Genomic DNA, 230,686 nt, shown 5'->3' on the forward strand with positions numbered 1-230,686 from the left:
GGGGTCGGCGGCGATGAGGATGTGCGCCACCTCGTAGAGGTCGCCGGTGCGAAATAGCGCCGGGTTGCGCGCGAAATAGCGCCGGCAGGTGTCCTCGTCCGCCGTGGGCACCTTCACCTCTTCCTCGAGCAAGGCGCGGATGACCGCCTCTTCCTCGGTCTCGCGGCGGTCCTCGTCGTCCTCCTCAGGCACGGCGGCGATGCCGAGACGGTCGGCCTCGGCGAGGAGGAGCTGGCGCACCACGAGGGCATGGGCGGCGGCCTGCCATGCCGCGGCGGGGTCGGCGGCTGCATGGTTCTGCGCCTCGCGGGCGATGTCGGCGCGGGCGATGGTGACGCCATCCACGGAGAGTTCCTGTGGCAGGCGCCCGGCGGGGCGGGGTGCGGTGCGGCTGACGATCTCGACCATGTCCTTCACTCCGCAGGTTGGCCGAGGGGGCGGGCGGCGGGGCGCACGGCCGCCGTCGCCGGCTGCGGGCGCGCGGCGACCGGCTTGCGCACGGGTCGGCGCGAGCGCACCACCTGATAGCCGGGCCGGCCGAGATACCAGACCGGCGCGCTCCACACATGCACGAGGCGGGTGAAGGGGAAGACGAGGAAGATCGTCATGCCCAGCACGAGGTGCGCCTTGAAGATGGGGCTCACGTCCGCGACATAGGCGGCCGCCGCCGGCTGGAGGGTGAGGATGCCCTGCGCCCAGTTCATGAACTTCACCATCTCGTGCCCATCCATGTGGTGGAGCGAGACGAAGATGGTGGAGAGGCCGAGCGTGAGCTGCACCCACAGCAGCAGCAGGATGGCGGTGTCGCCGAAGCTGGAGTTCGCCCGGATGCGCGGATCGAACAGCCGGCGGTGGGCCAGAAGCGCGATGCCGATGAAGCACATCACCCCGGCGATGCCGCCCACCGTGATGGCGAGGCCCTGCTTGAAGCTGTGCGAGATGCCCAGCGCATCGAACACCCAGATGGGGGTGAGGAGGCCACCGGCATGGCCGATGAAGATGACGAGGATGCCCACATGGAAGAGGTTCGATCCCCAGCGCAATTGCCGCTTGCGCAGTAGCTGCGAGGAGCCGGTCTTCCAGGTGTATTGCTCGCGATCGAAGCGGATGAGGCTGCCGACGAGGAACACCGTGAGGCACAAATAGGGATACCAGCCGAACAGGGCGGAATTGATGGCCTGGGACATGGTCGTCTCCTTCAGGCGGCAGGTTGGCGCGCGGGGTGGCGCGCGTCGCGCTGGGCGGCGCGCAATTGGGTGCGGAAGCGATCGACGCCGCAGGAGGCAGCATCGCCGGGGCCGAAGGTGACGGCGGTCTCCTCCCACTCCTTGTCCAGCGCATTGAGGTCGAGGGCGGTGAGGTCTTCGGTGTGGGGCGTCGGCGCGGGCGCGGGTGCGGTTGCCGAGGTGTCTGGGGCTTCGGCCTCGGCACCGGCGAGGTGGCGCACGGCGGTGAGCACGGCGGCATAGAGCGAGCCGCGCGCGTTCAGGCGTTCTTCCAGCGTGGCGAGGATGTGGTCCACGTCGGCGAGGAGCGCCTGCGCCTCGGCCTCGGGCCGGGTGGCGGCAAACTCCAGGAACAGCGGCAGGAAGTCCGGCAGCTCGTTGGCGTCGATGGCGAGGCCGCCCTGCGTGTACAGCGCCGCGAGGTCCACCATGGCCTGCCCGCGGTCGCGGCTTTCTCCATGCACATGCTCGAACAGGTGCAGGGAGAGCCGCCGCGTGCGGTCGAACAGGCTCACATAGGCCTCTTGCAGGTCGTAGAGGTCTTCGCCCGTGAGCGAACGCAGCAGCGGCATGAGGCCAAGGCGGGTGGGGGCGTCGAGCCGGCCGTCTTCGGTGAGCGCCTCGGCGAGGTGGGGCGCCGCATCCTGCAATGCCGCCTCGGGATAGAGGAGGAGGCGGGAGAGGGCCTTGAGGGTGAGATTGTCGGCCATCACTCAACCTCCATCGGGGTCTTGGCGCGCCGGCCCGGCGTGTGGGTGGGGCTGCCGAACAGGTTCACATCGCTGTCCCCGCCGGAGCAGCCGTTGCCGAAGGAGAAGCCGCACGAGCCGCGCAGGTCGAACGGGTCCTCCCCCGCCTCGCGATGGGCGGTGGGGATGACGAAGCGGTCCTCGTAATTGGCGATGGCCATGGTCTGGTACATGTCCTCGATGTCCGCGCCGGTGAGGCCGACCTTGGTGGCGATGCCCCCATCGATGCGTCCGTCCACCGTCTTCGCCCGCATGTAGGCGCGCATGGCGAGCATGCGTTCCAGCGCCAGGGCGACCGGCTCCTCGTTGCCGGCGGTGAGCAGATTGGCGAGGTAGCGCAGCGGGATGCGCAGCGAGCGCACGTCCGGCATCTCGCCGTCCATCCCCATCTTGCCGGCGGTGGCGGCGGACTGGATGGGCGAGAGCGGCGGTACGTACCAGACCATGGGCAGGGTGCGGTATTCGGGATGGAGCGGGAAGGCGACCTTCCACTCCATGGCCATCTTCCAGATGGGCGAGACCTTCGCCGCCTCGATCCAGGCATCGGGCACGCCATCGGCGCGGGCCTGGGCGATGACGGCGGGGTCTTTCGGATCGAGGAAGAGGTCGAGCTGGGCCTGGTAGAGCTTCTTCTCGTCCTTCACGCTCGCCGCTTCCTCGATGCGGTCGGCGTCATAGAGCAGCACGCCGAGATAGCGGATGCGCCCGACGCAGGTCTCCGAGCACACGGTGGGCTGGCCCGCCTCGATGCGCGGATAGCAGAAGATGCATTTCTCCGACTTTCCCGAAGACCAGTTGTAATAGATCTTCTTGTAGGGGCAGCCCGACACGCACATGCGCCAGCCCCGGCACTTGTCCTGATCGATGAGGACGATGCCGTCCTCCTCCCGCTTGTAGATGGCGCCGGAGGGGCAGGCGGCCGCGCAGGTGGGGTTCAGGCAGTGCTCGCACAGGCGCGGCAGATACATCATGAAGGTGTTTTCGAACTGGCCGTAGATGTCGGCCTGTATGCCTTCAAAGTTCACGTCCTTGCGGCGCTTGGCGAACTCGCCGCCCAGGATTTCTTCCCAGTTCGGCCCCCACTCGATCTTCTCCATCCGCTCGCCGGAAACGAGGGAGCGCGGGCGGGCGGTGGGGAAGGCTTTCGATTCCTTGGCGGTGTGCAAATGCTCGTAATCGAAGGTGAAGGGCTCGTAGTAATCGTCGATCTCCGGCAAGTCCGGATTGGCGAAGATGTTGGCGAGCACGCGCCATTTCGCGCCGATGCGCGGCTCGATCTTGCCGTTCTGCTTGCGGCGCCAGCCGCCGTTCCACTTCTTCTGGTTCTCCCACTCGCGGGGATAACCGACGCCGGGCTTGGTTTCCACATTGTTGAACCAGGCGTATTCCACGCCCTGGCGGCTCGTCCACACATTCTTGCAGGTGACGGAGCAGGTGTGACACCCGATGCACTTGTCGAGGTTCAGCACCATGGCGATCTGGGCGCGGATCTTCATTGGGCCATCTCCTTTTCGGAAGCGGCCGGCAGCTCATCCTCGAGCCAATCGATCTTGTTCATCTTGCGCACCACCACAAACTCGTCGCGGTTGGAGCCGACCGTGCCGTAATAGTTGAAGCCGTAGGATTGCTGGGCGTAGCCACCGATCATGTGGGTCGGCTTCAAGACGGTACGCGTCACGGAATTATGGATGCCGCCGCGCTTGCCGGTCATTTCCGATCCGGGGGTGTTAATGATCTTCTCCTGCGCGTGATACATCATGGCCATGCCCGGCATGACGCGCTGGGAGACTACGGCGCGGGCCGTGAGCGCGCCGTTGGCGTTGAACACCTCCACCCAGTCATTGTCGGCGAGGCCGGCCGCGCGGGCGTCGTCCTCGCTGATCCAGATCACCGGCCCGCCCCGGTTGAGGGTAAGCATGAGAAGATTGTCAGTATAAGTGGAGTGAATGCCCCACTTCTGGTGCGGGGTGAGGAAGTTGAGCACGATCTCCTGGTTGCCGTTCGGCTTCGCGCCGCGATGGCCGGTGATGGTCTTCAGATCCACCGGCGGCTTCCAGGTGACGAGCTCCTCGCCGAACGCCCGCATCCACAGATGGTCCTGATAGAGCTGCTGGCGGCCGGTCAGCGTGCGCCACGGGATCAGCTCGTGGACGTTGGTGTAGCAGGCGTTGTAGCAGACCTTCTCGCTCTCGATGCCCGACCATGTGGGCGAGGAGATGATCTTGCGCGGCTGCGCCTGCACATCACGGAAGCGGATCTTCTCGTCTTCCTTGGGCAGCGCGAGATGGGCGTGCTCGCGGCCGGTGTTCTTGGAAAGCGCTTCCCACGCCTTCACCGCCACCTCGCCATTGGTCTCCGGCGCCAGCATGAGGATGACCTCGGCGGCGTCGATGTCGGTCTCGATCTTGGCGAGGCCCTTGGCCGGGCCGTCGCGGTGGGTGCCGTTGAGGGCCTTGAGCGCCTCCACCTCATGCCCGGTCTTCCACGATATGCCCTTGCCGCCGTTGCCGATTTTCTCCATCAGCGGGCCGAGTGCGGTGAAGCGGGCGTAGGTCGCGGGATAGTCGCGCTGGACCACCGTGACGGACGGCATGGTCTTGCCGGGAATGGGCTCCACCTCGCCCTTGCGCCAGTCCTTCACGTCCAGCGCCTGCGCGATCTCGGCCGGCGTGTCGTGGAGGATGGGAGTGAGCACCGTGTCCTCCTCCACCCCCAGCACCTCGGGGGCGACAGCTGAGAAGGTGCGGGCGAGGCCCTTGTAGATGTCCCAGTCGGAGCGCGCCTCCCATGCCGGGTCCACCGCCGCCGAGAGCGGATGGATGAAGGGGTGCATGTCCGAAGTATTCAGGTCGTTTTTCTCGTACCAGGTTGCGGTGGGAAGCACGATGTCCGAGTAGACGCAGGTGGTGGACATGCGGAAGTCCAGCGTCACCAGGAGATCGAGCTTTCCGGTGGGCGCCTCCTCATGCCACGCCACTTCCGTGTTGCGCACCGCGCCCTCGGCGCCGAGGTCCTTGCCCATCACGCCGTGCTGGGTGCCGAGCAGGTGCTTGAGGAAGTATTCGTGCCCCTTGCCCGAGGACCCCAGCAAATTGGAGCGCCAGACGAAGAGGTTGCGCGGCCAGTTGTCCGGGTGGTCCGGATCGTGGCAGGAGAGTTCCAGCTCGCCGCTCTTCAGCGCCGAGGCGACATAATCCTTCACCTCCTTGCAGGCGGCCTTGGCCTTGGCTGCGATGGCGAGGGGGTTCTGCTTCAGTTGCGGGGCGGAGGGCAGCCAGCCCATGCGCTCGGCGCGCACGTTGTAGTCGATGAAGCTCTTGTCCCATTCGCCCTTGGGCGCGGTGGGGGAGAGGATTTCGCCGGCGGTCAGCGTCTCGTAGCGCCACTGGTCCGTGTGGGCATACCAGAAGGAGGTGGCGTTCTGGTGCCGGGGTGGGCGCGACCAGTCGAGGCCGAAGGCCAGCGGCTGCCAGCCGGTCTGCGGGCGCAGTTTCTCCTGCCCCACATAATGCGACCAGCCGCCGCCCGACTGGCCGATGGCGCCGCAGAACACCAGAAGGTTGATGACCCCCCGGTAGTTCATGTCCATGTGATACCAGTGGTTCATGGCCGCGCCGATGATGATCATCGAGCGCCCGTTGGTCTTCTCCGCATTGGTGGCGAACTCGCGCGCGACCGTGATGATGGCGTCCCGCTTCACACCGGTGATGCGCTCGGCCCACGCCGGGGTGAAGGGCACGTCCTCGTCATAGGAGACGGCGACATTGCCCCCGCCGAAGCCGCGGTCGAGGCCGTAATTGGCCATCATCAGATCATAGACGGTGGCGACCTTCATCACGCTGCCGTCGGCGCCCTGGATGAGGCGGACGGGCAGGTTTCGCGTCAGCACCTCGCCATGGTTCGTGGCCACGAAATGCTCGGTGGCGCGGCCGCCGAAATAGGGGAAGTCCACGGCCGCGATCTCGTCCGCATTGTCCTCCAGCGAGAGGCGCAGGCGCAGAGCGCGGCCGGTGCCGTCCTTCTCCTCCAGATTCCATTTCGCCTGCTCGCCCCAGCGGTGGCCGATGGAGCCCACGGGGGCGACGAGATCGCCGCTCGCCTCATCGAAGGCGACGGTCTTCCACTCGGGATTATTGGTCTCGCCGAGGCCGCCGGGCAGGTCGGAGGCGCGCAGCATCCGCTCCGCCACGAGGCGTCCGTCGCGCTCCACGAGCCGCACGAGGAAAGGCATGTCCGAGTAGCGACGCAAGTAATCGTCGAAATAGGGCACCTGCCGGTCGAGGTGATATTCGCGCAGGATCACATGGCCCATGGCGAGGGCCAGCGCGGCGTCGGTGCCCTGCTTGGGGTTCAGCCAGATGTCGGCGAATTTGGTGGCCTCGGCATAATCCGGCGTCACCACCGCGCTCTTGGTGCCCTTGTAGCGCACCTCGGTGTAGAAATGGGCGTCCGGCGTCCGCGTCTGCGGCACGTTGGAGCCCCACACGATGATGAAGCCGGCATTGTACCAGTCGGCGCTCTCCGGCACGTCGGTCTGCTCGCCCCAGGTCTGGGGCGAGGCCGGCGGCAGGTCGCAATACCAGTCGTAGAAGGAGAGGCACACGCCGCCGAGGAGCGAGAGATAGCGCGCGCCCGCCGCATAAGAGACCATGGACATGGCCGGGATGGGCGAGAAGCCCGCCACCCGGTCCGGGCCGTGCTTGCGAATGGTGTGGGCGTTGGCGGCGGCGATGATCTCGTTGACCTCGTCCCAGGTGGCGCGCACCAGCCCGCCATGGCCGCGGATGGAGGTGTAGGAGGCGCGCTTTTCCGCGTTCTCGACGATGGAGGCCCAGGCGGCGACCGGCGGCAGTTTCGCCCGCGCCTCGCGCCACAGCTTCAGGAGGCGCCCGCGCACCATGGGGTGCTTCACTCGCGCGCCGGAATAGAGATACCAGCTGTAGGAGGCGCCGCGGGCGCAGCCGCGGGGCTCATGGTTGGGCAGGTCCGGCCGCGTGCGGGGATAGTCCGTCTGCTGGGTTTCCCAGGTGACGATGCCGCCCTTCACATAGATCTTCCACGAGCAGGAGCCGGTGCAGTTCACGCCGTGGGTGGAGCGCACGATCTTGTCGTGCTGCCAGCGCTTCCGGTAGCCGTCCTCCCACGAGCGATCCTCGTGAGTGACGATGCCGTGGCCGTTGGAGAAGGGCTCGGTCTCGCGGCGGAAGAAGGTGAGCCGGTCGAGGAAATGGGACATGGGTAGAGCCTTCCGTGTGTTTTCGCTCAAGCGCCGCGCGGGCTTGACCACCGGTTCGCGAGCCGGGCTCGCGAACCGGTGGTGCTACGCGGCCGCAGCCGGACGGTTGATGCCGCGCGGGGCGATCCCGCGCTCGATGTCGTGGAGGAGGCCGCCCTTGCGGGTGTAGACGGCCCAGGTGATGAGCAGGCAGCTCACATAGAAGCCGAGGAAGGCCCAGAGCGCCGCTTCCGGCCCCCCGGTCAGCGCGATGGAGGTGCCGTAGCCCTTGGGGATGAAGAAGGCCCCGAAGGCGGCGATCGCGGAGGTGAAGCCGGTGATGGCCGCCGCCTCCTTCTCCGCCTGCTTGCGGCGCGCCTCCGCGTCGGCGGCGGGCATCAGGCGCTCCATCTCCTTGGCCATGATCGCGGGGATCATCTGGAAGGTGGAGGCGTTGCCGACGCCGGTGGCGAAGAACAGCACCAGGAAGGCCGCGAAGAAGGCCGAGAAGGCCCAGGGCTCGGCGCGCATGCCGATGGCCCACAGCACGCCCGAGACGCCCGCCATCATCAGCACGAAGACGAAGAGCGTCACCCGCCCGCCGCCGTAGCGGTCCGCCAGCCATCCCGTGCCGGAGCGGGCGAGCGCGCCGACCAGCGGGCCGAGGAAGGCGTAGGAGAGCGCGTTCACCTCGGGGAAGAGGATGTTGGTGAGCAGCGGAAAGCCCGCGGAATAGCCGATGAAGGAGCCGAAGGTTCCAGTGTACAGCCAGCACATGATCCAGTTGTGCTTGCGCTGGAAGATCACCGACTGCTCGCGGAACGAGGCCTTGGCGTCGGCGATGTCGTTCATGCCGAACCACGCCGCGAAGGCGGAGAGCACGATGAAGGGCACGAAGACGAAGCCCGCATTCTGCAGCCACATGGGGGCCGGCCCCGCCGCTGCCTTCACCAGCGCTGGATCACCGCCGAACTTGCCGAACAGGCCCATGGTGATGACCAGCGGCACCACGAACTGCACCACGCTGACCCCGAGATTGCCGAGGCCGGCATTCAGCGCCAGCGCGTTGCCCTTCTCCGCCTTCGGGAAGAAGAAGGAAATGTTGGCCATGGAGGAGGCGAAGTTGCCGCCGCCGAAGCCGCAGAGCAGCGCGAGGATGAGCAGGACCACATAGGGCGTGTCCGGGTTCTGCACCGCATAGCCGATGCCGAGCGCGGGGATGATGAGCGACCAGGTGGTGAGCGTCGTCCAGAGCCGCCCGCCGAAAATCGGCACCATGAAGGAGTAGAAGATGCGCAGCGTCGCGCCCGTGAGACCGGGGAGCGCGGCGAGCCAGAAGAGCTGGTCGGTGGTGAATTTGAAGCCCACCAGCGGCAGCTTCGCCACCACCACCGACCACACCTGCCAGATGGCGAAGGAGAGCAGCAGCGCCGGGATGGAGAGCCACAGGTTGCGCCGGGCGATAGCGCGGCCGGTGGAGGTCCAGAACGCCTTGTCCTCGGGCCGCCAGTCGGTGAGCACCGCGCCGGCCTTGCGGGCGGGGATGGCCGGCGTCGGCATGCCCTGCATTTCCGGCAGCTCGGGCAGCTTTTCCAGCGCCGGGGCGGAGGCTTCCTTCTCCATGTGGCGCACGGCGAGGTGCATCCAGGCGAGCGAGCCCAGCGCGATGACGAACAGCAGCATGAAGCAGCTGGTCCACAGGCCGGTCAGGTCGTTCAGCACGCCGAAGGCGAGGGGCAGGATGAAGCCGCCGAGGCCGCCGATCATCCCCACGAGGCCGCCCACGGCGCCCACATTGTTGGGGTAATAGACCGGGATGTGCTTGTAGACCGCGGCCTTGCCCAGGGCCATGAAAAAGCCCAGCACGAACACCGTGACGGTGAAGCCGAGGAGGCCCATCTCCATGTGGAAGGTGATGGGCCCGTTGATGCCGCGCACCACATAATCCGTGGGCGGATAGGACAGCACGAAGGTGGCGGCCACCGAGACGAGGAAGGTCCAGTACATCACCCGCCGCGCGCCGTAGACGTCGGAGAGATGCCCGCCATAGGCGCGGAACAGGCTCGCCGGCACGGAGAAGGCGGCGGCGATCATGCCGGCCTGCTTGATGTCGAGGCCGTAGACCTTCACCAGATACTGCGGCAGCCACAGCGCCAGCGCGACGAAGGCGCCGAAGACAAAGAAATAATAGAGCGAGAAGCGCCACACCTGGACGTTCTTCAGCGGCTCCAGCTCCAGCCACGCGCTCTTCGGCTTGATGCCGAGGCGGCGGCGCTCCACCAGCACCGGATCGTCCTTGGTGGAGACGAAGAAGAGCACCGCCATCACCACGAGGGCCGCGGCCCACACCTGCGCCACCATCTGCCAGCCGAAGGCGACCAGCACGAAGGGGGCCAAGAACTTGGTGACCGCCGCGCCCACATTGCCGGCGCCGAAGATGCCGAGCGCGGTGCCCTGCTTGCCCGCCGGATACCAGCGCGAGACATAGGCCACGCCCACCGAGAAGGAGCCGCCGGCGATGCCGACGCCCAGTGCCGCGAGCAGGAACTGCGGATAGGTCGCGGCATAGGTGAGGAGGAAGGTGGCCACTGCCGCCGCCAGCATGGTCAGCGCGAACACGACGCGCCCGCCATACACATCCGCCCACACGCCCAGCGCCACGCGGATGAGCGAGCCGGTGAGGATCGGCGTGCCGATGAGGAGGCCGAACTCGGTGTCCGAGAGGCCGAGATCCTGCCGGATACGGATGCCGATGATGGAGAAGATCGTCCACACCGCGAAGCACACGGTGAAGGCGAGGGTGCTCATGGAAAGGGCGCGCCGCTGGTCGCTTTGGCTCGCCTCGATAGGGGTGTGCATGGCTTCAACCCGCCAGTTGCAAAGTCGCGGCCGGACCGCGCGTCGCAAACCTGCGGCGGGGGCGCCGTGGCTTCTTTGATTTGTATCAGTAATAGACTTCGGTCATCAGAAAACAGCGGAGACTTATTGGATGATCCGACGCGAAATATCTTTATTACTGTCTCGACTTTACAAGTTTTGACGCGTCAATTGACATTTGTCAAGCGGTGAAGGCGATGGCATGGTAGGGGTGACGAAACGAGGTGCGCATGAGGCCCGACGACGCCGCCGTGATCCGAAGCCTGCCGCTGTTCGCCGATGCCCGCGAGGAGACTTTCGCGGAGCTGGTGCGCACGGCCTTTCTCCAGCGGTTCCCGCCGGGGGTGACGCTCATCAACGAGAATGACGAGGCGGACTTCCTCCATGTGGTGGTGGAGGGGCAGGTGGAGCTTTTCGCCACCTTCGGCGAGCGCGAGACCACCATGAGCATCGTGGAGCCGGTGGGCACCTTCATCCTCGCGGCGGTGCTCAATGCGCGCATCTATCTCCAGTCCGCCCGCACCCTGCAGAAATCGCAGGTGCTGATGATCCCGGCCGAGAAGGTGCGCGATGCGATGGGCACGGACGCGGCCTTCACCCGTGCCGTCGTCACTGAGCTGGCCCGCGGCTATCGCCGGGCGGTGAAGGAGGTGAAGGGGCAGAAGCTGCGTACCGGGGCCGAGCGCCTCGCCAACTGGCTGCTCCAGCGCGCCGAGGCGGAGGGGGCAGGGCGCATCACGTTGCCGTTCGAGAAACGGGTCCTCTCCTCGCTGCTGGGCATGACGCCGGAAAATCTCTCCCGCGCCTTCGCCGTGCTGAAGACCCACGGCGTGACGAGCCGGGGCGCCATCATCACCCTCGCCGATCGCGCGGCGCTCGCCGCCTTCGCGCGGCCCGATCCGCTCATCGACGGGCCGGAGTGAGGGCAGCCGGCCCCCGCGTCCTTCGCCTCGCGTCCCGCGCTTCGTGCCGGCGGCTCCATGGCCTCACCGCCGTCGTGCTCCGGCTCGACCGGAGCACCCATCCGGCCGTTTGTCCCGGCGGAGACATGGGCCCTCCGGTCGAGCCGGAGGGCGACGGCGGGAATGGATGACGCTGGTCTGCGAAGCGAAGTCCGCGCTGGTCGTGCTTGGCTCTTGATTAAGACCGCCCGTCTTGGCCATGGTGCTCCCGGCCGGTGACTCACCGCGCACGGGCAGGGGGAGAGCCATGGCGGCGACGCGGTTCCACAGGGTGGTGATCTTCCTGCTGTTCGCCATCACGGTGGTGAACTACATCGACCGCGCCGCCATCTCCTATGCCATCCCGGCCATCGAGCAGCAGCTGGGGCTCTCCAAGGCCGCCGCCGGCACCATCCTCGGCGCGTTCGGCCTCGGCTATGCGGTGACGACGCTTATCGGCGGCTTCGCGGTGGATCGCTATGGCGCGCGCATCGTGCTGAGCATCGCGGCGGTGCTGTGGAGCTTGTCCATCGGCCTCACCGGCCTCGCCTCCGGCTTCCTCACCCTCTATCTCGCGCGCACGCTGCTGGGCATGGCCGAGGGGCCGAACTTCTCCGCCGTCACCGGCGCGGTGGAGCGCTGGCTGCCGCCGGCCCGGCAGGCGAGCGCGCTCTCCTATGCGCTGGTGGCGGTGCCGGTGGCGCTCGCCTGCGGCGGGCCGATCGTGACGCAGCTTCTGGCGGCGCTGGGCTGGCGCGGCACGTTCGCCGTACTGTTCGCGCTCTCGCTGGTCTGGGTGCCGCTCTGGTATGTCCTGTTCCGCGACGACCCGGCCCAGTCCCGCCATGTGAATGCGCAGGAACTGGCCTTCGTCCGCGAAGGCCAGAAGGCCGAGGCCGCGCCCGTCCGCCGCTGGCCGCGGATGAGCGAGGTGCGGGTGCTGCTCACCAACCGCACGCTGCTGGTGAACTACTGGGCCTTCTTCGTCTTCGGCTATTTCCTGTTCTTCTTCATGGCCTGGCTGCCGAGCTATCTCCAGCAGTCCTACGGGCTGAACCTTGCCGCCGTGGGCGCCTTCACCGTGCTGCCGTGGCTCTGTGCCGCCGTGGCGCTCTGGGCGCTGGGGCGCTGGTCGGATCACCTCCTGAAGACCACCGGCCGGCTGCGCGTGTCGCGCTCCTATCTCATCGCCGGGACGCAACTGGTGGCGGCGCTCGCGGTGGTGCCGGTGGCGTTCAGCGCCAGCCTGCCGGTGGCCATCGCCTGCATCTCGCTGGCGGTCGCCGCCTCCATGGGGGCGAACGCGGCCTATTTCGCGGTGAATGTGGACATCGTGCCGGAGAAGGCGGCGACGGCGCTCGGCATCATGGATTTCTGCTTCGCGCTGGCCGGCTTCATCGCCCCTGTTATCACCGGCTTCGTGCTGTCCCTGCGCGGCTCGTTCGCCGACGGCTTCGGCCTGATGGCGGTGCTGGCGCTCTCGTCCGTGGTCCTCGTCCTCGCCTTCCACCGGCCGGACGAGGACCGCGCGATCCCCTGAGGCGTCAGCGCCGCGCGCGCATCACCGCGGCGAGCGCGAGCAGGATGGCGGACGTGGCGATGCCGGCCGTCACCACGCCCGCAGGGGTCCAGCGGGCCGTTCCCTGAAGGGAGATGCTCTTGCCGATCTTCAGGTCCCACGTCGCCTTCATCTCCTCGGGGTGATAGGGGGTGGCGGGGGGCTCGTCGCGGGTCTCGCTCATGGTGTTTCCCGTTCAGCGTCCGGCATTCATGGCGTTCAGCACGGCCTCGCTCGGCCAGCAATCCACCTTGAGCCCGGCGGATTTCTGGTAGGCGCCGAGCGCCGCGCGCGTCTGCATGCCGGCCTTGCCGTCGATCTTGTCGGAATAGAGCCCCAGCCGCGCCAGATGCTTCTGCATGGCCTCCACCGATTTCGTCTTGAGCTGGGAGGAGGCCGACCACGGCGTGCGGAAGGGCGAGGGATCGGTCATGCGGTCGGAGAGGTGGCCGACGAACAGCACGTAGAGGTCGGAGAAATTGTACTGCTTGATGACGAAGTAGTTCGCCGTGGTGAGGAAGGACGGGCCGTAGGTGCCCTCCGGCTGCAGCAGCGAGGCGGGCTGCGCCACCTCGCTGGCGGAGAGGCGGCGGACGGGGGCGTAGCGGGCGCGGATCCACTCGCCGATGGGCTGCTTGAACTCCGGCACGCCCATGGTGCAGTCGGCATTCACCGGCGCCAGCACCTCATAGGCCCAGCGCACGCCCGGCTGCCATCCCTTGTCGGCGAGCTGCTTGGCGGCGGAGGCGAGCGCGTCCGGCACCGAATGCCAGATGTCGGCATGGCCGGTGCCGTCGAGATCGACGCCGTGCTTCACATAGTCCGAGGGCAGGAACTGGGTGAGGCCGGTCGCCCCGGCCCAGGAGGCGCGGAAATCCTTCCGGCTCACGTCGCCGTCGTTCAGCATCTTCAGGGCGAGGATGAACTCGGTGCGGTACTGGTCCTTACGCCGGCCGGCATAGGCCTGCGTCGCCAGCACTTTGAGCGCGTCGTGGGGCGAGGTGTAGCGGCCGAAATCGGTCTCGCGGCCCCAGATGGCCAGCACCACGGGGGCGGGCACGCCGAACATGGCCTCGATGCGGTCGAGGGGCGCCTTGTATTTCTGCATCAGCCGCTGCCCCTCGGCGGCGAGGCGGGCGATGGTGGCCTCCTTCACATAGGCCGCCGGCACCTGCACGAACTCGGCCTGTCCACCGGCCCCGGTGGAGGGGCGGCCGGGCAGAGCGAGGTCGGGCAGCTTGTAGTCGGGCTCGAGGCCGGCCGTCTCCCGCTCGAAGGTGGCGCGCGACACGCCCGCCGCCTGCGCCTCCGGCCACAAGGAGGCGATGAATTGCGTGAATGCAGCATCCGCCGCCTGCGCCGGTGCGGCAGCGGCGATGGTGAGGGCCAGGGTCCAGGCGATCAGCCCGGCGAGGAGGCAACGGCAACCGGCAGGCAAGGGACGGCTCATCGATCAGGGGAAAGCGGTGCCGGAGGGTAGCATGGCCGCCGCCGCCGCCAAAGCCGGCGGCTGGCACGGCGGGTGCTTGCCTTCCCTTCAAACCCGATCGGCGTGCCGGGGAAGGGCCGCATTGGCGCGTTCCCGACACGGGCGCTTCCCCGGGGGTAAGGCAGAGGCGGTTTCATGGCCATAGAGGCGGTGCTGATGGACATCGAGGGCGTTCTCGGCCCCCAGTCCTTCCTCGATGAGACGCTGGTGCCCTATGCCAGCGAGCGGCTCGGCGCCTTCATCGCCGCATATGGCGAGGCGGACGAGGAGATCGAGGATGCGCTGGACGAGGCCGGCCGCCTCATGGGCGGCTTCTCCCTCAAGCCCCGCGAGGCGGAGGCGCTGCTGCTGCGCTGGATGAAGCAGGGCCGCAATCCGACGCCGCTCAAGATCATCCAGGGCCGCATCTGGCAGGAGGGGTATGCGGCCGGCGCCTTCAAGGCGGAGGTCCATGGCGATGCCGGGCCGAGCCTTGCCGCCTGGAAGGGGGAGGGGCTGAAGCTCTTCACCTTCTCCTCGTCGTCGGAACTGGCGCAGAAGCTCTGGCTCTCCTCCGCCGGCTCGGATGCGGAGCGCCTGCTGGACGGCTTCTTTGACACCCGCATGGGTCAGAAAATGGAGGAGGAGGCCTACAAGGCCATCGCCCAGGAGATCGGCCTCGCCCCGGCGCAGATCCTCGTCCTCTCCGGGAACGTCGACGAACTGGACGCCGCCGCGTCCGCCGGCCTCGCCACGACGCGGATCGCGCGCGATGGCGGTGACAGCGGAAGGCACCCGGCGGCGGCGGACCTCGCGTCCGTCATCCTGCCGTGAGACGGCGGGCGGGGGGCTGAATCTTGGCGCGCTTCACCGTGGAAACCCGCAACGGCGCCCGCCAGGAGGTGACGGGGCGCGACGGCGCGACGCTGCTGAAGGCCATCCGCAAGGCCGGCATCGAGGAACTCGCCGCCCAGTGCGGCGGCGGCTGCGCCTGCGCCACCTGCCATGTCTTCGTCACCCTGCCGGAGGGCGTGACAGCGCCCCCGATCAGCCCCGGCGAAAGCCGCATGCTCGCCACCAGCCAGAACCGCACCCTCGCCTCCCGCCTCGCCTGCCAGCTCAAGCTGGAGCCCGCGCTGGACGGCATGGCGGTGGTGATCGCGCCGGAGGAGGCGGGGGACTTCTAGAGCATTTTCGAGCGAAGTGGATACCGGTTCGCGTGAAGAAAATGCGTCAATTCAACAACCTGGGCGTCAGCCGAGGGTGAAGGCCGGAAGGTCCGGCCGCACGATCATCAGCCAGAAGATGCCCAGCACGGCCGCGAAGGCGGGGAAGCCGAAGGCGAACCAGGTCCAGAACAGGCGATGATAGGCGGCGGGCAGCGCCGTGCCCGCCGTGGCGGCGGCCTCTGCGAGCTTCCGCATGCGCATCTGCATTCCCACCACCGGCAGCCAGAACGCGCCGGTGAGGAGATAGAGGGCGATGGACAGCACGATCCATCCCTCGGTGAGCGGATAGCCTGCCGTCTGCGCCAGCAGCGCGCCCGTGACCGGTTGCAGCACCACGGCGGTGGCGGTGAAAAGGAAATCCGCGAGGACCACGATGCGCGCCACCGCCGCCACCTTCACGGCGCTGCCGGTGACATGGGCCATCACCATGAAGAAGGCGATGCCCGCCCCGGTGCCGAGCAGCACCGTGGCGCCGATGACGTGAAGGAACTTCAGGACGAAATAGGCCATCACCGGTCCCTCAGGATGGCGAGGGCGACGAGGTTGAGCATCACCGCGGGTGCGATCTTCACCAGCGGGCCGAGCGGATCGAGCCATAGGCGCGGCAGGAGCGCCGTGCCGGCGACCACATACAGCAGCGAGACGGCGAGCGCCGCCCACAGGGCCACCCGCGTGGTGCGGCGGACGGCGATGCCGAAGCCGATGGCGAGGTCCGCCAAAGCGCCGCCGATCGCGAGCGAAGCAGCGAGGGCGCCGGCGCCGCCCTCCTTCAAGAGCCCGACCCCCGCATCATAGGCGGGGCCGAGGGAGAGGAGCCCGGTCACGATCCAGAACAGGGCGAACAGGACGAAGATTGCCGGCTTCAGCGTGTAGAGGGCAGCGAACCAGCGTTCCTGCACGCCCGCGGGCTCGGCGGCGAGGGCGTCGGCGAGGGATTGCGGCCGGATGCCGGTCATCCGCGTCCAGGGGCCGGGATCGCCGGTGGCGCCGCGGGCGATCTCCCGCGCGATGGTGCTACGCAGAGGCGGACGCCAGCCGAGGCGGCCGATGCCGTCGCCGAGCCGATACATCAGGCGGGCGATCCAGCCGGGGACGCCGATGGTTCGCGCAGGAGCAAAGCCCAGCCACCGGCGATAGGCGGCGATGACCTCTTTCAGGGGCAGCCGCTCCGGCCCGGCGAGGTCAAGCTCCACGCCGGCCGGCGCGTCGGGGCTGACGAAGAAGGCCACCGTCTCCGCCACATCGTCGAGCTGCACGATCTGCAGGTCGGCGGTGTCTGGAAACAGCGGGAAAACGGGCAAGGCGGCGAGCCCGCGGAACATGGCGCTGCCGCCATAGGCCCTGCGTCCCACCACCACGGACGGGCGCAGGATCACATGACCGAGCCTGCTCGCCGCCAGCAGGGCATCACCCTCCTGCTTGGTGCGGGAGAAGTCCGAGGACGCGCCCGTATCGACGCCGATGGCGGAGATGTGGACCACGCGCCGCACGCCGGCGAGGTGGCAGGCCGCGATCAGCGTCGCCATCCCTGAGACATGCACGCGCGCGACGCTCTCGCCCGGCCCGTCCTGAAGCAGGCCGGCGGCGTTCACCACCGCGTCCGCGCTGTCCAGTTCACGGGCCAGTTGTTCGGGCGTCGCGGTGCCGAGGTCGAGCGCCACGAAGCGTCCCTTGGGCAGGGTGCGGGCCGCCGTCTCGATGTTCCGCGCAAGGCCGACCACCTCATGCCCCGCCGACGCCAGCCGCGCCAGCACGGCGGAGCCGATGAGGCCGGTGGCGCCGAGGACGATGATCCGCATGGCGCTGCTCCCGGGCGCGATCCGACACATTCCCTCTCTCGGCCAATCGCGTCCGCGCCGCAAGGCGAAGGTCCGGACCGCCCCCGCGACATGCGGCGGCACCCGTTCCACGGGCGCGCCGGGCGGCCTCTGTCATCACCGGCAAGGGGCGGGCGGCCTTCATCGCCGGCTTCCAGGGTGAGGCGGAGCGCGGTGGCGCGCCCTCACTCCGTCGCGAGGCGTTCGGCGAGTTCGCGCACGTCGTCCCAGCTCAGGCGATGGGCGGCGGCGCCGGTGTCCACATCCACCCCTTCCGCATGGACGGCGGCGGAGAAGTCGCCGTCCATGCCCACGGGACTGAGATAGAGGAAATCCGTGCGCCGCCAGTCGTGCGCGACGGCGGTGAAGGCGCGCGACAGGGTGCGCCCCTCCTCCAGCGTCAGGTCGTAGTGCAGCGCCTCGCTCAGCGTCATGCGCAGCATGTCGCCGAGGAGGCGGTGGGACACGCGCCGGACGAAGGGATAGGGGACAACAGGATCGGGGACGCCGGGGGCGGCAATAAGGGGATCGGGCATGGCGAAATCCTCACCGCTCAGAGCGACCGGACCTCTTCCGCCCTGGCGACGAACTCCAGCCTGTCCGCCGCGTCGAAGTCCGCCACGGGCACCGCGAAGACGAAGCGGTTCGCGTACCAGAAATTGCCGAAGGGCAGGAACAGGCTGCCCGAGGCGAAGGTGGCGAGCGGCGTGTCGCCCGCCTTCAGCACCGCCTCGAAGCCGGGGCCGGCTTCAGCTGCGGCGGTGTTGTCGCCAAACACCTCGAACTGCACGACGAGCCGCACCAGCGGCGCACCGGCCTCCTCCGTCTTGATGGCGATGACCTTCAGGTCCTGGAAGCGCCGGCCGATGGTGCCGTCCGCCAGCAATTGCGGGAATTCATGCACGCGCCCCTTCTTCACCGCGAGGCCATCGGCGGGCAGCACGCCGAGGTCGGCGAGCCCGGTGGGCTTGGCGGGGGCCAGTGTCACGCTGGCGCGGGTTTCCTGCAATGCCGGCAAAATACGCTCCCGTCGGGCTGGTCGTTGGAAATGCGACAAAAATCGACATCGCCCGGCCAGAAGCACATTGCGCGCCAGATGCCCCTCAGGCTCCCGGCCCCAGGGCTGCGGCCGCGCGGGCGATGCACCCCGCCTGCCACTTCCGCGCCGCCGCGCGGGCGGCCGCCACCTTCTCCGGGCCCCGGTTCATCTCCTCCAGGCAGAGGACGTCGAGGCACGACAGGCCGATGGTCGCGAGCACATAACGCAGATAGGGCGTGAGGAAGTCCGCCTGCCCCACCGGCTGCTCTCCCAAGCGCCCGCCGCAGGAGACGATGGCGAAGGCGGGCCGGTCGGCGAGGAGTCCCTGCTTGCCGGCCGGCGTGGAGCGGAAGGTGCGGCCGGGGCGGACCACATGGTCGATCCAGGCCTTGAGCGCCGATGGCACGGTGAAATTGTGCATGGGCGTCGAGATCACCAGCACATCGGCGGCCTCGATTTCCGCGATGAGCGCCTCGGACCGGGCGAGCGCCGCTCTCTCGGCCGGTCCGCGCATGTCCGGGGCCAGCGCGTTCGCGCGGGCGAAGTCGGGGCCGGGGTGCGGGAGCGGCGTGTGGGAGAGGTCGCGGCGGGTCACCGTCCATCCGGGCGTGGCGGCCGCGACTGCGCCCGCGAGTTCTTCCCCCACGGTCCGGCTGAATGACGCCGCGCCGCGGGGACTGGCGGAGACGTGGAGCAGGCGCCGCATGTCATCCCGCCCCGGGAAGCGGGATGTTGAACCGCAGCGCCATGGCGAGCAGGCCCTGGCGATAATAAAAGCGATGGCCCAGCGGGTTGTCGAGCCCGGTATCGAGCACCAGCTTGGCGCAGCCCAGCGCCGCCCCCCGTGCCTTCAGCTCGTCCATCAGCCGCGCCCCGTGGCCCCGGCTGCGTTCCGTCGCCTCGGCGACGAGGTCGTCCACATAGAGGAAGCGGCCGTGGATCAGGCTCTCCGTCACCCGGTAGCCGGCGAGCGCGACGGGCGCGTTTCCCGCCCACAGCGCGAGGATGCGATAGCCATCCGCCGACTGCCGCCGCCAGCGCCGGGCCAGTTCCTCAGCGGAGGCCAGATGCGGCCGCAGCTGGTGCATCAGCGGATAGCACAGGGCGATCTCGGCCTCGCCGACGTCGCGGAGTTCGGATGCGGGCATCACGCGGCCCTCGCCAGCGGCGGGGCGAAGCGCAGGGCGACGGCGATGCGGTTCCACTGGTTGATGGTGCCGATGGCGACGGTGAGGTGCATCGCCTCCTCGGCGCTGAACACCTCCAGCAGGTTTGCGTAATCGGCATCCGAGGGCGGTCCCCCGGAGGTCAGCGTCAGGGCCTCGGTCCAGGCGAGGGCGGCGAGCTCGCGCGGGGTGAACACGCCGGCCTCGCGCCACGCGGCGACGAGATCGAGCTTCTCCGCGGGGACCGCGAGCCGGCGCGCCACGGTGAGATGATACTGGATGCAGAAGGCGCAGCCGTTGATCTGGGAGGCGCGCAGCTTGGCGATCTCGGTCAGCGGCTTCTCGAGGCCGGACTCGTCGACGCTCTTGCCCAGCGCCAGCAGCGCGGCATAGGCGGCGGTCTTGGCAAACGCTTCGTAGGACAGGCGTGGCTCGTGGGGGTTATGGGCGCTCATGCTGGTTCCCGGAGTGGCGACGTGATAATATCAAAGTTCGAACAATATATTCGAGTTCTGATATTATGCGCAAGCCCGTCCCCCCGACCCTTCCCGCGCCGTCCCGGAGTCCCGCTTCGGACGAAAGTCCCGCTCCGGGCAAAATCCCAGCTCCAGGGCATGGCAAGCGCGGGGAGGACGGGCACCTCGGCTACCTGCTGCGCCAGGCCAATGTGGCCTTCCGCACCCGTCTGGAGCGGGCGCTTGCCGACACCGGCGTCACCCAGCCGCAGTTCGTCGTGCTGACCATGATCGACGCCTATCCCGGATGCTCGGGCGCCGACCTCGCACGGCTGTCGTTGCTGACGCCGCAGACCGTTTCCGTGATCGTTTCCAATCTCAAGCGGGATGGCCTGCTCCAGTCCGGCCCGCACCCGGTGCACGGGCGCATCCGCTGCCTGAGCCTGACCGTCCCCGGCAACGATGTGCTCGCCCGATGCAAGGACAGCGCGAATGCGCTGGAGGCGGAGATCGCCGCCCCCCTGTCGGCGTCCGAGGCGGCGGTGGTGCGCCGCTGGCTGGTCAGGGTCGCGACCGGGGCCGATGGGCTGCCGGAAGCCGGCGGCGACTGAACCCGCTCCCGCCGCGGGATGCGATTTCCGAGGCGCGGTTCGACGAGGTGGTCTTTCGCGCCAACACCGGGCTGCGCGATGATGCGCCGGCCGGCAAGAACCTTCACCGATCGGCACGCGCACACAGCGGGAGGAACAACATGATCAAGGCCGTCGTGTTCGACGCTTACGGCACGCTCTTCGACGTCCAGTCGGTGGCCGACGCCACCGAGCAGGCGTATCCCGGCCGGGGCGAGTACATCACGCAGGTGTGGCGGCAGAAGCAGCTGGAATACAGCTGGCTCCGGGCGCTGATGGGGCGCTATGCGGACTTCTGGAGCGTCACGCGGGAGGCGCTGGCCTATACCCTCGGAACGCTGGGACTGGAGCCGGACGAGGCGTTCCTCGCCGGCATGGCGCAGGCCTACAACCACCTCACGCTTTATCCCGACGCCGCCCGATGCCTCGCGGAGATGGCGCCGCTCAAGCGCGCCATCCTCTCCAACGGCGCGCCCGACATGCTGCGGGCGCTGGTGGCCAATGCGGGCCTCGCCGACAGCTTCGACGCCGTGATCAGCGTCGATGCCAAGCGCGTGTTCAAGCCCCATCCCGAGGCCTATGCGCTGGTGGAGGAGGTGCTGGGCGTGACGCCCGCGGAGGTGCTGTTCGTGTCCTCCAACGGCTTCGACGTGGGCGGCGCGAAGAATTTCGGCTTCCGCGTCGCCCGGGTCGCCCGCCTGCCGCGGGAGGCGCTGGCGCGTGAACTGGCCTCGGGCGCCATCGCGCCCTTGACCGTGTTCAAGGCGCTCAGGATGCAGGAGGAGACCTATGCGGAGGCGCCGGATTTCGTGGTGCCGGCCCTCGGCGACCTGCCGCGGCTGATCGCAGAGACGGCCGGAGGGACGCGGTGATGGACGGGTGGGAGGGCGAACGCAGGCCTGTCGAAGAGCGCGGCGCTGCCGCCTTTCCCCTCAGCTGCCGCGATAGGTGGTGTAGGAGCCGGGCGAGAGGAGGAGCGGCACGTGGAAATGCTCCTCCGGATTCCACACGGTGAAGGCCACGCGCACCTTGCCGAGATAGGCCCGGGCGGTGGTGGAATAGCCGTGCCGGGCGAAATAGGTGGGCGTGTCGTAGCGCCACTCATAGGTGCCGGCGGCAAGGTCGCCGCCGCCGAGGAGATGGTGGTCGCAGGCGCCGTCCGCGTTGGTGACGAAGGAGGTGATGCGCGTCATCCCGCCGTCGCTCTCCCGCCGCCACAGCTCCACGCCCAGCCCGCCGGCCGGCGCCGCCCGCACGGTGTCGAGCACATGGGTGGAGACGCTGCCCGTGGGCGCGGCACGCACGCGGTCGAGCAACCGCATCCAGGAGATGGCCGCGACCTCCGCCAGCGCCTCCGCGCGCTCCGCCTCGGGGCTTGCCGCGAGGCGCCGCTCGAAGGTGGCGAACAGGGTCTCCAGCGAGGCCTTGCGCACCGCGAGGATGAAGGGATAGCCGAACCGCGCCTCGTAGGCGGCATTCAGCCGGTCCAGCCGGGCGCTGATGTCGGCATCGAGGGCATCGAGGCCGAGGGCGGTCTGCTCGGCGGTGGATTCGGCCGTGGTGCCGCGCCGCAGCGTCTCGGGGGAGAGGCGGGGATGGCCGTTGAGGAAGTCCGCCAGCGCCGGCGCGGGCAGCGCCGCGATGCCGGCGAGCATGGCCCTGTGCAGAGCGGTGAGGGTGGCGAAGGGGCGCGCGGCGGCAGCATTCCGGGCCACCCAGGGGGCATTCTCGAACACCGGGCCGAGGGCGGCCGCGAAGTCCGGCGCGGACATGGCGTTCAGCGCGTCGAGGCGCAGGAGGTCGTTATGCACATCCCGTCTCCCGGTCATTTCATGAAGCGTGAGAAGCCGGCGACGCGCTCCATCAGCACCATCATCAGCACGGTGGCGATGATGATGACGCCGCAGGCGGAGGCGGCCCGGCTGTCGAGCTGGTTCTGGATGATGTCCCAGAGATAGATGGGCAGCACCTGCGTGCGGGCATCCTGGAGGAACAGCGACACTGGCACGTTGTCGAACGAGGCCATGAAGGCGATGAAGGCGCCGGAGGCGACGCCCGGGCTGATGAGCGGCAGCGTCACCGTCCGGAACGTGTGCAGGCGCGACGCGCCGAGGCTGCGCGAGGCGTCGAGCAAAGTCGGATCGAGCTGGGCGAGGCTGGCCAGCGTGGTGCGCAGCACGAAGGGCACGCACACCACGATATGGCCGATGGCGAGCGTCAGCGTCGAGGGCCGCATCCCCAGCATGGAGAACAGCATCAGCGCTGCGAAGCCGAAGGCCAGCGCCGGCAGGATCAGCGGCGACATGAACAGCGTCTCCAGCCCCCGTGCCACCGGCCCCTCGCTGCGGGCGATGCCGAGCGCGGCGGCCACCCCCAGCACCACGCAGGCGGAAACGCTGATGACCGCCACCTTCAGGCTCACCCACAGCGCCGCCTGCAATTCGTTGGCGTCGATGAGCGCCGCGTACCAGCGCAGCGAGTAGCTGGCGGGCGGGAAGTGCAGCGCCTCCTCCCCGGTGAAGGAGAGGATGAGGATGACCAGCGTCGGCCCCGCCAGCGCGATGACGCAGATGAGGGAGAGGAGGCCGAACACGGTGTTGAAGGAGAGGGTCTGCCAGTCGCGCAGCATGGCGTTTCTCCTAGCCGTAGAGCCGGGCCGCGCGGCTGCGCGACAGTGCCACCAGCATGGCGACGATGAGCAGCACCGAGACCATGAAGATGACGGACACGGCGGCGGCGAAGGGCCAGTTCTGCAAATCCATGGCCTGCTGGAAGATCATCATGGGCATGAACAGCAGCCGCGAGCCGCCGATGAGCGACTGGGTGACGAAGGCCGTCACGCACGCCGTGTAGGTGAGGATCGTTCCGGCGATGATGCCGGGCAGCGACAAGGGCAGCGTGACCTTGAAGAAGGTGCGCCACGCCCCCGCGCCCAGCGCCTGCGAGGCGCTCTCCAGATTGGGATCGATGCGCTGGAGCGTGGTGATGAGCGGCAGCACCATGAGCGGCATCTGCACCTGCGCCAGCACGATGACGACGCCGGTCTCGCTGAACAGCAGCTTGAGCGGCTGCGCCGAGAGGCCCAGCGCCAGGATCGCCTCGTTGACGATGCCGTGGCGGCCGAGGATGACGATCCACGCGAAGGTGCGCACCACCACGCTGGTGACGATGGGCAGCACCACGAGGAAGATCAGCACGGCCTGCCAGCGGGCCGCGACCCGTGTGCACAGCCACGCCAGCGGATAGCCGAACAGCAGGCACAGGAGCGTCGCCTTCGCCCCGACGAGCAGCGTGTCGCGCAGCACGGCGAGGTTGAGGCCGTCGGTGAGGAAGGCGGCGTACTGGCCGAGACCCAACGTGCCGGTCATCTGCCGCTCGGTCTCGAAGCTGATGGCGACCAGCAGGCCGAGCGGCGCGAGGAAGAACAGCGTGAAGAAGGCCGCAAGCGGCAGCGCGAGCGCCCAGTCCCGGGATTTGGAGTGATGGGCGCCCGCCATGGTCACACCCGGATGTCGCGGTTGAACTGCTGGGTCCAGGCGGCGCGGTTCTGGTTCACCTTGGCCCAGTCGAAGAACACCATCTTGTCGAGGTCGGCCGGGCTCTTGGCGATCTTCTCCGCGACAAGCCCGGCATAGGGCACCTTGCTGGAGGTGGGGATCACGTTCCACGGCGACTTCTGCATCTCGCTTTGCACGTCGGGCGAGATCTGGCTGTCCACATAGGCATAGGCCAGCTCCGGCTTCAGCGCGCCGGCGACGATGTGCATGGTGGTCTTCCAGGCCGGGGTGCCGGTGTCGACGCGGACGAACTCGATGGGCACGCCCTTGGCCTTCAGCTCCTCGGCGAAGTTGAAGTTCTGCACGCCGATGTCGATCTCGCCCTGCTGGAACAGCGCGCCGTGGGCACCGAAATTGGCGGAGACGGCGGCAAGGTTCGGCAGCAGCGTCTTCAGCTTCTTGAAGCCCGGCTCCATGTTCGCCTCGGTGCCGCCGGCCAGCCGGTTGATGTCGAGCAGGAAGGCGAGGCCGAGGGTGGAGGCGAGCGAGGTGATGCCCACCCGGCCCTTGTATTCCGGCTTCCAGAGATCCTCCCAGGAGGTGGGCGGGGTCTTCACCGTCTTCGGATTATAGGCGATGCCGATGGCCTGCATGGTGATGGCCGGGCCGTAGGCGCCCTGGAACTTGGGGTTCAGCGCCGCGAAGTTCCGCGACTTGGCCGGGTCGTACTTGGCGATCAGGCCGGCATCGATGGCCTCCAGCGCCGGGCCCTCGTCCAGCATGGCCACGTCGAACGGCGGCTGGTTGCCCTTGGCGGCGGTGAGCTTGGCGATCTGCTCGGTGGCCAGCATGGGCGATTGCACCACGCTCGCTCCGGTGCGCTTGACGAAATAGGGCGCCAGGATCTGCTTCTGCACATTGGCCCAGGTGCCGCCGAAGGTGGCGGCCACCAGCTCGTCCGCGGCGAAGGCGCCGCGCGGGGCGAAGGCGAGGCCGGCGGCGGCCGCGGAAGCGAGGAAAGCTCGCCGGGACATTTCGAACGTCATGCTCAATTCCCCTTCTTGTGGGTGTCGCCCGAATGGTCCGGAAACAGGCCGGTGATGCGGTTGGGCTTGATATGGAGGAAGACGGAGCCTTCGAGCGGGGCATCCGCCTCGCGCTCCTGCACCACCTTCACCGACGAGCCGTCGATGAGCGCCACTTCGTAGATGAGGGCGGGGCCGATGGGCATGACGGCGGTGATCTCCGCTCCGATGGCCCCCGCGCCGCCGGTGGCGCTCACGCGCATCCCCTCGGGGCGCACCGCGACGAGAACCGCCGCGCCCACGGGCAGGGTTGTCTCCCGTCCCGTCTCGATGACCATGCCGTCGGCGAGGCGCACCGCCGCGCCCGTGGCCGAGGTGCCGGCCACCGTGGCCCTGAGCAGGTTGGCGGTGCCGACGAAGGTGTTCACGAACAGGGAGGCCGGCCGGTCGTAGATGTCCGAGGGCGGGGCGAACTGCTCCAGGTTGCCGCGCGAGAGCACAGCGATGCGGTCGGACATGCCGAGCGCCTCCTCCTGGTCGTGGGTCACCATGACAGTGGTGATGCCCGACTGGCGCTGGAGGCGCTTAATCTCGATCTGCATATCGAGGCGCAGATTCTTGTCGAGGGCGCTGAACGGCTCGTCCAGCAGGAGAATGCGCGGCCGGATCGCGAGGCAGCGGGCGAGCGCCACGCGCTGCTGCTGGCCACCGGAGAGTTCGCGCGGGAGGCGGTCGCGGAAGGCGGCCATCTGCACCACGTCCAGCATCTCGGAGACCACCGCATCGGTCTCCGCGCTCGGCCGGCCGGCGGCGATGGGGCCATAGGCGATGTTCTGCGCCACGCTCATGTGCGGGAACAGGGCATAGTTCTGGAACACGATGCCGATGCGCCGCCGGTTGGTGGGCAGATGGGAGATGGAGGCGCCATCCACCAGCACGTCGCCGGAGGTCTGGCGCAGGAAGCCGGCGATGATCTTGAGAAGGGTGGTCTTGCCGCAGCCGGAGGGGCCGAGCAGCGAGACGAGTTCGCCGGGGCGGATGTCGAGATCGATGGCATTGGCGGCCACCACCTGCCCGAACGCGTGGGAAATGCCCCTCAGCGTCAGCGCATGCCCGGCGGACTGGCTCATGGTGGAGGCCTCAAGGTGCATATGATCGGGACGCCCCATCGCCCCTGCGGGAAGATAGTCGCCGCCGTGCGCATTGCCGTCCATCGCAGATTTGATACTTTTCCATACGCAAAATGCGCATGGAGGCAGTGGTGCCGGCATCCCTCGTTCCCGCGGCCCTGCGCTATGCCGAGCAGGTGGCGCGCTCCGGCTCCATCCAGCGCGCGGCGAAGGATCTCAACGTCGCCGCCTCGGCCATCAACCGGCAGGTGCTGCAACTGGAGGAAACCTTGGGCGTGCCCCTGTTCGAGCGGGTGGCGAAGGGCATGCGCCTTACCCCCGCCGGGGACGCCCTCGTCACCCTCGCGCGCCGCTGGATGGCCGACGAACGCCGCACCGCTGCCGAGCTGCGCCAGCTTCAGGGGGTGGACCAGGGCCATGTGCGGGTGGTGGCCATGGACAGCCACGTCAACGGCATCCTGCCCGCCCTCATCGCCGATCTCGACGCCCGCCACCCGCGCATCTCGCTGGACGTAGAGGTGGCGAGCACGGACGCCGCCGTCGCCGCCCTGATGGCCGGGGACGCCGACATCGCCGCCATCTTCAACCTGTCGCCCCGGCGCGACATCCATGTGCTGTGGTCGGCGGAGCTGCCGTTCGGCTGCGTCATCGCGCCGGACCATCCCCTGGCGAGCCGCGGCTCCATCAGCCTGCAGGAGGTGGTGGCCCATCCCATCGTGCTGCAAAGCCGGGCCTTGATGATCCGCCGCTATCTGGAGGCGCGGCACGGCTGGCTGTTCACCCAGGAGCGCAAGACGGTGGAGACCAATTCGCTCCAGCTGGTGAAGATCCTTGCCCGCGAGAAGGGCTATGTGGCCTTCACCTCCGAGCTCGATGCGGCGGCGGAGCTGATCGCCGGCACGCTGGTGTTCCGCCCTGTGCGCGACAAGGGCGCCGAGCCGCAGATGGTCTCCATCGCCATCGATGGGCGCAAGCCCCTGACGCGGGTGGGGCGCATCGTGGCGGAGGCGCTGGAACGCCTCACCGGCCGGATGATCGACGATGTCCGTCGCGCCGGCACCGCATCCGCGCCGGACTGATTCCGGCCGCGCATGCGGCCTCTCCCGCACGTCGGCCCGTCGTGCGGCGAAGGTCGCACGAGAAATCGCCTGTCGGACGGGGTTCCAATCGGTATGTTGAGAGGGGGCGGTTGCTTTGCGGCCGTCGGGCAAGGCGGAGGGGTCATGTTTCGCGTCGTGCGGCGGGTCGTTGCGGTCCTGCTGGTGCTGGTGTGCGCCGCACTCCTCGCGCTGGTGCTGGCGGCCAACCTGCCACAGGCGGAGGGACTGCGCCGGTCGCTGGCGGAACAGGGGCTGACCCATCTGTGGGGCGAGCCCGTGAGCGTGCGCGGGGCGGTGACGGTCTCCCTGTGGCCCAATGCGGCGGTCGATATGGACGGCGTGGAGGCGCACGGCACCGATGGCGCCAACGCCCGGACCGATCGTCTGACCGTCGCCATCCCGCCTTATGCCGAACTGGTCAGCGGCGGCCTGCGCTACAGCCTCGCGGTCGAGGGGGGAGACTTCGACGTGCCTTTCGCCAGCGGCGAGGCGGCCCGCCCCGGATCGCTGCTCGAATCCCCCATCCACGTGCTGTCCCTGCTGCCGCACCTCACCATCCGCGACACGGTGGTGCGCTTCACGGACACCATGAACGGCTGGCTGTTCGAGCTCAGGGTGAAGGATCTCAGGAGCGTGGCCGAGGCGGGGCGCAACGTGCTCGTCGCCGACGCGGCCCTGAACGGCCAGCCCCTCACCCTCGGTTTCGCCTTCGACCTCGAGGTGGAGAAGGGGGAGCGGGAACGCCCCTATGGCGCTCATATCACCCTGGCCACCGCCGGAGGACCCGACGCCCCCGGCCTTTCGGCGCGCTTCGACGTGCGTGCGCCGACGAAAAGGTTCGACCATGGCCTCGTGATGAAGTTCGATGCCGACGCCAAGAGCCTCGCCAAGGGGCTCACCCTCGCCGGCATCGCCCCCTCCATCGACGGCACCGGCAAAGTCAGCGCCCGCTTCAAGGCCGAGCCGGACCGCTTCAGCTTCCACGATCTCGACCTCGACCTGACCCTGGCGGACGGTGAGCGCATCTCCGTCACGGGCCAGGCCGACGACCTCGCCACCCTCGCCGGCGCCGACCTCAAGGTGGTGGCCGATCTTGAGACCGCCGCGCCCCCCGCCGTCTCCCTGCGCGAGATCGTCGTCACCCGTCTGACGGGGGACTTCCGAAGCCGCGCCGAAGGCATGATGCTGGAGGAGATCCTCATCTCCACCAACGCGTTCGACCAGAGCCTGAGGGAGATCGGCCCCATCAACGTGCGTTCGGTCACGCGCGACGCGGAGGGGCATGTGGCCTTCCGGGGCATCTCGGTGATCGCCGGCCCGCCCAGCCGCCCCATCGCCCGGCTGGAGGGTAATGTGGACGATATCCTCGGGTTTGCCGGCGTCGAGCTGGCGGGCGGTGTCGACATGCCGGTCGCCAGCGTCGTCGCGTTGCCGCCCGAGGCCCAGGACAAGCTCGGACGCATCGTCGGCAGCCTCTCCATGTCGGACGCCGGGGGCGGGCTGGGGGTGGATTCCTTCGCCGCCCGCATCGAGGGCAGCGCCCTGGTCTCGGCGACGCTTGCCCTCGTGCTGGACGATCTCGGCAAGCCCGGCGTCGCGGCGACCACCCAGGTGGATGCGCGGCTCAAGGTGCCGAACTATTCCGCCTTCACCGCTGCCTTCGGCGACACCTCCGATTTCCGCGGGCAGGTGACGTTCGAGGGGCGCCTCAGCGGCAACACCGATGCGCTGACCATGGAGGGGCGCACGGACATCGGCCGCACCCGCATCGACGGCACCCTCTCCAGCCTCGCCGCGCCCGGGGGCCGGTCGGTGGTGAAGGGCACCATCACCTCGCCGCTGGTCTATGCCGACGAACTTCTCGCCTTCATGCGTCCGGAGGGCCAGCGACGTCGCAAGTCGGTCAAGGTCATCGGCAGCCGGGAGCCGGAAGGCGGCAGCCAGATCGACCTGATCGGCACGACGGATGCGGACGTGGGCATCTCCGCCACCCGCCTGCAGGGCGGCGGCGACAGCGCCACCGGCGTCAAGGCCCGTCTCGTGGTGAACAACGGCGCCCTGCGGGTAGATCCGCTGCGCATCGGCTATCGCGGCGGCGTCATCTCCGCCGTCATGGCGAGCGAGGGGCGCTCCGTGCTGCGCACCAAGGGGTCGGGGACGGGCTGGCCGCTGGCGACCCTGTTCGGGCATGGCTCGCCCATCTCGGTGTCCGGCACCCTGAGCGTCGTCTTCGACCTCACCACCCGGATGGATGCGGACAACCCGCTCGCCACCCTCGGCGGCACCCTCACCGGGCGCGTCGGCCGCGGCCGCATCGGCACTGGGCTTCTGGACCTCGCCGGCGTGGGCATCCTCGCGGGCATCTTCACCTCCTCGGTGCAGAAGGGCGAAAGCGTGCTGCGCTGTGCCAAGGTGCCCCTCCAGTTCCACAAGGGCGTCGGCCGCACCAATCCGGTGATCGTGGTGAATACCGAGCATGTGCAGGCCCTTGCCCGCGGCACGGTCGACCTGGTGCGCGACCGCATCGACCTGCGGGTGGCGCCACGCCCGATCACGGCGCCCGATGGTCCGCCCGGCCACAGCTTTACCGTGAAGGGGTCGCTCAGCAGCCCGTCCGTCGCAATGGCCTCCGCCGGCAATGAGCCCCACGGCCGCTACAGTTGCGAATGAGGCGGCGGGCTTTCGGCTGAGGTCCTTCCGCTTGTCGCCTTGGAAATAATAAATCGATCGTTTAATCTTTGAATCTCTGGCAAGGCCCGGCGACACAGCCGCCGCACGCCATCCTCAGGAGCGACCCATGACCGACCAACCGCCCGCGGCCCCGCGCGGCGCGCCCCCGCATGCCGAAAGCGCCCCCATCACGATCACGCGCCACGGCGCTGTGGCGGTTGTCCACATCGATCATGCGCCTGTGAACGCGCTGTCGCGTGGCGTGCGTCAGGGGGTGATCGATGCGGTGCGGGAGCTGGATGGGGATGTGTCGGTCTCGGCGCTCGTGCTGAGCGGTGGGCCGGGGCGGTTCATCGCGGGGGCGGATTTGCGCGAGATGGCGCTGCCGCCGGACGCGCCCTTCCTGCCCGAGGTGGTGGGGGCGATCGATGCCTGCAGCAAGCCCGTGGTCGCGGCGCTGGATGGCGCGGCGCTGGGCGGCGGATGCGAGATCGCGCTGGCCTGCGATCTCAGGCTCGGGTCGGCCAAGGCGCTGGTGGGGCTCACCGAGACGCGGCTCGGCATCATCCCCGGCGCGGGCGGAACCCAGCGGCTGGTGCGATTGGTGGGGGTCGCGCAGGCCATCGGTCTGGTCTGCGAGGGCCGGGTGCTGAAGGCGGACGAGGCGCTGGACCTTGGCCTCGTTGATGCGGTGGTGGAGGGCGATCTCCTCGCCGAAGCCATCGCCCGCGCGCCGGCGGTGTTGAAGCGCCGGCTTTCGGCCCTACCGGTCCCCGCGGGTGAACCGGTCGGGGAGGAAGCGGCAGCCGCCAAGGCCCTCAAGGGCGCGAAGGGCGTGCCGGCCATCGCCGAGGCCATCCGCGTCATCACGGCGTCGAAGGATGCCGACTTCGCCTCCGGCCTCGCCCTTGAGCGCGCGGCGTTTTTGGCCCTGCGCGAGAGCCCGGAAGCGAAAGCCCTGCGCCACCTCTTCCTCGCCGAGCGCGAGGCGGTGAAGGTGCCGGGGCTGGAGGGCGCGAAGGCGCGGGCGATCGCATCCGCTGCCGTCATCGGCGCCGGCACCATGGGTGCGGGCATTGCCGTGGCGCTGCTGGATGCGGGCTATGTCGTCACTCTGGTGGAGCGCGACGACGAAGCCGCGCAGGCCGGCGTCGCGCGCATCAATGGCCTCTATGGCAGGCAGGTGAAGAGCAATCGCATCACCGAGGCGCAGAAGGCCGAGCGCCTCGCCCGCCTCCTCCCGGCCTCCGACTATGCGGCGCTGTCCGATGTCGACCTGATCGTCGAGGCCGCCTTCGAGGACATGGGCGTGAAGACCGACATCTTCCGCCGTCTCGACAGCATAGCGAAGCCGGGCGCGGTGCTCGCCACCAACACCTCCTATCTCGATCTCGACGCCATCGCCGCCACCACGTCGCGGCCTGAGGACGTGGTGGGCCTGCACTTCTTCGCGCCGGCCAACATCATGAAGCTGCTGGAGGTGGTCAAAGCCACCCGCACCGCGCCGGAGGCGCTGGCGACCGCTCTCGCTTTGGCGAAGCGCATGGGCAAGCAGCCGGTTGTGGCGGGCAATTGCGACGGCTTCATCGGCAACCGCATCTATGCGGTCTACCGCCGCCACGCGGAATATCTGGTGGAGGACGGGGCCAGCCCCGAACAGGTGGATGCGGCGCTGGAGGCGTTCGGCTTCGCCATGGGCATCTTCGCGGTGTCGGACATGTCCGGCCTCGACATCGCCTATGCCATGCGCAAGCGCCGGGCGGCAACGCGCGACCCCAACGAGCGCTACGTCTCCATCGCCGATACGCTGGTGGAAACGGGTCGGCTGGGCCGCAAGACCAATGGCGGCTGGTACGCCTACGACGCCGCCGGCAACCGCACGCCTGACCCCGCCGTCACGCAGATCATCGCGGAAGCCCGCGCGGCCAAGGGCATCCAGCCGCGGGCCTTCACGCAGGAGCAGATCCACCTTCGGCTTCTGGCGGTAATGGCCAACGAGGGCGCGAAGGAACTCGCCGAGGGCATCGCGCTACGTCCGTCCGACATCGACCTCGCCTTCGTCAACGGCTACGGCTTCCCGCGCCTGAAGGGCGGCCCCATGCACGCCGGCGACGCCCTCGGCCTCGCCGCCATCCTCACCGAGATCAAAGCCGCCCACAAAACCGGCGGCGCAGGATCAGAGCCCGCAGAACTCCTCGCCCAGCTCGCACGAGAGGGCAGGACATTCACAGACTGGCACAAGGCCTAAGCCTCTCGCCTAGAAATAAAAAACCCCGCCGCCGGCGCGTGCCGGGCGGCGGGGCAGTCAGCGGGCCGCCACGGTCGGATCAGGCGGCACCGACAATGGTGATGGAGCACACGTTCTGCGCCGGCGCGCCGCCCAGATTGTGGGTGAGGGCGAGGCTCGGGCTCGCGAGCTGGCGTTCGCCGGCCTGTCCGGTGAGCTGCAGCCAGCATTCGTAGAGCATGCGCAGGCCGGACGCGCCGACGGGATGGCCGAAGCATTTCAGGCCGCCGTCCACCTGGCAAGGCAGGGCGCCATCGGCATCAAAAGCGCCGTCCAGCATGCGTTTCCAGGCGGTGCCCTCGTCGGCGAGGCCGATGTCCTCCAGCGTCACCAGCTCGGTGATGGAGAAGCAGTCGTGCAGCTCGGTAAAGCTCAGGGCCGTGCGGGGATCGGCGATGCCCGCCTCCGCATAGGCGCGGCGGGCGGCGATGCGGGCGGTGTGGACGTAGGAGCCGTTCCAGCCGCTGCTCTGCACCTCCCAGCCGTTGGAGGCGACGAGCTGGATGGCCTTCACCAGAACCTGTGCCTTCCCAAGGCTTTGCGCGATCTCTGGCGCGGTGACGATGGCGCAGGCGGCGCCGTCCGACACCGGGCAGCAGTCGAACAGGCCCAGCGGGTCGGCGACGAGCGGCGCATTCACGGCCTGCTCGACGGTGATGGCCTTGCGCAGATGGGCGTTCTTGTTTTTCACCGCATTGGCGTGGCTCTTCATGGAGGTGTGCCCCATGGCCCGCTTGAGGTCGCCGGCGGAGATGTTGTGGCGGGTGCCGTAGGCCCGCGCAAGCTGGGCGAAGTTGCCGGGATTCGTGTGTGTCGGCAGATACATGGGCGCGAAGGTGCCGCGCGAGGCCGGGGGCAGGCCGGCAAAGCCGGTGTCCTTCAGCTTCTCCACGCCCACCGCCAGCGCGATATCCACGGCGCCCGACGCCACCGCATAGACGGCGCCGCGAAAGGCTTCCGTACCGCCGGCGCAGAAGTTTTCCACGCGGGTGACGCCGATGTTTGGCAGGCGCAGGGCCTGGGCCATGGGGGTGCCGGCCTTGCCGGCGCCGATGTCGTCATAATGGGAGGAATACCAGGCCGCCCCGATCTGGTCGGGCGTGATGCCGGCATGGCCGAGCGCCTCCAGATAGGCTTCCGCCATCAGCTCTTCGTGCCCCACGTCCCAGCGCTCGCCGAAGCGCGAGCAGCCCATGCCGAGAATGGCGACCTTGTCCTTGATTCCGTTGGCCATTTTGTCGCCCTCCGGTCAGGCTGCGGCGGGCGACGCGGAGGCCGCGACCGCCTTCCAGAAATAGCGGCGGAAGCCGGTGCGCTCGTCCAGATCCTTGATGCGAAATACGAAATTGACCGCATCGCCGGGCGCGAGACGCTCCGCGTCGGGGTCGGTGAAGTCCATCATCAGGCGGGCGCCGCCGGGGATGTCGATGAGGCCGTAGCAATTGGGCGGGCTGCGGGAGAAGGCGAGGCGGTCGGCGGTGGCGGTGGCGACCGTGCCGCCGAGGTCCGCAAGGGGCCATGGCTGCTGGGTTTCCGCGAACAGGCCTGTCTCCGCGACGGCAAGGCGGGAAGGGGGAAACTGCACCTGTCCCGTCTCGGGGCTGCGGCTGCCGACGAAGCCCAGCAGGGCCTCGGCATTGCGATAGGCCGTGGTCAGCGCCTCGTTCACCGGGAAGCGTCCGCGCAGGCCGCGCTCCCACGGCATAAGGCCGCGAAAGATGGGGAGTTTCAGATAGTTGGCCTCGGCGACGCCGTCCGCCAGCGTGGCCGATGCGGCAGTAGGGAAGCCGGTGATGGCGCCGGTCGCCTCCAGCACCAAAGCGGTCGCGCCCTGACCGAACTGGGCGACCAGCACCCGCTCGCCGGGGCGCATGTCTTCCATCGCCCGCGCCAGCATCACGAGGGCGTGGGCGGCGCCGGTGTCTCCGCATTCCATATCAAGGGGTTGCGCGAGTTTTGCGCGGGAGAGGCCGGCCGCCTGCGCCACCGCCTTGGCCGCGCCGGGGATGACGCAGGGCAGGACGAAATGGTCGATATCATCTGCGGAAAGCTGCGCCTTTCCAAGGGCTTCCGCGATGGCGCGGGGCACGAGACCGAGGAAGCCCTCTTCCCGCACCCAGCGCTCTTCCCAGTCGGTGGGGAGGGACCGGTCGGGGGCGCGATAGCGCTCGATGAAGGGGGCGGAGAGGCTGGCGCCGCCACGATAGGTGAGGAGGTCCGGTCCGCACCCGACGAGCGCACCGACACCCCCATCCGAATAGCGCATTTCGGCGGTGCCACCCGGGGTATTCAGCGGCATATCGGCGGCTGTCAGCAATGCCGGTTCGGAAGATTCAAGAGCTGCGTGCAAAGCGAGCAGCCCGCATCGCATGGTACCTCCCACATCCTGCGCCCGGGTCGCCTCGGGGAGGCGAAGGGCGGCATGGACGAGGGACGCCTGCTGCGGCTCGGCGAAGACCGGGGTGGTGGTCGCGAAGGTGAGGGCGCGGACCGCGGTGCGCGCCTCAGGAACTCCATTGCGCTCCGCTTGCGCGAGGCAGGCGCGGGCGGCGGCGACGGCCATGGTGATGGGGTCTTCGTCCCAATAGGCCAGAGTGCGGGCGCCGCGGGTCTCGCCGCGGGGGCAGAGCCAGCCCATGGCGGCGGCCATGGCGGCGCGCTGGAGGCGCAGGCGCGGCAGATGGATTGCGAGTGCTGTGATGCCCGTCATGTGGTGCCCGTCTGTGCGGCCGGGGGAGGGGGCTTCACCGGCGTCCACGCGCCGAACGTCGGGGCCGACGGCGCGCGGGAAAGCCGATTGCCGCCCGCATTTTGGCAGTATAATAATCAGAACGTTCGGTCAATCAATATCCAGAAACGGGGGGCGCCATGGACCAGGAACACGCCGGTGAGGATCACATCTGCATCGTCGGGGCCGGGCAGGCCGCCGCCTCCCTCGCGCTGCGCCTGCGGCATGGCGGCTATTCGGGTGCGCTGACCCTCTTTGGCGACGAGCCCCACCCGCCCTATCAGCGCCCGCCGCTCTCCAAGGCCTATCTCAAGCGGGAGTGGACGGTGGACCGGCTCTACCTGCGCCCCGCCGAGTTCTGGAGCGGCCTCGGCGTCGACGTGGTGACGGGTGCGCCTGTCACCGCGCTCGATCCTGTCGCCCGCACGCTGGAGGTGGGCGGGCGCCGCGTGGCGTGGACGAAGCTGGCGCTGGCCACCGGCACCCGCCCGCGCCCGCTGCCGCCGGAATTCGGCGGGCTCTCAGGCGTTTACGAGCTGCGCAGCCTCGCCGATGCGGACCGGTTGGAAGGCGAGATTCGCCCCGGCCGGCGGCTCCTCGTGCTCGGCGGCGGCTATGTGGGGCTGGAGACGGCGGCGGTGGCGGCGAAGGCCGGGCTTGCGGTGACCGTGGTGGAGCGGGCCGCGCGCATTCTGGAGCGTGTCGCCTGCGCCGAGACCTCCGACGCCATCCGCGCGCTGCATGCGGGCCACGGCGTGCGCATCCTCGAAGGTCGCAGCGTGGCTGGGGTGGAGGCGCGGGACGGCGCCGTCGCGGCGGTGGCTCTGGATGACGGCACGCGCCTGGAGGTGGATGCGGTGCTGGTGGGCATCGGCGTCCTGCCCCGCGACGAACTCGCCCGCGCGGCCGGCATCGCCTGCGAGAACGGCATATTGGTGGACGTGCACGGCCGCACCTCCGCGCCCGGCATCTGGGCGGCGGGCGATTGCGCTTCCTTCCCCTTCCAGGGGCTGCCGTCGCGGCTGGAGAGCGTTCAGAATGCGGTGGACCAGGCGGAATGCGCGGCGGACGACATGCTCGGCCACACCCGTGTCTATGCGCCGGTGCCGTGGTTCTGGTCCGACCAGTACGACACGAAACTGCAGATCGTCGGCCTCAACCGCGGCTATGACGCGGTGCTGCGCCGGCGGTCCGAACGGGGCGAATCGCTCTGGTATTTCCGGGAAGGGCGGATGATCGCGGTGGATGCCCTCAACGATGCGCGCACCTACATGGCGGCGAAGAAGCTGCTGGAGGCGGGGGCGGTTCTGACGCTGGACGAGGTGGCGGCGGAGGGGTTCGACCCGGTGGCGCGGATGAAGCGGCCGGCGGCGTGAGGGGGGTGACCTTCAAGTTGGCTTTTTCCGGGGCCATCCCGAGGGCTTCAGTAGGCTGTCATCCCCCGGCTTGTCCGGGGGATCCACCCCGTCATTCGCATCGTGCTCAAGGACTGGGAACTAGCCCGGCCGCAGGGTAGATGCCCCGGACAAGCCGGGGCATGACGGCGCGAGAAACGGGGGGAGGACGGCACGGGAACGTGGCCGCAAGCTCCTGCTCAGGCCGTTTCCGATGGCCTCCCGCCCTCACTCCTTCGCGCTGCGCCCCTCATGCCGCGCCGCATGGCGGCCCTCCGGCTTGGCGTGCGCCGTGCCGCCGTTGGCCGGGGCGGGGGCGTTGGCGTAGCCCTTCACGAAGAGGTCCACCGTGCGGTCGGCCAGCTCGTTCGGCGTCACGGCGCCGTCGGCGTGGTACCACGTATAGGTCCAGTTGATCATGCCGAAGAACAGCATGGTGTCCACGTGGGCGGTGCTGGAATGGGCGAGGTCCGGCCGCAGCTGCAACAGGATGTCCCGGACATAGGCGATCAGCTCGCGCTGCTTGGCCACCAGCACCTTGCGCGTCTCGGGGGCGAGGAATTCGGCGCAGGTGAGCAGCGCCACATGTTGGTCGCGCGAGACGGAATAGACATCGAGGAACAGGCGGGTGAGCTGGCGGAAGCGCTCCTCCGGGTCCTGATAGCCATAGAGGGTCTGCCGGCACTTCATGAGGAGGCTTTCCACATGCGAGGTCAGCATGTCGGAAAGGATCGCCTCCTTGGAGGTGAAATAGTGATAGAGCCGCGACTTGGAACACTCGCACGCCTCGGCGATGTCGCCGATGGAGGTCGCCGCATAGCCGCGCTGCGCGAACACGGACGCCGCCCGCTCGAGGATGGTGTCGTGAATGTTGTCGTATTCGGCTGAGCGCGTTCTCGCCACGGCGGCCACACCTGCAAGAATGTTCCGATCATTCGGTCTATAAGCGCATGGGGCGGCGGTGCCAAGGGCGGCGGGCGCGGGAGGGGTCTTCCTGAAGCCGTTCAAAAGCGCGCGGCGGATAGGGTGTGACGGCTGGGAGAGGCCGCACGCTTATTCTCCAGACGTATTCCCCAGACTTCTCCCGAGCCCCGACGCGGGTGCCTTCCCCGCCTTCCCCATGGTAGCCTCGCCAGGCATCTCGGACATGGAGGTTGATGCAGATCAAAATCACCGTTTACATAGACCAGTCGTTCGGTCTATTAATTCGCCAACCGAGAGCGGCCACAAGAGCCGCGTGTTTCAACGGTCGGATGGGGGAGGAGCCACATGCAGCATCCTGAGGTGGAGTCGCTCGACCGCGACGGTATTCTGAAGCTCCAGCGCGAGGGCCTTGCCGGCCTCGGCGCGCGTCTGGCGCAGTGCGACACCTGGAAGGCGCATTTCGCGCAGGCCGGCATGAAGCCGGAGGATCTCGCCTCCGAGGACGGCCTCGCCAACGCGCCGTTCATGGACAAGTCGCTGCTGCGCGACCTCTATCCCTTCCCCTTCCTCACCGTGCCCATGGACAAGGTGGAGCGCTTCGTCGCCACGTCAGGCACCACCGGCCTGCCGGTGACGTTCGGCATGACGAAGAACGACTTGCACAGCCTGCTGCCGTCCCAGATGGCGCGCCTTCTCACCGCCGCCGGCGTCAAGCCGGGCTTCCGCGCCTATCAGGGCTATGGCTACGGCCTGTGGATCGGCGGCCCGGCGCTGGATGCCGGCTTCTCCGCCGTGGGCTGCACCAATTTCCCCATCGGCCCCGGCCGCGGCGAACTGGCCGCCCGCTGGCTGCGCGACCACGCCTATGACGTCGCCTCCATGTCGCCTTTGTGGCTGATGACGCTGGTGCAGGCGGCCAAGCACCAGGGCATCAACCCGCGCACGGACTGGACGCTGAAGGTCGCCATCCTCGGTGGCCAGTCGGTCTCGGCCGAGTTCCGCGCGCAGCTGGAAGCCGAGATGCCCGAGGGCTTCATGAGCCACAACATCTACGGCACCACGGAAGCCGGCGGGCCGATCCTCGCCATCTCCACGCCCTTCACCCACGCCGACGACGAATTGCAGCTCCTCAACGAGGATACGGTGATCGTCGAGATCCTCGATCCCAAGACCATGAAGCCTGTGTCCGAGGGCGAGGTGGGCGAGATCGTCATCACCACCCTGCGCAAGGAAGCATCCCCGGTGGTGCGCTGGCGCACCCGCGACCTCGTGCGCCTCTCCCCGCGCCCTTATGACTGCCCCTCGGGCCGGCGCGGCATGCGCAAGATCGGGCGGATCATCGGGCGCACCGACGACATGATCAAGTTCAAGGGCGTCATCGTCTTCCCCTCCCAGATCGAGGACGTGATCGCCGGCATTCCCGGCCTCGCCAAGGAAGCCTGGCAGATCTACGTGGACAAGGAGGCCACCACCATCGGCAAGATGACGGTGGCGGTGGAGGCGGTGGCCGCCTCCCAGCGCCCGGGCGAGGATGCGGCGTCCGACGTGCGGCGCGAGATCAAGGCCCGCCTCGGCATCAACGTGAACGTGGAATGCCATCGCGAGGGCGAGCTGCCGCGCTACGAGGCCAAGGCCACGCGCGTGCTGCACCGGCCCGAAGCGACGCACTGAGGCGGCCTTGACCGAGGCTCTCCCCATCGACGCACCCGCCTTCGCGCGGGTGCGTGCGCGCATCGAAGCCGCGACCTCCGCCTGGGCGGCGGGGCTGACGCTCGCCGAAATCCGCGACAGCTTCGAGGCCTTCCTCGGGGTGGGCGAGGGCGCGCCGGAGGTGGTGCGCACGCCCCTCACCCTCGCCGGCCTTCCCGCCTGCGCCTTCGATGCGCCGGGCGGCGATGCCGCCCGCGTGCTGCTCTATTGCCACGGCGGCGGCTTCCAGATCGGCTCCATCCGCTCCCATGCGGGGCTGATGGCGCGGATCGCGCTCGCGAGCGGGATGCGGGTGATCGGCTTCGACTATCGCCTCGCCCCCGAGCACCGCTTTCCGGCGGCGCATGACGACGCCTTCGCCGTCTATCGCGCGCTGGTGGAGGCGGGGGAAACGCCGCTCGCGCTGGTGGGCGATTCCGCCGGCGGCGCGCTGGCGCTGGGCACCGCCCTGCGGGCGCGGGATGCCGGATTGCCGTTGCCGAAGGCACTGGTGCTGCTCTCGCCGTGGCTCGATCTCACCATGGGCGGGGAGAGCTATACGGCGCTGGCGGACAAGGACATCTTCTCCCGCCCCGAGCAGTTGAAGGCCATGTCACGCACCTATCTCGGCCGGGACAACCGGCCGGACGACCCCGCCGCCTCGCCGGTCAAGGGCGATCTTGCCGGCCTTCCGCTCATGCTGGTCCATGCGGGCGGGCACGACATCACGCTCGACGACAGCCACCTTCTTGCCCGCCGCGCGGCGGAACAGGGTGGGCGGGTGGCGGTCGAGGTGTTCCCGGGCATGTGCCACCACTTCCAGGTGTTCGAGGAACTGCCCGAGGCCGCGGCGTCGCTGGCCCGCATCGGCACGTTTTTGCGCGGGCTCTGAATCCCGGCCTCCTCCCGACGCCTTTTGACGTCGCATGTGCCGGGCCCACTCGCCGGCCTCCCGCCACCGCCGGGAGGCCGGCTTTTTCGTGGTCTGGATGGGTTTGCGAGTGCCGTCAACCCGCATCGCGCGTCATGGCCGGGACGAGCCCGGGCATGACGGCTGGGAGGAGCGTCAGCCTCCGAGCGTCCCCAATTCCCCTCACCCCAGTCGTGCCGGATCGAGGCCCCAGTCGGCCAAGATCGCCCGCCCGTCCGCGCCCGGCGCCGCCGGTCCGTGGGCCACCGCGGAGGGGGTGGCAGAGAAGCGGGGGGCGGGGGCGGGCTGGGTGACGCCGTCCACGGTCACGAACGCCCCGCGCGCCTGCGCATGGGGATGGGACGCGGCCTCGTCCCAGTCGAGGATGGGGGTGACGCAGGCATCCGTGCCGGCGAACAGGTCCGCCCAGTGGTCGCGCGGCTCACTGAGGAACAGCGCGGCAAGGCGCGCCCGCAGCGTCCCCCAGGAGGCGGGATCGGCGGCATGGGTGAATTCGGACGGGTCCAGCCCCAGCCGCTCGAGGAGGATGCGGTGGAAGCGGCCCTCCACCGGCGCCACGGCGAGGAACTTCCCGTCCGCGCAGGCATAGGTGCCGTAGAAATAGGCCCCGCCATCCAGCAGGTTCGCCCCGCGCGCATCGCTCCACATCCCGCCGGCGCGGAAGCCCCAGAACAGCGCGGCGAGGAGGGAGGCGCCGTCCGTCATGGCGGCATCCACCACCTGGCCCTGCCCGGTGGTCTTGGCGGCGAGCAGCGCCGCCACCATGCCGAACGCCATCAGCATTCCCCCGCCGCCGAAATCGGCGACGAGGTTGAGCGGCACGGGCGGCGGCGCATCGGCCGGGCCCATGGCGGCCAGCGCCCCGGTCATGCCGAGATAATTGAGATCGTGCCCGGCCGCGTCCTTCAGCGGCCCCTCCTGTCCCCATCCGGTCATGCGGCCGTAGACGAGGCGCGGATGGGCGGCAAGGCATGGCTCCGGCCCGAGGCTGAGACGCTCCATCACACCCGGCCGGAAGCCCTCGATGAGGCCGTCGGCGCGGCCGATGAGATCGCGCATAACGCCGACGTCGGCCTCGGCCTTGAGGTCGAGGGCGATGGAGCGGCGGCCGCGCGCCAGCACGTCGAAGCGCGTGTTCATGAGCGGGATGTCCGCCCGCGCGCCCTTCTGGTGGATGCGGATGACCTCCGCCCCCGCATCCGCCAGCATCATGGCGGCGAAGGGGGCGGGGCCGAGGCCCACCATCTCGACGATGCGCAGTCCCGAAAGCGGACCCGGCATCGCCCTCAGCCCTGGCCGGCGGGCAGGTGGACGACGAGGCCGTCCAGCGCCGGCGCCACCTTCACCTGGCAGGAGAGGCGGGAGGTGTCGCGCACGTCCTCGGCGAATTCGAGCATGTCGCGCTCCATGCCGGTGGCCTCTCCCACCTGGGCGGACCAGGCCGGGTCCACATGCACATGGCAGGTGGCGCAGGAGCAGGCGCCGCCGCACTCGGCGACGATGCCGGGCACGTTGGCGCGGCGGGCGCATTCCATGACGGAGAGCCCGTCATCCGCATCGATCTCGATGCGCTCGGCGGCGGGGGTGACGAAGACGATGCGGGTCATGGGGGGGCTTCCAGTATCTTGGTCTTGCTTGAGAAATTCAGGCGCCGCAGCCCATGCCGCCGGACACGCCCAGCACCTCGCCGGTGATGAAGGAGGCGCCCGGCGAGGCGAGGAAGGCCACCGCCGCCGCCACCTCCTCCGGCTCGCCCATGCGGCGCAGGAGGGTGAGGGCGGCCATGTCGGCGAGGATCTTCTCGCCCACCTCGGCCACCGCCCGCTCCACCATGGGGGTGCGGATGGGGCCGGGCGCGACGGCGTTCGCGGTGATGCCGTAGCGGGCATTCTCGCGGGCGATGGAGCGGGTGAAGCCGATGAGCCCGGCCTTGGCGGCGGCATAGACCGCGCCGCCCTTCGACCCCAGCCGCCCCGCCTCCGAGGCCACGTTCACCAGCCGCCCATAGCGGGCCGCCTGCATGGCGGGCAGCGCGAGGCGGGTGAAGAGGAAGGCGGTTTCCAGATTTACCGAGAGCAGGAAACGCCAGTCGTCCACGGTGGTGTCGGTGAAGAAGGCGTGCTGGTCGGTGCCGATATTGTTCACCAGCACGTCGAAGGCGCCGTGGGCTGCGAACAGCGCCTGCGCGGCCGCCGCGTCCGTCCCGTCCATATGGACGAAGGTGGCCCCGGTTTCCGCCGCGAGCGCAGTGCCGGTGGCGGCATCGCGATCGCAGAAGGTCACGGCCATGCCGTCCGCGCAGAGCTGGCGGACGATGGCGGCGCCGATGCCGGCGCCCCCTCCGGTGACGAGCGCGCGGCGCGGGGTGGTCGGCGCGGTCATCGGCCGGTGAAGAGGGGCTTGCGCTTCTCGATCACCGCCGCGAGCCCCTCGCGGGAATCGGCGGTGAAGGAGAGTTCGGAGACGGTGCGCGCCTCCTCCGGCAAAGCGCGCTCCACGTCCAGCGCGTTCCACAGGAGGCGCTTGGTGGCGGCCATGGCGAGCGGCGCGCCGGAGGCATAGAAGCGCGCGGCCTTGCCGGCTTCCTCGGTCAGCGCGTCATCCGGCACGCACTTGGTGATGAGACCGATGGACTGCGCCTCCTCGGCACTCACCACGCGGTTGGAGAGCATGATCTCCGCCGCGCGGCGGAAGCCCACGAGATGGGGCAGGATGACCGAGGCGCCGGCATCCGGCGCCATGCCCACCCGTGTCGCGCCGGCCATGAACTTGGCGCCCGCGCCGGCAATCACGATGTCGGAGGCGCAGACGAGGCCGAGCCCGCCGCCGCCCGCCGCATAGCCGTGCACCTCGGTGACGACGATGGCCTTCAGGCGGATGAGGGCGCCGATGGCGACCTGCAGATAGGCCGTCACCTCCCGCAGGAAATCCCCCAGCGCCTCGCCCTTGGAGGCGAACTCGCGCACGTCGCCGCCGGCGCAGAAATTCGCGCCCGCGCCGCGCAGATGCACCACCCGCACATGGGCCGAGCGATGCACCACCATGATCGCCTTATAGAGCGCCTGCATCAGCTCGATGTTCATGCCGTTGGCCGAGCCGGGGCGATTGAGCGTGAGGGTGGCGACGCCATCGGCATAGTCGAGCAGGACGGGGCCTTCGGCGATCCAGCTTTCGGGGGCGGCGGGCGCAGGGTGCGTGCTGTGTGTCATGGAAGCCTCTGGGGCGGGAGGAGAGGGCGCTGCTTGAGCCGTCGTCATGCCCGGCCTTGTGCCGGGCATCCACGTCGGGCCGCTCGCGCGGTGGTCGGAGGAGGGGTCCCGGCCTCACCACGTGGATGGCGGGAACCCGCATGTTTGCGGGTTCCGTTCTCGGGGGCGGAAGTCGGCAACAGCCGACTTCCGGGACAAGCCCGGCCATGACGGCGGGAAGAGGCGGCGGGAAGTTACCGAGCGAATGGCGCGATTACTTGCCCGGATCCGTCCTCACACCAGGAACGACAGCGTGTAGATGGGCTTGTTGTTGTTCACGAGGCAGATCTTCTTGCGCACCATGTGGAAACCGCCCTCCGTCATGCGCAGGCGGTAGGTGTTGCGCGCCGCCCAGAGGGTGTCGCCACGCAGATTGTCCTCGTAGATGAGGACGTTGGCCCGCACGTCCACCTCGGGGCCGCGCACTTCGGCGATCTCGATGTTGGAGATCACCCGCGCCAGTTCCGAGCGCGGCGTCTGGGTGTGACGGCGGCCGGTCTTGAGCTGGCGGATGCGCACGCCGATGCGGGAGCGGTTGTCGTAGAGCACCGACATCTCCTTCTCGGGGTCGGTGTCGTCGCCATTGGCCGGGACCCAGTAGATGGCGTCGTCGGTCCAGAGCGCCTCCCACCCGTCGTAATCGTGGGTGTCGGCGAGGCGGGCCTCCAGATAGAGGAACTGCGCCACCTGATGGTGGAGCGTCGCCGGCTCCAGCTTGGCGAGGTCGGGGGCGGAGGCGTCCGCGAAGGAATGGGCGAGGGCGGTCATCAGCGGGCCTCCGTCATCAGGTTCAGATAGTGGCGCCAGATGCCGCGCTGCGGCGTCTCGTCGGTGGAATGGGCGATGCGGTAGCCGTTCTCGTCGAGGCGCTCGCGGTGCAGGCCGCGGGAGAGCACCAGCCATTCGGGATCGAGGATCTGCGCGCCGCGATGGTTGCGCTCGTACATCTCGGTATCGTCGGCGAGCAGCAGGCCGGCGGGGCCGACAGAGCCCATGGTCTGCTGGCGCAGGCGCCGGTTGATGTCCGGCGCGCCCTTGAACTGCACGGCGGTGACATGCTGGATGGTCTCGTCCACCGCGACAGGCTGGAGCACGAAGATCTGGATCTCGGCGATGAAGAGGTTCGGGAAGATCATGACGTGGGGCGAGCCGTCGATCATGATCTCGCGGGCGCGCTCCTCGCCATAGGCCGCGTTCATGCTCTTCACATAGTCGGGCAGGCGCTCCGGCGTGGTGCCGAACCACTGCAGCGGCTTGTCGTGCTTGCGCCATTCGGGGCGCAGGTCGAACTCGGTGTGGCCGTTGCCATAGTCGCGGGTGAGGGCGGTGGACTCCGCGCCGTAAAGGCTGCCGATGCCGGAGCTCGTCACCTGGAACACCGAGCCGTGGACGAAGCCGGGGTGGTAGCCGTCCGTCTCGTTCTCCAGCATGAACTTCCAGTTGGCCTTGGTGCGGTGCTGGAGGAAGCCAGCGGTCAGGTCCAGCTCGCCGGTGGGCGAGTTGTCGAGCAACTGGTCGAGGGCCGCCTTGGCGCCGCCGAGATGCTCTTCCAGCGAGATGCCCTCGGCCGCCATGGAGCCGAAGACGAAGCCGCGATAGATGGCGATGCGCGGCACCTTGCCGAGGTTCAGCCCCGCCTTGCTCTGGCCCTCATAGCCCTCCGGCAGGGCATAGCCCATGAGGTCGCCGGTGTTGGAGAAGGTCCAGGAGTGATACGGGCAGGTGAAACTGGTGCGGTTGCCCTTCTGGTAGGCGCACAGCTGGTTGCCGCGATGGGGGCACTTGTTGAGGAGGAGGCGGACCTCGCCTTCCCGGTCCCGCACCATCAGCACCGGCATGGGGCCGATGGACTTGGTGACATAGTCGTTCTTGTTGGGAATTTCGCTGGTGTGGCCCACATAGACCCAGGTCTTGTACCAGATCTTCTCCAGCTCTTCCTGGAAGATGGCGGGATCATAATAAAGACGGCTGTTGATGCGCGCGGGCTCGATGAGCGCGCGATAGTCGTGGGCCTGTGCGGCCTCGGACACGGCGGCGTGTGGCATGGCGGTCCACCCCTGGTGTGGCGTTGAATCTGCAGCGTTGGATTGTCGGATAATTCATCGAACGATCGATCTAAGTATTCTCGCGTTCCTTGAGCCATGTCAAGCGGGGCTCCGCGGCCTTCCGGCGCGAAATCTTCCCAGTGCGATGGCGCCAAGTCCCGCAGTGGTGCGCCTATACGCCTGAGGCGCGGGGCAAAATCGCGCCCGACTGACGTTGCGTTGAAGCGCTCAAGATTCTGGTGGAAATGCGAACGGATCTGAATTAAAAAGACCGAACGATCTAACGATAATAGATCGAAGCGTGATGCCCCCTCGCTTTCTCCCGCAGGCTTGTCTCCTCAGGCTTGTCCGCGGTGGCGACGGCTCGGCGGCGTCACCCATCAATTCTGGGGAGGACACATGAAGAGGATTGTTACGGGCGCCTTCGCGCTGGCCCTCGTCGCCACCGCCGCCACAACCCCCGCCCTTGCCGAGATCAAGATCGGCGCCGTGGTCTCCGAGACGGGACCGGCCTCCTCCCTCGGCGATCCCGAGGCCAAGACCATCCGCATGATGGTGGAGGAGCTGAACGCCAAGGGCGGCATCAAGGGCGAGAAGGCCAAGCTCGTTCTCTATGACGATGGCGGCGACCCCTCCAAGGCCAAGACCTTCGCCACCCGCCTCGTGGAAGACGATGGCGTGGTCGCCATGGTCGGCGGCACCACCACGGGCACGTCGCTCGCCATCCTCGCGGTAGCCGAGGAGAGCAAGGTGCCCTTCATCTCGCTGGCCGGCGCCATCGAGATCATCGATCCGGTGAAGCCCTTCACTTTCAAGACCCCGCACACCGACCGTATGGCGTGCCAGAAGATCTTCGACGACATGAAGGCCCGCGGCCTGACGAAGATCGGCCTCATCTCCGGCACCGACGGCTTCGGCGCCTCCATGCGCACCCAGTGCATCGCGGTGGCCAAGACCTCCGGCATCGAGATCGTCGCCGACGAGACCTACGGGCCGAAAGATGCGGACATGACCCCGCAGCTCACCAACATCCGCAACAAGCCGGGCATCCAGGCGGTGCTCAACACCGGCTTCGGCCAGGGGCCGGCCACCATCACCCGCAACTATGCGCAGTTGGGCATCACCCTGCCGCTCTACCAGTCCCACGGCGTCGCCTCCAACGCCTTCATCGAGCTGTCCGGCGCCAAGAATGCGGAGGGCGTGCGCCTGCCCGGCACCGCGCTGCTCGTGGGCGAGCTGCTCGACCCGAAGGACCCGCAGAAGAATGTGGTGCTGGCCTACAAGGCGAGCTTCGAGAAGGCGGCCGGCGGCGCGCCGGTCTCCACCTTCGGCGGATATGCCCATGACGCCATGCGCATCCTCACCGAGGCGCTGGCGAAGGCCCCCTCCGCCAAGCCCGCCGCCATCCGCGACGCCATCGAGGGCACCACGGGCCTCGTCGGCACCACCGGCACCTACAATTACTCGAAGACCGACCATCTCGGCCTCGATCTCTCCGCCTTCCGCATGCTGGAAATCAGCAACGGTGGCTGGAAGCTGGTGAAGTAGAGGGACCCCACCCGGTCCTTTTCTCCGCCGTCTTCCGCCATCGGTCCACGGCCGCCGTCAGGGGCGGCCGTGGACGCCCCGACCTAAGACAAGCCGCCCCCGCCGGATGCGTCGCACCCGGCGGCACGGCGCGGCACCCCTTCCACACAGCGTGAGGCGGCCCGCTGGCCCATCCGGTCCGCTGCCTTGAACCGCCCGCGGGGAGCGAGCGCATGTCCGATCTGCTGCAATTCCTGGTGTCCGGGGTCACGGTGGGCGCGGTCTATGCCCTCGTCGCCCTCGGCTTCACCATCATCTACAACGCCTCCGACGTGGTGAACTTCGCCCAGGGCGAGTTCGTGATGCTGGGCGGCATGATCAGCGTGGCCGGCGTCGCCGCGGGCCTGCCTTTGCCGCTCGCGGCGCTCATCGCCATCGCGCTCACGGCGGCTATCGGCGTGGCGCTGAACACCTTCGCCATCGAGCCGGCGCGCGGGGCGCCCGTGGTGTCGCTCATCATCATCACCATCGGCGCCTCCATCTTCATCCGGGGCGTCACCCAGATCGTGCTCGACAAGGGCACCCATCGGCTGCCCTCCTTCTCCGGCGACGACCCCATCCATGTGCTGGGCGCCACCGTGCTGCCCCAGAGCCTGTGGGTGGTGGCGGGGGCGGTGGCCATCTTCGTGGCGCTGTGGCTGTTCTTCACCCGCACGCTCACCGGCCGCGCGGTGCTCGCCACCTCCAACAACCGGCTGGCGGCGCAGCTCGTGGGCATCAACACGCGCTTCGTGATGACGCTCTCCTTCGCCCTCTCCGCCGCCATCGGCGCGCTGGCGGGCGTGCTCATCACCCCCATCCTGCCCACCAGCTTCGAGATCGGCATCTCGCTGGCGCTGAAGGGCTTCGCCGCCGCCATGCTGGGCGGCATGGGCAACCCCAAGGGGGCGCTGGCGGGCGGGCTGCTGCTCGGCCTCATGGAGGCGCTGACGGCGGGCTACATCTCCTCCCACTACAAGGATGCGGTGGCCTTCTTCGTCATCCTCGTCGTGCTGTTCGCCTTCCCGCGCGGCCTTTACGGCAGCAATCCGGTGGAGCGCGTGTGACCATGCGGCTCTCCTCCAAGCAGTCCACTTTGCTGGTGCTGGCGATGCTCATCATCGCCAGTCCCTTCTTCTTCCCGTCGAACTATTATTACCGCGTGGGCTCGCTGGTCTTCGTCAATTCCATCGCGGTGGTGGGCATCGTCATCCTCACCGGCTATGCGGGGCAGATCAGCCTCGGCCATGCGGGCTTTCTCGGCATCGGCGGATATGCGTGCGCGCTGCTGCCGGCGCATTTCGGCCTGCCTCCGGCGCTGGCGGTGGTGGCCGGCGCGGCGCTCTCGGGCGCCATCGCCTACGTGGTGGGCCGTCCCATCCTGAAGCTGAAGGGCTATTACCTCGCGGTGGCGACGCTCGGCTTCGGGGTGCTGGTGTCCATGGTGCTCGCCAACGAAGGCTGGCTCACCGGCGGGCCGGACGGCATCAAGGTGCCCGATCCAGGCCTGCGCGCGCTGCTGGAACAGGTGGGCATCGAACTCACCAACCCGCAGTTCTGGTACGCCTTCTGCGGCCTCGTGCTGTTCGTCGGCGCCTGGCTCGCCCTGAACCTGCGCGAAAGCCCCACCGGCCGGGCGCTGCGGGCGCTGCACGGCTCGGAGGTGGCGGCGCGCACGGCGGGAATCGACATCGCGAAAGCGAAGCTGAACGCCTTCGTCATCTCCGCCGTCTACGCCTCCGTCGCCGGCTCCCTGCTGGCCTTGCAGAACCGCCTCATCACGCCCGATGTGGCGGGCTTCATGCACTCCATCGAGCTTGTCACCATGGCGGTGCTGGGCGGGGCGGGCTCGGTGCTGGGCGGCATCTTCGGCGCGGCGCTGCTCACCCTGCTGCCGCAGGTGCTCACCGTGCTTCAGGATTACGAGCACGTGGTGCTGGGCCTCGTGATGATGGGGGTGATGATCTTCCTGCCGGCGGGGCTCATCCCCAGCGCCCGGCGCCTGCTGCGGGGGAGGGGGGAATGAGCCTTTTGCAAGTGGAAGGCCTCGGCATCTCCTTCGGCGGCGTCACGGCGGTCAACGACGTGTCCTTCGCGCTGGATCAGGGCAAGATCGTCTCGGTCATCGGCCCCAACGGGGCGGGCAAGACCACGCTCTTCAACATGATTTCCGGCGTCTATCTGCCGAAATCCGGCAAGGTGCGCCTCGACGGGGAAGACGTGACGGGCCTGCGGCCGGACCTGCTGGCGGTGCGCGGCATGTCGCGCACCTTCCAGAACCTCCAGATCTTCCACGAGATGAGCGTTCTGGAGAACGTCATCGTCGGCTTCCACATGCACGAGCGGGGGCCTGTTCTCGCCGATCTGTTCGCCCTTCCCGGCTCGCGCAAGCGGGCGCGGACGGCGGCGGATGGCGCGCGCGTGCTGCTGGAGCGGGTCGGCCTGGAGCGGGCGGCGGAGCGCGAGGCCGGCGCCCTCTCCTACGGCGCGCTGAAGCGCCTCGAGATCGCCCGGGCGCTGGCCGCCCGCCCCCGCGTGCTGCTGCTCGACGAGCCGGCGGCGGGCTGCAATGCGGTGGAGACGGAGGAGATCGACCGCCTCATCTGCGAGGTGGCGAAGACCGGCGTCGCCATCCTGCTGGTGGAGCACGACATGAAGCTGGTGATGCGCCTCTCCGACACCATCGTGGTGCTGGACCATGGCGAGAAGATCGCCGAGGGCGATCCCGCATTGGTCAGCCGCGATCCGAAGGTGATCGAGGCCTATCTCGGCGCCGGCACGACGGAGGCGCTCCATGCTCACGGTTGAGGGCCTGCGCTCGCGCTACGGGCGCATCGAGGTGCTGCACGGGGTGGACCTGTTCGTCGGCTCCGGCGAGATCGTCACGGTGGTGGGGGCGAACGGGGCGGGCAAGACCACGCTGCTGCGCTGCCTCTCCGGCGTGCAGCCGGTGTCGGGCGGCACCATCACCTTTCGCGGCGAGGCCCTCACCCAGGTGCCCGCCTATCGCCGGGTGGCGCGGGGGCTGGCGCAATCGCCGGAGGGGCGGCAGATCTTCACCAATCTCAGCGTGGAGGAAAACCTGCGGCTCGGCGCCTTCGTCTTCGCCGACGAACGGGTGGAGCGCGACATGGCGGATGCCTTCGCCATGTTCCCGATCCTGAAGGAGAAGCGCAACCAGCTGGCCGGCGGCCTCTCCGGCGGGCAGCAGCAGATGCTGGCCATCGCCCGCGCCCTCATGGGCCGGCCCGCCTGCCTGCTGCTGGACGAGCCCTCCATGGGCCTCGCGCCCATCCTCGTGGCGCAGATCTTCGAGGTGGTGAAGGGCCTGAAGGCGCTGGATGTGACCGTGCTTTTGGTCGAGCAGAACGCCTTCGGGGCGCTGTCGGTGGCGGACCGGGGCTATGTGATGGAACCCGGCCGCGTCACCATGGTCGGTCCGGCGGCGGAGCTGATCGCCGACCCGCGCGTGCGCGAGGCGTATCTGGGTATCTGAGCGGCCGCCCCGCGAAAGGGGCGGCCTCCCAACTTTCTCAGTGTCCGCCGCCAGCCTCCGGTGCGGGTGGCACCGTTACCTTGGGCGCCGTCACCTTCGGCCGCGCGCCGGGGCGCAGCTTCTCGCGGATGCCCTGGAACAGCACGTAGAGCGGCGGGATGACGAAGATGCCGAGGAAGGAGGCGGCGATCATGCCGCCGAACACCGGCGTGCCCACATTCTGCCGCGCCATCTGCGCCGCGCCGGTGGCGACCACCAGCGGGTAGAGGCCGAGGATGAAGGCGAGCGACGTCATCATCACCGGACGGAACCTGAGGCGCGCGCCCTCGGTGGCGGCCTGGAGCAGGTCTTCCCCATGCTCGCGCCGCTCCTTGGCGAACTCGACGATGAGGATGCCGTTCTTCGCCGCGAGGCCGATGAGCACGATCATGCCGATCTGGCCGTAGAGGTCGAGGGTGAGCTGGCCGATGACGATGGCCGCGAACGCCCCGAGCATGCCCACCGTGACGGAGAGCAGCACCGGCACCGGGATGGACCAGCTCTCATAGAGCGCCACCAGGAACAGGAAGGCGAACAGCACGGCGAAGGCGAGGATGATGCCCGTCTTGCCCTCCGCCCGCTTTTCCTGGAACGAGGTGTCGGTCCACGCGCCGGAGAAGCCCTGCGGCAGGGTCTTGGCCGCCACCGCATCCATGGCGGCGAGGGCCTGTCCGGAGGAGACGCCGGGGGCGGGCGAGCCCTGCACCGTCACCGCGCGCTTGTTGTTGTAGCGGATGAGCGCCGGCGGGCCGACCTCCACCCGCACCTCCACGATGGACCTGAGCGGGATCATCTCGCCTTTGTTGTTGCGGACATGGATGCGGTAGATGTCCTCCACATCCTTCCTGTCCTCGCCCTCCGCCTGCACCTGCACCTGCCAGGTGCGGCCGTAGAGGTTCATGTCGTTCACATAGAGGCCGCCCAGCGAGGTCTGGAGCGCGGTGAACACGCTGTCGAGCGGCACGCCCAGCACCTGCGCCTTGTCGCGGTCGATGTCGAGCTGGAGCGAGGGGTTGGTGGCGGAATAGGTGGAGAACACGCGGGTGAGCTGCGGGTCCTGATTGGCGGCGATCAAGAGGCCGCGCAGCACCTGCGCCAGCACCTTGGGATCGCCGGCTCTGAGATCCTGCAGCACGAAGGAGAAGCCGCCGCCGGTGCCGAGGCCGACGATGGGTGGCGGGCCGAGCGGCACCACCGTCCCGCCGGGGATCATGCGCATCTTCTCGCCGAGGCGCGCGAGCACCGCGTTGGCGCTCTCGTCCTTGCCCTTGCGCTCCTCGAACGGCTTCATGGTGACGACGATGAAGGCGGCGTTGGGCTGGGAGTAATTGTCGATGAAGTTGAGGCCGACGACGGAGGTGTAGTCCTCCACCGTGTGCTCTTCCTTCAGGAGCGCCTCGGCCTTGCGGATCACCTCCGTGGTGCGGCCCACCGAGGCGCCGCCGGGCAGTTGCACGACGACGAAGAAGGCGCCCTGGTCGTCCTCCGGCAGGAAGCCCGTGGGCGTGAGCTTCGACAAAGCGAAGATGCCGCCCGAGGCGACGAACACGCAGACGAGGCCGATGAGCGAGAAGCGCACCAGCCGCGCCACCGCCGAGCCGTAGGCGTCGCGCACCTTGTCGATGCCGCGCATGACGTAGCCGATAGGCCCCTTCTTCGGCCCGTGGGAGGGTTTCAGCAGGATGCCGCACAGGGCCGGCGAGAGGGTCAGCGCGTTGATGGCCGAGAGGAACATGGCCACCGCCACCGTGATGGCGAACTGGCGGAACAATTCGCCCGAGATGCCGGGGATGAAGGCCACCGGCACGAACACGGAGAGCAGCACCAGGGTGATGGCGATGATGGGGGCGGTGATTTCCGCCATCGCCTTCTTGGTGGCGTCGGCGGGGGAAAGCTCGGGATGCTCCTCCATCACGCGCTCGACATTCTCCACCACCACGATGGCGTCATCCACCACGATGCCGATGGCCAGCACGATGGCCAGCAGCGACACGGTGTTGGCGGAATAGCCGATGGCGTTCAGCACGATGAAGGTGCCGATCAGGCTCACCGGCACCGCCAGCGTCGGGATGAGGGTGGCGCGGAACGAGCCGAGGAAGAGGTAGACCACCAGCACCACGAGGATGAACGCCTCGATGAGCGTCTTCTGCACCTCGTGGATGGTGTCGGTGACGAAGACGGTGGGGTCGTAGGTGACCTTCCAGGCGAGATCCTCGGGGAAGGCCTTCGCCAGCTCGTCCATGCGGGCGCGGATGGCGTTGATGGTGGTGATGGCGTTGGCGCCGGGCGACTGGTAGAGCGCCAGCACCGCCGAGGGGCCGCCGTTGAACAGGGTCTCGCGGTCGAGGTTGGAGGCCCCCATCTCGAGGCGCGCCACGTCGCCGAGGCGCAGCACCGAGCCGTCCGCATTGGTGCGCAGGACGATGTTCTCGAACTCCGCGACGCTGGAGAGGCGGCCCTTGGTGCGCAGGTTCAGCTGCAATTGCTGGTCGTCCGCCACCGGGCGGGCGCCGAGGCGGCCCACCGCCGCCTGGATGTTCTGGGAGCGGATGGCGTTCACCACGTCCTCGGCGGTGAGGCCGAGGCCGGTGAGGCGGTCGGTCTTCACCCAGGCGCGCATGGCATAGTCCTGTGGGCCCCACAGGCCCGCGTCGCCGACGCCGGGAATGCTCTTCAATTCGTCGAGGATGTTGATGGTGACGTAGTTGGAGATGTAGAGCGGGTCCCAGGTCTTCTTGGGCGAATAGATCGCCAGAACGCCGAGCAGCGCGGACGACTTCTTCTTCACCGTCACGCCCTGGCGCTTCACGTCTTCCGGCAGCTTGGAGAGCGCGACCTGCACGCGGTTGTTCATGTTGACGGTGTTGATATCAGGGTCGGTGCCCAGCTCGAACGAGCCGGTGAGGGTGTAGGACCCGTCATCGCCGGAGACGCTCTTCATGTAGATGAGCTTGTCCACGCCCACCACCTGCGCCTCGATGGGCTGGGCGACGGTGGAATCCACCACCTCGGCGGAAGCGCCGGGATAGAAGGTGGTCACCGACACCTGCGGCGGGATGATGTCGGGATATTGCGATACGGGGATCGCGAAGAGGGAGAGCAGGCCCGCGATCACCGTGACGATGGCGATGACGATGGCGAGCCGCGGGCGGTCGACGAAGACGGAGGAGAGCATGGCTCAGCCCTTCACGCCGACGACGGGGGTCGCGCGCACGGCGGCGCCGGGCCTGAGCGCCTCGAAGCCTTCGACCACCACAGGCTCGCCGGCCTTGATCCCCTCCACCACGATGCCGGCGCCTACGTTGCCGCCCGGCTTCACCCGCCGCACCACCGCCTTGCCGTCCTCCACCACGAAGACGTAGACGCCAGCCTGATCGGCGATGAGCGCCGCCTGCGGGATGACGATGCGCTCCTCCGGCTTGCCGGACTTCAGCTCCACCCGCACGAGCTGGCCGTCCGTCAGCTGGCCCTTGGGGTTGGGCACGTCGGCGCGCATGACGATGGTGTCCGTGGTGCGGCTCACCGACACGTCGATGAAGTTGATGCGTCCCACCTCGCCATAGAAGCTGCCATCGGGAAACTTGATGCGCACTTCCACATTGGAGAGGTCGGCCTTGCCCTCCTCCTTCTGCGCTTCCTGATAGTCGCGCTGGCTGACGGGGAAGGTGACATACATGGGGTTCTGGCTCACTACGGTGGCGAGCGGGCCGCTGTCCGGGCCGATGATGTGGCCGCGGGTGAAGGCGGTGCGGCCGATGCGGCCGGTGATGGGGGACACGATGTCGGTATAGCCGAGATTGATCTTGGCGGTATTCAGCGCCGCCTCGGCGGTGAGGAGCGCGCCCTTGGAGCTGTCCTCGTTGGCGATCGCCTGGTCGCGGGCCACCACCGTGCCGGCATTCTTGGCGAGCAGTTCCTCGGCGCGCTCCCGCTGGATCTTGGCGAGGGCGAGGGCGGCCTTCGCGCGCTCCACGTCACCCTGCGCCTGCTGCACGTCGGCCTCGAAGGGCGCCTTCTCGATGCGGTAGAGGGGCTGGCCCTCCTTCACGCTCTCGCCGTCCTTGAAGAGCACGGCCTCCAGCATGGCCTTGACGCGGGCGCGGATGTCCACCCGCTCGGGGGCCTCCACGCGGCCGACGAATTCCATGGCGTCGGCGATGGGCTTCAGCTCGGCGGCCACCACCCCAACGGGGATCGGGCCTTGCTGGGCGAGGGCGGGGCGCGCGCCGATCGGCAAGGCGCCCAACAGCAGGGCGGCAGCCCACACTGCCGGACGAACGGTTTCCCAACGCGCCGGCTTCCGACGAGCGACGATGCCCATGGCTTTTCCCCCCTGATCGGCCGGGCGATGCCGCATGGTGGCGCCGCCCCGACCTCCGCAACTTGTTCCGCACCGCCGTGCCGCGACCCGGCAGCGCCACGCTTGCACGCACACTAGCACCGCGGTCGGGGCCGGCAACGTACCCGTCTCACCCAGCGCTTGGCACAGGCGGCGCGGCGGGCCAATTGCCTTTTGGCGCCAGCCGGCCGCGGTTGTGCCGTAGCTTCAGGCCACGCTGAGCGGGAAGGGCACCACCTGTGCGCCCGCACCCTGCGGCAAGGCCGGGGCCACGCCCGGCGCTGCATCGGCCGCCGCCAGCACCCGGCGCACCTCTTCGACCACCGAGGCGGCTTCGGGGGCGATGTCCATGTTGGACAGAAGCCGGTCGAGCAGGGCCAGCAGGCGTGAACGCTCCTGCGGCGTCTTCAGCAGCGCGGGCAGGGTGGCGATGGCCTCCGCCTCGTTGCGGTCCACGATGATGGACTGGCGGCGGATGATGGCCTGCGCCACGTCGGAGGGCATGGCCAGGAGCCCCAGCTCGTAGCCCACCAGCTCGCGGATCTGCTTCAGGGTGGACAGCCGGCGCTCGTTGCCGCCCCGCTTGAAGCCGATGAGCGCCACGCGCACGCCGGCATCGGTGAAGCCGCCCTCGCGGATGGCGGCGAGCGCAGCCGCGACCTCCGCCGGCGGCTGCTCCACCAGAGCGGCGGCGGTGGCCGGCGCGGTGAGGTCCGGGTCCAGCATGGCGAAGGTGCCATAGAGGCGGAAGAATTCAGTCTCCACCGTCGCATCGCGCAGGCGGCGGTAGAGGTCCAGGCCGGCGGTGATGGCGGTGGCGGCGAAATGCTCGCCGGCCACATGCACACCGGTCTCGTCGCGGGGCGTGCGCTGGCCGCGGGCGAATTCGGCCAGCGGCGCCATGGCCTTGAGCCACGGATTGAGATCGGACAGGCCCCAGCGCACCGCGCGCAGCGGATGCACCGCGCGCACGAGGCGTCCCATCTCCGGCGTCACCACGGCGGCGAGCGCGGGATGCACGAAGGTCTCGTAGACCCGCGAATTGGTCTGCGAGACGTTGGCCACCACCTCGAACGGGATCTCGTCGTTGCGGTCGTACTTCTGCAGGACCGCGAGATCCTCCACCCGGCGCTCGGTCAGGGTCACGTCATACTTCACCTCGGGGCCGGAGCGGTCCTCCTCGATGGTCATGCCGTAGAGGCCGGGGGGCAGCGCCTCCACATAGTCGAGCAGGTCCACGATCTGCGCATGCTCGCGCCGGGCGATGGCGCCGGAGACGAAGATGCCGAGATGGCCCACGCTCTCGTGCATGAGGCCGACGATGACCTGCCCGGCATCCTTCAGCGCCTGCGTGGTCGGGTAGAGGTCCGCCACCCAGTTGATGGCCTGCTGGGGCGGGGTGATGTTGTCGCCCAGCGAGGCGAAGACGATGATGGGCGAGCGCACGGCCTTCAGGTCGAAGGTCTTGCCCGGCGCCCATTCCGCCTTGCCGGCGGCGAGCCTGTTGCCGACGAACAGGTTTTCCACGATCCACTTGATCTCTTCCCGGTTCATCAGGAAGTAGCCGCCCCACCAGCGCTCGAATTCCAGGAAGCGCGGCGGCTCGCTGTCGATCTTGGAGTAGAGCGAATAGTATTTCGTGAAATAGGTGTTCGCCGGGTTGAGATATTCGAAATTGTCCACGAGATAGGCGCCGTCGAAGACGCCGCCGCCGAGGTCGGAGGCCAGCGAGGCGGTCCATGCGCCGCCCAGCACGCCGCCGGCATAGCGCATGGGATTCTCGGCATCGTTGCCGGCCCAGTAGGACATGGGCGCGCCGTTCACCACGATGGGTCCCACATTATCCGGGTCCAGCGCCGCGACCAGCATGGCCGCCCAGCCGCCCTGGCAATTGCCCATCACCACCGGCCGCTCGCGGGTGGGGTGGCGATCGCGCACGATGCGCACGAATTCGGATTCCGCCAGCGACACGTCCGCCAGCGTCTGCCCCGGCATCGGCTCGGGGAAGAAGATGACCATGTAAACCGCGTGCCCCGCCTTCAGGGCGAAGCCGACCTCGGAATCCTTCTTGAAGCCACCGATGCCCGGCCCGTGCCCGGCGCGCGGATCGATGATGAGGAAGGCGCGCTGCTCGGGATCGAGCGTCACGCCGTCCGGCGGCAGGATGCGCACGAGGGCATAGTTGCAGGGCCGCGCGAAGGTGCGGGCGTCGGCCACCATCTCATAGTCGAAGGCGAGCAGCGGCGGTTTGCCGGCCTTCTCGTGTTCGATCCAGTTGTTGCCGCGCTGGCGCATGGTGTCCCAGAAGATCAGCGAGCGCTGGGCGGCGTCGAAGGCATAGGAGACGCTGTCGCGCCAAGCCTCGGCCGGGGTCTGCGGGCGGCCGGCGGACGCGAATGCGGAGGCCGCCTCGCGCATGGCCGCGCCATAGGCCGAGACCGCCTCGCCGATGCGCAGGCGGTAGATTTCCGCCACCCGGCCGTAGACCTTCATCATGTCGAGCGGATGCATGGAGGCCTCCTCAGGCCGAAGGAACCTGGGTGTGAGACAGGACCTGCCGCATCTCGCGGACGATGGTCCATTCCTCGTCGGTGGGGATCACATAGGCCTGCGGGCCGGTGCCGCGGGTGATGCGGGTGGCGCCGGCGCGGTTGGCTTCCGGGTCCAGCTCGAAGCCGGCCCAGGCGGCTGCGCGGATCACCTCGGCACGGGTCTCGGCGTCGTTCTCGCCGATGCCGGCGGTGAAGACGAGGGCGTCGATGCCCCGCAGCGCCGCCACCAGCGAGCCGAACTCGCGGTTGATGCGGTAGACGAACAGGTCGATGGCCCGCCGCGCCCCGGCGTCCGTCTCGCAGCGCTCGCGCAGCACGCGCATGTCGTTGGAGAGGCCGGAGACGCCGACGAGGCCGCACTTGGTATAGAGGAAAAGCTCCGCCTCCTCTGCGCTCATGCCCATCTCGCGCTGGAGATAGAAGACCACGCCGGGATCGATGGTGCCGCTGCGCGTGCCCATCACCAGCCCGTCGAGGGCGGAGAAGCCCATGGTGGTGGCGATGGAGCGCGCGACGTCATAGGCGCACAGGCTCGCCCCGTTGCCGAGATGCGCCGCCACCACCCGCCCCTTGGCGAGGCGCGGGTCCACCTTCGGGAACTGGGTGGCGAGATAGGCATAGGACAGGCCGTGGAAGCCGTAGCGCTTCACCCCCGCGTCGGTCATCGACTGGGGAATGGCGAACATCTGCGCCAGTTCCGGCTGGGTGCGGTGGAAGGCGGTGTCGAACGCCGCCACCTGCGGCAGGCCCGGCACGCGGCGGGCGATGATGCGGATCGGTTCGAGGCTCTTCGGCTGGTGCAGGGGGGCGAGCGGGGAGAGGGTGTCCAGCTCGTTGATGATGGCGGGGGTCAGCTCCACCGCATGGGTATAATGCGGGCCGCCATGCACCACGCGATGGCCGACGGCGGCGAGCTGGTGGCCGCCCCGGTGGGCGCCGAGCCAGTCGGAGAGAGTGGCCAGCGCCTCCTCGAAGCCGAAGGCCGCGTGGCCGTCCCAGCGCTGGTCGCCGACGGTGGCGCCGTCGTGGTCCTTCACCTTGAAGTGCGGATCGGTGCCCAGCCCCTCGAACAGGCCGCGATAGATGCGGTTGGGCACGTCCGCGCCATCGTCCAGGAACACCTGGAACTTGAGGCTGGAGGAGCCGGCATTGAGGACAAGATGCACGCGCGCCATGGTCAGACCTCCAGCGCCTTGGCCGCCGCGCGAGCCGTGGCCTGCTGGGCGGCGGCGAGCAGCGCCGCCACCGCGCAGGAGGCGAGGCGCGTGGGCGCGGAATCCGCCCGGCTGGTGAGGATGATCGGCACCCGCGCCCCCACCACGATGCCCGCCGCATCGGCGCCGGCCAGGAAGGAGAGGCTCTTCGCCAGCATGTTGCCGGCTTCGAGGTCCGGCACGACAAGCACGTTCGCCCGCCCCGCCACGGGGGAGGAGATGTGCTTGATAGCCGCCGAGCCGAGGTCGATGGCATTGTCCAGCGCCAGCGGCCCGTCGACGATGGCGCCGGTGATCTGGCCGCGATCGGCCATCTTGCACAGGGCCGCCGCGTCGATGGTGGAGGGCACGGCGGGGTTCACCGTCTCCATGGCCGAGAGAATGGCCACCCGCACCTCGGGGAAGGACAGCGCCTGCGCCAGCTCGATGGCGTTCTGCACGATGTGCGCCTTGTCCTCCAGCGAGGGGGCGATGTTGATGGCGGCATCCGTGATGATGAGCGCGTCCGGATGGCTCGGCACGTCCATGACGAAGCAGTGGCTGATGCGCCGCGCGGTGCGCAGGCCGGTGTCGCGGGCGACCACCGCGCTCATCAGCTCGTCGGTGTGAAGGCTGCCCTTCATTAAAGCGTCGGCCTCGCCGCAGCGCACCAGCGCCACCGCCTTCTCCGCCGCCTCGTGGCTGTGCGCCGCGGCCACCTGCCGCACGCCGGAAATGTCGAGCTGGCCGGCGGCGGCCGCCGCGGCGATCTTGGCCGGGGGGCCGACGAGGATGGGCTCGATGAGCCCGAGGTCCGCCGCCTCCAGCGCGGCGCGGAGCGAAACGTCGTCGCAGGGATGGGCCACCGCCACCTTGAGCCGGGGCAGCGCCTGCGCCGCCGAGATCAGGCGATCATACTTGGCATGTCGATTGTGCTGGGCATCTTGAGCCGCCGCTGCGGCCAAATGAGCGGTCATGTGCGCTCTCCCTCGTGCCGCCGTCCGGGCCGGCCAGGGGGCAGGGCCTCCGGACGGATGCTCGCCCCAACCTGTCGGCCGGCAGCGTCCTGCCTTCCATGATGCAAATCAAGCGGACGGCGGTGACAGTCGCGTGTCTGTCCGGCGCAGCGGGAAAAGTCGCCATCAGGGAGGTGCCGAATGGGCGTTCGGCGGTATCCGGATAAAAATCCGGCCGGGCGCCTGCGGGGAAGCGGCGGCCCGGCCGGCGCTTTCCGGGAGGTCTCGGTTGAGCGCGTCGCCATCGTCCACGGAAGCTCCGGGCGCCGCATCCCCAAAATGGAGGAGGACGCAACGGAGCCGCGAAGGACCCTTACGGCTCGAAGGCGAACACCTTCTTCCAGTCGTCCTTCATGGAGATGACGTACCAGCCGCGCGCCTTCGCCTCGTCATAGAGCCTCTGCGTGAAGGTGCCGACCTCGGAGTATGGCAGGCCCTGCGCCGGGCCATAGGCGAATTCGCGCTTCCCGTCATCGTGCAGCACCAGGGCCGCGAAGCGCAGGCCCTTGCCGGCCTTGGTATATTCCAGCATCTGCCGGTCGCCGGTGGAATTGCCGAAGGCGGCAATGGGGCGCTTGCCGATGACGAGGTGGATGCCCTCCGGCTTGCCGCCGTTCACGTCCTCGAACAGAACGGCCGGCTCCAGCCGCAGCACCGGGCGGCCCGCGGCGTCGTAGCCGAAGCGCACCGCGTCCGGCGTGCCCACCACCTGCTCGGGCGGGATGCCATAGAGCTTCTCGGAAAAGGCGCGCACGAAATCCTGCCCGCCGCCGGTGACGATATAGGTGCGGAAGCCGTTGGCCCGCAGCAGCTGCAGCACCTCCTGCATGGGCTGGTAGACGAGTTCGGTGTGCGGGCGGTTCAGCACCGGATTGCGGGCGGTGGCCATCCAGTCCTGCGCCGCGGCGCGCAGCTCCTCCACCGTGAGGGATTCCAGCGTGAGCATGATGATTTTCATGAAATCGCCGGAGGAGAGCTTGCCCAGGGCCTCTTCACTGGCCTTCTCGTCACCGGAAATGGCCGTGCGGAACGGCTCCTCGGTCTTCAGCGCCGGATTGGCCTGCGCCATCGCGCGCACGTGGGCGGCGGCGAAGGCGACCTCGGTATAGACCGGCTGCTCCACCCAGAGCGTGCCGTCCTGATCGAAGGTGGCGATGCGGTCGGCGGGGGGCACGAAATCCGGCCCGCCGGGGGTCGTGGTGGCCTTCACGAAATCGAGGATGCCGGTCTTGGTCGCCCCCGCATTCCAGGAGGGGAGGGGATCGACCGCCTGCGCGAAGGCGGGGTGCGCGAGGCCGGCGCAGAGAAGACCCGCGGCGAGGACAGCGGCACGCGCGAATGGCCGCAGGCCGGCGGAAAATCTCAACGACACCATGGATCAAGCCCCCTCGCGCCTGACGCTGCGCCCCGCATGTTGCCCGATTCTGCGACGCCTGCGCGACGGCTTCAAGCCGGGATCGTCGCCGCATGGACTCCCTCTCCCCTTGAGGGAGAGGGCCGGGGTGAGGGGTGGTTCTCTCCTCTTCACCAGAACCGGAATGGCGGCGCCAGCCCCCTCACCCCCGCCCCCTCTCCCGCAAGGGGAGAGGGGAGTCCGGTCCCCTCGCACAGCGAATAACTGACGTTCCGCAAACGTCCCTCTTGGCGAGCGGCCCTCCTTGCGCATAGATGGCGGTGCGGGGTCGGGCCACGTCGTTCCGGAATGGGGATGACGGGCACCGGTCGGTCATTTCTCGTGAGGGGGCCGGTCGAACGATCTGCGGGCAGGGGCCGCTCTGTGGAGCCATCCCGCCGCGTCGCACGCCTCGCCTCCCGCAACGGTGCTGCGCACCGAGGGAGCGGTCCATGGACCTTCGCCGTCGTCTCCTCAGCTTCCGTCCTATGGGCGCGCGCCTTGGCCTTGCCGTCGCCCTGACGGCCGGCGTGGCCCTCGGCACGCCCGCTCTGGCCCAGCAGGCACGCCCTCAGGCTCCGGCCGCCCAGCCCGCGCCCGCCCAGCCGGCCACCCCGCTGCCGCCCCGAGCGGCGAGCCAGAAGACGTTCCAGCGGCAGGATCTGATCGCCGGTGCCCGGCGCTACGAGCGGCTGCTGCGCCGCGAGGCCACCGCCCCCGCCGGACCGCTGGACAAGGCGCGGCGCGATGCCGCCCAGGCCTTCCAGCGCAACGATGCCCGCGGCGCCGCCGAGCTCTATGCCGGCCTCGCGCTGGTGCAGGCGCAGGATTCCGGCGTGTGGATGCGGCTTGCCCGCTCGCTCGCCGCCATCAAGCCCACGGACGATGAAGACGCTTCCACCTTCATCGACAATGCGCTGGCCGCTGCCTTCATCGCCTACCGCCGCGCCACGACGCGGGCGGAGGAGGGGGAGGCGCTCTCCTTCATCGGCCATGTCTATGCCGACCGGCGCCTGTGGCAGCCGGCCATCGACACCATGAAGCTGGCCCTCGACCTGCGCGACACCCCCGCCGACCGCGCCTTCTACGACAAGCTGAAGGAGGAGCACGGCTTCCGGCTGGTGGACTATTCGGTGGAATCCGATGCCGCGTCGCCCCGCGCCTGCGTGCAATTCTCCGACGACATCGCGCCGGGCACCGACTTTTCCGCCTTCGTGCAGGTGGGCGGCATGGACAAGCCCGCCATCACCGGCGAAGCGCGGCAGATCTGCGTGGAGGGCCTCAAGCACGGCTCCCGCTACACCATCGCCGTGCGGCCCGGCGTGCCCTCGGCCAATGGCGAGAAGCTGAAGAAGGCGACCGAGCTTTCCATCTATGTGCGGGACCGCCAGCCCTCCGCCCATTTCTCCGGCCGCAACTATGTGCTGCCGCGCACCGGGCAGAAGGGCATTCCCGTCACCTCGGTGAACACCCGCGAACTCAAGATCAAGGTGCTGCGCATCGGCGACCGGGGCCTCGTGCCCACCGCCATCCAGGGCGAGTTCCGCCAGGGCCTCGACGGCTATGTGCGTGCGCGTCTCGCCGAGGGCGCGGGCATCGAGGTGTTCTCCGGCACGCTGGAGGTGGACGGCGCGCTCAATGCCGATGTGGTCACCGCCATCCCCGTCGACGAGGCGGTGGGCAGGCTGGAGGCCGGCGTCTACGCCATGACCGCCGAGCCGCGCGAGACCTCGGGCGACGACGATTACGGCAGCCTCGCCACCCAGTGGTTCATCGTCTCCGACCTCGGCATGACCGCCTTGGCGGGGCCGGACGGCGTGCATGTGCTGGTGCGCGCGCTGGGCAGCGCCGAGCCGGTGGCCGGGGCGGACGTAACGCTGGTCGCCCGCTCCAACGAGGTGCTGGGCACGGCGAAGACCGACGCCAACGGCTATGCCCGCTTCGATGCCGGCCTCTCCCGCGGGCCCGCCGGCATGGGGCCGGAGGTGGTGACGGCGCGCGCGGCCAATGGCGATTACGCCTTCCTCTCCATGAAGGAGACCGCCTTCGACCTCACGGACCGGGGCGTCTCCGGCCGCGAGGCGCCGGGCGCGCTGGATGCCTTCCTCGCCACCGAGCGCGGCGTCTACCGCTCCGGCGAGACCGTGCATGTCACCGTCCTGCTGCGCGACGCGGCGGGCAATGCCGCTCCCAACGTGCCCCTCACCGTGCAACTGGTGCGGCCGGACGGCGTCGCCGACCGCCGCGTGGTGGTGCAGGACCAGGGCGCGGGCGGGCGCACGCTCGACCTGCCCATCCTCAAGGGCGCCATGACCGGCACCTGGCGGGCCAAGGCGCTCACCGACCTGAAGGCCCCGGCCATCGGCGAGGTGACGTTCCTGGTCGAGGATTACGTCCCTGATCGGGTGGAGTTCGACCTCACGGCCCGCGCCCCGCGCCTGCCGCGCGACAAGGCGGTGGAGGTGCTGGTGGATGGCCGCTTCCTGTTCGGCGCCCCCGCCTCCGGCCTCGACGTGGAGGCGGAGACCGAGCTGCGCGCCGCCGCCAACCGGCCCGGCTTTGCCGGCTATGCCTTCGGCAATGCGCAGGACGAAGTGCTGGCCGAGCGCCAGCCCACGGCCGACGCCCCCGTCACCGACGCCCGCGGTCGCGCCACCATCCGCCTCTTGGCGAGCGAGTTGCCGAAGACCGCCCGGCCGCTGGAGATGGAGGCCTTCGTGCGCCTCGTGGAGGCGGGCGGCCGCGCCGTCCAGCGCACCATTGTCCTCCCGCTCGCCCCGGCCGGCAGCCAGATCGGCGTGAAGCCGCTGTTCGCCGATCGCGTCCGCGAGGGCGAGACGGCGAATTTCGACGTGGTGGTGGCCGGCGTGGACGACAAGCTGCTCGCCTCGCCCGGCCTCACATGGAAGCTCTCGCGCATCGAGACGCGCTACCAGTGGTACCGCGTGAGCGGCTCGTGGGACTACGAGCCGGTGAAGACCGTCACCCGCGTCGGCGAGGGCACCATCGCCACCACCGCCGAGGGGCCGGCCCGCCTCTCCGTGCCCACCCAGTACGGTCGCTACCGCCTCGACCTTTCCGGCGACGGCCTGCCGCTGACCTCCCTTACCTTCGAGGCCGGCTTCGGCGGCGACGGCAATGCCGACACGCCGGACCGCCTGGAACTCACCCTCGACAAGCCCGCCTACGCCGCCGGCGACACGCTGGAAGCGACCGTCACCGCCCGCACCGCCGGCACCGCCACGGTGATGGTGGTGAATGACGGCGTGCGCGCCTCCAAGGTGCTGCAGGTGCAGCCGGGCGCCGCCAAGGTCAGCTTCAAGGTGGATGGGAATTGGGGGCCGGGGGCCTATGTGGTCGCCTTCCTCCACCGCCCGCTGGATGTTCAGGCGAGCCGCATGCCCGGCCGCGCCATGGGCCTCTCCTGGTTCTCGGTGGACAAGGAGGCGCGCACTCTGAAGGTGGAGCTGTCCCCGCCCGCCGACATGCGCCCCAACACCACCCTCGCCATTCCGGTGAAGGTGTCGAACCTGCCGGCCGGCGAGAAGGCCTATGTGACGGTGGCGGCGGTGGATGTGGGCATCCTCAACCTCACCGGCTACAAGCCGCCCGCGCCGGACGCCGTGGTGTTCGGCCAGCGCCGGCTCGCCGCGGACATCCGCGATTTCTACGGCGCGCTCATCGACGGCATGCAGGGCGCCGCCGGCCGGCTGCGCTCCGGCGGCGACGGCGGCGAGACGGCGATGATGGCGAGCCCGCCGCAGGGCCCGCCCGTGGCGCTGTTCTCCGGCCTCGTGGAGGTGGGGGCGGACGGCACCGCCACCGTCTCCTTCCCCGTGCCCGCCTTCGACGGCACGCTCAGGGTGATGGCCATCGCCTGGAGCCAGAACCGGCTCGGCCACGCTTCGGCCGATGTGGTGGTGCGCGACAAGGTGGTGATGCTCGCTACCCTGCCGCGCTTCCTCGCTTCTGGCGACCGCTCCAGCTTCAACCTGGACCTGACCAATGTGGAAGGCCCGGCGGGGGACTACCGGCTGGAGGTGACCGCCACCGGCGCCGCTGCCGTCACTGGGCAGGTGCCGCCCATCACGCTGGCCCAGAAGCAGCGCCAGTCCGTGCGGCTGGCGCTGGAGGGCCGGGGCGTCGGCCCCGCCACCCTCACGGCGCGGCTGACGGGGCAGGGCATCGACATCACCCGCAGCTTCCAGATGCAGGTGCGCCCGGCCTATCCCGACATCGAGCGGCGCACGGTGCGCAACCTCGCCCCCGGCGAGAGCATCAGCGTGTCGCGCGATCTCCTCGCCGACCTGCTGCCGGGCACCGGCAGCGTGGCGGTGAGCGTGTCGCCCTCCAGCGCCATCGACGTGCCGGCGCTGCTGGCGGCCCTCGACCGCTACCCCTATGGCTGCACCGAGCAGGTGACGAGCCGCGCCCTGCCGCTGCTCTCCTACAACGACCTCTCCGTCCTCGTGGGCCGGGCGAAAGACCCGGAGGCCGATCAGCGCATCCGCGACGCCATCGTCCGCGTGTTCTCGCGGCAGGGCTCGGACGGCTCGTTCGGCCTGTGGTCGGCGGGCGGCAGCGACACCTGGCTCGACGCCTATGTGGTGGATTTCCTCACCCGCGCGAAGGAGAAGGGCTTCACCGTTCCCGATCAGGCCTTCTCGCTGGCTCTGGACCGGCTGCGCAACACGGTGAACCTTGCGGGGGCCGACATGCGCTCCGCCAGCGAGGGGCTCGCCTATGCCCTCTACGTGCTGGCCCGCAACGGCCGCGCGCCCTTGGGCGACCTGCGCTACATCGCCGACACGCGGCTGAAGGATCTCTCTTCGCCGCTGGCCCGCGGGCAGGTGGGCGCGGCCCTCGCGCTGCTCGGGGACCGCACCCGCGCGGAACGGGCCTTCAACGTGGCGCTGGAGGGCATCCCCGCCAGTGCCACCGCGCCGGAGATCGGCCGTTCCGATTTCGGCTCGGTGCTGCGCGATGCCGCCGCCTTGACCGTGCTCGTCCGCGAGGCGGGGCTGGACAAGGTGGCCGCCGTGGCGCTCGCCCGCGTGGATGCGGCGCGGGTGCGCACGGAGCGCACCTCCACGCAGGAAAATGCGTGGATGCTGCTGGCGGCCCGCACGCTCGCCGCCAGCGCCGCCAACATGACGCTGGAGGTGGATGGCGGCCTCGTGCGCGGCCCGTTCGGCAGCAAGCTCTCGCGCACCGATCTCGATCGCGGCCCGCTCACCGTGCGCAACGTGGGTACCGAGGCGGTGAAGGTGGTCGTGGGCGTCAACGGCGCGCCGGTCGCTCCCGAGCCCGCCATCTCCAAGGGCTTCACGCTGGACCGCAAGTATTTCACCCTCGACGGCAAGCCGGCGGACCCCACCAAGGCGGTGCAGAACCAGCGCTTCGCCGTGGTGCTCACCTTCTCCGAGGAGAAGAGCGCGCTCGCCGACGTGCTGCTGGTGGACTTCCTGCCGGCGGGCTTCGAGATCGAGAACCCCAACTTGATCAAGGGCGGCGACGGCGGCTTCACCTGGCTCGACGAGACCAGCGAGGCCGGCCATGTGGAGTTCCGCGACGACCGCTTCGTCGCCTCGGTGACGCGACAGGAGGGCGATGAGCCCTTCGTGGTCGCCTACACGGTGCGGGCGGTTTCGCCCGGCCGCTATGCCCATCCGCCGGCCATGGTGGAAGACATGTATCGCCCCGACCGCTTCGCCCGCACGGCGGCCGGCAGCATGGAGGTCGCGCCCGCGCGATGAGCGAGCTGCCCGCGCCCCTCCCGCCTCCTGCCCCGCCTTCCGCTTTCTCGCGCCGCTGGCGCTGGGTGGCGGGCGCGGCGGGGCTCGGCCTCGTGCTGGCGCTCTCGGCCGGCGTGGCGGGGCTTGCGGTGATCCGCGCCGACGCCCCGCCGCCGCCCGAGCCCAAGGTCTCGGCCGAGGTGGTGGACAAGGAGGGCCGCCTGCTGCGCCCCTTCGCCTTGCCGGACGGGCGCTGGCGGCTGGCAGCGTCGGCAACGGACGTGGACCCGCGCCTCGTCGCCATGATCCTCGCCTATGAGGACCGGCGCTTCCGCGACCATATGGGCATCGATGCCATTGCCCTGCTGCGCGCGGCGGGGCAGGCGGCCGGGTCCATGCGGGTCGTCTCCGGCGGATCGACCCTGACCATGCAGGTGGCGCGCCTCACCCTGCCGCCCCGCGCCCGCACGATGGGCGCCAAGCTCGCCCAGATGCGCCGCGCGCTGGAGCTGGAGGCGCGGCTCTCCAAGGACGAGATCCTCTCGCTCTATCTCACCCTCGCGCCCTATGGCGGCAACATCGAGGGGGTGCGCGCGGCCTCCCTCACCTATCTCGGCAAGGAGCCGCGCCGGCTCACTCTGGGCGAGGCGGCGCTTCTGGTGGCGCTGCCGCAATCGCCCGAGACGCGGCGGCCGGACCGTTATCCCGCCCGCGCCAAGGCGGCCCGCGACCGCGTGCTGGACCGCCTCGCCGCGCAGGGGATCATCGCGCCGGACGAGGTGCGCGTCGCCAAGGCAGAGGCCGTGCCCACGGCGCGCCGGCCTTTGCCGCAGATCGCGCCCCATCTTTCCGAAGAGATGGCGGCCGAGCGGCCGGACCTTCCCCGCCACCTCACCACGCTGGATGCCCCCCTGCAGGAGCGGTTGGAGGAGCTGGTGCGCGAGCGCACCCGTACGCTGGGGCGCGGGCTCTCCGCCGCCATCGTGGTGATGGACAATGACAGTGCCGAGGTGCGCGCCTATGTGGCCGCCGCCGACTATTTCGACAAGGATCGCGCCGGCGCCGTGGACCTCGCCCGCGCCGTACGCTCGCCGGGCTCCACGCTGAAGCCCTTCATCTATGCGCTCGCCTTCGAGGACGGTATCGCCCATCCCGAGACATTGATCGAGGACCGGCCCGCCCGCTTCGGCGCGTGGCGGCCGGAGAATTTCGACCGCACCTTTCAGGGCACCCTCTCCGTGCGCAAGGCGCTGCAGATGTCGCTGAACGTGCCGGCGGTGCGGCTTCTGGAGGCGGTGGGGCCGCAAAGGCTCGCGAGCCGCATGCAGCAGGCGGGCGGGCGGCTGGAGCTGCCCCCCGGTGCGGCGCCGGCCTTGCCCATGGGGCTCGGCGGCGTGGGCATCCGCCTCATCGACCTTACCACCCTCTATGCCGCGCTGGCGCGGGGCGGGGAGGCCCATGCCCCCGTCTTCCGTCGCGGCGATGGGGCGGTGGCGGCGCCGCGCAAGGCTCGGCTCGTGGACGAGGTGGCCGCCTGGTATGTGGGCCAGTGCCTGCTCGGAACGCCTGCGCCGGAGAATGCCCTGGGCGGTCGCATCGCCTTCAAGACCGGCACCTCCTACGGCTATCGCGACAGCTGGGCGGTGGGCTTCGATGGCCGGCGCACGGTGGGCGTCTGGGTCGGCCGGCCGGATGGGCAGGCGGTGCCCGACCTCACCGGCCGCGCGGCGGCGGCGCCCTTGCTGTTCGATGCCTTCGCCCGCATCGTGCGTACCCCCGCGAGCCTCGCCGCCGCCCCGCGCGGGGCGGTGATGGCCGGCAACGCGCGGCTGCCCCCGCCCCAGCGCCATTTCGGCCGGGCGCGTCAGGAGCAGGCGCTGGAGGTGGTCTATCCCCCCGACGGCGCGCGCGTCGCCGCCGAGGGGGCGGAGACGCTGGCGCTGAAGGTGGACGGCGGCACCTTTCCTCTGACACTGCTCATGGACGGCCGCCCGGTGGCGCGGGTGGAGGATCGCCGCACTTTGTTCTGGACCCCGCCCGGCCGCGGCTTCGCCCGCCTCACGGTCATCGATGCGGATGGCCGCAGCGACAGTGTGACGGTGAAGGTGGAGTGAGCAAAAGAAAACCCGCTGCCTTGCGGCAGCGGGTGGAGGGCACTGGGAGGAAACGCGGAAGACAGAAACATCATCCGGCCGCCGCGAAACCGCGCGGCCGGGCCTTCAGGAATTCTCAGAAGCCGCGGGCAACGGCCTGGGTGATGCGCTGACGGTCGAGGCCCATCTCGGCGAGCTCGCTGTTGGAGCGGCGCGAGAGGTACTCATAGCGCTCCGACATGGCGCGGGCTTCGGCAACGGCGTCGAGGAAGTCGCACACCGCATTGCCGATGCGACCGAAGAAGCCGGTTTCGCGGGGAGCATGTGCAGTGATCGTGACCATTTTCGCCTCCATTTGATGAAGGCAAGATAGGCCATTCGCGTGCGATGCAATATAGCGGATTGTGCATGGCACCATTGCGTATGTCGTATACCACAGGTCCTGCCGGTCGCATGGGTGTCGTCCCACCCCGGACAGGCCCGACAGAAACGGCCTGTGAATGGCGCGAAACGGGAGTTGAACCCGGCGATCGAATTGCGTATAGAGCCCACCTGCCTCGGCAGACCCACCCGCCCCGCTCCTGCGGCCCGCCGGGTGTTGGGGGATAGTTCAACGGTAGAACCGCGGACTCTGACTCCGTTAATCCTGGTTCGAATCCAGGTCCCCCAGCCATATTGATCCCCACCGACAACCAATTCCGATCAAATTCAGCCACCGAAGCGTTGAGACTGCTCGCTTCGTGGTGCCACGCTCGATCACCGTCGTCCATTTTGGGCTGCTGGTAGCCGCGCATTTTGATGGTACTGTTGATGGTCCCCAAAAAGACCATCAGGGCGGGTACCATCAATGCCGCTGACCGACACCCAAGTCAGGAATGCCAAGGGAAAAGAGAAGCCCTACAAGCTCGGCGATGGTGGCTGGCTGTTCCTGCTGGTGAATCCGGATGGCCATCGCTACTGGCGGATGTCCTACCGCTTTGCGAGAAAACAGAAGACGCTCTCGCTTGGCGTGTACCCGGCTGTCACGCTCGCTGAGGCGCGGAAGCGGCGCGACGAAATCAAGGAGCAACTCGCGAACGGCACGGACCCTAGCGAGGCGCGGCGAGCGACCAAGGCCGCCGTAGCTCTGGGCACCGATCGGACATTCGAGGTGATCGCCAGGGAGTGGCATACCCTGAAGTCCTCAGCCTGGGTGGCCTCCTACTCCAAGCTCCTCCTCAGCCGGCTGGAAGCTGACGTGTTTCCCGCAATCGGGCGCCGACCTATCGCGGATATCGAGCCGCCCGAAATTCTCGCCGCGATCCGAAAGGTGGAGGCGCGCGGTGCCCTCGATCTCGCCGGGCGCGAGATGCAGGCAGTCGGCGCGGTGTTCCGCTATGCGGTTGCGACAGGCCGGGCGACGCGTGATCCAACGCAAGACCTTCGCGGCGCCCTGAAGCCTGCTGGCCGGCAGCAGCACCATCGCGCGATGCCGCGCGAGGAGTTGCCGGATTTCCTTCGCGCGGTAGCCGCATATGACGGCGATCCGCGAACGGCGTTGGCCTTGAAGCTGATGCTGCTGACTTTCGTCCGGACAAGCGAGCTACGGGCTGCCCGATGGGCGGAATTTGAAGGCCTCAACGGTGAGGAGGGCGTGGAACCGCTTTGGCGTATTCCGCCCGACCGCATGAAGATGCGCTTCGAACATCTCGTTCCGCTCTCGCGTCAGGCTGTGGCCGTGCTCAAGGAGCTTCGGCCGCTGTCCGGCGTCAGTCCGTACCTGTTCCCCTCTCCGTCCAAGGAGGGGGTGATGTCGAACAACACGATGCTGTACGCCCTCTACCGCCTGGGCTGGCATGGCCGGGCCACGGTGCATGGCTTTCGTGGCATGGCCTCAACATGGTTCAACGAAGCTGGGTATGACCGCGACTGGGTAGAGCGCCAGCTATCCCACGACGAGCGGAACAAAATTCGAGGCGCTTACAACAGTGCGCAGTACCTTGCAGGGCGACGCCAGATGATGGGCGATTGGGCGGACTACATCGATCGCGTTGCGGCTGGGAAGCCTGCGGCTGGCAAAGCCACTCCTGCTGTACCTGTGGAAAACTGAATATATTTGGAGCGAATAATGCGCTCATATTCGCTCACATAAGAGGGAGTTCGATCAATCTTGTTCAAATAGGTACATATTCGATAGTTTGACCTTCGCCCCCGATAGCATTCTGATCGGCGGGCCATGCTCATGACCAACCTTTACCTTGGTGACAGCATCGTCGTTGGAGACGTGACGATCGTGCTTGTCGGCCGCACCTCGGGTGGGGCCGGGCAACATGCACGCATCGGCATCACCGCGCCCAAGGACATGAAGATCGAGCACCGTGCCGGTCGCGGCTCCGGCGCACGGGCCTCCTTCTCCCTTGCTGATGGAGCGCAAGATGCGCCGCGACGCGCCTTCCCTCAGCGCTGAGCCTGTCCCCTTCGATTGGCTGACCTTCGGCAGGCGCGCTCGCGCGTTTGAGCGGTTCACGGACCCTGCCGGTGCAGCCATGGGCGTCAATCCGAACTCGGGCCGATGGGCCGGGGCGGATCGTGCGGCAGACACCGCCACTGCGCTCGGGGCGGCGGGTGCGGAGAACAAGGCGAGGGGCGATCTCCGCCTTCAGGGCATGGGGCTGCGGGCGAGCGCCATCGGAATGGGCAACGGGCTGGCAGGACAGGCGAGCGGGGCTCTCGCGACTGGTGCGCAGATTGGCAATTCGGCCGCCGGCAACCTCACGGCAGCGAACAACGCCAACATCAACACGGCCGGCATCATGCAGTCCGGCACCAAGACGGCGATGGACGGCTTCACCGGGCAGGCCAACGTCCTCAGCGGTCTGTACAATTCTCAGCTCAGCGGCTGGAAAGCGCAGAATGAGGCGGCCTCGCAGTCGAACAGCGACCTCATGGGCGCCATCGGCACGGGCGCGGGCCTGATCTTCTCCGACGAGGATGCGAAGGAGAACAAGGAGCCGGCTACGGGCTCGCTGAAGGCGATGCGCTCGATGCCCGTGCAGGAGTGGGACTACAAGCCCGGCATGGGCGACGGCGGGCGCCACGTCGGCACCTATGCGCAGGACTTCAAGGCTGCGACCGGAAAGGGCGATGGGCGCTCCATCCCGGTCATCGACGCGATCGGCGTGACCATGGGGGCGGTCAAGGAGCTGGACGCGAAGGTGGAGAAGCTGGCCAAGGGGTTGCCAGCGTATGATCGGAAGGACGGGGAGCAAGTGGGGCGCGGCGCTCGCGGCATCCGAAGGGGTGCGACATAGGGGCTGCCGCGAGAAATGATGGCGCGATCGTTGACACCCTGATCTCCAACGCCCGAAGCGACGGCAGCGAAGGACGGTAGCGGCGATCGGAGGCTCACGCAAGGACTGGCATCCCGGCTGGATAATACTGTCACCTTGAGGCGGCCGCTGTTCGCCGGTACCGTTCTCGATGGACCCTCCGCAGGCTGGATCGAAGTATCGTCACCCGCTGACGCTGCCTCCCCAGGTATCCCGGAGCGGTTCGGCGCCGGCTCTGGCCCATAACGGTGGTGTGATCGGTTCGGCTCGTTCGGGCCATCCCCAAGTGACCAGCCAGGGTCGGCGTCTTCGGATTTCGGTAAGTTCTCGATATTGGCCTCTGTCGGCTTCTCACAGATAGTTATCGCCCGGCGCGCGCGGAGTGCCGTCCTTGATCCCCGATCAGATCCCGGACATTCGATCGACGGGACAGAAGCCTGGTTTTCCTTTGTGAACCTTCGACTTGGGCCTTGCCGCCGGAACAACTGCAGCCCCTTATCGCCCTCCCTCAAGCCAAGCTTTCGTTGCCACCACGCCGATAAGTTGTATTCTCTCTGCGCGGAGCGCGAGGGCCGCGGAGGATCAGGTTGGACTTTTCGGTCGCGGCGCCATCGCGCAACACACCAACCGCCGCCAGTACGGTTGTTCTGCAACAGGATCGTTGGGACGACTTCGGGTACAAGACCCAGTATCAACTCTACTACTTTGGGTCAGATGGTGCCACGTTGATCGGCAACATTAAAATTCTACGGAAAGATCAGAAAACTTCGCACCAAAGCGAGCTACCTGTCGGTCCGCTTGCGCCGTTGGCCGAGGAGTTTTGTTCGCTCGGTCAGTCCCTTGATTATTATGAACGGCTGGCCGAACTGCCGAGGGAGGTTCGGGACTAGATCCTTAAATTCTTTCGCGATGCGCTGGTCCACCCGGCTCAGGCCTCGCGGTGGTAGGGATAGGGGCAGAACGTTGCGGCGGCCATCGGCGTCGGTGACGACTTCGGGCGCGGCCTGGGAAGGGCGCTGAACCCCCTGACGCTCCTGATCAAGCAACTGCAAGGCAGCGCCATCAAGCCCGTCGAAATCGTGCCCGAGGAGCTGCCGGCCCTCGTCGGAAGGCATTGACCTCCGAAGCCGCTCATACCGCCAGCTTGTAGGGCGGTTCCAAGTCGGCTGGGTTGTTCAATCCAGCCGAATGCGGTCCATCGGAGCGGCGAGGAACCGAGAACCGTTTGTTTCGGTTGTTACGGATATTTCACTTGATGGGCGATGGCCCATTCCCCTATAAAGGGACCAAGATGGATGCGAACGGAGGAGGGGAGAACGATGGCCGAAGCCTGCATTGCTGACCTCACCCGCCGGCTTCCGACGCGCGAGGAAATAGACAGCGCTGCTGAGGCGGCGACTGCACTGGCTCACGCCCGCGAGGGCGATGGGCGGCTCGTCATGCTAGGCCCCGAGGGGGAGGAGCTTAGGATTGCACCGGCAATCGGCGATCTGCTGGTGGACCTGCTAGGCCACGTCGCGCGTGGGGACATGGTGACACTGGTTCCGACCGGGGCTCTGCTCACCACCCAACAGGCGGCGGACATCCTCAACGTCTCTCGCCCATTCCTCAGCAGCTTGCTCAAAAGCGGTGAGATACCGTTCATCCCGATCGGCTCGCATCGGCGCGTCATGCACGCGGACCTGATGGCGTACAAGGCTCGTCGTGATGCAGCTCGGAACGCCGCGCTCGATGAGCTGGCACGCCTTGGCCAGGAGTTTGACGCCGGGTGAAGCGCATCGCCGACCGCTTCGTTGTGGTGCTGGATGCGAACGTCCTGTTTCCGTTCAGGAAGCGGGACGTGCTCCTGCGCTTCTGCGAAGCGGGCCTGTTTCGTGCGCGGTGGAGCCCGCAGATACTCGATGAATGGACCCGGAGCCTTGTCGCTCTGAAGCCGGAGTTTGCCGCTAGCATCCAAGCCCAGCTTGCCGCGATGCATGCCGCGTTCCCTGAAGCGCTCGTGACGGGCCATGAGCCGTTGACCGCAGCTCTGGAGCTTCCCGATCCCGATGATCGCCACGTGCTGGCTGCGGCTATCCGCTGCGGTGCCCAGCACATTGTGACCGACAATCTCTCCGACTTTCCTGCAGCTGCTCTGGATGGCTTCGCGATCGAGGCGATCGACGCAGATGAGTTTTTGGCGCGAACCTTCGACCTTTACCCTACCGAAGCCCTCGCCACCCTGAACCTGATTCGCGAGGGATACCGGAAGCCGCCATTCACGCCATCGGAGTTCGTGATGGACCTGATGGCCAAGGGACTGCCCAAGCTCGCCTCTCGGATTGCGCCGTTGCGATCGCTGATGTGATGCACGGGTGCCCATGACAGAATGTCGCACGGCGCAGTGCGGACGGAGGTGCGAGTGTCACTTGTCCATTTTCGTCCACGGACGCGCATGGTCGAACACGGCGCGTTTTGATGGTAAGTTTGATGGTATTGGAAAATTTCGAAATGAGCTAATTATCTGATATTTAAGGTAAAATTTGACCTGATATCACTCCAGGTCCCCCAGCCAAAAATCTAATTAAAACTCAAAGTGTTGAGCGCTTACATTTCAAGCCAAGCCTCCGAATGCCCTTCGTGTAAGCGCTATGTAAGCGTAGCTGGCGGAACGCGCCCTTGTGCCGACGAAACTCGTTCGCACGGAGTGGCGGATGTTGTTGGCTGGGGCAGGGAGGAACGCATCAGCTCGCTGCTGGTTGAACTCTCATGCATGCTCTCTTAAGAGGGTGGCGCTAATTTTGCCTACAGCTAAGATTGTGTGGCAAAGGAGGAGCCGATGTTCGCCGTGAGACGCGGGATTGTCCGATGACGATTTTTGCGATTATGGCGCGCGAGGCGAACCCGTCGCTTCAGCAGGCTATCGATACTGTCTACAAGGACAAAAATTATCGCATAGCCGATCGGACGTGGTTGGTGTCGGATACGGCGACCGCAAAGCAGGTCACCGAGAAACTGGGTGTCAAGAAGGGCGGCATTACTGGGGTTGTCGTGATGCCCACCACCAATTCTTATTACGGCGTTGCTGCGACTGCAGTTTGGGATTGGCTGCGCGCTTCGATCGAGGCATCCAGTGATGGCTAGGCGTCCTGCTCCCCCCTCTCAACCAAGCAGATCAGAGGATGTGACACCTCGGGACTATCCCCAGACGACTCCGCCTCCGTACTCTGCGCACGGACATGACTTTACTTTACAGTGTATTGTGGAGATTCAGCGTACTGTCGGTGAGATGAATGCAAAACTCGATAGAGTTGTGCAAGATGTTCAATCTCACGGAACAAAAATATCAGGTATATCGGAAAAAATAACTTTCTTTCTTGGTGGGGCTGCTGTTGTCGGGGCTCTTGTTGGCGGTGGGATAGCGCTTCTATTCAAGTTGCCTTGGGATCGTTTGGTCGCTCCAAGTCCCACTCCTCCCGCAGTTGTGGCATCTCCACCCCCGGTTTTGCCGCCGACGGCCCTCCCTCAACGCCTCGGTGATAGGGCGGCTTTGTCGTGCCTTACATTTCCCGCCAGCGGGGAAAGGCGGGCATAGAAGATCGTCACGTCAGACCCCCCTCACCCTTGCGGCTCGTGCCTCTCGGACGACGTTCACCACATCCCCGCGCGTCTCCCTCCACCATGCCTTGATCGTGGCCAGCGAAAGCTGCTGGATCTGTTCCGCGGTCAAGTTGGCTCCCTTCGCGTCGATCTGGAAGACGGGAGACAATGAAGCCGTGATGCTGCCCAATGCGGACGCGCGCCGTCCGCCGTTGAAGGTGTGCCGCGGATCATCCCGGCGCAGCACCTCCTCCTCGAGCTCCAGCACCGCCGGCCGCTCGCGCGGGCCCAAGCCCATGATGCCGCCGGTGTGGAAGCGGGGCGCATCGAGAAAGGCCGATACGGGCACGTCGCGGACAAAGGTGGGATTGCGCCCAACGATGCCACCGGAGTGGAAGCCGAAGGTGGGCACCGCCATGGGGCCGGCGCCGCCGGTGACGTAGGAGAGGGAGCCGCCACTGGTGGTGCCACCGAAACCGAGCATCCCCATCAGGCCCATCGCCGACTGCTGAAAGGCGAGCCGGGCGAGGTCGGCAATCATGCTGTCCACCAGGTCGGAGAAATTGCCCTTGCCCGTCTTCACGAAGTCGACGAAGGCGTTCTCCATGCTGGAGAACATGGAGGTTGTGAACTCCGCCGTCTGTTTCGACAGGCTGCCGACGCGCTTCTGGTAGTCCAGCGTCGCCAGCGAGACGCCGGCGAGCGCGTCATTCGACCGCTCTAGGCTCTTCCGGTACTCCTCTATGCGTGAGTTGCTCAGCGTCTCCGCCGCCTTCGCCGAGGCTCTGGCAAAGGTATCCTGACTGATGGCGCCCTTCACGAGGAGGGTATTCAGGTCGCCGATTTGCTCCGCATATTTCTCCGCTGCGGTGCGGGTATCGTCCCACACCCTTTGTGCGTCGCGGGCGAGTTCGTCGGAGGCCTGCTTGGCATCGCGCTCCGCCTCGCGGGCACGCTTCTCGGCCTCCTTGGCGGCCTGCTCTCGGTCGTACTTGTTGCCGGCGAGGAGATATACCTCCGAACGCTGGTCCAGCGTGGCGCCTGCCCCGAGCTCGCGCATGGCCTTGTCGATCGCCTTCGCCCGGTCATTGCCAACGACCGCTAGATCCTCCTTGAGGCGGGCAATCACCTTCGCCGCGTTCTCGGCATCCTTCTGCAGCTTGTCGAGGCCGATCCTGCTGAAGTCGGTAACGTCAGCGGTGCCAGAAAGCGCGCGAAGGGCCGAATCGAGCTGCGTCATGCCGGTCGCCGCCTTTAGGCCGCTGTCCATCATGCCGAGGAGCTTGGCCGCCGCCTCGGTGAGCGCGGGGTTCCCGAGGGCGACGGTCGCCACGCCATTCTCCAGCACGCGCCAGGCGGCCGGATCCTTGGCGCTCACCTGAAACCGCTGGATCTCCGCCGTGAAGGCGGCGAACTCCGAACGTGCGCCCGCGAACACGTCGCGCCCGATGGGGTCGTTCGGCAGGAGCGAGAAATTCGCCGCACTCCGCATGAAGCTGTTGGTGAGGGTGTCCAACTGCTTCTGCAGGTCGGCAAGCCCCTGCATCGCCTTGACCGTGGTCGCCGCCTTGGACGCGCTTTCCCATCGGGTCGCCGCGCCGGTGGCCTCCTCATAGGAGCCCGTCACCAGCTTGATGAGGCGATCATGCTCCTTGAGCTGGTCCTCCAGCGATTTCGAGGAGCCGACCAAGGCGTCATAGGCATAGGTGCCGCCGACATACAGGGCGGTGAATCCGGCGAGGACCGCCGTCGTCGGGTTGACGAGGGAGAGGAGTGCCTGCCCAACGCCCCCAATGATCGTTTTCAGCCCGCGATCGCCCATGAGGCCGCTGATCTGGGATCCCTGCTGCAACATCACCGTGAAGGGCGACTGCCCGCCGGCGAGGGACACGGCGATGTCCTGCAACTGGGCGGAGAGGTTCGTCACCTCATAGCTCGCCAGCTTGGACATGGAGCCGACGGACCCGACCGCGCGGCCAAGGCCGGTGTAGGCGATCAGTTGCTGATCGAGAATTGGCGCCTGCGAGGCGTACCGCTTGTTGAGCTCTTCGATCGTCGGCACCAGCGAGACAAAGCCTTGCTTGGCGAGAACCGCGGCGTCGGCGGTGAGCCCATACTTCCGATACACGCCCTCCAGCATCACCGCGGCCCGATCGAGGCCCATGCCGGCGTCCACGGCGCGCCCGACGTTGCGAACGACCTGTTCGAACCTCGCGGCGCTGGAATAGCCCTCGATCAGCTGCCGGCTGAGCTTTGCCGTGGCGTCGCCGGCGGACTGGGTCGCCGCGTCCATCTGGGCAAGGGCGGCTCCCATGGCCCGGGACGATGTAATTCCGCGCTGGTCGGCCGCCACCTTGTCCGCCATGCCGCGGGTGTAGCTGCTGGCATCCATCTCGGCGGACACGCGGAGGCTGGAGAGCGAGACGACCATTATTTGGGTCCCCCTTGCTGCTGCCGCGGATTCCAACCCTCGATTTGCCGGACTTCATCGGGATCGAGCACCTTGGTCTCGATCGCAATTTTGTGGGCATTCCAGCGGGTTTCCGGATCCCCGCGGAGGAAGCCGGAGAGGTCGAGTTCCAGTTCATAGGGCCCGCCGGCCGGGAACACGGAACGGGCGAACTCCGCCTCGATCTTCCGAGCCCATGGCGCGAGGCCGAAGGTGGCGAACCACAAGCCGGCCTGCGCCGCATTCGTGAAGGTGTTGTTTTCGTAGGCCTGCACGATCGGCGGCGGCACCTGGAACAGGCGGCATAGCTCGATCACGCTGAATTTGCGGGTTTCGAGGAGCTCGGCGTCGTCCGGCGAGACCTGCGACGGATACCACTTCGCGTCGCGGTCCAAGAGCAGCGGCTTGCCGCCGTTGGCAGCGCCGAAGTGGTTTGCGTCAAGGAACGACTTGAGCCGCTTGTACTGGTCGCCCTTCAGTTCTCCCGCGACCGAATAGGCGCCGCTCGGGAAGGCGCCATTCTGCAGGAAATTCGTCGCAAGCTGGTTCGCCGCCCGGACGCCGGCCACCGTGTCCGCCGCGCGGGAGAGGCGCGAGCGGCCGATTTTGCCGTCATCCGTTCGGTCCCTGAGGTGCAGCACCTCGCCCTCAAGGTGCCTGCGGGTGTTTCCGCGCCCGTCCGACACGTCGTAGGCCAGGCGGCCGCTGGACAGTTCGGCGACCGAAACGAATCCCCACGGGATGTAGCGGAAGCCGGAGAGCTGACCGTTGCCGGCCCGTTCGACCACGGCGAGGCCGTTGCCGGTGAGGAGGGTGGACGCCACCAGGTGCTCGACGAAATCGGGCCACGTCTGTTGCGCGTTGACACCGCCGCGGACCAGCTTGTTCAGCGGGTGGGCGGGCACCTCGGTGCGCGTGCCCTCGCCATCGCGGCGATATACCAGCGCGGGCACATAGGCGAGCGCGGTGGCAATCGCGTTGACGCAGGCGAGGACAGCGGAGAGGTTTTCTGCCGCCCGAGCTGACATGCCGGCGTGGGCGCCAATTCCCGGCGCGAGCGCGTCCCAGCTGGGATCACGAAGGGAGCGCTTCTCATAGCCGGCCCAACCGGCGACGCGATCAAAGAGGCCCATCAAATCCCCTCCAGCCGGCGAGGATCAGCGCGCGGCGGCGGCGCGCCCGGTCGGTTGCATCGCGGCTGCGGAGGGCAATCTCTGTGCCCTCATAGGCGGGCCATGCCTGCACCACCGAGATTTCGGCCAAATCCACCGAGCGCAGGGTTCGATGCGTGCCTCGCCAGGTGTCGCCCCCTTTCGGCACCTGGAAGCCGAAACTCATGCCGCCGAGGTCGCCCCGCTCTGCCAAGGTGAGCACATCCCGCCCGGCCTGCGTGTCGGGGATATCGAGGGAGAAGGAGAGGCCGCGAGCATCCTCGGCGAGGCGGAGCGTGCCGCTCTTGGTCCGCCCCAGCACCTTCCCGGTGTCGTGATCGAGGAGGGCCAGGATATCGCCCCCCAACGCGCGGAAGGCGCCCGGGGCGATGGTCTCGATGAAGCCGCCAACGCGGGCCTCGGTATTGAAAACCGCGGCGTAACCCTCAAGGCGGCGTCCGGCGGCGCGGACTTCGGTGAAGGCGCGCCGCTCGATGTTCGCGCGGTCCATGGTGCGTCAGGCCGACGGCATGGCGACGAAGGAAACGCCTGCCAAGTCTTCGACGCTGCAGAAGGCTTTGGGGTGCCGAAGCGCCACATCAACCGTCGCCATCGCCCGGATCGAAATATTGCCCTTGGAATAGGCCGCGCTCTCATACGGATTCACGAGAATATCGATCTCGGACCAGATGCCGATCAACATCTCGGACCAGTCGGCGACAATTAGGCCGTGCTCGTTGCCGGCGCCGAGGTTGGTAGGCACGAGGTTGGAAAAAGTCACCGGCAGGGAATGGAAAATCGCGGGGATGTCGATGGGCTGGCCGATACCATCGCGCGCCAGATTCGCCGCTTTGCGGACGCCGCCAGTCGTCAGAACGGCTCGGTTCTGGCCGACGTTCTCCGCATCGAGCTTTGCGATGGCGTCCGCCACGGCAGTGAAAAGAGATTCCGGAGACGCCGAGGTCTGGATCCCGGAGGTGGAAAGAACCCCATGAGGCTCATTGGCCCCGCCACCCTTGATCGCCGCGCGGTCGATGGCGAGGGCGAGATTCCGCGCCAGCATCTGACGGAGCAGCGCCTCCACATCGGGGGAAGCCTGCAGCAGCATGTTGCGGGAGAACTCGCTCAATGCGCCGGCGTGCTTCGGGGCGAGCGTCACGCTGTCGAAGTCAGCATCGTCGGCGGTGAGCGCGGAATTCTCGGCCACCCAGCCGACGGCCGGACTGTCGGTCTCCCGAGGGATGCTGAGGTTGCCGACAAGACTATTGAGCACCCGGGCGCCGAGGCCGCGCACCACTGAGGCGGCGGTGAGGGCGCTGATGTATTGGTCGGGCCGGTGGTCGGTGGGCACCAGTTCGGAGCCGGTGCTGGTGGTGAGCACGCGGGTCTCGAACACTTCGGTGGGAAGAAAGACGCCCTGGGCCGGACGGCCGGAGCGCTTCGCCAGTTCCGCCTGCATTTCCCGCTCGAAACCCCAATCAACGCCGATGCCGGCGGCGCCGGCAAGCGCGCGGGTGACGCGGAACTTGCTGCGAATTTCCGTCTCCAACTTCGGATCGCCGTTGATGGGGCGGCCGGGCTCGGCGCGGTCGGCAGCGTCGATCTTCTTCGCGCGCTCGATCTTCGTATCGAGGTCACGGAGCTCGAGCTCAGCGGCGGTAAAGGCGGCATCGTCGTCTTTGCCGTGCGCTTCATTCATGCGGGCGACGACCGCCGCCCGCTTCTCAATGAGGTCATTGGTCGTCATGGATAAGGGTCCTTCAAGGGCTGGGCGCGCCATCTCGGCGGGCCACCACCGGCTAGGCCGGCGATCTGGGGTTAGGGTGAGAAGGAACCGGCGCCCTCCGCGGCGCCAAGGCGGGCGAGTGCATCGGCGACGACGCGCCCGACCGCGATCCACAGGAAGTGCGGCGAGGCCTCGATCACGCTTTGCAGGTCGTCCGCTTCCGCCGCGGGAAAGACGAGCCGCGCTGCGACTTCAGTCCCGCCGGGCGCGAGAATTTCGACGGTGAGGAGCATTCCGTTCAGCGCGGCGATGATCGCATCGGGGGGAGTGTGTTTGTAGCCCGCCAGGCGCTCCAGGATGCCGTCGACATGAGCTTCGACGGTCGCGTGGGCGGTCGAGACCTGGATCCCGTAACGAACGAGGGTCCCGATCACCGCGAGCCGGGCCACGTCCACCAGTGAAAAGCGCCGCCATGCACCATCGGCGCGCTCGCCGTCGCTGTGAAGTGAAGGCAAGACACGCCCCCTCCAACACGCCGGACGAACCGGCATTCGGCCGGTGAAAGCTCAACCGGCCTTGTGGGCTCCGAACGGGTTCGCCGCCATTCCCACCACCACGCTCGATCCGCCCCGCAGTGCGGCGTCTCCTGCGGTCCCCGCGCTTATCGGGTCCGGGTCCCCATCACGTCGATCGCCTATGCTGTCTCAGCAGGAAGGGTCGACGTCATTTCGGCGATTGCCTGGAACTCTGTCAGGAACTCGGGGCGCGCCTGTGCCAGGTAGCGAACGACCCGCCCGTTCCTGAGCAACTTTGCCAGATAGCCTTTGACGACCGTAAGCTGCAGATGTTCCTCGCCATAGGAGTCCTGGATGGAGGTGATCGCTTCGTGGAGGCGCGCGAGTTCCCGTTCCATCCGCGCCATGGCCTCGGTCGTGATCCCTTTTATCTGCTTGGGTTTCTTCGGATCGAGGAGCTGTGACTGCGGCGTGCTCGCAAGAATGGCCGACGCATAAGCGGACGAGTAGTTGTTGGCATTGACGAGAAGTTCAGCGGCCTCGATCTGGCGTATCGCCTTGAGCTTGCGCAAGGTGTCGAAGACGACCATCGGGCACGGCTTGTCCTTCAGGAGCGCGGAAGCTTCCTCGCAGATGCCATCGAGCATGCGGGCTTTACGCTGCACGGACTGCGCCTTCACATTTAGCGCCTTTGCGATCTTTTCCCCCGGCACCCCGCGCTCGATGGCACGCAGAATCATCTTGTGTTCTTGCACCGGGGACAGCCTGCTGATCCGCTTGTTGTAGGTAAACGCTTCGTCGTCGGTCGAGACAAGGCATTCAACCTCGTTGAAACCGAGGTCTTTCAGGATTTCGATCCTGAGATGGCCGTCGAGGAGCAGGAACACTCCGGGCTGTTTCGGGTCTCGGGCCACAACAGGGGGCTCGACCAATCCCACCTCGCGGATAGAGGCCGTGATCTGAAGGTATTTCTGGCTGGCCTTGACGGTCTTGCGCTGCGCGTGGACGGGCAGGATCGCGTTGATGGGGAGCCGAACGCAGTCGTCCTCGCACGCAAAGAGGACTTGCTGAGGGCGCGAGCGTTGTTCACGTTTCATCCGGCAACCCTCGCGTGCAGGCGTTGCTCGAGCCAGCCCGGCATGGTGTCCAAGCCTTCGGCGCGCAGCAGGGTTAGAAAATGCGCGTCCTGGTGCAACGTGCGGAACGCCTCGATCAGAAAAAGGAGGTGGCCCTGCGTGATCTCTGCTTTCTTGATCATCATTTTCTGGCGTTCGGCTTGCTGCAGATAAGCCCGGACCAGGGCGTCGCTGGTGAGCGGTCGCGCGCTTTGTTTGCGCGGACCGAACGGATTTTCGTCAATGCGGCGCCCCTGCTGCTTCCGCCGCTGTAGCAGACGACGCACCGCCGCGAGCTTTTTTCCCCGCAGTTTCTTCTCGGTATACGCATCCGTCAGGGCCCGCTGGGCGCCCTCATCGTCGGTGCGCGCGATCTGGACGGCGAGGTAGAGCGGCATCATTCCCGACTCGACCGCGGACACGAGCCGCTCCTCTCCGCGTTCCAACAAGCCGGCGATCATGTTGACGTATTCGGGGGTGACTCCGATTTTCTCGCTGATCTGGCGATCGTTGTAGCCGCGCTGGCGCAGTGCCCCGATATCCCTCATGAGGTCGATGGCCCGATGCTGCCGGCGGGCGCAGTTCTCAACCAGACTCATGACGAGACAGTCCTGCTCGTCCGCATCGATCACAATGGCAGGGATGTAGCTCTGTTTGAGCTCGGTGAAGGCTTCAAGCCGGCCCTGGCCGCAGACGAGGTCGTATTGCGCCGGATCGGTGTTGGGGCGTCGGCTCACGGTGATGGGTCGCTTCAGCCCGACGTGCGCGATGCTCTCAACGATCTCCTCGAAGTTGCGCCTGTTGCGGGCGCGTGGGTTCAAGACCCGGATGCGGTCCGTAGGAATGAGCGTGACCTGCTTGTGAGCGGCGGCGTTGAGTTCCTCCGGCATCATGCCGCCTCCGAGAATTTGGCTCGACCCGCAAGCGCGTAGAAAAAGTCGAGTGTGCCAAAGCGGTAGGCATCGAGAGACAGCCCGTTTTCGCGGCCGAGGCGCAGGCGCGGCAAGGACATGTCGATGCTGGGCAGCAGATAGTAGTCGAGCGGGACCGCGTTCGCCTCGTTCATACGGACCGCGATCGTGATGTCCGGCATAAGTCCGGTGTCGAGGCGGATACGCCAGCGCAGTGTCCCGCTCGGCATCTCCTGACACCGTGCGAGGACAACGGATGTCGTGAATTCACCATTGATGGTCAGCAGGTCGCTATTGCCGTCCTGGACGACCGTCCCGCCTGTGCTCGCGACACCGGCGATGATGTCGGAGACGATTTGCGGGTGCATACGGCGCAGGGCACGATTGGTTTCGATGTAGCGATAGTCCCGGTCCGGTTGGTAACCGATCAAGGCATACGCGCGCAGCAGGCTCCCGAAGCGTTGGCGATAGGCGCTCGACGACGGCATCTCTTCGCGTTCGTCGATGACCAGTCCCGAAAGCGCCCCCTCCTCGCCGAGCAGCGTGCGCAGCAAGGCCAGCAGCTCCTCATCCGAATAGTGGCGGCTACGTGCGTCGACGATGGCCCGAGCCCGTTCGAAGAGAGCCCGTTCGACGATGGATGGGTAGGCGCCTTCCGCGCGGATCCACATCTCGCGAGGGTTCACGACGCGGTGCTGCTTCAGCTTGAATGACACCTTGTTGAAGACATTGTTGCCAATGTACTTCTCGTTGGTGAGAACCTGATGCACCGCGGCACGTGTCCATCGGCGCCCGAGATCGGTAGCCAGGCCCTCGACATTCAACTGATCGGCGATATCCCGCTCGAGGCGCCCTTCCTCGACGAACATCCGGTACATGCGGCGAACGACGTCGATCTCTTCGGGCGGCCCCAGAGCCAGGACCACCCGGTCCGTCTGAAGGCTCTTGCGATCGCCGCGCCCGAGATCGCCCTTGGTATTTCCATGCTCGTCGATCAGCACGCGCCGCAAGCCGTACCCTGGCGCGCCACCTTGGCGAAACCCGAGCTCGACGAGGCGGCACTGGCCGGCGAAGACCTTGACCGACAGATCGCGGCTGTATTCGCCGGCCATGACCCGCTTCACGGTCTTCAGCAGATTGGAGCCGATACTCCCGTCGTTGTCGAATTGCTCGGCGCAATAGTGCACGCGGATTCCGGCGCGCGAGCAGACATGCTCATGGTAGGCGCCTTCGTCCGCATCCTGGAACCGACCCCAGCGGCTCACATCGTAGACGAGGATGGATGTGAAATCCGCATGGCGCGAATTGACGTCGGCCATCAGGCGCTGGAGCGCCTCCCTCCCGTCGAGGCGCAAGCCGCTGCGACCGGAATCCTCGTAGACGCGCAATATCTTCAGGCCACGATCGGTCGCGTATTTGCGGATGACGTCGAGCTGGTTGGCGGTGGAATATTTTTGATGGTCCGTTGACATCCGGACATAGGCGACGGCGGCAAACTGCCTGGAGGCGTCATCCGGTCCCGAAGACCTATTGTCCGTGTGTCGCCCCTTCACCGTTCGCACCCCGCGACAGTCCTGGCGCAACGTCCCCGCCGCAACGCCTCCGGTTCAAGCTTCCCTGATTTTTAAGGCCAGGGAGGGCGGAATGTCGTTTCCGAAAAGGGGCAAGTTCTTTCCGGATGGGAATGGGGGTAGCGTTGGATTGCCGGGCGAGCGGATCTTCGCCAGCGAAGTGGCGGCCGCTCTGCACCGGGCGCTCGGCCCGACCCATGCCGGTATCAAGACCGTTGCCGCATGGACCGGTGCGAATGAGAGAACGGTGAAGAACTGGTTTGCGGGGCGTTACGGCCCCAGCGGAGACCACCTCGCAGCCCTCGTTCAGCATTCCGATGAGGTGCTGATTGCCTTCCTGGCGCTGGCTGGCCGTCAGGAGCTTATGGTGGCGATCAAGCTGGCCGCGGCCGAACAGGCGGTCATGGAAGTGCTGATCGCTCTGCGGGCCCTGGCGCAGGATCGCGAGGATAGGCACATGGACTCGGCCGACACCCCTGCTCCTGCAGGCGGACTACCAAACATTCCGCACACTTTCTAGTGTCCGGTATGCCAGCAGATAGAGGGAAGCCTATGAAGATCGGTGCCCGGGATGCCTTTGAGAACAGGTACATGGCTCGCGCCGCCGTCTCACCCCGCCAGATGCGCGATCAGCAGCCGGGAGAGCGCTTCCGGCTGTTCCACGCAGGGGATGTGCGAGGCATCGGCGATCACCTCCAGCCGCGCGCCGGGGATGGCCGCCCTCATGGCCTCGGCGGAGGCCGGGGAGGTGGCGGGGTCCTTGTCGCCCACCACGACCAGCGTCGGTGCGGAGATGCTGCCGGCGGAGGCGGTGAGGTCGGCGTCGCGGACGGCCATGGCGCAGCCGACGTAGCCCTCCAAAGTGGTGCGGGCCACCATGTTGACGTAGCCGCGGACGATGTGGGGCACGCGTTCGCGGAAGCCATCGGTGAACCAGCGGGCCATTACGCCGGGGGCGATGGCGGCGAGGCCGTCGCGGCGGATGCCGGCGAGGCGCTCGTTCCATACCGAGGCGGGGCCGATCTGCATGGCGGTGTCGCACAGAACGAGCCGATCCACCCGCGTCGGCGCATGGGCCGCCAGATGCTGGGCCACCATGCCGCCGATGGAGAGGCCGCAGACATGCGCCTTCTCGATGCCCAGCCCATCGAGCAGCCCCAGCGCATCCCCGGCCAGGGCGGCGATGGAATAGCCGGTGTTCTCGTCGGGCAGTGGTGCGGAGTCGGAGAGGCCGTGGCCGCGCATGTCGTAGCGCAGCACGCGAAAGCGGGCAGTGAGCGCCGGCATCACCGCGTCCCACACGAGGAAATTGGTGCCGAGCGAATTGGCGAGCAGCAGGACCGGCGCGCCCTCCGCCCCTTCGAGCGCGTAGTGGGTGGTGCGGCCGTCGACGGCGATAAAGGGCATCCGGGTCTCCTGTGGAAGATCACACGGTGGCGATGGGGGTGACGGGAGAGCCCACCGCGCCGGGCAGGCGCAAAGGAGGGGCGGTGAGGAGGAAGCGGCTGCGCTCGGCGGCGCGCAGGTGGGCGGCGAGGTCGGCGAGCCACCACAATTCGCCCAGCGGCACGCCGAGCCGGAACAGGCAATGGTGGTGCAGCGGCATGGCCGCCTGGGTCGTCGCGGCGAGGCGCTTCGCCGGCAGATGCTCCACCGCATAATTATCGGCAACAAGGGCCGAGATGCGGCTGTCCGAAATCCATTGCAGCAGGCGTGCGTCGCGGCCGTCGAGGGCGGCGCAGCTTTTGCCGAGGATGGCGCCGTCGGGGGTGCCATCCATCTCCATCACGACCTGCGTGAAGCCGGTGTAGAGGCACAAGATGTCGCCCTCCTCCACCGTTACGGCCTGCGCGTCCATGGCGCGCATGAGATCGTCATAGCCGACGAGGTGGCGCTCCCGGCCGAAGAGCGCGAGGAGATCCACCAGCACGCCGCGGCCCTGCACGCCGTGGACGGCGGCATTGTGGATGCCCAGCCGGTGCGCGCCGGAGGCGATGCCGCGCGCCTCGGCGTCGCGCGGGCCGACGATGTCGGCGCCGGCGCGGAAGCCGTTGTAATAGACCGGCTCGGGCCGGCCGTCCCCGCTCACGTCGAACAGCGCCCCCACATGGGCGAAGCTGTCCCACTGCGTGGAGTATTGCAGGCAGATCTCCACCTTGTCGTCGCTCACCACGTCCACGAGGCTGGCGTCTTCCGCGCAGAGCATGGCGTTGAAGCGCGGCGCCTCCTCAGTGCCGGTGGGCGTCAGCACGGGGGGAAGGCGGCGCGGGTTCAGCACGTTGCCGCCGGGCCGGTCGAGGGGCAGGCTGAGGCAGAAGGTGCGGCCCTCCTTCACCTCGGCCACGGCGGCGCGCACCTTGTCCGGGGTGATGAGGTTGAGGCGGCCGAGTTCGTCGTCCGGGCCGAAATCGCCCCAGGTGGAGCCTTCCGGCCGGCGGGCCCAGCGGGGATTGGACGGCATGGAAGTCTCCGTTGGGGTGAAGCCAGGGCGGCGCCGGAGCGAAGCTGCCGGTGCCAATGCGCTCAGACCGCGCCCTTGCCCACCGTGATGCCGCCGCAGACCGGCAGTGTCTGGCCGGTGATAAAGCCGGCCTCGTCCGAGAGGAAGAACGAAACCGCCTGCGCCACATCCTCCGGCGTGCCGATGCGACCCACGGGGATGGCCTCCACGATGGCGCGGGTGCGTGGCGCGTCGGGCGGGTTGGCGGCGGTGAAGAGGGGGGTGGCGATAGGGCCGGGCGCCACGGCATTCACGGTGATGCCGTCCTTGCCCAGTTCCAGCGCCCAGGTGCGGGTGGCGCCGAGCAGCCCCGCCTTGCTGGCGGCATAGGCGGTGCGCAATTCCTTGCCGTAGGCGGCGCGGCTCGACACGTTGACGATGCGCCCGAAGCGCGCCGCCCGCATGCCCGCGAGGAGCGCCTGCGTGGCCTGGATGGCGACGCCGAGATTGAGCCGCATGACGGCGGCGAAATCCGCGCCGGTGGTGTCGTCGAGGCTCGCCGGCCGCACCATGCCCACATTGTTGACGAGGCGGGTGACGGGGCCGTGCGCGAGGGCCTCCGCAAGGGCGGCGGCGGTCGCCGCCTCGTCCATGAGATTGACGGGAACGAAACGGGCGTCGAGGTCGGCGGGGGGCGGCTCACGGTCCAGCACCACCACGGCGCGGCCGGCGGCCAGCTCCTGCCGCGCCACCGCGAGGCCGATGCCACCGGCGCCGCCGGTGACGAGGGTGCGCGGGCTCATTTCGCCTCCGGCAGATAGCAGACGCTGTCCACATAGGCTTTACGCCAGCGCTGGATCTGGACGCGCTCGAACAGGCCGGCGGTGAAGAAGGGATCTGATGCGATGAAGGCTTCCGCCTCCGCCCGCGTCTCCAGCGCCACCACATAGAGCCCGCCGCCAGCGGCGTTGCCGTCATCATCCAGCTTGGCGCCGCAGGCGAGCAGCAGGTGCTTGTGCGCATCGAGGAAGGCGAGGTGGGTGTCGCGCACCTGCGTGCGCAGGTCCAGCGTGCCGGGCTTGTCGAAGGTCTCGATCATGTAGGGCATGCGGCGGTCTTTCGGGCGCGGCTTCAGATGGCGGAGGGGTGGCGCGCCAGCGGCGTCACCTTGATGTCCATGAAGGGGAAGAGCGGGAGGGAGGAGAGGAGCGTGTGCAGTTCGTCTACGCTCTCAACGTCGAAGATGGAGACGTTGGCGTAGCGGCCGGCGATGCGCCAGAGGTGCACCCACTTGCCCTGCCGCTGGAGATCCTGCGCATAGGCCTTCTCCGCCGCCTTGATGGCGTCCGCCTTCTCGGCCGGAAAGTCGTGGGGAATGTTCACCTGCATCTCGACATGGAACAGCATGGTCTTCGCCTTCTGGACGGCACAAAGCTGAGGAAAGACCCCGGGCGCCCGCGCTGCAAGTGCGCGCAGGCGCCCGAGGGCGCGCCGAAACCGGGGAGGAGACGGCCCGGCGCGCGCGAGACTACTTCTTCACCAGCGGGCAGGTGCTGTCGCTGAGCGGCTGGAAGGCTTCGTCGCCCGGGATCACGCGGACGATCTCATAATAGTCCCACGGGCCCTTGGACTCCTTCGGCGACTTCACCTTGGCGAGATACATGTCGTGCACCATGCGGCCGTCGGGACGGATCTTGCCGTTCTTGGCGAACATGTCGTCGATGGGCAGCTCCCGCATCTTGGCGATCACCTTCTCGCCCTCGTCGGTGCCGGCGGCCTCGGCGGCCTTCAGATAGTGCAGCACCGAGGAATAGACGCCGGCATGCACCATGGTGGGCATCTTGCCGTTCATGCGCTGGGCGAAGCGCTTGGAGAAGGCGCGGGTCTTGTCGTCCGTGTCCCAGTAGAAGCCGGTGGTCAGCACCATGCCCTGCGCGGCTTCAAGGCCCACCGAGTGGATGTCGGTGAGGAACAGCAGCAGCGCCGCCAGCGTCTGGCCGCCCTGGGTGATGCCGAACTCGCGCGCCTGCTTGATGGTGTTGATGGTGTCGGAGCCGGCGTTCGCCATGGCGATGATCTTGGCGCCGGACGCCTGCGCCTGGAGCAGGTAGGACGAGACGTCGGACGTGCCGAAGGGATGGGCCACCGAGCCCTTCACCGTGCCGCCCTTCTCCTTCACGATCTTGGCCACCTGGTTTTCCAGGTCGTGGCCGAAGGTGTAGTCGGCGGTGATGAAGTACCAGGTCTTGAAGCCTTCGCTCACCAGCGCGTTGCCGGTGCCGGCGGCCAGCGAATAGACGTCATAGGTCCAGTGCAGGCCGGTGGGCGAGCAGGCCTTGTTGGTCAGCGACATGGATGCCGCGCCGGAATTGATGTCGACCTTGCCCTTCTCCTTGGCCACCTCGCGCACCGCGAGCGCCGCCACGGAGCCGTTGATGTCGAAGATGGCGTCCACGTCCTGCGTGTCATACCACTTGCGGGCGGTGGCGGAGGCGATGTCGGCCTTGTTCTGGTGGTCGGCGGAGACCAGCTCGACCGGCTTGCCGTTGATGGGCTTGCCGAAGTCCTCGATGGCCATCTTCGCGGCTTCCACCGAGCCCGCGCCGGCGAGGTCCGAATAGGCCCCGGACATGTCGGTGAGCACGCCGATCTTCACGCCGCCGCCGGCATACTGGGCGGCCGCGGGGCCTGCCATCATGGCGCTGGCGAGGAGCGCGGCTGCGAAGGGCGCCGCGAGGGCCTTGGTCTTCATGTTTCCTCCTTGGGGGTGAAAGGCGCGCCGGTCAGGGCGTCTGGATGGCTAGGCGCGACAGGGCTCCCACCGGATTCTGCGGGCCAAAGGGGCCCGAGGTGCCGGCCGGCAGAAGCGGGGCGTCATTGCGAATGAGGGCTTCCGCCACGGCGTACGTCCGGATCAGAATTTGTGCGAATAGCGAACTTTTATGCGCCAATTCGTACGGCGCAGGCGCCTCCAGCGTCAAGCAGATTCCATGCTGCACCTGCTAACGAAAGCTTGGTTTTTGAATGCTTCTTGTTCTGACGTCTCGCGTCTCGGCGATCTCACTGATGGCGCCGGGCTGGAGATTGCCGAGCATGCTTGCCTTCCATTTTTGTTCGCATTACGAACTAATAATGTCGTCTACGCACGGAAGGGGCACTTAATGACCGAAGGCCGGAGCGGTCCCGTCACCTTGGTGGGCGGTGGCAGCATGGGGGTGGGCTGGGCCATCGTGTTCGCCCGGGCGGGGCTCGAGGTGCGGGTCCACGACGCCTCCGCGGACGTGCGCCGTGGGGTTCTGCCCGCCGTGGCCGAGCGCCTCGCCGCGCTCGCGGCGCATGGTCTCCTCGACGAAGCGCCACGGGACGTGATGGTCCGGGTGAGGGTGGTCGATACTCTCGCCGATGCGCTCGACGGCGCCGTTCATGTGCAGGAGAGCGTGCCCGAACGGCTCGACCTGAAGAGGGAGCTGTTCCGCGCCATGGACGAGATGGCGCCGCCCGATGCGGTGCTGGCCAGCTCCACCTCCTCGCTGCCGGCCTCCGAATTCGCGGAGGATCTTCCCGGCCGTGCACGCTGTCTTGTCGCCCACCCGGCCAATCCGCCCCATCTCCTGCCCATCGTGGAGATCGTGCCGGCGCCCTTCACCGATCCCGCCGCCGCCGAACGCACCCGCGCGCTGATGGCGCGCGCCGGGCAGGTGCCGGTGGTGCTGAAGCGCGAGGTCAACGGCTTCATCTACAATCGCCTGCAGGGCGCCGTGCTGCGCGAAGCCTACTGGATGCTGGAACAGGGCATCGCCGACGTGGCCGACATCGACCGGGTGATGACGTCCGGCCTGGGGCTTCGCTGGTCCATCGTCGGGCCGTTCGAGACGTCGGATCTCAATTATCGCGGCGGCCTCGCCGAGCACGCCCGCCGGATGGGCGAGCGCTACCGGCAGATGGGGGCCGAGCGCGGCCAGCCGGAAGGGTGGAGCGAGGCCCTCGTCGCCCATGCCACGGCCGAGCGGCGGGCGCTGCTGCCGCTGGAGGACTGGGAGGCCCGCGTCGCCTGGCGCGACGAGCGCCTGATGGCGGCCCGCGGGGCGGAACACAAGGCGGCTGGGCAGGCCAACGTCGCCCCCTATAATGCGCCGGCAGGATCGACCGCCGCCGGCGGGGAGGGCGCATGACGACGGGCGAGGTGCTGGAGCGCGCCGGAGGGGCGGGCGAGGACAAGGACTATGTCCAGTCCCTCGTGCGCGGCCTCGAGGTGATCCGCGCCTTCAGCCAGTACAAGCCCCGCATGACGCTCAGCGAGGTGGCCCAGCACACCGGCCTGACCCGCGCCGCCGCCCGCCGCTTCCTGCTCACTCTGGTGCGCGAGGGCTATGCGGAGACGGATGGAAAGCTCTTCGCCTTGCGCCCCAAGGTGCTGGAGCTGGGCTTCGCCTACCTGTCCTCCCTGCCCATGTGGGAGGTGGCGCAGCCTGTCATGCGCGACGTGGTGAACACGCTGCAGGAATCCTGCTCCCTCTCGGTGCTGGACGGGGACGACATCGTCTATGTGGCCCGCGTGCCCACGGCGCGGGTGATGACCATCGGCCTGTCCATCGGCTCGCGCCTGCCGGCCTTCTGCAGCTCCATGGGCCGGGTGCTGCTCTCCGGCCTACCCCCCGCCGAACTCGCGGTGTTCTACGACCGGGTGCGGATCGAGAAGCGCACGCCCCGGACGGTCGCCACCATGGTGGCACTGAAGGAGGCGGTGGAGAATGTGCGCCGGCAGGGCTGGGCGCTGGTGGACCAGGAGCTGGAACTCGGCCTGCGCTCCATCGCGGTGCCCGTGCGCAACCGCCGCGGCGAGGTGCTGGCGGCGCTCAACGTCTCCACCCATGAGGGCCGCTCCTCCATCGAGGCGATGCGGAGCCAGTTCCTGCCGGTGCTGCTCGACGCCGCCCAGCGCATCTCGGCCGCCCTGTCGCAATAGGGTACTGTCGCAATTGGGGCCCGGGGCCTCACCGCGCCCCGATGGACTGCATGACGTGCTTGACGAGCGCGCGCTCGGAGCCGACGCCGGCCTTGCGGTACATGCGCAGCCGGCAGTTCTTGATGGTGCCCTTGCTGAGGCTGAGCTTCTGGGCGATCTCGCCGGTGGTCTGCCCGTTCATCAGAAGCAGCAGGATCTCGCGCTCACGCGGCGTGAAGATGCCGAGGGCGTCCTCCAGCAGGCGGTCGGGATCGTCCTCGACCCCGCGCTGCGGCGCATCGAGCACATACATGCGTCCGCCCGGCGCGAGCGGGAAGTCGCGGTCGAAGACCTCCACCTTCACGGTCAGCGGGCCTGCCGCATGGATCGTCCCGCCCGGCGCCACGCGCAGGGCCTCCACCGCGTCGCCAAGGGCAGGCGTGCGCCGGACGGCGTCGCGCCAGGCGTCATTGGCGAAGACATCCACGCCGAAGCGGTCCTCGATGAGGGTGGGGCGGGTGATGAAGCCCTCCACCTGCGTCCCGCGCGGGTTGCGCAGGTCGTTGAACAGGGCGCCGAGGTGGGAGCGGTGGAAGCCCTCCAGCATGGGGAAGATCAGCCGCGCGCGCTCGATGTCGGTCGGCGAGAAGCGGCCCGTCTCCCGCTCCAGGAATAGGCCGAAGCAGCAATGGCCGACGGTGGAGAAGAACATGCCCAGCTCGTCCGAGATGCTGGCCAGCGTCTGGAATACCTTGTGGTACATGTCCCAGGAGCGGCCGGGCGAGCCCACGTCGTTCAGCATCAGCACGCCGGGACTGCCGTTCTTTCTCCAGTATTCGGAGAAGGGGTCCACCGACGAATAGAGGTTGGTGTAATAGGCGACCACGTCGCTCGCCACGTCCTTGGTGTAGAGCACATCCGGCGGTGCCACGCGCGAATAGCGGATGATCCAGCAGGCATCGTGGTTGATGGCGGCGCCGGCGAGTTCCACCAGTTCCCGGTGGAAGCGGTCCGAGCCGATCACGCGGGCCACCTCGCCCACGCGCGCGAACCATTCCGGACTGTTCAGGCGCACGGCGCTGTAGCGGGCAGGCTGGGCAGCGGGCCGGGGTTGATCGGCGTCGACCATCGCAACATGCCCCAACGGATTCGCCACGCACGAAATTCTTGTTGCGGCGAATAAAGCCCAAGCTTCGGTGCTTGGCAATTCTGGGGGGTGAGCGAAGGGACCATCGTGGGACTCGCTTCAGAAAAATGGGGCCGGCCGAAACCGGCCCCAAGGGGTAGGGCCGGAGAGCGCGATTGGGACGGAACGCTCTCCGGCGAGCGCCCAGGGGGGAAGCTCCTCGGAGGAAGCCCGGAGAGAACCCTGGGGCACGACGGCCTGAGGTGGCTAAGGTTTCAGGCCGTACGTTCTTCAAGCGGATGGGTGCGCAGGCGCAGCGGGTCGTAGAAGGGCGTCTTCACCACCCGCGCCGCGAAGGTGCCGTCGGCACCGCGGACCTCCAGCTCGGTGCCGCAGGAGGCGAGCTCCGGCACCACATGGGCGAGGGCGAGGGAGCGCATGAGGTAGCGGCTGTAGGCGGTGGAGTTCACGAGCCCCACTTCCTTGCCGTCCCGGAACAGCTTGGCGCCGGGTTCCACGGCGGCGTGGTGGTCGATCTCGACACCCACCTGCGCCACCCGCTCCTGCCCCTTGCGGCGCACCAGCGCGTCGCGGCCGCGGAAGGCGGGCTTGGACAGGTCCACAGTCCAGCCGAGGCCCACTTCCCACGGGGTGGTGTCGCCCTGCGGCATGTCATAGGGGAAGAACAGCAGGCCGCCCTCCACCCGCACCACGTCGAGGCAGGACCAGGAGACCGGCATGGCCCCGACCGGCTTTCCGGCCGCGAGGATGGCGTCCCACAGGGCCACGGCATCGGCCGCCGCGCAGAACACCTCGTAGCCCCGCTCGGCGGAATATCCGCCCCGGGCGATGGACACCGGACGGCCGAACAGCGTCGTGCGCTGGTGCCCGAAATAGGGCAGGGTCTCCAGCGCGAACGGGGTGTTCGGGTTGAGGATGTCGAGCGCCTTCGGCCCCTGCAGGGACATGATGTGGACGTCGTTGTCCTTGGTGAAGGTCACGTCCCGGCCTGCCGCGACGCCGGGCAGGATGTCCTCCAGCGAGCCGCCGCCGTGGGAGATGCGATAGGCATTCGGCCCGTCGCAATAGATCAGCACGTCGTCGATGAGCGAGCCGTTCTCGTCCACCACGCTGGTGAGCGAGGAGGCGCCGGGCGCGATCTTGGAGATGTCCGAGGTGCACATCTCGTTCAGCACGGCGAGGGCTTCCTTGCCCGCCACGTCGATGATCCGCAGCGCGGAGACATCGAACAGGCCGGCGGCGGTGCGCACCGCGATGACCTCGTCATAGGTGTCGCTCGCGTAGTTCTGCGGCACCGGCATGTCGTTCCAGGAAGCCTCGAAGGCAGTGCCGAGCGCGCGGTGGCGGTCGGACAGCGCGGAGAGGCGCGAGAAGGCGGAAAGTCCCTGTGTCATCCTGCATGTTCCTTGCGGATCAGAGGTGGAAGAAGAGGTCGGAGAGGATCACCACCGCGATGCCGGCGATGAGCGCGAGGTAGGGCAGGATGCCGGCGCGCTTCTGGGTCTTCGTGCCGTCGCCGACCTGCAGGTCCTCGAAGGTCTCGTGCGGGAACTTGCCGCCGTCCTGCACATAGTGCCGGAAGATGAAGACCGGGATGATGAGGGCGGCGGTGATGAGACCGGCCCACAGCGCCACCGGGTTCCACACCTTGGCGCCGGCGCCCATGAAGACCGCATTGGCGAAGGCGAACACGGTGCCGAGCACGAGGAGGAAGGTGGGGGCCTTGTAGGGCCGCGCCACATGCCCGGAATCGATGCGGTGGATCCAGCCCGAGTTGAGGTTCAGGAAGTTGAAGATGATGTAGCCGACATTGGCCACCGCCAGCACGAAGAAGAAGCTGGTGGCATCGGCGCAGGCGATGGCGAGCAGGACGAGGTTGAACCACAGGTCCGTCCACATGGCCCGCGTGGGCGCGCCGTGCTCGTTCACATGGCCGAGGAAGCGCGGCAGCCAGCCGTCCACGGCGCCCTGGTAGAGGGTGCGCGAGGAGCCCGCCATGGCCGTCATGATGGACAGCATCAGAGCGAGGATCATGAGCATCACGAGGGCGCTCTCGACGATCTTGCCGCCGCCCACCATGTGCGCCAGCGCCTGGGCGACGCCGGAGCCGTCCACGATGGCCGGGTCCAGCATTCCGGTCAGTCCCAGCGCGCCCTGGAAGGTGAAGGGCACGAGGATGAACAGCGCGAGGCACAGGAGGCCCGAGTAGAAGATGGCCTTGAAGGTGTCCTTCTCGGGATTGCGGAACTCGCTCGTGTAGCAGACGGCGGTCTCGAAGCCGTAGGTGGACCAGGCGGCGATGAACAGGCCGCCGAGCACCAGCGTCCAGCCCGGAATGTTCCAGCTGCCGGGATCGGCCGCGCCGGCGGCGGCGAGCGGCACCAGCGGCGAGAAATTCCCCCAGTCCACCTTGCCGGTGAGGATCGGCACAAGGCCGACGATGATCATGGGAATGATGACCGAGAGGCCGATCCACTTCTGCACGCTGGCGGTGCCCATGATGCCCCGGTGCTGGATGGCGAACACCACCAGCATCAGCGTCGCGCCCACGAAGAAGGAGGCGTTCAGGGAGAAGGAGACGGGGCCGATGGCGTGGGAGAACAGCGTCCAGTCGCGCACCGCAGGCGTCAGCGCCGCCACCGCGGCGGCGGCCCTCTCGGCATCGGTGCCGGTGAGGGTGGTGGCGTGGGCGGCGATCCACTGCGCCACCTCCGCGCTGTTCACCGCCGGGATGGGGGCGAAGGCGTTGAGGATGTAGGCGGCGGCGATGGTGCAGCCGAGCGAGAGCACCGGGCTCCAGGCGAACCAGTTGCACCACACCGAGAGCGGCGCCACCAGCTTCACGTAGCGCACCCAGGCGGCCGCGCCATAGATGGAGGCGCCGCCCGACTTGTTCGGGAACAGGCCGGCGATCTCGGCATAGATGAAGGACTGGATGAAGCCCATGCCGATGGAGATGGCCCAGACGAGGAAGGAGAGCGTGCCGGTGGTGCCGGCGATGCCGCCGATGGAGAAGAGCACGAGCGCGGGCACGCCGCTCGCCACCCAGAAGGCTCCGGTCCAGCTGATGGAGCGGTGCAGCTTCCCGTCACCCTCCGTTGTCGCGTGAATATTGGTTATCGTCGTCACGGTATCCTCCCTTGCCCGGTGCTTCGGGGCGACGGCGTGCGTGCCCGGCCCGGATGGTGTCTGTCGTCACCCTTGCGGCGCTTCCGACGAAATCGGAGGTCGCTCTTCTTGCCTCTGGACGCGATCGTCATGGCCGGGTGCCGGGACCGATTTGGCGCTCGGTCCCGGCCCGGAGTTTCAGCTTCGTTCTACTGGATGCCCTTCTGCTTCCTCAGCTCCTCGGCGATCTCCAGCATGTCGCCGACGATGCCGTAGCGGGCGATGGTGAAGATGGAGGCCTCGGGGTCCTTGTTGATCGCCACGATGTTCTCCACGTGCTTCATGCCCCACTGGTGCTGCACCGAGCCGGAGATGCCCATGGCGATGTAGAGGCTGCACTTGGCCGCCAGCTGGCCGGACTGGCCCACCTGACGCGCCTTGGGCAGCCAGCCGTTGTCGGCGATGGGGCGCGAGCAGCCGAGCGTGGCGCCGAGGCCGTCCGCCAGCTCCAGGAACTGCGCCACGTTCGCCTCGTCACCGACCCCGCGGCCGATGGAGAGGATGAAGGGCGAGCCGGGGATGTCGATGCCACCGGAAGCCGGCGGATCGCGCCAGTCCAGGTGCTTGCTGCGTGCCGCGCCCGCACCCGCGTCGAGCGCGGAAACGGTGGGGCTGGCCGCCGCCGTCTCCGGCGCGAAGGCACCGCCGCGCAGGGTGAGGAGCACGCCGGTGCGGCCGGGAAAGTCGATCTCCACGAAGACCTTCTCGTTGTAGCCGGCGCGCGTCGCCACCACCTGTCCGTCCTCGACCGCGACACCGAACACGTCGGTGGCAAAGCCGAGGCCCTCGCCGATGGCGACGGCGGGGGCGAGGGAGAAGCTGTCCACGCTGTGCGGCATCAGCACCAGCGCGGGTGAGCGCTGGGCGATGACGGCGCGCAGCACCGCCTCGTAGACGTGCGGCTCGTAGGTCGCCGCATCGGGGCGGGCGACGGTGATGACCTCGTCCACCGCGCCGACGCTGACGGCCGACACCAGGGGGGCGGGATCGGCCGCGATGACGAGGACAGTGACGGGACCGCCGAGGGCGGCCTTGAGCGTGCCGGCGGCACCGATGGCCTCCAGCGTGGCATCGCGCAGGGTGCCGCGCCGGTGCTCGGCCAGGATGAGAATTCCGGACATCAGCCGTTCACCTCCGAAATGATCTCCAGGAGACGGGCCACCTGCTGGGAAGGCGTGCCCGCGATGATCTCGCCGCGCCCGCGCTCGGGCACGAAGATGCGCCGCACCCGGCTCAGTGCGCCGGCGCCGCCGATCTCGGCATCGGCAAGGCCGACATCGCGGGGCGTCAGGCACTCGATGGGCTTGGCGTTGGCCTGCTTGATGGAGCGCAGGGAGGCGTAGCGCGGCGTGTTGATGCCGAGCTGGATGGTGAGCACCGCGGGCGTCTCCACCTCGATGCGCTCCACCAGACCGCCCTCGAGTTCCCGCTCCACCTGGGCGATGGCGGCGCCGGGGGTGAAGTCGAGCTTCGAGACCACCGCCGTGCGCGCCCAGCCGAGCAGCGCCGCGACCGACATGCCGGTCTGGGCATTGCCCTGGTCGGCGGATTGCGCGCCGCACAGCACGAGGCCGGGCTCCTCGTTCTCCGCCACCTTGGCGATGACGCGGGCGATGGCCACGCGGTCCGCCTCTTCGAGCCCCGCATCGTCCACGCGGATGGCGCGGTCGGCGCCCTTGGCGAGGGCCTTGCGCAGCACGTCGTCGGCATCGTCGGGGCCGATGGTCAGCACCACCACCTCGACGGAGCCCTCGGGCGCGGCTTCCTTGATCTGGACCGCCGCTTCCAGCGCGTATTCGTCGAATTCGTTGAGGTCGAACTCGCAGAAATCCGGGTCGACGTCGCGGCCATCGTCGCGCAGCTCGAATTCGTCATCGAGCGAGGCGACGCGTTTCACCGGCACGAGTATCTTCATGGGTGTCCTCACGGCTGTGGGAAGGTTTCGAGGTGCCTGCGTGCGGCGTGTCCGGCGGCCGCTGCGTGGGTGACGGCGCGCTTGCCCGCCGCGAAGCGCACCTGCGGCGCGCCGTCGTCGGCTGAGCCCCAGGCATCCGCCACCGGAAGGTTCGGATGGCGGACGGCAAAAGCGCGGTTGAGGGGATAGGGATCGTCCAGCAGCAGGCGCAGGGCCGCGGCGGGCGCATCCGGATTGAGCGCCACCGCGCGGCGCACGTCCGCCTGCTTATGCCGGGCGAGGCGGCGGAGCGCGGCTTCCCGCGTCTGCGGATTGCGGGCGACGGCGGAGGCCACATCCTCCCCGTCCTCCCGTTCCAGGGCGCGCAAGGCCTCGGCCGGAAGGTCGGGGCGGCAGGCCACGGCAGCGCGCACCCATTCATCGCCATCGCGGGCGAGGGTCGCGAGCACGTCGGCTGGACAGGCCGGATTGCGGCCGGCGGCATGGCGCACCCGCGCCTCGGCATCGCCGCCCAACTGTTGGATCAGGCCAGCGGGCAGCGCCGGATTGCGGGCGAGCCAGACCCGCACCCACACGTCGCCGTCGCGGGAGAGGGCTTCCGCCAGATCCTCCGGCAGGGCCACATGGCGGGCCTGGGCGCGGCGCACCCGCACATCGCCGTCATCGGTCAAAGCCGGTTCCTGGCCCTCCGCATGAAGGCGCAAGGCCTCTGCGCGGACGGCCGGATCGCTGTCGCCCATCAGCGCCTGACGCAGGCTCGGCGGCAGCACGGGATTGGATGCCGCCCGGCGGCGGATGGCGGCATCGGCATCGACGCACGCATCGGCCACCTGCGTGAGCGGACAATGGGGGTGCGCCACCGCCTCGGCGCGCACCACGGCATCGCCGCCCGCGAGCAAAGTGCGCAGCAGCTCCGCGTCCGCCTGCGGATGGCGGGCGAGGGCGGCGCGCTCCGCGGCGTCCGCGTGGTCCAGCAGGGCATGGAGGGCGACGGCCGGCGTTCCGGCATTGCGCAGCAGCGCGGCGCGCACGGCGGCATCCGCATTCATGGCGAGGCCGATGAGCGCCACCGCCGGCGTGTGGGCATGGGCAGCCAGCGCTGCGCGGGTCGCCGCATCGTCCATCTGCCGCGCCAGCCGCAGCAGCGTCGAGCCTGATGTGGCCGGGTTGCGCACGATGCGCTGGAGGATGGCGGGCCGGTCCTCGCCGGCGAGGAGGGCGAGGAAGGCCGGCGGCGCGAAGGGCAGCGCGCCAAACACCAGCTTCAACCGCGCGTTCGAGAGCAGCAGCCGCGCCAGCGCCGCCTGCGCCCACTCCGCGCCCTCCGCCCCATAGGCGGGGAGTGCGAGATAGGCGTCGCCACGGGCGATGAGCGCACCCGTCAGCGCGGCCATGTTTGCTGGCGCGCGCATCGCTCAGCCGACCTCGGCGGGGGCGGGGAGGAGGGCGGGTTCCTCGGGCTCCAGCGCCTCGGCGAGCAGCTCGGTCAGCTCCAGCACACGGAAATTGCGCTCGTTGCCGGTCGTCTTCACCGCGTCCTCGAGCATGGTCATGCACTTGGGGCAGTTGACCACCAGGGCGTCGAGGCCATGGATCTCGGCGGCTTCCCGCGCGCGGATCTCGCCCACCTTGGTGGTGCCGGGCGGATCGGGGACCCATACCCGGCCGCCGCCACCGCCGCAGCAGAAGGAATTGTCGCGGCTCTTGCCCATCTCCACCAGCTTCACGCCGGTAGCCGCGAGCAGCTCGCGGGGGGCGTCATAGCCCTTGTTGAGGCGGCCCAGGTGGCAGGGGTCGTGATAGGTGACGGTGAAGTCCAGCTTGCGGGCGGGGGTGATGCGCCCGTCCGCCATCAGCTCCTTCAGGAAGGCGCTGGCGTGGCTGACGTCATAGGTGCCGCCGAGGTCGGGATATTCGTTCTTCAGCGTGTTGAAGGAGTGCGGATCGGTGGTGACGATGCGGTTGAAGCTGCAATCGCCGAGCGTCGAGATGTTGCCTTCCGCGAGCTGCTGGAACAGGCCCTCCTCGCCCACGCGCCGCACGTCGTTGCCGGCCGTGGTCTCGCCCTCGTAGAGGATGCCGAAGTCGATGCCCGCGGAATGGAGGATGCGGGCAAAGGCGCGGCTGACCTTCTGGTTGCGCGGGTCGAAGCTCGCATAGTCGCCGACGAACCAGAGCACATCCACGGGCTCCTTGCGCGCGTCCTTGATCTTGAATGGCAGGTCCTTCGTCCAGTTGGGGCGTTTGCGGCGGCTTTCGTTGAAACAGTTGCCGGTCTTGTTCACCGCCCCGAGGGTGCGCTGGAGCGCCGGGTCCATCTCGCCTTCATCCACCAGCGTGCGGCGGAGCATGTTGATGAGCGGCACGTGCTCCACCCCCACCGGGCAGATCTCCGTGCACGCGCCGCACTGGCGGCAGGACCACAGGGTCTCCGGCCTATATTCGCCGGTGGCGAGGCCGATCAGCGGTGTGGCGCAGCCGGCGGCGCGCGGCTTGGGCAGCACCTCGCCGAGATGAGTGTTGGCCTGCTCGCGCAGCGTCAGCACCACGTCGCGGGGGGAGAGCGGATAGCCGGCGGCGCGCGCCGGGCAGGCCTCGTGGCAGCGGCCGCACTTGGTGCAGGCGTCCGCCTGGACGAGATAGCGGCTCGCAACGTCGCCCAGTTCGCGATAGCCGATGCGGTCGGCATCGAGATCGCCCAGCGGCAGGTGGCGGATGGCGTCGGGATTGCGCAGCAGCCACGAGGCGGCGGCGGTGAAGATGTGCTTCGCCTTGGTGTAGGGAATGAGCGCGATGAAAGTGAGCGCCAGCACGCCGTGCAGCCACCACAGCCCCATGCGCAGGGCGCCCGCGCCGGCGCTGGTGAAGCCCAGCGCCTTCAGGCCGGCGGCGATGGACGCGCCCACCGGGGCCCACCAGCGCGTGTCCCACACCGCCGGATCGTTCTGGAGCCACACCATGCGGGCGCCGGAGAGCAGGAAGCCGGTGATGCCGATGAGCAGGAGGGTCCACAGGAAGGCCCAGTCCTCGATCCGGTAGCGCTCGCGGGAGAAGTCGGCGTCCTGCGGCGTGCGGTCGGGCCGGGCATAATCGAGCTTCGGCGGCTTCAGCCAGCCCCGCCGCCACATCATGTAGAGGAGGCCGCAGATGAAGCCGGTGCCGGCCAGGGTCATCGTGAGCTTGAACAGCAGGTAGAAGGGACCGTGCCAGAACTCGAGGCCGATGAGCGGGCCGAGAATGTCTTCCTGCAGGGTGATGGTGGCGGTGCCGATGAACAGCAGCGCGAAGCCGTAGAAGATGAAGGCATGGAGCCGCCCGGCCGCGGTGTCGCGCCGGCGCAGCGTGCGATGGGAGGCGATGGTCTTCGCCGTGTCGAGAAGCCTGCGGCCGATGTCGCCCCAGGCGAGGCGCGCGCCCCGGCGGCCGGCGCGATACTTGTGAACCTGGGCATAGACGCCCCAGGCGAACGCCGCCATGCAGCCGATGGCATAGACATAGAAGATCGCGAGCATCCAGGGCGAAAAATCCTGGAACAGGATGCGCGTGACCTTGGATGGATCGATGCCGCTCGGAATCATGTGCTGCTCGCCCTCTGATCTTTTTCTTGGCTGTGCTCATGCGAATGCCCGTGCCGGCCGAGGGATTGGACCCCGACGACGGCGGGCATGCGGGGCGCGTGATCTGCCGCGCCCCGCCCGCTCTGACCAGGACGAGGGGAACTAGCCCTGGTAGCGGATCTCGTAGGAGCCGCCCGGCTGGTAGGGCGAGCCGTAGACGGCGGCTTCGCGCCGGTAGGGCTTGGGCTCCTGCGGGTTCGCCTCTTCGATCTCGCGGGCAAGGCGCTGCCCGTCGAAGGTGGCATCGGCGATGAGCTTGGGCGCCCAGGCGTCGCCGATCACGTACACGCCCTTGATGCCGCGGGCGTCCCACTCGCCGGAGCGCGCCTTGAGGGCCCGGAACAGGGCATCCTCGGAGCGGCGGGCGGTGACCAGCACGAGGGTGTCGTACTCGTGCCAGGCGTGGGTGGTGTTGGCGCTGCGCGGCATCTTGCCGGGGCCGGTATAGACGCGCTTATGCCCGTCGCCCCAGAGGTTGTAGAGCTCGATCCGCCCGTCTTCCACGCGGCTCGCCCAGGTGCTGGAGAGCACGTTGATGTGCAGCTCGTGCAGCATGCGGTGCATGTTCGGCGCTTCAAGCGTGAAGTGCATGTAGCGACCGAGTTCCACGCCCGACGCCACCGTCACCTGATGCCCTGCCTCCGCCAGCTTCTGCGCGAGGCTCGGGGCCATGTAGTAGGGGTCGGCATTGAGGATCATCACCCGCTTGCCGATGGGCTTGGTGCCGAGGATGACGTCTTCCGGCGTCAGCACATTGGCGCGCGGCGTGCCTTCCAGGCCCGGGATGGGCGCGTGGGTGAGGCAGTTGGTGCCGTCCGTGACCCAGTGGGCGCCGGTGGCGATCACCACCTTGTCGGCGCCGTAGGAGAGCACGTCCTCCACCGACAGCTTCTTGCCGCCGAGGGCGATCTGGCTGTCGCGGTTGCGCTTCACCAGCTTGCCGAGCTGCACTTCACGATAGTCGCGGTGATAGCTCCACTCGCCGAGGCCCGGCAGGGTCGCGACTTCGTTCACATAGCCGCCGACCTTCTCGGCGCTGTCCACGAGATGGACCACATAGCCGCGCTCCATGAGCACGCGGGCGCACTCGGAGCCGGAGGGGCCGGCGCCCACCACCAGGATGGCGTCGTCCGAGCCTTTCTTGGGGAAGCGCTCGGGATGCCAGCCGCGGCGGAATTCCTCGCCGGCGGTGGCGTTCTGGGTGCAGATCATGGGCGGGCCGCCGATCTCCCAGCGGGAGATGCAGACGTTGCAGCCGATGCAGGTGCGGATGTCGTCGAGACGACCGTCGCGGATCTTCTCCGGCAGGAAGGGATCGGCGATGGAGGGGCGGGCGGCGCCGATGACGTCCAGCTCGCCGTTGCGGATGACCTCGACCATCTTCTCCGGATCGGTGAAGCGGCCGACACCCAGCACGACCTTCTTCGAGGCCTGCTTCACGAACTTCTGCCAGGAGAGCTGGTGGCCCTGACGGTAGAAGCGGGACGGACCGGCATCCTCGCCCCACTCGGCGATGTCGCCCACGTTCACGTCCCACAGGTCGACGAGGTCGTCGGCCAGCTCGACGAACTTGAGGCCGTCGCGCTCCACCTCGATGCCGTCCTCGCCGATCAGCGTATCGACAGCGAAGCGGGTGGCGATGGCGCATTCGGAGCCCACGGCCGCCTTCATCTGCTCCAGGGTCTCGACCCAGAAGCGGGCGCGGTTCTCGAAGCTGCCGCCGTACTTGTCGGTGCGCTTGTTGTAATACTTGGAGAGGAACTGCAGCGGCAGGTAGGAGTGCGCGCCGTAGCAATAGATGATGTCGAAGCCGGCATCGCGGGCGCGGCGGGCCGCCTCTACGTAGAAACCCTGCACACGACGAATGTCGTCGTGGTCCATCTCGTGGCAATAGGTGAGGGATTCGAACTCGGAGGCATACTGGCTCGGGCCGCGCGCGGTCTGGCGCGTCTCCATGCACGGGGCGTGGGCGCCGCCGTACCACAGCTCGACGCCCGCGAGCGCGCCGTACTTATGGATTTCCGAGGTCATCGCGGCGAGGTTGCGCACGTCACCTTCGTCCCAGATGCGGGCGGAGACGCGGTGCGTGTCGTCCGATTCCGGGTGGATGGAGCAGTATTCCGTGTTGAGGGCCGCCCAGCCGCCTTCGGCCTTGATGGAGCGGTGCGCGGCCTGGAAGCCGGGTTTGTCGGAACCGGCGCCGATGCAGTGCGGCACCTGGTAGAAGCGGTTCCGAAGGGTTTTCGGCCCGATTTTGATGGGCTCGAAAAGAATATCGTATTTGCTGACACCCAGCGTTTCGTGCGTCATCTCAACTCCCCGTAAATAATCCGGAAGGCAGGCGTGTGACGACCGGATCTCTTCGCCGAAAAAGACAAACAGAAGGCTCTGCGCGCACGGATGCGCACATCAAGACTGTCGCTTCTCGATGAAGAGCTTGCTTGTCTGTTCCCGGTCGTTTTCTTATTGGGATAACTCTAACGCGCCGGGCCATGTCTCCGGCAATAGTGCCAAATGGCACTATCGTGACATGCGGCACTGCAAAATCCGGCGGGTCTGCTATAGGGCGGCCGGGCTGACGTTAAGGCATATCGGGGTGCCGGGCGCGCGGGCGCGAGCCGAAACCCGGCCTCTGCCAAGGGTTCCGCGCTGCGGCGTTCCTTCGTCGGGATGCTCTGGGGGGGCGGCGCGCGCGGCCGTCAGGTGAAGAGCGTGAGCACGCCGGTGTAGCCGTAGAGGTGGTGGCGGGCGATCTCGCCGCCGGCGAAAAAGCCGATGAGCGGCACGGGACCGAGGGCCTCGCGCACCATGGCGAACTCCGCGCTGGGCGCACCGAAATGCGGGCCTCCGCGGCCGGAGCAGCTCACATAGAGCGCGCCGCGGGCGCCGCCGGCGGCTTCGGCCTGCGCCTTCACCTCGGCGACGATGCGCAGGAGATCGTGGCGCGCGGCCTCCGCGTTGCGCTTGCAGAAGGCGAGCCTGGTGCCGGCCTCCAATTGCTCCGCCACCACCAGCACCCCGGCCTTGCGGCCGACGCCCACGAGGTGGCGCACCTGCGTGTCTGTGCCGAAGCTACCCGGTGCCGCGCTTGAATCCTCGCCCGGCGAAACCAGCCCGACGAGCGTCTGGCCGAGTTCGAGGCGGAGCTGGTCGTCGGGAAGATCGGCAGGCAGGCCGAGGTCCTCCATCGCGCAGTCGAGGGCGCGTCCGCCATCGAGAGTGACGAGGTAATTGCCTTCGGCACGGTCGATGGTCCGTTTGGGGCCGATGGGCTGGCAGCCCTGGGTGACGCGGGACCGCACCGGCACCTCGGGTCCGAAGGCGACGCCCGACACCCCGCCGAGCATCACGTCGTCGGCGAACAGCAGAGGCTGGTTGCGGGCGGAGGACAGGCCGCCGAACAGGTAGCCGGTGAGGGTCTGCCCGGCCAGGGACTTGAGCCGCTCGGGCAGGTCCGGCGTGCCGCCATCGGCATGGACGAGGGCGGTGAAGGGCTCGAACCCGTCCGCGCCGAGCGGTTCCAGATCGGAGAATACGCGGAAGCCGTCGGGCGGAATGTCGGCCAGCATGAGCGCCATGCCGGGCGCGTCGAAATATTCCACGTCGGCCGCCGCGACTCCGACCCCGATGGTGCCGACCCAGCGCACCGACGGCAGGCCCGCCTTCAGGGCCTCCATGATGTTTCCGGCGGCGCCGGTGTAGCGGTCGGAGAGATAGCACCAGCCGAGCGTCGGCGGCGGCTTGTCCGCCAACTGGGCATGCAGCTGGCTCCAGCAGGAGCCAAGGGCGACCTGCCAGTCGGTATTGCCGGCGTGGGCGAAGGAGAACTGGCTCATGGGCGGGTTTCCGCGCAATGCGTCCGGATGCGGACACGGAACTGAGGATCGTGCGCCGGACGAAGCAATCGGCGTGCCGCGCCGTCCCGCTCAGACCACGGGGGAGCGCATCCCGTCGCCGAGCACCGCCTGCACGTCGGTCAGGATGCGGCGGAATTCCTCGTCCACCCGCCGCTCGAAGGCGAAGGCGGCATCGGCCTCAAGGCCCGCGTCCTCATGAGCGTCGTGGAAGGTCAGCGTCTGGCTGACAGCCTCCATGAGGGCGAGGCGGAGGGTTTCGTCCCGCGCCATCAGCTGCAGAGCCAGCACCAGCAGCTTGCGGTGGGCTGCCGTGGCAATGTCCAGCTCCAGCGGCGTTCGCGCCGGCAGGCCGTCCAAAGCCGTCGGGTGTGTGCTGTCCTCATGGGCCATGGCCGTCCTCCGCTCGCTCGGCCCCCTTCGGGCAACACGCAGGGCGGGGGCGAGGTTCCGCGATCAGCGCGGGCCGAGCGTCACCGCCAACGCGGTCATGTCGTCGAACTGGGGGGCCGTGTCGGCCCACCGGGTCGCGGTGTCGAGCAGGCCGGTGATGAAGGTCGTGGCCGGAAGATCGGGCGCTGCCGCAAGGGCGGCCTGCGCGGCGGCTTCGAGCCGGGCCTCGCCGAATGCTTCTTCCGCCGGGTTGAACGCGTCGGTGAGGCCGTCCGAGAACAGGAACAGGCGATCCCCGGGGGCGAGGGACACGGTCGCGGCACGGGTGCGGGCACCCTCCATCATGGCAAGGGCCGGGCCGGTGGCAGCGGGCCGCTCCAGCCCTCCGTCGGCGCGCAGGATCATGCAGTCCGTATGGCCGCAATTGCAGTAGGTGAGGAGGCCCGTGTCCAGGTCGATGACACCGCAGAACAGGGTGACGAACATGTCCTCGCCATTGGTGGCGCAGAGCAGCTCGTTCACCCGCGCCACCGCGACGGCCAGGTCCGGCTCGCTCCTGAGCACCATGCGCAGCGCGGTCTGGGTGGCGCTCATGAACAAGGCGGCGGGGGTGCCCTTGCCGGCGACATCGCCCAGCGTCACCACCAGCCGGCGGCCATCAATGAGGAAATAATCGTAGAAATCGCCCCCCACGTCCTTCGCCGGACGCATGGCGGCGAAAATGTCCGCCTGCCCGGCCAGCGTCTCCGCCGGCAGGGGCGGGGGCAGCATGGCGCGCTGGATGGCGGCGGCGTTGGCCATTTCCCGCCGCTCGGCCGCCCGGCTCATGATCGCCTCGGCGAGACGGCGGAAGGAGTGGGAGAAATCCACCATTTCCGGCAGCGGATTGCGCAGGTCGTCGAGCAGGGCGAGGTCGAAGTTGCGCCGTTCCAGCGCATTCAGGGCGTTGGCGTAGAAGCCGAAGACCTGGTTGAAGGTCTCGAAGCGGCGGCCGAACTGGCGCATGACGGCGGAGAGAAGATCGGGATGCACCCGCCCCGCTGCCTCCAGCGCCTCGGCGGACAGCCGTACCGCGCGGATGGGGGTGAGGGCATCCACATGGGCGGTGCGGGCGACGCCGGTGAAGGCGGCGATCTCGCCGATCACCGCTGGCGCCTGCAATTGGGCGAGCTGGACGTGCTCGTAGGGCGTGTCGATGGTGACGACCGCCGTGCCCTCGAAGACGAGCAGGGCGAACGTGCCGATATCGCCCCGGCAGAGCAGGCGGGTGCCGGCAGCGACATCCATTCGCTCGCCGCGAGCGATCAGGGCGGCCAGCGCCTCCAGCGGAAAGCCGGCGAAATAGGGATGACGCGCCATCACCTGCGCGGCCGCCGGGGCGGCCGGCGCCGTTCCGCCCGGAACCGTCGGGTCCGGTCTCTGATGCTGTGATGCTCCTGGTACCATGGTCCGCGTGCGCCCCTCACGATAAACCACTATAGCGCAGCCGGGGCGGGACGCTCTTACCTCAAACGCGGGACGGCGCGGCTCTACTTGATGTGCAGCTGGGCGATGGCCCGCGACAGCACGGAGAACAGAACGGCGGTGGACCAGCCGAACAGCAGCATGCCGTTGGCCGCCGTCATCGGCCCGAGGATGCGCCAGGGCCGGGCCGGGATGAGGTCGCCGTAGCCGAGCGTCGTGAAATTGACGAAGGCGAAATAATAGATGTTGTCGGGCTCGGTGGCACCGGTGAGCGCATAGAGCTGCGCCCACACCATCACCTCCACGAGGTGGAAGACGGTGAGCAGCGTTCCCGAGGCCGCCATGACGACGACGAGTGTCTCGATCTTGCGCCGTCCGCTGAGGTGCTGCGCAGCGATACGCACCATCTTGATGACGACGACGGTACCCAGGGCCTGGATCGCGATGGTGATGATGCTCACCAGAAGGCCCGCAGCGAATGCTCCGTCCATCAACATCCCCATCGCTCTCCGCATTCGGTGGGTGCGCACCCGCCAACCAGCGTGATGGACCAGCGCGGACGTGGCAGCAAGGGGCGCCGAGGCCTTGCGTTCAAGGGCTTTGCGGCGTGGTGCCGGCGCGGTTCCGAGAGGGCCCGGTGACATGGCCGCAGCGCCGGCGCATTGATCTTGATCGGTTTGTGTGTATTTTGCGCCGCAAAATACCCCTTTCCCGGCGGGCCCGAACCATTCGGACCCGCGTTTTCGTGCTGGACCCTCCATGAAGCTGCGGAACATCGCCATCATCGCCCACGTCGACCACGGCAAGACCACGCTGGTGGACGAGCTGCTGAAGCAGTCGGGGTCCTACCGCGAGAACCAGCGCGTGGCCGAGCGCGTGATGGATTCCAACGATCTGGAAAAGGAGCGCGGCATCACCATCCTCGCCAAGGCCACCTCGGTGGTCTGGAAGGACACGCGCATCAACATCGTGGACACCCCCGGCCACGCCGACTTCGGCGGCGAGGTGGAGCGCATCCTGAACATGGTGGATGGTGCCATCGTGCTCGTGGACGCGGCCGAAGGCCCCATGCCGCAGACCAAGTTCGTGGTCGGCAAGGCGCTGAAGATCGGCCTCAAGCCCATCGTCGCCATCAACAAGGTGGACCGCTCCGACGCCCGCCCGACCGAAGTCATCAACGAGGTGTTCGACCTGTTCGCGGCGCTCGACGCCACCGACGACCAGCTGGACTTCCCCATCCTCTACGGCTCCGGCCGCAGCGGCTGGATGGCCGACAGCCCGGAAGGCCCCATGGACCAGGGCATGGCGCCCCTGTTCGATCTGGTGCTGAAGCACGTGCCCGAGCCCACCGTGGACGACGGCCCCTTCCGCATGATCGGCACGCTGCTGGAAGCCAACCCCTTCCTCGGCCGCATGATCACCGGCCGCATCACCTCCGGTTCCATCAAGCCGAACCAGGCCATCAAGGTGCTGGCGCAGGACGGCACACTGGTGGAGCAGGGCCGCGTCTCGAAGATTCTCGCCTTCCGCGGCATCGAGCGCCAGCCCATCGAGGAAGGCGTGCAGGGCGACATCGTCGCCATCGCCGGCCTCTCCAAGGGCACGGTGGCCGACACCTTCTGCGCGCTCGAAGTGACCGAGGCCATGGCGGCCCAGCCCATCGATCCGCCCACCGTCACCATGTCGTTCATCGTGAACGATTCGCCCCTCGCCGGCACCGAGGGTGACAAGGTGACCAGCCGCGTCATCCGCGACCGCCTGTTCCGCGAGGCGGAAGGCAATGTGGCGCTGAAGATCGAGGAATCCACCGAGAAGGATTCCTTCTTCGTCTCCGGCCGCGGCGAGTTGCAGCTCGCCGTGCTGATCGAGACCATGCGCCGCGAGGGCTTCGAGATCGCCGTGTCCCGTCCCCGCGTGGTGTTCCAGAAGGACGAGGCGACGGGCCAGGTGCTGGAGCCCATCGAGGAAGTCCTGATCGACGTGGACGAGGAATATTCCGGCACCGTCGTCCAGAAGATGAGCGAGCGCCGCGCCGAGATGATCGAGATGCGCCCCTCCGGCGGCAACCGCCAGCGCCTCGTCTTCTACGCTCCCACCCGTGGCCTCATCGGCTACCAGTCGGAGCTGCTCACCGACACCCGCGGCACGGCCATCATGAACCGGCTGTTCCACGAATACGCGCCCTACAAGGGCGAGATCGCCGGCCGCACCAACGGCGTGCTCATCGCCAATGCGGCGGGCGAGGCGGTGGCTTACGCTTTGTGGAACCTCGAAGATCGCGGCCCGATGATGATCGAGCCCGGCTGGAAGGTGTACCAGGGCATGCTCATCGGCGTGCACAACCGGGATAACGACCTGGAAGTGAACGTGCTGAAGGGCAAGCAGCTCACCAACATCCGCACCACCTCCAAGGACGAGGCGGTGCGCCTGACCCCGCCCATCCGCATGACGCTGGAGCGGGCGCTGGCGTGGATCCAGGACGACGAGCTGGTGGAGGTGACGCCCAAGTCCATCCGCCTGCGCAAGCGCCTGCTGGACCCCAACGACCGCAAGCGCGAGGAGCGCAAGAAGGAAACCGAGTTGGCCTGACGGCCGCCCGCCTTCGGATCTTGAAAAGGGCAGCGGTTCCGACCGCTGCCCTTTTTGTTTGGGGGCGCCTGCCGTCTGGCGCGCGGGCGTGGGGGACTCCCTATCCCCTTGCGGAAGAGGGTTGGGGTGAGGGGTATGGTGCCTTTTGCCCAGAAGGCTGGTTTTTACCCCGGCAGCCCCCTCACCCCCGGCCCCTCTCCCGCAAGGGGAGAGGGGTGGTTCTCGTGGCCGCTATCCCAGCGCCACCTCCACCACCCGCTCCGCGATGGGGAGGCAGCTCGTCAGCCCCGGCGATTCGATGCCGAAGAGGTTCACCAGCCCCGGCACGCCGTGCACCGCCGGCCCCTGGATGACGAAATCGGGCGCGCGCCCGTCCACGCCGGGGATTTTCGGGCGGATGCCGGAATAGCCCGGCGCCAGATCCTCTTCCCGCACATCCGGCCAGTAGCGGCGGATGGAGGCCATCATGGTCGTCTTGCGGATGGGATCGACCTCGTAGCGCCGCTCGCTCACCCATTCCACATCCGGACCGAAGCGCCCTTGCCCGCCGAGATCGAGGGTGAGGTGGGTGCCGAGGCCGCCCGCTTCCGGCACCGGATAGATCAGGCGGGAGAAGGGCACCTTTCGCAGGCAGGTGAAGTAATTGCCCTTGGCCATGGTCTCCTGCGGTACCAAGTGGGCGGGCATGCCGGAGATGGCGCGGGCGAGCGCCGGGGCATCGAGCCCGGCGGCGTTGATGAACAGGCGGCAGGCGAGCGTCATGGGCTCCGGCCCGCCGGTGGTGAGCACGATGCCGTCCGCCCGCGCCTCGGCGGCCACGATGGGGGAGGAGAGGGCGAGCATCCCGCCGGCCGCCTCCATGTCGCCGAGCAGCGCCAGCATGAGGCCGTGGGAATCCACGATGCCGGTGGAAGGCGAATGCAGCGCCGCGTGGGCCGAGAGCGCCGGCTCCAGCGCCTGCGCCTCCGCGCCGCTCAGCATTGTCAGATCATCGACGCCGTTGGCCGCGCCGGTCTTGGCCAGCTTTTCCAGATAGGCGACTTCTTCCGGCGTGGCGGCGACGATGAGCTTGCCGATGCGCTTGTGCCCCACCCCGTGGCTTTCGCAGAAGGCGTAGAGCAGCGCCCGGCCGCGCACGCACAGCTCGGCCTTCAGGCTTAAGGGCTCATAATAGATGCCGGCGTGGATCACCTCGGAATTGCGCGAGGAGGTGCCGGTGCCGATGGCGTCCGCCGCCTCCACCAGTACCACTTCCCGGCCCGCCAGCGCCAATGCGCGGGCGATGGCGAGGCCTACCACGCCTGCGCCGGCGACGATGCACTCGACCTGATCCATGCCGCTCTTCCCGTGATCCGCGGCCGGTACCATAGCGCAGGCCGGGCCTGCGGGGAGCGGCTTCCTGGAAGTGCTCCAGCCAGCAACTAGTTGCTATCGGCCGGAGGGCCCGCGAGGTCCAATCGGGGCCATGATGACGTCCGCCCCCGCACCCCTCCCCCTTGAAGTCGAGGAAATCCGCCTCGACCGGGACCGGCGCCGCCTGACCCTCGCTTATGGCGGGACGCGGGCGGAATTCTCGGCCGAGCGCCTGCGCTCCGCCTGCCGCTGCGCTGCCTGCACGGCGGACCGCGCCCGCGACCGCTTCCCCGCCGCCTTTCCCGGCGTCGCCCTCACCGGCGTGGAGCCGTTCGGCGCGCACGGCCTGAACCTCACCTTTTCCGACGGCCACAAGCGCGGGGTCTATCCCTTCGCCTATCTCGCGGCGCTGGCCGCGGAGGCCGCCAACGACCTTCCGGAGATGAACCCATGAGCGCGTTCGACAGCGAGATGAAGACCGAGATCGTCGAGACCGACATCCTCGTCATCGGCGGCGGCACCGGCGGCCCGATGGCGGCCATCAAGGCCAAGGAGAAGAATCCCGGCCTCAAGGTGGTCCTCATGGAGAAGGCCAATGTGAAGCGCTCCGGCGCGGTCTCCATGGGCATGGACGGGCTGAACAACGCCGTCATCCCCGGCTACGCCACCCCCGAGCAGTATGTGAAGGAGATCACCGTCGCCAATGACGGCATCGTCCACCAGAAGGCGGTGATGGCCTACGCCACCGGCTCCTACCCGATGATCCAGTATCTGGATTCCATCGGAGTGAAGTTCGAGAAGGACGGCTCGGGCGAATACAATGTGCGCAAGGTGCACCACATGGGCACCTATGTGCTGCCCATGCCGGAAGGCCACCACGTCAAGAAGGCGCTCTACCGCCAGTTGCGCAAGCACCAGGTGCTGGTGACGAACCGCTACATGGCCACCCGTCTCCTGACTGGCACGGACGGCCGCGTCGCCGGAGCCATCGGGGTGAACACCCGCACCGGCGAGTTCCTGGTGATCCGCGCCAAGGCGGTGGTGCTGGCTTGCGGCGCCGCCGGCCGCCTCGGCCTGCCGGCCTCCGGCTATCTCTTCGGCACTTACGAGAACCCGGCGAACTGCGGCGACGGCTATGCCATGGCCTACCATGCGGGCGCGGGCCTCGCGAACCTCGAGTGCTACCAGATCAACCCGCTCATCAAGGACTACAACGGCCCGGCCTGCGCCTATGTCACCGGCCCGTTCGGCGGCTACACCGCCAACAACAAGGGCGAGCGCTTCATCGAGTGCGATTACTGGTCGGGCCAGATGATGAAGGAGTTCTATGGCGAGCTGCTCAGCGGCAACGGCCCCGTCTTCCTCAACATGACCCACCTCGCCGAGGAGACCATCTCCGAAATCGAGACCATCCTGCACTCCAACGAGCGCCCCTCGCGCGGCCGCTTCCACGAGAAGCGCGGCACGAACTACCGCGAGAAGATGGTGGAGATGCACATCTCCGAGATCGGCTTCTGCTCCGGCCACTCGGCCTCGGGCGTGTGGGTGGACGAGAATGCCCGCACCACCGTTCCCGGCCTCTACGCCGCCGGCGACATGGCGAGCGTGCCGCACAATTATATGCTCGGCGCCTTCGTGAACGGCGGCATCGCCGGCGAGGACGCGGCGGACTATTGCGCCTCCACCGACCTGCCGGCCTATGACGCCGCCGACATCGCCCGCGAGCAGGCGCGCGTGATGGCCCCCACCCGCCGCGACGACGGCCTCACCCCCTTCGAGATGGAGTACAAGGCGCGCCGCCTCGTGAACGATTATCTCCAGCCGCCGAAGGTGACGGCCAAGTACAAGATCGGCCAGGCCCGCCTCGCCGAAGTGCGCGACGATCTTTCGGCCCTGTGCGTGAAGGATCCGCATGAATTGATGCGGGCGCTGGAGCTGCAATCCATCCTCGATTGCGCCGACATGGCCGCCGCCGCCTCGCTCTACCGCACCGAGAGCCGCTGGGGTCTCTACCACTGGCGCGTGGACCACCCCGCCACCGACAACGAGAACTGGTTCTGCCACACCCTCCTCTACAAGGACGAGATGGGCCGCATGGCGCACAAGAAGCGCGCGGTGGACCCCTATGTCGTCGAGATCGATGAGGACGAGATGGGCGCCTACCACCAGCTGCGCACCCCGGCCATCGCCGCCGAGTGAGCCCCTCACACCGAATTCCGGAGCTGCCCCATGCCTTTCGCCAACCACACGACTTCCGTTCCCGTGACTGTCGATGACGACAAGTGCATCGCCGAGAAGGGCTGCCGCGTCTGCATCGACGTGTGCCCGCTCGACGTGCTCGCCATCAACCCGGCCTCCGGCAAGGCGCACATGAAGTATGACGAGTGCTGGTACTGCATGCCGTGCGAGGTGGATTGCCCCACCGGCGCGGTGAAGGTCGAAATCCCCTATCTGCTGCGGTGAGCGCCATGGCCATCTTCGACGATTTCGACGACGACCTCGACGCCGTGGCGGATCGCGCCCGCGATCCCGATGCCGGCATCCGCCGCGTGGCCATGCTGGGCCTCGCCGAGAGCGTGGACCCGGGCGCGGTGGACCTGCTGCTGGCCGGCCTGAAGGACGCCGATGCCGGCGTGCGGGAAGCCGCCGCCAAGTCCCTGGACGAGCATTCCGGCCTGCCGGCCGCCCTCGGCCTCATCGATGCGCTGGACGACGCGGAGGAGGCGGTGCGCCTCGCTGCCGCCGAGAGCCTCGCCGACAAGAAGGAGCCGGCCTCCGCGCCCCGCCTCATCGAGCGGGCGCAGGAGACGGGTGGCCCCCTGAGCGCGTTCGTCCGCACGTCGGCGCTCCGGGCGCTGCGCGACATGCAGGATGCCTCGGCCATGCCGGTGGCCCTCGGCGCGCTCACCGATCCCGACATGGCGGTGCGGCGCGAGGCGCTGGGCGTGCTCGGCTATCTGAAGGCCGACGCTGCGCTCCCGGCGCTGCTCATCGCCGCCACCGATCCCGAGCCGGCGGTGCGCCGGGCGGTGATGGCAGCCCTCGTCTTCGTGCGGAGCGGAACGGCGGGCGTGCCCGCGCTGATCGCCGGGCTCAGCGACGGCCACTGGCAGGTGCGCGAGGAAGCCGCCTATTCCATCGGCAAGGCGAAGATTCTCGAGGCGGTGGACCCGCTGATCGTCGCCGCCAATGACGATGCCTGGCAGGTGAAGGCCAAGGCGGTGAACGCGCTCGGCAAGCTGAAGGCCCGCGCGGCCGTCCCGGTGGTGTCGGAGGCGCTGGGCGACCAGTTGTCCAACGTCCGCAAGGAGGCCGCCGCGGCGCTGGGCGAGATCGCCGATCCCGCCGCCGTGCCCGCGCTTGAAGCCGTTTATGACGACCCGGACCCGGACGTGCGCAAGCTGGTGCGCTGGGCCATCGACCGCTGCCGCGCGGCCTGAGGGGAGGGCGTTCCAGCCCTTCCCGACGGCCGGTCATGAAACCGAACCGGGCCGGCCGTACTTCTCCAATCTGAGCCGGAGCGCCAGAGTGCTCCGGCAGAGCGGGAGAAGATGCCAATGGCGGAGCAGGAACGCGAGCGGCTGAAGGCCGGGCCGCTGTGGTGGCAGTCCGGCGTGGTCTACCAGATCTATCCGCGCTCGTTTCAGGATTCGAACGGCGATGGCGTGGGCGACCTCAAGGGCATCATCTCCCGGCTCGCCTATCTCGCCGACCTCGGCATCGACGCCATCTGGATCTCCCCCATCTATCCCTCGCCCATGGCGGATTTCGGCTATGACGTGGCCGACTACACCGCCATCCATCCCCTGTTCGGCACGCTTGAGGATTTCGACCGGCTGGTTCAGGAGGCCCACGCGCGGGGGCTGAGGATCATCCTCGATTTCGTGCCCAACCACTCCTCGCAGGAGCATCCCTGGTTCAAGGCCTCCCGCTCGGGCAAGGATGATCCCAAGCGCGACTGGTACATCTGGCGCGCTCCCGGCCCGGATGGCGGCCCGCCCAACAACTGGCTTTCGGAATTCGGCGGCAGCGCCTGGGAATATGATGCGGCGAGCGGCCAGTATTACTATCACGCCTTCCTGAAGGAGCAGCCGGACCTCAACTGGCGCAACCCGGACGTGGTCGAAGCCATACACGACGTCCTGCGCTTCTGGCTCGACCGGGGCGTGGACGGCTTCCGCATCGACGCGCTCTGGCATGTCATCAAGGATGCGGAGTTCCGGGACAATCCGCCGAACCCTGATTTCCGCGAGGGCATGAACCCGCACTCCGCTTTGACCCAGCTCTATACCGGCGACCGACCGGAGGTGATGGATGTCATCGCCGGCTTCCGCGCCCTCGCCGAGTCCTACGATGGCGACCGGGTGCTCATCGGCGAAGCCTATCTGCCGCTCCACCGCATCGCCGCCTATTACGGCGAGAACGGGCGCGGCGTGCATCTGCCGTTCAACTTCACGCTCCTCGCGGCACCGTGGAATGCAGCGGCACTGGCGCCGCTGATCGCCGCCTATGAGGCCGCCATTCCCGAGGGCGGCTGGCCCAACTGGGTGCTCTCCAACCACGATCGCCCGCGCGTCGTCGGCCGGCTCGGTCCCGATCAGGCGCGGGTGGCGGCCATGCTGCTGCTGACGCTCCGGGGCACGCCGACGCTCTATTACGGCGACGAGATCGGCATGACGCAGGTGCCCATACCGCCCGAGCGGGTGCAGGACCCGTTCGAGAAGAACGTGCCCGGCCTCGGCCTCGGCCGCGACGGCGCGCGCACGCCCATGCAGTGGGACGATGGCCCCTTCGCCGGCTTCTCCACTGTGGAGCCGTGGCTGCCGCTGGCGGACGATTTTACCGAGGTGAACGTGAAGCGGGAGCGGGGGGAGGCGGCATCCCTGCTCACCCTTACCCGCGCGCTGCTGGCCCTGCGGCGGGCGCATCCGGCCCTGTCCGTGGGTCTGTGGTCCCCGGTGGCGGCGGTGGGCGATCTCGTCGCCTATCTCAGGCAGGGGGAGGGGGAGACGATGCTGGTGGCGCTCAATCTCGGCGGCGACCCGCTGTCGGTGACGCTGCCGGAAGCGGTGGGCGGGGGACGCCTCGTGCTGTCCACCTTCTGCGATCGCGTGGGGGAGCGCGTGGGCGACACCATCGACCTTCGGCCCAATGAGGGCATCGTGGTGCAACTGGCGCCGTGAACGAAAAGGGGCGGCCGAAGCCGCCCCTTGAAACTTGAGGAAAAGCGGCGGCTCAGGAGAGCTGGCCGGTATACTTCTCCAGCGTGGCCCAGGCTTCGTCGCCGTACTTGCCCTTCCACTCGGCATAGAAGCCGGCCTTGCGCAGCTGGTCGCGGAAGCTGTCCACCTTCGGCTCGTTGAAGGTGAGGCCCTTTTCCGCCAGCTCCTTGCGCAGGGTGTTGTTGAGGGCGAACACGTCATCGCGCTGCTTGAGGCCCGCCTCGTTGATGTTCTTCGCCACGATGGCGCGCAGATCGTCGGGCAGCTTCTCGAAGGCGCGGCGGTTGGCGAGGAACCAGAAGCCGTCCCACATGTGATTGGTGAGGGAGCAGTATTTCTGCACCTCGTAGAGCTTCGCCGTGGAGATGATGGCGAGCGGGTTCTCCTGCGCGTCCACGGCGCGGGTCTGCAGCGCGGTGTAGACCTCGGCGAAGTTGAGCGAGGCGGGGGCGCTGTCGAACGCCTTGAACATGGAGGTCCACAGCGGAGACACCGGCACGCGGATCTTCAGGCCCTTGAGGTCGGCCGCGGTCTCGATGGGCTTGGTGGAGGTGGTGATCTGGCGGAAGCCGTTGTCCCAGATCTTGTCCATGGCGACGATGCCGGCCTTGGAGATCTGCCCGCGCACGTAGGTGCCGAGGTCGCCGTCCATGGCCTTCCACACGCTGGCATAGTCCGGGAAGGCGAAGCCGATGCCGCTGATGGAGGCGTTGGGCACCAGCGTCGAGAGGATCAGCGGCGAGAGGGTGAAGAACTCGATGGCGCCGGAGCGCAGCTGGCTCAGCATGTCGGTGTCGCCACCGAGCTGGCTGGAGGGGAAGATATTGATCTCGACCCTGCCCTTGGTCTCGGCCTTGATCTTCGCCGCCATCTCCTGCGCGCGCACGTTCATGGGGTGCGTGACCGGCAGGTTGTTGGCGTATTTGTAGGAGAATTCGGCGCTCTGGGCCCGCGCGACGGTGGGGGCGAACAGGGCCGGCGCAATGGCGCCGGTCAGCGCCGTGGCGGCGCTCGCCTTGATGAGGGTGCGACGGGTCAGTGTCATCGGTGCTCCTCCTTGCGGCCGTTTCGCGCGGTGCCCCGACTGGCTCCGGCCCGGCCCGACTGGTTTCCTTGGGTCCAATATATGGACCTCTTTTCCCGCCGCCCATGCTGGCCCGCTTGTGGGCATTTCGCAAGCAGATTATGGTCCCTTTGGACGCCGCGCGGCGGCGATCCCAATTTGCCAGATAAATCAGGTCCATATTCTGGATCAAGGGAGCGCGTGTGGCAGGGGGACTGAAAGCACCCGCCGCCGGAGCAAGCGGGCCGGAGCATCCGTCGGGCGGGACCCCGGATGTCGCGCCTGAGTCGGCCGGCGGCACCCAGAGTATCGCGCGCGCGGTGGCGCTGCTGATGCTCGTGGGCCGTGCGGGAGCGGAGGGTGCCCGCCTCGCCGATCTCGTGGCGCGTTCCGGCCTTTCCAAGCCCACCGTGCGCCGCGTCCTGCTGGCGCTGGTGCGCGCCGGGCTGGTGGACCAGGACGAGGCGAGCCGCCGCTATCATGTGGGCCCCGAAGCCTATGTGCTCGGCACGCTGGCCGCGCCGCGCTTCGGCATCCACGCACTCGCCCTCGACGGGCTCTCCCGCATCGCCCGCCAGAGCGGCGACTGCGCCTTCCTCTCGGTGCCGCGCGGGGCCTTTTCCGTGTGCCTGCACCGCGAGGAGGGCACCTGGCCCATTCGCACCCATGTGCTCCAGGCCGGCGACCGGCACCCCCTCGGCATCGGTGCCGGCGGCCTCGCCATCCTCGCCGCGCTGCCCGAGGCCGAGGCGGCGCGCATCATCGAGGCCAATGCGGCGGCGCTCGCGGCCTATCCCGGCTATTCCCCCGATCTGCTGCGCGCCGCCATGGGCGAGACCCGCGCGCGCGGCTATGCGCTCAATCCCGGCCTCTACGTCGCCGGCTCCTGGGGCATCGGCGTGCCGGTGCGGGGCGCGGACGGGCGCCCGCTCGGCGCGCTCTCGCTCGCAGCCATCGAGAGCCGGCTGGGCGCGGAGCGGCAGACGGAGCTGGTGCCGCTGCTTCAGCGCGAAGCCGCCGCGCTGGAGGCGAAGCTCGGCGGCAGTGAGCGGGGGCCGCCACCGCGCTCGGCTCGTCCCATCGCCCGCCCCTTGGCCCGCCCGGCCCCCTGATTGTTTCCGATCCCGGAGTGAAGTGAATGTCCGCACCTGCCCAGACCGTCGCCGAGGCCCCGCGTGGCGGCGTGGCCCGCACCAGCCGCCGGGTGATGAACCTCTCCCATTTCCTGCGCCAGGCGGCGCGGCGGCTGCCGGCCCATATCGCCTTCGTCGAGGGCGAGCGCACCGTGACGTGGGCCGAGATGGATGCCCGCGTGGATGCCATGGCGGCGGAGCTGGCCGCCCGCGGCGTCGTCAAGGGCGACCGCATCCTCGTGCAGTCGAAGAACTGCCTCGAAATGTTCGAGAGCATGTTCGCGTCCTTCCGGCTGGGCGCGGTGTGGGTGCCCACCAATTTCCGCCAGACTCCGGGGGAGGTCGCCTATCTCGCCTCCGCGTCGGGCGCGAGCCTCATGATCTGCCACCGGGACTTTCCCGAGCATGTGGAGGCCGCCCGCGCCGAGGCGCCGGCCATCCGCGAGGTCATCGCCATCGGCGCCGCACCCTTCGGCGCCGACTATGGGGAAATCGTCGCCGCCCGCCTCGGCGAGACTGTTCCGGTGGCGGATATGGAGCATGATGACCCCTGCTGGTTCTTCTTCACCTCCGGCACCACCGGCCGCCCCAAGGCGGCGGTGCTGACCCATGGCCAGATGGCCTTCGTCATCACCAACCACCTCTGCGACCTGATGCCCGGCACCACCGAGCAGGACGCCTCCCTCGTGGTCGCGCCGCTCTCCCACGGCGCGGGGGTGCATCAGCTGGTGCAGGTGGCGCGCGGGGTGAAGACCATCCTCATGCCCTCCGAGCGGTTCGATGCCGCCGAGGCCTGGCGGCTGGTGCAGGACTGGCGGGTGACCAACATGTTCACCGTGCCCACCATCACCAAGCTCCTCACCGAGCACCCCTCGGTGGATGCATTCGACCACTCCTCCCTGCGCTATGTGATCTATGCCGGCGCGCCCATGTACCGGGAGGACCAGAAGTTCGCGCTGAGGAAGCTCGGCAAGGTGCTGGTGCAGTATTTCGGCCTCGGCGAGGTGACCGGCAACATCACCGTCCTGCCGCCCTACCTGCACGACCCCGAGGACGGCCCGCATGTGAAGCTCGGCACCTGCGGCTTCGAGCGTACCGGCATGCAGGTCCAGATCCAGGACGATGCCGGCAGCGAGGTCGCGCCCTTCGAGACCGGCGAGATCTGCGTCTGCGGCCCGGCGGTGCTGGCTGGCTACTACGACAATCCGGAGGCCAACGCGAAGGCGTTCCGTAACGGCTGGTTCCGCACCGGCGACCTCGGCCACATGGACACCGAGGGCTTCGTCTACATCACGGGGCGTGCCTCGGACATGTACATTTCCGGCGGCTCCAACGTCTATCCGCGCGAGGTGGAGGAGAAGGTGCTCACCCATCCGGCCATCGCGGAGGTGGCCATCCTCGGCGTGCCGGACCCCATGTGGGGCGAGGTGGGTGTCGCCGTCTGCGTGCTGCGCGAAGGACAGGCGGTGAGCGAGGAGGAACTGGTTACGTTCCTCGACGGCAAGGTCGCCCGCTACAAGCTGCCCCGGCGCGTGCATTTCTGGGACGCGCTGCCGAAGTCCGCCTACGGCAAGATCACCAAGAAGATGGTGCGCGAGGCCCTGGCCGAGCGCGGGCTCATCTGAGCCGTGGACCTACCTAAAACACCCTCAGGGAGACTGCCGTGTCGAGACCGGGAAGCGTGATCGTGACGGGTGGTGCCTCGGGCATCGGCCTCGCCGTGGTGGAGGAGCTTCTGGCCGAGGGCTGGCGCGTCGTCGCCGCCGACCTCGTGCCGGAGAGCATCGAGAAGGCGCGGGCCGCGCTCGCCGCCCATGGCGACAAGGTGCGGGTCGTCCAGGCCGACATTTCCGACGAGGCGCAGGTGGTGAAGCTCGTCGCCGAGACGGAGAGCGGCTTTGGTCCCCTGTGGGGCGTTGTGAACTCCGCCGGCATCGCCCGCGATATCCCCGCCCTCGACACGTCGGCGGACATCTTCCGCAAGATTCTCGACGTGAACGTCATCGGCACCTTCCTGGTGGCGCGCGAGGCGGCGAAGGTGATGCAGGCGCGCAGCGCCGGCTCCATCGTCAACATCGCGTCCGTCTCGGGCATCCAGGGCAATCTCGGCCGCGCCGCCTACGGCTCGTCCAAGGGTGCGGTGGTGGTGCTCACCAAGGTTCTCGCGGTGGAGTTCGCGGCCCTCGGCATCCGCGTCAACGCCATTGCGCCGGGGCCGGTGGATACGCCGCTGGTGCAGGCGGTGCATACCGATCAGGCGCGCACCGCGTGGCTCGCCCGCGTACCGCTCAACCGCTATGCGCAGCCGAAGGAAATGGCCGGCACCATCGCCTTCCTGCTGGACCCCGAGAAATCCTCCTACGTGACCGGCCAGACCATCAACGTTGATGGCGGCTTCACCGCCGGCGGGTTGATCCGGCCGTGACGGGGGATGAGATGAAGGGCAGCGTCATCGTCACCGGCGGTGCCTCCGGCATCGGTCTCGCCGTGGTGGAAACCCTGCTCGCCGAGGGCTGGCGCGTCGTCGCGCTGGACCTCGCCGCCGACAGCATCGCCAAGGCGCGGGAGCATCTCGCGGCACATGGCGCGCGGGTGCGGTTCGAGACGGTGGACATCACCGACGAAAGCGCGGTGGTGGCGGCCGTCGCGCGCACGGCGGCGGCCCTCGGCCCGCTCAAGGGGGTGGTGAACTCGGCCGGCATCGCCCGCGATATTCCCGCCTTGGACACGTCAGTGGAACTGTTCCGCAAGGTGCTGGACATCAACCTCGTCGGCAGCTTCGTCGTGGCGCGGGAGGCGGCGAAGGCCATGCGGGAGACGGGCGGCGGCTCTATCGTCAACATCGCCTCGATCTCCGCTTTGCGCGGCAATCTCGGCCGCTCCGCCTATGGCGCCTCCAAGGGCGGCGTGATGACGCTGACGAAGATCCTCGCGGTGGAATTCGCGCCGCTGGGTATTCGCGTGAATGCGGTGGCGCCCGGCCCCATCGAGACGCCGCTGGTGCGCGAACTGCTGACGGCCGAGACCCGCGCCGCGTGGCTGAAAACCCTGCCGCTCCGCCGCAACGGCACGCCGCAGGAGGTGTGCGGCGCCATCTCCTTCCTTCTGGACGAGCGGGTGTCGTCCTACGTCACCGGCGAGACCATCGCCGTGGACGGCGGCTTCTCGGCGGGCGGTCTCATCAACGTCTGAGGCGGCCGGGCGCCCGCTCGTCCACATGGATCGGCGGCGCAGGCGTTGACCTGCCGCGGGTCTCGGGCATCGTCGGGCGGAGCGAACCGATTCCGGTGCGGGGAGGCCGAGATGGAGGAGAGCGGTCAGGTCTTCGACCTCGCCATCGTCGGCGGCGGCATCAATGGCTGCGGCATCGCCCGCGATGCCGTGGGACGCGGCCTGTCCGTGGTGCTGTTCGAGAAGGGGGACCTTGCCTCCGGCACGTCCTCCGCCTCCACCAAGTTGATCCACGGCGGCCTGCGCTATCTCGAATATTACGAGTTCCGCCTCGTGCGCGAGGCGCTGGCCGAGCGGGAGGTGCTGTGGGGCATCGCGCCTCATATCGTCTGGCCCCTGCGCTTCGTCCTGCCGCACCATCCGGGCCTGCGCCCGGCGTGGCTGCTGCGGCTCGGCCTGTGGCTCTACGATCATATCGGCGGCCGTCGCCTGCTGCCGCCCACCCGCACGCTGGACCTGCGGCACGATCCCGCCGGCCAGCCGCTGCGGCCGGGCTATGGCCGGGCCTTCGAATATTCCGACTGCTGGGTGGAGGATGCGCGCCTCGTGGTGCTCAATGCCCGCGACGCCGCGGACCGGGGCGCCGCCATCCGCCCGCGCACCCGCGTCACCAGCGCACGACGGGAGGCGGGGCTGTGGGTGATCGAGAGCGAGCATGAGGGTCGACCCGAGACGGTGAAGGCGCGGGCGCTGGTGGATGCGGCCGGCCCCTGGGCGGGCGAGGTGCTCGACGTGCTGAAGACCGGTAGGGGCGAGTCGCACGCGCCACTCCGCCTCGTGCAGGGCAGCCATATCGTGGTGCCGCGGCTCTATGCGCACGAGCGCTGCTACATCTTCCAGAACGCGGACGGGCGCATCATCTTCGCCATTCCCTACGAGGGCGATTTCACCCTTATAGGCACCACCGACCGCGATTTCTCCGGCCATCCCGAGGACGTGCATGCGACGCCGGAGGAGGTGGCCTATCTGTGCGCGGCGGCGAGCGAATATTTCGCCGCCACCATCGCCCCCGAGCAGGTGGTGTGGACCTATTCCGGCGTGCGCGCCCTCTATGACGACGGCGCCGGGGCCGCCCAGTCGGCGACGCGGGACTATGTGCTCGCCCTCGATGCGTCGGAGGAAGGGGCGCCGCTCCTCACCGTGTTCGGCGGCAAGATCACCACCTATCGCCGGCTGGCCGAGGCGGCGCTGACGCGCCTCGCGCCGCACTTTCCCCATCTCGGCGCGCCCTTCACGGCCAGCGCACCGCTGCCCGGCGGGGATTTCCCGCGTCAGGGCTATGACACTCTGGTGCGCACCCTGCGCGGTGCTTTCCCGGCGCTCGATCCCGCCCTGCTGGCGCGGCTCGCGCGGGCCTATGGCACGTCCGCCTTCCAGTTGCTGGACGGAGTGAGCGACGAGGACGACCTCGGCGACTGGTTCGGCGCGCATCTGTGCGCCCGCGAAGTGGACTATCTGATGGACCGGGAATGGGCGCTGACCGCCGCCGACGTGCTATGGCGGCGCTCCAAGCTTGGCCTGCGCACCGCGCCGCATGCGGTGGAGGCGCTCGACGCCTACATGGCGGCGCGGCGCGCCTGAAACAGAACAAGGGAGGACGCCGTGGCCGCCTACATTCTCGCCATCGACCAGGGCACCACCTCCTCGCGCGCGCTGCTGGTGCGGCGGGACGGCTCCGTCGCGGCGCTGGCGCAGGAGGAGCTGCCGCAGCATTTCCCCGCCTCCGGCCATGTGGAGCAGGAGGCGGAGGACATCTTCGGTACCGTGCTCAATTGCTGCCGCGCGGTGCTGGCGAAGGCGGGCGCCACGGCGTCCGACATCGCCGCCATAGGCATCACCAACCAGCGCGAGACGACCCTCGTGTGGGAGCGGGCGACCGGCCGCGCCATCCACCGCGCCATCGTCTGGCAGGACCGCCGCACGGCCGAGGCCTGCGCCCAGCTGGAGGCGGACGGCCATGGCGCGCTGGTGAATGCGCGCACCGGCCTTCTGCTCGATCCCTATTTCTCCGCCACCAAGATCGCCCACATCCTCGATGCCGTGCCCGGCGCGCGGGAGCGGGCGGAGACGGGGGAGCTGGCCTTCGGCACGGTGGACAGCTTCCTGCTCTATCGCCTCACCGGCGGCCGCGTGCATGTGACCGACGCCACCAATGCCGCGCGCACGCTGCTCTTCGACATTCATCGCGGCGCGTGGGACGACGATCTCCTCGCCTTGTTCTGCGTGCCGCGCGCTTTGCTGCCGGAGGTGAAGGACTGCGCCGCGGATTTCGGCACCACCGATCCGGCGCTGTTCGGCGGGCCCATCCCCATCCGTGGCGTGGCGGGGGACCAGCAGGCGGCCATGGTGGGGCAGGCGTGCTTTGCGCCCGGCATGGTGAAATCCACCTACGGCACCGGCTGCTTCGCCCTGCTCAATACCGGCACGACGCCCGTCGCCTCCTCCAACCGGCTCCTGACCACCATCGCCTACCAGATCGGCGGCCAACGCACCTATGCGCTGGAGGGCTCCATCTTCGTCGCCGGCGCGGCGGTGCAGTGGCTGCGCGACGGGCTGAGGATCATCTCCACCGCCAGCGAGAGCGACCGCCTCGCGGCAGAGGCGGACGCGGGACAGGACGTAATTCTCGTCCCCGCCTTCGTCGGGCTCGGTGCGCCCTATTGGCGGCCGGAGGTGCGCGGCGCCCTGTTCGGCCTCACCCGCGCCACCGGCCCGGCGGAACTGGCGCGCGCGGCGCTGGAAAGCGTGTGCTTCCAGACCGTGGACCTCATCGACGCCATGCGCGCCGACTGGCCGGATGGCGATACGGTGCTGCGCGTGGACGGCGGCATGACCGTCTCCGACTTCACCATGCAGCGCCTCGCCGACCTCCTCGGCGCCCCGGTGGATCGGCCTGTGCAGAAAGAGACGACCGTGCTCGGCGCCGCCTATCTCGCGGGCCTGGAGTGTGGCTTCTTCCCGCCGCCGGACGTCTTCGCCGGCCAGTGGCGGCTGGAGCGGCGGTTCACGCCGCAGATGCTGCCCGAGGTGCGCGCCGGCCGCATCGCCCAGTGGCGGGATGCGGTGGGGCGGCTGATCGGCGGGGTATGAGGACGCAGGGTTCGGGATTGATCTTGCCGGCGCGTCGGCGCCGAATTGACCGAATGAATACGGGGAGAGCGCCATGGTCCGGGACGACAGTTTCTCGGCGGACGAGCGCGCCGCCATCTATCGATGCATCGCCGCGCGGCGGGACGTGCGCCGGAACTTCCTGCCCGATCCCGTGCCCGACGCGGTGCTCGCCCGCGTGCTGGCCGCCGGCCATGCGGCGCCCTCGGTGGGCTTCCTGCAGCCGTGGAACTTCATCGTGGTGCGTTCAGCCGAGACCAAGGCGGCGCTGCACGACGCCTTTTCGCGCGCCAATGCCGAAGCGGCGGAGATGTTCGAGAGCGAGCGGGCGCAGCTCTATCGCACGCTGAAGCTGGAGGGCCTGCGCGAGGCGCCGCTCCTGCTGTGCATCACCTGCGAACGCGACCGCGCGGGGCCGGTGGTGCTGGGGCGCACCCACCAGAGCGAGATGGACATCTATTCCACCGTCTGCGCGGTGCAGAACATCTGGCTGGCGGCGCGGGCGGAAAATCTGGGCGTCGGCTGGGTGTCGATCCTGGACCTTGCCGACCTCCGCCACATCCTCGCCATCCCGGACCACATCGTGCCCATCGCGCTGCTGTGCGTGGGCTATGTGGAGGGGTTCGCGGCGACGCCCGACCTCGAGCGGGCCGGATGGCGACAGCGCCTGCCGCTGGAGGAACTGGTATTCGCGGAGCGATTCGGTGCGCGGGAGAAGGCCGGGACGTAAGCGGCTGCCGCCTCAGCGGGACGTTGGGCCGCCCGCCTCAGCGGGCGAGGGCGACCTGCTGGCCGGTCTCGGCGATGGTGCCGACGTAATGGTTGGGGCCATCCGGCTGGAGCCGGACGGTGACCTTGCCCTGATGGTTCTGCAGCACGATGTCCGAGCCCATCATGTCCCAGCCCTTGGTCATGAAGATCTCGCTGGGGCAGGAGACGTCGGCCTGGGCGGAAAGGCCGCTGAGGCCGCGGTCGGTGCCGAGCCGAACCGGACAGGAGGCCTTGCCGCCATCCCACGAGAAGCTCCAGGCGCCGGAAACCTGTTCCTTGGCCGCGCTGGGAGCGAAGGCGGTGGCGCCGGGATTGGCCGGAGGCGGCGTAAGAGGCACGTTGGAGGCAGTGGTGCGCGGCGTGATGGCGCCGGTGGCGGTATCGGCCGCGGCCGTGGACACGTTGCCGGGCACGGGCGAGGATTCGACCGCACCAGTCGGCGCCGTGAGCACGCGATTGGCCGCCATGGCGGACGGCTTCGCCCCGAAGCCGTCAAGCTCCGTGCTGCACCCGCCGAGGGCCAGCGCCAGAGCCGCCGAAACCAGAACCACCTTCATCCATTGTTCTCCGGACGTGTCCGCAACCTAGCGCCTTCACGCGAAAACCGCCACCCGCCCCTGAGTGGCTCGCACGGGACGCATCGACGTTCGGACCACAGCTGACAGGCGCGAACCCTAGCCGGCTGCGGGTAAACGCACCCTTTCGTGAGATCGTGGCAGCAGCAAGGCTGGTGATGTATCAAGATACCGTTTCGTGGCGGCGGATGGACGCGATGGTTAAGGCGGTTTAATCACCGGCGCACCTTGCGGCACGCTCTTCCGCGCCCTTCTCCCGTCCTTGCCTTGCTCGGAGCTTTCCATGGCTATGCTCGATCCCCGCACGCTGACCCTCGTCGTGACCGGCGCCACCTCGGGCATCGGCGCCGCCACCGTCCGCCGCTTTGCGAGCGCGGGATCGAAGGTGGTCGCCGTGGGCCGCCGGGCCGACCGCCTGGAAGGTCTCAAGGCCGAGTTCGGCGACCTGATCCTCCCGCTGGAGCTTGATGTGCGCGACGAGAAGGCGACGTTCGACGCCTTCTCCAGCCTGCCGGCGCCGTTCGCCGATTACAACATCGTCTTCGCCAATGCCGGCCTCGCGCTCGGGCTCGAGCCCGCGCAGAAGGCGGAGCTGGACGAGTGGAAGACCATGGTGGAGACCAACATCACGGGCATGCTCACCACCGTGCGCGCGAGCCTGCCGGCCATGGTGGCGCGCAAGGAGGGGCATGTGGTGTTCACCGGCTCCGTCGCCGGCGACTACCCCTATTTCGGCGGCAACGTCTACGGTGCCACCAAGGCCTTCGTGAAGCAGTTCTCCCTGAATTTGTGGGCGGATGTGGCCGGCACCGGGGTGCGCGTCACCAACATCGAGCCGGGCCTCGTGGAGACGGAATTCTCCGTGGTCCGCTTCTCCGGCGACAAGGGCAAGGCGGATCAGGTCTATGCCGGCTATACGCCCATGACCGGCGAGGACATTGCCGAGCAGGTGTATTTCGCCTGCACCATGCCCCGCCACGTCAACATCAACCGCATCCAGTGCATGGCCGGTCAGCAGACCTTCAACGGGCTCACCGTGCGGCGCGATCCGGCCTGAGGACGGTCGGCTCGGGGGAAATCGGGTGGCCGGCGCTTGCGGCGCCTGCTGAGATGGGCAACGCTCGATCAGAAGGAGACGTGCCGTGCTGGCGCTCGATGCCCCCGATCTCATCCTGTCCGCGGCGGCGCCGACGCTGACGGCGACGCCTGCCGCGCAGCTCGATATCGCCGCCCGCGACTATGACGTGGTGCGCCGGGCGGTGGAGTACATCTCCTGCAACGTGCGCCGGCAGCCGGAGGTGGAGGAGATCGCCGCCGCCACCGGCGTCTCCGCCCGCGCGCTCACCGACCTGTTCCGCCGCTGGTGCGGCCTCACGCCCAAGGCATTCCTCCAGGCGGTGACGCTCGATCGCGCCCGGCGCATCGTCGCCGAATGCCCCAACGTGCTCGATGCCGCGCTGGAGCTGGGTCTTTCCGGTCCCGGCCGGCTGCACGATCTGTTCGTGGTGCACGAGGCCATGTCGCCGGGGGAGTGGAAGACCGGCGGCGCTGGCCTCGTCATCCGCTTCGGCTTCCATCCGTCCCCGTTCGGGCAGGCGCTGGCCATGTCCACCCCGCGCGGCCTGTGCGGCCTCGCCTTCGCGGATCTGGGGGAGGAGGCGGCGGCGCTCGCCGACATGCGCTCGCGCTGGCCCAATGCCACCTATCTGGAAGACCCGACCGCCACCGCCCCGCTGGTGGCACAGATATTCGATCCCGCCTCCTGCCGCGGCGACCAGCCCCTGCGCATCGTCTTCATCGGCACGGATTTCGAGATAAGGGTGTGGGAGACCCTGCTGCGCATTCCCATGGGCCGGGCCACCACCTATTCCACCATCGCCGAGCATGTGGGCCGGCCCAAGGCGGCACGGGCGGTGGGCGCGGCCATCGGCAAGAACCCCATCTCCTTCGTGGTGCCCTGCCACCGCGTCATCGGCAAGAGTGGCGACCTTACCGGCTACCACTGGGGCCTGACGCGCAAGCGCGCCATACTCGGGTGGGAAGCGGCGAAGGTGGAGCCGAAGGCGGAGTGAAGGGCGGGGAGTGAAGGGCGGGGTTACCCCACCCAGCCCCGCAGTTCCCGCTCCACCACGGTCTTGAGCACCCGCATGCCCTCATCGCCGGCATTGAGGCAGGGGATGGCGGCGAACCTCTCGCCGCCGGCGTGCCCGAAGATCTCGCGGTTCTCGACACCGATCTCCTCCAGCGTCTCCAGGCAGTCGGCGACGAAGCCGGGGTTGAACACGGCGAGCCGCTTCACACCACTCTCGGCCAAGGCCTTCACCGTCTCGTCCGTATAGGGCTTCAGCCATTCCTCGCGGCCGAAGCGGGACTGGAAGGTGAGGCGAAAGCGCTTTTCGTCCATGCCGAGCCGCGCGCGCAGCAGGCGGGCGGTCTTGGCGCACTGGCAGTGATAGGGGTCGCCCTTCATGAGGTAGGACTTCGGCACGCCGTGGAAGGAGGCGAGGATCACCTCCGGCTCGAAGTCCAGCGCCGCCAGATGCCGCTCCAGATCGCGGGCCACAGCATCGATATAGACCGGATCATCGTGCCAGGGCGGCGCGACGCGCAGCGTCGGCTGCCAGCGCATCTCCTTCAGCGCATCGAAGGCCTTGTCGCAGACGGTGGCCGAGGTGGCGGCGGCATATTGCGGATAGAGCGGCACCAGCAGGATGCGCTCGCAGCCCTGCGCCTGGAGCGCGGCGAGGCGCTCGGCGATGGGCGGCTTGCCGTAGCGCATGGCGAAATCCACCACGATGCGCTCATCGATGCCGGCGAAATGGGCGGCGAGCTTTTCGGCCTGGTCGCGGGTGATGGTCTTGAGCGGGCCTTCGTTGCGCTCGTTGTTCCAGATGCTGGCATAGTCGCGGCCCTTGGGGCCTGGGCGCTTGGTGAGGATGATGGCGTTGAGCACGAACCACCACAGCGCCCGGTTCACCTCGATCACCCGCCGGTCCCAGAGGAATTCCTTCAGATAGGCCCGCATGGACCAGTAGTCCGTCGCCTCCGGCGTGCCGAGATTGACGATGAGCACGCCGACGCGCCCGAACGCCACCTTCGGGTGGTCCTTGGGCAGATGGGTGGAATCGGCGGAGAAGGCGGGAGCGTCGATCATCAGGTCCTCGGCTGCTGCCGGTGAGATGGCGCCTCGGCCGGGGCGCGTCAATGCGCCCGCAGGCGCCGCTCTTTTACGCGATCGGGTGCGCGCTGGATGGCCGGTGCCCCACACGCGATGACGGCCCGGACGGCTGGTGCCGCCGGACGGATCAATCGCCGGATGATGAGGTGAGGGATGGTGGGCGCGACAGGGATCGAACCTGTGACCCCTACGATGTCAACGTAGTGCTCTCCCGCTGAGCTACGCGCCCCCTCGCAGGAGCCGCCTCTATATCGGCTCGAAACGCCGGAGGCAAGGCGGGTGTGTCGAAGGATGTTCCGGCCTGTGGATGACGCGTCAGGCGGCCGCCAGCATCTTGCCCACCTCGCTCACGAGGTCGCGCAGGTGGAAGGGCTTGGAGAGCACCTTGGCCTCGCTCGGCGCCTCGCCGTCGGCATTGAGGGCGACCGCGGCGAATCCGGTGATGAACATCACCTTGAGGTCGGGATCGAGCTCGGTGGCCCGACGGGCCAGCTCGATGCCGTCCATCTCGGGCATCACGATGTCGGTGAGGAGCAGTTCGAACGGCTCCTCCCGCATTCGTTCATAGGCGGAGCGGCCGTTGTCGCATGACGCGACGGAGTAGCCCGCATTCTGCAACGCCTTCACGAGGAAGCGTCGCATGTCGTTGTCGTCTTCAGCGAGCAGGATCTTGGCCACGCCGCTTCCCCTGATGTCATGTTCTGTCCACCCCCGGCCAGAGCAGGGGGTTCATATGACTTGTCTGCCGCATTCGGGTAAATTCGAAGTGAAAGCCGCGCCACCCCTTTCCAAAAGGTGTTTCGCCGGGCCATCATTCCGCCGCCCGCCGGTGGGAATTCCGGAACTATTCCAAGGTGCTGGGTTCTTGATGACTGCCTGCCTCGCCGACACCATTGAACCCGCATTCGAGGTGCTCACTCCGGTCGAGGCGCGCGCGCCCTTCCTCTTCAACTCCCCGCATTCCGGGCGAATCTATCCCCGCAGCTTCGTCGAACAGACGCGCTTGGACTTTTCGACCCTGCGCCGATCGGAAGATACGTTCGTCGATGAATTGTTCGGCGATTGCGTCGGGCTGGGCGCGCCGATGATGCGGGCCCTGTTCCCGCGCTCCTTCCTCGACCTCAACCGCGAGCCCTACGAGCTCGACCCGCGCATGTTCGACGGCCGGCTGCCGCCGTTCGCCAACACGCGGTCGATTCGCGTGTCCGGTGGCCTCGGCACCATCGCGCGGGTGGTGGGTGATGCGCAGGAGATCTATCCCCGCCGCCTCGCGGTGAACGAGGCGCTGGAGCGCATCGAGACCTTTTACAAGCCCTACCACCAGACCCTGCGCCGCCTCGTGGGGCGCATCCAGCGCGAATGGGGGATGGCGGTGCTGGTGGATTGCCACTCGATGCCGTCCACTTCAGCACGGGACGAGGTGGCGCGGGCCGATTTCGTCATCGGCGACCGTTACGGCACGAGCTGCAGCGAGGTGGTCACGGACGCCATCGAGCGGTCGCTGACCGCCCGCGGCTACCGGGTGGTGCGCAACAAGCCCTATGCCGGCGGCTATATTACTGAGCACTACGGAAACCCCTCCGCCGGGCTGCACGCCGTGCAGATCGAGCTCAACCGCAGCCTCTACATGGACGAGGCCGGCTATGAGCGGAATAGCGGATTTTCCAGCGCCCAGGCCGATCTTCGGGCCCTGATGGGGGATCTGTTCATCGCGGTGTCGGAGGGCCTCGCCCCGCTCCGTGCGGCAGCCGAATGACAAAGCTCTGCATTTTTGCATAAGGTGCCTTGCGTTTTTCGTATGGCAAGGCTACCAATTGCGCACGGTTGCCGAGGAATTACTCAGGCACCATCGAATTCCGGCCCGGGCAGGCTTCGCCTTGCGAAGACATCCGCGAGACACGGGATCGAATATGGCGGCGCAAGACCGCATCCAGGGATGGAACGAGAGGGGCCTAGACAGGGCGGCGGGTGACGGCGAATGCCGGATCGGCCAGCCCGAAAAAGAAAGGGGCCGTCCGCGTGAGCAGACGGCCCAAGTCTAGGGAGGAAACGCCCAAGGAGGGCAGCGACACAGCGACGCCAATCGCCGTGTCGCAATGCACAAATAGCCGAGTGCAGTGCCATAAATCAAGTGCGCGTTTGTCGCAGTCTGGTATACCACGACAACTCATTGATTTTTATAGGAATTTATTTCTCCCGGCTAAGCCCGGGCTGTGGCCGCTAAGAGCAGGCCGCTCAAAAAAATCGATAGAAGCGTGCGCTTGGTCCGACTCGGCTGTGCCGGGGATGGCCAGGACACGGCATGTCCGGGTGTCGCCCGGTGCCGGGACCCATAGTGACGGCCGGTCGATCAGAGCTGCGCGCACGCAGGGATAGGCGCGCGGTCAACACAGCCGCCAGATTCCCGTCAGGCGCCACGCGCGCGGAAAATGGATCTGGCTGGGCATGGGGCGCGGGCAGGGCGCAAAAGGCGGGCGGAACAGGCGGGCGCAGGCTCCGGGCCTTTGCCGGGCGGCGCGCATTTCCTGCCTCGGCATGAGGGGCCGAAAAAAGAAAGGGGCCGCTGAGAACAGCGGCCCAAGTCTAGGGAGGAAACGCCCAAGGAGGGCAGCGGCACCGCAACAAGCAATGCCGCGCTGCATCAATATGACGAATGGCCCCCTCTGCATCAAGTCCGTGACAGGCAGATAGTTTGTGCAACTGTCCAACATTTAAAACCATTTATTTTCAGCCCATTGCGGCCTAGCTGCCCAATTTTTGCGCGTCCTGCACGCCACGCCTGCCCTAGGTGAGATCATCCCGCACCGCAGTTGTGCCGTAGGGATCGCGGCCTGGCGGATTCGGCCGGCCTGCCGCATCGGGCAGCCGCGGATGGAGCCGGCCTTCCCGCGCAGATTTCCCTCCCAGATTTTCCTCGCAGATTTTCCTTGGCAGGTGCCACCACCCGCGCTTTCTTGCCGGCGCGGGCATCGTCGGCCCGCCCGACCGTTCCGGAGTCTCCATGACCGCCGTCGATTTCGACGCCTTCGTCCATCAGCTTGCGACCGTCTCGGGCGAGGCCATCCTGCCCTTCTTCCGCACGGCGCTTGGCATTGAGGACAAGAGCGCGGGCCGCGCCTTCGATCCCGTCACCGAGGCGGACCGGGCGGCCGAGCAGGCCATGCGGCAGCTCATCCGCTCCACCTTCCCCGCCCACGGCATCATCGGCGAGGAGTTCGAGAACGTGGCGGCGAACGCGCCCTATACGTGGGCGCTCGACCCCATCGACGGCACCAAGTCGTTCATCGCCGGCCTGCCCGCCTGGGGGACGCTGATCGGCCTTCTGAAGGACGGCGATCCCGTCTACGGCATGATGCACCAGCCGTTCATCGGCGAGCGCTTCTTCGGCGACGGCGGCGCGGCGCGCTATCGCGGCCCGGCCGGCGAGCGCACCCTCGCCACCCGCGACTGCGGGCGGCTGGAGGACGCGGTGCTCTACACCACCAGCCCCCGCCTCATGAACGCCGAAGACCGCGCCGCCTTCGGCACGGTGGAGGAGCGCGTGCGCCTCTCGCGCTACGGCGGCGATTGCTACGCCTATTGCATGGTGGCGGCCGGCCTCATCGATCTCGTCATCGAGACCGGCCTGCAGGATCACGACGTGATCGCCCTCGTGCCCATCATCGAGGGCGCGGGGGGCGTCGTCACCAGCTGGGAAGGCGGTTCGCCGGTTGCGGGGGGACGCGTGGTCGCCGCCGGTAGCCGCAAGGTGCACGAGGCGGCGCTGCGCCAGCTCACCGGCGGCTAAGCCCGCGCGGCGTTTGAGTGTGGCAACGCAAAAAGCCTAAGCCCGCGCGGCGCCTGAGTGTGGCAACGTAAAGCTTCTCAGATCGGCGTCCCGGGGATGAAAGCGTCGAACGCGGCCCAGAACTGGGCGCGGAAGATGTCGCGCTCCATCAGCAGCTCGTGCCGGCTGGCCGGCACCACCACATGGGCGCCGGCGATGAGCCGCGCCGAGAAATGCTCGATGGCCTTGTTGGAGACGAGCCGGTCTCCTCCGGCGGCGATGATGAGCAGCGGCTGGCGGATGCGCGGGATCACGTCGGGATGGGTCAATTCCGCCATGGCGGCGTAGGCGCCTGCGAGCCAGCCGACGGTCGGCGCACCGAGATCGAGCTGCGGATAGGCCGTGACGAGTGCCTGCGTGCGGTCGAACCGGCTCCGGTCCGAGGTGAGCGGGTTGCCTTCGAACTTCAGCCGCGCCAGCGTGCGCCCGCGTCCGCCCGGCACGAAGGCGCGGGCGAAGCCGATGTGGGAGAGAACGGTGGCGGTTGGCCGCACGATGCCCTCGAACGGCACCGAATCGAGCCCCAGCATGGGGGCGCTCAGTACCATGCGGTCGAACCAGCGCTGCCCCTCCAGCACCGAGGACAGGAGGATCGTGCCGCCCATGGAATGGGCCAGTGCGAAATGGGGCGGAGGGCAGTCGGGCAGCAGCACCTCGCGGGCGAAGGCCTCCAGGTCGAGGAGATAGTCCGAAAAACGCGTGACATGACCCTTCAGGCGATTGCGCAGCAGGCGCTGGGAACCGCCCTGTCCGCGCCAGTCGAGCAGCGCCACCGCGAAGCCGCGGGACCTCAACTCGCGCACCACCTCGAAATATTTCTCGATGAACTCGCAGCGGCCGCTGAACAGAGCCACCGTGCCCTTCGCCCGGCCCTGCGGCATGAAGCGGGCGAAGCGCAGGCGCACGCCGTCGCGGGCGACGATCTCGCCCTCGATCGCGCCTTCAGGCGCCGGATTGTTCGGCAGGGAATAGAGCGTCATGAGGCTCGCGGCGGTGGAGAGCGCGGCGGTGGCCGGCGTCGGGCGTGAGAGCGAGGGTTACACGTCGGAGCCCCGCTTCACAATCGCCTCGCACGGTTCGGGCCGCGCAGTCGCTCGCTCCGCGCTCGCGGTGCGCAGACCTATTGCGCGGCTGGCGGCGCCGCGGAAGGCGTGCTTGCCGCATCGCTGCCCTTGTCGGTCCATTCCGGGGGCGCGCCCACGACGCCGCTGACGAGACCGTTGAAGCCGGGCGCGCGACCGAAGACGTCGCAGGCGGCGAACTTGGGCGCGCCACCCGTCAGAGACTGGATACGTTCCGCCGGCGGTGGGCCGGAAAGGGACTTGAACGGGTTCTCGCCGGTGACGAGCATCTTGCTGAAATCGTCGCCGAAGGTGCTCGCCAGATCATAGGCATCGCCAGCGGCGGACACCCGCGCCGACCCAGAGAGCATGTTGGCGCCCTGCCCCCAGACCATGGCCGCCGCCGGGCGGCCGTCGGGGCTGCGGGCCTCTGCCTCCAGGGACAGGCTGCCCAGCCCGATGGGCAGGCGCGGCGTCGGCACCGGGACGCCGGGCAGGAGCACCGTCTTCGCCACCGACGCAATCTTGGTCGCCGCAACGGCCTTTTCGTCGGTGGCATCCATGTGGGTGACGACGGCATGCACCGTGAGATCGGCGGGCTGCGACGCCGGCACCACTTCAAGGCGATCGCTGAGGCCGAAGCAGATGGAACGGTCAATAGCATTGGCCACGAGCTTCCGCTGCTCGTCGGAAATCCCTTCGTTCTGGGCTCCGGCCGCGAAGACGGTGGGAACGATGCGCACCGTCCTGGCCGCGAGCACCTGGTCCTTGTGAATGAGGATCTTGGACTTCGCCAGCATGCCGTCTGCCGGTTCGAGGTCCGTGTAGGAGGTGAGCGAGCCGCCCTGCTCCAGCGGGGCATTGGCACACGATGTGACCAGAAGCGACATGCCGAACATGCCCATGGCCCGGCTTAAGGCAGCCGCCATCATTTCCCCGCTCCGTCAGTCTGGCCCGCACGCCCGTGCAAGCCGCCGATCAAAGCCCCCGCAGTCGGGAATGGGGCGTGATTGCGGCGTATTTAAGTACCGCCTTGCTTGTTCTGTCCGAGTCTCCACCCGGCGCTCGCCGTCCGACGCTGCAGCCGAATGGACGTACCAATTCGAAGGCCTGGGGACTTATGCGCTTCGATGGACCGGACGATTCTCTAGCGCCGCTCGTCCGAGCCGATGACCTGCATGCCGCTGATGTCGCCACTGGCAGCATCCAGCACGAGGCGCACCCGCTCGCCGCGCGGCCCTGTGGCTTCGGCGAGGAAGCTCTGCCCGCGCTGGCGCACGGCGCCGATCTGGCGGAAGCCGCGGGCTTCGAGGCTCGGTGCGACGGTCTCGGCGGTGAGCGGATGGGGGCCGGCGGGGGCGATCTGGTAGGGCCGGTAGGCGCGGGGCGCGATGGCGCCGGGCAGCGCTGCGGCCTCGTCCGGCATCTGGGTCGCGGTGACGGAGGCGGCGCGGGCGAGCGGCAGGCCAGGCAGGGCGATCGTCCCGGCTTCGCTTGGCGGACGATACGTGTGAAGGGGCGGGGGCTTGGCCGGAACGGCCCCGTGCGCATTGGATGCTGCCGGTACCTCGCCGCCGCACTGGGCGAGTGCCCGCGTCGCCGGAGGCGCGAGTGCCATCAGGAAGAAGGCCGCACAGGCGGCCGCACAGGCCCGCATCGCCCGACCTCCCCTTGCCCCCCGCCTCCTCACCGGAGTACGCCGCGGACGGAGCAGATGTCGTTGGGGAAAAGTCTAGCCGCGGCGGGTGAACGCCGACCGGCAAAGGCGTTCATCGCCCGTTCAGATTGGCGGCGTGGCTCCCCCTTGACGCCAGAAACGGGCCTACCCACATCCGAAAAGGCGCCGGGCAGAGACCTGACGGCGCCCTGACCGGACCCGGCTTTATGCGGGTCCCGCATGTCGCTTCAAAGGAGGATATGCCATGCGTACGTTTGACCTTGCTCCGCTGTATCGCAACACCGTCGGCTTCGACCGGCTGTTTTCGCTGCTCGATTCCGTCGGCGGCGTCGATGCGGCGCCTACCTACCCGCCCTACAACATCGAGCGTACGGGCGAGAACGCCTATCGCATCACGGTGGCCGTGGCGGGCTTCACCGATGCCGAGCTGAGCATCGAGGTGAAGGAGAACACCCTCACCCTCAAGGGCGAGAAGACGTCGTCCGAGGCGTCCGAGAGCGCCCAGGTGCTCTATCGCGGCATCGCCGCCCGCGCCTTCGAGCGTCGCTTCCAGCTCGCCGACCATATGGAGGTGAAGGGCGCGGTGCTTGAGAATGGCCTGCTGCACGTGGATCTCGTGCGCAACATTCCCGAGGCCAAGAAGCCCCGCATCATCCCCATCGCGGGTGCGATGTCGACCCCGAAAGCCATCGAGGGCTCGACCGTAGGGGGCGCCGCCCAGGCGGCCTGACGGGGCGGGATTGAGGGGCGGGCCGAGGCCCGCCCTGCCTTTCGACACGGGGGCGGGTTTCCGCCCCTCGGACTTGAGGGCGGTGCGCATGCGCCGCCCTTTTGCATGGTGGATTTGTGCGGCGCTTTTGCATGGCGCCGATGTCGCGTGCGGGCTTGATCTCGGCGCGCGGCCGGGAGAGGAGGGGGGACGCTCCCGTTCGTTCCCTCCGGAAAAGGTCGCCCGCCGTGTCCGCCCCCCGCAAGGTTCTCATCACCACCCGCCTGTTCGATGCCGCCGCTGCCGAATATCTCGCCGAGCACGGCTGCGTCGCGGTCCCGTCCGGCCTGCCGGGCGACGCGCTTGATGCCGACATTTCCAACGCCGCGCTGAGCGCGCTGCTTGAAGGCGTCGAGGGCTGGATCGTCGGCATGCGCGCGGTGACGCGGGAGATCCTTGCCGCCCATCCCGATCTCAAGGTCATCGCCCGTCGCGGCGTGGGCTATGAGCGGGTGGATGTGCCTGCCGCCAAGGCACTCGGCCGGGTTGTCACCATCGCGGCGGGGGCCAATGACGATGCGGTGGCGGATCACACGCTGGCGATGATCCTCGCGCTGCTGCGCCGGCTGAAGGAGAGTGACCGCGCCATCGCCGCCGGCAATTGGCGGGTGCTGAGCGGATACGACCTCACGGGCAAGACGGTGGGCCTCGTCGGGCTCGGCCGCATCGGCAAGGCGGTGGCGCGGCGCCTGCACGGCTTCGGGACCAGGGTTCTGGTCGCGACCCGCACCCCCGACCCGGATTTCCCCTTCGTGGACTATGTGCCGCTCGGCGACCTGATCGCGCAGAGCGACATCATCAGCGTCCATGCGCCACTCACCCCCGAGACCCGCCACCTGATCGGCGCCGACGCGCTGGCCGCCATGAAGCCCCATGCGCTGGTCATCAACACCTCCCGCGGCGGCCTCGTGGACGACCGCGCGCTGCTGGCCGCGCTGGAGGCGGGACGCATCGGCGGCGCCGGCCTCGACGTGTTCGAGGCGGAGGCGGACGCTGCGATGCTGCAGGTTGCCGCTGCGCTGGCGGCGCGCCCGGATGTGGTAGCGACCGCCCACGCCTCCGGCTCCAGCGCCGAGGCGCTGGCCCGCGGCAACCTCATCTCGGCGCAATGCGTGGTGGCGGCGCTGGACGGGACGGATTTCCCGCCCGGCTGCCTCATCGCCGACGGGCGCTGAGGTTCCCCATTACAACGCGTTTTCTTCACGCGAACCGGTACCCACTTCGCTCGAAAACGCTCTAGCCGCCGCTGATGGCGGTGAGCACGAACACGTCCGCGCCGGGCGGGAGCCGCGTTTCCAGCCGCGCCCGGCGGCCGTCCACGAACACGTTGATGTGGCGGCGGATGGCGGGGCGCTCGTCGCACAGCCGGTCGCGCATGCCGGGCCAGAGCGTCTCCAGCGCATCCATCAGCTCGCGCACCGTCGTGGCGGGAAGCTCCAGATAGGTCTGCCCGTCCGGGAACAGCCGCACGAGGTGAGCCGGCAGGCGCACCTTCGCCGGCGCTGTGTCATCAGTCACCGCTCAGGTCTCCACCACCAGCGTCTCCACGGAGGAGATGGTGGGCAGGTGCTCGGCGAGGCGCGTCCAGTTCTCCCCCTCGTCCGCGCTGGCGTAGATCTCGCCGGAGCCGGTGCCAAAATAGACGCCGGCCGGCTCCAGCGTGTCGGTGGCCATGGCCTGCCGCAGCACGTTGAAATAGGCATCCTTCTGGGGCAGGCCGGACCGCATCGCCTGCCATGAGGCGCCGCCGTCGCGGGTGCGCCACACGGCAGCCTTCGCCTCCGGCATGAAGCGGCCGGCGGTATCGCCGTTGAGCGGCACGAGGAACAGCGTCTCCGCATCGCGCGGATGGGCGGCGGCGGGAAAGCCGAAGCTGGAGGGCAGTCCCTTTTCGATGCTCTGCCACGACACGCCGCCGTCGTCGGAGCGGTACATGCCGCAATGGTTCTGCTGGTAGAGGCGGTGGCGCAGGCCCGGCGCCTTGACCACGCAATGCACGCACTGGCCATGCTCGGGATAGCGCTGGTCCTCGGGCATGTAGTCCGCCCGGGTGCCGCGATTGCGCGCGTTCCAGGTGCGCCCGCCATCGGCACTGTGGAAGACGCCGGCGGCGGAGATGCCCACCCACAGCGCATCCGGATTGTCCGGATCCAGCACGAGGGAGTGGAGAATGAGGCCCGCGCCGCCGGGACCCCAATCGCCGCGGGACGGGTGCTTCTGCAGGCCGTCGAGGGCGGTGAAGCTCTGGCCGCCATCATCCGAGCGGAACAGGCCGGCGGGCTCGACCCCGGCATAGAGCACGCCGTCCGCCCCCGGCGCGAGGCTCCAGACGGATTTCACCGGTGCCTCGCCCTCGGCATGGGCAAGGCCACGGGAGGAATGGGTCCAGCTGGCGCCGAAATCGTCCGACTGCCACACGGCGGGGCCGAACCATTCGTTGCCGCCACCCGCATAGATGCGGCCGGAGGCGCGATCGCCCACCATGTGATTGGTCGGCCAGGTGTCGCAGAAGGGCCCGCGCAGCGACCAGCTTTTCCGGGCGGGGTCGCTGTCCAGGATGAACGCGCCTTTCTTCGTTCCGATCAGGATGAGCACCTTCTGCGCCATTTTTTCCTCCCTCGGCCCCGGGCAGCAGGCCGTACGGAGGACGCGGACGCAGGCGACGCGCCGACACGGCGGGGATAAGATTTTGCGCAGCGGGCGAATCGCGGGCTTGGAAATTTAGAACTGACGATTTATGATAATCGTCAGTTTATAGGAGTGCATGGTGAACGTCAGGGTGAAGGAGACGGCGGACGAGACCCGCGAGCGCATCGCGCGCACGGCGGAGGAATTGTTCCGCCGCATGGGTTTCGCCAAGACGGCGGTGGCCGACATCGCCGCCGAGCTCGGCATGTCTCCGGCGAATGTCTACCGCTTCTTCCCGTCCAAGACCGCCATCGTCGCCACCATCTGCGGCCGTTGCCTGTGCGAGAGCGAGGCCGAATTCGCCGAAGCAACTGCGGGAGACGGCTCCCCGCAGGAGCGCATCTTGACCGCCTATCTCTCCATCATGCGCTACCACAAGGACAATTTCCTCGAGGAGCGGCGTGTGCACGACATGGTGCTGGTGGCCATCGAGAACAATTGGGAAGCCATCGAGGCCCACAAGGCACGCCTGTGCGACCTGACCGCGCGCGTGCTGGCAGAGGGCATCGCGGAGGGGGTGTTTGTGGCCCACGACCCCTCGAAGGTCGGCCGGTACATCCAGAGCGCCCTCATCCGCTTCTGCCATCCGGTCCTGGTGGCGCAGCACATCGACGAGGACCAGGAGGGCGCTCTGCGTGAGAGCCTCCAGTTCATTCTGAGAAGTATCGAGGTCGAGCGTTCGCCTCTCCCCTGATCGGAGTGAGCGAAAAGCTTCCGTGCGCCGTAAAAGTGATGATCGACGAAAACCGTCAGTGTTAAGTTCGTATTCCGCAGGCCCGAGCCACAGGATCGTCCCATGCCCCGCCTCGCCGTTCCGATCCGATCCGGCCGCCACCTGAAGGGGATGGCTGCGCTGCTCCTTGCCGGGTCCGCCTTGCTGATTGCCGGCTGCGGGCAGGAAAACCCCGCCAACGCTGGCGAGGCTCCCGCCTCCCGGGAAGCCACGCTCGCCCGGCCGGTGCAAGTCACGACCGTGAGCTTCCGGCCGCGGCAGACGCAGAAGAGCTTCGTCGGGGTGGTCCGCGCCCGCCGCGAGATCGACCTCGCCTTCCGGGTGGGCGGCAAGGTGGTACAGCGGCTGGTGGAGGTAGGCGACCGTATCGAGCCCGGCACCGTGGTGGCGCGCCTCGACAGGGAAGACCTCAAGCTGGAGCTGGAAAGCGCCAAGGCGGAGATGCAGGCGGCCACCGCCAATCTCGCGCAGACCACCACCGAGGACACCCGCTATCGCGCGCTCACCGCCAAGGGCGCTGCCTCCAACGCCGACCTCGACCGCAAGTCCCTCGCCAAGGACGAGGCCGTCGGCCGCCTCGAACGGGCCAAGCGCTCGCTGGAGCTGGCGGAGAATCGCCTGTCCTATGCCGACCTCGTCACCGATGCGGCCGGCGGCGTCGTCGCGACCTCGGCGGAGCCGGGGCAGGTGGTGGCCTCGGGCCAGACCATCGTGCGTGTCGCCCGCCTCGACGAGAAGGAAGCGCTGGTCTCCCTTCCCGAAACCGCCCTCGCCGACGCCCGCACGGCCGATGCGGTCGTCACCCTCTGGGCCGATCCCGGCCGGCGCATTCCCGCCCGCTTGCGGGAGCTGTCGCCCCAGGCCGACGCCACGTCCCGCACCTATCCTGCCCGCTTCACCCTGGACGGGGCGGACGAGACCGTGGCGCTGGGCATGACCGCCACCGTGACGCTCCGCTCCAAGGACCAGCAGCAGGTGGCGCGCCTGCCCCTGTCCGCGCTCATCGATCGCGGCCACGGCCCGCAGGTGTTCGTGGTGGATGGCGCGACCCATGCCATCGTCGCCCGCCCGGTGGAGATCGCCGCCTATACCGGCGACGAGGTGCTGCTCTCCGGCGGTGTCGCGCCGGGGGATGCGGTGGTCATCCTCGGGGTCCAGACGCTGCTGCCCGGCCAGAAGGTGCGCACCGTTCAGGCCCCCTCCGTGACCGAGGTCGCCGAGCGCCTGCCGTCCGTCGAAACCCGCCGCGCGCAGGCGCCGGCCGGCTCTTCCACCGTGGCGGAGCAGCGGCCGTGAGCACCGCGGGCTCTTCCCCGGACAGCGCCTCGCGCTTCAATCTTTCGCGCTGGGCCATCACCCATCGCGCGCTGACCCTGTTCGCCATCCTGCTGCTCGGCGCGGCGGGGGCCTATTCCTATTTCAATCTCGGCCGCGCCGAGGACCCCTCCTTCACCATCAAGGTCATGGTGGTGCAGGCCGCCTGGCCCGGTGCCACCGCCTCCGAGATGCAGGCGCAGGTGGCCGATCCCATCGAGAAGAAGCTGCAGTCTTTGCCGCACCTCGACCGGGTGGAGAGCTATTCGCGCCCCGGCGTCTCCTTCGTTCAGGTGTTCCTGCGCGACAACACGCCGGCGAAGGAAGTGAAGGACCTCTGGTATCAGGTGCGCAAGAAGGTCTCCGACGTGCGCGGCGATCTTCCCGCCGGCGTCATCGGCCCGGGCTTCGACGATGAATATGGCGACGTTTATTCCGCCCTCTACATCCTGAGCGGGCAGGGCGCGGCGCCGGCCGAGCTGAAGCGTCAGGCGGAGGTCATCCGCCAGCGCCTGCTGCGCGTGCCGAACGTGGAGAAGGTGGACCTCATCGGCGAGCGGCCGGAGAAGATCTACATCGAGTTCTCTCACGCCCGCCTCGCCAATCTCGGTATCACGCCGCAGCAACTGTTCGACAGCGTGGCCCGGCAGAACGCGGTGGTGGCGGGTGGAGCCGTGGATACCCGTTCGGACCGCATCAATCTGCGCGTCACCGGTGCCTTCACCGGCGTCGAGGCCATCGCCGAGGTCCCGGTGGCGGTGAACGGCGCGCTGCTGCGCCTTGGCGACATCGCCACAGTACGTCGCGGCTATGAGGATCCGCCTTCCTTCCTCATGCGTCAGCATGGACTGCCGGCCATCGGCATCGGCGTGTCCATGGCGCAGGGCGCCAACATCCTCACGCTGGGCGAAGGCCTGAAGGGCGCCATGGCCGAGGCCATCACCGAGCTGCCCCATGGCATCGACGTGACGCAGGTGGCCGATCAGCCGCACATCGTCGGCGAATCGGTGGGCGAGTTCCTGAAGACCTTCCTCGAAGCCCTCGTCATCGTGCTGGTGGTGAGCTTCCTGTCTCTGGGCTTCCGCACCGGCATCGTGGTGGCGCTCTCGGTGCCGCTCGTGCTCGCCATCGTCTTCCTCATCATGTTCTCGGCGGGCATGGACCTCCACCGCATCACGCTGGGCGCGCTCATCATCGCCCTCGGCCTGCTGGTGGACGACGCCATCATCGCCATCGAGATGATGGTGGTGAAGATGGAGGAGGGCTGGGACCGCATGTCCGCCGCCACCTTCGCCTGGACCTCCACCGCCTTTCCCATGCTTACGGGCACGCTGGTGACGGCGGCGGGATTCCTGCCGGTGGGCTTCGCCAAGTCGTCTTCGGGCGAATATGCCGGCGGCATCTTCTGGGTGGTGGGCATCGCGCTCATCGCCTCGTGGTTCGTGGCGGTGATCTTCACACCCTATCTCGGCACCGTGCTTCTGCCGGACATGAAGAAGGCGGGCGGGCACCACGAGATGCACGACGGCCGCCTCTACCGGATGCTGCGCGGGACGCTGGAATTCTGCCTGCGCCACCGCTTCATGGTCATCGGCACGACGGTTGCGATGTTCGCGGGCTCGGTGGTGGCGTTCGGCTTCGTCCAGCAGCAGTTCTTCCCCACCTCCACCCGGCCCGAGCTGTTCCTGGAGATCCGCCTGCCGGAAGGCACCTCCATCACCGTCACCGAGGCGACGGCGAAGAAGGCGGAGGCTCTCGTGGGCGAGGACCCCGACGTCGCCACCAGCACCACCTATGTGGGACGCGGCGCGCCGCGCTTCTGGCTCGGCCTCAATCCGGTGCTGCCCAATCCGAACTTCGCGCAGATCGTCATCGTGGCGAAGGACGTGGCGGCCCGCGAGCGGCTGAAGGCCCGGCTCGACGCGGAGCTGGCCGAAGGCGCGCTGTCGGAAGCGCGGGTGCGTGTGGACCGCTTCGTGTTCGGCCCGCCGGTGGGCTTCCCGGTGCAGTTCCGCGTGGTGGGGCCGGACCCTATCGCGGTGCGCGACATCGCCGAGAAGGTGCGACTGGTGATGGCATCGGACGCGGACATGATCGACCCGCACCTCAATTGGGGCGAGCAGGTCAAGTCCATCACCCTGACCGTCGATCAGGACCGCGCCCGTGCGCTCGGCACCTCGCCGCGCGACATCGCCGAGACGCTGCAGACCCTGCTTCAGGGCTACGCCATCACCCAGCTGCGCGAGGGCAATTTGCTCATCGACGTGATGGCGCGGGCCGTGCCGGAGGAGCGGGTGGATCTCGAGCATCTCGCCGCGCTCACCGTCACCACCCGCAACGGGCTTGCCGTGCCGCTCGGACAGGTGGCGCGCATCGGCTATGCCCATGAGGAGCCGATCCTCTGGCGGCGCGACCGCAACCTCGTGCTCACCGTGCGCGGCGACGTGCGGGACGGCGTCCAGCCGCCGGACGTGACCACCCGCCTCCTGCCCAAGCTGGCGCAGCTCAAGGCCGAGCTGCCGCCCGGCTATCGCATCGAGACCGGCGGCTCCATCGAGGAAAGCGCCAAGGCCAATGCCTCGCTCGCGGCGGTGTTTCCGGTGATGATCATTGTCATGCTCACGCTGCTGATGATCCAGCTGCAGAGCTTCTCGCGCCTTGCCCTCGTGCTGGCGACGGCGCCCCTCGGCCTCATCGGTGCGGCGGCGGCATTGCTCATCGCGCATCGGCCGTTCGGCTTCGTGGCGCTGCTCGGGCTCATCGCGCTCGCCGGCATGATCATGCGCAACACGGTGATCCTGGTGGACCAGATCGACCACGATATCCGCGACGGCGCGACGCCCCACCGCGCCATCGTGGAGGCGACCCTGCGCCGGGCGCGGCCCGTTGTGCTCACGGCGCTGGCCGCCGTGCTCGGCATGATCCCGCTGGCGGAGAGCGTGTTCTGGGGGCCGATGGCCGTCACCATCATGGGCGGCCTGCTGGTCGCGACCGTGCTCACATTGCTGGTGGTGCCGGCGCTCTACGCCACCTGGTTCCGCGTGAAGGTGACGGACGGGGAGACCGCGCCGTCCGCGCTGCCGCAGCCGGCGGAATGATGCCCTTCGACTGAATCAAGACGCGCCCCGACGCCCCCCGGGGCCGTCCGCCTCGCCCGTTCCCGGCAACGCCCCCGCCGCGGACGGGCGGGGCGGTTTTTCGTCTCGGACGGTGTGCCGCGACTCAGTTCTTCTTGTCGCGCAGGGCGAGGCCGAACATCAGCGTGCCGACGCCGTTGACGATGAGGTCCACGCCGAGGAACAGGCCGAGGATATAGACGGAGTTCACCGGCCAGCGGGCGATGATGATGAGGCCCAAAAGCAGGGTGACGATGCCGGACACCACGATCCAGCCCCAGCCCTTGCCGTGCTGGGAGCCGAAGCCGGCGAAGACGCGGAAGATGCCCTCGACGGCGAGCGCCACGCCGATCATCAACGTGAGCACGCCGGCACCGAGCAGCGGGTTGTACATCATCAGGCCGCCCGCCACGACGTAGAGCAGGCCCGCCAGCAGCCAGTAGAAGAAGCGTCCCCAGCCCTGCACCCGGAAGGCGTGGATGACCTGCACCACGCCGCCCACCAGAATCAGCGCGCCCACATAGAGGACGGTGACGACCGTGGAGGCGAGCACATGGGCGAGGGCGACGAAGCCGAGCACGATGAAGGCGATGCCGAGCACCGCGAACCAGCCCCAGCTGGCGCGTATGGCGTGCAGCTGGTCGGCGACGGCGGAAGCGGGTGTGGGCGCAGATGCAGGCGTGGACATGGGCCTCTCCTGTCAGCTTGATCGCTGCGGGGCCATCATATCGAAGCGGAACGTCACGCACAGTGGTCTTGGGCTCCGGCAGATTGCGGAGCCCAAGACAGAGGCTGAACGGCCCTCAAACGCAAAACGGCCCGGCGTGGGCCGGGCCGTTTCGGTCAGGTCTTTTCCCCGCGGGGACGCTCTGCGCTCAGCGCTGGGCGGCGGGCTTGCCGGCCGAAGCGGTGGAAACCGGTGCCGGAGCGGCATTGGCCTGGGGGGCCGAGCTGCCCTTGGGGAGAATCACCACCTTGGTGCCCACCTTGGCGCGGTCGTAGAGGTCTTCCACGTCCGCGTTCAGCATGCGGAAGCAGCCGGACGACACGAACTTGCCGATGGTCTGCGGCTCGTTGGTGCCGTGAATGCGGTAGACGGTGCCGCCGAGATACATGGTGCGCGCGCCGAGCGGATTGCCCGGGCCACCGGCCATGAAGCGCGGCAGGTAGGGCTGGCGCTGGATCATCTCGGACGGCGGGCGCCAGTCGGCCCATTCCTTCTTCGCCGTGATCTTCTCGGTGCCGGCCCAGGTGAAGCCTTCGCGGCCCACGCCGATGCCGTAGCGGACAGCCTTGCCGCCGCCGAGGACGAAGTAGAGGTAGGTGTTCGGCGTATCGATGACGATGGTGCCGGCCGGCTGGGTGGTCACGTAATCCACCGTCTGGCGGCGGAAGCGCTCGGGCACGGGCTCGGTCGGATCGACATTCTCGATGCGGGGGCCGGACGGCGCCTCGGTGGTGCCGGGCACCACGGCGGAGTTGGGGCCGTACGTACCCGCCGGAGCCGGCGCGTTGTTCAGGCTGGCATAGAGCGCATCCTGATCCACCGCGCCGCGGCCGGAGCCGGAATAGCCGGGCTGCTGCTGGCCATAGGCCGGCTGCTGGGGCTCATAGGCGGTGGGGGTCGCCTGGCGGCCGTAGAGGTCGGGCGCGGAATTGTAGACCGGCTGGCCGCCATAGGCCTGCTGACCCTGCGCCGGAACGGCGGTCGGGTAGGGACCGGAATCGGGGGCCACCGCAACAGGGCCACCGGGCGCGGGCTGCGGATAGCCCTGCTGCGCCGGCTGGGGATAGGCCTGCTGGGGATAGGGCTGACCCGGCGCGGGAAGCTCCGTGCGCTCCACCTGATCGCGGCGCACCGGCGCCTGCTGGCGCGCATAGGGATCCGAATAGCCGGGAGGCGCCTCGCCATAGCCACCGACAGGCGCGGGCGGGAGCGTGCCGGTAGCATCGTCCTGCTGCCCGCCGGGCAGGCTGTAGTTCGGGCCACCGTACGGCCCCTGGGCGAAGGCCGGAGCGGCAAGAACGCACGCGCCGACGGCGGCGAGGAGGGTGTTGCGAAGGGTCATGCTTGAGGTGTTAACCGTGAAACGTGACGAAATTGGAAACGGGTCGCGGAAAAATTTGGCCCGTCCGGCGGTAACTTGTTCCAGCTTTGCAGCTCTTGTCCTGAAACGCCTTTAGGCCTGCAAGAGATCCCCGGCAATGCGAGATTCCCGGTGGCTCGCGATCGTGATCGCACTGTGGCGCGCGGGGCATAGGTCGCGGGCTTGAATGCCTGTCGGTAAGGATATAAAGATATCTTTATGTCAGATCGGTCTACGCCCGCAGCTTCATCGTTCGCCGCCGTCCTTGAGGGCCTCAAGGCCGCCGGGGAGGATACGCGCCTGCGTCTTGTCGCGGTGCTGGGGGAGGCTGAGCTCACCGTCTCCGATCTCACCGAAATCCTTGGCCAGTCGCAGCCGCGCATTTCCCGCCACCTCAAGCTCCTGGCCGATGCCGGGCTGGTGGACCGTCACCGGGAGGCCAGCTGGGTCTTCTACCGCCGCGCGTCGGAGGGGCCGGGCGGGCGAATCGCCCGGAGCCTGCTCGACCTGCTCGACCGGGACGATCCGGTTCTCGTCGGCGACCGGGCGCGGCTGGAGGCGGTGCGCGCCGCCCGCGCCGCTGCGGCGCAGGGCTATTTCGCGGCCCATGCCCGCCAGTGGGACGAGATTCGCCGCCTGCATGTGCCCGAGGCGGCGGTGGAAGCCGCCGTGCGCCGTGCGTTCGCGGGTATGCCCGTCCGCGCGCTGCTCGATCTTGGGACCGGGACGGGGCGGATGCTGGAGCTGTTCGCGCCCGACATCGAGCGCGGCATGGGCGTCGATCTTTCCCCGGACATGCTGGGCGTCGCCCGTGCCAATCTGGAGCGCGCGGGCGTCCGCAACTGCCTGCTGCGCCAGAGCGACATCTATGCCGTCCCGGTCCCGCGCGACGCGTTCGACGCCGTGATCGTCCATCAGGTGCTGCACTATCTCGACGACGGCAGCCGCGCGCTGAAAGAAGCGGCGCGGGTGCTGGCGCCGGGCGGCCGGTTGCTGGTGGTGGACTTCGCCCCCCACGGCCTCGAATTCCTGCGCGAGGCCCATGCCCACCGCTACCTCGGCTTCGACCGGGCGACGGTGGAGGGCTGGCTTGCCGCCGCGGGCCTTGAGCTCGTCTCCTTCGACACCCTTACCCCCGATGGCGGCGCCGGCGACGGCCTCACCGTCTCGCTCTGGCTCGCCCGCGATCCGCGCTACGTGGTGGCCGACGCCGACCTCGCCCACAGGGAGATTGCCTGATGACCACCCCCGCTCCCAGTCCCGCCGCGGCGCCCGTGCGGGCCAGCCGGGAGATGGACCGGCCGCCGGTCAACGTCTCCTTCGAGTTCTTCCCGCCCAAGACCGAGGAGATGGAGAAGACCCTCTGGGCCTCCATCCACCGGCTGGCGCCCCTGTCCCCGAGCTTCGTCTCCGTCACCTATGGCGCGGGCGGCTCCACGCGTGAGCGCACCCATGCGACGGTCGCGCGCATCGTGAAGGAGACGGACCTTCATCCGGCAGCGCACCTCACCTGCGTCGGGGCCAGCCGGGCCGAGATCGACGACGTGGTGCGCGCCTACAAGGATGCCGGCGTGAAGCACATCGTTGCCTTGCGCGGCGATCCGGCGACCGGCGTCGGGACGAAGTACGAGCCGCATCCGGACGGCTATCCCTATGCCTGTGACCTCGTGGAAGGCATCCGCCGCATCGGCGATTTCGAGGTTTCGGTCTCCGCCTATCCCGAGAAGCACCCGGAAAGCGCCAGCCTCGACGCGGACATCGATTATCTGAAGGCAAAGGTGGACGCGGGCGCCACCCGCGCCATCACCCAGTTCTTCTTCGAGAACGACGTCTATTTCCGCTACCTCGACAAGGTGCGCGCCAGGGGGATCGACATCCCCATCCTGCCCGGCCTGCTGCCGGTGACGAACTTCAAGCAGGCGTCGAACTTCGCCACCCGTACCGGGGCGAGCGTGCCCGCGTGGCTGCTGAAGCGGTTCGAGGGGCTGGACGACGATCCCGAGACCCGCAAGCTCATCGCCGCGGCCGTGGCGGCGGAGCAGGTGACGGACCTCGTTGATCGCGGTGTCACCGATATCCATTTCTATACCCTGAACCGCGCCGACCTCGTCTACGCCATCTGCCATCTGCTCGGGCTGCGCCCGGATGCAGCGCCGGCGGTGCAGGCGATGGCGGTCTGAGCGCGACGTCATTCCCGCCGGCGCGGTGCGCCGGCCTGTCCTTCACGGAGGCGCGCGAGTGCGTCGCCCCGAGCCTCGAGACCGCCCCATGACCGCGCCCATGACCGCCCCGACCACCGCCTCTTCAACCCACGCCGACACCATCTTCGCCGATCTCGCCAAGGCCGCCGCCGAGCGCATCCTGGTGCTCGACGGGGCCATGGGCACCATGATCCAGCAACTGAAGCTGGACGAGGCGGGCTATCGGGGCGAGCGGTTCAAGGACTGGCCGCGGGACGTGAAGGGCAACAACGACCTTCTCAGCCTCACCCAGCCGGACGCAGTTCGGGCCATCCACCTCGAATATTTCCGCGCCGGCGCGGACATGGTGGAGACCAACACCTTCTCCGGCACCTCCATCGCCCAGGCGGACTACGGCATGGAGGAGATCGTCTATGAGCTGAACTTCGAGAGCGCGAAGCTCGCCCGCGAGGCGGCGAATATCGCCCAGAAGGAGGATGGCCGCCGCCGCTTCGTGGCCGGCGCCTTCGGCCCGACGAACCGCACCGCCTCCATCTCGCCGGATGTGAACGACCCCGGCTTCCGCGCCGTGACCTTCGACGAACTGGCCGAGGCCTATCACGAGCAGGCGCGCGGCCTCGTGGACGGCGGCGCGGACATCCTTCTCGTCGAGACCATCTTCGACACGCTGAACGCCAAGGCGGCCATCTTCGCCATCGAGAAGCTCTACGCGGAGCGGGGCTTCCGGCTGCCGGTGATGATCTCCGGCACCATCACCGATCTTTCCGGCCGCACGCTTTCGGGCCAGACGCCGAGCGCCTTCTGGTATTCGCTGCGTCACGCCAAGCCCTTCTCCATCGGCCTCAATTGCGCGCTGGGCGCCCGCGAGATGCGCGCCCACATCGCCGAGATCGGCCGGGTAGCGGACACCCTTGTGTGCGCCTATCCCAATGCGGGCCTGCCCAACGAATTCGGCATGTATGACGAGAGCCCCGAGGCCATGGCGGCCCTCGTGGGCGAGTTCGCCGCCTCCGGCCTCGTGAACGTGGTGGGCGGCTGCTGCGGCACGACGCCCGCCCACATCCGCGCGATCGCCGAGGTGGTGAAGGGCAAGGCGCCGCGCGCCGTGCCGGAACTGGAGCCGCGCCTGCGCCTCTCCGGCCTCGAGCCGTTCGAGCTGACGCCGCAGATCCCCTTCGTGAACGTGGGCGAGCGCACCAACGTCACCGGCTCCGCCCGCTTCCGCAAGCTCGTCACCACCGGCGACTTCCCCGCTGCCCTCGCGGTGGCCCGCGACCAGGTGGAGAACGGCGCGCAGGTGATCGACATCAACATGGACGAAGGCCTTCTCGACAGCGAGGCCGCCATGATCACCTTCCTCAACCTCGTCGCCGCCGAGCCGGACATCGCCAAGGTGCCGGTTATGGTCGACAGCTCCAAGTGGGAGATCATCGAGCAGGGGCTGAAGCGCCTGCAGGGCAAGGGCATCGTCAATTCCATCTCCCTCAAGGAGGGCGAGGAAACCTTCCTGGAAAAGGCCCGGCTGGTGCGCGCCTATGGCGCCGCCGTGGTGGTGATGGCCTTCGACGAGGAGGGGCAGGCCGACAGCTATGCCCGCAAGACCTCCATCTGCGAGCGCGCCTACCGCATCCTGACCGAACAGGTGGGCTTCCCGCCGGAAGACATCATCTTCGATCCCAACATCTTCGCGGTGGCGACCGGCATCGAGGAGCATTCGGGCTATGGCGTCGCCTTCATCGAGGCGACCCGCTTCATCCGCCAGAGCCTGCCTTACGCCCATGTTTCGGGCGGCGTCTCCAACCTCTCCTTTTCGTTCCGCGGCAACGAGCCGGTGCGCGAGGCGATGCACGCCGTGTTCCTCTATCACGCCATCAAGGCGGGCATGGACATGGGCATCGTCAATGCCGGCCAGCTCGCCGTCTATGACGAGATCGAGCCCAAGCTGCGCGAGGCGTGCGAGGACGTGGTGCTGAACCGCCGTCCCGACGCCACCGAGCGCCTGCTGGAGATCGCCGAGGGCTTCAGGGGCACCGCCGGCAAGGAGAAGAAGGAGGCTGACCTCGCCTGGCGCACCTGGCCGGTGGACAAGCGCCTCGCCCATGCTCTGGTCAACGGCATCACCGATTTCGTCGAGGCCGACACAGAGGAGGCCCGCCAGCAGGTGGCGCGTCCGCTGCACGTCATCGAAGGCCCGCTGATGTCCGGCATGAACGTGGTCGGCGACCTGTTCGGCGCCGGCAAGATGTTCCTGCCCCAGGTGGTGAAGTCCGCCCGCGTGATGAAGCAGGCGGTGGCCTATCTCATGCCCTTCATGGAGAAGGAAAAGGAAGAGCAGGGCATCACCACCGCCTCGGCCGCCGGAAAGGTGCTGATGGCGACCGTGAAGGGCGACGTGCACGACATCGGCAAGAACATCGTGGGCGTCGTGCTCCAGTGCAACAATTACGAGGTCATCGACCTCGGCGTGATGGTGCCCACGCAGAAGATCCTGCAGGTGGCCAAGGACGAGAAGGTGGACGTGATCGGCCTCTCCGGCCTGATCACCCCCTCTCTGGACGAGATGGTGAACGTCGCGGCCGAGATGGAGCGCGAGGGCTTTTCGGTGCCGCTCCTCATCGGCGGCGCCACCACCTCGCGCGTCCATACGGCGGTTAAGATCGCACCCCGCTATGAGCGCGGGCAGGCGGTCTATGTCACCGACGCGAGCCGCGCGGTGGGCGTGGTCTCCAACCTGCTCAATGCCGAGACGCGCGGCGCCTATGTGGCCGACGTGCGCGCCGAATATGCCAAGCTCGCCGAGGCCCACGCCCGCGCCGACGCCAACAAGCAGCGCCTGACGCTGGCCAAGGCCCGCGAGAACGCCCTGAAGCTGGATTTCTCGGCTCACACGCCGGAAAAGCCCTCCTTCCTCGGCACCCATGTGATTGAGGACCACGACCTCGCCGACCTCGTGCCCTTCATCGATTGGACGCCCTTCTTCCAGTCCTGGGAGCTGACCGGGCGCTATCCGTCGATCCTGGAGGACGCGGTGGTGGGCGAGCCGGCGCGCGCGCTGTTCGCCGACGCGCAGGCCATGTTGCAGAAGATGGTCTCGGAGAAGTGGGTGACGGCCCGCGCCGTTGTGGGCTTCTGGCCGGCCAACGCGGTGGGCGACGACATCCTCCTGTTCCGCGACGATAGCCGCAAGACCCCGCTCGCCACCCTGCACACCCTGCGCCAGCAGCTTGCGCGGCGGGAAGGGCGCCACAATCTGGCGCTGGCGGATTTCGTGGCTCCGCTGGAGAGCGGGGTCGCCGACTATGTGGGCGGCTTCGCGGTGACGGCGGGCATCGGCGAGGAGGACCGGGTGGCGGCCTTCAAGGCCGCCAATGACGATTATTCCGCCATCCTGCTCAAGGCGTTGTGCGACCGCCTCGCCGAAGCCTTTGCCGAGCGGATGCACCATCTGGTGCGTACCAAGCTGTGGGGCTATGCGGCCGACGAGGCGCTCCCCAACGACGACCTCATCGCCGAGCGCTACCGCGGCATCCGTCCGGCGCCGGGCTACCCGGCCCAGCCCGACCATACGGAGAAGGCGACGATCTTCGAGCTTCTGGACGCCACCCACAAGGCGGGCATCCACCTCACCGAGAGCTTCGCCATGTGGCCGGGGGCGGCGGTGTCCGGACTCTATTTCGGCCACCCGCAGAGCGCCTATTTCGGCGTCGGCCGCATCGAGCGCGATCAGGTGGAGGACTACGCGCAGCGCAAGGGCTGGACCGTGGCGGAGGCCGAGCGCTGGCTCGCCCCCATCCTCAACTATAATCCGGCGCGGGTGGAGGCGGCGGAGTAGCGCCGCCGCATCATCTCACTTCAGCGCGGACAGCGCGCCGAACGGACGCCCGACGCCCTCGGAAAAGGCGTTGGCCAGCCGGACGAAGCCGGCGACGTCGATTTCCTCGGCGCGGGCGGTTTCCTCCACGCCGGCGGCGGCGAGCAGGGCCATCGCATCGACGCCAAGGGTCTTCAAGCTCTGGCGCAGCATCTTGCGGCGCTGGCCGAAGGCGGCTTCCGTCACCTTCTCCAGAGCGGACAGCGCGCAGGGCAGGGGCTCCGCGCGCGGCACGAGGTGGATCACCGAGGACGTCACCTTGGGCGGCGGCACGAAGGCCGAGGGGGCGACGTCGAAGGCGATCCGTCCCTTGGTGCGCCAGCCGGCCAGCACCGCGAGGCGGCCGTAGGCCTTCGAGCCCGGTTCGGCCACGATGCGCTCCGCCACTTCCTTCTGGAACATGAGGGTGAGGGAGGAGAACCACGGCGGCCACGGGTCCGTGGAGAGCCAGCCCACCAGCAGCACAGTAGCGATGTTGTAGGGCAGGTTCGCCACCACCCGCGCCTCGCCCTCGCCGATGAGGGGGCGCACATCCACCTTGAGGGCATCGCCCTCGATCACCTCAAGCCGACCGGGATAATGCGCCGCCACTTCGGCCAGCGCATCCATGCAGCGCCGGTCGCGCTCGATGGCGATGACGCGCTTCGCCCCCAGAGCCAGCAGCGCGCGGGTGAGGCCGCCGGGGCCGGGGCCCACCTCCACAATGGTCACATCTTCCAGCGGCCCGGAGGCGCGGGCGATGCGGCCGGTGAGGTTGAGGTCCAGCAGGAAGTTCTGCCCCAGCGACTTCTGCGCCGATAGGCCGTGCTTGCGGATGATATCGCGCAGTGGCGGCAGGTCGTCGAGGGCACTCATGCGCGCGCCAGTGCGGGAACTGGGGTTTCGGTCATCGCCCTCTCTGCGTCGGCGAGGCGGCGGGCGAGCCTCAGGGCGGCGATCAGGCTGGAGGGATCGGCCCGGCCCGTGCCGGCGATGTCGAAGGCCGTGCCGTGGTCCGGCGAGGTGCGGATGAAGGGCAGGCCGAGGGTCACGTTCACCCCATCGTGGAAGGCGAGGGTCTTGGCCGGGATCAGAACCTGATCGTGATACATGCCCACTGCCACGTCATAGCGCGCCCGCGCTTCGGGATGGAACATGGTGTCGGCGGGCAGGGGGCCGGTGGCGAGGATGCCCTCGCGCTTCAGGGCTTCCACGGCGGGACGCACGATGGCCTCGTCCTCGCTGCCCAGCGTGCCCTCTTCCCCGGCGTGGGGATTGAGGCCGCAGAAGGCGAGGCGGGGCCGGGCGATGCCGAAGCGCCGTGCCATGTCGCGGGCGACGATGCGACCGGTCTCCACCAGAAGGTCAACGGTGAGAAGGCCGGGCACCTCGGCATAGGGCACATGGATCGTGGCCGGCACCACCGCGAGCTGCTCCGACCAGATCATCATCACCGGATGCGGCGCTGGCCGGCCCGGCGCGGCGGCGCGGTCGGCGAGCCATTCGGTATGGCCGGGGAAGGGAAAGCCCGCCTCGTACATCACAGACTTGGCGAGCGGATTGGTGACGAGGGCCGCGGCTCGCCCGGCTGTCACGAGGCCGAGGGCGGCCTCAAGGCTCGCCTCCACGCAAGCGGCGGAGGAGGCGTCGGGCCGGCCGGGCCGGCCGGTGAAGGCAGGGCCGGCGGGGAGCACCGGCAGGGCATTGGCGAAGTGCGCAACTGCGCCCTCGGGTGTCGTCTCGACAAGTGGCACGTCGAGGCCGAGGAGGTCGGCGCGGGCGGCGAGCGCGGCGGGATCACCGGCGACGATGAAGGCCGGGACGGCCGCGGTGCCGCCTGTCGCGCCACCTGCCGCGCGACGGCGCAGGAAGGCGGCGAGCGTGACGTCGGGGCCGATGCCGGCCGGATCGCCGAGGGCGAGAACAAGGGGAGAGACGGCGGGCATCAGCGATTCGTCAGCAGTACGGTTCTGCGCCGGGTGCGAGCGCGGGCCGACCATAGCACGCGGGAACTGGCGCGAAGTCCCGCCGCGCGGATCAGCGACGGTATTCGATCAGGGCCTGCTTGCGCAGCTCGGCGATGAACTTCTTCGATTCGGCGGTGAACTGGCTGGTGGTCAGCTCGTCCTTGATCTCGCGCTTCTGCGAGCTCTCGCCGCGCACCTCCCGCTTGCCGCACATGGCGAAGGTCTCGACCCCGGCCTGGGCCACCTCGGGCGGCGTGAGTCGGCCGATTTCGGTCTTGTCCAGGATTTGCTTGAGCTGGGCGGGGACTTCGGAGGACAGGCGCGTCACCTTGGGGCGCACCACCACCTCCTTCATGGACTTCACCATCTGGGCGCCGCTGTCGCAATCGGTGAAGCGGGCACGCAGGGCGTTGGCTTCGGCCAGTCGCGCCTGATGCGTGCTGGCATTGCGCGGCACCACGAAGACGATGGGCATGAGGGTGTATTCGGTGGCGACCAATTGGGTCTCGCCGCGCTTCTGCAAGGCGGCGATCACGTCGGCGTCGCGGATGTTCACCGTGCCGGAGCGGGCGCGGACATACTGGCCCCAGACATAATCGGCGAGCAGCTTCTGCTTGAAGGTGCGGTCGTCGAGCCCCTGCTGCTTGAAGCCAGAGGACAATTGCTCGGGCGTGCGGCCCGACCGCTCGGCCACCGAGGCGAACATGCGGTCCACGTCCTTCTGATCCACGTCGAGCTTCAGGCGGCTGGCCTGCTGGATCTTGAGCCGCTCGTCGATCAGCTCTTCCAGCGCTTCCTTTGCACCGATGGGCTTGCGCTCGATGAGGCTGTGGAGGAGCTGGCGCTGCGAGACGTCGTAGTTCGTGATCGGATCGCCGTTGACGACGACCACGACCTGCTGCGCAAGCGCCGGCGTACCCAAGGTGAGCACGGGCACGAGGAGGGCGATGGCGAGGAGAAGAAGGCGTACGAGCGGCATGGTCCTGTCCGGGGGCTGCCTGCGACTTTTGTCTTCATCCTGTGGCGGCAATGCGGCTTCGCGAGCGTGGCCGTAACGTTCGCCGCCGCAGCCGGCATCAATTCGAGGATTCGGAGCCGAAGCTGGTGGAGAACCCGCCTTCGCCGAGGGTGCGCAGGCCGATGCGGAACATCACCTTCGTCACCGGCGGCGAATTGGGGCCGTTGATGGTGTAGTCGGAGATGTAGTTGAGGGCGAGGGTGAAGCAGTCGTCGATGTAGCTGAGACCGACCAGGGTGTAGTCCACATCACCTGCCGTAAAGTCGTAGCGGATGGCGCCGCGGACGGCCCAGTTGTCGGTCAGCTTGTAGGAGGCGTTGGTGTAGATGCCCTCGCGCTGGTCATAATAACCGAGCAGCGGCTGGGCTTCGTAGCGGCCGTAGGTGACGGCGATGTTGAACTTGTCGATTTCGGCCCGCGCTTGCAGCTCGAACCGCTGCATGGAGAAATTCTGCTCGTCGAAGCGGAAGCGGGTCACGAATTCGAGATATTTGGTGGGCGAGTAGCCGAACTTGGCGATGTAGTCCGAAGCCGAGGTCTCGAGGCCCGATTCAAGGCCGGTGTTGGCCATGTCGCCGTAGGCGTAGGAGTTCTTGCCGAACAGATTGTAGGACTGGCCGACGACGGCGGTGAACAGGCCGGCGCCATTGATGGCGGCGGTGTAGGTCACGCCGAGGTTGAGGCGGCTACCGCCCTCGACCCGGTCATATCCGGAATACTTATTGATCTCGAAGAGGTTGGTGTCGTCGAACACCAGGCTCTGGGCGTCCTCGTTCGGGAACTTGCCAATGTTGCTCTCGTTCGGGCGGATGATGACCTGCGCCCTCGGCTCGATGGTCTGGGTGCCCCAGCTCTCCGCCGAGATGAAGGGATATTTATAGTCCACGCCCACCGCGGGCATGGCGCGGATGAGGTCATCGCTGCCGGACTGGAGCGGGTTCTGGCCGGGGAAGGTGGGGCCGAACTGGTAGCTCGCGGGCAGGTAAGAGGTGTTGACCGAGGCCACGTCCACGCGCGCCGTGACGAACGGCGTCCACTGCTGGCCGATGGAATCGGTGATGGTCTTCTTCCAATAGACGTCGCCGGACAGGCGCGTGTAGTCGCCCGGCGCACCGCGCAGCAGGCATTCCTTCGCGTTCGGGCTCCACAGGGTGCAGGCCCCGGTGGGCACGCCGACGCTGCCAATGGCGGAGGTGAGTTCGGAAGTGCCGATGAAGTCGGCCTGCTGGCGGGTCAGGCTTGTGAGGTTCACCTTGAACCCGGCCTCGCCACCCCACAGGGCGTTGTTGAACACCTTGTCGTAGTTGAGCGTGCCGACGACGGGCTGGCGCGCCTGGTCATCCGTCACGCCAAGGCCGAGGAAGTAGAGGCCGCGCAGGTCGAAATAGGAGCGGTCGCCCTGACCGGTCAGGTAGACGGTGGAGGTCTTGGTGGTGGTCGTGTCCGGGATCAGGTTGTAGTCGCGCAGGAAGGCGCGGTCGGACGCCACGGTGGCATCCCAGCCGAAGGTCCAGAACTTGTTCAGCGCGAAGGCACCGGAGCTTTCCACCGCGCCGCGGTCCTCACGGTAGCCGGGAAGGATCTCGGTGATGCCGTTGGACGTGGTGATGAAGTCCTGCGGGTTCTGCTGCACGATGCCGGCGGCGCGGATGGTGTAGCTGCCGTTGATGAGGCGCTGGCGCCATTCGCCCTGCATCAGCACCCCCTGCTGGGTCACGATGGACGGGGTGAGTGTCAGGTCGCGGTCGGGCGCGATGTTCCAGAAGAAGGGAACGGAGACGCCGTAGCCGATCTGGCTTGAGGAGAAGAACTCCGGCATCAGGAAGCCGGTCTTGCGCTTCACCGTCGGGTCGGGCGACGACATGTACGGGAAATAGGCCACCGGCAGGCCGAAGAACTCGACCCAGGCGTCCTCGTAATAGACCATCTTCTCGTCGTCGTTGTGGATGATCTTTTTGGCCTTGATCTGCCACAGCGGCGGCTTCGAGGGGTCGTCCTTGCACGGCTCGCAGGCCGTGTAGATCCCGTTCTGGAACACGGTGATGTTGCCGTCGGTCCGGTCGGCCCGGATGGCGGCAAAGTGGGTGTTGTCCGGCGTGTCGAGGCGCAGGGAATCGATGAAGCCCTGCTTGAAGTCCTGCGTCAGCTGCAGGGTGTCGGCGGTGACGATCTTGCCGTCCTTGTCCTTGAGGCGGGCGTTGCCTTCCGCGCGCAGGGTGTTGGCCTTGCGGTCCAGCACCACGCGGTGCGCCTCGAGGGTGGAGCCGTCATAATAGATCTGGACGTTGCCGACAGCCGAGACGGTGTCCTTCTGGTAGTCGTATTCGAGCTGGTCTGCCGTCACCAGCATCTTCTGGTTCGGGTCGAGCTGGCGCGCGGAGAGGAGATTGCCGCCGGGCGCCGTGTTCTGGCTGGCGGCTGGCTGAGCGGTCTGCGCGCGGGCGCTCCCCATCGGCGCGAGGAGCGCGACGAGGCCAGCAAAGATCAAGCTGAAGGCGGCAGCCGAGGAGGCGCGTCGAGACGCGCGACCGCCCGTTCCCCGCGCCGCTGCGCGAAGGCCCTTGGCAGTCATCCCTACGGCGGGGGGATGCCCGACCGTCATCCGTCCTCCCGGTGCAACAGAATGAGCGCCCCCAACAAAATCCCGGTCACTGCAGGAAACCACGCAGCAGCAACGGGATGAACGATTCCAGCCTCACCAAGATCCTCGGCGAGCTTGGTCCCAACATAAAGCAGAAAGCCCGCAAGCACGCCACCGAGAATCGTCTGGCCCACCCCGCCGAAGCGGAACACGCGGAGGCCCACGACCGCGGCAATGAGGACCATTGCCACCAGCAGAAACGGCTTTGCGAGAAGGCTCTGGAGCTGCAAACGGTATTTTTCCGCGCCGAAGCCGGATTGTTCTGCACTGCGAATAGCCGACGGGAGTTGCCAGAACGACACGGTTTCCGGGGCGATCAGCGAATCCTGGATCTGCTTCGGGTCCAGTTTCGTGGCGATCAGGTAGGTATCATAGGAGGCGAGGTCGAGGCCCGGAACGAGCACCTTGGCGCCGGTAAGAATCCATGCACCATCTCCCAAGGTTGCAGATTTCGCCTCCACACGCTCCATGAAGTTCCCGGCCGGATCGAACTCGAAAATCACCACGCCCGACAGCACGCGGCCGCCCTGGCGGGAGGACTGCGCCTGGATGATGGACTGGCCGTCCACGCTCTGCTGGCGAATCCAGAAGTCCTTCTTCCCCTGGGTAAAGCCGGGGGTACCGCCGCCGCTGGCGAAGATGTCGCCCTCGATCTGGTTGGCCCGCTCCTTGAAGTCGGCCGAGATGGGGTTGAACACGCAGGTGGCGAAGACGCCCACCAGGAAGGCCACCAGAACCGGCGGGGTGATGAACTGCCAGACCGAAAGCCCCACCGCCCGCGCCACCACCAGTTCGAGCCGGCGGGACAGGATGACGAAGGTGACCATGCCGCCGAACAGCACGGCGAAGGGCAGGAGCTGCTCGGTGAAGGCGGGGGCACGGTAGAGGGTGAGCAGGGCGAGAAGGCTCACCGTCACCTGCTCGCGGTCCGCCGTACGCCGGGCCATCTCCAGGAAGTCCACGAGCACGATCAGCGTGACGCAGGACAGGAAGATGACCGCCACTGCGTGCGCGAAGCGCCGCGCGAAATAGAAGCCGAGGATGCGTCCGATCATCGTCAGGCCGCTGCCCGCCGCGAGAAACGCGCGCGGATCGAGGCGCCGAGCGCCGTCAGCGCCGCCGGCGGCGCGAGGCGGATCCAGCCCTGGAGCACCATGGCGCAGATGATGACGGTGACGATGGGCAGCGCATAGATCAGCGGCACCGCGGCGGCATTGGCCTTCAACTGACCGGCGATGGCGAAATTGCCGATCTGCACCAGCCCCATCGCGGGGATGATGGCGGTGAGCGCCGCGCCCCGGCTCTGGCGGGTGGTGCGCGGCTGGGCGAGCGCCGCGGCGGCGATGGCGAAGAAGGCCATGGGATAGAGCCCCGCCGAGAGGCGCTTGTGCAACTCCTCCCGATATCGTCCGGGGAAAAAGCGGACGTACATGTCCTCGGCCGGCGGGTTCATCACATAGGACAGCGGCCGTTCCATGGGCTTGATGTCCACGCCCTTGTTGTCCGGCGCCAGCGACGACAGATCGAAGGCGTAGCGCTGGAATTCCACCACCGAGGAATTGGCGGCCTTGCTGTCGGAGCGTCCCTGCTTCTGGTCACCGGCCGGGGCTGCGGGAGCCGCCGGGGCGGGCGCGGACGAATCGGCGGGTTTGGTGGCCTGTCCCCCCCCGTTCTGCACGGCGAGCCGGGCGCGGGCCGCGGCGCGGGCCTCCTCGGGGGTCGGCTGGGGCGTCGCCTCGGTCTTCCAGAGGTCGCCGCCGCGCCGGTGAATGGAGCCGTTCTCCAGCACCAGGAAGATGCCGGCCTTGCTCTCGACGATCTGGCCACGATCCGCGAGGTAGGTAGAAACCTCCTTCTCGCGGGCGTCATTGATGAAGATGCCGCGCATCACGCCGTTGGCGGAGCGCTCGCGCACGTGGAAGACGAGGCCCTGCGTCAGGTTCACGAAGCGGCCGGGCTGGGCGACGAAGGACACCACGTCCGCGCGCACCTTCGTCACCTGCTCGCGGAAGCTGGTGAGGCTGGCCGGCACCACATGGACGGCGAGGGAGGAGCAGAACAGGGAGACGAGAATCGCGAGCAGGATGAGCGGGCGCAGCAGGCGCCACGGCCCCATGCCGGCGGCCGCCATCACCACGATCTCGCTGTCGCCGTTGAGCTTCAGCAGCGTGTAGGCGGTGGCGATGAACAAAGCGGCGGGCGCGATCACCAGCACCAGAGTCGGCATGGTGAGGCTGGTGATAGCGATGAAGGCGATGATGGTCTGGCCCTGGCTGGTCACCAGGTCGAGCTGGCGCAGCGCCTGCGTCGCCCAGATCATCCCGGCGAGCACGACCACGACCCCCAGGAAGGCAACAGCCGCCGTGGAGAAGATGTAGCGATCCAGACGGCCCATCACAGCATGCCTTTAAATGCGCGGAGCCGCCCCCTCACTCGCATGTCGATCGACAGCGCGCTCTGGATAGCCGGAAGCCGTCCGCCGCGCAAATGTCCGTGGGGAAAGGCTCGCTCTTCCCCTGTGAATGGCCACGCCTCAGCCGGCGCGGCCAACCGTTCTCAGGGCAAAGAGGTAGACGAGGGCGACCTCGTCCAGCCTGTCGAACCGCCCGGCGGCGCCGCCATGGCCCGCATCCATGTTGGTCCGCAGCAGGATCGGCCGGGCTCCGGTATCCGCCGCCCGCAGCCGCGCCACCCACTTCGCCGGCTCCCAATAGGTCACGCGCGGATCGGTGAGCCCGGCGAGGGCGAAGATGGAGGGGTAGGCCTGGGCCTTCACATTATCCACCGGCGAATAGCCCCGGATGCGGTGAAAGGCCGCTTCGTCGGCGATGGGATTGCCCCACTCTGGCCATTCCGGCGGGGTGAGGGGCAGGGTGTCGTCCAGCATGGTCGTGAGAACGTCCACGAACGGCACCTCGGCGACGATGCCGGCGAACAGGTCGGGCCGGAGATTCGCCACCGCCCCCATCAGCATGCCGCCCGCCGAGCCCCCCTGGGCGACGATGCGCTCGGGCCGGGTGAAGCCCTCGGCGACCAGATGCTCGGCTGCGGCGATGAAATCCGTGAAGGTGTTGGTCTTCTTCGCCAGCTTGCCGTCGGCATACCAGCGCCAGCCCTTGTCCGTGCCGCCGCGGATATGGGCGATGGCATAGATGAAGCCACGATCCACCAGCGACAGCCGGTTGGTGGCGAAGCCGGCGGGAATGGTGATTCCGTAGGCGCCATAACCGTAGAGCAGCAGCGGGGCGGAGCCGTCGAGCGGCGTGTCCCTGTGGTAGAGCAGGGAGACCGGCACGGTTTCGCCGTCCGGCGCCGGGGCCATCAGGCGGCGCGTCACATAATGCGCCGGGTCGTGGCCGGAGGGCACTTCCTGCCGCTTCAGCATCTCCCGCCGGCGGCTCGCCATGTCATAGTCCCAGACCTCGGACGGGGTGGTCATGGACGCATAGGTGAAGCGCAACTGGGTGGTGTCGAAGGCGTATCCCGCCGACATGCCCAGCGCATAGGCCTCCTCGTCGAAGGCGATGGCGTGTTCCGCGCCGTCGGCTAGCGCCCGGATGACGATGCGCGGCAGTCCGCCTTCGCGCTCCAGGCGCGCCATGTGGCCGCTGAACACCGTGTGGCTCAGGATCATGCAGCCGGGGCGATGCGGGACCAGATCGCTCCAGTGCTCCCGCCCCGGCGTGGCGACGGGGGCCGTGGTGATCTTGAAATCCTCGGCGCCGTCCGCATTGGTCAGGAAGATCAGGGTATCGACGCCGCCAAGGTCGGGATGGTGCTCCACCTCGTAGCGCACGCCCTCGGTACGCGGCGCGACGCAGCGCGGGGTGGCGGCCGGGTCCTGAAGGTCCATAAGGTGGACCTCGGACGTCTCGTGGTCGCCGCACGCGATCAGCCCGTAGCGGCGGGACTGGGTTTCCCCCAGCGAGACGAAGAAGCCCTTGTCCGGCTCCTCGTAGATCAGCGTGTCCGTCTCCGGCGCCGTGCCGATGAAATGGCGGAAGACGAGGGACGGGCGGTGCTCGGCATCCCGGCGGATGTAATAGAGCACGCTGCCGTCGGCGCTCCACAGGAGGTCTCCCGTGGTCTCCTCGATGGCGTCGGGAAGGTCGGCACCGGTCGCGAGGTCGCGGACGCGAAGGGAATAGAGTTCGGAGCCGGAGGTGTCGGCGGAATAGGCGAGGCGGCGGTGATCGGCGCTGTGCCGCCAGTGGCCAAAGTGAAAATAGGCCTTGCCCGCGGCTTCCCTGTCGCCGTCGAGGAGGATGGCCTCCGCCCCGTCCGGCAGCGCCTTGCGGCAGGCGAGGGGATGCTGGCCCCCCTCCCGGTGGCGGGAATAATAGGCGAAGGGGCCGTCCGGCGCCGGCACGGAGGAATCATCCTCCTTGATGCGCCCGCGCATCTCGGCGACCAGCTTTCCCTTGAGATCGCCGAGCGGGGCGAACCAGGCGTCCGCATAGGCGTTCTCGGCCTCGAGATAGGTCCGGATGTCGCCGTCGAGCACGGACGGGTCGCGCATGACGGCGCGCCAGTTGTCGGCGCGCAGCCAGGCGTAGTCGTCGGTGAGGGAAAAGCCGTGGACGGTGCGGGTCGACGGACGGCGAGGGGCGCGCGGCGGCTCAGACGCCACGGTCTGCCCCGTCGTCCGGCTTCAGGGAGAGGGCGGTGCCGTTCATGCAGAAACGCAGGCCGGTCGGCGCCGGGCCATCAGGAAAGACATGGCCGAGATGGCTGTCGCAGGATGCGCAGCGCACCTCGATGCGGCGCATGCCGTGGGAGACGTCCTCATGGGTCACGACCGCCTCAGGCGACACCGGCTGGAAGAAGCTCGGCCAGCCCGTACCTGAATTGTACTTGCTCTCGGAGCGGAACAGCGGCGTGCCGCAGGCGACACAGGAATAAAGGCCTGCGCGCTTCTCGTCCCAGTAGGGGCCGGTGAAGGCGCGCTCGGTGCCGGCCTGACGGGCGATTCTGAACTGCTCGGGCGTGAGGCAGGAGCGCCATTCGCTTTCGCTCTTCACGACCTTGGTGTGGTCCGCGTCGGAAGGGGCAGAGGTGGACATGGAAGAACCCCGGTCTGATTTGTCGCAGAGGTAGGCATTCCATATGGCGACGGCAAGGCTGCATGCGATCACACATGCGCGCGGGTGGATCGATGGGGGCGGATGGCCTGGGGTGCCCGCGACATGCCGCTGCGGCTGTCCCGGGCGGCAGCACGCCGGGTCGGTAGTGCAGATTTGCGATATTGCGACAAATCAAGAAGACGAGCCGTATTGCGGAAATATCGGTTGCAAAGTTGAAAACACGAAACTAACACGGACTTATAGCCGTCTTCGCAGCATCCGTGCGCGGGCGACTGTTCAGGGTACGTACACTGTCCGAGGTTCGTACACTGTGTGTCTGCGGACGAGCGCAGCGGGGCGCGGCGAAAGCGTCCTGGTGGTGCCTTGCGTCTTGGTCACGCCTTGGCAGCACTGGACCCCACCTTGATCGCATACGCCGAGTTCTCCCGATCCGCCCGCCGATTGCATGTCCTGATTGTTCGGAAGCGCGAAACCTGACCGACCGCGCATTCGTCATCTCACGCCATCTCAACGCGAAGCAGGTCCCATGAGCGACACCACGGAACAGACGGCCTTCATCGAGCTCGCGACGGATATCATCTCCGCCTACGTCGGCAACAACACGGTTGCCGCGGCCGAGCTGCCGGCCCTCATCAACGACGTTTTCAACGCGCTCACGCGCCTCGGCACCGGCGAGGCGCCGGCCGACGCCGAGCCGCTCAAGCCGGCGGTGGCGGTGAAGCGTTCCGTGAACGCGGACTTCATCATCTGCCTGGAGGACGGCAAGAAGTTCAAGTCGCTGAAGCGCCACCTGCGCACGCGCTACGACATGACCCCCGAGCAGTATCGCGAGAAGTGGGGCCTGCCGGCCGACTATCCCATGGTCGCCCCCAACTATGCCGCCGCCCGCTCGGAGCTCGCCAAGCAGATGGGCCTCGGCCAGCAGCGCCGTCGCGGCTGAAGCATTTCCCTCTCAAACGGAAAGGCCCGGCGCAACGCGCCGGGCCTTTTTGCGTCTGGAGCCTGCGAAGACCGCCGCTCACTCGGCGGCGATGCGGACCTGGGGCTGGGCGTCGCGCACGGCGGCGTCCACATGGGTCTCGAAGCGGGCGAAGTTCTCGCGGAACATGTTCACCAGCCGGCGCGCGGTGGCGTCGAAGTCCGCTTTATCGGCCCAGGTCTTGGACGGATAAAGGATGTGCGGCTCGATGCCCGGCACGGAAGTGGGCACCTCGAAGCCGAAATAGGGATCGGTGCGGAACGAGGCGCCCTTGAGCGAACCGTCCAGCACGGCGGTGAGCAGCGTGCGCGTGACCTTGATGGGCATGCGCCGCCCGGTACCGAACTTGCCGCCGGTCCAGCCGGTGTTCACCAGCCAGCAGTCCACGCCGTGCTCCGCGATGAGATCGCGGAGCAAATTGCCGTAGACGGAGGGATGGCGCGGCATGAAGGGCGCGCCGAAGCAGGTGGAGAAGGTGGCTTCCGGGTCCTTCACCCCCTTCTCGGTGCCCGCGACCTTCGCGGTGTAGCCGGAGAGGAAGTGATACATGGCCTGCGCCGGGCTCAGCCGCGCGATGGGTGGCAGCACGCCGAAGGCGTCGCAGGTGAGCATCACCACATTCTTCGGCTGGCCCGCGCGGCCGGTGGGGCTGGCATTGGGGATGAAGGCGAGGGGATAGCAGGAGCGGGTATTCTCGGTGAGGCTGCCGTCGTCGAAGTCCGGCACCCGCGTCACCTTGTCCAGCACCACATTCTCCAGCACCGTGCCGAAGCGGTTGGAGGCGGCGAAGATCTCGGGCTCGGCCTCGGCGGAGAGGCGGATGGTCTTGGCGTAGCAGCCGCCCTCGAAATTGAACACGCCGTCCTGGCTCCAGCCGTGCTCGTCGTCGCCGATGAGCGTGCGGTTGGGATCGGCGGACAGCGTGGTCTTGCCGGTGCCCGACAGGCCGAAGAACAGACAGACGTCGCCCGCGTCGCCTACGTTCGCCGAGCAGTGCATGGGCATGATGCCCTTTTTCGGCAGGATGTAGTTGAGCGCGGTGAACACCGACTTCTTCATCTCGCCCGCATAGGACGAGTTGCCGATGAGGACGATGCCGCGGGTAAAGTCCACCGCGATCACCGTCTCCGAGCGAACCCCGTGGCGCACCGGGTCGGCCTTGAAGGACGGCAGGTCGATGATGGTCATTTCCGGCACGAAGCCGTCCAGCTCGGCCCGTTCGGGGCGGCGCAGCATGGTGCGGATGAACAGGGAGTGCCACGCGAATTCGGTATAGACGCGCACCTTGATGCGGGAGGCCGGATCAGCGCCGCCATAAAGGTCCTGCGCGAACAGGGTCTTGTCCTCGGCCTCCTTCAGGAAGTCCTGATAGAGCGTCTCGAACTGCTCCGGCGTGATGGCGCCGTTATTGTCCCACCAGACCTCGCCCTCGGTGGTGGCGTCGCGCACCACGAACTTGTCCTTGGGGCTGCGGCCGGTATGGGCGCCGGTCTCGGCCATCAGGGCGCCGCCGGAGGACAGGTGCCCTTCCTTGTGGGCCAGCGCGTGCTCGTAGAGCTCGGGCTCCAGAAGATTCCAGTGGACCGCCGTAAGATGCTTGAGGCCGAAAGTGTCCGCGCCGCAGGCGCTGTTCCGGTGACCGGTTTCGAGCACGGAAGATTCCTCCACAGTTCCCGCCGGCGTGACGCCGGCATTCATCCGCCGTCCCGCTCTCGTAGAGTTATGCGGGAGGTGTCGGGCCGGGGACGTCTTTGCGCATCCCTCGAAGCCGCGGCGAGCAAGCTAGAGGGAGTTCGCCGCCAAGGAAACTCCGACAAACGGAGGCTAAACGTTTAAATTCAGGCCGCGGTTCCACGCCGTGCGTCGTTCACCAGCTTCACCAGTTCTTGCCGCACTGCAGCAAGGTCTTCCGCCCGTCTGGTAAAATCGAGCCGGCGCACGAGATCGCCGCAGATCAGCTCGCACCCCTCGGGATCGAGGGAGAGCAGGCGCCAGTCGCCCTCCGGCGCGCCGAGGAGCACGGTGGCGTAGAGGCGCACGGCATCGGCATGGTCCGCATTCATGTGCGCGATCACGCCGTCCACCCCTTCGGCCAGCGCCTCCGCCCCCTGCCAGCCGGTGAGCAGCTTTTCGCCCGGTACGTCCACGATGCGGCCGAAGCCTTCGACCAGGTGCGCCTCGGTGATGTCGATGGCGTAAAAGGCGAAATCCGTGAAATCCGCATATCCCGCCGCCGCTTCGTGCCGGGCGAGATAGCGCGCGCGGACCTCCGGGGCCGGGGCGGGCCCGATGCGGCCGATGAGGCTGGCGCGGGGCGCGTTCAGCGGGTCTTCGGCGCCGGCCGCCGAGACAAGGAGGGAGACGCGCGCATCGCCCGCGATGTTGCGGGTGTGCCGGGCGAGGCGGGAGATGAGCAGCGTCGGGCGGCCCTCCGGGTCCGTGGAGATTGCCACCAGAGAGGCGTAGGGCGCGCCGTCACCCTCCAGCGTTGCAAGGGCGCCGAAGCGGGCCTCGCGCACGAGGTGGCGGACGGCGGTCGCGGACGGCTTGGTCATGGGGCTCCTCCTGCGGGGCGGTGCCACGATGCTCCGGCGCGGCGGCCGGGCGCAAGGGGAGGGGCGCGACCGGACGCCCGCCCTTCCGTAAGGGACATACGGAAAGGGAAGCCTGATTAAGGGTATTCGGCGGCTGCCATTTGGTGTCGGTGGAGAATCCCGCTATTTTGCGTCGATCGAGTCTTGTGTGTCACATTTCGGCCACGCGAACGCGGTTCACCGCAGTGAGAGGCCGCAACAGATGGCTGGCTTGAAGGCCCGTGTTCAACGGTCCGCTTTCCGGACGGCTTTAAAGAGGTGTCATGCCCACGATCGCCCTCGTCGACGACGACCGCAACATCCTGACCTCGGTCTCCATCGCTCTGGAGGCGGAGGGCTACCGCATCGACACCTACACGGACGGCGCCTCGGCCCTGGACGGGTTCAAAACCAACCCGCCGGACCTTGCCATCCTCGACATCAAGATGCCCCGCATGGACGGCATGGAGCTGCTCCGCCGCCTGCGCCAGAAGACCGACATGCCCGTGATCTTCCTCACCTCCAAGGACGAGGAGATCGACGAGCTGTTCGGCCTCAAGATGGGCGCCGATGATTTCATCAAGAAGCCCTTCTCCCAGCGCCTGCTGGTGGAGCGGGTGAAGGCGGTGCTGCGCCGCGTCGGCGCCAAGGATGGCGCCGCCCCGCGCGAGGTGGACAGCGCCAAGGTGCTGGAGCGCGGCAACCTGCGCATGGACCCGGAGCGCCACACCTGCACCTGGAAGGCCGAGCCGGTGACGCTCACCGTCACCGAGTTCCTCATCCTCCAGGCGCTCGCCCAGCGTCCCGGCGTGGTCAAGAGCCGCAACGCCCTCATGGACGCGGCCTATGACGATCAGGTCTATGTGGACGACCGCACCATCGACAGCCACATCAAGCGGCTGCGCAAGAAGTTCAAGTCGGTGGACGATTCGTTCGAGATGATCGAGACCTTGTACGGCGTCGGCTACCGGTTCAAGGAGTGATCCGGGCCGCGCGCGGTAGGTTCGGCACCATATGACGGTCGAGACCAACGAGGCGCCGCTGGAGCGTCCGAGCGAGCCGGCGGGCATTCTCGCCACCGTTCGGCGCGTGCGCCGCTTCGTGGCGTTCAAGGGCTTCTCGTCGCTCACGCGGCGCATCGTGCTCCTGAACCTTGCGGGCCTGTGCGCGCTGGTCTCCGGCATCCTTTACCTCTCGGAGTTCCGCTCCGGCCTCATCGACGCGCGCATCCAGAGCCTTCTGGTGCAGGGCGAGATCATCGCCGCCGCCATCGCCTCTTCGGCGCAGGTCGAGACCAACGCCATCACGCTCGACCCCGATCGCCTGCTGGAATTGCAGGCGGGCGAGAGCTACGGCCCCGAGGACGGCTTCGCGCCGCTGGAATTCCCCATCAATCCCGAGCGCGTGGCCCCAGTGCTGCGCCGCCTCGTCGGCCCGACCCGGACCCGCGCCCGCATCTATGACCGGGAAGGCCAGCTGCTGCTGGACTCCCGCTCGCTCTATTCCCGCGGCGAGATCCTGCGCTTCGACCTGCCTTCGCCCAATGAGCCCAAGCCCGGGTTCCTGGAGCGCGCGTGGCTCGGCATCCAGCTCTGGCTCGGCCGTGGCGACCTGCCGCTTTACCGCGAGATGGGGCCGCAGGCCGGCAAGAACTATCCGGAGGTCGCCTCCGCCGCGCTCGGCACCAAGGCCAGCGAGGTGCGGGTGGATGAGCGCGGGCAGGTGGTGGTCTCGGTCGCCGTGCCCATCCAGCGCTTCCGCGCCATCCTCGGCGTGCTGCTGCTCTCCACCCAGAGCGGCGAGATCGATGCGGCGGTGAAGGCCGAACGCTTCGTCATCGTCCGCGTCTTCCTGGTGGCGGCGGCGGTGATGGTGCTGCTCTCCGTGCTGCTGGCCGGCACCATCGCCGATCCGGTGCGCAAGCTCGCCGCCGCGGCGGAGCGGGTGCGCCGGCGCATCAAGACCCGGGTGGAAATTCCCGATTTTACCGCCCGCGCCGACGAGATCGGCCATCTCTCCGGCGCCCTCCGCGATATGACCAGCGCGCTCTACAATCGCATCGAGGCCATCGAGAGTTTCGCGGCGGACGTGGCGCACGAATTGAAGAATCCGCTCACCTCGCTGCGCAGCGCGGTGGAGACGCTGCCGCTGGCCAAGACTGATTCTTCCCGCTCGCGCCTGCTTGAGGTGATCCAGCATGACGTGAAGCGTCTCGACCGCCTCATCTCCGACATCTCCGACGCCAGCCGCCTGGACGCGGAGCTGCAGCGGCAGGAAGCGGTGACGGTGGACCTGAAGCAGCTTCTAGAGATGGTGGTGGGCCTCGCCCAGGACGTGCGCAAGGATGACGGAGTAATCGTCTCCCTCACCTTCGATCGCGCGGTGGGGGCGCCGCAGGACTACAACATCGCCGGCCATTCCTCGCGCCTCGGCCAGGTGGTGGACAATCTCGTCTCCAACGCCCGCTCCTTCTCGCCGCAGGGCGGCTCGGTGCGCGTCACCTGCCGCCGCCTCAAGGACGGGGCGGAGATCACCGTGGACGACGACGGGCCGGGCATTCGCCCCGATGCCCTCTCGCGCATCTTCGAGCGCTTCTACACGGATCGCCCGCACCAGGGCTTCGGCCAGAATTCCGGCCTCGGCCTCTCCATCTCGCGGCAGATCGTGGAAGCCCACGGCGGGCGCATCTGGGCCGAGAACCGCACTGCTACCGATCCCGATGGCACCCCCCACGTCACCGGCGCGCGCTTCGTCGTGCGCCTGCCCACCGGCTGACCGTGACCGTGACCGGGGCCGCGCCACCCACCATCCACGCAAGCTGCGTCGCCGTGGGGGACGTGGGGCTCCTCATCCGCGGCCCGTCGGGCTCCGGCAAGTCCATGCTCGCGCTGAGGCTCATCCTCGATGCCCCCCGCGCCCTGCCGCCGGCCGAGCTGGTGGCGGACGACCGGGTGGTGCTTGCCGTGGAGGATGGTATGCTGATCGCCCGGCCGCCTCCTTTACTTGCAGGGCTGATCGAGTTGCGCGGTATTGGTGTGAGGCGGATGGAGCACCGTCCCTCCGTCGCAGTGCGGCATGTGGTCGATCTGGCGGCATCGGAAATGGTCCGCATGCCCGACCCGCCCGAGCTTCGGGAACAGATTCAAGGCATTGAAATCCCTAGAACTTCGATCTTTGGCCTGGACCTGGCGCCTGTCGTAATCGCTTGCATTCTCAAGACGCGGGCTTACGAAAACTAAATGTGCTTTTGTGCGTTGCACCCCTTGCGTAATTTTTGAGCCGCTCTGAATATGGCCGTCCCGCAGCGCGGGAGGCCTTCATCAGGGGGAAGATGAGGGCGGAGGAAGCATGATCGGTCTCGTCCTCGTCACACACGGCCGTCTGGCAGACGAATTCTGCTCCGCTCTGGAGCACGTGATGGGCCCGCAGGCCCAGATCGCCGCTGTCACCATCGGTCCCGAAGACGACATGGAGCGGCGGCGCCAGGACATCATCGAGGCGGTGGATCGCGTTCGCACCGGCGACGGGGTGGTGATCCTCACCGACATGTTCGGCGGAACCCCCTCCAACCTCGCGATTTCGGTGATGAACACGCCGGATGTCGAGGTGGTCGCGGGCATCAATCTGCCCATGCTGGTCAAGCTCGCCAAGGTGCGTGGGGAGATGCCGCTGGCCCAGGCCGTGGACGTCGCCCAGGAAGCCGGTAGGAAATACATCAATGTCGCAAGCCGCGTCCTCTCCGGTAACTGAGCTTTTCGCCGACGCCGGTTGCGCGGCGGGCGGCTGTTCCGACGATCCGGCCATCGCCTGCGGCCGGCCTATCGCGCCCGAGGCGCTGGTGCGCGTCCTTCCCATCATCAACAAACGCGGCCTCCACGCCCGCGCCTCCGCCAAGTTCGTACAGACCGTGGAGCGCTTCGACGCCATGGTCACGGTGTGCCGCAGCGGCGAGGCGGTGGGCGGCAATTCCATCATGGGCCTGATGATGCTGGCTGCCGGGCCCGGCACCTGCGTCACCGTTACCGCCACCGGCCGGGAGGCGTCCGACGTGCTCGACGCCCTCGGCACCCTCGTCGGCGACCGGTTCGGCGAGGAAGAGTAGGGCGAAAGCCCCGCGCCCGTGTGCTGACGGGCTGGCAAGCGAAAGCGCTGCCGTTTCGGCCGTTTACCTCAAATTGAGGTTGCTCTGGCCCGTTCCCCGATGGTTGCCTATGTCTTAACGCTGATCCCTTCGTGCAATGGGCCCGAGGGATCCGGGACGGGCCTTCCCCCCGTATCAGATGCGATGTTCGAGCCGAGGAGCCATAAGCCCGAGGAGGCACCGGCGCCCAAGCGCCGCCGGTGGAGCCTCGGCTTGTCGGCAAAACTGCTCGCCTTGACGGTGGCGGTGGTGGCCACGGCGGAAATCGCCGTGCTGGTGCCCACCATCGCCAATTACCGCATCGCCTGGCTGTCCGACCGCCTCGCCGCCGCCCGCACCGCCGCCCTCGTGCTCGACGCCGCGCCACAGGATGGCGTCACGGTGGACATGACTCGCGAGCTTCTCGACAGCGTGGGCGCCAAGGTGATCGTGGTGAAGCGGGAGGGCACCCGGCGCCTCCTCGCCGCCTCCGACATGCCGCCCGAGGCGGACGTGCACATCGACATGCGCGAAACCACGCTCTGGGGCGCGGTGCATGATGCCTTCGACACCCTCGTCGCCGACAACGGCCGCATCCTGCGCATCGTCGGCGAACCGCCGCGGGGGGCCGACTTCATCGAGATCGTGCTCAGCGAGACCCCGCTGCGCGTCGCGCTGCTGCGCTTCGCAGCGACCGTACTGCTCATCTCGCTCGCCGTGGCTGTCGTGGCGGGCGTGCTGGTCTATGTGAGCCTCAACTGGCTGTTCGTGCGGCCCATGCGCCGCCTCACCGAGCGCATGTCCGCCTTCCGGGAGGATCCCGAGGACGCCTCGCGCATCATCGTGCCCTCCGGCCGCTCCGATGAGATCGGCACCGCCGAGGAGGCGCTCGAGGAATTGCAGCGCGAGCTCTCCCACACCCTGCACCAGAAGAGCCACCTCGCGGCGCTGGGCCTCGCCGTGTCCAAGATCAATCACGATCTGCGCAATCTGCTATCCTCGGCGCAACTGCTCTCGGACCGCCTCGCCTCGGTGCCGGACCCGACCGTGCAGCGCTTCGCGCCGAAGCTGCTCGCCGCCCTCGACCGCGCCATCCATTATTGCGAGCAGACTCTGTCCTACGGTCGCGCCAAGGAGCCCCTGCCGGAGCGGCGCGACGTGGAACTCGCCCATCTGTTCGAGGAGGTGCGCGAAACCCTCGGCCTCTCGTCCGGTGGCAGCGCGGGGGTCGGCTGGGTGGCAGACGTGGAGCGCGGGCTCACCGCCGATGCCGATCCCGATCAACTGTTCCGGGTCATCCTCAACATCACCCGCAACGCCCTCCAGGCGCTCGAGGCGCGTGCCCCGCTCGATCCCGAGCGCGACCAGATCCGCGTCCGCGCCCGCCGCAAGGGGCCGGTGGTGGAGATCGATCTCAGCGACACCGGGCCGGGCATTCCCGCGGCGCGGCGCGAGCATCTGTTCGAGGCCTTCGTCTCCTCCGCCCGGCGCGGCGGCACGGGGCTCGGCCTGCCCATCGCCGACGAACTGGTGCGGGCCCACGGCGGCCACATCCGCCTGCTCGACACCAAGATCGGCACCGCCTTCCGCATCACCATCCCCGACCAGCCGGAGAGCCGGCATCACCGACGGGAACGCATCCGGGCGTGATCGGGCCGAGTTTTCCACAAGGCGCGCTCTTTCCGGCCGGTCTCATGAGCGATGCGGGCCGGGGGCCTTGCACCCTCCCATAAAAAGGGGTAGCAGACGGGCCTCGCGGAATTCCAAGCCGCGAACGCCCTGGGAAGCTCCTCGCTTTCCCGACCGGTCCGCCGGTCACGGGCACAGGCGCCGGTAGCTCAGCTGGATAGAGCACCAGACTACGAATCTGGGGGTCGGGAGTTCGAATCTTCCCCGGCGCGCCATTTCGGTACAAAACCACGAACGCCGTGAGGCGGTTTCGGCTTGCCGAGGACTGCGGCGTGCAGGTCGTCGCGATCCCCGATGATTTGGACGGACTTGTCGCCAACGATGATGGCGCTGATTAGCGAGCGCAGGTAGGCGCGGCGTGCGGGCGTCTCGCCATGGTCGAGCAAATCGCGCATCAGGTTTGAGAACGCCGCTATGCTTTCCGGGGCTACGAAGCCCGTCGGGTTCGTCTGGGCTGCCTCGCGGGCGTAAGCCGCTTGCGCCTTCTCTCGCTCAGCCTTGAGGTCTGCGACGCGCGCTCTGAGAAGATCGTCGAGCTCGACGATGCCTTCCTCGATGCTGCGATAGAGCCGCGTCAAGCGCTCCTCGACCGCGAGTACCTCGGATTTCAGTGCCGCAAGTCGGCGGTGGAGGGCGGCATCCCGTGCCTGCCGCCGTTCCACGAGAGCGGCCAGCAGTTCGGACAACCGCTCCGGGGTGAACAGTTGTTCCTTCAGGGCATCGAGCACCAGGGTGTCGAGGAAGGCCATCGGGATGGAGTTGCCCTTGCAGACCGACGGACCCTTCTGCGCCCGCGCGGCGCAGGTGTAATAAGCATAGACCCGGCCCGTGGATGAGGTGCCGGTGCGCTGGGTCATCCCGCCACCGCAGTGGGCGCATTTGGCAAGGCCGGTGAGAAGGATCGGCCCGGTGGTCACCCGCGGCGGCGTCACCTTGGGGTTGCCTGCAACGAGCTTGGCCTGCACTCGGTCGAACAAGGCGGCGTCGATAATCGTAGGCGTCTCGATCTCCACGATCTCGGTGGCGGGCTTGTGGTCTCCCGTCTTGGCTGAACGCACATTGTAGCGCCAGCGCCCAACATAGATCGTGTTCGTGAGCAGGTGGTGTAGGGGCCCGACTCCGAAGGCGCCTCCCTTCCTGGTACGGAACCCCCTGCCATTGAGCCATATGGCGAGCTGCTTGATGCCGAGGGGAGGGGTGTTCGTGGCTGGATCGCCCTCCGCATACAGGCGGAAGATCAGACGAACGGTTTCCGCTTCAACGGGGTCGACGGCGAGGCGCTTCTTGATCTTCTGTCCTCGCCGCTCGGCCTCGACGATCTGATAGCCCAGCGGCGGCGAGGCGCCGTTCCAGAAACCCTGGCGGGCATTCTCCTTCATGGCGCGGGTGACGTTCTTGCCGTTCTCCTTGGAGGTGTACTCGTCGAAGATACCGATGATCTGGCGCATCATCTCCTGGCTCGGATCAGCGCCCGTCGGCTGCGTCATGGACACCACCTCGACGCCGTGCCGGCGGAGCTTTCGGATGGTCAGCTCCATGGCCGCGCCATCGCGGAAGAAGCGGGAGAAGGAATGCACCACGATCACATCATAAGGGCGATCGGCATCGCACGCGCGCTCCAGCATCAACTGGAAGATGGGACGCCGGTCATCCGTCGCGCTGGCCCCAGGCTCAATATATTCGTCGACGACCGTCCAGCCGTTGGTGTCGCAGTGCCGGCTGGTGAGATCCCGCTGGGAGGGAATGGAGACATCCCCTTCCGCCTGCCGCCCGGTCGAGACGCGCAGGTACAGAGCCGCGCGTAAGGCCTCGGATCGCTCCATGGGCAGGCGCCCTTTCACCTTGCTCCCGCGCATGTGCAGCTCTCCAAAATCGCCTCAAGGTCGTTTGCAGTCTGACAGGCCAGGACTCCCCGGACAATCAACAGGCGCGCCCGGTATGCCGGGCGCGACCTGCGCGAAGAACGCGGCCAGCTGGGGCGAGAAATAGGTTTCGAGGACCGAGAGCTCCTTGGCCCGGGGGGACGGCGAAAGACCATGGACGGTCACATCCCAATCCGACGGGGTCAGCTCGTGGTACGCGTGCTTTCTGCGCCTCGCGGCTGGACCGGAGCGCGTCGGGTCACCGCTCATGGTCGATCTCGCGCGCACGCTGATGAGGCCGCCCCTCACGCCCTACCGCGTGTGAGGGTTCCTTGCGGATGCCAGGGGGACTGAGGCCCAGCTGCTCGAGCGCTTCGGACTGCTCCAAGACGGCGAGCGCCGATTTTTTTGTGCTGGCGACGGAAAGCCGGTGACCAAGAAAGGCCCGCCGTTGATCCGGCGAGATCGGCGCTCCACCCGGATCCTGGTCGAGGGGCCGATGGGATTGCAGGATGGTGTCGATTTGCGAACAATCGACCACCAGCCGCGTTGCCTCGCGCGCCCGGCTTGCAGCTACATGGATGGCCTGACGACTGTAGTTGGCGTCGAGAAGCACGAGGGCCTGATCGACGGTCAGCCCCTGTGCCCCGTAGACCGTCGTGGCATAGGCCCATCCGAGACGGGCGCGCCCCTGTTCATCGGCGAGCTCCGACGGGGTAAAGCGGATCTGCCGAGAGCCGATTTTTGCTTCGAAGTGCACGCACTCGGCCCGATCCAGTCCCGGCGACCTGTCGACATGGACGGAGATGACGTTCGCGACCGTGCCGTTGACGACAGCGAGGCGATCGTTCCGGGCCAGGAAGCGGATCTGGTCTCCGGCAGAAATATCAATCTGGGTGCCTTGCCCGGACGGAGTTACAGCCTTGATTGCGACCTCGGGGCCGGCGAGGACTCCGTCTCGTCTCAACTGCGCCCGGACAGCCCTGGAGATGTCGCCGACCTGCGTGTTGGTCCGAGCGATCAACAGGAGGGAGTGTGCAGGTCGTTCACAGCGGATCGAGGCCCACCCCTCGACCATGCTGTGGATCGCGTCCTTATAGGACGGCACCTCCTCAAGACCGTCATGGGCCGCGAAGGCTTGGAGTGCGGTATCAGCATCCCCAGAGCCAAAACTGGTGACCGCGTCTCGCGCCCATGCATGATGTTGCCGCACGATCGTATCGACGCGGACTGGAGCCACACCTCTGGCGGCGAGATCGAGGCCGGGACCTGCCCCGATGGATTGAAGCTGGCGACGGTCCCCGACCAAGATGACCTTGGCCCCGGCTCGGTGCGCCGCGCTGAGCAGCGTATGGGCTTCGCGCGCTGACAGAAGCCCCGCCTCGTCGACGATGAGAAGGGAATTCTTGTCGAGGAACTCTCTCCCATGCTTCAGTTTTTCGATCCACGACGCCGTCGCGCGGGCCTCGATCTGCAGATCGCTTTGTAGGGTTTGAGCAATACGCCAGGCGCTAGCAGTGCCGATCACGCGGCATCCGGTCTTGCGGTAGGCGGCAACGATGGGGGCGAGGGTGGTGGTTTTGCCTGCGCCCGGTGCCCCTTCGATGATCGCAAGGCGGGAACCTCCGACTGCAGCACGGGCCGCGGCTATTTGTTCTTCATTCAAGCCGCGGGCGGAGCAGAGTTTCTCGACGTCGCTGCCGTCGACCTTGTGCCACGTGGTAGAGGCGAGCGCACGAGCAATGGCGACGAGGTTTCGCTCGACGGCCAGGGCCTCGGGCGTGGAATAGAGCGGGGCGCGGAGCGCGTCGCGGCCGATCTCGATGACACTGCGGGATACCATCATGCGATCGAGTTCCACATCGGCCTGCGACGTGGGAAGGCCTAGCCCGACGAAGGCTGCATAGGTGGCGCGCAAGAGCTCGCGCCGTTCGATAACGCTCTCGGTCTGTGTCAGTGCTGCGGGCAGGGCTTTGAGCCGGTCGGCCAGACGCTGGCGTGCGTTCACAACATGGCGGTGAGTTTCATGTAGACGACCGAGTGCCGGCCCGATTTCGTCGTCCAGAGTATTCGCAGAGGCTGCTTCCCGCCACGCGGTCTCCCGTTTGTGTTCGCCGAGGGAGAGTTTGGCGTTCCGCGATGTCTTGGCAACAGCCGCGGCGAAGGCCGAGGCGTCCCGGCTCGTGGTTCCTACTGCGGCGAGCTCCGACTTGATGTCCTCGCGCCGAGCCGAGAAATACTGAATGGCCTGGTCTGAAATTCCTTTCAGTTCGAAAGTACCATTATAACCTTCACGATCGAGCTCGAACCCCAGGTGCACAAGACCTTCCGCTAGGGCGGAGTGATAGACTGCCCCAGCTGCCATTTTCCAATCGCGCAATACTGTGGAGTGCAGCGCGCCCAGGGTGCCGTCGGCGCGTGTGGCAAGATTGAGTACCACGGAATGGGAATGAAGGTTTGGATCGGCGAACACGCGGCCATCGCTGTGTTTGGCTGGTCGGCTCTCCGAATGTCTGAAGATCGCGACGGTCAGGGTGACCTTCTCGATTCTGGTGCCCGATTTCCCTCGTCGAGCACAAGCTGCCTCGCGCTCGATGATAGCCAGAGCTGAGCGCACGGCCTCAGCGTGCCTATTCTCGATATGACCCTTCAACTGGTCGTCGGCAAATGCCCATGCTAGGGAGACTGAGCGCGGGGCGGAGAAGGTAAAATCATAAGCGGGGACCCTGCTTACACTCTTGCCGCCTCGGTCAGAGAATTTCTGCCCCCGGACGATGCCCTCGTATAGAGCTGCGAAGTCATTCTTGTCGACGCTGCCGCGGTCGGTACAACCGAGGTCGCCGGCGGGGGCGTACCAGACGCCGTCCGGCTCCACCCCGCCGAGATAGTATTCCGTCTGGCGCGCATAATAGCTGCTCGCTGCAGCGACATTCCAGGTTGCGACCATGTGCTTGCTCCGAATTTATCCGGAGCAAGGTGCAAGTGGCGCCAAGAAGCAGCTGGGCTAACGACCGCGCCATTTTTGATTTATTGCCAGATAGCGGCGTCCACCCATGAGAGCGGACGCCGGAATGCAGCGTTTGTAGGCCCTCAAGACCGCGGTACATATGGAGGGCGGCGATCGCGCCATTGGCCAACGGGCCAGTCCAGGCGTGCAACATCGCCATGGCCCAAAACCAGAGCCGAGACCACAGGCCGCCCGAACGGGTCGAATCCACGTCCCAGGTGATCGGACAACAGCTCGGGAGCAACGACTGGAATCTCCTGGGTGAAGGTCTCGAATTGCGGACGACTGCTTTGATTCGTCCCCACGCGCTCGCGCCAGCTCACTGTCCTGTCACCGATCCAGGTGGAGGATATTTCCTCCGCGGTCTCACCCGTTGCGACGCGGCCCACGATCTTTGTCGTCATATTGTCCAGGAAATGTTGCGCAGCATCGCGACCATAAATCTCTCGTAGTTGAGCGGGAGATTGGATGGCGGAGACAAGTCGGATCCCTGCAGACCGTCCAATTGCTGCAAGTCGAAGGATAGCCTGGCTTTTGCCGATTTGCGGCAACTCGTCCAGGAACATCCAGAGTGGTCCGGGCGTCGCGTGAGCCGCGAGGTCGGCGGCAGCGTCCGCGGCAATCTTCAGCACGATCCGTAACATTTGTGCAGACAAAGCTGGGCTCCGTGGCGATTGGCTCAGGATAAGCACCTGCTGTTGGCCGCCACGACCCAAGACCCATTGCTTGATCGAGACCTCATCTGTGCCGTTGCGGTCCAGCGCCGCGAAGGATTTAGCGGTCTGTCCGGCGCACGCGACCAGGACCAAATAGAAGCTCATTGCCGTCTTCCTGGTGTCACCCGTGACATCAATGAATGACGCCTCGACGGGGGCGATGGGGGCAAGGAGAGCATGTAACTCCTCGATAGGCCTAGACAACAGGTCGTCGAGATCCGACCAACTCCAAGGTCCGCCATCCGCCTGGCTTTGAAGATATCTGACGAGGGCTGAGAATACCTGCCTAGCACCGCTGCTCCACGAGGGGTCGGAACTCTCCGGGATGAGTTCGATCGCAAGCTCCGCCGCGTCCTCCGCCGTTGCTATGTCCTGGCCGATTGCCCAACTGACGCTGCGTGCATCATCGATTGAGAACAGGGCAAAGGCCTCCGACGGCAATCGCGCGGTGAAGTCACCTTTAACATCGATGCAAAGCGCCCGGTCACCTAGGCGCAAAGCGCCATCCAGAAGCCTTTGCATGATGGTCGTCTTGCCGGCACCCGTCCCCGCAACAATGAGAATGTGTTCCATCTCGACCGCGCGTGGCAAGGTCAGATCATCAGTTAAGCGGACTCCGGGGTGTGACGCGCCGAACCGTTTCTGCCAGGAGGCCATCAGCGAACGGATTGCGGCGCGCCCCATGCGGAGACGATGCCCACGGATATGCCTCACCGCTGGCGTTTCGACGATTCCGGTAACGAGGCTGGACCGAATTTGCCCACACAGTAAAAGGGTCGCGAGAAGCGCAGCGCTCCCGCGAAGCATAAGCGACGAGGTCAGCTCAAACCATTGTAAATTGCGCAAGAATTCTCCGGGTATGGCAACTAATGCAAGAACCCGCGCGGGAAGTGTCGGGGCCTGAATTGCATTGCGCAGTAGTGTGCTCAGAACGTCGAGAAAGAAGCCAGGCGTTGCTGCCCGGACATCGCTCAACGTCGGCACCCAAGCCTGCGGCGGCAGGACGTAGAGCGAAAGCAAGAAGACGGCGACAGCAAGCGGTGGAAACGCGATAAAAGCGAGGACGGTGGCCGGGAAGGTGTCCCTGCGAGGGGTCAATGGGTGCAGGCTCATTTGTTTTGATCCTTCAGTTTGAGAGTGCCGCGCCAGACGACCAGTGTCGTTCCCGGGGGGATCACGTCAGCGCGCGCAAGTTGAGGGTTAACCTTCAGGAAGTCGTCAGGCGGCTGATTGAGGAGTTGGGTGGCGCGAGGAACAGAGAGCCCGGTCGAAGCTACGTGATAAAGGCAGCCATCCACGTACGCGTCGAGTCGCAGACAGGTGGGCCAGTAGCCCGTCGACATCGTTCGCACCCCCGTGTCGAACAATGTTGCTATCCATGGACGCGCCCGATCGCTGATGACGCCAGCGAAGAAGACCGCTGTCGCCAAAGTCATGGCTATTGCCCACCGGTTCTGCGGCCGAGCATGCCGTGCTTCGCTTCGCGACGACGCCTCCTCGTCGGTTGATGATGAAAGTTTCGGCGCGAAATCGGTCAGTTGCCGATGCCGTTTGGCGACAGCGGATAGACCGTCGGCTCCAAGGGCCGAGATCACGTCGGAAGGTAATTCGAGAATTTCCTCGGCGGGCATGGCTACGACCTGTTGGATTAGATCGCGTCTGCCGATAGCCCCTTCAGTGATTGCTTTTCGCATTTGGGCTATGAAGCGATCCCGAGCGCGGTCAGTGGTCATTGGCGCCTCCAATGTCGACACCGATGGCAGGTCCGAGCGAATGGTTGGCCGCAGCCATGAATGCGGCGATATCGCCGCGCAAAACCTTAGCCATCGGTCGGCTTCGCCCAGTTAATGCCTGGATGTTGGCAACGTCCGCCGCGATGATGTCCAAGAAGCGCTGGCCTGCCGCCTCACACGGCTGCCAAGAGCCTGGGGCGATCGCCGGAAGTTCGATGGCACCCGTCGCTTTGCCGAGGGGAAGCAGTTGCTCCCTCCACAGAAGGTCTGCTGGGGCACCTGGATAGAAGTGGAAAAGCCCGTCACGAAGATTGAGGATCAGTCGGTTCGTAACCCCGGGGAGTACGCGTCTAACCGCGGTAGCTGTTCGGACTGCGCCTCTCATCGATTCTGGTTCGGCTGTCGTGGGCACCAGCCAAATGGTGTTCAGCCCGGCGTGCGTTAGCTCCTCGTCGAGATCAACCAACGAGCAATATTGTTCAACGAGCGATTGCTGCGGGCCACCAATGTCGATGACGGTCGGCACTTTGTCGGATACCGTTTGCTCGATTGCTGAGAAGAGCGGGTCAAACGTACTTACGATCACACCGGGGTCGCGCCGCAGGTCCGCGAGTTTTGGCGTGGGGACCGTCGTAACCCGACCCGGGTATAGGGTGGGTAGGCGCTCTTGATCGTCGATTTGAACGATTCGAGCGGCCACACCGACAACATCCAGGAGGTCAACGCAGAGCGAAGTGACGAATGATTTGCCGACACCTCCCTTTTCAGATCCAATGAAAATTAGATCTGGCCGTGGTTTAAGGAGAGGTTGTTGAGCTGGGCGTGCCATTGAGTTCTCCCTGATGCACAGCGCACACGCGCGCTGCAGGGCGAACTTGATCGAACCGGGCCATCTAGCTGGGCTAAAGACCCGTGCACGCGCTATTTTTTTGTGACCTCATCCGCCTCGCCCGGCAGATTAGAAGTAGGGTCCGCTGCTCGAGGCTCATGTCCTTTCTTATCGTCGGAAATTGCGGTACCTCCACGAGACCCGTATATCGACCAACATTAGAATCGAAGGTTCGTTCATCGCCAAATAAAAGGCGACGACTAAGCTCCCTATGCCAATCATCCAGTGGATATAGAGCTCTTGCGTAAATAGGTTCTATGATGTCGGATAGTGAGATATGTTGATCATTCTCGATTTGGTTGATATCAAATATAATATCGTTAATAAAAAGTCTGGACATATCCAGAATGTTTATCTGCTTTCTAAGTGTCAGAACGTGACGTAATATATTTTTGTCAAAATATGTTTCCTCAATGGCGCTGTTGAAAATTCTCCATTTTTCAAATGAGAATGCCCGAACTGCATCGATTATATCGCGGGCGGCCCCCATTTTTCGCGAGTGCAAGGAACCGCGCTCCCGCGGCCAGATTACATCCAAAACGGACGTGACAAGGAACCAATCTGGCTTGGGCTCCTGTCCCGAGATAACTTTGATATTTCGTCTTCCCTTACAATTTCGAACTTGGAACGTATCAGTCAGCAGATCGCTCATGAATCCGGCCCAACTGCGGATACGCTCTGGATTTTCCCTCATCGCGGATAACAGAATTTGTTTGGCTTTGTCGTGGCTGTAGCACCCTTCGACGTTCAATAGGGCAGACCTTACGGAAATGGGCAGCGTTCTTAGGGGGGATTTGTCGCGCCGATGCGCTCGCGCGATCCATGATTCGCTTTCGCCTGCTGAAACGGCCGCGTCGTTTGGAACTAAAAATAGATCTTTTTCACCCAGGCTGATCAGTGGTGCCGGGAACAAGCCAAAGAGCGCGCACATTGCCTCCTCAGAGAGGGTCTCGCCAAGCGCATAAAGGCGACTGTTTGAAAGTGACGACAGTTTTTTCAAATCTTTTATGATCGATCCTCGTGTTGGACTTCTTTCGTATCTGGTGTATTTAAATAAATATTGGACAGATATGTCATATAATTTAATATAGACCTGCTCAATATCTATATCAAAATTGTGAATATCGCGCTTTAAGCTATCCATGAGCTGCGAGTCTGCGTCAGGCGGCGTGAAATTATGCATATCGAATCCCATGCCTGTTCCTCATGACTCCCGGCGCAGTTTTTCGGCTCGCCGGATAATTGCACTGAGATCGGAACGGGCCGTTACGACAGCGGGGTTAGCGCTGCTTTTGGCAATGGAATTGGACATAGGTTGGTGTTTCTGAGGCGCCTCTCGGTTTAGTGCCGATGGAGTTGAGGTGCCGGCGACAGCCCGCGAGACTAGGACGCGCAGCACATCGCCCCCCACCGCCCGATCATGCCGGGATCTAAGCCCGTGTGCCCGCAGCAAATTGGCAATTTGATCCCAAGTCGCTCCCTCTGCTCTGAGGCGTTCGAATATCGCCAAATTCTCGCGGACCACGCGCTGCAATGACCTCGGACCAGCTATTCCCGTCTGGGTGGCAATTATTGCCCTAATTTCTCGAACGAGTCGGCCCGGACGGTTCATGCCCTCTTATATACACTATCGCACCATTTGTCGACGTCGCGACCTTGTTACAAATTGTTCGGGGATGTTCTGTTCACACCTGTGCACCGATCGTGCTGTCCGAGGTTGAGCAACTCCGCTGCCGCTGGGGGCACGTCAGTCCGCTGTGCGGCTACTGAGGTGGTCCACATGGCCTTCGACGGCATCAACATGGCGGCGTGACACACACACACCAGAACCAAGCTTAGTGAAGCCGCCAAACTGTCCGCCAATGCGGGACCACCTCAATCATCACCTGAACCCCGGCGACGTCGACCTCGATGGCTGCCGCGCGACGTTGCCGGCCACGCCGCTTCGGCCGCGAGCATGTGGGCGAAGGCTCCGATGCCGGAGCAATCTCCTGCGTGACCACAGCTGGCACGAACGCTGGGATCGTCTCGCTTGCCTTGCGTGCCTCACGGCGCCACGTGAACAACTGCTGCGGCGTCAGTCCGTGGCGGCGGGCAACCGCGGACACCACGGCGCCGGGGGCGAGCGTCTCTTCCAGGATCCGAGCCCGATCGTCCGCCGTCCAACGCCGGCGCCCCATCGCGCCGTTGATCACCTCGAAGCGCCGGACCTCACCCTCCGGCTCAAGTCTATGGTCAAGCCCAGACACAAGACGATCCTCCAATCGGGATCGTCAGACTGCGCTCTCACGCCAGACCTATGAAGGTGCCCCAAGGACGACGCTTACGTTAGGGCAGGCACCGACGGATCACATCAGGCTCGAAGCGCCCTTGAGACGCACTTTGTCGATCTTTCCGCTCGCAAGCAGCGGCATTTCTGGGAGAGCGGAGACCTCCTGCGGCAGCTTGTACTTGGCAAGGCGCGTGCGGCAGTGCTCCATCACCTCCTGCGAGGTCAGGGACCGGCCCTTCTTGAACACCACATAGGCTCGCCCCACCTCGCCCCACTTAGGGTGCGGCACTGCGACCACCGCAGCCTGGGAGATGGCATCGTGGCTGCAAAGGGCCTGTTCGACCTCGGCGCAATAGACATTCTCTCCACCCGAGATGTAAAAGTCCTTCGCGCGTCCCACCAAATAAAGATAGCCATCGGAATCGTAATGAGCGATGTCGCCAGTGCCGAACCACTGGCAAGCCCCGCGCGGCATCGCACCCCAATAGCCGGGCGTGATGGTTGGCCCGCGCACCTCGATCTCGCCATGGACGCCCGCCTCGGTCACGACCCTGCCGGCGTTGGCGAGGCGCAGCTCCACATGGAGCAGCGGCCGCCCGCATGAGCCCAGCCGCGACAGGCTCGCCGTCTTGGAGAGGGCAGTCGCCGCAGTGGTGGTCTCGGTCATGCCCCAGACATTCTGAAGCACAATGCCCCCGCGTTCGTAAGTCTCCAGCAGCGTCTGTGAGCAGGGCGCCCCGCCCACGGCACACACTTTCACATGGGGCAATTTTATATCCTCGAAGCCCGGCTGCTCCGACATCATAAGGTAGTTGGTGGGCACGCCGAGGACGTGGGAGATGCCCAGTTGGGGATCGCGTAGGAGCGCCAGCGCCTCCCGCGCATCGAAAGTGCGCATGACATGGACCGTGCCGCCCCAGTGGAATGCCACGTTCCCATAGGCATTCAGGCCGCTAATGTGGAACATCGGGAGGAAGGTGAGGGTGTTCGAGGTGCTGTCGAAATCGAAGTGCATGCCCGCGTGCACACAATTGTGCAAGGTCATGCCATACGTGATGCGTGCTCCCTTGGGCACGCCGGAGGAGCCTGACGTATAGACGATCGCCCAGGTATCGTCGCTGTCGAGCAGCGCGCGTTCGGCAGGCGGCCCCTCCGTGCGCCAGTCCTCATAGGCGCTCGCGCCGCCATCGTTCAGGGTGAGGAGTGGGGCGCCCGCTTGGTCTACGGCGGCGAGGTTCTTCTCGAACTCCACATGCGCGAGGATCACGGCCGGCGCGCAATCGGCCACTAGCCGCTGCAGTTCCACGGGAGTCAGCCGCCAGTTCAGCGGCACATAGATGGCACCGATGCGCTGGCAAGCAAACTGAAGCTCGAAAAGGTCCGTGGAATTATAGCAGAGGGTCGCCACCCGGTCGCCCGGCCGCGCCCCATGGGCGTGCAGGAGGGAGGCTGCCCGATCCACGCGCCGGTGGAAGTCAGCATAGGTATAGCGGCGCTGGGAGAAGCAATCCACCGCCGCCAGCCTGTCGGGCCGGTTGATCGCATGGTGGGCGATCCAGTCCATGACCATGTTCATGCGATGTCCGATTCTTATTGGGTTTTGGCCGTGCGCCGGGTGAGAAAGGCATCGATGCCCGCCTTGCCGTCGGGGCTCTCGAACAGCATGCGATAGAGGTCTCGCTCGTGCCTCTTGGATGCGTCGTAATTCTCGCGGACGCATCCGCTCAGCACTTGCTTGGTGAGGGTGATGGCCGCCGGGCGATAGGACGCCAAGCGCACCGCCAAGGCATAGGCCTCGTCCTGCAAGGCCTCGGGCGCGTAGAGGGCATGAAGGAGGCCGAGCGTCAGGCAGCGCTCCGCATCCATCGGGTCGCCGGTGATGCACATGGCCCGAGCCACCACGGGCCCGGCCAGATGCTCGATAAGCACCGTTCCGGCATTGCCCGGAAAGAAGCCCAGCTTGATTTCCGGGAAGCCCAGCTTCGCGTCGCGCGCGGCGATCAGCACGTCGGCCGACAGTGCGATCAGCAGCCCGCCCCCCAAGGCATAGCCATGGATAGCGGCGATCACCGCCTGGGGAAGCGCCTGGATGCGCTCATAGACGGCGCAGCCGCCAGCCCATTGCCGGTCGATTTCATCCACCGTCATCTTTTGCAATTCGGTGATGTCCGCCCCCGCGGCGAAGGACTTGCCGTTGCCGGAGATGACCACGGCCCGCACGTCCTGCGCGCGCTCCAGAATGGCGCAGACCGCGTCTAGATCGCGCAGCATCTGGCGATTGAGCGCGTTGTAGCGCTCGGGGCGGTTCAGCTGCACCTGGGCGATGGAGCCCGCGCGCTTCAGCTGCAAGGTCTCGAAGTCACTGAGCGGCATCGGCGCGCGTCCTCAGGATCATCTGGAGTCCAAGATCCGCCATGCAGTCCACCACCTCGTCCTCCGACAGGCGGCCGGTGGGCTTGTACCAGAGGAACATCCAGGTCATCAGACCGCCGATGCCTAGCGTGGCAAGGCTCGTGTCCTTGACCGAGAATTCGCCGGTGCGCACGCCTTCCTGGATCACTTCGGTCACGATGGCATCGAACTCGGCGCGCAGGAGGGACTGGGAATCCACCGAGTCCTCGGGCAATTGCATCTCCTCCCGAAAATAGATGGCCAGCGACGCGCGGTTCTGGATCACCGAGCGGGCAAAGTCCCGGAGAAAGGCTTGCATACGCTGCGTGGGCGTACCGCTCCTGGCCTTCAGGGCGGTGGCACATTCGAAGGCGCCGCACAGGCCCCTTCGGGCAACGGTGGCAAGGAGGTCCGCCTTGTTGCCGAAATGGTTGTAGATGACGGGCTTGTGTACGCCAGCCAGCTGCGCGACGGCGTCGAGCGAGGTGCCCACATAGCCGTGCGACAAGAAGAGCTTGGTCGCCGCCTCCAGCACGCGGGCGCGCTTCAGTTCCTCTATTTCGTCCTTGAGGGATCGCTGGGCCTGCCCTGCGACCGGGTTGCTGTCATCGGCCATGGCACGTTCGTCCTTTTGGGGCGGGCAGTTCTCAAGCGCCGGCGGGTTTGGGCGCCCGGCGCTCGAAAAAGGCGCTCGCGGCGCACTTGGCTTCCGTGCTTCGGCAACATTCGGCGTGGCGGCGGGCCTCCCTGTCCATATGGTCGGCAAAGCTCAGGTCGAACGTCTCCGCGAGATTGAGCTTGCCATAGCCGAGGGAAAGCGTCGTGCGGGACAGAAGGCGTCCCACCAGCGCCTCGACCGCGTCGGTAAGTTCGCTTGCTGGATGCACCTCCCCCACTAGGCCGATCGCGTGTGCCTGCTCGGCGTTGAGCGTCTTGGGATCGAGCATGAGCTGGCGCGCAGGAGCGGGACCGACGATGCGCGGCAGCAGCCAGGAAATTCCGAAATCCCCCGAGACGCCCACATTCTGAAAGGCGGTGGCGAACTTGGCATTGTCCGCCGCCAGCCGGAAATCGCAAGCACAGGCCACCGAGAGGCCGGCGCCGGCGCACGCTCCATTGATGGCCGCAACCGTGACCTTGTCCGTCGTGTAGAGCAATTCGCTGATGCGCATGAAGCGCCGCAGGCGCGCGGCCTGCTGGTCCAGCGTGCCCTCCCCGTTCACCGTCTCCAGGCCGGTGGAGATATCCCCGCCGGAGCAGAAGGCCCGGCCCGCACCGGTCACCACGATGACGCGGCAGTCCGGATCCGCCACGGTGGCCTCGGTGGCTTCCAGCATGTCTTCCAGCAGCGCGGCGTCCATGGCGTTCATGACGTCGGGCCGGTTCATCCGCAAGGTGGTGACGGGACCCGCCACGCTCAGTTCTATGGTCTTGTAAGGCATGGCGTCACTTCTCGAGGCGGGAAGACAGGGTCTGCTTGGGGATCACCAGCACCAGCACGCCGCCGAGCAGCATCAGGGCAGCCAGCACATAGGTGCCGTTATTGATGTCCCCGGTGAGATCCTTGGCGAGACTCGCGGCATAGGAGCCCACAAAGCCGGACGTAGACCCGATGGACGTAATCAGGGCGATGCCGGCGGCAGCGGCGGTGCCGGAGAGCACGGAGGCCGGGAAGGTCCAGAAGACCGGCGCATGAGCCATGACGCCGCCCGCCGACACCGACAGGAAGAACAGGGCCACCGGCAAATTGTTGGCGGTGAGCGCTGCCAGGATGAAGCTGAAGCCCGCGATGAAAGAAGGAATGGCCGCGTGCCAGCGCCGCTCGTTCATTTTCCGCGAATGGGCCGCGTTCAGGATCATGGCGATGGCTGAGACCAGCCACGGGATGGCGGAGAGCAGGCCGATGTCGAACGCGCTCTTCACCCCGGCATTCTTGATGATGGTCGGAAGCCAGAAAGACAGGCCATAGATGCCGGTACTGTAGCAGACCATAATGCCGGCCATCACCCAGACTCTGTAATCGCCGATCACCGCCGAGAAATTGTGGCGCTTGTGGCGGTCGTCGATCTGCAGATTGTTGTTAATCGTCTTCTTTTCGCCGTCCGTGAGCCACTTGGCATCAGCAACGGAGCTATCGAGATAAATGAAGACGACGGTCCCCAGGATCACGGCCGGAAGGCCTTCGAGCACCAGCATCCACTGCCAGCCGGCCAGGCCGTGCATGTCGTGAAAGTGGTCCATCAGCGCCCCCGAGATGGGCCCGCCCACGATCAGGCTGATGGGGATGGCGACGATGAACCCGGCCATCACCTTGGCCTGGCGCTCCGCCGGGAACCAATAGCTAATATAGAGGACGATGCCGGCAAAGAAGCCCGCCTCGCTCACGCCGAGCAGGAAGCGCAGAATGTAGAAGGTCGTCTCCTTGCCGAGACCGGTCCAGGCGGCGATGGGGTCGACGAAGGCGATGGCGGCGGAGACGATGCCCCAGGTGATCATGATCCGTGAGATCCAGATCCGGGCGCCGATCTTGTGCAGCACGATGTTGCTGGGGATCTCGAAGGCCACATAGCCCACGAAAAAGATGCTCGCACCAAAGGCATAGACGGCATCCGAAAATCCTAGATCCGTGAGCATCTGCAGCTTGGCAAAGCCGATGTTCACGCGATCCAGATAGGCGACCGCGTAACACAAAAAAAGCAATGGCACGAATCGCCACGTGATTTTCTTGTAAAGCGAATCCCCGCTTAATTTTGAGTATGGCTGTGACGGCGCAGCATTCAGCTGATTGATCGACACTACGTTCCCTCCTTGTATTTTTGTTTTCGTGCGTGACGCATTGGGTGCGCATCGCATCGCCCATGCGGTACCTGGACGTCGGCGCGGATCCCTTCTTTTTTCTTGCGGATTTACCCCTGCCGGTGGCCGGCCAGCGTGTTTGGCGTGTCCTAGCTGGTCCAAAATACCAACTAGGACTTTTTGGTACCAATCAGTATTTTTGTCAATCTCGTTGAGTGCGGAATGCATTAAGCCCTGGGCTCCGACCATGGAGAGGGACTGTCGTGGCCTAAGCTCGCCGTCGCGGTTCCGGTGAGGGACGCTCTGACCCAGGAGCGAAGAGGAAGGCTTGGGCCGCTCGCACCGCAAGCTCCCCGCCAGTCGCGAGACGGCATCTAAGAGATCGACGATCTCCTCAATGAGCGCATCGAATGAAGTCCGACATAGGCGCCAGGCGGCGCAAGATCGACATCGCCATTGGGCCGGCTCTCCGTCATGATTGTCGCCTCACGCGCCAACATTCTGGTGGCCGGCGGCACCTCCGCCGGCAAGACCCATCTGGCCATCGCCATCGCGCGGTCCGCCATCCGAGGCGGCGCCAGAGGCCGCTTCTTTAACGTCGTCGACCTCGTCAACAAGTTGGAGGCGGAGGCCCGATCCGGCCGCCAGGGGCGCATGGCCGATTATCTCTCCCGCAAGGACTTCATCGTCCTCGACGAGCTCGGCTACCTGCCCTTCGCCCAGTCCGGCGGCCAGCTCCTGTTCCACCTTGTCAGCCGGCTCTGCGAGCAGACCTCGGTCATTGTCACCACGAACCTCGCCTTCGGCGAGTGGCCAAGCGTCTTCAACGACCCCAAAATGACCACCGCGCTCCTCAATCGCCTCACCCACCACTGCGATATCGTCGAGACCGGAAACGAGAGCTGGCGCTTCAAGAACCGCGCCTGACCTCCGCCACCATTGACCCCACTGCCGCTGCGCCAAATCAACGCTCCGCGGCAGTGGGGTCAATGCTCCAGACAGGGGTCAACATTCGGCGCCGATAGCGCCGCGGGGGGAGGGGGATCACCCGCCCGAAGGGGCGCGCCGGCGGCGCGTGTCTGCACGGAGCGAAGCGAAGGAAGACCGGGGAGGCCCCCGGCGGGGCTTGCGGGGGAGGGATGGGGCAGCGCCCCGTCCTCCCCCTGGGCCGCGTCCGCGGCCGGACGATGCTGCATCAGGGACGGAAGCGGCCTGCCGCCGGGACCGCCCAGCGGGCCCGGTTCACGACAGCCCGGCCGCCCTGTGGGCGGGATGCAATGAGGATTCTTTGTTATGTTAAACTTGCGCCACGGAACCGAAACCGAGTCCAAGCGTCCGACGAGGGATAAATGACAAGCGAGAATAAAGGGAACGGAAACAGATTTTCGATAGACATCATCCTCGTCTGATCTTCGAATATGAGTCCGCACCAACCCCAAAGAGAAGATTTAAGAGACGCCGCTTCTCGCTTTCGACGAGCTGCCTTTCAATGCACGCCCCGACCTGACACCATATCTTATTCACCTGACGAAGAATACCGAACCTGAAGACGAATTCTCGGCTTTTGACAATCTCGTCAGCATTCTAAAGACTGGCAAAATCTGGGGTAGCAGCTCCAAGAAAGGATTCATCAAGGGGCCGAACAAGGCGGCCTGCTTTATGGATGTTCCCTTCGCCTCGCTCAAATATGTCCTCACGCCGGAGAACTCCGATCCCCAATCTCCACGCTACGAACCATATGGAATCGCGATAACAAAACGCTACGCGTATGGCGAGGGCTGCCGTCCCGTTCTCTACCTCTCGGACGCTGAAACCGCAAAGCTGCAGATTCCCCGCGACGAACTCTGGCGCGTGGTCCGGCTTGAGGTCAGTAAAAAAGGCTGGATCAGCTGGCTCCACGAGCGGGAATGGCGTTGCAAGGGCAACTTCGCGCTTCCCAGGGCTCCACAGGCCGTCTTCGTCCGAAATGCGCGGGAGGCCGAGCGCCTGACGAAGGAAATCGCGGCTCCCAAGTCTGAGTTCAAATGCCGTCCTCGCGCCGTCGTTCCGCTCACCGTCCTGTGCCAGGGTCTTTTGGCCTGAGGACGAACAGCGGCCACCGGCGGCGCAGGCCAACGCACCACCACCGCCGTCGCGGAAGCGTCATACGCGGGCTCGCTCCATACCTATTTTTTGGACTTCATCTGTGGGCGGGCTGCCTCGGCAGTCTCGCTGTCCGCTTTAAGATCGGCGATCAGAAGTTCGAGCTCCTCGATATCCTTCCCGAACTCGGCAGGAGATGGTACCGCAACGGTATCCGCCGCTGGGTTGTCATGGCTGTGGGTATTCGCGCGCGTCATGCCCTCGTGGAAGCGGATAGCGAGCACATCGGAGAGACAGACATAACGCAGCAACTGCGTCTGGATGACGTCGGTGCCGCGCCGGACGATATCCCTAAAAATGATCTCCTCGACCACGCGCTCATAGGTATCGCGAAGGCGTCCATACAAATTCTTCACCGCGACCTCGTAATCGGCCGGACTGCTCGCATAAACTTTCGAAAGTTGCGCTGAATCGTTCTTGAGCCGGCCGATGCGCTTGGCGACATTCAGCCCCTTCCAGGGCATACCTGCGGCATCGATCTTGCCCGCCGCGTTCTTGTCGCTGAACAGCGCGACCGTCACAGGCTCGATCCCCTGGGCGTCGGCGGTGCGGCAGAGCTCGTTGAAGAAGACGATGTCGTGGGTGAACACGATCACCTGACGCTTCAAGGCCTCTTCGGCGATGCGCTCCGCCACCTTGGCGCTTCGGTCGCGGTCGAGCGAGGACACGGGATCGTCGATCACGATCGCGCCTGATCCGTCGGTGAGGGCGATCTCGGTCAGGAAGCCTGCCAGGGCCAAAGCGCGTTGCTCGCCTTCGCTGAGGATCTCCGACGTCACCTTGGTCAGCTTAGTGTTCGGGTTGACCTCGAATTCCGCCTTGGTCTGACCGCTCTTGCGTGCGAGCCCGACATTGAGATGCATGATGTCGAAACGCGTGCGCTCCGCATCGAATTGCGTGACCACGGCCGTCGTCAGATGTGTATCCAGGAGCTCGTTTGCACGCTGCGTGATGCCCCTCGTCTGGACGTCCGCGAGAGCCTTCCCATATGCGGCGTCGATGATCAGCAAATCGCGGCGGGTGACAAGCTTAGACTTGTTGGCGGAGAGTGTCTTCCGATCTTCGAGCTCAGCCTTCTCTTCTGTGAGCTTGGCCCTCTCGTCGACATTGCTCGCCTGCGCCAACCCGTCCTTTTCGGCCTTTAGTTTGAGCGCAAACGCCTTTACTCCCTCAGACGGCACTGCGATGGCGGGAGCAGCCTCGTATGGTTCTCCGTTCAGGCGCGCGACCGCCTGTTCACGGCGCGCGACCGCGGTTGCCTGAAAGCTCGCGAGTAGATCAGCCAGCCCGGCATCGCGCTTTCGTACCTGTTCGAGCCGGTCGGCGAAGTCCGCGGCGCGGAGACAGGAGAGCTCGTTCACATTGGCGAGCGTTTCGGCGACCGCCTGCTCTGCCTTCGTCGCGGCGGTATCCAGCGTGTCGTCCATATACTTCTGAAAACGCTGCATACGGCTGGCGCCGTCGGGCAGGAGGGGCTGTTGACACAGCACGCACGCGGCAGGTTCGGCATCCTCCAACACCACAGGGAACGGCTTGCCTGCATAGGCTTCCTTGAGGGAGTAGTCGCGGGCCGCCGCCCAGAGCGCCCGCCAGGTGTCGCTCCCGACTCCGGGCAGCGGGTCGTCGGTGAACAACGCGTCGGCGGCGACCGTGGCAGCTTCGCGCGCTGCCACGGCGGTGGCGCGCAGACCCGCGAGCTGCTCGAGCGCCGCATCTGTAAACGCCGATCCGGCTGCCGCACATTCGGTCGCGAGGGTGTCGGCCCATCTGGCGAATGCGGTAACGTCAGCAGCTGCGGCTGCGCCGGCTGACAGCACGGCGGTGACTTCATCGAGACGCAGCTGATCCGTCTCGGCGAACGCCGCCGCCGCGTCGATCTGAGCGTCGGTCGTGGACTTGCTCAGCGCCTTGTCGAACCGTTGGGCTCCCGTATCGCGTATGGGTACAAAGGCGATCGTCGTCAGGCTGACCTTGTCGCCAACCTCGGTTGCGCGTTCCGTCTCCAACCTGTCCTTCAAGCCGAGACAGACGGTATTGAGCCGATGCGGCAGGGCTAGCCCGAAGGGAAGAAAGCGAATCTGATTTCCGCCGTCGACATAGAGCTGCGCCGAGGCTGTGTCGAAGACCGCCACCTGCATAAGCTGCGGTGATGCGGCTTTCCCGGGAGACCAGGAAATTGGCGTGTCGCCGGCGCCGGCGTCGATGATGATGTCGGCGGTTTGCGGTCCGGAGGACGCCCCATACACGTCAGCCAGAACCTTAAGCTTGGCGGGGTTCTCGACGCGCGTGCGGCAAGCAGTTCGCAGGATCCGCACAAAACCGCTCTTGCCGCTTCCGTTGCGGCCATACACGATCGTCAAGGCCTTCGGGCAGAAAGTAAGGGCCGCCTTCGGAACCAGACGGTTGACGTTGTCGACGTTGGCGATCCCTTTCAGGATGATGGGCTGGTGCTTTCCGCCCCCGAAATGCGCCTTGGCGAATGGGATCGCGCCAGGAGGAGGGCTCGCAGGACTGAAGCCTGCGGCCATCTTGACCATGGCAAGCAGTTCGCCAAGGTCCGTATCGGTGAGATCGTTGCTGATCGCGAGCCGGCGCAATGCGTCCTGTTTCCAGGACGAAAGCTTCTTTGCCCAGTCCAAGACGTCGTCGATCGGCTCTGCAGTCATTACGATCCCCCCGGAGCGACTATGATTCTGCCCGTGATTGTTGCGGATAATCCAATAGTCCGCGCCTCCCGGGCAAGCGATCAGCCGGGGCTCGGATCAACCGGGCGGCGGGAAGGGTGCGCCATAAGAAGGGCGTATCCCCCAGTCGGTCCCTGCTTGTATACCGCTGGGGCAAGCTTTTTCTGGGCTCTAGAATCCCGGTCAGCTCGCCCTTCTAAGATGGTTTTCCACATACCGTGGGTTGCATGGTAGCTTAGGCTTGCGTTGTGCGCACGCGATTTAGCGGGGCACCACCACGGTCGAAGCGGAGACACGGCACGTGCAGCCGGTTTTCTCGGGCGTACACTTGGGCGGAGATCCACGCCTTGAGCCGGCCGCTGTCCCTTCCTGCCGGTACCGGCAACCTGCCCTGCGCAACATCGCGCTCACCACGAAAATGGACATGGTCGTACGCACGCCAGATGCTCTGCCGCAGGCGCCGCCGAACAAGGGCGAGAGCGTCATGGCTTGGTTGCAACGGATTCGACGGCTAATCGACGAATACAACGTCCGCCAAGTCGAAGTGGCGTAGGAGGCCAGGCGATGAAGAAGTTCGACCTGAACATCGACCGGATGCTCGAAAACTGGGACGCATTCCACGCCATCCGGGAAATCATAGCCAACGCTCTCGACGAGCAGGCCCTGACCGGCACGCCGGAAATCTCCATCGCCCGCGACGGCGAGGGCATCTGGCGGATTCGGGACTTCGGCCGAGGCCTGCGCCACGAGCACTTCACGATGAACGAGAGCCAAGAAAAGCTCGATCATCCAGGCCTCATCGGCAAATTCGGCGTGGGCTTGAAGGACGCGCTGGCCACATTCGACCGGCTGGGCATCGAAACCAGCATCCGCTCCAAGTTCTGCGACGTCGCCTTCGACCGTTCCGAGAAGCACGACTTCTCCGACGTCATTACCTTGCACGCATGCATTTCCGATCCGTCCGACCCCGCATTCGTCGGAACCGAGTTCGTCCTCAAAGGCTGCTCCGACGAGGACATCGAGAAGGCCAAGCGGCTGTTCCTGCGCTTCTCCGGCGAGGAGGCGCTCGAACGGACGCCCTACGGAGAGGTCCTACAGAAGGCCGACTCCGTCGCCTACATCTACATCAACGGTATCCGCGTCGCCGAGGAGGGGAACTTCCTCTTCTCCTACAACATCACGTCGCTGACGGCCGCCATCAAGAAGGCCCTCAACCGCGAGAGGACGAACGTCGGGCGGACGGCCTACTCCGACCGGGTGAAGTCTATCCTGCTGACGTCCTCTTCGGAGGCCGTCGCCAAGGCCCTCGTCGACGATCTGGGACACTTCGGAAGCGGCACGCTGCATGACGAGATGAAGTGGACGGATGTCTCCGTGCATGCCTCGAAGATCATCAATGTCTCGGGGAACGTCCTGTTCCTGACGGACGAGGAGATCATGGACGCTCCGCGTTTCGTCGAGGAGGCTCGGGCGAGCGGCCGGCAAATCATCACAATCCCAAGCACCGTCAAGGACAAGCTCTCGGGCCAAGTCGACGTGGGGGGTAACGCCATCCAGGATTTGGGCAACTTCGTCTCCGCGTGGAACAACAGCTTCGAGTTCAAGTTCGTTTCGGCCGACGCGCTCGCTCCCGGGGAGCGGTCGGTCTTCGAAATGACCGGCCGGATCGCCGGCCTCGTCGGCGGGCTGCCTTCGAGCGTTCGGAAGGTGAAGATTTCCGAGACGATGCGGCCCGAGACGGGAAGCTTCTCGGAAGCCCGCGGGCTCTGGAACGGCGAGGACATCATCGTCAAGCGGAGCGAACTCGCCTCCGTCGAGGCCTACGCCGCCGTCCTACTGCATGAGATCGGGCACGCCAGAAGCGGGGAGACAGACGTCACCATCGGCTTTGAGCAGGAGCTGACCGACCTTCTTGGGAAGGTCGCCGCGGAAGCCCTGCGCAAAGCCCCAACGCCCTCGCAGGAGCGGCCGCGAGAGCCGGCCAAGGATCGAAGCCCCGATCTCCCGGCCGCATGGCACCAGCCGCAAGCGGTGAGCCGCCAGCCCGTTCCCGCGAAGGAGCCCGGGTTCTGGGGTCGGCTGTTCGGCAAGGATTAGTCGCCGCGCCGCCTTCGACGGCGACGCCCGTCCCACAGGGAAGGGCATACAGGCGAGATCTCAGCCTATGCCTGGGTATAGGCGTGGAAGCCAGCGGTCGACGACCGTTGCAGGAAAGGCGAGACGGACCTTGCCCCGCTCCGTATCCGAGGTGAGCAATCCGGCCTGGAGGTGCGCGGACAGAACGGTGCGAGCCTGACGCTCCTGGTAATTGGTCAGCTCGGCCGCCTGAAGAGAGCATTTGCCTGCATCCACGACCGTGCGCAGAACGCTGCCATGAGCCGGCTGACAAGGTGGAACAAGAGCTGGCCGCCGGACTGGGCGAAGGGCAGGTAGCCGAGCTCGTCGAGGACGATGAAGTCCTTGCGGGAGAGATAGTCGGCCATGCGACCCTGGCGGCCGGATCGGGCCTCGGCCTCCAGCTTGTTGACGAGGTCGACGACGTTAAAGAAGCGGCCTCTGGCGCCACCTCGGATGGCGGACCGCGCGATGGCGATGGCCAGATGGGTCTTGCCGGTTCCGGTGCCCCCGATCAGCACGACGTTGCGCTGGTTGGCGAGGAAGTTGCCGCCGGCGAGGTCGCGCACCAGAGTATCGTTGATGGGCGTGTCTCCTCAGCAGGTCGTATCGTGAGCAGTCGGCGCTCGGGGCGTGGCGGAGACGCAAGGCGTCGGGTGTGATGATGGTGACGGGGGCTGCAGGCTCACGGCGCCGGGCGAGGATGTTGAAGAAGAACGGATGCATCAGCTGTTCACCGCAGGGCGAAGCGTCAGCAAGCCTCCGAGAAAGGTGGGACCGCTTCAATGCGTCTCGGCGACGAGTTTGGTTCGCAGAAAATCGTTGAGACCCTCGACGCCACCTTCGGAACCGTACCCGCTCTGCTCAACGCCGCCGAAGGGCGTCTCCGGCAGCGAGATCATTGTACCATTCACCCCGACCATGCCGGCGTTGAGGGCATTAGATACAACGTTGGCACGCTTGCCGCTGCCCGTGAAGACGTAAGAGGCGAGCCCGACATCGACGCTGTTCGCACGCTCGATGACTTCGTCGAGATCGTCAAAGCGGGCAATCGGTGCCACCGGTCCAAACTGTTCTTCGCGCATAATCAAGGCTCCGTCCGGCACATCGTCGAGGATGGTTGGCGCATAGAACCAGCCGCGTTTGCCCAGCCGCATGCCCCCCGTTACAACCGATGCGCCGTAGTCGCTCGCGTCGTGAACGATACGCTCCATCTCATCGAGGCGCCGGCGGGCGGCCAGCGGTCCCATCGTCGTCGCGGGGTCTAGACCATCGCCGACGACGATCTCGGATACAGATTGCCGCAATGCGTCGAGAAAGCGGTCATGTACGCCTGACTGGACAAAAAAGCGACTTGGCGTGGTGCAGACCTGACCGGCATTGCGAAACTTAAACTGGGCTCCGAGCCGCGCGGCTGCCTCGACATCGGCATCGTCGAACACGATGAAGGGTGCATGCCCGCCGAGTTCCAGAGTGCACCGCTTCAGCGTGTCCGCGGCCAGCTTCTGCAGATGAATGCCGACCGGGACGCTGCCCGTGAATGTGACCTTCTTTGGAATGCGGGAAGCCAGCAGGTGCCGGGACACCTCTGCTGGTTCACCGAACACAACATTGAGCACACCGTCAGGCAGCCCTGCATCCTGAAAGCAACGCGCGATCGCAATGGCCGTCGCAGGTGTTTCCTCGCTCGGCTTGACGACAATGGAGCAACCCGCGGCGAGGGCGCCGGCCACTTTGCGTATGACGTTCACTCCGGGAAAATTCCAGGCTGCGAAGGCGACCACTGGTCCGATGGGCTCCTTAAGAGCCATGTTGCGCACGGCGTCCGAGCGTGAGGGTATGACGCGCCCGTAAGCACGCTTACCCTCCTCAGCGTACCACCGAATGATCCCGACTACGGAATCCAGCTCCGCCCGCGATTCCTTGATGGGCTTACCGATTTCGAGTGTGCAGTTACGCGCAATTGCGTCACGACGTTCTTCCAGCAGCCGCGCGGCCTTCTCCATTATAGCCTGGCGTTCGATTGCTGGCGCCCGCTTCCAGATCGCGAAGCCGCGCTGGCTGGCGTCCAACGCCCGGTCGAGATCGGCGGTCGCCGCGAACGGAAGTTCGCCAAGCGTTTCCTCCGTTGCGGGGTTGATGACTGGGGTACTCCGGGAGCAGCTACCGGCGGTCCACTCGCCGTCAATGAGCATGGCAAGCTTTTCATAGCTGGTCGTCATCTCGTAGCTCCTTGGGCGTGCATTCAGCGCAGCCCTTCTACTCAGCTGGACAGGGGCAATCAGCCGTTGCAGCGCGCGTTGCGAGCGCCGTCGAAGAGCAAAAGTGCCTTTGCGGATGGGACACCATCGCGTCGAGCACCTCGGGTGCGACCGGTGTTGTCCAGTTGTAGTCTAGATAGCTTGGATCCGAGCTCATCGGCGGAATGGCTCTACAGCGCGTGCGATTGCGGCGAGCTTCTCCTGAGCCGAGCCAGTGCAGCAGATTGGGCTGTCTGCGAAGGTCGCGAAGCCACAGTCGGGATGCAGTAGCACGCGCTCCCGGCCGAAGAGGTTGATGGCCTGCTCGATCCGCGCCGACACAGCGTCGAAGGCTTCAGTATGCGGGGCCTTCTGGTTTACGACGCCGACGCCAACCCGTGCGTCTGGAGGTAGGGCGCGCAGAATCTCCATCTCGCCCGCCCGTGGCGTACACATCTCCAGCAAGTAGGCGCCGACACGCACTTGGCTGAGCATGTCCACCAGTGGGGCGTAGCTTCCAGCCAGGGCCACGCTCTCATCCGGGGTCCAGTTGCCTCGGCAGACATGCAGCCCCGTGCGCTCTTGAGGGAACCCTTCGAGGACGGCGTTGAGTAGATCCCGAGCGAAGCCTAGTTCATGCTCGGGGTCGTGAGACTCGGAAAGTGCCCCGCACATAAATGAGCGCTTGTTTTTCGCGCCCGAGAAGACGACCTCGGATAATACAGGCTCGTCGAGCTGGACCAGGGCCGCGCCTGCATCCATCAACTCCGCCAATTCCTCCCGCAGTATGTGCACGATGTCTTCGGCGACTTCCTCGCGGCTGCCATAGGCTTGGTTGGAAATGCACTCCATCCACATCGTGCGGGCGAGCAGATAAGGACCAGGCAGCGCGGCTTTGATCGGCTTGGCGGTCACGCTGCGCGCGAAATCGAGCTCGTGAGCCACCAATGGGCGCGAGCGCAGGAGCTTTCCGAATACAGCAGGGTGACGCACGTCGCCAGCTGGAATGTCGAGGGCGCGAAGCTCTGCTTCGAACTCTTCCGGATGATCGACAAGTGGCAGTAGATCGACCAGCGGGATCAGCTGGCAGTTGTCGAGACGGCTCGCGACGAAACTCGCATAGGAATCACGACGTTGTTCGCCATCCGTGACGACGTCTACGCCAGCCTTCTCCTGCGCGGAGATTGCAAGGCGCACGGCGTCGTCGGCGGTCTCTTGAAAGGCGGCCTCTGGAAGCCGCCCCTCGACGTGAGCATGCATCGCCTCAATCATCCAGCGCGGCCGCGGCCAGGAGCCGATGCCCATTACCGACAGGGGAGGGATCGGTGGCGGTGAGATCGGAACGCGCAGTAGTCGCTCAATCTTCGCCTCCGTGACGGCAGGGGTGACAGCGATTTTCGCATCGACCGAACGATCCGACAGCTTCCCCTTGCAGACCAGGAAAGAGCGCTGCTTCTTCACTTTCGTCCAGGAGAGAAGTTCGTTGCCCGTCAGTCGACACCAAGCTGGCAGGTCTTCATCTACAGAGATCTCGGTTGAGAGGATCTCAAGCAGCCCACCCCGCGGTAAAGGGTCGATATGTTTGCGGATCAACAGCAAAAGGCCGTTGCCGCAATCCAAATCGCCGCCGTCAAAGCTGGTGTCGGGCTCATGCAGATGGCTATCGATCGGATTCATGTGACGCCCTCCAAGATGGTGTCCGGTTCAACCTCCGCCCCGTACAGCCGCACATAAGCCGACCGGCCGAACTGCCCGACTGGCCTATCGATCACGATGCGGCCCTGAGAGAGGCCGATGATGCGATCGGCATATCGTTGGGCGAACTGAACTTGATGCAGACTGCAGATCACGCTGACCTGTTCCGTGCGGGCGATCAGCCGCAGCAGGTCCAGGATCTCGGCCGCTGTTCTGGGATCCAGGCTGGCAACCGGCTCGTCGGCCACGACAACACTTGGCTTTTGCGCCAATGCGCGCGCGATGGCGACGCGCTGTTGTTGGCCTCCCGAAAGGTGGTCGGCACGCTGGTCGGCCATTTCTAGCAGGCCGACGCGCTCCAGGCATTCGAGCGCCAGCAGGCGGTCAGCGCGCGAGAACAGGCGCAGGCAGCCTCGCCAGGCAGGTACATAGCCGAGGCGGCCGGCGAGTACGTTGTCGAGCGCGCTCAATCGGCTGACTAGGTTGAACTGCTGAAATACCACCGCTACTTTGCGACGACGGCGATGGTTGGCGGCATGCGCAACATCCTCGCCGCACACCGTGACGGTGCCACGGTCGGGTGCCAGCAGACCTGAGATGCAGCGAAACAGCGTGGTCTTGCCGGCGCCGCTCGGACCAAGCACCGCCACAAATTCGCCGGCTCTGACGCAGAAGCTAATCTCCTCGAGGGCACCCTGGCCACCGAATTCCTTGGACACGCTATGCACGTCCATGCGGACGTCTCGGTTACTGTCGGCTTCCATCAGGCAAGCCCCCGCCGAAGCCAGCCGGATAGCTGATCGAGCGCCGTCACCACGATGAAAATGAACGCGATGATCGTGAAAAGGCGGGAGAAGTCGAGGAGGTCGAGACTGTTCTTGAGCTCCTGGCCGATGCCACCCGCTCCGACGACACCGAGCACCGTCGAGGCGCGAACGTTGAACTCCCACCAGAACAAAGCAGTCGAAAGCAGCACTGGCGCGACATCGGGCAAGATCGCGTAGCGGATCGCAGTGATGCGGCCAGCGCCAGCGGTGCCTACCGCGTGGAAGGGGCCCATCTGGGCATTCTCAATGTGATCGGCGAATTGCTTGGCGGCGCTGCCCCAGGTATGGAGAGCGATTCCGAGCACTCCCGCGAAAGGGCCCAGGCCGACCGCAGCTACGAAAATTAAGGCGAAAACGAAAGAGTCGATGCCGCGCAGCAAGTTCAGAATCCACCTGGCGGGATGATAGAACGCGGGCCAGGGCGTGATGTTGCGGCTAGCGAGTAAAGCCATCGGGATCGCTAGCCCTGTGGCCAGCGTCGTGCCGATTGCCGCCATCGCAACGGTTTCGGCGGTGCGCTGCGCAAATAGGGGAACTTCATTCATTGACGGAGGCCAGGCGCTGGCGATCCAGTGGCCAAGCCGAGGCAGACCGGTAATCAATTTGCCCGGGTCGATACCGGCAAGTCGCCATGCAACGGCGTAAAATATCATAACGGCCGCGGCGACGAGCGCGAGTCGGATGCGTCGGCGCGAGCAACCGCGACCCTTCCTTTCCAGGGTACGCAGTGCCCGCTCCGCGGCTGTCGGTTCCGTTAGCAAGTGCGCTCAGGCCTTCGCCTTGATCTTGCCGACGGCAATGCCGGCCTTCTCGATGACGTCATAGAAAGCGTGCGTGGAGGCAACGAAGCCGGTGTAACGATCCGGCAGCAGTGCCTTGGCCTGCTCGACGGTGATAGCGGTCAAGATCTTCTGGACCTCAACCCCGAGCCCCTTGGCCGCGTTCGCGGGTACTACGATAGCATCGTTCGGCAGCGGATCTGAGGTCCACACGACCTTGTTGGAATCCGGCTTGATGCGTCCGCTGGCGATCATCGCGTTACGATTACGATCGAAATCCGTCGCGAGATCGACTTGCCCGGTGCTGACGGACAGCTCGTTGGCGGCGTGTGTGGCACCTTCGGAATATTTCCAGAACGTTTTGGGATCGATTTTCCAGACCTCCTTGGCGCAATAGGTAGGAATGAGCCAGCCCGAGGTCGAGCCCACATCGGCGAACGATATGGACATGCCTTTGGTATCGTCCGGAAACTTTGAGACCTTGAGGTCCGGGCGCCCGATGATGATGCCGAGATAAGTCGGCTTATCGTCATATTTGACGGTAGCGACAGCTTGGCACCCTGTGGCGTTGTTCGCGATGACGTAACCCCAAGGCCCCATCCAGGCGGCGTCGAGCTGACCCGAGCCCATCGCTACGGCCATGCCCGCCCAGTCGGTCGTAGCCGCGAGCTCGAAATCTGCGTCGAGTTCCTTTGCCAAGTGGGCGAAGATCGGCGTGAACGCTTTTTTCGTGTCGTCGGCAGAGGGCAGCAAAGGTCCCACGCCAAATCGGAGCTTTTTGTGGCCCTGTGCGATAGCCGGAGTAAACAACGTCGCGGCAGCGAGGCCCGCACCCGACCCGATGAGTGTCCTACGGTCGATTTTCATCACTATCACCCGATGAGTTTATCGTTGACCTCTGTCCGGTCGGCTTACGCCAGCCCCGGCTGGCCGGCGGCGACGGCCAATCTCGAAACCAATCGCGCCGACGGCGATGCCCGCGATCCCGAGAGCGCCGACGACCCCGGGAGAGAAGCCTGCGGAAGTTGCCGCAGGGTGAGCGGGTGCGACTGCCGCCTGCGCCGACCACGCGACCGCAGAAGTCGGAGCTGCAGCATGCGTGCCGGCGGCCGCCATCGACGCCATGTTGTGATAGTTGCGTACGAGCATCGCCCGGCCGACATCCTTCAGGATCGACTGTCCGGCGACGCGACCTTGGCCAAGGACCATGTCGACGTTCTGAACAGCCGGCCCGCCGAGATTGAGCGAACGGTTCCCGTCCTTATCCTCGACGTTCCAGTCGATGACCTTGTCCCCGTCGATACGATTGACCGCGATCCGGAAGAAGCCCTCTGGTCCATCGGCCTTCTGGCCCGGTTTGATGCGGATCTCGTCTCGATTCACCAGCATGAACCCAAAATTGTGCCCGGTCGGACAACCAATGGGATAGGCGGTGAACTTGGGATCGAACGGGTAGGGCTTGCCGTATTCGAGGGCGAAGGCCTTCTCGTAAATCTTGAGATTGGCATTTCCGTCCTTGAAGCCTTCGGGCCAAGGCGAAAGGAAGCCTGCGACTCCGTCGTATTCGAATACCAGAGCCTTACGTGCGGTGGTGTCCTCGATAAGTCGTTGCGGATCGATCGGGCCGAGCATCTTGTCGAAGACGGCCTTGCCGCCCTCAATGACTTCTACGCGCACGGTACCGGCGGCCTGGTCGATTGCGGCGACACGGATTATCTTGGCGCCACTGGTCCAGCTCGCACCAACGGCCGCCTGGCCCGCGAAGAGCTTCTCGCCGGCGAGCATGCGGTCCGTCCGGACGCCCGAAAGCCAGTCGAAAACCAGCTTCTGCGGCCCCGCCTCGCGAAGCTTACCCTGGTTATACAGTTGAGTGAATCCACTCGTGCCTTGGCCTGCCCACCATCCCGGCTGGTTGGCCGAGAATACCGGCGCGCCGAAGGCCCATTCCCAATCATGTCCGGCGACGGTGCGCACATGCAGCGCGTGGTTGGCTGTGCGCTCGTGGCCGACGGTCGCGAAGTAGTGGTAGACCTGCCCTCCGACATCCAGGCTGCCACCAGCCGGGATCGTCACGTTCTCCTTGATGACGATCGACATGTCGTAGTCGATGTATGTCGGCATGCGACCCAGCACGGGCAGTGGCTCGCCGCGCAGTGCCACTTCACCGCCCCAGGTGTCCTCGAGATAGGCCAGCCCGCCGGGCGGAATGACGACCTCGCCGTTTTCGACACGACTCTTGCGGATCAACACGGAGTCGAACTTCGGGGGCCGGCTGACTCCGAAATCGTCCTTCACCGGCACTGCCTGCCTGAGCCCTGGAAGGCCAGGAACAAAGGCCGGATTCACCGGCCGGTCGGCGAGTAGCGAGAAGGGAGGCGGGGCAATATCGTCCTTTGCCACTGGATGGGCGATCGGCACGCCCGGCGCTAGTGGCGTCAGTCGCGGATCGGTCTGTGCGGCGAGGGGTGTGCTGGCAATCAAAACCGCGGCGGCAACCAGGTGAGCGGTGGGACGCATTACCATACTTCCCTTCTTCATCTCGATTCCAGGCTTGCGCCGCGCCGCGCGGGGAGGGGGCAGGCGGTGTGGCGGCGACGTGAGAGGGCGAGCGTCCCCCAGCCGGTCAACAGCAGGGTGTTGATGAGGATCAGCCATTTCGGCACGCCTGCCAGCAGGCTTCCCGCGACACCCAGCCCAACGACCGATAGTACCGGCGCCAGGCAGCTTACACAGAGAGCTGACACGGCGAGCACGCCACCACCGAGTGCGGCGCCCGTAGTAGCGCCCGCGCTATTGCGCGGGCCCGTTCCCAGCGCGAAGCCGACAAAGGCGAGGGCTGCCGCGACCGAAAGCGCGACGTAGGCCTCTTCCTTCCGCTGAAAGCTGACCCACCAGGCCTGTCGCCGTTCGTAAGTCAGCTGGCCCGCGCCGACGAACTCCTCAGGGAGGAAGCCGCAATCCTCGGCAGCTGAGACGGTCTGCGGCATCTCGAAGAACAAGTAGCTTAAACCGAGATAACCGACCCCTCCGACAAGGGCGAGCACAAGAGCGATATTGCGGGGACTCATGAGACGGCCTCAATAGCTGAGGGAGGGAACGCCTTCGCCCATGAACTCGACAAGCTTAGCGCCGCCGACGATCTTCGCCCCGGCAACGAGACTGTCCTCGTCAAGCCCGCGCTTCTTGAAACACGGTGAGCAGACGTAGATGGCGCCACCCGCGGCCGCGAACTTCGACATCAATTCACAGAGCGGCGCGAATCCCTCTTCATGAATTTCATCAGAATACCCCCTTTGCGAAAGGCGCGTGCCCTCGATCGACAGGAAAACAACAGTCTCCTTGTCCGAGGCGACGGCCGCGTTAGCAACGACGAAGCCGACTGTTGCCTTGTCGGTGTCATTCTTGCCAACGCTAATGCTGACGACAAACTTGCCTGCCATTGTTGTTTCCTCGGATAGGGGAATTAAGTCCAATCAGTCCGCGAACGGATCCAGAAGGAATGGGTGCCGGGCTCGTGACGGACGAGTTCGTTGCGGGTCAAGCGGCACCAAGCGGGAATGTCCTCGGGCGCGGCTGGATCATGCGCTACGATGCGCAGTAGTTCGCCGGGCATGCTCCTCAGCTTGATGCGAAGAAGCAGCGCCAGATCTCCGCACCCGGTGTAGCCTGTGTCATAGGTTTCGATCGCCCGGAAAGTGTCCATGCGCCATCCCCGCCCGTCCGCGCGTACAGCATCGCAGACCGGGCATGTCTGGTTAGGAGAAGAGGCCTGATCCAGCATATGGTCCGTCGAGGGCGACGGCAGGCAAGCCGCGATCAGACTGCGGCGGCGATCCACTGGTAGAGCTTCGCCTTCGGGGCGGCACCGGCCTGACGGGCAGCGACTTCGCCGCATTTAAAAATCATCAGGGTCGGGATCGACATAACACCGTATTCCGTCGCCGTCTGGGGGGCTTCGTCGATGTTCATTTTGACGATCTTCACCTTATCGCCCATCTCGCGGGCGATTTCGTCAAGCGCGGGTGCGATAGTTTTACAAGGGCCGCACCATTCGGCCCAAAAATCGACCACCACCGAACCATTTGCCTTGAGCACTTCGGCTTCGAAGTCCGCGTCGGAAACCTTACAAACGAGCATGGGTGACCTCGTCCACTTATTGGAAGGCGGAGCATTAACAGATTGTCGCTAAGCGACATCAGGCTCGTGATAATGGTATGATCATATCATTAAACACCAGAATATCAAAAGAACTTTTTTAAAAAGATCGCGCTTCGGCCTGAGTATTCCGAGCCTTTGCGGCACCAAAACCGATTGCGCATGAGCTCCGTACGAAGGCTTCAGCGAAGCTGGCCAGATTAATAGATGGTATGAACGTTCCAGAATAGAGGTGCTTCAGTATACCCCTGTCTAGGTTGGCTAGATCGGCAATACCCCCACCCCCTTGGGCGCCGCCATCGCGCGTTCCGCCATCCGTGGCGGCGCAGGAGGGGGTTTCTCCAATGTGTTCGGCTTCGTCAACAAGCTGGAGGCCGGGGCCCGATCCGGCCGCCAGGGCTAGCAAAGGACGCAACAAATGGCCGGCGATCTCTCCCCTAAGGCCTTCATCTTCCTCGACGAACTCGGCTGCCCGCACTTCGTCCCGTCCGAAGGCCAGCTCCTGTTCCACCGCGTCAGCAGGCTCGGCTTCCTTGGACTCACCCTTCTTGCGCGCTGCTGTTCTGGCTGCGAAGGTTCGACCCTCTGAGGCCGCTTGAAAGTGGAAGGCATCTGCTGTTGTTGATCAGGTGCGGAGCTGTTTCCGCGCAGAGGCCGGTGGCCAAGTTTCGAGTCCCAAAGCCTCGTTTACTTATCTATATTGGCAGTGAGGCCCCATGCCAATGTACCCCGGCGTGGCGCCCATGGTCGTGTTTGATCTGGCCTAATCAAGGAACGGGTCGCGGAGCAGGATCGTTTCCAGACGGTCGGGACCGGTCGATAGAATTACAACTGGCGCGTGCGTTTGCTTTTCGATAAAGCGGATATACGCCACCGCATTCTTAGGCAGGTCATCCCAGGTACGGAGGCCTGCAGTTGGGCGGTCCCAGCCCGGCAGAGTGTCGTAGATGGGCTGGACGCGGGCCTGTTCTTCCTGCGTCATGGGAATGCGGTCGATGCGGCGACCATCCAGCGAATAGCCCACGCAGACCTGGATTTCTTTGAATTCGTCGAGGACGTCGATCTTCGTCAGGGCCAGACCATTGATGCCTGACAGTCGGACGGTCTGGCGGACAGCCACGGCGTCGAACCAACCGCAGCGCCTCTTCCGTCCAGTATTGACGCCGAATTCCGCGCCCCGCGTTCCCAGCAATTCGCCGGCCTCGTTCAGCTGTTCGGTCGGCATCGATCCATTTCCGACTCGGGTCGAGTAGGCCTTTGTAATTCCCAGCACATACCGAATGTGAGCGGGTCCTACACCGCTCCCGGTCAATGCACCGCCGACAGTCGTCGTCGATGAGGTCACGAAGGGATAGGTGCCATGATCGTTGTCGAGAAGCGCGCCCTGTGCGCCTTCGAAGAGGACGCGCGCATTCTGTCGGTGAAATTCCTCCAATGTGGTCGATACCGATCCGATAAACGGGATCAGTGTGGCCCCTTCGGTTTGAATTTCCGAAACGATGGTGTCGACCTCTGCCGGCTGCAGACCGAAGCCGATGCGAAGTGGATTGTGGTGACGCAGCAGATTTTCTACCTTGCCGGTAAGGCTTAGAGGCTCACGAAGGTCACAGGCCCGAACAGCGCGTCGTCCGATTTTGTCCTCATAGGCAGGACCGACACCGCGTTGAGTGGTGCCGATCGACCGGCCTCCGGAACTCTCCCGAGCCGCATCCAGCTCTCGATGAAGGGACAGGATGAGAGCAGACCCTTCCGAGACGATCAAGTTGTCGGGCGTCACCTCGAGGCCGCGGGAGCGCAAGGTTGCGACTTCAGTATTGAAATGTTTCGGGTCGACCACAACGCCGTTTCCGATCAAAGAAAGCTTGCCTCGAACCAAGCCGGAGGGCAGCAGAGCGAGCTTGAATTTTTCGCCATCGACAACGAGCGTGTGGCCCGCGTTGTGGCCGCCATTGAACCTCACAACGACGTCCGCACGTTCACCGAGCCAATCGACGAGCTTGCCCTTTCCCTCGTCGCCCCACTGGGAGCCGACCATGACGATGCCACTCATAATCATTCCTGCTGCTGCAACCGGTTGAGGCCATTCCGAAGCGGAGATCATATGCGGACCGCAGCAAAACAGGTGCCCCCCCAATTTTCGAATGGGGTGGGGGCGCCACGACTCCGGTCCTTCGATTACACGCCGAGCGGTGATCAAAACCCGGACTGCTACTCCCGCTCAGGAATTGGCAATCCGGGCCTCTTTGCCCTTTCGAGATCAGGGCTTCACCAACATCGGCGGTTCAGGGAGCCTCTACTCCGATTTAGCTTGGGTGCAGATTGCAGCAATAATCTGATCCATCAGACTATCAGCAATTTGATCAAGCTCCTCCGGAGTCTTGTTCTGAATTGGGTGAGGCGCCCAGATGATCGCGGCTTCGTATCCAAGCGCTGCCATCTGCGTGACGGCACCCTGATAGAATTCCGTGGTAACAACGAAACAACCTGGCAGGCCACGTTCGTCGAACTCCTTCATGTCATGCAGACCGCACGACGTGCAGGAGCCTCAGTCGGCCAAGCCCTGGACCACCACATCCGCATTAGAGGCGACATGCTGTAAAATATCTACCGTCGCCGGCTTTGCGTTCGTGGGTTTCCTCGCGCGCATCGTGGTGATGCCACGCGCTTTGAACCGCTTATCCAGGTAATCCAGAAATTCCTCAGTACGGGTCTTTCCGATGCCCATAAGACAGACCACCTTCCCGTCCAAGGTAGTCAGAGGGGGCCGACGCTCCCTGATCGTCGCGGAGCCCTCCGCGGTTGGATCGTGAAGAATAATGGGATCCCTTTTTTTCGCCATTGGCTGCTCCTTCTCGTCGTGGCGGTATGATTGTTTAGAAAGTCGCACGCAGTATTTTGGCGATGTCCGTTGCCAGCTCTCGCATGCGTCGATCGCAGGGTTTGCTTTATCTCCACACTGAGTAAATGTTGATCGATGACAAAGTGCCCAGATGCCGCATTCAGAAGTCCGCGATTTCGCGGGTGATGGGGTACGTGTCGTCCTTGTCGCGCCCGGTCGGCCATCCAGCGAGAATTGCCGAGTAGAGCCCAGCGGGGCCGCCGGCGCGAACCAACAGGAGGCCTTCGGGGTTGAACTTGTCGACCATTTGGTCCTTGAACTTCGGCAGCACGCCTTCGCCGACACCGTGAGTGAATTCCAGGAGGTCGTTGCCCGGCCGCCGACAGTGGCGGACCAGCGCGTCGTGGATCATTTGCCGGTTCCAGCCGTCTCGCTTGTAAACAGCGTAATGCTCAGGTGAAATGACCAGAACTGCGTTGCACCATTGGCACATCTTCGGATGGCCAACCGCGCAAAGGCTCATCGCCATGGATTTCGCGAGCTGCTCCGCAGTCCGGGATTTCTGGTCGATAATGAGCTGAATGCCTTCGCCCTGGAACAGGGTCACCGCACTCTTACCGCGTTCGATACCACGCGATACGGAGAGCGGCTCCCACTCTTCGTTGGATTCATCCTCGGCGAAGCAGAAGGTGTACTTGCTCGGTGCGCCCAATGCGGATCGATCGATCTCACCTGGCTTCGCGCCGCCGAAGTTTCTGGAGAGCAGATTGAGCGCTCGGCCAATCGTCGCGTTCGCGCGGTTTCCCTGGCCCAACACGTTCAGCCCGGAATTCATTCCGATGCGCTTGGCGATCGGGCCGTTCACAATGATCAGCGGGCTGGTGCTGCAAGTGCTGCAGATGATCCCGTGCCAAGTGAAGTTAGGCTCCAGGGCGGTTTCGATGGCGCCGATGACGGCAGGCATATATTCAGGCTTGCAGCCGGCCATTACCGCCGCTATCGCGACCTTCTCGATCGTGCACTCGGAAAGATTGGGCGGAATACGGCCAATGATCTGGTCACGAGGCCGGCTCGTCCCCTCAAGCATACGCAGAATTCTCTCTGGTGTGGGCGGCACAACGGGCAGTCCGTCGGTCCATCCACGATCGTAGCAGGCCTCGATAGGGTCCGCGAAAAAGTCGACCTCGATTTTGCGCGCTTCGATGCCCGTGTCGCCAAAGCGAGTGCGTAGGATTTCGGGCATCCCGGGTTGAACCGACAGGGAGCCGCAGCCCGGCCGCATAACGGGCAGCTCTTCAAAAAGCTCGTCGACGCCGAGGAGATTCTTCCACTGCTCGCGATGCCAGCCGAAGACTCGGCCGGTCTCAGCTCCGGACTCCATCTTGATCAGCGTCGGAACTGTTTCAATGTCGAGGTGAAACGATTTCTCAAGCTCGGTGTCGTCGATTACGCCACGGAGACTAGCGGGGAATGTCGGGTCATCTTGAGTATAGATCGTTATCTTGGCACCGGAGTTCTGAAGTTCTGCAAGGACGGGTTCCACAAGCCGACAGGTGTCGCATTCCTTTTTGACCACCGCAATCAGCTCTGCATTCTTGCCCTCTCCATTAAACGCCGCGAAACGATCCATGACCAACTGACCCCTTAGGCAGATTTTTGCGAACGCGCGCGGAGCCTGGCGGACGCGCCAGTTCTGGTATGAACATATCATTATGTCGGCCCATGTCAATGGAACTGAACATAAATGGACACCCGCGGCGCCCTGGCAAACGTGGCCGGGTGGGGCTTCAACATCAATAATGAACTGAAATATTGGGAGAAATTGGCGCTCGCGTCTCGCGCGAGAGGCTAAGACCTCTCAAAGATGGTATGAGTTGTTGATAAATATCGAGATAGGGTATAATGATTCTGCGTGGCGACGATGGATAGCGCAGCGGCGTTGCCCCTCGGAGCTGCCGAGTTTTCGTTGGATCAAACCAGCAGTTTGCGCCTGTAGCTCCCAACGGTTTCGGCGCGATCGTAGCTCAGAAGGGGATTCCCGGTGCCGAGACCGCAGGCTGAACTCGCCAACGACCTATCCTGGGTTCAAGAGGCTCACGTTGACCACTACATCCAGAGCTGGTCAGTTCAAGGACAGAAGCCACTAGTCATTACCGGCGGGCGGGGTAGCTGGTTTTGGGACTCGACTGGCAAGCGCTACCTCGATTTTCAATCTCAGCTTGTGAATCTGAACCTCGGGCATCAGCATCCGGCGATCGTATCGGCTATCAAAGAGCAGGCTGAGAAGCTCTGCTATATCGGTCCTGCAATGGGAAACGATGCGAGATCTGAGCTCGCCGAGTTGATTGCCGGTATCACACCAGGTGATCTGCGCTCGACGTTCTTCACAACCGGTGGCGCTGCGGCCAATGAGAACGCAATTCGACTGGCCCGTCACTATACCGGCCGGCAAAAGATCGTGGCTCGCTACCGTTCCTATCATGGCGCGACGGCAGGTGCTCTGGGGCTGACGGGTGACCCCCGGCATCACTTGGCTACTCCTCCGGGTGGCGTCGTGCGTATGTTTGACCCCTATCTGTACCGCTGTTCGGCCTGTTCGACAGGGCGCACAGATCAGTGCCCCATTTGCAGCGGCGGTCCCCATCTGGAAGAGATCCTGATGTACGAGGATCCGAAAACCGTCGCCGCGGTCATCCTCGAGTCTATCGTGGGAACCAACGGCATTATCGTGCCGCCCGATGGTTATCTGCAGTCCATTCGCGAAGTGTGCGACCGGCACGGCATCCTACTGATCCTTGACGAGGTGATGGCCGGCTGCGGACGGTCCGGCAAGTGGTTTGCTTGCAACCACTGGGACGTGGTTCCGGACATCCTCGTGACCGCTAAGGGGCTGAACTCTGGATATGTGCCCCTCGGCGCGATGACAGTTTCTAGGCCCATCGCCGATTGGTTGAAGGAGAACAAGTTCCCAGGCGGCCTGACTTACGCCGGTCATCCGCTGGCGTGCGCTTCTGGCGTCGCGGCAATCCGCGCGACCATCGAAGAGAACATCGTCCAGCGAGCCGCTGAGAGCGGAGAGTATCTGATCTCGCGCCTCAAGAAGATTGCCGAGAATCATCCTTCAGTGGGTGATGTGAGAGGCAAGGGTCTCTTCATTGGCGTTGAATTCGTAAAGAACCGCAAGACGCGCGAGCTGCTCGTTCCCTTCAACGCCACCGGCGAGAAGGCGACTCCGATGTCGGCGATGGTCAAGTTCGCGATGGAGGAGGGATTGTATCTATCGTCTTTCTCCAACGTGCTGCGGATCACCCCGCCGCTGAACATTTCGCGGGAAGATCTCGACTTCGGCTGCGAGGTTCTGGATCGAACATTTGAGCTGGCTGACCGGTATGCTGAGGCCTGAGCGATAAAAATGACGAAATCACGTGCGAGCAAAGGAATAAAAGGTATGGACCAGACCCGTTTCGATATCGGCCTTCAGCGGCGGAAGGCCACGCTTGGCGCTGAGTACGTCGAGAAGAACCTCGCGTCGGCTGACGACTTCACCATGCCGTTCCAAAAGGAAATGACGGCTTGGTGTTGGGGCTTTGGGTGGGGCGATGACACGATTGATGCCAAAACCCGATCGATGATGAACCTGACGATGATTGGGGCTTTGGGCAAGATGACCGAGTGGGAGACTCATTGTCGAGGAGCTCTCAACAACGGAGTTTCGAAGGACGAAATCCGCTCGATCGTTCATGTCATCGGCATTTATTGCGGCGTGCCGCAGGCCCTCGAGTGCTTCCGGGTCGCGCGGAAAGTGCTTACCGACGCGAACCTCATCTGAGTAATTACAGTGTCGCAAACCAGCTCCGTCGGTCGACCAACACTGCCCTCCGTCGAGCGCATTCTAATTGCGCCCGAGCTGGAACGGCTCGTTTCCTGCCACGGCCGGGAGTTGGTTTTGCGAACAGTGCGTCAGCTATTCAACGAGCTGCGGCTGCAGGGCGGTGATACCGGTCTTTTGACCGGTGTCACCATTGAAGAGTTAGCTCCGCTCATTATTGACAGTGTCGAGAAATTGGTGGGTTCCAAACTCCGAACCGTGTTCAATCTTACCGGCACTGTTCTGCACACCAATCTGGGTCGCGCTTCGCTGCCTGCTCAAGCAATCGATGCCGTTTGCGAAGCTGCACGATCAAGCACGAATCTGGAGTTCGATCTGGAGACGGGGAAGAGAGGCAACCGCGATAGTCATTTGGAACAGTTGCTGATATATCTGACCGGCGCCGAGGCTGCAACTGTCGTTAACAATAACGCGGCGGCAGTGTTCCTGTGTCTCAATACGTTTGGCCTTCGCAGGGAGGTTCCCGTTTCACGAGGAGAGCTGGTCGAAATTGGCGGCGCCTTTCGACTGCCTGACATCATGACTCGCGCTGGGACGAGAATCCGGGAGGTAGGGACGACAAACCGAACCCACCCCGCCGATTTTCGGAATGCGATCTCCGCGAAGACGGCTCTCCTTCTCAAGGTGCACACGAGCAATTACGAGATCAATGGCTTTACCAAGGAAGTTGGGGTTGAAGCGCTGGCTGGCCTTGCCCGGGAGCATAACATTCCGCTCATGGTGGACCTTGGGAGCGGCACACTCGTCGATTTAAAGAAGTATGGGTTGCCGGACGAACCCACAGTGTCCGCCAATGTGGCGGCTGGTGCAGATCTGGTTACGTTCAGCGGCGACAAATTGCTCGGCGGTCCTCAAGCGGGTTTGATCGTCGGTAAGCGCGAGCTGATCGATAAAATTAACAAGAATCCCCTTAAACGCTGTTTTAGACTGGATAAAATGACAATCGCCGCACTCGAAGCGGTGCTTCGCTTATATACAGATCCAAGTCAGGTGCGCATGCATATTCCGGCCTTTGCGATGCTTACCCGACCGCTTTTAGAAATAGAAAGCAGCGCCGCCAGGTTATGTTCCTTGCTCGCTCCGGTCCTGGCAGGAATTGCGACCATAAAAATAGTGGCATGTTCGAGCCAAATCGGCAGTGGATCGTTACCGGTCGATACTTTACCGAGCTGCGGACTCTCCGTCGAACCGGTGGCCAATCGGCGCTCAGCTAGCCGCGAGGCTGAAAGGGTTGCTAGGGCGTTCCGTACTCTTCGCAAGCCGGTGATTGGTAGGATAAGCAAAGGCGGGCTCTTGCTCGACCTCCGTTGCCTCGACGATGAGGATGGGTTCATTTCGCAATTGCCCGAGCTGGTAGACGCGCTGGCGGCTGCGTCATGATCCTAGCCACTTCGGGTCACGTCGATCACGGCAAGTCGTCGCTGGTCAAATCGCTAACCGGACGCGACACTATGCGTCTACCCGAAGAAAAGAAGCGGGGCCTTACCATCGACCTCGGGTTCGCGTACCAAACGTTCGCGGACGGCGAGGTCATTGGTTACGTAGACGTCCCCGGCCACGAGAAGTTTATCCACAATATGGTCGCCGGCGTGATGGGGATCGAGTCGGTGCTGCTGGTTGTGGCCGCCGATGACGGCGTGATGCCGCAAACGTCCGAGCATCTGGTCATTCTAGAGTTGCTGGAGGTGAGGAGTCTGACCGTTGCAGTGACCAAGATCGATGCCGTCAGCTCGGAGCGGGCGGCAGAGGTGTCGCTGCAGGTTGGAGAGCTGCTGAGTTCGAAAGGCTATGGAGACGTCGGCATATTCTGCGTCTCAAGCCTCACGGGGCAGGGCATCGAGGCTCTTAAGCGGCACCTGGTCGATCTGGCGAAGAAGCGGCGCCCGATCGATGCCGAGCACAATTTCCGGATGCCGATCGATCGCTGCTTCACCCTATCAGGTGTCGGCATCATCGTGACCGGAACGGCGATCGCCGGCTCGGTTCAAGTTGGCGATCGGCTGACGATTTCCCCGTCGGGAATCAGTGTGCGCGTTCGCTCGATCCGCGCCCAGAATGAGAGCGCGGACCTGGGCCTTGCAGGCGAACGGTTGGGTATCAACATCGTCGGCGTCGGGCTCAAGCTCGCTGACGTTTTGGGGCGCGGGCAGACTTTGACGGCGCCTGCGGCTCACGTCTCGACCAATCGGTTTCACGCCAAAGTCAGGTTGCTAGGCACGGAGGCACGGCCGCTGAGGTCAAGAAGCAAAGTTCATCTCCACATTGGGACTGCGGACGTCGTTGCAAAGGTGGTTCCGCTGGAGCGAGATGCTATGCTGCCTGGGACTGCATCCCTGGTGCAGATCGACTGCGAGCGGGAAATCGCTCCGCTGTGGGGTGACAAATTCCTGCTGCGCGACGCGTCTGCATCTAGGACGATTGGCGGCGGCTCTGTGATCGATCCGCTTCCTGCTATGGAAGGCCGACGAGCTCCTGGCCTCCTGAATGCTCTGAGGGCTATGGAGCTGAAAGACCCGTCCCGGGCAATTCGTGCACTCGCCGATGAGAAAATGGACGGTGTCGATGTGGGCGCGTTCGAACGAGACCGCAATCTGCAGACGATGGCGTCGCAGGCCATCCGGGAATTGCCTCTGAAATGGGTCGAAGCTGACGATTGCCTTGTAGCATTATCGGCGCGCAACTGGGACGAACTGTGTGATCGTGCGGTGAGGGGCCTGGAGGCTTTTCATATGAAATATCCTGATCAGCCGGGCCTCTCGGAGCATCAGCTGAGAAAAAAAATCGCAATGGACTTCGATAGGTCGGTATTCTCAGCGAGCGTTCGGTCGATGGTAAGAATGGGGCTCTTCCAGCTTCGGGGAACGTACCTGCAGCTTCATCATTACGAGGCAAGGTTGGACGTCAAGGAAGAAGCCGCATGGGATAAAATCTCGCGGATTCTTGACGTTGATACCAACTGCCCGCCGCGAGTGGTCGAGATTGCAAGCGAGCTTGAAATGCCACCCGACAGCATCCGAAACCTCCTGGTAAGGGTATCGAAGTGCGGATTTGTCATTCCGGTCGCGGATAATCGTTTCTTCTTACCGAAGACGATGCAGAGAGTCTCCGACATTCGCGATGACCTTGCGATGCGGCGGGAGCTGTCGGTCATTGCGTTCAAGGAGGCCGCCGGGATCGGCCGGAATTTGGCTGTGGTACTGCTCGAATACTGGGACAGGGTTGGAGTGACTCGTCGTCGAGGCAATTATCGAATGATTATTCGCTAGGGTGACGGGTCAATGGCTTTCCTAGGCCGGCGCGGGCGGTTTCGAATGCCAACGTCGAGGAAAAGTATTGTCTCCAGTGGGACGCGACGGACTTCAAATCCGTCGAAGGGGCGCTTGCGGTCCCTTGGGCTCGACTCTTAATTCTTCCGCCATCGTTTCTCATCTCCCATGTGAATGATTGGGAGATCAGCCCGGCTGGTGGTCCGAGCAGCGGTCACACGCAGCGATAAGCATAGAGATACGTATGCAGTGGAATGCGGCAATGAGCGATAAGCAGATCCGTTTGATGAGTTTGGCGCATGGCGGCGGCTGTGGCTGCAAATTAGCGCCCAGCGTCCTGCACGAGCTTCTCTCGCCCGCGCTAAAGCAAGAGAGCTTCAAAAGCCTGCTTGTTGGCGTCGAAACAGGGGACGACGCGGCTGTTTGGCAGGTCGATGAGAGCACCTGCATCATTGCGACGACAGATTTCTTCATGCCGATGGTTGATGATCCCTTCGACTTCGGACGGATCGCCGCGACCAACGCCATTTCAGATGTCTATGCCATGGGCGGGACGCCGGTGATGGCTCTTGCCATCCTCTGTATGCCGATCGAAAAGATCGCGCCAGAAACGGTCCGGAAAATTCTCGAAGGCGGCGCCTTTGTATGCGCATCCGCTGGAATCCCGGTAGCAGGTGGGCATTCTATTGATTCGCCCGAGCCGGTTTACGGGCTCGCTGTAATTGGCACCTGCCGCCCGGAGCACGTCCGCCGAAACACAGATGCAAAGGCTGGTGACGCAATCATCCTGACCAAGCCGCTCGGTGTCGGCGTCTATTCCGCGGCGATGAAGAAGGGAAAATTGGCCGATCAGGGATACGCTGATCTCGTAGCGACCACGACCCGGCTCAACCGCGTAGGTAGCGACCTGGCGCGCAACAAATCGGTGCATGCCATCACGGACGTAACCGGGTTTGGGCTGCTTGGTCACTGTCTCGAGGTTGCGCGGGGCTCAGGGCTCACGATTCAGCTCGACGCCAGGCAGCTTCCGTTACTTCCTGATGCGAAATCCCTCGCACAGCAAGGCTGTGTAACGGGCGCCTCGCATCGCAATTGGAAGAGCTATGGCCACGAGGTCGACCTCCCCACGGGATGTGAGGAATGGATGAGGCATCTTCTCACCGATCCGCAAACGTCGGGCGGACTTCTCATTGCATGCGACGAGTGTTGCGCGTCCGCCGTGTTGGAGGCCATCGTCGCTCAGGGAGATACGTCTGCACGATTGATTGGGCGCGCGGAAGCTGGTCCCGCATTGGTCAAAATCCGAGCTTAATCCGCCAGGAGGAATCTTGCGGTCAGGCGGAACCGAACCTAGCACTACTTTCGCGGATTAACGGATTGATAACGCTGACGCGCTGAGGTTCGCGCCCGAATTGGAGCGCAGACCATGGCGAGCGGGGATGGGGCGCTGAGGGAGTTTCTGAAGCCATTCGTCGCCCGGTTGGGGCACAAGAAGCGGCGGCAGATGTGTCCCCTCTATGTGTTGGGCCTGATCGGTCCGGGCGAGCGCAAGAGCATGCAGCCCATGGCCGAGCGGATCGATCCGGCACGGTACGACCGCTTCCACCATTTTATCTCGGACGGCCCTTGGACGGAGGCCCCCTCGGGGCAGAACTCGCCCACACGGCCAGCCGCCTCGTGGGCGGATCCGCATCTACGAGTATCTGCGCAGCCAGGGGTATGAGGGCAGCTACGATGCGCTGCGCCTACGTGCCCCTGAGCTTCGCGCCCGGTCCGACTACAACGGATCACGCCCGCACTCCGCAATCGGCTGGCAGACTCCCTCCGCCAGGAAAATCCTGAAGATGGAGTCAGTTGCAGGGACCGTCCCAGCGCAATTGTCCGGCAGCCCGCTCATAGGCAGAAATGACGTCCAGGACGTCTTGCTCCGTATGGGCGAGGGAGACGTAGATTTTATTGTCGCTCTTGAAGACGCCGCTCTTTCTAACCAGTGCGTTCAGCTGGCGAGTGAGGGGCACGTCGACATCCGTCATATCGCGGTGGTTGCGGATTTCCTGCTTCGAAGTGAACAGCGCATCGAACATTGGTGACTCGCCCGTCATGGCGACAGGCAGGCCAGCATTCTTCAAGGCGTTCTCGATTCCCTTCCAAATTGCGCGGCCGGTGGCAAAGAGGCGCTCGTATGTACCAGGCCGCTCCAGGACCTCCAGCGTCGCAAGGCCCGCGACAGCGGCGACCGGACTGCCGCTTAGAGTTCCGAGCTGCGGCATGAATCCATCGGAACCCACACGAGTTTTATCGAAATGCGCCATGATGTCGGCACGCCCCGCGATCGCAGCCAGTGCAAAGCCGCCTCCGACAACCTTGCCCAGTGTGCAGACATCAGGGATGACATCGTAGTACGTCTGCCCACCGCCATACGCGAGACGGAACCCTGTCACGACCTCGTCGAAGATCAGGACGATGCCGTACTCCTTGGTGATCTGCCTCAGCCCTTTCAGGAAGCCTGGAGCAGGAGGCAACAGTCGCTGCATCGGCTCGACGATTACGCCTGCGAGTTCGTCCCGGTACTGATGGATAAGCGTACACGCCGCATCGAGATCGTTGTAAGGCGCCACTAGCATGTCGTCCTTGAGGTGCTCCGGCACGCCTGCAGTATCGGACGCGGGGCGACCTGAATTGCTTGGCTTGTCGGGCCAGGTGCTCATGAGCGCCCAATCACTCATGCCATGGTAACCGCCCTCGAACTTGAGGATCCTGTTCCGCTTGCGGTAGGCGCGGGCCAAACGCATCGCATACGCGTCGGCCTCGGTACCGCTAGTCGTGAACCGAACCAGTTCCGCGCAAGGCAGCGCATCGACGATCTTCCGGGCGAGGCGAATGCCGTGTTCATTATTCGCAAAGAAGGTACTGCCTTGCTCCAACTGTTCGCGGACGGCTTTGTTGACGTCCGGATGGGCGTGGCCGATCAACATCGGACCGGAGCCGATCAGCAAATCGACATACTCGTTGCCGCTGACATCCCAGATGCGACCGCCAGCGCCCCGTCGGATAACAGTGTCGGTCGGCATGTTGCCGAAGGTGCCGGCCGGCAGCACAGACCTGGCAATATCGACGAGAGCGGCTTCCTCGGCTCCCACACCGTTGGTCATTCAATGCTCCTTTGCTTGTGTCATTGCGGTCTGATCCAGGCCGGATGGCTCAGTCTGCCGTGCGCCCACTTCTCGCGGCTGACGCTTTCGCGCCGTCAGGCCTGGTTGAAAATGTGGAGCAATCGGCATTGCTGCGAGGCTTCTAAATCTGCGCCGCATCCCAAACCAGACGCGCAACGGCCTGCTGCACTCATGGAGTTCGAACGGCAGAACAATGCGAAAGCCGACGGCGTCAAGAAGACTCGGGGCGGTGCAGCCGCTGCGACCGCGGCCAGATTAACAAGTGGCGGAAGAGTTAGGAGTCGAACCCAAGGGACCGCAAGCGACCCCTCGACGGATTTGAAGTCCGCGCGTCCCACCGGAGACGATACTCTTCCGCAATCCCCAGATGTGAGATCAGACAGTCACCTGAGCCAGCTGATGCTCCTTGGCCGTCCGCGTATGAGCCAGGAAACGTTCGGCGTCGAGTGCGCTCATGCAACCAGATCCGGCCGCCGTAATAGCTTGACGATAGACCGGATCCTGGACGTCTCCAGCCGCAAAGACGCCTGGGATGTTCGTCTTCTGCGTGCCTGGCGTCGTAACGATGTAGCCCTCGGCATCAAGCGTGAGCTGGCCTTTGAAGAGGTCCGTATTGGGCTGATGTCCAATCGCCACGAACACGCCCTGGAGCTCCGTATCGGAAAGCTCTCCCGTCTTTACGTTGCGAAGCCGAACGGCCCTGACGAGCTTAGAAGCAGGATCGTCGAGAATCTCATGAACAGTGCTATCCCATATGAGCTCGACCTTCTTGTTCTCGAACAGTCGCTCTTGAAGAATCTGCTCGGCCTTCAGGCTATCGCGTCGATGAATCAACGTCACCTTCGACGCGAAATTGGTCAGATAAAGCGCCTCTTCAACCGCGGTGTTTCCGCCTCCGACAACCGCAACGTGCCTGTTCCGGTAGAAAAAGCCATCACAGGTAGCGCAGGCGGATACGCCTAAGCCCATGAGCTTCTTTTCGCTCTCAAGCCCCAGCCACTTGGCACTCGCTCCAGTAGCCACGATCACGGTCTCGGAGATGTACTTATCGCCGGACTCGCCGCGAGCCGTAAAGGGCCGCGCGGAGAAATCGATCGCAGTGATACTGTCATCGACCGTCTGGGTGCCCATGTGGAGGGCCTGCGCATGCATCTGCTCCATGAGCCACGGCCCCTGGATTGTCTGCGCGAAGCCGGGATAGTTCTCAACGTCGGTGGTTATCGTGAGCTGCCCGCCCTGCTGCATGCCGCGAATCAGAATTGGCTTTAGGTTGGCACGGGACGCATAAATCGCAGCCGTGTAGCCGGCGGCGCCGGAGCCGATGATGAGAACCTTGGAGCGGTACGTGTTGGTCATTTTCGGTTCATTTCTATCAAGATAGAGCCCGTCAGGCCGTACGACTTCGACGCAGCGCATCACGAGACGCGTTTCTTATCGCGCCCACCGTGACCGACGTGCGCGTCAGAAGTAGAAATCAGTGAATCCCTCGAGAAACTTCTTCGTCCGCTCGGCATTCGGGTTCTTGAGCACCTGGTCCGGAGGTCCTTCTTCGAGGATCTTACCCTGGTGTAGAAACATCACGTGATTGGCACAGTGATATGCAAATCCAAGCTCGTGCGTGACGGATATCATCGTCATGCCTTCCTCAGCCAGATTGCGCACCACTCCAAGAACTTCGCCGACCAGTTCTGGATCGAGCGACGATGTAATTTCGTCAAAGAGCATAACATCTGGCTTCATTGCCAAGGAGCGCGCTATGGCAACACGCTGTTGCTGGCCACCCGAAAGACGGGATGGGTATTCATTTGCCTTTTCGAGCAGTCCGACCTTGCGGAGGTTTTCCTCCGCCCGAGCTGCTGATTCTGCGCGGCCGATTTTGAGAACAGTAGTTGGCCCTTCCATGACGTTTTGCATAACCGTCATATGGGGAAAAAGATTGAATTGCTGAAACACCATTCCCACGTGCGTACGCAATTGGGCGAGTTCGGATTCTTTATATTTGTACGTCGTGACACCGTTGAGTATACCATTCTCGCGGCCGATCGTCTTGCCTCTCAATTGGATGGAGCCGGCGCTCGGGTGATCCATGAAATTGAGACAGCGCAAGAAGGTGCTCTTACCGGAGCCGCTTGAGCCGATCAGGCAGATAACCTGCCCGCGGCGCACCTCCATATCCACGCCCTTAAGAACATGTAGTGTTCCAAAAGCTTTGTGGAGATTACTGACTTTAAGAATCGGACCGTCCTGGCCTGACTGCCCTTCGGCCGAGGCCAAATTGCCATTCTGCATGATAGCACCTTCTCGATCAATCACAGCGTGACCCCGTTGGTGAGTGCGAGACGCCTTTCCAGCCAGTAAGACGCCACTATCAGCGGATAGATCGCCAAAAAGTACATGCCTGCGACGACCGTGTATACCTCAAACGGCATGTAGATTGTATTCGCGAGCTCCTGACCGCGGAACATCAAATCGCCGACTGCAATGGTCGATGCCAGAGAAGTTCCCTTGACAGCTTCCACTACTCTGTTCGCGAACGCCGGGAGCATCCGTCGAACCGTGATGGGAAGGACAATCCTGCGCATCACCTGGGGATATTGCATGCCCAAGGCGTATCCTGCTTCCCACCTTCCGCGTTCGACCGACTGGATGCCTGCTCGAAAGATCTCGGCGAAGTAGGCCATCGTGTTGCAGCCGATCGCGATCACGGCGGATGAGAAGCCGTCGATGTGCTGATCCAGAATGACAGGAAGCGCATAATAGAACCAGACAAGCTGGACAAGGATGGGTGTGTTGCGAAAGACTTCGATGAATGCAGTGGCGGGCCAGTTCAAAATGCGTCGCTCAGAATGTCGCGCGATGCCGATCAGCATACCCCCGACGATCGCGAAGCAAAAGACTGCTACGCTAAGCTGGATCGTGACGAGAAGTCCATCCAGAAAGACGCGATAATACTGAGGCATCGCCTCCCATCGCCAGGTAAAATCACGCATTGGAATTTTCCGTATTTTGGCACGGGGTGTCGATCATTCTAGAATCTCGAAAGATGAAGCTTTGCCTCGATACGACGCATGATCATCGACAAAGTAGTGAGAAACACGAAGAAAAACGCGGCGAGGAGCGAGAAAATCTCGATCGGCCGGAAAAGCTGCGCGCTTAGGACAAGCGAGTTATACAGGAGCTCCCCGTAGGTGATGACCGACGCTTGTGTCGTCGCCTTCGTGAGCTCGAAGGTGCGTTCCATTAGCGGCGGGATCATTCGGCGAAAGGCCTGCGGCAGGATGATGCGCTGGAGCAGCTTGGCACTGCTCATGCCGAGCGCTCGGCCACCTTCCCATTGGCTCTTATCGATAGAGACAATACCCGCGCGATAGGCCTCGCTGAAGAACGCACTCGCTTGCACCCCCAGCGTGAGGCACGCGGCCGTGAAAGGAGTAAGTGTTACTCCAATCACGATTGGCAGGGCGAAATACACCCAGAAGAGCAGCACCATCGCCGGTGAGGCTCTCAAAAACTCGACCAGGGCAATAACTGGATACCGTAGGAACCAGAATCTAGACAGCCGAAGGATCACCAGCACAAGCCCGAGAACAATGGCAATTGCCAGAGCCGAAAATCCAAGCCGCAGCGTGTTGATAAATCCTACGACGAGGACATCACTGTACTTAAAAACAAGACCGAAGTTCCACTCGTATGCCACGAGACTGCCCCTATAACGAGTTCTTACTTCGCCTGCGCGGCCGGGGCGCGCATCTCTTCGAGCGTGATCGGCGGAACCAACGATGGATCGAGACCCCGCTTCTTGACGAAGTCGTAGTAGATCTCCGCGGTATCGCCACGATAGTAGTAGTACTGCATGGCGACCGTCAGCCAGTCACGCCAACGTTTGTCGGTTTCCTTACGAACGCCGATCGACATGGTGGATACGCTAGCCGGCATCGGCAGGACGACTTTGTATTTGTCGAGATGGTCTCTATTCGAGAACAGTAGCGACATCGAGGGGCCGCCGACCCCCTGAGAGCGGCCTGCATAGAACGAAGCGAGCGACTCCGCGTAGGTCTTGGACCGCTCAATATTGGCCTTTGGTAGCAGTTTGGTGATCGCCCGGTCGTTCGAGCTGCCCAAGGCAACGCCGATCGTCGTCTGCGGATTATTCAACTCGGCCCACGTGGTGATCTTGCTGTCCTTGGGCAGTAGCACGCCCACGGCGTAGTAGAGAAGCGTTCCTTCCGCGAAATCTGCCGCCAGCGCTCGTTGAGGCGTAGCGTCCAGCGCAACCATCATGTCGTAGTTGTTCGCCTGAAGTCCGGCGACGCCATTGGCCCAGGTGGTCTCGACACACTCCCACTTGACCTGGAGTTCCTCGGCGAGCTTTGCAGCGATCCCGGGGCCGACGCCACTCCATTCACCCGTCGCGGGATCCTTGTAGAACCACGGCTCGGAAACTGCGCAGCCGGCCCGTATTTTTCCGGTTTTCTGGATACGGTCCCAAGTGGACTCCTCGGCTTTCGCGGCCCCACAAAATGCCGCCATCGCGATCGCGAGCACGGCCACGCGCTTCAATGTCATCGTCATTCCCCTCATTTTTTGGTCAAAATGTTCGATATGGTATCCATGAGCAAACGTCTTTGACAACGTAATGGTACAAAAATTTCATCCCTTGTACAGCCCCTTTTGCCGAGTTTCGGATCTGGGGCGCTCAACCTCCGGCGTTTTAGCGTTATGGGCGGCCGTCAGCATCTCGCAATGGCGCCATTCGAATGCTGGTTTAATTGGTATATTCGCTCTCTCCCAGTTTGCCGCCAGCGAATGATGCCGAATGAGAGGCAAGGGAGATTTCGGCGTCGGGGGCCCCGTGATCTGACTGCGGCCAGGCGCGACGATCGTGGCCGAAATACAAACGTTCGTGCCGTTCGCCATGAAAATTGGTGCCTCATGGTGGCCTTCGTGGTATCGACGATCGACGATCGAGAGAGCCCTATTATGGTTCGAGACCTGAAAGAGACGCCTTAGGCATGTTTTCACGCTGGGCCACAGCATTGGAAGCGGCAAAGCCTATCAAAGGGGATATGACGGCTAGCCTACTTGCCCTCCAATAATCCGGAATTACGAAGACTGGCCAACGCAGGCAGCTTCCTGCGGATGGTCGAGCGCGAATTTCCAGCACGAGCACATCGTACCATATGTGAATAGGACGAGCAAAAATGACAATAAAGCGGGACACGAGTATGCGCGATCTTCAAAATCGGATGGTTGAATCGATTCCCAATCTCAGCCCCCAGCTGAGGAAGGCCGCAACGTTCGTGCTGGATAATCCGAGCCTGGTAGGCGTCAGTTCAATTAGCGACTTCGCCGACGCCGCGCAGATCAAGCCAAACACCCTCGTTCGGCTTGCTCGCGCTCTCGGGTACGAAGGCTATGAGGCCTTTCGTGAGCCATTTCGCGAGGCGATTCTGAAAGAGCGCCAGGACTTCCCCGATCGCGCACGCTGGCTGCAATCCATCGCGCGGAAGGGGCGATATGGTGAGTTGTTCGGGGATATGGCTAACGGCGCTCTTTCCAACATCGAGGCGCTATATGCCGGTATTACCCTTGAGAACGTTAAAGCCTCCGCGGAGCTGATTCTGCACGCGAGGCGCACTTTTGTTCTTGGCGTTGGGGTATCGAACTCGGTAACAAGAAACTTCGCGTACTTGTGCGGCATGGCGATTGAAACTGTAACCGCACTTCCTCGTGAAGGAAACCTGCCGATCGATGATATCGATAGGGTGCAGCCGGACGACGTGCTGGTCGCGGTAAATTTTCACCCCTATCGACGTGAAGTTGTTCAGGCGGCTCGACTAGCCCGCGAACGCGGGGCTTACGTTATTGCCGTAACGGATAGTATGGCAGCCCCATTTGCCGCGGGTGCAGCATATGTTTTCACAGTGCCTACGCATACAGCTCAATTTTTCACTTCTACCGTTGCTCTCACGGCACTTTTCGAAACCCTCATGGCTTTTATCGTTGCCGATGCGCCGACGGACGTCGTGTCACACATTGAGAGTTTTCATCAGCGCAGACAGAAGCTGGGTGTGTATTGGAGCGACGAGGATCGCTGAGTTCTACGCCGGAACATTTGCGAGCGTGGACCTGGCGAGGGGCGTCGTACCGCTCCACCTGGCTTGCCCGACAATTCCCATTGTGACGCTTAAGCGCTTCGCCTGATGCGATTTCATACTTGGTAATCTGTTGCGTCCGTCCGTTCAGCAGGGGCGCGCAATCTCCTCGGTTGCGATCCCATCATTGGTCACGGATCGCGCAGGCCCCCTGGATCGACACCTGCCCCTCGCTGCGCACTGCGTCGGCGAGCTCGCTCTTGCGATAGGCCCATGGCATGAGGTCGTCGATGCGGCTGTTGCGATGGCCGTTGACGATGCGGGTGATGATGTCAGCGAGGTAGGCCTGGGGGTCGATGCCGTTGAGCTTGCAGGTCTCGACGAGCGAGGCGATGACGGGGGTGAGGCCCTCCCAGCGCGAGCGCGCATAGCGGATCGCTTCGGCGAGCGTGGCCGGCGTGTGCCGAACACGGCATTCAGATGCCACGCTCTACATTCGGACGACAAAGCGCGAGGGCAGGGTGACCGCGGCCATGCGTTCGTTGATGTCGCGCGCGGGGAGTGGAAGGCGCTCGTACGGCGTGTCTGAGCGAGGCCAGTATATTATATAATAACGTCAATCACATATGCGTTCGCGGTTTCATTCCGTCCGGCGCGCCATTAAATCAATGACTTAGCCCAAGTTCACCGTTTCAGTTTCCGGATTTGAAACGGTTTTGGCTGAAGTTTGCCATTGGGCCGCATTGCCCACGATCCTCTACGATGCGCTTTCCACACGTCGGTCGGATGTGGCTGTAGGCAATAGCCAGCGCTTCTCCGAAGGCGATCGGAAAAGGGTTTTCCGCGCCGACTTTAGGCTGGGCCAGCGGGACCTAAGGCTTAGCCATGCCGGGAAGCAGCCGGATAATATGTCAGGCGTACTTCTGTTGCGGTCCCGCGCGGCTGCCTGCTCGAAGACATCTCCGAGAGCCTCGATGGGGTTTGGTGGAAGCTCTCGGCGGACGCAAATCGACCACCCTGGACGAGCCAGGTCGTCCGCTGAGAGTGAGAGGTTGGATCGGAATTTCTCGACGGGTTGAGGACCGGGAGAGAGCTTTCCGGCGCCCGTCGTGGAGTTTGATCCCATGACTGATGTTCAGGTTCTGGATGGACGCCGCGATGCGGCGGGCGGGTACAGGGTGGATGCGAGCCGCGGCGAGCGGAACGGCCGTGTGTCATCCGAATGGTTTTCCCGGCCGGCGGACGAGCGCTACCTGTCCCTGTCTGAGCTGTACGGCGCGGTGCGAGGTCGCTCCGACCGAAGCCGGACGCGAACCGTGGAGAGCGCCGCCATCCGCGTCGAGGCGAGCCGCGAGGCGCCGGACCGGCTGACGCTCGCGCTGCCAGGGACGGAGGCTCCTGTTGCCCCCACCCATTGGAGCTTCGGCCAGCTCGCCAGCCTCATTGGGGCACCGGCGGCCTATTTGCGTCAGCTCCCGGCGCCGCTCGCCGGCATCAACCTGCAGCACGGCCTGCTGACGCACCGTGCTGAGCAGGTCAAGACGCTGGAGGTGGAGGACGGCCGGGTTGAACTCCGGGCAGTGACCGGCCCTGACTACGGCCGCATCTATGACCATGAGCTGGTGGACGCCGTGCGCCGCATCGCCGGCAACGGCACCGGCGACACCCGCTGGAAGGTGCCGGGCGTGCTCGACTGGTCGACCGGCATCTACAATCCCCGCGTCGACATCACGAAGGACACCACCACCCTCTATGCCTCGGACCGGGACGTCTTCCTGTTCCTCGTGGATGACCTCAATCCCATCGAGGCCGGTCGGCTGCCGGACGGTTCCCCCGACCTGTTTTTCCGAGGCTTCTATTGCTGGAACTCCGAGGTGGGGGCGAAGACGCTGGGCATCGCCAGCTTCTATCTCCGGGCGGTCTGCCAGAACCGGAACCTGTGGGGTGTCGAGGATTTCGAGGAGATCACCATCCGCCACTCGAAGTATGCCGCATCCCGCTTCGCCCATCAGGCCGCGCCGCCCCTGGAGCGCTTTGCCAATTCCTCCCCCATGCCCTTCGTCAACGGCATCAGGGCGGCGCGCGAGCGCATCGTGGCACGCAGCGACGAGGATCGCACCGAGTTCCTGCGCCGCAAGGGCTTCTCCAAGGCGGAGACGCAGAAGGTGATCGACACCGTGCTCGCCGAGGAGGGCCGGAAACCCGAGAGCATCTTCGACTTCGTGCAGGGCATCACCGCGGTGGCGCGGGACAAGCCGCACCAGGACGCCCGCCTCGATCTGGAGGCCCGGGCGAAGAAGCTCCTCGACCGGGCCGCCTGAGATCCGCAAAGCCGGAGATGCGGATTGTCGTGTCTCCGGCTTTGCGTTGTTCCGGATCGTCGGTTCTGCAGCGCTGCCTTCAGAGGAAGAGGGCGGCGCCGTGCTTCGTGACGGGTTGGAGGTCAGAGAGAGGTTCTCCGGCCGCCCGTCGCGGAGACGCACCCCATGGCCACGGCTGTTCAGAAGATCACCCTTTCGTCCTCGCGGGACATCCCCTTCAACAAGCTGGTGCTCAGCCAGTCCAACGTTCGCCGGGTGAAGGCGGGCATTTCCATCGAGGAACTCGCCGAGGACATCGCCCGACGCGGTCTGCTCCAGGGCCTCAACGTCCGCGCCGTGGTCGATGCCGATGGCGTCGAGACCGGCATGTACGAGATCCCCGCCGGCGGGCGGCGCTATCGGGCGCTGGAGCTTCTGGTGAAGCGCAAGCGCCTCGCCCGGACCGCGCCAGTGCCCTGCATCGTCCGCGAGGGCGGCATCGCCGAGGAGGATTCCCTGGCCGAGAACGTCCAGCGCGCACCGCTGCATCCCCTCGACCAGTTCCGCGCCTTCCTCGCCCTTCGGGAGAAGGGCCAGTCGGAGGAGGAGATCGCGGCGGCCTTCTTCGTCTCCGTCGCGGTCGTGAAGCAGCGGCTGAAGCTCGCCTCCCTTTCTCAAAAGCTGCTCGACACCTATGCCGAGGATGGCCTCAGCCTCGACCAGCTCATGGCATTCACCGTGTCGGGCGACCATGAGCGGCAGGAGCAGGTGCTGGAGCGTCTCGCCCAGACTTACGACAAGCAGCCCTATGCCATCCGGCGCATGCTGACCGAAGGCGCGGTTCGGGCCTGCGACAAGCGGGCCCGCTTCATCGGCATCGAAGCCTACGGGACGGCCGGCGGCACGGTGCTGCGCGACCTGTTCCAGAGTGATGATGGCGGTTGGCTGCAGGACGTAACCCTCGTCGACCGGATGGTGGCGGAGAAGCTTGCCGCTGATGCCGAGGCGATCCGGAGTGAAGGCTGGAAGTGGATCGAGGTGGCGCCGGACTTCGCCTATGGCCACACTTACGGCCTGCGCCAGTTGCGGGGCGAGCCCGCGTCGGTGACCGAGGAGGAGGAGGCTGCACGAGAGACCGCCCAGGCGGAATACGATCGTCTGTCCGACCAACATGCCGATGCCGACGATCTGCCGGAGGAGGTGGATGCACGGCTCGGCGAGCTTGAAGCGATGCTGGAGGCCTTCGAGACGCGGCCCCTTGCGTTCGATCCGGCGGAGGTGGCCGCGCCGGCGCCTTCGTCAGCATCGCCCAGGACGGCAAGCTCCGGGTGGAGCGGGGTTATGTCCGCCCGGAGGACGAGGTGCCGGTCGAAGAGGAGCATGCCACTTCCACCGAGACCGATGATGCAGACCATGTGGCATCGACTTCTCTCCAGCAGGCGGCCACACCCGATGCCCCTGCTGAGCCCGAGGAGGAGGACGGCCTCACTCCGATCTCCGACCGGTTGCTCACGGAGCTGACGACCCATCGGACCCTCGGCCTGCGCCATGCGCTGGGCGAACAGCCCGACATCGCATTCCTCGCGGCGGTCCACGCCCTGACGCTGAAGGCCTTCTACGCCTATGGCTCGGATAGCTGCCTCGAGCTCGATCTCAAGAGCGTGTCGTTCAACGCCCAAGCACCGGGCCTCAACGGCAGCGTCTCGGCTGAGGCCATCCGCGTCCGGCACGAGAGCTGGGCGAAGGCGTTGCCCAAGGAGCCGGGTGCGCTCTGGGACACCCTGGGCGGCTGGGACCATGACAGCCGCGCCGCCTTGTTCGCCCATGTGGTGAGCCTCTCGGTCAATGCGGTGCATGAGGCGTGGAACCGGCGTCCACGCGCCTTCGCCCATGCCGACCGGCTGGCGCAGGCGGTGTCACTCGACATGGCGGCCGCCGGATGGAAGCCCACCGTCGACACCTTCCTCGGCCGGGTGACCAAGGCCCGCATTCTGCAGGCGTTGACCGAGGCCAAGGGGGAACGTTTGGCGGAGCGGATCGCCCACCTCAAGAAGGGCGACATGGCCCGGGAGGCCGAAACGCTTCTCGCCGACAGCGGCTGGCTCCCGGAAGCCCTGCGGACCCAGCCCTGCGACACCGCTGGCGAAGAGACGGCGGAGATCGACGGCGAAACGGCCATAGGCGACAGCGGGGACCTCGCCGATAGTGAGGAGCCCGAAGCGGTCTCTCCCCCGATCGCTGCCGAATAATCCTCCCGGGCAACCTGGCCCGCCGCTCGTCGCCTCGCGCTCCCCCTGTCGCGTGGCCCGGACGGCGGGCCATTCTATTGGAGCTTCCCCATGAAGGATGCTGCGCACGACCTCACCCGGCGGCTGGGGCGGCAGGCAGAGGCTGTCTGCCGCCATTATCTCTCCGCAGGCCGGCGGCAGGGTCACTATTGGCAGGTGGGAGATGCCCGCAATGCGCCCGGCCGCTCCATGTTCGTGCGGCTGCGAGACAGTGCACATGGCCCGGCCGGAAAATGGACCGATGCGGCCACGGGGGAGCACGGTGACCTGCTCGACGTGATCCGCGAAAGCCGGGGCCTATCCAACTTCAGCGATGTGGTCGCCGAGGCCCAAGCATTTCTGCGCCTTCCGCCAGCCTTACGATACGCGGAAGCCCCCCCTCGCACACGGCCATGCTCCCCGCGAGATCCGGTTATCTCGGCACATCGACTGTTCGCTGCAGCACAGCCTATTCCGGGCACAATCGTGGAGACGTATCTGCGGAACCGCGGCATCACGGCTTTGCACGAAACCGGCAGCCTGCGCTTTCACCCGCGCTGCTACTATCGTCCAGATGCACACGGGTCCACTCAACTCCTGCCAGCCATGATCGCGGCCGTCGCCGATCTCACGGGACGGATCATGGGCATCCACCGGACATGGCTCGCTCCGGATGGATCGGACAAGGCCACCATCGCCACACCCCGGCGCGCTATGGGCCACCTGCTGGAGCATGCGGTTCGCTTCGGCAGGGCTGACGATGTGATGGCCGCCGGCGAGGGCATCGAAACCATCCTTTCCGTGCGCACGGCGCTGCCCAACCTCCCCATGGCCGCGGCGCTCTCGGCCGCGCACCTTGCCGCCATCGCCTTCCCATCTGGATTGCGACGGCTCTACGTCGTCCGCGACACCGATCCGGCCGGCAACAAAGCGCGAGGCAGCCTCACCGCACGAGCGAACTCCGCCGGAGTCGAGGCCATCGTGCTCTCGCCCACGCTCGGCGACTTCAACGAGGATCTGCGCGCCTTTGGCGTCGACACTATGCGAGCTGAAATCAGATGCCAGCTTGCTCCCGAAGACGTCGCCCGCTTCATGCTGCGGAGCTCGTAATCTGGAGTGGCAGGGAGCGGGGATGCTCTCACACCGCGCTCTGGTGCCCACCGACATCGGAGAAGCCCGCAGCCAGGCCTTCCAGAGGGCGATCGGCCGG

General features: G+C 66.3%; 189 protein-coding genes, 5 tRNA genes and 5 pseudogenes (1 of these 199 only partly in view). 77 read left to right on the forward strand and 122 right to left on the reverse strand.

Annotated features, from left to right (window positions below; all coding sequences use genetic code 11):
* From XAN126_RS0105305 to XAN126_RS0105330, 6 genes are all read right to left on the reverse strand, one after another.
* On the reverse strand, positions 1 to 408 hold the 5' end (the start) of the coding sequence (locus XAN126_RS0105305; RefSeq protein WP_024277563.1) for a peptidylprolyl isomerase. 435 nt of this gene lie to the left of the window's left edge; 408 of the gene's 843 nt are visible here — the first part of the coding sequence; it begins with the start codon at positions 406 to 408; its stop codon lies off the left edge, out of view.
* Between the two features lie 5 nt (positions 409 to 413).
* On the reverse strand, positions 414 to 1,187 hold the full coding sequence (narI, locus tag XAN126_RS0105310; RefSeq protein ID WP_024277564.1) for a respiratory nitrate reductase subunit gamma: 774 nt from the start codon (positions 1,185 to 1,187) through the stop codon (positions 414 to 416).
* An 11-nt stretch (positions 1,188 to 1,198) separates the two neighbouring features.
* Entirely contained in the window at positions 1,199 to 1,936 is a 738-nt protein-coding gene (gene narJ / locus XAN126_RS0105315) for a nitrate reductase molybdenum cofactor assembly chaperone (RefSeq protein WP_024277565.1), read from the reverse strand.
* Positions 1,936 to 3,471 (reverse strand): nitrate reductase subunit beta, encoded by a 1,536-nt coding sequence (gene narH, locus XAN126_RS0105320; protein ID WP_024277566.1) that lies wholly within the window; start codon positions 3,469 to 3,471, stop codon positions 1,936 to 1,938. Before narH ends, narJ begins: the two co-directional genes overlap by 1 nt.
* Positions 3,468 to 7,211, reverse strand: coding sequence for a nitrate reductase subunit alpha (locus XAN126_RS0105325; RefSeq protein WP_024277567.1), 3,744 nt, complete (start codon positions 7,209 to 7,211; stop codon positions 3,468 to 3,470). Before XAN126_RS0105325 ends, narH begins: the two co-directional genes overlap by 4 nt.
* 84 nt (positions 7,212 to 7,295) lie before the next feature.
* The gene (locus tag XAN126_RS0105330; RefSeq protein WP_029876746.1) at positions 7,296 to 10,049 is read right to left on the reverse strand and encodes an MFS transporter; all 2,754 of its coding nucleotides are present in this window, start codon (positions 10,047 to 10,049) and stop codon (positions 7,296 to 7,298) included.
* A 248-nt stretch (positions 10,050 to 10,297) separates the two neighbouring features.
* On the opposite strand from XAN126_RS0105330, the gene XAN126_RS0105335 reads away from it, so the two are divergent.
* A complete protein-coding gene (locus tag XAN126_RS0105335) occupies positions 10,298 to 10,990 on the forward strand; it encodes a helix-turn-helix domain-containing protein (RefSeq protein ID WP_024277569.1) in 693 nt (230 codons plus the stop codon).
* Positions 10,991 to 11,276: 286 nt separating this feature from the next.
* Entirely contained in the window at positions 11,277 to 12,548 is a 1,272-nt protein-coding gene (locus XAN126_RS0105340; RefSeq protein ID WP_024277570.1) for an MFS transporter, read from the forward strand.
* Positions 12,549 to 12,552: 4 nt separating this feature from the next.
* Here the strand turns inward: XAN126_RS0105340 and XAN126_RS25995 are convergent, their stop codons facing one another.
* Together XAN126_RS25995 and XAN126_RS0105350 are read right to left on the reverse strand one after the other, a co-directional pair.
* Positions 12,553 to 12,750, reverse strand: coding sequence for a hypothetical protein (locus XAN126_RS25995; protein ID WP_024277571.1), 198 nt, complete (start codon positions 12,748 to 12,750; stop codon positions 12,553 to 12,555).
* A 12-nt stretch (positions 12,751 to 12,762) separates the two neighbouring features.
* Positions 12,763 to 13,971, reverse strand: coding sequence for a lytic murein transglycosylase (locus XAN126_RS0105350; RefSeq protein WP_038225676.1), 1,209 nt, complete (start codon positions 13,969 to 13,971; stop codon positions 12,763 to 12,765).
* A 219-nt stretch (positions 13,972 to 14,190) separates the two neighbouring features.
* Here XAN126_RS0105350 and mtnC point away from each other — a divergent pair, with 219 nt between their 5' ends.
* Together mtnC and XAN126_RS0105360 are read left to right on the forward strand one after the other, a co-directional pair.
* A complete protein-coding gene (mtnC, locus tag XAN126_RS0105355; protein WP_024277573.1) occupies positions 14,191 to 14,868 on the forward strand; it encodes an acireductone synthase in 678 nt (225 codons plus the stop codon).
* Between the two features lie 23 nt (positions 14,869 to 14,891).
* Entirely contained in the window at positions 14,892 to 15,221 is a 330-nt protein-coding gene (locus XAN126_RS0105360) for a 2Fe-2S iron-sulfur cluster-binding protein (protein ID WP_024277574.1), read from the forward strand.
* Positions 15,222 to 15,287: 66 nt separating this feature from the next.
* On the opposite strand, the gene XAN126_RS0105365 is transcribed toward XAN126_RS0105360, so the two are convergent.
* From XAN126_RS0105365 to XAN126_RS0105395, 7 genes are all read right to left on the reverse strand, one after another.
* A complete protein-coding gene (locus XAN126_RS0105365; protein WP_024277575.1) occupies positions 15,288 to 15,773 on the reverse strand; it encodes a DUF2269 domain-containing protein in 486 nt (161 codons plus the stop codon).
* Positions 15,773 to 17,062, reverse strand: a complete 1,290-nt coding sequence (locus tag XAN126_RS0105370) for an SDR family oxidoreductase (RefSeq protein WP_024277576.1) — start codon at positions 17,060 to 17,062, stop codon at positions 15,773 to 15,775. The genes XAN126_RS0105365 and XAN126_RS0105370 overlap by 1 nt, the downstream gene beginning before the upstream one ends.
* Before the next feature lie 203 nt (positions 17,063 to 17,265).
* On the reverse strand, positions 17,266 to 17,616 hold the full coding sequence (locus tag XAN126_RS0105375) for a hypothetical protein (RefSeq protein ID WP_024277577.1): 351 nt from the start codon (positions 17,614 to 17,616) through the stop codon (positions 17,266 to 17,268).
* Between the two features lie 17 nt (positions 17,617 to 17,633).
* Positions 17,634 to 18,068, reverse strand: a complete 435-nt coding sequence (locus XAN126_RS0105380) for a hypothetical protein (protein WP_245272215.1) — start codon at positions 18,066 to 18,068, stop codon at positions 17,634 to 17,636.
* A gap of 115 nt (positions 18,069 to 18,183) precedes the next feature.
* Positions 18,184 to 18,825 (reverse strand): NAD(P)H-dependent oxidoreductase, encoded by a 642-nt coding sequence (locus tag XAN126_RS0105385; protein ID WP_024277579.1) that lies wholly within the window; start codon positions 18,823 to 18,825, stop codon positions 18,184 to 18,186.
* Position 18,826: 1 nt separating this feature from the next.
* On the reverse strand, positions 18,827 to 19,267 hold the full coding sequence (locus tag XAN126_RS0105390) for a GNAT family N-acetyltransferase (protein ID WP_024277580.1): 441 nt from the start codon (positions 19,265 to 19,267) through the stop codon (positions 18,827 to 18,829).
* Entirely contained in the window at positions 19,267 to 19,740 is a 474-nt protein-coding gene (locus tag XAN126_RS0105395; protein WP_024277581.1) for a carboxymuconolactone decarboxylase family protein, read from the reverse strand. The genes XAN126_RS0105390 and XAN126_RS0105395 overlap by 1 nt, the downstream gene beginning before the upstream one ends.
* A gap of 65 nt (positions 19,741 to 19,805) precedes the next feature.
* Between XAN126_RS0105395 and XAN126_RS0105400 the strand changes: the two genes are divergently transcribed.
* Positions 19,806 to 20,351, forward strand: a complete 546-nt coding sequence (locus XAN126_RS0105400; protein ID WP_024277582.1) for a MarR family winged helix-turn-helix transcriptional regulator — start codon at positions 19,806 to 19,808, stop codon at positions 20,349 to 20,351.
* 140 nt (positions 20,352 to 20,491) lie between these two features.
* A complete protein-coding gene (locus tag XAN126_RS0105405) occupies positions 20,492 to 21,241 on the forward strand; it encodes a haloacid dehalogenase type II (RefSeq protein ID WP_024277583.1) in 750 nt (249 codons plus the stop codon).
* A gap of 60 nt (positions 21,242 to 21,301) precedes the next feature.
* On the opposite strand, the gene uraD is transcribed toward XAN126_RS0105405, so the two are convergent.
* The 5 genes from uraD to XAN126_RS0105430 are packed head-to-tail and all read right to left on the reverse strand — an operon-like array spanning position 21,302 to position 26,021.
* Entirely contained in the window at positions 21,302 to 22,180 is an 879-nt protein-coding gene (gene uraD / locus XAN126_RS0105410) for a 2-oxo-4-hydroxy-4-carboxy-5-ureidoimidazoline decarboxylase (protein ID WP_051460550.1), read from the reverse strand.
* Positions 22,181 to 22,194: 14 nt separating this feature from the next.
* Positions 22,195 to 22,998 (reverse strand): ABC transporter permease, encoded by an 804-nt coding sequence (locus tag XAN126_RS0105415; protein WP_024277585.1) that lies wholly within the window; start codon positions 22,996 to 22,998, stop codon positions 22,195 to 22,197.
* Positions 22,999 to 23,008: 10 nt separating this feature from the next.
* Positions 23,009 to 23,866, reverse strand: coding sequence for an ABC transporter permease (locus XAN126_RS0105420; RefSeq protein WP_024277586.1), 858 nt, complete (start codon positions 23,864 to 23,866; stop codon positions 23,009 to 23,011).
* Positions 23,867 to 23,868: 2 nt separating this feature from the next.
* Positions 23,869 to 24,912: an ABC transporter substrate-binding protein gene (locus XAN126_RS0105425; protein ID WP_051460551.1), complete on the reverse strand. Its 1,044-nt coding sequence runs from the start codon at positions 24,910 to 24,912 to the stop codon at positions 23,869 to 23,871.
* A 2-nt stretch (positions 24,913 to 24,914) separates the two neighbouring features.
* A complete protein-coding gene (locus XAN126_RS0105430; protein ID WP_024277588.1) occupies positions 24,915 to 26,021 on the reverse strand; it encodes an ABC transporter ATP-binding protein in 1,107 nt (368 codons plus the stop codon).
* 131 nt (positions 26,022 to 26,152) lie between these two features.
* Between XAN126_RS0105430 and XAN126_RS0105435 the strand changes: the two genes are divergently transcribed.
* The 3 genes from XAN126_RS0105435 to XAN126_RS0105445 all read left to right on the forward strand — a co-directional run bounded on the left by XAN126_RS0105435 (position 26,153) and on the right by XAN126_RS0105445 (position 32,039).
* Entirely contained in the window at positions 26,153 to 27,100 is a 948-nt protein-coding gene (locus tag XAN126_RS0105435; RefSeq protein WP_024277589.1) for a LysR family transcriptional regulator, read from the forward strand.
* Between the two features lie 144 nt (positions 27,101 to 27,244).
* A complete protein-coding gene (locus XAN126_RS29240) occupies positions 27,245 to 29,791 on the forward strand; it encodes an AsmA-like C-terminal region-containing protein (protein ID WP_024277590.1) in 2,547 nt (848 codons plus the stop codon).
* Between the two features lie 127 nt (positions 29,792 to 29,918).
* Positions 29,919 to 32,039: an FAD-dependent oxidoreductase gene (locus tag XAN126_RS0105445; protein ID WP_024277591.1), complete on the forward strand. Its 2,121-nt coding sequence runs from the start codon at positions 29,919 to 29,921 to the stop codon at positions 32,037 to 32,039.
* A gap of 79 nt (positions 32,040 to 32,118) precedes the next feature.
* On the opposite strand, the gene XAN126_RS0105450 is transcribed toward XAN126_RS0105445, so the two are convergent.
* Both XAN126_RS0105450 and XAN126_RS0105455 read right to left on the reverse strand, forming a co-directional pair.
* Positions 32,119 to 33,312 carry an acetyl-CoA acetyltransferase gene (locus XAN126_RS0105450; RefSeq protein ID WP_024277592.1) on the reverse strand — a complete coding sequence of 398 codons (1,194 nt, stop codon included), beginning with the start codon at positions 33,310 to 33,312 and terminating at the stop codon, positions 32,119 to 32,121.
* 15 nt (positions 33,313 to 33,327) lie between these two features.
* Entirely contained in the window at positions 33,328 to 34,788 is a 1,461-nt protein-coding gene (locus XAN126_RS0105455; protein ID WP_024277593.1) for a 3-oxoacyl-[acyl-carrier-protein] synthase III C-terminal domain-containing protein, read from the reverse strand.
* A 158-nt stretch (positions 34,789 to 34,946) separates the two neighbouring features.
* Between XAN126_RS0105455 and XAN126_RS0105460 the strand changes: the two genes are divergently transcribed.
* A complete protein-coding gene (locus XAN126_RS0105460; protein WP_024277594.1) occupies positions 34,947 to 36,182 on the forward strand; it encodes an FAD-dependent oxidoreductase in 1,236 nt (411 codons plus the stop codon).
* A 246-nt stretch (positions 36,183 to 36,428) separates the two neighbouring features.
* Here the strand turns inward: XAN126_RS0105460 and XAN126_RS0105465 are convergent, their stop codons facing one another.
* Complete coding sequence (locus tag XAN126_RS0105465; protein ID WP_024277595.1) at positions 36,429 to 37,103, reverse strand: TetR/AcrR family transcriptional regulator; 675 nt, start codon at positions 37,101 to 37,103, stop codon at positions 36,429 to 36,431.
* Between the two features lie 366 nt (positions 37,104 to 37,469).
* Here XAN126_RS0105465 and XAN126_RS0105470 point away from each other — a divergent pair, with 366 nt between their 5' ends.
* Positions 37,470 to 38,795 carry an AMP-binding protein gene (locus XAN126_RS0105470; RefSeq protein ID WP_024277596.1) on the forward strand — a complete coding sequence of 442 codons (1,326 nt, stop codon included), beginning with the start codon at positions 37,470 to 37,472 and terminating at the stop codon, positions 38,793 to 38,795.
* Between the two features lie 7 nt (positions 38,796 to 38,802).
* Positions 38,803 to 39,705, forward strand: a complete 903-nt coding sequence (locus XAN126_RS0105475) for an alpha/beta hydrolase (RefSeq protein ID WP_024277597.1) — start codon at positions 38,803 to 38,805, stop codon at positions 39,703 to 39,705.
* A 201-nt stretch (positions 39,706 to 39,906) separates the two neighbouring features.
* On the opposite strand, the gene XAN126_RS0105480 is transcribed toward XAN126_RS0105475, so the two are convergent.
* The 6 genes from XAN126_RS0105480 to XAN126_RS0105505 all read right to left on the reverse strand — a co-directional run bounded on the left by XAN126_RS0105480 (position 39,907) and on the right by XAN126_RS0105505 (position 45,037).
* Positions 39,907 to 41,025 carry a CaiB/BaiF CoA-transferase family protein gene (locus tag XAN126_RS0105480; protein ID WP_024277598.1) on the reverse strand — a complete coding sequence of 373 codons (1,119 nt, stop codon included), beginning with the start codon at positions 41,023 to 41,025 and terminating at the stop codon, positions 39,907 to 39,909.
* Positions 41,026 to 41,030: 5 nt separating this feature from the next.
* Positions 41,031 to 41,351 (reverse strand): 2Fe-2S iron-sulfur cluster-binding protein, encoded by a 321-nt coding sequence (locus XAN126_RS0105485; RefSeq protein ID WP_024277599.1) that lies wholly within the window; start codon positions 41,349 to 41,351, stop codon positions 41,031 to 41,033.
* Between the two features lie 37 nt (positions 41,352 to 41,388).
* Positions 41,389 to 42,126, reverse strand: coding sequence for an SDR family NAD(P)-dependent oxidoreductase (locus tag XAN126_RS0105490; protein WP_024277600.1), 738 nt, complete (start codon positions 42,124 to 42,126; stop codon positions 41,389 to 41,391).
* Positions 42,123 to 42,953 carry an enoyl-CoA hydratase-related protein gene (locus tag XAN126_RS0105495; protein WP_024277601.1) on the reverse strand — a complete coding sequence of 277 codons (831 nt, stop codon included), beginning with the start codon at positions 42,951 to 42,953 and terminating at the stop codon, positions 42,123 to 42,125. The genes XAN126_RS0105490 and XAN126_RS0105495 overlap by 4 nt, the downstream gene beginning before the upstream one ends.
* 273 nt (positions 42,954 to 43,226) lie before the next feature.
* Entirely contained in the window at positions 43,227 to 43,760 is a 534-nt protein-coding gene (locus tag XAN126_RS0105500) for an aromatic-ring-hydroxylating dioxygenase subunit beta (RefSeq protein ID WP_024277602.1), read from the reverse strand.
* Positions 43,760 to 45,037: an aromatic ring-hydroxylating dioxygenase subunit alpha gene (locus XAN126_RS0105505; protein ID WP_024277603.1), complete on the reverse strand. Its 1,278-nt coding sequence runs from the start codon at positions 45,035 to 45,037 to the stop codon at positions 43,760 to 43,762. Before XAN126_RS0105505 ends, XAN126_RS0105500 begins: the two co-directional genes overlap by 1 nt.
* A gap of 399 nt (positions 45,038 to 45,436) precedes the next feature.
* On the opposite strand from XAN126_RS0105505, the gene XAN126_RS0105510 reads away from it, so the two are divergent.
* From XAN126_RS0105510 to XAN126_RS0105530, 5 genes are all read left to right on the forward strand, one after another.
* Positions 45,437 to 46,585 (forward strand): ABC transporter substrate-binding protein, encoded by a 1,149-nt coding sequence (locus XAN126_RS0105510; RefSeq protein ID WP_024277604.1) that lies wholly within the window; start codon positions 45,437 to 45,439, stop codon positions 46,583 to 46,585.
* A gap of 212 nt (positions 46,586 to 46,797) precedes the next feature.
* The gene (locus tag XAN126_RS0105515; protein ID WP_024277605.1) at positions 46,798 to 47,670 is read left to right on the forward strand and encodes a branched-chain amino acid ABC transporter permease; all 873 of its coding nucleotides are present in this window, start codon (positions 46,798 to 46,800) and stop codon (positions 47,668 to 47,670) included.
* A 2-nt stretch (positions 47,671 to 47,672) separates the two neighbouring features.
* Positions 47,673 to 48,629, forward strand: coding sequence for a branched-chain amino acid ABC transporter permease (locus XAN126_RS0105520; protein WP_024277606.1), 957 nt, complete (start codon positions 47,673 to 47,675; stop codon positions 48,627 to 48,629).
* Positions 48,626 to 49,411, forward strand: coding sequence for an ABC transporter ATP-binding protein (locus tag XAN126_RS0105525; RefSeq protein WP_024277607.1), 786 nt, complete (start codon positions 48,626 to 48,628; stop codon positions 49,409 to 49,411). The genes XAN126_RS0105520 and XAN126_RS0105525 overlap by 4 nt, the downstream gene beginning before the upstream one ends.
* A complete protein-coding gene (locus XAN126_RS0105530) occupies positions 49,398 to 50,099 on the forward strand; it encodes an ABC transporter ATP-binding protein (protein ID WP_024277608.1) in 702 nt (233 codons plus the stop codon). Before XAN126_RS0105525 ends, XAN126_RS0105530 begins: the two co-directional genes overlap by 14 nt.
* A 37-nt stretch (positions 50,100 to 50,136) precedes the next feature.
* Here XAN126_RS0105530 and XAN126_RS0105535 read toward each other — a convergent pair whose 3' ends face one another.
* The 6 genes from XAN126_RS0105535 to XAN126_RS0105560 all read right to left on the reverse strand — a co-directional run bounded on the left by XAN126_RS0105535 (position 50,137) and on the right by XAN126_RS0105560 (position 60,613).
* A complete protein-coding gene (locus XAN126_RS0105535; protein WP_024277609.1) occupies positions 50,137 to 53,313 on the reverse strand; it encodes a multidrug efflux RND transporter permease subunit in 3,177 nt (1,058 codons plus the stop codon).
* 3 nt (positions 53,314 to 53,316) lie between these two features.
* Complete coding sequence (locus tag XAN126_RS0105540; RefSeq protein ID WP_024277610.1) at positions 53,317 to 54,459, reverse strand: efflux RND transporter periplasmic adaptor subunit; 1,143 nt, start codon at positions 54,457 to 54,459, stop codon at positions 53,317 to 53,319.
* Positions 54,460 to 54,684: 225 nt separating this feature from the next.
* Complete coding sequence (locus XAN126_RS0105545; RefSeq protein ID WP_024277611.1) at positions 54,685 to 56,988, reverse strand: DUF3141 domain-containing protein; 2,304 nt, start codon at positions 56,986 to 56,988, stop codon at positions 54,685 to 54,687.
* 10 nt (positions 56,989 to 56,998) lie between these two features.
* Positions 56,999 to 58,204 (reverse strand): acetate/propionate family kinase, encoded by a 1,206-nt coding sequence (locus XAN126_RS0105550; RefSeq protein WP_024277612.1) that lies wholly within the window; start codon positions 58,202 to 58,204, stop codon positions 56,999 to 57,001.
* 2 nt (positions 58,205 to 58,206) lie between these two features.
* Positions 58,207 to 59,199, reverse strand: a complete 993-nt coding sequence (locus tag XAN126_RS0105555) for a phosphate acetyltransferase (RefSeq protein ID WP_197024007.1) — start codon at positions 59,197 to 59,199, stop codon at positions 58,207 to 58,209.
* 352 nt (positions 59,200 to 59,551) lie between these two features.
* Positions 59,552 to 60,613 carry an HAD family hydrolase gene (locus XAN126_RS0105560; RefSeq protein ID WP_024277614.1) on the reverse strand — a complete coding sequence of 354 codons (1,062 nt, stop codon included), beginning with the start codon at positions 60,611 to 60,613 and terminating at the stop codon, positions 59,552 to 59,554.
* 470 nt (positions 60,614 to 61,083) lie between these two features.
* Here XAN126_RS0105560 and XAN126_RS0105565 point away from each other — a divergent pair, with 470 nt between their 5' ends.
* Positions 61,084 to 66,387, forward strand: coding sequence for an alpha-2-macroglobulin (locus XAN126_RS0105565; RefSeq protein WP_197024008.1), 5,304 nt, complete (start codon positions 61,084 to 61,086; stop codon positions 66,385 to 66,387).
* Positions 66,384 to 68,480 (forward strand): penicillin-binding protein 1C, encoded by a 2,097-nt coding sequence (gene pbpC / locus XAN126_RS0105570; RefSeq protein WP_024277616.1) that lies wholly within the window; start codon positions 66,384 to 66,386, stop codon positions 68,478 to 68,480. Before XAN126_RS0105565 ends, pbpC begins: the two co-directional genes overlap by 4 nt.
* 115 nt (positions 68,481 to 68,595) lie before the next feature.
* On the opposite strand, the gene XAN126_RS0105575 is transcribed toward pbpC, so the two are convergent.
* Positions 68,596 to 68,802 carry a hypothetical protein gene (locus XAN126_RS0105575; protein ID WP_024277617.1) on the reverse strand — a complete coding sequence of 69 codons (207 nt, stop codon included), beginning with the start codon at positions 68,800 to 68,802 and terminating at the stop codon, positions 68,596 to 68,598.
* A gap of 256 nt (positions 68,803 to 69,058) precedes the next feature.
* On the opposite strand from XAN126_RS0105575, the gene XAN126_RS0105580 reads away from it, so the two are divergent.
* The 4 genes from XAN126_RS0105580 (at position 69,059) to XAN126_RS26845 (ending at position 71,749) form a co-directional block, all read left to right on the forward strand.
* A tRNA-Gln gene (locus tag XAN126_RS0105580) sits at positions 69,059 to 69,132 on the forward strand.
* Positions 69,133 to 69,306: 174 nt separating this feature from the next.
* Positions 69,307 to 70,548: an integrase arm-type DNA-binding domain-containing protein gene (locus tag XAN126_RS0105585; RefSeq protein ID WP_024277618.1), complete on the forward strand. Its 1,242-nt coding sequence runs from the start codon at positions 69,307 to 69,309 to the stop codon at positions 70,546 to 70,548.
* A gap of 126 nt (positions 70,549 to 70,674) precedes the next feature.
* Positions 70,675 to 70,905 carry a carbon storage regulator gene (locus XAN126_RS0105590; RefSeq protein WP_024277619.1) on the forward strand — a complete coding sequence of 77 codons (231 nt, stop codon included), beginning with the start codon at positions 70,675 to 70,677 and terminating at the stop codon, positions 70,903 to 70,905.
* A complete protein-coding gene (locus XAN126_RS26845; protein WP_024277620.1) occupies positions 70,874 to 71,749 on the forward strand; it encodes a tail fiber domain-containing protein in 876 nt (291 codons plus the stop codon). Before XAN126_RS0105590 ends, XAN126_RS26845 begins: the two co-directional genes overlap by 32 nt.
* Positions 71,750 to 72,549: 800 nt before the next feature.
* Here the strand turns inward: XAN126_RS26845 and XAN126_RS0105600 are convergent.
* Positions 72,550 to 72,882: a hypothetical protein gene (locus XAN126_RS0105600; protein ID WP_024277621.1), complete on the reverse strand. Its 333-nt coding sequence runs from the start codon at positions 72,880 to 72,882 to the stop codon at positions 72,550 to 72,552.
* 204 nt (positions 72,883 to 73,086) lie between these two features.
* On the opposite strand from XAN126_RS0105600, the gene XAN126_RS26850 reads away from it, so the two are divergent.
* The 3 genes from XAN126_RS26850 to XAN126_RS0105615 all read left to right on the forward strand — a co-directional run bounded on the left by XAN126_RS26850 (position 73,087) and on the right by XAN126_RS0105615 (position 74,890).
* Complete coding sequence (locus tag XAN126_RS26850; RefSeq protein ID WP_024277622.1) at positions 73,087 to 73,539, forward strand: helix-turn-helix domain-containing protein; 453 nt, start codon at positions 73,087 to 73,089, stop codon at positions 73,537 to 73,539.
* Entirely contained in the window at positions 73,536 to 74,114 is a 579-nt protein-coding gene (locus tag XAN126_RS0105610; protein WP_024277623.1) for a PIN domain-containing protein, read from the forward strand. The genes XAN126_RS26850 and XAN126_RS0105610 overlap by 4 nt, the downstream gene beginning before the upstream one ends.
* 500 nt (positions 74,115 to 74,614) lie before the next feature.
* The gene (locus XAN126_RS0105615; RefSeq protein WP_024277624.1) at positions 74,615 to 74,890 is read left to right on the forward strand and encodes a hypothetical protein; all 276 of its coding nucleotides are present in this window, start codon (positions 74,615 to 74,617) and stop codon (positions 74,888 to 74,890) included.
* A 463-nt stretch (positions 74,891 to 75,353) separates the two neighbouring features.
* Here XAN126_RS0105615 and XAN126_RS0105620 read toward each other — a convergent pair whose 3' ends face one another.
* The 8 genes from XAN126_RS0105620 to XAN126_RS0105655 form a co-directional block, all read right to left on the reverse strand.
* On the reverse strand, positions 75,354 to 77,777 hold the full coding sequence (locus XAN126_RS0105620) for a phage tail tape measure C-terminal domain-containing protein (protein ID WP_024277625.1): 2,424 nt from the start codon (positions 77,775 to 77,777) through the stop codon (positions 75,354 to 75,356).
* Positions 77,777 to 78,928 carry a phage portal protein gene (locus XAN126_RS0105625; protein ID WP_024277626.1) on the reverse strand — a complete coding sequence of 384 codons (1,152 nt, stop codon included), beginning with the start codon at positions 78,926 to 78,928 and terminating at the stop codon, positions 77,777 to 77,779. Before XAN126_RS0105625 ends, XAN126_RS0105620 begins: the two co-directional genes overlap by 1 nt.
* Entirely contained in the window at positions 78,915 to 79,457 is a 543-nt protein-coding gene (locus XAN126_RS0105630) for an HK97 family phage prohead protease (RefSeq protein WP_024277627.1), read from the reverse strand. Before XAN126_RS0105630 ends, XAN126_RS0105625 begins: the two co-directional genes overlap by 14 nt.
* Positions 79,458 to 79,463: 6 nt before the next feature.
* Positions 79,464 to 80,693: a phage major capsid protein gene (locus XAN126_RS0105635; protein WP_024277628.1), complete on the reverse strand. Its 1,230-nt coding sequence runs from the start codon at positions 80,691 to 80,693 to the stop codon at positions 79,464 to 79,466.
* Positions 80,694 to 80,764: 71 nt separating this feature from the next.
* On the reverse strand, positions 80,765 to 81,187 hold the full coding sequence (locus tag XAN126_RS0105640; RefSeq protein ID WP_155982224.1) for a hypothetical protein: 423 nt from the start codon (positions 81,185 to 81,187) through the stop codon (positions 80,765 to 80,767).
* Between the two features lie 179 nt (positions 81,188 to 81,366).
* Positions 81,367 to 82,284 carry a plasmid partitioning protein RepB C-terminal domain-containing protein gene (locus XAN126_RS0105645; RefSeq protein WP_024277630.1) on the reverse strand — a complete coding sequence of 306 codons (918 nt, stop codon included), beginning with the start codon at positions 82,282 to 82,284 and terminating at the stop codon, positions 81,367 to 81,369.
* Complete coding sequence (locus tag XAN126_RS0105650) at positions 82,281 to 83,195, reverse strand: plasmid partitioning protein RepB C-terminal domain-containing protein (protein ID WP_245272216.1); 915 nt, start codon at positions 83,193 to 83,195, stop codon at positions 82,281 to 82,283. The genes XAN126_RS0105645 and XAN126_RS0105650 overlap by 4 nt, the downstream gene beginning before the upstream one ends.
* Positions 83,192 to 84,775, reverse strand: a complete 1,584-nt coding sequence (locus XAN126_RS0105655; protein ID WP_245272217.1) for a recombinase family protein — start codon at positions 84,773 to 84,775, stop codon at positions 83,192 to 83,194. The genes XAN126_RS0105650 and XAN126_RS0105655 overlap by 4 nt, the downstream gene beginning before the upstream one ends.
* A gap of 82 nt (positions 84,776 to 84,857) precedes the next feature.
* Between XAN126_RS0105655 and XAN126_RS26010 the strand changes: the two genes are divergently transcribed.
* Entirely contained in the window at positions 84,858 to 85,304 is a 447-nt protein-coding gene (locus tag XAN126_RS26010) for a hypothetical protein (protein ID WP_024277633.1), read from the forward strand.
* Positions 85,305 to 85,393: 89 nt separating this feature from the next.
* Here the strand turns inward: XAN126_RS26010 and pcaD are convergent, their stop codons facing one another.
* From pcaD to XAN126_RS0105690, 6 genes are all read right to left on the reverse strand, one after another.
* A complete protein-coding gene (pcaD, locus tag XAN126_RS0105665) occupies positions 85,394 to 86,191 on the reverse strand; it encodes a 3-oxoadipate enol-lactonase (protein WP_024277634.1) in 798 nt (265 codons plus the stop codon).
* Positions 86,192 to 86,210: 19 nt separating this feature from the next.
* Positions 86,211 to 87,245: a cyclase family protein gene (locus XAN126_RS0105670; protein ID WP_024277635.1), complete on the reverse strand. Its 1,035-nt coding sequence runs from the start codon at positions 87,243 to 87,245 to the stop codon at positions 86,211 to 86,213.
* Positions 87,246 to 87,307: 62 nt separating this feature from the next.
* Positions 87,308 to 88,027 carry an SDR family oxidoreductase gene (locus XAN126_RS0105675; RefSeq protein ID WP_024277636.1) on the reverse strand — a complete coding sequence of 240 codons (720 nt, stop codon included), beginning with the start codon at positions 88,025 to 88,027 and terminating at the stop codon, positions 87,308 to 87,310.
* Positions 88,024 to 88,332 carry a YciI family protein gene (locus XAN126_RS0105680; protein WP_024277637.1) on the reverse strand — a complete coding sequence of 103 codons (309 nt, stop codon included), beginning with the start codon at positions 88,330 to 88,332 and terminating at the stop codon, positions 88,024 to 88,026. Before XAN126_RS0105680 ends, XAN126_RS0105675 begins: the two co-directional genes overlap by 4 nt.
* A 23-nt stretch (positions 88,333 to 88,355) precedes the next feature.
* A complete protein-coding gene (gene catC / locus XAN126_RS0105685) occupies positions 88,356 to 88,631 on the reverse strand; it encodes a muconolactone Delta-isomerase (RefSeq protein WP_024277638.1) in 276 nt (91 codons plus the stop codon).
* 121 nt (positions 88,632 to 88,752) lie between these two features.
* Positions 88,753 to 89,976 (reverse strand): ABC transporter substrate-binding protein, encoded by a 1,224-nt coding sequence (locus XAN126_RS0105690; RefSeq protein ID WP_024277639.1) that lies wholly within the window; start codon positions 89,974 to 89,976, stop codon positions 88,753 to 88,755.
* Between the two features lie 409 nt (positions 89,977 to 90,385).
* Between XAN126_RS0105690 and XAN126_RS0105695 the strand changes: the two genes are divergently transcribed.
* Both XAN126_RS0105695 and XAN126_RS0105700 read left to right on the forward strand, forming a co-directional pair.
* Positions 90,386 to 91,396, forward strand: coding sequence for a 3-hydroxyacyl-CoA dehydrogenase (locus XAN126_RS0105695; RefSeq protein ID WP_024277640.1), 1,011 nt, complete (start codon positions 90,386 to 90,388; stop codon positions 91,394 to 91,396).
* Complete coding sequence (locus XAN126_RS0105700) at positions 91,393 to 92,190, forward strand: IclR family transcriptional regulator (RefSeq protein WP_024277641.1); 798 nt, start codon at positions 91,393 to 91,395, stop codon at positions 92,188 to 92,190. Before XAN126_RS0105695 ends, XAN126_RS0105700 begins: the two co-directional genes overlap by 4 nt.
* 28 nt (positions 92,191 to 92,218) lie before the next feature.
* On the opposite strand, the gene XAN126_RS0105705 is transcribed toward XAN126_RS0105700, so the two are convergent.
* The 12 genes from XAN126_RS0105705 to XAN126_RS0105760 form a co-directional block, all read right to left on the reverse strand.
* Entirely contained in the window at positions 92,219 to 93,298 is a 1,080-nt protein-coding gene (locus tag XAN126_RS0105705) for a helix-turn-helix transcriptional regulator (protein ID WP_024277642.1), read from the reverse strand.
* Positions 93,299 to 93,570: 272 nt separating this feature from the next.
* Positions 93,571 to 94,710: an aminomethyltransferase family protein gene (locus XAN126_RS0105710; protein WP_024277643.1), complete on the reverse strand. Its 1,140-nt coding sequence runs from the start codon at positions 94,708 to 94,710 to the stop codon at positions 93,571 to 93,573.
* A gap of 19 nt (positions 94,711 to 94,729) precedes the next feature.
* The gene (locus XAN126_RS0105715; RefSeq protein ID WP_024277644.1) at positions 94,730 to 96,445 is read right to left on the reverse strand and encodes an APC family permease; all 1,716 of its coding nucleotides are present in this window, start codon (positions 96,443 to 96,445) and stop codon (positions 94,730 to 94,732) included.
* Positions 96,446 to 96,633: 188 nt separating this feature from the next.
* Positions 96,634 to 97,605, reverse strand: a complete 972-nt coding sequence (locus XAN126_RS0105720) for an electron transfer flavoprotein subunit alpha/FixB family protein (protein ID WP_024277645.1) — start codon at positions 97,603 to 97,605, stop codon at positions 96,634 to 96,636.
* Positions 97,605 to 98,399, reverse strand: coding sequence for an electron transfer flavoprotein subunit beta/FixA family protein (locus XAN126_RS0105725; protein WP_024277646.1), 795 nt, complete (start codon positions 98,397 to 98,399; stop codon positions 97,605 to 97,607). Before XAN126_RS0105725 ends, XAN126_RS0105720 begins: the two co-directional genes overlap by 1 nt.
* 8 nt (positions 98,400 to 98,407) lie before the next feature.
* A complete protein-coding gene (locus XAN126_RS26855; protein WP_155982225.1) occupies positions 98,408 to 99,811 on the reverse strand; it encodes a hypothetical protein in 1,404 nt (467 codons plus the stop codon).
* A gap of 3 nt (positions 99,812 to 99,814) precedes the next feature.
* Positions 99,815 to 101,977: a heterodisulfide reductase-related iron-sulfur binding cluster gene (locus tag XAN126_RS0105735; RefSeq protein ID WP_029876762.1), complete on the reverse strand. Its 2,163-nt coding sequence runs from the start codon at positions 101,975 to 101,977 to the stop codon at positions 99,815 to 99,817.
* A gap of 141 nt (positions 101,978 to 102,118) precedes the next feature.
* Positions 102,119 to 104,326 (reverse strand): FAD-dependent oxidoreductase, encoded by a 2,208-nt coding sequence (locus XAN126_RS0105740; protein WP_024277649.1) that lies wholly within the window; start codon positions 104,324 to 104,326, stop codon positions 102,119 to 102,121.
* Between the two features lie 389 nt (positions 104,327 to 104,715).
* Complete coding sequence (locus XAN126_RS0105745; protein ID WP_029876763.1) at positions 104,716 to 105,852, reverse strand: FIST N-terminal domain-containing protein; 1,137 nt, start codon at positions 105,850 to 105,852, stop codon at positions 104,716 to 104,718.
* A gap of 90 nt (positions 105,853 to 105,942) precedes the next feature.
* Positions 105,943 to 106,263 (reverse strand): hypothetical protein, encoded by a 321-nt coding sequence (locus XAN126_RS0105750; RefSeq protein ID WP_024277650.1) that lies wholly within the window; start codon positions 106,261 to 106,263, stop codon positions 105,943 to 105,945.
* A 63-nt stretch (positions 106,264 to 106,326) separates the two neighbouring features.
* The gene (locus XAN126_RS26860; RefSeq protein WP_024277651.1) at positions 106,327 to 107,622 is read right to left on the reverse strand and encodes a SpoIIE family protein phosphatase; all 1,296 of its coding nucleotides are present in this window, start codon (positions 107,620 to 107,622) and stop codon (positions 106,327 to 106,329) included.
* A gap of 170 nt (positions 107,623 to 107,792) precedes the next feature.
* Positions 107,793 to 108,218, reverse strand: coding sequence for a potassium channel family protein (locus XAN126_RS0105760; protein ID WP_024277652.1), 426 nt, complete (start codon positions 108,216 to 108,218; stop codon positions 107,793 to 107,795).
* A 268-nt stretch (positions 108,219 to 108,486) separates the two neighbouring features.
* Here XAN126_RS0105760 and typA point away from each other — a divergent pair, with 268 nt between their 5' ends.
* Positions 108,487 to 110,316, forward strand: coding sequence for a translational GTPase TypA (gene typA, locus XAN126_RS0105765; protein ID WP_024277653.1), 1,830 nt, complete (start codon positions 108,487 to 108,489; stop codon positions 110,314 to 110,316).
* 231 nt (positions 110,317 to 110,547) lie between these two features.
* Here the strand turns inward: typA and XAN126_RS0105770 are convergent, their stop codons facing one another.
* On the reverse strand, positions 110,548 to 111,651 hold the full coding sequence (locus XAN126_RS0105770; protein WP_024277654.1) for an NAD(P)/FAD-dependent oxidoreductase: 1,104 nt from the start codon (positions 111,649 to 111,651) through the stop codon (positions 110,548 to 110,550).
* Positions 111,652 to 111,781: 130 nt separating this feature from the next.
* Here XAN126_RS0105770 and XAN126_RS0105775 point away from each other — a divergent pair, with 130 nt between their 5' ends.
* The 5 genes from XAN126_RS0105775 to XAN126_RS0105795 all read left to right on the forward strand — a co-directional run bounded on the left by XAN126_RS0105775 (position 111,782) and on the right by XAN126_RS0105795 (position 116,852).
* Entirely contained in the window at positions 111,782 to 112,123 is a 342-nt protein-coding gene (locus tag XAN126_RS0105775) for a DUF971 domain-containing protein (protein WP_024277655.1), read from the forward strand.
* On the forward strand, positions 112,120 to 113,868 hold the full coding sequence (locus XAN126_RS0105780; RefSeq protein WP_024277656.1) for a fumarate reductase/succinate dehydrogenase flavoprotein subunit: 1,749 nt from the start codon (positions 112,120 to 112,122) through the stop codon (positions 113,866 to 113,868). Before XAN126_RS0105775 ends, XAN126_RS0105780 begins: the two co-directional genes overlap by 4 nt.
* A 30-nt stretch (positions 113,869 to 113,898) precedes the next feature.
* On the forward strand, positions 113,899 to 114,132 hold the full coding sequence (locus XAN126_RS0105785; protein WP_024277657.1) for a ferredoxin family protein: 234 nt from the start codon (positions 113,899 to 113,901) through the stop codon (positions 114,130 to 114,132).
* 5 nt (positions 114,133 to 114,137) lie between these two features.
* A complete protein-coding gene (locus tag XAN126_RS0105790; protein ID WP_024277658.1) occupies positions 114,138 to 115,109 on the forward strand; it encodes a HEAT repeat domain-containing protein in 972 nt (323 codons plus the stop codon).
* 117 nt (positions 115,110 to 115,226) lie between these two features.
* Entirely contained in the window at positions 115,227 to 116,852 is a 1,626-nt protein-coding gene (locus XAN126_RS0105795; RefSeq protein WP_024277659.1) for an alpha-amylase family glycosyl hydrolase, read from the forward strand.
* Between the two features lie 52 nt (positions 116,853 to 116,904).
* Here the strand turns inward: XAN126_RS0105795 and XAN126_RS0105800 are convergent, their stop codons facing one another.
* Positions 116,905 to 117,936, reverse strand: a complete 1,032-nt coding sequence (locus XAN126_RS0105800) for a TRAP transporter substrate-binding protein (protein ID WP_024277660.1) — start codon at positions 117,934 to 117,936, stop codon at positions 116,905 to 116,907.
* 221 nt (positions 117,937 to 118,157) lie between these two features.
* On the opposite strand from XAN126_RS0105800, the gene XAN126_RS0105805 reads away from it, so the two are divergent.
* The 7 genes from XAN126_RS0105805 (at position 118,158) to bluB (ending at position 126,156) form a co-directional block, all read left to right on the forward strand.
* On the forward strand, positions 118,158 to 119,066 hold the full coding sequence (locus tag XAN126_RS0105805) for an IclR family transcriptional regulator (RefSeq protein WP_024277661.1): 909 nt from the start codon (positions 118,158 to 118,160) through the stop codon (positions 119,064 to 119,066).
* Between the two features lie 26 nt (positions 119,067 to 119,092).
* A complete protein-coding gene (locus tag XAN126_RS0105810) occupies positions 119,093 to 120,712 on the forward strand; it encodes an acyl-CoA synthetase (RefSeq protein ID WP_029876769.1) in 1,620 nt (539 codons plus the stop codon).
* A 38-nt stretch (positions 120,713 to 120,750) separates the two neighbouring features.
* Entirely contained in the window at positions 120,751 to 121,512 is a 762-nt protein-coding gene (locus tag XAN126_RS0105815; RefSeq protein WP_024277662.1) for an SDR family NAD(P)-dependent oxidoreductase, read from the forward strand.
* 11 nt (positions 121,513 to 121,523) lie between these two features.
* Positions 121,524 to 122,279, forward strand: coding sequence for an SDR family NAD(P)-dependent oxidoreductase (locus tag XAN126_RS0105820; protein WP_024277663.1), 756 nt, complete (start codon positions 121,524 to 121,526; stop codon positions 122,277 to 122,279).
* A gap of 111 nt (positions 122,280 to 122,390) precedes the next feature.
* Positions 122,391 to 123,899 carry a glycerol-3-phosphate dehydrogenase gene (locus XAN126_RS0105825; RefSeq protein ID WP_024277664.1) on the forward strand — a complete coding sequence of 503 codons (1,509 nt, stop codon included), beginning with the start codon at positions 122,391 to 122,393 and terminating at the stop codon, positions 123,897 to 123,899.
* A 21-nt stretch (positions 123,900 to 123,920) separates the two neighbouring features.
* Positions 123,921 to 125,408: a glycerol kinase GlpK gene (glpK, locus tag XAN126_RS0105830; RefSeq protein WP_024277665.1), complete on the forward strand. Its 1,488-nt coding sequence runs from the start codon at positions 123,921 to 123,923 to the stop codon at positions 125,406 to 125,408.
* Positions 125,409 to 125,481: 73 nt separating this feature from the next.
* Positions 125,482 to 126,156, forward strand: a complete 675-nt coding sequence (gene bluB / locus XAN126_RS0105835) for a 5,6-dimethylbenzimidazole synthase (protein WP_024277666.1) — start codon at positions 125,482 to 125,484, stop codon at positions 126,154 to 126,156.
* A gap of 37 nt (positions 126,157 to 126,193) precedes the next feature.
* On the opposite strand, the gene XAN126_RS0105840 is transcribed toward bluB, so the two are convergent.
* Positions 126,194 to 126,754 (reverse strand): protease inhibitor Inh/omp19 family protein, encoded by a 561-nt coding sequence (locus XAN126_RS0105840; protein ID WP_024277667.1) that lies wholly within the window; start codon positions 126,752 to 126,754, stop codon positions 126,194 to 126,196.
* 301 nt (positions 126,755 to 127,055) lie between these two features.
* Between XAN126_RS0105840 and XAN126_RS0105845 the strand changes: the two genes are divergently transcribed.
* Positions 127,056 to 127,829, forward strand: coding sequence for an SDR family NAD(P)-dependent oxidoreductase (locus XAN126_RS0105845; RefSeq protein ID WP_024277668.1), 774 nt, complete (start codon positions 127,056 to 127,058; stop codon positions 127,827 to 127,829).
* Positions 127,830 to 127,941: 112 nt separating this feature from the next.
* On the forward strand, positions 127,942 to 128,844 hold the full coding sequence (locus XAN126_RS0105850) for a methylated-DNA--[protein]-cysteine S-methyltransferase (RefSeq protein WP_051460787.1): 903 nt from the start codon (positions 127,942 to 127,944) through the stop codon (positions 128,842 to 128,844).
* Positions 128,845 to 128,867: 23 nt separating this feature from the next.
* Here XAN126_RS0105850 and hemH read toward each other — a convergent pair whose 3' ends face one another.
* The 3 genes from hemH to XAN126_RS0105865 form a co-directional block, all read right to left on the reverse strand.
* Entirely contained in the window at positions 128,868 to 129,926 is a 1,059-nt protein-coding gene (gene hemH / locus XAN126_RS0105855; protein WP_029876771.1) for a ferrochelatase, read from the reverse strand.
* Positions 129,927 to 130,104: 178 nt separating this feature from the next.
* Positions 130,105 to 130,179, reverse strand: a tRNA-Val gene (locus tag XAN126_RS0105860).
* An 86-nt stretch (positions 130,180 to 130,265) separates the two neighbouring features.
* Positions 130,266 to 130,628, reverse strand: a complete 363-nt coding sequence (locus XAN126_RS0105865; protein WP_024277671.1) for a response regulator — start codon at positions 130,626 to 130,628, stop codon at positions 130,266 to 130,268.
* A gap of 190 nt (positions 130,629 to 130,818) precedes the next feature.
* Between XAN126_RS0105865 and XAN126_RS0105870 the strand changes: the two genes are divergently transcribed.
* A complete protein-coding gene (locus tag XAN126_RS0105870; RefSeq protein WP_024277672.1) occupies positions 130,819 to 131,706 on the forward strand; it encodes an N-formylglutamate amidohydrolase in 888 nt (295 codons plus the stop codon).
* A 1,245-nt stretch (positions 131,707 to 132,951) separates the two neighbouring features.
* Entirely contained in the window at positions 132,952 to 133,737 is a 786-nt protein-coding gene (gene hisN, locus XAN126_RS0105875) for a histidinol-phosphatase (protein ID WP_024277673.1), read from the forward strand.
* A gap of 77 nt (positions 133,738 to 133,814) precedes the next feature.
* On the opposite strand, the gene XAN126_RS0105880 is transcribed toward hisN, so the two are convergent.
* The 3 genes from XAN126_RS0105880 to XAN126_RS26865 all read right to left on the reverse strand — a co-directional run bounded on the left by XAN126_RS0105880 (position 133,815) and on the right by XAN126_RS26865 (position 136,494).
* Entirely contained in the window at positions 133,815 to 134,756 is a 942-nt protein-coding gene (locus tag XAN126_RS0105880) for an alpha/beta hydrolase (RefSeq protein ID WP_024277674.1), read from the reverse strand.
* A gap of 140 nt (positions 134,757 to 134,896) precedes the next feature.
* Positions 134,897 to 135,769, reverse strand: a complete 873-nt coding sequence (locus XAN126_RS0105885) for a DUF3313 domain-containing protein (RefSeq protein WP_245272218.1) — start codon at positions 135,767 to 135,769, stop codon at positions 134,897 to 134,899.
* Between the two features lie 215 nt (positions 135,770 to 135,984).
* Positions 135,985 to 136,494, reverse strand: coding sequence for a hypothetical protein (locus XAN126_RS26865; RefSeq protein WP_024277676.1), 510 nt, complete (start codon positions 136,492 to 136,494; stop codon positions 135,985 to 135,987).
* A gap of 265 nt (positions 136,495 to 136,759) precedes the next feature.
* Between XAN126_RS26865 and XAN126_RS0105895 the strand changes: the two genes are divergently transcribed.
* Both XAN126_RS0105895 and XAN126_RS0105905 read left to right on the forward strand, forming a co-directional pair.
* On the forward strand, positions 136,760 to 137,245 hold the full coding sequence (locus tag XAN126_RS0105895) for an Hsp20 family protein (RefSeq protein ID WP_024277677.1): 486 nt from the start codon (positions 136,760 to 136,762) through the stop codon (positions 137,243 to 137,245).
* A 227-nt stretch (positions 137,246 to 137,472) separates the two neighbouring features.
* Complete coding sequence (locus tag XAN126_RS0105905) at positions 137,473 to 138,459, forward strand: phosphoglycerate dehydrogenase (protein ID WP_024277678.1); 987 nt, start codon at positions 137,473 to 137,475, stop codon at positions 138,457 to 138,459.
* A gap of 61 nt (positions 138,460 to 138,520) precedes the next feature.
* Here XAN126_RS0105905 and XAN126_RS0105910 read toward each other — a convergent pair whose 3' ends face one another.
* Both XAN126_RS0105910 and XAN126_RS0105915 read right to left on the reverse strand, forming a co-directional pair.
* On the reverse strand, positions 138,521 to 138,802 hold the full coding sequence (locus XAN126_RS0105910; protein ID WP_024277679.1) for a MoaD/ThiS family protein: 282 nt from the start codon (positions 138,800 to 138,802) through the stop codon (positions 138,521 to 138,523).
* A 3-nt stretch (positions 138,803 to 138,805) separates the two neighbouring features.
* On the reverse strand, positions 138,806 to 139,891 hold the full coding sequence (locus tag XAN126_RS0105915) for a glycoside hydrolase (protein WP_024277680.1): 1,086 nt from the start codon (positions 139,889 to 139,891) through the stop codon (positions 138,806 to 138,808).
* Between the two features lie 160 nt (positions 139,892 to 140,051).
* On the opposite strand from XAN126_RS0105915, the gene XAN126_RS0105920 reads away from it, so the two are divergent.
* The 3 genes from XAN126_RS0105920 (at position 140,052) to XAN126_RS0105930 (ending at position 145,117) form a co-directional block, all read left to right on the forward strand.
* The gene (locus XAN126_RS0105920; protein ID WP_024277681.1) at positions 140,052 to 140,666 is read left to right on the forward strand and encodes a TetR/AcrR family transcriptional regulator; all 615 of its coding nucleotides are present in this window, start codon (positions 140,052 to 140,054) and stop codon (positions 140,664 to 140,666) included.
* A gap of 102 nt (positions 140,667 to 140,768) precedes the next feature.
* Entirely contained in the window at positions 140,769 to 142,001 is a 1,233-nt protein-coding gene (locus XAN126_RS0105925) for an efflux RND transporter periplasmic adaptor subunit (RefSeq protein WP_024277682.1), read from the forward strand.
* Positions 141,998 to 145,117, forward strand: coding sequence for an efflux RND transporter permease subunit (locus tag XAN126_RS0105930; protein ID WP_024277683.1), 3,120 nt, complete (start codon positions 141,998 to 142,000; stop codon positions 145,115 to 145,117). The genes XAN126_RS0105925 and XAN126_RS0105930 overlap by 4 nt, the downstream gene beginning before the upstream one ends.
* A gap of 124 nt (positions 145,118 to 145,241) precedes the next feature.
* Here XAN126_RS0105930 and XAN126_RS0105935 read toward each other — a convergent pair whose 3' ends face one another.
* Both XAN126_RS0105935 and XAN126_RS26020 read right to left on the reverse strand, forming a co-directional pair.
* On the reverse strand, positions 145,242 to 145,823 hold the full coding sequence (locus XAN126_RS0105935; protein WP_024277684.1) for an HdeD family acid-resistance protein: 582 nt from the start codon (positions 145,821 to 145,823) through the stop codon (positions 145,242 to 145,244).
* A gap of 187 nt (positions 145,824 to 146,010) precedes the next feature.
* Entirely contained in the window at positions 146,011 to 147,204 is a 1,194-nt protein-coding gene (locus XAN126_RS26020) for a L,D-transpeptidase (RefSeq protein WP_024277685.1), read from the reverse strand.
* Between the two features lie 237 nt (positions 147,205 to 147,441).
* On the opposite strand from XAN126_RS26020, the gene XAN126_RS0105945 reads away from it, so the two are divergent.
* From XAN126_RS0105945 to metH, 3 genes are all read left to right on the forward strand, one after another.
* Positions 147,442 to 148,461: a metalloregulator ArsR/SmtB family transcription factor gene (locus XAN126_RS0105945; RefSeq protein WP_024277686.1), complete on the forward strand. Its 1,020-nt coding sequence runs from the start codon at positions 147,442 to 147,444 to the stop codon at positions 148,459 to 148,461.
* Complete coding sequence (metF, locus tag XAN126_RS0105950; protein WP_024277687.1) at positions 148,461 to 149,402, forward strand: methylenetetrahydrofolate reductase [NAD(P)H]; 942 nt, start codon at positions 148,461 to 148,463, stop codon at positions 149,400 to 149,402. Before XAN126_RS0105945 ends, metF begins: the two co-directional genes overlap by 1 nt.
* An 88-nt stretch (positions 149,403 to 149,490) precedes the next feature.
* Complete coding sequence (gene metH, locus XAN126_RS0105955) at positions 149,491 to 153,255, forward strand: methionine synthase (RefSeq protein WP_245272219.1); 3,765 nt, start codon at positions 149,491 to 149,493, stop codon at positions 153,253 to 153,255.
* 15 nt (positions 153,256 to 153,270) lie between these two features.
* Here the strand turns inward: metH and rsmA are convergent, their stop codons facing one another.
* From rsmA to msrB, 8 genes are all read right to left on the reverse strand, one after another.
* On the reverse strand, positions 153,271 to 154,149 hold the full coding sequence (gene rsmA, locus XAN126_RS0105960) for a 16S rRNA (adenine(1518)-N(6)/adenine(1519)-N(6))-dimethyltransferase RsmA (protein ID WP_024277689.1): 879 nt from the start codon (positions 154,147 to 154,149) through the stop codon (positions 153,271 to 153,273).
* Positions 154,146 to 155,219, reverse strand: coding sequence for a 4-hydroxythreonine-4-phosphate dehydrogenase PdxA (pdxA, locus tag XAN126_RS0105965; protein WP_024277690.1), 1,074 nt, complete (start codon positions 155,217 to 155,219; stop codon positions 154,146 to 154,148). The genes rsmA and pdxA overlap by 4 nt, the downstream gene beginning before the upstream one ends.
* Positions 155,220 to 155,310: 91 nt before the next feature.
* Positions 155,311 to 156,219, reverse strand: coding sequence for a SurA N-terminal domain-containing protein (locus XAN126_RS0105970; protein WP_024277691.1), 909 nt, complete (start codon positions 156,217 to 156,219; stop codon positions 155,311 to 155,313).
* 97 nt (positions 156,220 to 156,316) lie between these two features.
* On the reverse strand, positions 156,317 to 158,746 hold the full coding sequence (locus XAN126_RS0105975) for an LPS-assembly protein LptD (RefSeq protein ID WP_024277692.1): 2,430 nt from the start codon (positions 158,744 to 158,746) through the stop codon (positions 156,317 to 156,319).
* A 110-nt stretch (positions 158,747 to 158,856) separates the two neighbouring features.
* Complete coding sequence (gene lptG / locus XAN126_RS0105980) at positions 158,857 to 159,954, reverse strand: LPS export ABC transporter permease LptG (RefSeq protein WP_024277693.1); 1,098 nt, start codon at positions 159,952 to 159,954, stop codon at positions 158,857 to 158,859.
* A gap of 2 nt (positions 159,955 to 159,956) precedes the next feature.
* Positions 159,957 to 161,294 carry an LptF/LptG family permease gene (locus XAN126_RS0105985; protein ID WP_024277694.1) on the reverse strand — a complete coding sequence of 446 codons (1,338 nt, stop codon included), beginning with the start codon at positions 161,292 to 161,294 and terminating at the stop codon, positions 159,957 to 159,959.
* Positions 161,295 to 161,432: 138 nt separating this feature from the next.
* A complete protein-coding gene (locus tag XAN126_RS0105990; protein ID WP_024277695.1) occupies positions 161,433 to 163,529 on the reverse strand; it encodes a S9 family peptidase in 2,097 nt (698 codons plus the stop codon).
* Complete coding sequence (msrB, locus tag XAN126_RS0105995; protein WP_024277696.1) at positions 163,519 to 163,962, reverse strand: peptide-methionine (R)-S-oxide reductase MsrB; 444 nt, start codon at positions 163,960 to 163,962, stop codon at positions 163,519 to 163,521. The genes XAN126_RS0105990 and msrB overlap by 11 nt, the downstream gene beginning before the upstream one ends.
* 547 nt (positions 163,963 to 164,509) lie before the next feature.
* Between msrB and XAN126_RS0106000 the strand changes: the two genes are divergently transcribed.
* Positions 164,510 to 164,923 (forward strand): MucR family transcriptional regulator, encoded by a 414-nt coding sequence (locus tag XAN126_RS0106000; protein WP_024277697.1) that lies wholly within the window; start codon positions 164,510 to 164,512, stop codon positions 164,921 to 164,923.
* A 78-nt stretch (positions 164,924 to 165,001) separates the two neighbouring features.
* On the opposite strand, the gene XAN126_RS0106005 is transcribed toward XAN126_RS0106000, so the two are convergent.
* The gene (locus XAN126_RS0106005) at positions 165,002 to 166,615 is read right to left on the reverse strand and encodes a phosphoenolpyruvate carboxykinase (protein ID WP_024277698.1); all 1,614 of its coding nucleotides are present in this window, start codon (positions 166,613 to 166,615) and stop codon (positions 165,002 to 165,004) included.
* A gap of 185 nt (positions 166,616 to 166,800) precedes the next feature.
* Positions 166,801 to 167,517: a DUF2470 domain-containing protein gene (locus XAN126_RS0106010; protein WP_024277699.1), complete on the reverse strand. Its 717-nt coding sequence runs from the start codon at positions 167,515 to 167,517 to the stop codon at positions 166,801 to 166,803.
* A 302-nt stretch (positions 167,518 to 167,819) separates the two neighbouring features.
* Here XAN126_RS0106010 and XAN126_RS0106015 point away from each other — a divergent pair, with 302 nt between their 5' ends.
* From XAN126_RS0106015 to XAN126_RS0106045, 7 genes are all read left to right on the forward strand, one after another.
* Positions 167,820 to 168,518: a response regulator transcription factor gene (locus XAN126_RS0106015; RefSeq protein WP_024277700.1), complete on the forward strand. Its 699-nt coding sequence runs from the start codon at positions 167,820 to 167,822 to the stop codon at positions 168,516 to 168,518.
* A gap of 31 nt (positions 168,519 to 168,549) precedes the next feature.
* Positions 168,550 to 170,310: a sensor histidine kinase gene (locus tag XAN126_RS0106020; RefSeq protein WP_024277701.1), complete on the forward strand. Its 1,761-nt coding sequence runs from the start codon at positions 168,550 to 168,552 to the stop codon at positions 170,308 to 170,310.
* 8 nt (positions 170,311 to 170,318) lie between these two features.
* Positions 170,319 to 170,774 carry an HPr kinase/phosphatase C-terminal domain-containing protein gene (locus XAN126_RS0106025; RefSeq protein WP_024277702.1) on the forward strand — a complete coding sequence of 152 codons (456 nt, stop codon included), beginning with the start codon at positions 170,319 to 170,321 and terminating at the stop codon, positions 170,772 to 170,774.
* Positions 170,775 to 170,883: 109 nt separating this feature from the next.
* Entirely contained in the window at positions 170,884 to 171,285 is a 402-nt protein-coding gene (locus XAN126_RS0106030) for a PTS sugar transporter subunit IIA (protein WP_024277703.1), read from the forward strand.
* Between the two features lie 52 nt (positions 171,286 to 171,337).
* Positions 171,338 to 171,637: an HPr family phosphocarrier protein gene (locus XAN126_RS0106035; RefSeq protein ID WP_029557296.1), complete on the forward strand. Its 300-nt coding sequence runs from the start codon at positions 171,338 to 171,340 to the stop codon at positions 171,635 to 171,637.
* 252 nt (positions 171,638 to 171,889) lie between these two features.
* Entirely contained in the window at positions 171,890 to 173,305 is a 1,416-nt protein-coding gene (locus XAN126_RS0106040; protein ID WP_029876780.1) for a HAMP domain-containing sensor histidine kinase, read from the forward strand.
* A 177-nt stretch (positions 173,306 to 173,482) separates the two neighbouring features.
* A tRNA-Arg gene (locus XAN126_RS0106045) sits at positions 173,483 to 173,559 on the forward strand.
* Here XAN126_RS0106045 and XAN126_RS27570 read toward each other — a convergent pair.
* The 12 genes from XAN126_RS27570 to XAN126_RS0106100 all read right to left on the reverse strand — a co-directional run bounded on the left by XAN126_RS27570 (position 173,515) and on the right by XAN126_RS0106100 (position 189,010).
* Positions 173,515 to 175,200 carry a recombinase family protein gene (locus tag XAN126_RS27570; RefSeq protein WP_348550919.1) on the reverse strand — a complete coding sequence of 562 codons (1,686 nt, stop codon included), beginning with the start codon at positions 175,198 to 175,200 and terminating at the stop codon, positions 173,515 to 173,517. The genes XAN126_RS0106045 and XAN126_RS27570 overlap by 45 nt on opposite strands.
* 265 nt (positions 175,201 to 175,465) lie before the next feature.
* Positions 175,466 to 178,153, reverse strand: a complete 2,688-nt coding sequence (gene mobF, locus XAN126_RS0106060; RefSeq protein ID WP_024277708.1) for a MobF family relaxase — start codon at positions 178,151 to 178,153, stop codon at positions 175,466 to 175,468.
* A 143-nt stretch (positions 178,154 to 178,296) separates the two neighbouring features.
* Positions 178,297 to 180,042 (reverse strand): type IV secretion system DNA-binding domain-containing protein, encoded by a 1,746-nt coding sequence (locus tag XAN126_RS0106065; RefSeq protein ID WP_024277709.1) that lies wholly within the window; start codon positions 180,040 to 180,042, stop codon positions 178,297 to 178,299.
* Positions 180,039 to 180,662, reverse strand: a complete 624-nt coding sequence (locus XAN126_RS28160) for a hypothetical protein (protein WP_155982227.1) — start codon at positions 180,660 to 180,662, stop codon at positions 180,039 to 180,041. The genes XAN126_RS0106065 and XAN126_RS28160 overlap by 4 nt, the downstream gene beginning before the upstream one ends.
* Complete coding sequence (locus tag XAN126_RS0106070) at positions 180,652 to 181,491, reverse strand: hypothetical protein (protein ID WP_155982228.1); 840 nt, start codon at positions 181,489 to 181,491, stop codon at positions 180,652 to 180,654. The genes XAN126_RS28160 and XAN126_RS0106070 overlap by 11 nt, the downstream gene beginning before the upstream one ends.
* A gap of 73 nt (positions 181,492 to 181,564) precedes the next feature.
* On the reverse strand, positions 181,565 to 182,746 hold the full coding sequence (locus XAN126_RS28165; protein WP_155982229.1) for a hypothetical protein: 1,182 nt from the start codon (positions 182,744 to 182,746) through the stop codon (positions 181,565 to 181,567).
* Positions 182,747 to 183,386: 640 nt separating this feature from the next.
* Positions 183,387 to 183,731: a transposase gene (locus XAN126_RS0106075; RefSeq protein WP_155982423.1), complete on the reverse strand. Its 345-nt coding sequence runs from the start codon at positions 183,729 to 183,731 to the stop codon at positions 183,387 to 183,389.
* A 168-nt stretch (positions 183,732 to 183,899) separates the two neighbouring features.
* Positions 183,900 to 185,399 carry an AMP-binding protein gene (locus XAN126_RS0106080; protein WP_038225054.1) on the reverse strand — a complete coding sequence of 500 codons (1,500 nt, stop codon included), beginning with the start codon at positions 185,397 to 185,399 and terminating at the stop codon, positions 183,900 to 183,902.
* A 14-nt stretch (positions 185,400 to 185,413) separates the two neighbouring features.
* Positions 185,414 to 186,196 (reverse strand): enoyl-CoA hydratase/isomerase family protein, encoded by a 783-nt coding sequence (locus tag XAN126_RS0106085; protein ID WP_024277712.1) that lies wholly within the window; start codon positions 186,194 to 186,196, stop codon positions 185,414 to 185,416.
* The gene (locus XAN126_RS0106090) at positions 186,183 to 186,830 is read right to left on the reverse strand and encodes a TetR/AcrR family transcriptional regulator (protein WP_024277713.1); all 648 of its coding nucleotides are present in this window, start codon (positions 186,828 to 186,830) and stop codon (positions 186,183 to 186,185) included. Before XAN126_RS0106090 ends, XAN126_RS0106085 begins: the two co-directional genes overlap by 14 nt.
* A gap of 31 nt (positions 186,831 to 186,861) precedes the next feature.
* On the reverse strand, positions 186,862 to 187,656 hold the full coding sequence (locus XAN126_RS0106095) for an enoyl-CoA hydratase-related protein (protein WP_024277714.1): 795 nt from the start codon (positions 187,654 to 187,656) through the stop codon (positions 186,862 to 186,864).
* A 4-nt stretch (positions 187,657 to 187,660) separates the two neighbouring features.
* On the reverse strand, positions 187,661 to 189,010 hold the full coding sequence (locus tag XAN126_RS0106100; protein WP_024277715.1) for an MFS transporter: 1,350 nt from the start codon (positions 189,008 to 189,010) through the stop codon (positions 187,661 to 187,663).
* 480 nt (positions 189,011 to 189,490) lie between these two features.
* Here XAN126_RS0106100 and XAN126_RS0106105 point away from each other — a divergent pair.
* A pseudogene (locus XAN126_RS0106105) lies at positions 189,491 to 189,937 on the forward strand (ATP-binding protein); the annotation flags it as partial.
* Between the two features lie 732 nt (positions 189,938 to 190,669).
* The gene (locus tag XAN126_RS26870; RefSeq protein WP_024277717.1) at positions 190,670 to 191,092 is read left to right on the forward strand and encodes a hypothetical protein; all 423 of its coding nucleotides are present in this window, start codon (positions 190,670 to 190,672) and stop codon (positions 191,090 to 191,092) included.
* Between the two features lie 83 nt (positions 191,093 to 191,175).
* Here XAN126_RS26870 and XAN126_RS0106115 read toward each other — a convergent pair whose 3' ends face one another.
* Positions 191,176 to 193,818: an AAA family ATPase gene (locus XAN126_RS0106115; protein WP_024277718.1), complete on the reverse strand. Its 2,643-nt coding sequence runs from the start codon at positions 193,816 to 193,818 to the stop codon at positions 191,176 to 191,178.
* 582 nt (positions 193,819 to 194,400) lie between these two features.
* On the opposite strand from XAN126_RS0106115, the gene XAN126_RS0106120 reads away from it, so the two are divergent.
* Positions 194,401 to 195,933 (forward strand): ATP-binding protein, encoded by a 1,533-nt coding sequence (locus XAN126_RS0106120; RefSeq protein ID WP_024277719.1) that lies wholly within the window; start codon positions 194,401 to 194,403, stop codon positions 195,931 to 195,933.
* Positions 195,934 to 196,211: 278 nt separating this feature from the next.
* Here XAN126_RS0106120 and XAN126_RS0106125 read toward each other — a convergent pair.
* The 11 genes and pseudogenes from XAN126_RS0106125 to trxA all read right to left on the reverse strand — a co-directional run.
* Positions 196,212 to 196,541 (reverse strand): annotated as a pseudogene (locus XAN126_RS0106125) (ATP-binding protein); the annotation flags it as partial.
* Between the two features lie 192 nt (positions 196,542 to 196,733).
* Positions 196,734 to 198,173 (reverse strand): NAD-dependent succinate-semialdehyde dehydrogenase, encoded by a 1,440-nt coding sequence (locus XAN126_RS0106130; protein WP_024277720.1) that lies wholly within the window; start codon positions 198,171 to 198,173, stop codon positions 196,734 to 196,736.
* A gap of 192 nt (positions 198,174 to 198,365) precedes the next feature.
* Entirely contained in the window at positions 198,366 to 199,868 is a 1,503-nt protein-coding gene (locus XAN126_RS0106135) for a 5-methyltetrahydropteroyltriglutamate--homocysteine methyltransferase (protein WP_024277721.1), read from the reverse strand.
* Entirely contained in the window at positions 199,865 to 200,620 is a 756-nt protein-coding gene (gene phnC / locus XAN126_RS0106140) for a phosphonate ABC transporter ATP-binding protein (protein WP_024277722.1), read from the reverse strand. Before phnC ends, XAN126_RS0106135 begins: the two co-directional genes overlap by 4 nt.
* A 29-nt stretch (positions 200,621 to 200,649) precedes the next feature.
* The gene (phnE, locus tag XAN126_RS0106145; RefSeq protein ID WP_029876788.1) at positions 200,650 to 201,474 is read right to left on the reverse strand and encodes a phosphonate ABC transporter, permease protein PhnE; all 825 of its coding nucleotides are present in this window, start codon (positions 201,472 to 201,474) and stop codon (positions 200,650 to 200,652) included.
* A gap of 6 nt (positions 201,475 to 201,480) precedes the next feature.
* On the reverse strand, positions 201,481 to 202,359 hold the full coding sequence (locus XAN126_RS0106150; protein ID WP_024277724.1) for a phosphate/phosphite/phosphonate ABC transporter substrate-binding protein: 879 nt from the start codon (positions 202,357 to 202,359) through the stop codon (positions 201,481 to 201,483).
* A gap of 18 nt (positions 202,360 to 202,377) precedes the next feature.
* Positions 202,378 to 204,030 carry a hypothetical protein gene (locus tag XAN126_RS26025; protein ID WP_245272220.1) on the reverse strand — a complete coding sequence of 551 codons (1,653 nt, stop codon included), beginning with the start codon at positions 204,028 to 204,030 and terminating at the stop codon, positions 202,378 to 202,380.
* Positions 204,027 to 204,560 carry a hypothetical protein gene (locus XAN126_RS28910; RefSeq protein WP_245272221.1) on the reverse strand — a complete coding sequence of 178 codons (534 nt, stop codon included), beginning with the start codon at positions 204,558 to 204,560 and terminating at the stop codon, positions 204,027 to 204,029. Before XAN126_RS28910 ends, XAN126_RS26025 begins: the two co-directional genes overlap by 4 nt.
* 9 nt (positions 204,561 to 204,569) lie before the next feature.
* Positions 204,570 to 204,932, reverse strand: coding sequence for a DsrE family protein (locus tag XAN126_RS0106160; RefSeq protein ID WP_024277725.1), 363 nt, complete (start codon positions 204,930 to 204,932; stop codon positions 204,570 to 204,572).
* A gap of 23 nt (positions 204,933 to 204,955) precedes the next feature.
* Positions 204,956 to 205,387 carry a sulfurtransferase TusA family protein gene (locus XAN126_RS29340; protein ID WP_348550903.1) on the reverse strand — a complete coding sequence of 144 codons (432 nt, stop codon included), beginning with the start codon at positions 205,385 to 205,387 and terminating at the stop codon, positions 204,956 to 204,958.
* Positions 205,309 to 205,629 (reverse strand): thioredoxin, encoded by a 321-nt coding sequence (trxA, locus tag XAN126_RS0106170; protein ID WP_024277727.1) that lies wholly within the window; start codon positions 205,627 to 205,629, stop codon positions 205,309 to 205,311. Before trxA ends, XAN126_RS29340 begins: the two co-directional genes overlap by 79 nt.
* Before the next feature lie 436 nt (positions 205,630 to 206,065).
* Between trxA and XAN126_RS28170 the strand changes: the two genes are divergently transcribed.
* Positions 206,066 to 206,236, forward strand: a complete 171-nt coding sequence (locus XAN126_RS28170) for a hypothetical protein (RefSeq protein ID WP_155982231.1) — start codon at positions 206,066 to 206,068, stop codon at positions 206,234 to 206,236.
* Positions 206,237 to 206,410: 174 nt separating this feature from the next.
* Here the strand turns inward: XAN126_RS28170 and XAN126_RS0106180 are convergent, their stop codons facing one another.
* The 4 genes from XAN126_RS0106180 to XAN126_RS0106195 form a co-directional block, all read right to left on the reverse strand.
* Positions 206,411 to 207,697, reverse strand: coding sequence for an adenylosuccinate synthase (locus XAN126_RS0106180; RefSeq protein ID WP_024277728.1), 1,287 nt, complete (start codon positions 207,695 to 207,697; stop codon positions 206,411 to 206,413).
* 243 nt (positions 207,698 to 207,940) lie between these two features.
* Positions 207,941 to 208,162: a hypothetical protein gene (locus XAN126_RS0106185; RefSeq protein ID WP_051460555.1), complete on the reverse strand. Its 222-nt coding sequence runs from the start codon at positions 208,160 to 208,162 to the stop codon at positions 207,941 to 207,943.
* A 30-nt stretch (positions 208,163 to 208,192) separates the two neighbouring features.
* A complete protein-coding gene (locus XAN126_RS0106190) occupies positions 208,193 to 208,486 on the reverse strand; it encodes a hypothetical protein (protein WP_024277730.1) in 294 nt (97 codons plus the stop codon).
* Between the two features lie 160 nt (positions 208,487 to 208,646).
* Positions 208,647 to 210,116, reverse strand: coding sequence for a thioredoxin family protein (locus XAN126_RS0106195; RefSeq protein WP_051460556.1), 1,470 nt, complete (start codon positions 210,114 to 210,116; stop codon positions 208,647 to 208,649).
* A gap of 411 nt (positions 210,117 to 210,527) precedes the next feature.
* On the opposite strand from XAN126_RS0106195, the gene XAN126_RS0106200 reads away from it, so the two are divergent.
* From XAN126_RS0106200 to XAN126_RS0106220, 7 genes and pseudogenes are all read left to right on the forward strand, one after another.
* Positions 210,528 to 211,889, forward strand: a complete 1,362-nt coding sequence (locus XAN126_RS0106200) for an aminotransferase class III-fold pyridoxal phosphate-dependent enzyme (protein ID WP_024277732.1) — start codon at positions 210,528 to 210,530, stop codon at positions 211,887 to 211,889.
* Between the two features lie 45 nt (positions 211,890 to 211,934).
* On the forward strand, positions 211,935 to 212,315 hold the full coding sequence (locus XAN126_RS0106205) for a carboxymuconolactone decarboxylase family protein (protein ID WP_024277733.1): 381 nt from the start codon (positions 211,935 to 211,937) through the stop codon (positions 212,313 to 212,315).
* A gap of 9 nt (positions 212,316 to 212,324) precedes the next feature.
* On the forward strand, positions 212,325 to 213,755 hold the full coding sequence (gene selA, locus XAN126_RS27575) for an L-seryl-tRNA(Sec) selenium transferase (RefSeq protein WP_155982232.1): 1,431 nt from the start codon (positions 212,325 to 212,327) through the stop codon (positions 213,753 to 213,755).
* Positions 213,752 to 215,641: a selenocysteine-specific translation elongation factor gene (gene selB / locus XAN126_RS0106210; RefSeq protein WP_024277734.1), complete on the forward strand. Its 1,890-nt coding sequence runs from the start codon at positions 213,752 to 213,754 to the stop codon at positions 215,639 to 215,641. Before selA ends, selB begins: the two co-directional genes overlap by 4 nt.
* A 58-nt stretch (positions 215,642 to 215,699) precedes the next feature.
* Positions 215,700 to 215,793 (forward strand) — tRNA-Sec (locus XAN126_RS28175).
* A gap of 110 nt (positions 215,794 to 215,903) precedes the next feature.
* Positions 215,904 to 216,953, forward strand: coding sequence for a selenide, water dikinase SelD (gene selD, locus XAN126_RS0106215; RefSeq protein ID WP_024277735.1), 1,050 nt, complete (start codon positions 215,904 to 215,906; stop codon positions 216,951 to 216,953).
* Positions 216,954 to 217,067: 114 nt separating this feature from the next.
* Positions 217,068 to 217,327 (forward strand): annotated as a pseudogene (locus XAN126_RS0106220) (transposase); the annotation flags it as partial.
* Positions 217,328 to 217,491: 164 nt separating this feature from the next.
* Here XAN126_RS0106220 and XAN126_RS0106225 read toward each other — a convergent pair.
* From XAN126_RS0106225 to XAN126_RS0106255, 7 genes are all read right to left on the reverse strand, one after another.
* Entirely contained in the window at positions 217,492 to 218,793 is a 1,302-nt protein-coding gene (locus tag XAN126_RS0106225; RefSeq protein WP_024277737.1) for an aminotransferase class III-fold pyridoxal phosphate-dependent enzyme, read from the reverse strand.
* Positions 218,794 to 219,077: 284 nt separating this feature from the next.
* Positions 219,078 to 219,170: transfer RNA gene (locus tag XAN126_RS0106230), tRNA-Sec, on the reverse strand.
* Between the two features lie 19 nt (positions 219,171 to 219,189).
* Entirely contained in the window at positions 219,190 to 220,170 is a 981-nt protein-coding gene (gene trxB, locus XAN126_RS0106235) for a thioredoxin-disulfide reductase (RefSeq protein ID WP_024277738.1), read from the reverse strand.
* 105 nt (positions 220,171 to 220,275) lie between these two features.
* Positions 220,276 to 221,103 (reverse strand): amino acid ABC transporter ATP-binding protein, encoded by an 828-nt coding sequence (locus XAN126_RS0106240; RefSeq protein WP_024277739.1) that lies wholly within the window; start codon positions 221,101 to 221,103, stop codon positions 220,276 to 220,278.
* A gap of 20 nt (positions 221,104 to 221,123) precedes the next feature.
* Positions 221,124 to 221,804, reverse strand: coding sequence for an amino acid ABC transporter permease (locus XAN126_RS0106245; RefSeq protein WP_024277740.1), 681 nt, complete (start codon positions 221,802 to 221,804; stop codon positions 221,124 to 221,126).
* Between the two features lie 38 nt (positions 221,805 to 221,842).
* Positions 221,843 to 222,511 (reverse strand): amino acid ABC transporter permease, encoded by a 669-nt coding sequence (locus XAN126_RS0106250; protein ID WP_024277741.1) that lies wholly within the window; start codon positions 222,509 to 222,511, stop codon positions 221,843 to 221,845.
* A 23-nt stretch (positions 222,512 to 222,534) separates the two neighbouring features.
* Complete coding sequence (locus XAN126_RS0106255) at positions 222,535 to 223,380, reverse strand: transporter substrate-binding domain-containing protein (RefSeq protein WP_197024009.1); 846 nt, start codon at positions 223,378 to 223,380, stop codon at positions 222,535 to 222,537.
* A 659-nt stretch (positions 223,381 to 224,039) separates the two neighbouring features.
* On the opposite strand from XAN126_RS0106255, the gene XAN126_RS0106260 reads away from it, so the two are divergent.
* Positions 224,040 to 224,912 carry a MurR/RpiR family transcriptional regulator gene (locus XAN126_RS0106260; RefSeq protein WP_029876793.1) on the forward strand — a complete coding sequence of 291 codons (873 nt, stop codon included), beginning with the start codon at positions 224,040 to 224,042 and terminating at the stop codon, positions 224,910 to 224,912.
* A 181-nt stretch (positions 224,913 to 225,093) separates the two neighbouring features.
* On the opposite strand, the pseudogene XAN126_RS26875 reads toward XAN126_RS0106260, so the two are convergent.
* A pseudogene (locus XAN126_RS26875) lies at positions 225,094 to 225,357 on the reverse strand (transposase domain-containing protein); the annotation flags it as partial.
* Positions 225,358 to 226,033: 676 nt separating this feature from the next.
* On the opposite strand from XAN126_RS26875, the gene XAN126_RS0106270 reads away from it, so the two are divergent.
* The 3 genes and pseudogenes from XAN126_RS0106270 (at position 226,034) to XAN126_RS0106280 (ending at position 230,586) form a co-directional block, all read left to right on the forward strand.
* Positions 226,034 to 227,230, forward strand: a complete 1,197-nt coding sequence (locus XAN126_RS0106270; protein WP_024277745.1) for a hypothetical protein — start codon at positions 226,034 to 226,036, stop codon at positions 227,228 to 227,230.
* A 165-nt stretch (positions 227,231 to 227,395) separates the two neighbouring features.
* Positions 227,396 to 229,458 (forward strand): annotated as a pseudogene (locus XAN126_RS26040) (ParB/RepB/Spo0J family partition protein).
* Between the two features lie 90 nt (positions 229,459 to 229,548).
* Positions 229,549 to 230,586: a toprim domain-containing protein gene (locus XAN126_RS0106280; RefSeq protein WP_024277746.1), complete on the forward strand. Its 1,038-nt coding sequence runs from the start codon at positions 229,549 to 229,551 to the stop codon at positions 230,584 to 230,586.
* Positions 230,587 to 230,686: the final 100 nt, after the last annotated feature.

This window comes from Xanthobacter sp. 126, from assembly GCF_000526175.1.
GTDB classification, from domain to species: domain Bacteria; phylum Pseudomonadota; class Alphaproteobacteria; order Rhizobiales; family Xanthobacteraceae; genus Xanthobacter; species Xanthobacter aminoxidans.

Coding starts and splice junctions, on each gene's coding strand:
- narI (WP_024277564.1), bottom strand. CDS start 1,187: ATGTCCCAGGCCATCAATTCCGCCCTGTTCGGCTGGTATCCCTATTTG.
- narJ (WP_024277565.1), bottom strand. CDS start 1,936: ATGGCCGACAATCTCACCCTCAAGGCCCTCTCCCGCCTCCTCCTCTAT.
- narH (WP_024277566.1), bottom strand. CDS start 3,471: ATGAAGATCCGCGCCCAGATCGCCATGGTGCTGAACCTCGACAAGTGC.
- XAN126_RS0105325 (WP_024277567.1), bottom strand. CDS start 7,211: ATGTCCCATTTCCTCGACCGGCTCACCTTCTTCCGCCGCGAGACCGAG.
- XAN126_RS0105330 (WP_029876746.1), bottom strand. CDS start 10,049: ATGCACACCCCTATCGAGGCGAGCCAAAGCGACCAGCGGCGCGCCCTT.
- XAN126_RS0105335 (WP_024277569.1), top strand. CDS start 10,298: ATGAGGCCCGACGACGCCGCCGTGATCCGAAGCCTGCCGCTGTTCGCC.
- XAN126_RS0105340 (WP_024277570.1), top strand. CDS start 11,277: ATGGCGGCGACGCGGTTCCACAGGGTGGTGATCTTCCTGCTGTTCGCC.
- XAN126_RS25995 (WP_024277571.1), bottom strand. CDS start 12,750: ATGAGCGAGACCCGCGACGAGCCCCCCGCCACCCCCTATCACCCCGAG.
- mtnC (WP_024277573.1), top strand. CDS start 14,191: ATGGCCATAGAGGCGGTGCTGATGGACATCGAGGGCGTTCTCGGCCCC.
- XAN126_RS0105365 (WP_024277575.1), bottom strand. CDS start 15,773: ATGGCCTATTTCGTCCTGAAGTTCCTTCACGTCATCGGCGCCACGGTG.
- XAN126_RS0105370 (WP_024277576.1), bottom strand. CDS start 17,062: ATGCGGATCATCGTCCTCGGCGCCACCGGCCTCATCGGCTCCGCCGTG.
- XAN126_RS0105375 (WP_024277577.1), bottom strand. CDS start 17,616: ATGCCCGATCCCCTTATTGCCGCCCCCGGCGTCCCCGATCCTGTTGTC.
- XAN126_RS0105385 (WP_024277579.1), bottom strand. CDS start 18,825: ATGCGGCGCCTGCTCCACGTCTCCGCCAGTCCCCGCGGCGCGGCGTCA.
- XAN126_RS0105390 (WP_024277580.1), bottom strand. CDS start 19,267: ATGCCCGCATCCGAACTCCGCGACGTCGGCGAGGCCGAGATCGCCCTG.
- XAN126_RS0105395 (WP_024277581.1), bottom strand. CDS start 19,740: ATGAGCGCCCATAACCCCCACGAGCCACGCCTGTCCTACGAAGCGTTT.
- XAN126_RS0105400 (WP_024277582.1), top strand. CDS start 19,806: ATGCGCAAGCCCGTCCCCCCGACCCTTCCCGCGCCGTCCCGGAGTCCC.
- XAN126_RS0105405 (WP_024277583.1), top strand. CDS start 20,492: ATGATCAAGGCCGTCGTGTTCGACGCTTACGGCACGCTCTTCGACGTC.
- XAN126_RS0105415 (WP_024277585.1), bottom strand. CDS start 22,998: ATGCTGCGCGACTGGCAGACCCTCTCCTTCAACACCGTGTTCGGCCTC.
- XAN126_RS0105420 (WP_024277586.1), bottom strand. CDS start 23,866: ATGGCGGGCGCCCATCACTCCAAATCCCGGGACTGGGCGCTCGCGCTG.
- XAN126_RS0105425 (WP_051460551.1), bottom strand. CDS start 24,912: ATGACGTTCGAAATGTCCCGGCGAGCTTTCCTCGCTTCCGCGGCCGCC.
- XAN126_RS0105430 (WP_024277588.1), bottom strand. CDS start 26,021: ATGAGCCAGTCCGCCGGGCATGCGCTGACGCTGAGGGGCATTTCCCAC.
- XAN126_RS29240 (WP_024277590.1), top strand. CDS start 27,245: ATGTTTCGCGTCGTGCGGCGGGTCGTTGCGGTCCTGCTGGTGCTGGTG.
- XAN126_RS0105445 (WP_024277591.1), top strand. CDS start 29,919: ATGACCGACCAACCGCCCGCGGCCCCGCGCGGCGCGCCCCCGCATGCC.
- XAN126_RS0105450 (WP_024277592.1), bottom strand. CDS start 33,312: ATGGCCAACGGAATCAAGGACAAGGTCGCCATTCTCGGCATGGGCTGC.
- XAN126_RS0105455 (WP_024277593.1), bottom strand. CDS start 34,788: ATGACGGGCATCACAGCACTCGCAATCCATCTGCCGCGCCTGCGCCTC.
- XAN126_RS0105460 (WP_024277594.1), top strand. CDS start 34,947: ATGGACCAGGAACACGCCGGTGAGGATCACATCTGCATCGTCGGGGCC.
- XAN126_RS0105470 (WP_024277596.1), top strand. CDS start 37,470: ATGCAGCATCCTGAGGTGGAGTCGCTCGACCGCGACGGTATTCTGAAG.
- XAN126_RS0105480 (WP_024277598.1), bottom strand. CDS start 41,025: ATGCCGGGTCCGCTTTCGGGACTGCGCATCGTCGAGATGGTGGGCCTC.
- XAN126_RS0105485 (WP_024277599.1), bottom strand. CDS start 41,351: ATGACCCGCATCGTCTTCGTCACCCCCGCCGCCGAGCGCATCGAGATC.
- XAN126_RS0105490 (WP_024277600.1), bottom strand. CDS start 42,126: ATGACCGCGCCGACCACCCCGCGCCGCGCGCTCGTCACCGGAGGGGGC.
- XAN126_RS0105495 (WP_024277601.1), bottom strand. CDS start 42,953: ATGACACACAGCACGCACCCTGCGCCCGCCGCCCCCGAAAGCTGGATC.
- XAN126_RS0105500 (WP_024277602.1), bottom strand. CDS start 43,760: ATGACCGCCCTCGCCCATTCCTTCGCGGACGCCTCCGCCCCCGACCTC.
- XAN126_RS0105505 (WP_024277603.1), bottom strand. CDS start 45,037: ATGCCACACGCCGCCGTGTCCGAGGCCGCACAGGCCCACGACTATCGC.
- XAN126_RS0105510 (WP_024277604.1), top strand. CDS start 45,437: ATGAAGAGGATTGTTACGGGCGCCTTCGCGCTGGCCCTCGTCGCCACC.
- XAN126_RS0105515 (WP_024277605.1), top strand. CDS start 46,798: ATGTCCGATCTGCTGCAATTCCTGGTGTCCGGGGTCACGGTGGGCGCG.
- XAN126_RS0105520 (WP_024277606.1), top strand. CDS start 47,673: ATGCGGCTCTCCTCCAAGCAGTCCACTTTGCTGGTGCTGGCGATGCTC.
- XAN126_RS0105525 (WP_024277607.1), top strand. CDS start 48,626: ATGAGCCTTTTGCAAGTGGAAGGCCTCGGCATCTCCTTCGGCGGCGTC.
- XAN126_RS0105530 (WP_024277608.1), top strand. CDS start 49,398: ATGCTCACGGTTGAGGGCCTGCGCTCGCGCTACGGGCGCATCGAGGTG.
- XAN126_RS0105535 (WP_024277609.1), bottom strand. CDS start 53,313: ATGCTCTCCTCCGTCTTCGTCGACCGCCCGCGGCTCGCCATCGTCATC.
- XAN126_RS0105540 (WP_024277610.1), bottom strand. CDS start 54,459: ATGGGCATCGTCGCTCGTCGGAAGCCGGCGCGTTGGGAAACCGTTCGT.
- XAN126_RS0105545 (WP_024277611.1), bottom strand. CDS start 56,988: ATGCATCCGCTCGACATGATGAAGGTCTACGGCCGGGTGGCGGAAATC.
- XAN126_RS0105550 (WP_024277612.1), bottom strand. CDS start 58,204: ATGGCGCGCGTGCATCTTGTCCTCAATGCCGGCTCCTCCAGCCTCAAG.
- XAN126_RS0105555 (WP_197024007.1), bottom strand. CDS start 59,199: ATGACCGCTCATTTGGCCGCAGCGGCGGCTCAAGATGCCCAGCACAAT.
- XAN126_RS0105560 (WP_024277614.1), bottom strand. CDS start 60,613: ATGGTGTCGTTGAGATTTTCCGCCGGCCTGCGGCCATTCGCGCGTGCC.
- XAN126_RS0105565 (WP_197024008.1), top strand. CDS start 61,084: ATGGACCTTCGCCGTCGTCTCCTCAGCTTCCGTCCTATGGGCGCGCGC.
- pbpC (WP_024277616.1), top strand. CDS start 66,384: ATGAGCGAGCTGCCCGCGCCCCTCCCGCCTCCTGCCCCGCCTTCCGCT.
- XAN126_RS0105575 (WP_024277617.1), bottom strand. CDS start 68,802: ATGGTCACGATCACTGCACATGCTCCCCGCGAAACCGGCTTCTTCGGT.
- XAN126_RS0105585 (WP_024277618.1), top strand. CDS start 69,307: ATGCCGCTGACCGACACCCAAGTCAGGAATGCCAAGGGAAAAGAGAAG.
- XAN126_RS0105590 (WP_024277619.1), top strand. CDS start 70,675: ATGCTCATGACCAACCTTTACCTTGGTGACAGCATCGTCGTTGGAGAC.
- XAN126_RS26845 (WP_024277620.1), top strand. CDS start 70,874: ATGCGCCGCGACGCGCCTTCCCTCAGCGCTGAGCCTGTCCCCTTCGAT.
- XAN126_RS0105600 (WP_024277621.1), bottom strand. CDS start 72,882: ATGCCTTCCGACGAGGGCCGGCAGCTCCTCGGGCACGATTTCGACGGG.
- XAN126_RS26850 (WP_024277622.1), top strand. CDS start 73,087: ATGGCCGAAGCCTGCATTGCTGACCTCACCCGCCGGCTTCCGACGCGC.
- XAN126_RS0105615 (WP_024277624.1), top strand. CDS start 74,615: ATGACGATTTTTGCGATTATGGCGCGCGAGGCGAACCCGTCGCTTCAG.
- XAN126_RS0105620 (WP_024277625.1), bottom strand. CDS start 77,777: ATGGTCGTCTCGCTCTCCAGCCTCCGCGTGTCCGCCGAGATGGATGCC.
- XAN126_RS0105625 (WP_024277626.1), bottom strand. CDS start 78,928: ATGGGCCTCTTTGATCGCGTCGCCGGTTGGGCCGGCTATGAGAAGCGC.
- XAN126_RS0105630 (WP_024277627.1), bottom strand. CDS start 79,457: ATGGACCGCGCGAACATCGAGCGGCGCGCCTTCACCGAAGTCCGCGCC.
- XAN126_RS0105635 (WP_024277628.1), bottom strand. CDS start 80,693: ATGACGACCAATGACCTCATTGAGAAGCGGGCGGCGGTCGTCGCCCGC.
- XAN126_RS0105645 (WP_024277630.1), bottom strand. CDS start 82,284: ATGAAACGTGAACAACGCTCGCGCCCTCAGCAAGTCCTCTTTGCGTGC.
- XAN126_RS0105650 (WP_245272216.1), bottom strand. CDS start 83,195: ATGATGCCGGAGGAACTCAACGCCGCCGCTCACAAGCAGGTCACGCTC.
- XAN126_RS26010 (WP_024277633.1), top strand. CDS start 84,858: ATGTCGTTTCCGAAAAGGGGCAAGTTCTTTCCGGATGGGAATGGGGGT.
- pcaD (WP_024277634.1), bottom strand. CDS start 86,191: ATGCCCTTTATCGCCGTCGACGGCCGCACCACCCACTACGCGCTCGAA.
- XAN126_RS0105670 (WP_024277635.1), bottom strand. CDS start 87,245: ATGCCGTCCAATCCCCGCTGGGCCCGCCGGCCGGAAGGCTCCACCTGG.
- XAN126_RS0105675 (WP_024277636.1), bottom strand. CDS start 88,027: ATGAGCCCGCGCACCCTCGTCACCGGCGGCGCCGGTGGCATCGGCCTC.
- XAN126_RS0105680 (WP_024277637.1), bottom strand. CDS start 88,332: ATGCCCTACATGATCGAGACCTTCGACAAGCCCGGCACGCTGGACCTG.
- catC (WP_024277638.1), bottom strand. CDS start 88,631: ATGCTGTTCCATGTCGAGATGCAGGTGAACATTCCCCACGACTTTCCG.
- XAN126_RS0105690 (WP_024277639.1), bottom strand. CDS start 89,976: ATGAAGACCAAGGCCCTCGCGGCGCCCTTCGCAGCCGCGCTCCTCGCC.
- XAN126_RS0105695 (WP_024277640.1), top strand. CDS start 90,386: ATGACCGAAGGCCGGAGCGGTCCCGTCACCTTGGTGGGCGGTGGCAGC.
- XAN126_RS0105700 (WP_024277641.1), top strand. CDS start 91,393: ATGACGACGGGCGAGGTGCTGGAGCGCGCCGGAGGGGCGGGCGAGGAC.
- XAN126_RS0105705 (WP_024277642.1), bottom strand. CDS start 93,298: ATGGTCGACGCCGATCAACCCCGGCCCGCTGCCCAGCCTGCCCGCTAC.
- XAN126_RS0105710 (WP_024277643.1), bottom strand. CDS start 94,710: ATGACACAGGGACTTTCCGCCTTCTCGCGCCTCTCCGCGCTGTCCGAC.
- XAN126_RS0105720 (WP_024277645.1), bottom strand. CDS start 97,605: ATGTCCGGAATTCTCATCCTGGCCGAGCACCGGCGCGGCACCCTGCGC.
- XAN126_RS0105725 (WP_024277646.1), bottom strand. CDS start 98,399: ATGAAGATACTCGTGCCGGTGAAACGCGTCGCCTCGCTCGATGACGAA.
- XAN126_RS26855 (WP_155982225.1), bottom strand. CDS start 99,811: ATGCGCGCGCCAGCAAACATGGCCGCGCTGACGGGTGCGCTCATCGCC.
- XAN126_RS0105735 (WP_029876762.1), bottom strand. CDS start 101,977: ATGATTCCGAGCGGCATCGATCCATCCAAGGTCACGCGCATCCTGTTC.
- XAN126_RS0105740 (WP_024277649.1), bottom strand. CDS start 104,326: ATGACGCACGAAACGCTGGGTGTCAGCAAATACGATATTCTTTTCGAG.
- XAN126_RS0105745 (WP_029876763.1), bottom strand. CDS start 105,852: ATGAGCCAGTTCTCCTTCGCCCACGCCGGCAATACCGACTGGCAGGTC.
- XAN126_RS0105750 (WP_024277650.1), bottom strand. CDS start 106,263: ATGGCCCATGAGGACAGCACACACCCGACGGCTTTGGACGGCCTGCCG.
- XAN126_RS26860 (WP_024277651.1), bottom strand. CDS start 107,622: ATGGCGCGTCATCCCTATTTCGCCGGCTTTCCGCTGGAGGCGCTGGCC.
- XAN126_RS0105760 (WP_024277652.1), bottom strand. CDS start 108,218: ATGGACGGAGCATTCGCTGCGGGCCTTCTGGTGAGCATCATCACCATC.
- typA (WP_024277653.1), top strand. CDS start 108,487: ATGAAGCTGCGGAACATCGCCATCATCGCCCACGTCGACCACGGCAAG.
- XAN126_RS0105770 (WP_024277654.1), bottom strand. CDS start 111,651: ATGGATCAGGTCGAGTGCATCGTCGCCGGCGCAGGCGTGGTAGGCCTC.
- XAN126_RS0105775 (WP_024277655.1), top strand. CDS start 111,782: ATGATGACGTCCGCCCCCGCACCCCTCCCCCTTGAAGTCGAGGAAATC.
- XAN126_RS0105780 (WP_024277656.1), top strand. CDS start 112,120: ATGAGCGCGTTCGACAGCGAGATGAAGACCGAGATCGTCGAGACCGAC.
- XAN126_RS0105785 (WP_024277657.1), top strand. CDS start 113,899: ATGCCTTTCGCCAACCACACGACTTCCGTTCCCGTGACTGTCGATGAC.
- XAN126_RS0105790 (WP_024277658.1), top strand. CDS start 114,138: ATGGCCATCTTCGACGATTTCGACGACGACCTCGACGCCGTGGCGGAT.
- XAN126_RS0105795 (WP_024277659.1), top strand. CDS start 115,227: ATGGCGGAGCAGGAACGCGAGCGGCTGAAGGCCGGGCCGCTGTGGTGG.
- XAN126_RS0105800 (WP_024277660.1), bottom strand. CDS start 117,936: ATGACACTGACCCGTCGCACCCTCATCAAGGCGAGCGCCGCCACGGCG.
- XAN126_RS0105810 (WP_029876769.1), top strand. CDS start 119,093: ATGTCCGCACCTGCCCAGACCGTCGCCGAGGCCCCGCGTGGCGGCGTG.
- XAN126_RS0105820 (WP_024277663.1), top strand. CDS start 121,524: ATGAAGGGCAGCGTCATCGTCACCGGCGGTGCCTCCGGCATCGGTCTC.
- XAN126_RS0105825 (WP_024277664.1), top strand. CDS start 122,391: ATGGAGGAGAGCGGTCAGGTCTTCGACCTCGCCATCGTCGGCGGCGGC.
- bluB (WP_024277666.1), top strand. CDS start 125,482: ATGGTCCGGGACGACAGTTTCTCGGCGGACGAGCGCGCCGCCATCTAT.
- XAN126_RS0105840 (WP_024277667.1), bottom strand. CDS start 126,754: ATGAAGGTGGTTCTGGTTTCGGCGGCTCTGGCGCTGGCCCTCGGCGGG.
- XAN126_RS0105845 (WP_024277668.1), top strand. CDS start 127,056: ATGGCTATGCTCGATCCCCGCACGCTGACCCTCGTCGTGACCGGCGCC.
- hemH (WP_029876771.1), bottom strand. CDS start 129,926: ATGATCGACGCTCCCGCCTTCTCCGCCGATTCCACCCATCTGCCCAAG.
- XAN126_RS0105870 (WP_024277672.1), top strand. CDS start 130,819: ATGACTGCCTGCCTCGCCGACACCATTGAACCCGCATTCGAGGTGCTC.
- hisN (WP_024277673.1), top strand. CDS start 132,952: ATGACCGCCGTCGATTTCGACGCCTTCGTCCATCAGCTTGCGACCGTC.
- XAN126_RS0105880 (WP_024277674.1), bottom strand. CDS start 134,756: ATGACGCTCTATTCCCTGCCGAACAATCCGGCGCCTGAAGGCGCGATC.
- XAN126_RS0105885 (WP_245272218.1), bottom strand. CDS start 135,769: ATGATGGCGGCTGCCTTAAGCCGGGCCATGGGCATGTTCGGCATGTCG.
- XAN126_RS26865 (WP_024277676.1), bottom strand. CDS start 136,494: ATGCGGGCCTGTGCGGCCGCCTGTGCGGCCTTCTTCCTGATGGCACTC.
- XAN126_RS0105895 (WP_024277677.1), top strand. CDS start 136,760: ATGCGTACGTTTGACCTTGCTCCGCTGTATCGCAACACCGTCGGCTTC.
- XAN126_RS0105915 (WP_024277680.1), bottom strand. CDS start 139,891: ATGGCGCAGAAGGTGCTCATCCTGATCGGAACGAAGAAAGGCGCGTTC.
- XAN126_RS0105925 (WP_024277682.1), top strand. CDS start 140,769: ATGCCCCGCCTCGCCGTTCCGATCCGATCCGGCCGCCACCTGAAGGGG.
- XAN126_RS0105935 (WP_024277684.1), bottom strand. CDS start 145,823: ATGTCCACGCCTGCATCTGCGCCCACACCCGCTTCCGCCGTCGCCGAC.
- XAN126_RS26020 (WP_024277685.1), bottom strand. CDS start 147,204: ATGACCCTTCGCAACACCCTCCTCGCCGCCGTCGGCGCGTGCGTTCTT.
- XAN126_RS0105945 (WP_024277686.1), top strand. CDS start 147,442: ATGTCAGATCGGTCTACGCCCGCAGCTTCATCGTTCGCCGCCGTCCTT.
- metF (WP_024277687.1), top strand. CDS start 148,461: ATGACCACCCCCGCTCCCAGTCCCGCCGCGGCGCCCGTGCGGGCCAGC.
- metH (WP_245272219.1), top strand. CDS start 149,491: ATGACCGCGCCCATGACCGCCCCGACCACCGCCTCTTCAACCCACGCC.
- rsmA (WP_024277689.1), bottom strand. CDS start 154,149: ATGAGTGCCCTCGACGACCTGCCGCCACTGCGCGATATCATCCGCAAG.
- pdxA (WP_024277690.1), bottom strand. CDS start 155,219: ATGCCCGCCGTCTCTCCCCTTGTTCTCGCCCTCGGCGATCCGGCCGGC.
- XAN126_RS0105970 (WP_024277691.1), bottom strand. CDS start 156,219: ATGCCGCTCGTACGCCTTCTTCTCCTCGCCATCGCCCTCCTCGTGCCC.
- lptG (WP_024277693.1), bottom strand. CDS start 159,954: ATGATCGGACGCATCCTCGGCTTCTATTTCGCGCGGCGCTTCGCGCAC.
- XAN126_RS0105985 (WP_024277694.1), bottom strand. CDS start 161,294: ATGGGCCGTCTGGATCGCTACATCTTCTCCACGGCGGCTGTTGCCTTC.
- msrB (WP_024277696.1), bottom strand. CDS start 163,962: ATGTCCACCTCTGCCCCTTCCGACGCGGACCACACCAAGGTCGTGAAG.
- XAN126_RS0106000 (WP_024277697.1), top strand. CDS start 164,510: ATGAGCGACACCACGGAACAGACGGCCTTCATCGAGCTCGCGACGGAT.
- XAN126_RS0106010 (WP_024277699.1), bottom strand. CDS start 167,517: ATGACCAAGCCGTCCGCGACCGCCGTCCGCCACCTCGTGCGCGAGGCC.
- XAN126_RS0106015 (WP_024277700.1), top strand. CDS start 167,820: ATGCCCACGATCGCCCTCGTCGACGACGACCGCAACATCCTGACCTCG.
- XAN126_RS0106020 (WP_024277701.1), top strand. CDS start 168,550: ATGACGGTCGAGACCAACGAGGCGCCGCTGGAGCGTCCGAGCGAGCCG.
- XAN126_RS0106030 (WP_024277703.1), top strand. CDS start 170,884: ATGATCGGTCTCGTCCTCGTCACACACGGCCGTCTGGCAGACGAATTC.
- XAN126_RS27570 (WP_348550919.1), bottom strand. CDS start 175,200: ATGCGCGGGAGCAAGGTGAAAGGGCGCCTGCCCATGGAGCGATCCGAG.
- mobF (WP_024277708.1), bottom strand. CDS start 178,153: ATGGTCGCAACCTGGAATGTCGCTGCAGCGAGCAGCTATTATGCGCGC.
- XAN126_RS0106065 (WP_024277709.1), bottom strand. CDS start 180,042: ATGAGCCTGCACCCATTGACCCCTCGCAGGGACACCTTCCCGGCCACC.
- XAN126_RS28160 (WP_155982227.1), bottom strand. CDS start 180,662: ATGACCACTGACCGCGCTCGGGATCGCTTCATAGCCCAAATGCGAAAA.
- XAN126_RS0106070 (WP_155982228.1), bottom strand. CDS start 181,491: ATGGCACGCCCAGCTCAACAACCTCTCCTTAAACCACGGCCAGATCTA.
- XAN126_RS28165 (WP_155982229.1), bottom strand. CDS start 182,746: ATGGGATTCGATATGCATAATTTCACGCCGCCTGACGCAGACTCGCAG.
- XAN126_RS0106075 (WP_155982423.1), bottom strand. CDS start 183,731: ATGGGGCGCCGGCGTTGGACGGCGGACGATCGGGCTCGGATCCTGGAA.
- XAN126_RS0106080 (WP_038225054.1), bottom strand. CDS start 185,399: ATGAACATGGTCATGGACTGGATCGCCCACCATGCGATCAACCGGCCC.
- XAN126_RS0106085 (WP_024277712.1), bottom strand. CDS start 186,196: ATGCCGCTCAGTGACTTCGAGACCTTGCAGCTGAAGCGCGCGGGCTCC.
- XAN126_RS0106090 (WP_024277713.1), bottom strand. CDS start 186,830: ATGGCCGATGACAGCAACCCGGTCGCAGGGCAGGCCCAGCGATCCCTC.
- XAN126_RS0106095 (WP_024277714.1), bottom strand. CDS start 187,656: ATGCCTTACAAGACCATAGAACTGAGCGTGGCGGGTCCCGTCACCACC.
- XAN126_RS26870 (WP_024277717.1), top strand. CDS start 190,670: ATGGATGTTCCCTTCGCCTCGCTCAAATATGTCCTCACGCCGGAGAAC.
- XAN126_RS0106115 (WP_024277718.1), bottom strand. CDS start 193,818: ATGACTGCAGAGCCGATCGACGACGTCTTGGACTGGGCAAAGAAGCTT.
- XAN126_RS0106120 (WP_024277719.1), top strand. CDS start 194,401: ATGAAGAAGTTCGACCTGAACATCGACCGGATGCTCGAAAACTGGGAC.
- XAN126_RS0106130 (WP_024277720.1), bottom strand. CDS start 198,173: ATGACGACCAGCTATGAAAAGCTTGCCATGCTCATTGACGGCGAGTGG.
- XAN126_RS0106135 (WP_024277721.1), bottom strand. CDS start 199,868: ATGAATCCGATCGATAGCCATCTGCATGAGCCCGACACCAGCTTTGAC.
- phnC (WP_024277722.1), bottom strand. CDS start 200,620: ATGGACGTGCATAGCGTGTCCAAGGAATTCGGTGGCCAGGGTGCCCTC.
- XAN126_RS0106150 (WP_024277724.1), bottom strand. CDS start 202,359: ATGAAAATCGACCGTAGGACACTCATCGGGTCGGGTGCGGGCCTCGCT.
- XAN126_RS26025 (WP_245272220.1), bottom strand. CDS start 204,030: ATGAAGAAGGGAAGTATGGTAATGCGTCCCACCGCTCACCTGGTTGCC.
- XAN126_RS28910 (WP_245272221.1), bottom strand. CDS start 204,560: ATGAGTCCCCGCAATATCGCTCTTGTGCTCGCCCTTGTCGGAGGGGTC.
- XAN126_RS0106160 (WP_024277725.1), bottom strand. CDS start 204,932: ATGGCAGGCAAGTTTGTCGTCAGCATTAGCGTTGGCAAGAATGACACC.
- XAN126_RS29340 (WP_348550903.1), bottom strand. CDS start 205,387: ATGCGGCGAAGTCGCTGCCCGTCAGGCCGGTGCCGCCCCGAAGGCGAA.
- trxA (WP_024277727.1), bottom strand. CDS start 205,629: ATGCTCGTTTGTAAGGTTTCCGACGCGGACTTCGAAGCCGAAGTGCTC.
- XAN126_RS28170 (WP_155982231.1), top strand. CDS start 206,066: ATGGCCGGCGATCTCTCCCCTAAGGCCTTCATCTTCCTCGACGAACTC.
- XAN126_RS0106180 (WP_024277728.1), bottom strand. CDS start 207,697: ATGAGTGGCATCGTCATGGTCGGCTCCCAGTGGGGCGACGAGGGAAAG.
- XAN126_RS0106185 (WP_051460555.1), bottom strand. CDS start 208,162: ATGAAGGAGTTCGACGAACGTGGCCTGCCAGGTTGTTTCGTTGTTACC.
- XAN126_RS0106190 (WP_024277730.1), bottom strand. CDS start 208,486: ATGGCGAAAAAAAGGGATCCCATTATTCTTCACGATCCAACCGCGGAG.
- XAN126_RS0106195 (WP_051460556.1), bottom strand. CDS start 210,116: ATGGATCGTTTCGCGGCGTTTAATGGAGAGGGCAAGAATGCAGAGCTG.
- XAN126_RS0106205 (WP_024277733.1), top strand. CDS start 211,935: ATGGACCAGACCCGTTTCGATATCGGCCTTCAGCGGCGGAAGGCCACG.
- selB (WP_024277734.1), top strand. CDS start 213,752: ATGATCCTAGCCACTTCGGGTCACGTCGATCACGGCAAGTCGTCGCTG.
- selD (WP_024277735.1), top strand. CDS start 215,904: ATGAGCGATAAGCAGATCCGTTTGATGAGTTTGGCGCATGGCGGCGGC.
- XAN126_RS0106225 (WP_024277737.1), bottom strand. CDS start 218,793: ATGACCAACGGTGTGGGAGCCGAGGAAGCCGCTCTCGTCGATATTGCC.
- trxB (WP_024277738.1), bottom strand. CDS start 220,170: ATGACCAACACGTACCGCTCCAAGGTTCTCATCATCGGCTCCGGCGCC.
- XAN126_RS0106240 (WP_024277739.1), bottom strand. CDS start 221,103: ATGCAGAATGGCAATTTGGCCTCGGCCGAAGGGCAGTCAGGCCAGGAC.
- XAN126_RS0106245 (WP_024277740.1), bottom strand. CDS start 221,804: ATGCGTGATTTTACCTGGCGATGGGAGGCGATGCCTCAGTATTATCGC.
- XAN126_RS0106255 (WP_197024009.1), bottom strand. CDS start 223,380: ATGACATTGAAGCGCGTGGCCGTGCTCGCGATCGCGATGGCGGCATTT.
- XAN126_RS0106260 (WP_029876793.1), top strand. CDS start 224,040: ATGCGCGATCTTCAAAATCGGATGGTTGAATCGATTCCCAATCTCAGC.
- XAN126_RS0106270 (WP_024277745.1), top strand. CDS start 226,034: ATGACTGATGTTCAGGTTCTGGATGGACGCCGCGATGCGGCGGGCGGG.
- XAN126_RS0106280 (WP_024277746.1), top strand. CDS start 229,549: ATGAAGGATGCTGCGCACGACCTCACCCGGCGGCTGGGGCGGCAGGCA.